Raw genomic sequence first — 230686 nt, forward strand, 5'->3', positions numbered from 1 at the left:
AGATGTCAAAACAAGAAAAGAAAGATCAATACGATGCGGCGATTCGACGTACTATTGAAGAGACTTTTGTAAAATTATCTGGACACAGCACAGATTCTACCGGAATTGTTATGTCTTCATTCCAAAACGAAGACATCGCTGATTTGGTTCAGCTTTCTTTTGAATATGGTATTGAACGAGTGAAGTCTGCCCTTTATTCGCTGATTGAACAGGCCTTCTTCAGCCATGATGCTCAAGTCGTTGAAAATTACGGTGGAAAAATCCGTACGCTCATTCGAAAAGAGCTTTCAAAAAATCTTCAAGATCAAGTCCCTGCCGAACTTACAGCTTCATGAGGGGCTTCTTTGGCATGCCTTTTTTTATTTTCTCTCCTTTCTCTTCTATTTTTGATACAAATAATGCAAACAAACACCCGATTTTGCAGCTATCCAATCCCATTATCCTATCTATATAAACGTAATGAGTTCAAATAAATGATATTTCTTGTGTATAACTACGGAATATGGCTAAAAAAATACCTTCATACTTATCCACAAAAGAAAGAAAACATATTCAATTAATGTTATATCATCCTTTTTGTTAATAAAAACATCCCTTTTATTTTTTTATTAACGATAATTTCCAGGTTATTTACTCTTTAACACGACTATTTTTATCCACAATGGAAATAATTCATACTTTTAATAGAAATCTTCATACTATGAGTTTTAAAATTCGTCTATTGCAGAAGAAAAAACATAGTGCATAAAATAGTTTCTATATTTGTTGTTATAAAAAACATCCTTTAGCTAAAGGATGCTGTTCACAAAAAAGGGCTATTTTCCACAAAGTTATTTATTGAAAAGCATTTTCCTCGCTACCCCTTGATATCATTGGGTTTTTAAAGGGTTTTTCTTTCTTTAATATCTGTATATAATGTTTGTTAATAAGATCTATCTTAATCTCTGCTATAAGATTTTATTTAATATTTGTATAAAGAAATGTTTTAAAGATATCTATACCTGAGGATTTTTTCTTTTTCTAAATTAAGGAGTTTTCATTTCATATACCAACTACAAATAAATTAAAATAAAATAATAGTTCAAACGCCTCTTCATAAATTCTAGTAGTATATTTTTAAAAATAAATTATACTATTCAGTAGAGAAAATTTTATAAAGCAAGAAAGGGACTTAGTCATGAAAGACATACAGTGGGTACAGCAAACTTTATTTAATACCGGTAAGTGGATTGACATTAGTGAAGTAATTATAAAGATTATCTTGATTTTCATTATTGCTCAAATCGTTATCAGGTTTGCTCGCAGTGTAATTAATAAAATCTTTGATTTCAGATTTAAAACTAAACTGCTGAGGTACAATGAACGTAAAGAAATAACGCTGAAAAAGCTTTGTCTGAGCATTGTCATGTACGTAGTGTATTTTATTGTACTTATTACGTCTTTAGAGGCAATCGGAATTAATATGAAAGCACTCTTAGCTGGTATTAGTGTAGCAGGATTTATTACAGGCTTAGGTGCACAAAATTTGATTAAAGATATTTTAAACGGTTTTTTTATTCTATTTGAAGATCAATTCTCAGTAGGAGATCACGTATCCATAAACGATACGAAAGGAACTGTTGAAGAAATTGGATTGCGCACGACAAAAATTCGCGGAGTTGACGGAGAGTTTTACTTCTTTGCTAATAGTAACATTACAAAAGTAGCGAACTATACGCTCGGTGAAATTCCCGAAGTACATAAGCCTGAACAAATAAAAACTCGTGAAGAATAGCTTCACGAGTTTTTATTTACGACTGTTGTAAAAAATTGATCGTATGATGTAAGGTGATAATCTGCTTCAATGTCGTCATTTTGAAATGCACATGTTTTGATTCCCAGTTCACGGGCAGGTTTTAAATCAAGCTCGCGGTCTCCAATCACTAAATCGAGCTGATACTTATCGTGAAGATAGGCATAAGCGCCGCTATCAGGCTTTCGTTTATAGCCATCATCTTTTGTAATAATCTCCGTAAAATAGTGCTCCATATTAAAAAATGCCAGAATATCAAGAGTAGACTGTCTAGATTTATGCGTAACAATTACATTTTTATCCGCAAAGCTCAGTACGTCTTCTACGTGAGGAAAAGCAGGCTTATCTTTAGGATTGATTTTCTGTTCGAGCACATGGAAGTGTTTATCAAACAAAGATTTTTCAATATCGAAGTGCTTAATTGCTACGTCAGAAGATATCTTCATTTGTTTTAAAATATCGTCTTCTGAAATCGTTTGATCTGTTAGTAATTCTTTGAATGCTTTTACAATCGTTGGATAGGTATCAAAGATGGTTCCATCAAAGTCCCATAAAATATTCATTTTTACTGTCTCTCCTTTTTTAAAAACGTAACGATTATACCAAATTTTTCATTGCTTGTCAGTGAACCATTTTGTCGTCGTTGCATTTAAAGTAAAAAAACTCGTATAAAACGAGTTTTTTTACTTTATTAGCTGCTGCTGCACCCACTCCCGCAGCTGGAGCTTGAACAGCTAGAGCTGCTGCAGTTTGAACTCGAACAGCTGCTGCCGCTGTCATGATGGTGATGCCCTCCATCGTGTTGGTGATGGTGGCGATTGTCTTCCCCTGGACTTGAACAGCTATAGCCGCTGTAAGAGGCTGTATCTCCCGCATACATCGTTTTTTTATATAGCAGCAACTCATTCATATGGCTTGAAAAGTTGGTAGCTTTGTAGAGAGAATAAAAAACAAAGCCTTGAAGAAGAAGTTCGTTTGATACATTTCCTTTTTTAACCGTTTTTTTAAAATAAGTTGATCCGCCTGCTTTTTTTCTCTTTCGAGCAGCATCGATTTCTTCTTTTAACGTTTGAATCAGGGCTCTCTGCTGTTTTTCCCATTTGCCGTTTCTTAAAAAATAGCGATCTAGTAATTCATCTTCTGACAATCTTTGAAAATCTTGAAGTGTACTTTTATCAAGCGGATGCTGAAAAAATTTCCCCCAAAGCAGTCGGCTGTTGCCCGTTATGTCAAACAAATGAGCATACATCCAATCGAAGAATGCTCGCTTATCCGGCTGTGGGGATGGAGTTGTATCTACATTTGGCTGGTGATGCAAAAAACGGCTGAAAAAGTGTTCTGTAAAACGCTTATAATCCACTGTAAACATGATCATTTCGTGCCACACTTCATCTACTTTTGCACTAAACATCGGTACGTCTTTGATGACTGCATTTAATAAAAAGTAGCGCTTCATCTCAAAAAACGTCCATTCTACTTCATCGTCTTTTGTATTTCCCCCTTTTATACGCTGTTTTACCTGTTGAACATAGGCTTTCGGTAAAGAATCTTCTAGTGAATGAACAATATCTTCAAAACCATTACCTGCATGTATTCCGAGCTCATCTGGAAGCTCCTCTTTATACAAGCGAAATCCCCTTGGCTTCCCAATCCCTTTAATAATCAAAGCTAAAAGAATTACCGCTCCTACTATAATTGCTGTTATCATCTTCTTCCCCCTATACCGCGTCTATATATTCAATATTTTACCACATTCGTAAAATACAAAAAAAGAGCTCAATTAACTTGAGCTCTCCTCATCATCAGGCATCTCGTCTACCTTTTCTACTTTGACTAGACCTTTGGTGCTATATTCAAGATCAAAGTATGCTTTAACGATATCCCCTTTTTTCAAATTGCTTGGAATCGGTTCATTTAAATTTTTATCGGAAAATTTAATGCCCGTTCCTTCTTTTGTTGTTCCGCTGTATGTACCATTTTCGATTTTTTCAATAGTAATATAATACACTCGATATTTGTGGGCTTCCTCGTCGCCCTTTGCTTTTTCTTTAACGGTTTCTTGTTCAGGAAGCTTACTCAGTGTTTCTTGGGCCTGTTCGGAAGTCGGCTCTGCTGATCGATTTATGAATTGCATCACAACTAACACTAAACATATAACTACTAAAACTAATAATAATATCTTTTTTGCTGATAAAGACAATGAACTGTGCCTCCTTACACCTTTATGTATATCATGCTGCACACAAGAGATTATACACGATAAAGGATTAGAAATTGGAATAAATTCTATAAAAATAGTAAAAATATGAGAAAGTACCTAGAATTTTTTACGCTTTTCTGCACTTTTTTGAGATAAAAAAGAAATTTGGTACCTTATCCTTAAATTGTAACTGATTCACTTCATTTTCGAAAAGAGTTTTGCCCATTTTGTCGTAAAAAAGTCATAATAAGAAGGAATATCACACCATATTGTCGAACGTATGTATATACTTATAATGAACTGCCGAACTGCTTTTCTCTACCCTCATTGTTGAGGCAATATGGCAACTGAAACAGCTTGCTGTTAAATTCAGATTACACATCTATACTCAGGAGGTGGAATGCAAAATGATGTTTGCACTTATTGTTGTGGTTGGTATCGTAGCACTTGGCGTAGCTAGCTTCTACGTCATTAAGCGGCCTCAAGGCGCTGTTGATCCTGAGGATCGCAAACCGCTTGTTTCTGTAAACGGGCATGTTAAATTTGCAGAAGGAATTAATCAAATTTCCATATCTAAAATTGACATGTACGATCAGCGTCTTGTTATCAATCAAGTAGCTATTATTCCATTTAACCGTATTCAACGAGCAGAATTTTCAAAGGTTGTCAAAAATGAAAAAGGCCTTCACGGAGCTCCTGTTCAACGCTATTTCGGTGAATTAACCATTCATTTCACAGACAAGAACGGGCAAGAAACATACATTCGCTGTGAAACACCGAAAAAAAATCAATTTCACCTCATCTACCAGTACGATTTAATGAAAAGACAATTAAATAAGCGTCTGGGTCTTGAAGATCTGCAGCCTTACCTTACTCTTCAAGAACCATACGAACTATAAGAGAAAACCTCCCTTTTTCACATATTATTTCACTTCCCTGTACATACTAGAAGCGAAACTGAAAATGGGAGGTCATTCCAATGGATTTCGTCCGTTTTTTGCAATATTTTTGTTCAATCGCCGGCGCTCTATGCTTAGGGTTTACCTACTATCACATGTTCAAGCGTGACGCTCCGGTTAAAAAAGAAGAATCACAGCAAGGTGGAACTGAGTAACGTTCACCTTGTTTTTTTATGTGTGGACATGTGCTCATGGCATTTGAAGGCTGAAAGCTAAATGACTTTAATCATTTGTAAAATGACGGGTGACTTTTCTAAAGGAATATCCTCTGTGTTAATGATAAGAAGTCCTTTTTGGACGCTGTAATTGGAGGAAGGCTGTAACACACCGTTTATGAATAGATTACTGTATGAGTAGCTCTCAGGATCCAATATATGCTGAGTGCCGTATTCTTTTAACGCATCTTGATCTGTAAAGATGCGCTTGCTGCCTCCGGCTACCGTATAGTATTCAAAGATGCGAACTTTTTTCGGAAATATATATCTAAATTCCTGCTGAGGCAACACGGGAAGCTTAATAAAAGGTGTTGAACAAGAGGTTGCATAGTGATTGCAGCCGTAAGATTTTTTCTTCAAGAAAAACTCTCCTTCACAGATGTACTTAGTTTAGTTATAGTCTTTAAGAATTAAATTTATGCCATTAAACCTATTCCTTAGAAGGAACAAATGCATATATTGAAGGATAGAACATGAAAGGAGGTAACACGTTTATGCCTCTTCAAATTATGAAACTCGCTATAGCCGCTACTACCACTGTAACCGCCAGTCCGACCGTCTCACGTTTCTTTTATACAGCAACTGCTACAACTACAGGTGCAGCCACTTTAACAATAGATGCCGCTGACTTTTTTGGTGATACAGGTGGCGCGGCTACTGCACTTCCAGCTTTAGCTACGGATAACAGCTATTACAATGTATATATCAACGGCGTTTTACAAATGGCTGGCCTTTCCACATATACGCCAGGAGCTACGGGTGTCGGTTCTTTAGCTATTACGGTTCCTGCTGGATCTAGCGTTTTAACAGGTTCTCCTATAGTTTTAGAAGTTGTTAACTTTGCTCCTGATTCTACAACTGATGTACAAACTTAAAAATAACTTGCTATCGTTTTATTTTAAAACGTAATCGCGTGTAAGATATATGAAGTTTCAGTTTTACAGAAATTTAGTGATCATAATAAAAGCTTCTGCGGATGTAGCGCAGAAGCTTTTATTATTGTTATTTATTTAATTCAAAACGCCCAGTTCCCTTTTCTAAACACAGGCTCGCTTGTACCGTCAGCTTTGATGCCGTCGATGTCCATTTCAGCTGAGCCGATCATGAAGTCAACGTGGGTGATGCTGTCGTTTTAAAGTGGGAAATTAGGGTTCTGTGACCAATCCGTGACCACTGTGTGACCACAAAATTTATGCTCTTAAGTTTGTTATTAAAGGTTTCCTGTCTTTTTAAATACCTTATTATCTTCATAAGTAATCAAGAAGTATATTTAATTTTAGGGTTTTTACATACTGTAAGGGAAAGAAACTGATAAGCATTTATTTGATTGCCTTCAAACTTTACATACTATGTAAGTGAGATTCTTTGGTTTTGACTTCTACTGAATATCATTAACCCTTTTGGACTTCATCGTTTTAATATTTAAATAATAATTTATAGTCATGTGTTAGTTTTTAGTTAGGAAGAACTAATTTTTCCCCTTTATTAACATCCCATTTCCAAAAATCATACAAGTTTCGAAAATCATCTTTCATAGATAAAGACAGTTTTTCGCTTCTTCTTTTCTCGTACTCTTCATCGTTTTTTATTCCGAACACTTCTCCAATAATTGGTTTTTTATTTTCTTCTTCAATTATGAAATCTGGAACAAAATCCTCGTATTCCACAATAGTTGGTAAATAGGGCTTATAAAATTTTCTACCTTGTACATAAAGAGCATCATACACTTCCTTTTCATAAGAACTTTCCACAAACAAGCCTGCTTTAGATACAGGAATAAGACAATAATTACCTAATGTTAATTTTTTATCATATTTAAAAGCCTTATAAACAAAGCCTGCAATAACATACATATCACTATGAGGTTCACTTGCTAACTTTTCACTAAATTCATTAATATCAACATAGAAAGCATTCTCTTTCTTAAAAGCATTGTGACAATATACAATATCCTTTACAGTTCCATTAAATAACTTATCATTATACTCTGTTTTTTTGTCATTATAGTACATATAAACAAAGAATACATCTTTTTCCACATTTACATCCCTTATGTTTAAGTGTTTGTGGAACATGTCACTTAGTGGCTTCTTTTTGGTGGATAATCGAATATTGGTAGATACCCCGTAAATATGTCTAGCTAACTCCAAAGCATCGTCAGGGAGCTTCTCCTTAGTTAAAACGATTCTTTCCCATGCCATCATATTTAATTTAGTTGCTAAGCCAAATACAGTAGCTTGTCCTCTTTTTTTTGAGCCGGCGCTTTCGATGTATAATTTATTTCTTTTTCCTTCCCCTTCCCCTTCAATTGATACTCTTGGACCTTTTATTTTTGAAAAAGGAACTATGTCTTCCAGTCTTACGATATGCTCATTTTTCTTTTCATCATACTTCCATGCCTTTTCATAGTCGTTAGTACCTTTGTACTTAGGATTCCTTATACAGTTTTCTGAATGACTAGTCTTATGATTGGCTGGGTATAAATGAGGTCTTTTCGATACTTTCATTTCAATACGATTTGAACAACAACAATATACAATGACTTCTTCTCTTTTTATTTTGTCTTTCAAGTAATTTAAAAAATCTTCATTGCAAAGATCATAAGCTTTTTTTCTTATTAATTCGCCAGTTTTTTTGTTATAAATTGCAAATGAACGTGTAGCACTCAAGGCGATCCCCTCCTTATATATATAATTTATACATTTTATTACTAATCCCTCTATAAGAAAGGCTTAAATGAAAAAGAAGCTTATTGAATATATCCATTTGTGCCTGAAGAAGAAATGCTCGAAGAAAGCAAACTTTTTATCCACTAAACGTCTCACACACTATCTTCAAGATTTCTTAAAGTTCATCTACTATAACGAGCCGATGCTCGAGGTCATGAAAACTCAAGTGATGGAAATGGTGCATGAACACATTAGTAAAACGTTTGAAGTCGAAAGCGTCGAACTTGGGCAGTTTGAATTAGACATGAAACTGTGGGCAACAAGTGAAAAGCGGGAACCGCAAGAACGGTTGGATACCTACCAGGTTATGGAAGCTACAGTTCGCATTGTCGAGCTTAATAATTACGTAATTGTACTACCTTTTATGATATAGTTAAAAGGTAATTAGTAAATATGTACTAACTGCCTTTCCCACTTTTTAAATATGTTCTTACAGTTTCTTTATCTTCAATTTTTATCTTTCATTTTCAAAGTTATAATTAGATTTTTATAAATTACTTCAGATTAGGTAAATTAATTTCTATTTCTTACAAGCTTCTATTAAATTTATGTAAAACCTCCATAGAGCATTAAGAGATGAAACTCTATTTGTAAATTAACTTATAAACCTATTAGATTTAGTATATAGAAAAGCATATCTATAGACGTAGCCACCAGTTTTCTTCTATCAATAATTTTATTTTGTATAAGGATAGAAATTCAATATAAGTTATAATCATTAAAGTACTGATTAAAGAAACATTATTATTCAATAAAATAATATATCAAGGAGTCTATAATAGATTACTATAATATTAAATTAAACTGAAAGGACAGCTAGAGATATGACAGCAAATAATCGAACCATTGAGGATAAGAGTGTTTCTGTAAAAATAGAGGAACTATATAATAAGGAACTTAAAGAATTATTTCTGAAAATGTATTTTCCAAATGAAAGTACACGACGAATAAAAAGACATCATCTTAAGCATGCAACAAATTTAGAGTATAACTATAAAAAAGATGTATATGACTTTACTTTTGAGGAGTTAGAAGCATTATTATATTCAGTACAATCAAGTACCTTAGATAGTCTCCGTAACACACTTTCAACGTATAGGCGTTATATAGACTTTGCCAATGAGCAGGGATTTAGAAATTTAAAAGAAAATCCTATTGCAGTTTTCAACTCCAAAACTACTCTTACTGATTATGTAGATAAAATTCGTATACTCAGTAAAGATACAATAATGCAAACGTTATTGAAAGCTGAAAACCCACAGGATGGAGTAATTCTGGCATTAATCTTTGATGGAGTAAACTTCAAAAATAAATTTGAAGAACTAGTAAACCTTAAAATTAGCGACATTGATTTTCAACATGGAAAAATCACTTTATCAAACAGGACAATAACAATAAGTGAAGAGACAAAAAGTCTTCTTCATAATGCTATTAATAGTACAGAATATATTAGCTCTATCGGAGAAGATAGAAAGTATTCTCTGCCTGTTAGCCAATATGTATTAAAGTCCCCTAGGGGAAAAAAACAAGTTTCAGAACAACTTATCTCCCAAAGAATTGTCCGTATGTCTAGACGATTAGATTTTCTAAATGCAACAACTACCTCATATAGTGGACAGCTTTATTATGCAAGTCAATTACTTGAAAAAGGCATACATAGAGAAGGTGTAATTTCTAATGTGGTTATGAAGTTTAATATTAAAGACAACGCGAGTTCAAGACATAAGTTACGCAATATGATGGAAGAACACTTAGAAGATTTATTAAAAAACAAAGAAAGTTTATATAAAAATTCTCATTCACTTATTCGCGTAAACATTATAGAAAAAGATATAGATGCTGAAATGGCAGAAGAAGACGAGTATTATAAGGATGGAGCAACTCAATATTATTATGGAAAAAGGTACGAACGAAATTCTCAAAACCGTAAACGTGCAATAGAGATACATGGTACATCTTGTAAAATATGTGACTTTAATTTTGAAAAATTTTACGGCGAGTATGGAAAAGACTTCATTGAAATTCATCATATCCATCCACTTAGTACATTAAAAGAGGAAATGAGTATAAATCCTGAGAAAGATTTAATCCCCGTTTGTGCAAATTGTCATAGAATTATTCACAGAAATAAAAATGAAATATTAAGTGTTGAAGAAGTAAAAAATATTATAAAAATACATCGTGTAATGAATGCTAATCTTTAGTTTACAAATGGGGTTAATATATTTAAAAACCTTAAAATTTATATTCAACATTTAAAGGAAAGCAATTTGTTTTGCTTTCCTTTTTTATTAACTTTATCTTTATTACTTATTTTTTGTAATTCTTTATTGAAATTGTTTAGCCACTTCAAGTATTTTATCTTTATACAAGGAAATTTCATTCACATTATTTAATTTGTAGATAGTTTTCTCTTCATCATTTAATTGTATATACTTATTAGCTGTATTGAATCCTAGTCTACAAACCCATTTTCTAATACTGTCGTCTAACAACACATTAAAATAGCTTTTATTATCTCGATAATGAACTCTATTCGAGTCGATTTCATCTTTTAATAGCAACTTTACAAAAACATACCCTTCTATTTCTTCCTCAGTTGTAACAATTGTTTCGATAGTAACTTTATCTTCGGCTACATTTTGATTATTTGGAACTCCTTCCTTTTCGTCTATATATTCATATTCTTCATGAGTATCTGAGGAATTTAAAGCTTTTTGAAGCTTGTCATTTACCTTCTCATTTACAAATTGTGCTAAAGATTTTTGTACTATTTCTCTGAAATTATCAATTACTTTCTTTGTTTTTACACCTTGATACACATCACTCAAAATAAACTTAATAAACTCATCATTGGGTTCTTCCCATTGTTGATTTAAAAATTGTTTAATTTCACTTGTGTACTTTAATTCAGAAGCCGTAGTGAGAACATTTTCTACATTAAACACACTTTTTCTAAACTTTGCTATCTCATATATATCATTGTCTCTAAATTCAAGTAGATTAAAAACAAAGAAAGGTTTAATATCCATTCTATTTGGCTCTTCTAAGTCTGTAAAAAATTTGTATTCAATTCCGTTAGTCAAAATAGCAAACTTAGCATTTGTTGTACCAAAATATCTAAACAATTGTGAATCATGTTTGTGTAATTCCTCATGAACACATTTAGCTTCTATTAAAATAACTGGCCTTCCACCATCCATGATAGCGTAATCAATCTTTTCACCTTTTTTAATTCCTACATCTGCAATAAACTCAGGTACAAATTCTTCTGGATTAAAAATATCATATCCAAATGCTTGTATTATAGGCATAATTAAAGAAGTTTTTGTTGCTTCTTCAGTCTTAATGTTATCCTTGATTCTCTCAATTCTGCTAGATAGAGTCTTAATCTGCTGAATGAAATTTTCCATTTCATCTCCCCCTTATGTACTATTACTATGCTTAAAAAGAGGAACTATGAAATCATTTCAATAATCATATATGCTTGAAATTATTAAAAACCAAGCGTGAACATACAAGCGAACGTTAGAAAAGGAAAGTGAGTAAATTGAACCAGTTTAAATCAGAAATAGAACTGTAGATAACAAGCGAAAAACAGGAACTGAAAGAATGACTAAATACCTACTAAGTGATGGAGATCAGAGCTCATATCATCGAATATACGTCGGATGCCGAGTTAAAAATGAAGCTTGGCGAAACAGAGATTAGAGGATCGCTTGCAGATTTTGGAGAAATAATTGTAGTGAGCGCAAATTTAACTGCTCATTTAATTAATTATGTAACTATACAACTTTGAAAAAGGATAATTTAAAGGTTCGTAACATAGGATTCCTTTCAACTTATTCTTTAACTTCTAACAATGAAAAGGCAGTAAGCTGATTTGCTTACTGCCTTTTTATTGTTATCTCTACTATTTTACTACACAAGTGGACTTTCTAAAAAAGTACCTACTTTATCATGCCCATATTTAAAAAATTCAATAGCTGACGAAGGCCTTAAAAATTGATTAAACATTCTTTCAAAAATACCATCAGATAACATTTGCTTAACATTTTTATACTCAATTTCGATTGCTTGTCCTTTATGTTCAAACACTTTTGAATGAACTTGAGTAGTATTAAACCTAGCTGTTTGCTTTTTGGATAAAATATTAACATTTACCTCCTTATCCTCAAACATCTTCAACCACTTATCTATATCTAGAGACATGTAAATCACTTTTTCTCCATTAATTAACTTTACTTTGTCATTTATACTAAATGGGTGTAAAAATAAAGGATAAGACAATGGTGAGCTAACAGAACTTCTCAAATCGATTGTTGGAAAGTCTATACCGACAGATTCTTTCCACATGTCAAAACCTGTATGAATAGACATTTTTGAGGTATTGTACACACCCACAATAAGACAACCATCGATCGTTCTAAGTGAATAATTTCTTTTATCTACTTCTTTCATCATAGATGCTACGACTTCGTCAAAGTGTTCTGTATAAAATGTCTCCTTAACAGTTTGAATGTTAAGCCCAGTCACTTCGTCTGTTCCAGAGCCAGTATTAATAATTTTTGCTTTATTTAATGCCGTTGATTTTTGTTTAACATATCGATTAAATTGTTTTTTAAACTTTTCATCTTTGTCTTCCAACTGATAATGTAATCTTCTATCACACGGTATTTCTTCATATTCTTCAACTATTTTTGCAATTTCATCATTCACCTTTCCTTCTTTTAATTCTATCAGTTTTATATCAGGGCTATCCAATTCTCTTACTAATAAGTCACCCACTTGAATAAAAGACGTAATATCATTTACTAATGGGAATGTAGTTTTATCACTATTAAAAATTTCTTCCACTACTTTTAAATCATGTTTTAAATTAGAATTGAATATTTCTACTTGTGAAGTGAAACTATATAATCTTCTAATTATTGTTCTATCAAATCCTAATAATTGCCATGCGATAGTGTCTGCAATCTTTCTTAACACACTTTCTTTATATTCAATAACCTTCAAGTTATATTTTGACTTTTCAAGAGATTCTTTACTCGCTTTCTGTTTATTTAATTCTTTAATCAGTTTTTTTATTGTATCTCGCTTTTTCCCTAATTGTAATAAATTTTGTATTATTAGATTTTGTGCTTTCATAAATCCTATGTGTACATTTGAAATAAACTCAACATTTTTTTCTTTACTTTTTGAGAGTTTTCCATAGTCTACTTTAAAAGAAGTGTGTTTAATTCCATACTCTAAAACATAATGAAGTATAGACTTCAATTCTCTATTAAAGTTATTATCAAGCATTTTCTTCTCCTCATTAACCAGATTTTTTTGATGGTGGCAAAAAGAGTTTTCCAACAAAATCAATATAGCATAACAAAACGTTAGTCCTTCCTTACACACATTCAATTATCCTGCCAGCGTCCCTCACTAATTAAAATCTCTTTTAACCTTTGAAACATTTTGGGATGAAAATTAACTGACTGGGGATGATTATTTATTTCAGTAGGATTTAAAACATCATTTGAAACCATCCATATTTTTTCCTTATCGTTCTTATCTTGATATACATTAATCACAAACGAAATGGTCCTACTACTTTCCTTATTAGATTTATAAATTTCTCCTCTAAAAAATTGTTGTTTACTCAATTAATTCACTCCCTATTTTTTATACCCGTTCTTCCCATTTTAATTCAGGGAACTGCACTTTAAGCCTATGTATTTCATGTAACTTCTCAATGATATATTCTTGAATACTTTTAATATGATCCGATTCTGCTAAAAATCAGAGTGAAAAATCAAGATTTTGTGACCAATCCGTAACCACTGTGCGACCATAAATTTTATACTCTTAAGCTTGTTGTAAAAGGTTTCCTAATACCTAATCTTCATAAATACATTAAATAAACAGGAAAGCGGATTGTTTTGCTTTCCTGTTTATTTGTTTTATTTTTGTTACATATCTTTTTTCTGTACTACATATTCTTCTTTTTTATCATGTCCAATTCACCTCATATAGCTGTGCCCTGAAAGGTGGGTGTATATTGAAACAACAAAGGAATGGTACACTGCTTAATTTCTATATTTTCACAGAATACTGAGTACTAGTAGATGAAATTTCTCTTTTATTTAAATCACCTTCTAGAGAATCTATAATTTCTTCAAATTCATCAAAAGGATGCCAATTTTTTCGCCATTCTTCAATAAACTTAACGTCATTTGACTTTGGTAATCGGTTATTCTCTAATTTATTAATTTCGACTACTGCTGGCATAGGTATAGCTTCACCAATAATAAGAGCCTCTCTTTGTTTGAAAGAGGATAAACTATCTGTTAAAGAGCTTACATCATCCGGCAATAACTTTTTTATATATTCTTGATCGTTTGGATTAGTAACTCTCATTACTACGAAGCTGTTACACTGTGAGAAGATAGTTTCTGATATTTCTGATGGTCTTTGACTCACTATCATTACAGACACACCATATTTCCTGCCCTCTTTAGCAACTCTTTCAACAGATTGTTTTACAGACTTATATTTAGCTTCTGTACTTTTAGGAATATAATTATGAGCCTCTTCATAAACTAGTAAAAAAGGTATTTTTACATCTTCTGCTCTTCTAATCTTTTTTCTGTGAAATGCAAAATTAAAGATTAATCTACTAATAAGGGAAACACTATTATTAATAATTTCAAACGGCATACCACTTAAATCAATGATAATGACATTTTTCTTTTCTTGAGTTACATCTTCTTCTAAATATTCATATCCAATAAATTGTTTAATAATATTAGACAGATTAATACGATAGTCATTCCCTTTATTTAATAAAAAATTTAGTCTATCATCGTTAATTTTTGTTTCTAAACGATTTATAAACCCTGTAAACTTTCCATGAAAGGTTGTTTTAACTGTGGTAATATCCTCTATCTTCTTTCCTGCTTCTTCTAATAATTCAAAAATAGTTCCCGCTTTCTGCGTTTCAATAGCATCAAAAATATGTTCATTTCCCTTTTTGAAAACTATACGACCGTTTACCTCTTTTGAAATATTATAATTTTTTATATACTGCATGACTTCTTTAATACTGAAATATACAGGTGTATCATATGTAATTCCATCCCTAAATTCACCATACACATCCTTATTATGAAATTTTTTATTTAGTACAACAGCTCTCTTAAAAATATTTCTTTGATTATGATCTGAGCCCTCCACATCTAAAAAGAAATCCTCAAGTTCCTCCGAGTTCATCAACCAATACGGTAATTTAATATCACTTACTGTTAACACTCTACAATTATCTTTAAAAGAATGTTCATATTCTCCGTGGATGTCAAAAATAATAATATGGGAATTATTTAACATTCCTTCCTTTTGTTCTACTGTGAAAGGAGTTATTCCCTCGTGTAAAATTTTAGCTACAGTACAAGATTTCCCACTACCAGTAGATCCAATTACAGCTAAATGCTTATTAAAAAATTTATTTCCATCTAATATTACATCAATAGATTTACTGTTTAGAGATATAACCTGTGGTAGTGAACTAAAGCAAAATTCATTTTCTTTGATATCTTGCTGAAAAATACGTTTTAATATTTCATTATCAACAATTTCTACATGGTTAGGAGGAATTGTAATGTTATTACTTCCTCTATAAAATTCATTTTTGTTCATGTAACCAATAGGATGAATATCCAATATAAAAGATGGCTGTTTCTTTTTTACATTAATTTCATCTAGATAGTCATTTATATCCCTTATTTTATAATTTTTTAGAATACCTATAACTGATTCATCAAATTCATCTGAAATTTTCACATAACTTCCTAAAGTGAATTTTTCATTTAAATTTCTAAATTTGTTTGGATTAGTAACTTCTACTTGAATAGAGTTTGGAGAAACAGAAAGGATTCGGAAAAATTGATTATTTTTACTTTTAGACGTGAAAATTCTACTTAAATCACTTAATGTCTTCATACCCTTTGTATCCTCAATAACATATACTGTTGCATTGTCAATCCCAAAAATTGATTTGTATTGAGTACTATTCCCAAAGCATATTACTACGTCAATATTAGTTATACCGTTAGTATTATTAATAAAGTTGTCTGCTGATACAATTTTAATTTGATATTCAGCCTGCGTTATAACACTATTCTTATTAGTATAAACTATAGGATCTTGATTAAATTTATTAACATCAAAAAATCCCCAACTTTCATTACCATCATTAAACTGAATGTTTTTCTTCAAAAGTTCCGTTTTTAGAGCAGAAACTTCTTCTGATCTTAAATCTAATATAACAGTCCAAACCTTATATTTACTGATAGCTTCGTTTAACGAAAAAGAATCTTCGATAACATTTAATATAAAATCACTAAAGGATATATCTCCTTGTCTATTTAACAGGTAATCCTTGCCGATATATAAATATTTATTTTTTGTCTTGCTCAGCCCTTTAGTACTTCTAAGCTTTTCAATAATATAATCGTAATAATTATCTTTTCCTCTATGCCATGCATACCATTTATTAAACAAAAGAACTTTCTTATCAATTCCTTCTATAAGTTCTTTTTTACTTATCATTCTCTTCTCTTTATGCTTCTCTTGGGCTCTTGTTAAGTAATCTTCAACTTCCAGTTCTTTAAGAAGTGCATCTAATTCCCCTTGCAAACTTATTATTGCATCCTTATGTGTTTCTAGCTCTCCAGCTCCGTCTTTCATACACTTTTGTCTATATTTCATCTTAGACTTTATACTTGAAATTTCCTTTATCAACTCTTTGTACTTTTCCTCTAAACTTTCTCCATGTTCACAAGTTTGAATAGCTTTATTAAAAACAATTTTGAGAGCATTATTATAATAATAATTTTCTGCCTCTTCAATGTCTTTGCAGTTGTCTATTTCCTCATTTAATAATGCTAAAACTTGGTTATACTGAGCATGTATATCTTCAGCTTCGAGATCTATCTTTAATAATCTTATAAACTCTTGTAATTCCCTATCATCTAATGGCATCTCTTCGTTGATGTGTAATTGTGTTACAATCTCTCCTTTGTTATTTTTAGTTGTTAGGAGATCTTCTTTTAGAAAGTTCAGACTACTTTTACCTTCTTGATCCGCAATGTTTTTATTACTATCGAGTTTTAATTTTTCAGTGCCTTCTTTAAAATGTGCATATAAGTAGTAGCTTCTTCTAGTTAAATTTTTTTCTATTACTTCTTTATAGTGCTTAAACATTTGTTGAATAGGTTCTTTAATTTCAGATGTTTTGTATGTTGATTTTGCATAATACTTAACTTGAATGGATACGCTATCAAATTCATTTAAATTCTCAATATCTATATCTTCAATTCCTTCTACGCAGATAGAAGTATTCTCTGCTTCCTGTTTAATTAATTCTATAATAGTTTTATCAAATTGATATAAATACCCTGCAATAGTGGATTCTGCAGACCTTTTTCTTTCCACAATTAACACCCCTAAAAAATTTAATTATTTAGACAATTAATTATATCATTATTATTGGATAAATATTTAATTTATGGGAGTTTTTTAGTTAGCAAAAAAGACTTTATGCTATAAATAGATGAGGTTTATGTTATATCATAAATATATTGATAAATTCCTCAAAAAACTGCTTTAAGAAGAAATAATAATTTTTCGCTCCTGCCTTAACAACCTATATTCGTTCCTATTTTGGGAGCCATTACATACTAATTTTAATTTAGATTACAAGCGTAATAGATCTATAATCCTATTCATCGAAAAAATCATTTAAAATGAGAGAGATGATAACGATTCTGACTCTTTCCTGGATATGGTATGCGCACGTAAGAATCTCTCTATTGACACTATCTCATTTTGGTTTAGTCTTAAAGTCAAGGAATACTAAGATTTTAAACTTTACAATATAAAGAAGAATCATATTAATTTATTAAAGCCTTTCACCTCGAACACTCATTTTCAGACATTATTTTATAAAATAAAAGCCCCCTGTCTGTTCTCGTTAATTGTTGGTATAATATAGATATTGAGTCTCTGACTAAAAATAAGGAGAGAACAGACAAATGCCAACAATTCTTAAACGTTTTGAAGAGGATGAAAATAACTTTATTCTAAGAGTTCGTAGCGATCAAGTAACCACTATGTATAATCCCCATGATCTTCGGGAATATCTTTTGAATCATAATCATTTACCTGACCCCAATGAATGGGAGCATGCCATTATATATTCTGCATTTGTTCATGTAATGGACTTAGGCCTAGGGGATGATATCACAATTCCAATGAAGAAAAACCCTCGTGAACAAAACATTAAAACTACTCCTTCTCGAAGAATTGCACAGAGTTTAAAAAATACAGATAAAGCAGGAGATGATCGTCCGCATAACCAAGCCTTCTACCTTTTGAACAGAGGAATTGTTTTAGTTTCTCATAAAGTTAATATTTTAAGTAATATTAGTTTTGAAAACGAAAAGAATAATAATCCCACAGTTCTAGAAATCATAATGGATAAGGAGAATGAGGGAAACATTGATGGTGGTCATACTTATAAGATAATTAAAAATACGGTAATGGATTATAAAAAAAATGAGGAGTACCTTGATGCATTTGTTAGATTCGAAATTACAGTAAACTTTAATGATGTATCACGTCTTGCAGAAGCTCGTAACACGTCAGCCCAGGTTTTAACCCGATCAATAGTGAATTTGCAAGGGGGATTTGATATATTGAAGGATTTATTATCTAATCTCTCCTTTGCAAATAGAGTAATGTATAAACAATTTGAAAAAATTGAAGACGGAACTAAAATGTTGCCGATAGAGAATATTATTCGATTATTGGATTTGTTTAACCTTGCTCGTACTCCTAAGTATTCAACAAAGTCCAAGTATAGTCGTAAGCCTTCTATACCTCCGATGAAATGGGCATCTGGAGCAGATCCACTTATTAAGGCCTATGTGCAGGAAATAGAGAAATCCGCTGAAGAAGAGCGTGATTCTGAATATGTGTTAATGGCCAGCATAATTCCAGGTATTTTCTCAATATATAATTTCTTAGAAAAGAACATTCCTGACATATATAATAGAGTTGGTGCTACAGATTCAAATACTTCTGGTAACTATGCGCTTATAAGTTTTTCTAAATCAGACAAAAAAGAATTATATAAAAATTTCCGTAATATTACTACATATTCTAATGGACAAAAAAACACTGAGAATGGAATGAAATTTGATGTACCTTCTGGGTTAGTACATCCTATTGTAGGTTCATTTCGCATGTTGGTTACTAAAGATATTGATGGCTATTACAAATGGATTGATGGTTTTGACCCAAACAATCAAAAAGAACTTGAAGAAATGGTTGAACCCCTTGTTAGCTATCTAGTGACAAAAGCTCGTAATGAAAATGTAGATAAAGTTGCAAAAAGTAGCGAACATTGGAATTATTGTTTATTAACCATGGATCAAGTAAGACAAAGCATTGAAGAAAGAAGAAACATTAACAATGAATGACTTTGTAGCTGATGTTTTAAGGGCGATATTGAAACATGCTGATGGTTCTTCTTGCACTAGACAAAGCCTCGTCTTTTATTTACAAAAACATTTGGATGAAGATATTGAAGATTATGATGTATACCCTATTATAGAGAGAGCTATTCAAATTAATATACTAAAACAATTAAACGATGATCTGCTTTATTTAACTGATTATGGTAGACAATTATTAATTAATCCCACTACGGATTTCCATGGTTTTTGGAGCATACAAGGCTCAAGACTTAATTCAGAAGGAGCGGAACATAAAGATACCCCCTTTGCTAATAAACATCTTGAGTCTTTAGATTTACTTATTAAATCTTATAAAGAATACATGGTCAATCTACGTAAATATCTTAAATCCCTACTCATGAATATGAACGCATATAGCTTCGAATCTTTGGTAATAGATGTGCTTATTCAATCAAAAGAAGCGTTACATGGTGAAGTTACCAAAAAAAGTGGGGATGGTGGAATAGACGGCCTACTTTATAGAACTCCGTTAAAACAAGGAGAAATACCTGTACAAGTAAAAAGGTATACTGAGAATAATCTTGTCGGAGAAGACGATATTAGAGATTTCATTGGTGCTTGGAGTCAAAAGCATTTTAGTGGAGCTTATTTTGTGACTACATCAAGCTACACAAATAAAGCTATTTTAAAAGGACACGAGCGTGGAATTACCTTAATAGACGGTACTCAATTAGTAGACTTGATGATACAGTATAAAGTTGGTTTAGAAGTTAAGAATGAACTAACTTTCTGTTTAACTCCTTCACTAGAGTTTTTCGATTAATAATATTACCTTAAGCAAGATAAGTAATTAATACTATTTACAAATATACAATTTTTAAAGAACCTCTTATTATCAAGAGGTTCTTTCTATCTTACTTGATCTTAATTTTGATTTTTGCCCTGTTGAAAACTATATGTACTAGTATTATTGTTTAAGGTACTTCCATTTGCTAAATATTCCTGTATATTTTTAATGATATCTGATATTAAGTAACAGGCGATGTATATTAATCTATCCTTTATTTTTATTTTAATTTTATTTCCCAAAAGCTCATTTCCTTCAATTTTCACACTTAATTTTATTACATTTGTTAACTGTATCGCTGAAATTTCTGTAACTGTAGTACCATCATGAATAATGCTATTACGAAGGTGACCTAATTCTCTAGCAATAGGTAAAAATTCTTCGTAACAATTAGAATCTATGGCTTGTGCAGGTGGAATGTTAAAGTTTATATTATACAGGTTACGAAATAGATAAGTAATGTAACGAATATTATAATTACTTGGAGAGCCAAAAAGAATCTTATCTGAGGAAGATACTATTTCTCTCTTCCACAAAGAGTTCAACACTGAAATGTAACTTTGAGGAATTTCTTGTTCCTTTATAAATTCTTTAACAAATGATTCCCATAAAGACATTAAATATACCAACCGCATTTGGTTATTTATATTTAAATGCTCGTCTACTATGTCTTTCAGAGTAACCTCTCCAGCCAACCCTTTAGCAGTTAGTTCTTTGTACTTGTACTTTTCTTTAAGAGGGAGATCGAAATCTAAATTTTCAATTCCTTTGACTATAAAATAATTGTGTGTTTCTTGTAATTCTATGACCTCTTTTTTTATTCTATCAATGTAATGCTCACAAACTTTTGAACTCATAGTTTCTCCACCTTTTTATTATGTTTATCACTTAACATTATGTAAGATTTTGAATAAATTCCTTAACATATCTTCATTATTAACCAATATTAAATATAGTTTCTTTTTTGCTCTCGTTAATATTTGAAATAACATTTTTGTAGAATGATAGTATGACTGATTCGTTCCTTTTAAACGACCATCTTCATAAAAAAAGTGATCACTAATTATAACACCTACTTTGTCAAATTCTTGTCCCACCACTTTATGAGCATTATCCCTTTCCTGATCGATAATAGAATTATCAAACGGATCATAATAGTGAAGGCTATTTGTAAAGTTAATAAATTTCCACTCATCCCTTCTTAGAACTTCTATGTATTCTTTTGCTACTTGCATATCTTTAAAATATTTTATAGAAACAGCATTTCCAAAATTATAATGTTTATTTGATTCGATTATATTTGTATTGAATAGATATTTTATAAATGTTGCCATTTCTTTGTTGGTTCTAACTTTTTCTTTAAGACTATATTTCACATTACAAGAATCTATTATTTTTGTTGCCATCCCTCTATTTATTTCATCATTATGTAGACATTGTTCACCGTCGTGCGAAAAAATACAAGTAATATTCATCTTTTCTGTAAGCTCTATAAGCGTATTAAATTGAGTACTATCTATCCTTTGTGATTCATCCACAACAATCAAATCAAGTTCTGGGTACATATGAGATCTAAAATTTTTTACACTGCAAATATCCCAATTAAATTCGTTAATTAGCTCAAAGTGCCCGCTATTTAACATCCCACAGTGAATTAAAAGCACCTTTTTATTTTTTAATCTTTGTTCCTTTGCAATATCATAAATTAAAAGAGTTTTACCAGTGCCAGGCGCTCCTTTGATGGATATTCTATATGGCTGATTTAAGTATGATTCTGTCAATTCTTTTTTGATACTTTCTTGTTGGGCTGTTAAAAAATATGCACCATTAACAAATTCGCTAGTTGAATTAAAAGGTGAAACTAGGTAGTAAGAAGGATCAAAATATTTATCTAAATGTTCACTAGTTACCTTTTGTTCACATATTATATGAAGAACCTCATTGAACTCTATATCAATTAAGTTGTTATTATGTAAACGTACAAATCTATTCTCAGCTTCTATAAAAGTCAATAAGTAAGCGTCTTTTTTCAAAGGACTTAAATAATATGCATTTTTTACAAGTTGACCTTTTATTTTATCAATACTTGTAAACTCACTTTTTAGTTCAATATTAATATTGTAATTTTCACCAAGTCTTAGTAAATCAAATTCCTTTCCTATTTGTTTTATCTCATAGCCAACTGAGAATTTATCCAAGTGTTCTACTAAATTATAATTTCCTCTAGTGATTTCTTCGAAATTTTTAATCATAGCTTCTATACAATCTACTTCATAATCTCGAATATTTACGCCTTTTAATTTAATATAATTATTATAAATAACTGGCTCTAAATTATTTTTAGCATTAATCAGTGATATTAAGTTCATACAATCCTCCACTACACTTTTTCCACATAAACTCCATGTGAATTTTGAACTATTTATATTATACCAGAACATAATCAAAGTATAGTAATAAATACACATTTAGAGTGTTAGTAGAAGCACTTGGAAACCTTTAAATGAAACATAAAACATGAATTAAGCCTCTCTAAATTTAATTTAGAAACTGGTTGATTTTTTAGTATATTTAAATTATTTTAATCAAATAATCTTTTCTATTTGTAATTCACACGCTAAAACCACTTCTATTGAGGAAATTTCAATCCATTTCACACGTGATCAATATTTAACACAGTTGTGGGGATACAATACATAAAAACTGCCTTTTATACAGATTCTTCACCTTAACCTTTTGTGACGGAGGCTAACCTAATGTTTCCTTAGTGTCTGAATGCTCGGTTAGCATTAAGATTTCCTATGTTTTCATTCTCTTCTAAAGTTATTCAAGTGTCCATCTTTGAAATAACTTAAATAATTTCAGCTTTAGATAAGATTGTTTGTGTAAACAATCTTATCTAAAGCTGGAACTATAGTATTCTTGTAGACCTTTAATTCTTTGTGCGTACAACCTATTAAAATATAAAGCATAATATGCTTGATTATAAGTATAATCTTCCTTAATTGGCTTATAGCTAACTTGTTTACCGCCTACTTCTTCTACATATAGGTTAGGCTTTACTTTTGGTTCAAGAAATTTACCTTCCCTTTTTTGAGCGTTGCTTACTACGTATTTATTTCTTTTACTATGGTAAGTGACTTCATTTTCTCTTAAAAATGATTCTTCATCTATTTTAAAATGTTCAATGACTTCTTTATTATACTTCTCTAAGTAATTAGTTATTATTCCCTTTCTTGCTTTTGGAATAATAGCATAAGTCGTGTACCAATAATTCAAACCTAAAACAGTTCCATCTACATCTGTAATCTGGGCTAGTCTTTTGTTCCACTCTTCCTGATATTCACGAGCCTTTTTCGAATTGTAGTATGTTCTTAAATACCAGTCATTCACACTATATAAATCCATTAAACTTTCTTGAAGCAATAGAATTTTCTTTACTACGTTTTCGTGCAAGTTGATCGTTTTTCCATCTTCTTTAATAAAACCTTTGTATACAGGTGAGTATTCAATAATGTCTACCTTTTGCAATCGTTTTAATGTGCCTGCTAATTGATTTTGTAGAACTTTTGTGTCGTATATGAAGTCATTTAATATTCTATCTTCACCTTCGCAAATGATTCTATCATTTTTTAACTCTTGTAAGCATTGTTCCCTGTAATATTCGTTATATTTTGCAGGTAGCAAGGCATACATTTCTTGTGTTATTAAGCCAAAATCTAGACACCATTTACTTAATAATTGAGCGTTATTAGTTACTAAGCTTTTTTCTAAAGCTGAAACAACTATAATGTCCATATTCTTGGTATATGGTATGCTCCAAGCACCATTACTACTTCTTCCATCTTCTTTTAATGTAATCACATCTTTCTTTGCAATAAGTTCATATACGTAACCCCTTCCCTTTTGTGGTTTAACGATTTTTACTAGAGTATAATATCTTTTCATTTCTTTAATTAAAGATGTCTCTAAATCCTTGTTAGTAAATTTTTTATATTTCTCGAAATGCTTCTTACAAGCTTCCGATCCAAATAACTCTACTGCTTGTTTTTTGGTTATAATTTTCCCCATTTTTGTCTTATCCCTTTTTAGATTAACTCTTTAGGTAAAGGTAATCACTAATAATAAATTTTATACTCTATTATAAGTAATTACCTTTACCTTATAGGCGTATATGTATCTTGTACTTTTTAACACCATCCTTTAAAAAACTAGCGTTTTCTAAAGCCTAGCCGAAAAAGTACCAAAACGGCTCATTTATACTTTTTAGAAATTTTAACTTTTAAATTTTTATCATTTTGCTCTCTAATTTTCTTACTTGTTAAATACGCGTCTTTATATTCCTTGATATCTACCTTAATATTATTAAACCTTGAATTGTATCCCTCAACAATTCCTCTGCAGTTCATTATCCATAAGTCTTCTACATTTTTTAATGTTTCTCTATCATCCCAATGCTGAATTATGTCCCATTCCAAAGAGGCAAAGCCATATTTCCTTATAGATTGAGAAATTTCTGTATTATAATTAGCACTATTTCTATTGTAGGCGCTTGATTTATGTTCACTAATTCTTCTTGCTAGTTCTCTTGTAGTACTACCAATATAAATTTTATTTGTAACAATGTTGGTAGCAATATAAATGGTACAAGTATCATTTCTGTAAAAGTCATCTGGATAGGTTCTGCTCCTATTTTTTGTTGCATCTATAATTGCACTCCACCTTACTTTATACCACTCAATTGGCTCTGAACGTTTATTTTCTAAGATATAATGAGCATTTTCAGCATAGCCTCCTCTCATTACATTCTCATAATATTGAAGCATAGTTCTAATAAGCGTATTCTCAATGTCTATGCTTTTTATAGATTTGTTTTTTTGGAAATGTCTCTTACAAATATCGTTCCCAAATTGTTCAACAGCTTCAGCTCTAGTAATTTTCATTGCTCAGTACCTTTTCTATTATTTTAAATAAATCCAATGTTTGTTATTTTTTTGTTTCTCATGTTAAAAGTAATAAAATTCTTTCTATTTTCATCGTAACTGCCCGCCAAACAACACTATAACAATTATATTTGTCCGTTTTCTTAGTTGGTTTGCTCTTTTAATTTAAACGTTAAGTTCTTTCTTAACTCTATTTTTAATTTAATGTGGGGAAGTGATTCACCTAATAAGCTATCTAATACTTGAGCCCACCAAAAAGGTGATAAGTAACCCCGACTTCTTATTGCATATCAAAACACCTCTCTAAAGAAAGCATTCTTCAATGTTACATGAAGTCAAATTTCTAATTAATTGAAGTATTTCAACATTTTTTACTAAAATCTTGATAGAACTAGATATAATAATATAAATATATAATTATGTATATTATATATTTATGCAGAATCCATAACCATTTAAAGTTATGTTATCTAATTAAGGACTAGCCAAATTAATATCAAATAAGTAAAATTTTTTATTTAGTAAAAACACATTTAATGAAAATTATTAATACCGCTTCTCTCATTAATCAATTTTTTCTTCATCGAGTTGTGAAAGATACATCAAAAGTGCTTCGTTAATAGCATGTGTTTTCCAACCCTTTTTTCGTGTTTTAGCTATTTTGTTAAACTTTTCATTAGTATTTCTATCTATTAAAAAAGAACTTCGTATATGAGTTTGTTCCATAGTAGGCTTTTTCTTTAGCTCCTGAAACCTATGCTCTGAAAGAGCGATCGCTTGTTTAGTGGTTTGTGTATGGTACTCTAATTTCTTAACTTCTTCTATGCTAACTATATCTTCTGTATTAAGAATTTTAGAATCTTTATTTAACATTTTTATTCCTCCTTTATTTCTCACTTTAGCAAGATAAAGAATTAGGTTTTCTTACCATAAGCACAATTAAATATTATAAACTTCCTGCAAATTTACTAAACATCTCAAGCTTCTTTTCCTCATAATCCTTTACTCTGTAGATTTTTTCGCCAATTTCCCATTGTTTTACATCGAGTCTAATATCATACAGAGTTTTTTCTATGGAATTTAATGAGTTATTAATTAAATGTTCTTCTATTTTTTCGGTTTGATATTTTAGATAGTCGTAATCAATTACTGCATTTATATTGTGCTTTATGGTAAAAGTTGCAAGGTCTTCTACATGTATGTCTGTATGCTCACCTCTGTATGAACGTTTCAATATAATCTTTGCTATAATTTTCATTTCATTTTCTTTGATTCTCATTAAAATTCATCCCTTTATTCATTACTGATCTAATATTTCATAACATTTAGAATTTTTTGACTTTTATTCCTCGAATTGATCTATAGAATGTCATATTCATGTCACAGCCTCTGCTTTTATCTAAATTAGTACTTCTATTTGTAACTGTTAAACTATATAGACTGATTTAAGGTAAAGGCTTTTCATTACTAATTTCTTTAGAATTTTTTTATTACTTTCACTTACAAACAAAAATTAGTTTTCATATTTTAACTCCTCCTTCTTTTTAAATATAAATTAAATTAAATTTTTTATCAAATCCCTCTTTCAAAAAAATCTTGACTAGTGCGATAAATAATGATATAACGTATTTTCGCTAGATTCTTATACCTAAACCTAAAGTCTTCTATATGGAAAAAAATGAAATAAAACATTTAAAAACTGGATAATTAAGTATCTATATAAGGTCTTTTTTCTCAACTTTTCCTTCAAGAAAAAAAGTATAAAGCATACGAATTTTTTTGCTTTATCACCCTGTAAATTGAATATGTAACTAGATACCGAATAGGTTTCTTGCATTAATTAACTTTTATTTTTTGCTATTTTTTCTAATACCCTGCATAGCGCTGATAACAAAAAATAACCATTTCTATTTTGAAATGGTTATTTTATTTAAATCAGAACATCAGTATCTCCTATTCTATTAGAAGGCGCTTCTAATAGGTATTTTTCGTATGACCATTCGGAGTGATTGACTAAGTGTCTATGTACCCATGCTTCACTGATGTTGCCTCTTTTATTTATGATGTTAAAATATCCGAGCACTTGATGTAATATTTCATCAACATTCTCATATTCCCAGTAAGGTATCCTAATCAATGGTATCTTATTGTCGATACAATAAGCATTTTTTATTTGGTCGTTCTTTTGAGCATGTTTTAATTTTTTCAACATTATTCCTTCATCTTTACTATATCTAAAAGGTTTAAAGTGACCTTCTCCATCGTATTCCACTAAAACTCTCACATTACCACTTTCAATAACTGCAAAGTCAAACGGTAATGGAGCTGTGTTTCTACAGTTTTTAAATCTAAATTGTGACGAAAAATTAACTTTATTATCTTTAAAGAACTCATCTATCTTCTTTTCACCTCTTGATTCAATACACTTAGGGCATCTTCTCCCACTTAAGAAGGTATAGGGAATTGCCATGTAAACATTCCCACATTCATTATGTTTAATTTCAATTTTTGTGTTTGTATTAAAATACTCCCCTATCACTTCGTATTCATCACCAACTAAATCATATATTTCCTTTTTAAATTGTTCTACAGTTTTTTTAGGTGTTCCAAAACATTTCGGACACCTATGACCATTAAAAAAATTACGAGGTGTGACTGTATAAGACAAAGAGCATTCATTATGTTTAATTTCAATTTTTGTATGAGTGTTTTTATAATTTCCAATAACTTCATACTTATTGCCAACTAAATCACTTATCTCTTCTTCAAACTCTTCTTGAGTCTTCCTTGGACTTCCGAAGCATATGGGACATCTATTCCCCCTAAGAAACACTTTGGGAAGAGCTGGATATATTGAACCACATTTATTATGCTTTATGTTAATTTTAGTAGTTGTATCTATAAATTCGTCAATAACTTCATACTCATTGCCAGCCAAATCGTAAACTTCTTTAACAAACTCTTCATGTGTTCTTCTATGTCTTCCAGCACACTTGGGGCATCTTCGTCCTGTTAAAAACTTATTTGGGGTAGCTGAATATTCGTGATTACATTCATTATGTCTTAATTTTATTTTAGTCTCGCAAGTGGTATACTTCTCTAGAACTGAGTATTCATCTCCGACTAAATCATAAACTTCTTTTTTGAATTTTATATCTTTTTGATTCATCAAGCATTCGTTGCATCTTTTTCCTTTTAAAAAAGATTCGGTTAAAATTTCGTAAGCATTACCACAAACGCTATGTTTCATTGTGATTTTAGTTCTTTTATTTTTATATTCACTCATAACCGTGTACTCATCACCAACCAAATCATAGACTTCTTTAACAAACTCCTCGTGTGTTTTTCTTCTAGGCACAATTGATTCATTCCTCTCTCATTCTGCATATTATCTTAGAAAGGTAACAACATAAACTTAATTTTTATCTTATCGCCTCGCTAGGTTTTATAATTTGATCGTAAATTTTAGTTTCAGCATAGCTATAAAATATTTAAACCTTCCCTACCTTTTAATTTTATTATATTTTGTTCAAGCTAGTAGAAGTTATAAAAAAATTTTAGTCTGACTTAGTTATATTTATATCAATCAAGGCTACAAGTTTATCAATCACTATACTTTCTGACCTGAAAATAACATGCTAAACTATATATAGGAAACCTTTTACAAGCTTAAGAGCAACATAGGAGGCTCTTAAGATGCAAGGAAGTATAAAGAAAGATAAAACAACAGGTAAATATTATTTCATAGTAGATATTGGTAGAGACGAACTAACTGGTAAAAGAAGACAAAAGAAAAAACGTGGTTTTACAACAAAGAAAGAAGCAGAAAAAGCTTTAGCGATTGTACTAAATGAGTTAAACTTAGGTACTTTTATAGAGCCACAGCTTATTGATTTAGACAGTTTTATAAAAGAATGGTTTGTAGAAAGACAGACTCAGCTAGCTAAAAGTACAATAAAGAACCATCAGTGCTTATATAGAAATCACCTTAAACCTAAGTTAGGCCATTATAAGCTACAAGATTTGAATCCAATCGTTCTTCAAAAGTTCACTAACGGTTTGGTAGCAGATTCTTCTCTTAGTCACAATTCTATTCGGAAGCTTTTATTCTTAATGAATCAGCTTATGAAGAAGGCACATGGTTTAAAGCTAATCTTTGAAAATCCATTGATACATGTGAATATACCAAGAGAAGTAAAGTCTGAAATGAGCATTTGGGACTTGGAGCAAGTAAATTACTACATTGCTCATGCTAAAAAAAATAGATATTACACAATTGGTCTTATGGCTCTGCTTACTGGGATGCGAAAAGGAGAAATCCTAGGGCTACGATGGAGAGATATTGATTTTGAAAAACAGATTATCTATATTAGACAAATCTATGACGGGTATGCAAAAGAACTTAAGGTAGGGGCTAAAACAGCATCTGGTGTACGTTCTATTCATATTCCTGATATGCTTGTTAATCAATTGAAAAAAGAGCGTAAGAAAGTATTAGCTAATAAACTTAAACAAGGTATAGCCTATAACGATTATGACTTAGTGAACTGTACAAAGTTTGGCAACCCTTTAGATTCATCTACTTTATCTAAGAGATTCAAGAACCATGCTAAAAAACTTGGACTACCTGTGATACGATTTCATGATTTACGTCATACGCACGTAACAATGCTAATTCAGCAAAATGTGAATGTGAAAGTTATCTCCGAACGTGTTGGACACTCTTCCATTCAAATTACATTAAATCAATACAGCCACGTCTTGCCGAGTATGCAACAAGAAGTGGCTGATAAATTGAATACCTTATTCGTTAATGTGTGACCAGCTTGTGACCAACCAAAAGGTTAAGGTGGTTAAAACCCTATTACATCAAGGTTTAATTCAAAACGCCCAGTTCCCTTTTCTAAACACAGGCTCGCTTGTACCGTCAGCTTTAATGCCGTCGATGTCCATTTCGGCTGAGCCAATCATGAAGTCAACGTGGGTGATGCTGTCGTTTGCTCCGTTTTGTGACAGCTCTTCTTTAGACATCGTTTTTCCGCCTTCTAAACAGAAGGAATACGAGCTTCCGATCGCTAAGTGGTTGGATGCATTTTCGTCAAACAGTGTGTTGTAGAAGATGATGTTTGACTGAGAAATTGGCGATTGATGCGGTACTAAGGCTACTTCTCCTAAGTATTTGGCACCTTCATCTGTTTCAATTAGGTGCTTTAACGTTTCTTCGCCTTCTTCTGCTTTTACATCAACAATTTTTCCATTTTCAAATGTTAGCGTGAAGTTTTCAATTAAGTTTCCTGCGTAGCTAAGCGGTTTTGTGCTTGTTACTTGTCCGTTTACGCCGTCTTTTTTTGGAAGTGTAAATACTTCTTCTGTTGGCATATTGGCCATAAACGAGTTGCCGTCTTCATTAACACTGCCTGCGCCAACCCAAATATGTTTGTCAGGAAGCTCAATTGTTAAATCTGTTCCTGGCGCTTTATAGTGAAGCTTAGCAAATCTCTTTTCATTTAAAATGTCTACTTTTGTATGTAATGAAGCATTATGCTCTTCCCATGCCGCCACTGGATCTTCTTGGTCTACGCGCACGGATTTAAAAATAGCTTCCCACAGTTTTTCTTGCTGCTGTTCTTCTGGAACGTCAGGAAATACTTTTGCTGCCCAGTCTTTTGAAGGAACAGCTACAATGGACCAGCTGATTTTATCGGATTGGATCGCTTCACGGAATTTTTTCATGGCTTTTCCGCTTACTTTTTGGAACGCAGCAATACGTTTGCCGTCTACTCCTTTTAGTAAGTCAGGACCGCTTGAAATTACAGATAAAACAGCGCCTCCGTTTTTCACAAGCTCTTCTCTTGCTTGAGCTTTCCAAGCAGGAAATTCATTAAATACAGATTCATCTGCTTTTTCATATTTCAAACGAACTAAATGATCGTCATGCCAGTCTACATCCACAGACTTTGCTCCGGCTTCGTACGCTTTTTTCGCAATTTCACGAACAAAATCAGCGGAAGAAATATCGGCATTAATGTTTAATACTTGCCCTTTTTGAATGTTTACACCGACTTTTACAGCCAGCTCGGCGTACTTTTCAATATTGCGCTCAAATTGTTCCATAATTTATCTCCTTTACGTATATATTCTAACGACTTTATTGTATCATGAATAAAACATCAATTAAAAATCCTAGCCTGTAGTTTACATAATATAATTACGTTATTTTACAGATTATTATATAGCAAAAGTTTGTTCTCGAAGAATCAGAACAAACTTTTGTCTTTCACAGATTCAGTTTTGTAGCCGAGCCGCTCTGAAATGTTCTTGCCTATATCAACCATGCGTTCTTGAAGATACGTTAATCGCTCATTTGTCATACGCATCGTAGCACCGGAAATGCTGACTGCAGCAACGACTTGACCAAGGTGATCAAAAATAGGCGCTGCGATGCAGGTAATTCCATATTCGTTTTCTTCTAAATCCAGCGCATATCCTTTTTGTTTTACTTCTGAAAGTTCTCGAAGAAAGCTTTCTTCATCTGTAATGGTGTGATCGGTATGAGCTGGTAAGCCTTTTCTTTCAAGAATGCTTGTTACCGTGTTAAGCGGTAAAAAAGCTAGGATAGCTTTACCGACAGACGTGCAGTGCATAGGGGCTCTTTTCCCTACTTTTGAATGCATGCGCAGCGTCTGATTGCCTTCTAATTTTTCAATATACACTACTTCACCTTGATCGTAGACAACAAGATGAATAACTTCATTTGTTTCACTTTCAAGTTCTTGCAAAAATGGCTTTGCTTCCGTTCGTAAATCAATAGAATCTAAAAGCTTTGAACTTACTTCTAAAAACTTATACCCAAGCTTGTACCGCCCGGTTTCTTGATCTTGTTCAATATAGCCGTACTGAGCGAGAGTAGTTAGAATACGGTATACGGAGCTTTTGTTGATGTCCATTTGCTTTGCAATTTCTGTGACGCCTACCCCTTCTCTTTCCATGCTGACAATTGTGACGATATCCAACGCCCGGCTTACAGACTTCACCATATTTTCTCTCTCCATTTTTTTCTCTCCTTTATGTGTCGTGTTACTGCCGGGCATTTTTTATCACTCTTATACGTTTACACGTTCTTTCTCTGCAGCAAACGGATTTTGGAGGGTTCCAATTTCTCGGATGGTGCATTCAATGACATCGTTTGCGCTTACCAGCTCCGCGCCGACCGGACTTCCTGTTAAAACTACATCTCCCGGCTTAAGGGTCATAACAGTAGAAAGGTAAGCGATCATTTGCTCAACGGAAATAATCATTAAATCTGTCGAGCTATTTTGTTTTTCAACGCCATTTAAAAACGCTTTTACATGAATGGATTTAAAATCAAGCTCCGTTTCGATTACAGGGCCAAGAGGCGTAAATGAATCAAAGGATTTTCCAATGGTCCAGTGCCCGTCTTCATGAAAATAATCTGGAGCCGTTACATCGTTTCCAATTGTATACCCAAATATATAGTCCAGCACGTCTTCTTTTGCGATGTTCTTCGCTTCTTTTCCAATAACAACCGCAAGCTCGGATTCAAACTTGACGTGCTTAATCGCGGTTGGAATGACAATGGCCTCGTTTGGACCGATCACAGAGGATATGGGCTTAAAAAAGAAGACAGGAATAGAAGGCATTTCTCTTGGCAGCTCCGACTTTGCAGCTGCATAATTTGCGCCTATTCCAATAATTTGATTCGGCTCTAAAGGAGCCAAAAGCCTTACTTCACTCGGTGAAAAAGTCTGCCCTGTATAGTCCCATTTCTCAAATATATTTCCTTTAATGACGCTGATCGTATCCTCTTTTAGTACACCTGTATGACGGCTATCTTGTACAGCGAACCTTACAAATTTCATAACGTAGCTCCTTTTCCCATTTGCTTAATTTTAATAAGAATAGTAGATAGTCAGATTCTGAAGGTGTAAGTACAGCCTGCCATCTCTATGCTGACAGGCCGTTTGTTTTACTGTTTTATAGCTGCTTTTGCCTTTGCTTCGATACGGCGGCGGTGTAAAATGGGCTCCGTATAGCCGTTTGGCTGATCATAGCCTTGAAATACTAAATCGCAGGCTGCCTGAAAAGCAATGGATGTGCTGTAGTTCGATGCCATTGGCTGATACAGAGGATCATTTTCATTTTGTTGATCCACTACTTTTGCCATTCGCTTGAGCGTCTCCGTTACTTGTTCTTTTGTACAAATTCCATGATGAAGCCAGTTAGCCACGTGCTGGCTGGAAATACGAAGCGTTGCCCGGTCTTCCATTAGCCCTACATTATTAATATCAGGTACTTTTGAGCACCCTACTCCTTGGTCGACCCATCTCACTACATACCCAAGTATTCCTTGAGCGTTGTTGTCGAGCTCCTGCTGAATTTCATCTTTGCTCCAATTTGGTTTTTCTACCACAGGAATTTGCAAAATGTCATCTTGTAAATCAGTAGACTGAGTAAGCAATTCGTTTTGAACATCTCTTACATCAATTTGATGGTAGTGAAGAGCATGAAGCGTTGCTGCGGTTGGTGAAGGCACCCATGCCGTATTCGCTCCTGCTTTTAAATGCCCCACTTTTTGTTTAAGCATTTCCGCCATCATATCCGGCATTGCCCACATTCCTTTTCCGATTTGAGCGCGACCTTGGAATCCGCTTGCTAAGCCTACATTTACATTAGACTGCTCGTAGCCTTGAAGCCATTTAGACGTTTTCATATCATTTTTACGAATAACAGCGCCTGCTTCCATTGAGGTATGAATTTCGTCACCTGTTCGATCCAAGAATCCAGTATTAATAAAAGCCACTCGGTCTTTTACTTCTTTGATACACGCTTTTAAATTAAGCGTCGTGCGGCGCTCTTCGTCCATTACGCCAATTTTAATTGTATGACGCTCAAGCCCTAGCATATCTTCAATTGAATTAAATAACGTATTGGCAAAAGCGACTTCTTCGGAGCCGTGCATTTTCGGTTTAACGATATAGATAGAGCTCTTTTTAGAATTTTGATACGTGCCGTTTTTAAGCAAGGTGTGTTTGGCAATTAAACTAGTAATCACGCTGTCTAAAATACCTTCATAGATTTCGTTGCCATTTCGATCTAAAACAGCGCTGTTTGTCATTAAATGCCCAACGTTTCGAACAAACATAAGCGAACGGCCAGACAGTGAAATCTTTTTCTTGTCCGGAGAAATATAGGTACGGTCTGGATTTAAACGCCTTGTCATGTTTTGACTTCTTTTTTTAAAAGTAGACGTCAAATCACCTTTCATTAATCCCAGCCAGTTGCGGTAAACATCTACTTTATCCTCTGCGTCTACTGCCGCTACTGAATCTTCACAGTCCATAATCGTCGTAAGAGCTGCTTCCATTAAAATATCTTTTACACCCGCATCGTCTGTTTTACCAATCGAATCCGTACGATCAATTTGAACTTCAAAATGCAGGCCGTTGTTTTTGAATAAAAGAGCATCAGGGCTTTCTTCTTCTCCTTGATACCCTACAAATTTCTCTTCTTCCTGTAATTCGGTTAAACTGCCATCGTTTAATTGAGCGACAAGCTTTCCATTTTCAAGGCTGTACTGAACCACTTCCGCATGAGAAGACTGAACGAGCGGAACAACTTCATTAAGAAAGTTTTTCGCAAACGCAATAACTTTTTCTCCTCGAATTGGATTATAAGAACTCGTGCGCGAAGCTCCATTTTCTTCACTGATTGCATCAGTGCCGTAAAGAGCATCATAGAGACTTCCCCAGCGTGCATTAGCAGCGTTAATAGCGTACCGGGCGTTATTTACTGGTACAACAAGCTGCGGTCCTGCCTGATAGGCAATTTCGCTGTCTACTCCTTCTGTACCAATAAGAAAATCTTCTGTCTTGTCTTCTAAATAGCCAATTCTCGTTAAAAACGATTTGTATTCGCTAAAGTCACCGTCAGGGTTTTCTTGATGCCATGCATTAATTCGAGCTTGCAGCTGATCACGCTTTTCTAACAAACGTTTATTTACGGGTGTTAACTCGGTTACTAACACTTCAAAATCAGACCAAAAATTTTCTGTACTTAGGCCGCTGCCCGGAAGAGCTTCCTCATTGATAAATTGATAGAGAACTGGAGCTACTTTCAGATTTCCAACTTGTTTGTAGTTTGTCACCGTCTGTTTCCTCCTCTTACTCTTTTACATTTTTAAATTTGGACACGCTTTCATTTCTTTTTGCCAAAATGGTTAAGACGAACATATGCGGTACTGTTTCTTATTACGAAACAGCGTTTTTTTTTGTTAAAAAAATCATATCATCGAGCGGATATATTTTCAAGAATTTTCTAAAAATATTCTACTTTTTTCATTTCTTTTTTGACTTCAGCGCAGCGGCTCGGACTTGGAAACAGCTTTCCTGCATTTAATAGATTTTTAGGATTAAATACTTCTCGTATATTCGTTTGTGCTTGAATTTCATCTTCATTGAAAACAAATCGCATTTCTTCTTTTTTTTCAATGCCCACGCCATGTTCGCCGGTAATCGTTCCTCCTGCTTCTGCACAGACTTGTAAACATGCGCTTCCGGCGTCGAGTGCTTTTTCAGTTTCCCCCGGCTTTCTAGCATCAAATAATACAAGCGGATGCAAGTTTCCGTCTCCGGCGTGAAAAATATTGGCAATGCGAAGGCCAGATTCTTCGCTAATTTTGTTAATTCGCTTCAGCACTTGAGGCAGTTTACTTCTTGGAATAACGCCGTCTTGTACGAGATAGTCAGGGGATATAGCTCCCATCGCTCCAAATCCTGTTTTACGATTTGCCCACCACCTCGCGCGTTCTTCTTCACTTTCAGCTACTTTCACTTCCCGTACTTTTTGTTTTTTACATACGTCTAAAATACGAAGGATTTGCTCTTCGATACCGGCTGAAATGCCATCTACTTCAATTAATAAAAGAGCTTCAATATCTCTAGGGTGTCCGACTGGAAACGCAGCAGCTTCCACTCCTTCAATGGCGGTTTTATCCATCATTTCAAGCGCGGCAGGCACAATGCCGGCTGATATAATGTCTGATACCGCTTGGCTGCCGTCTTCTACGCGGTCGAAATAAGCAAGAACCGTTTGTTTTGCTTCGGGGTTTTTCAAAATGCGTACCGTAATTTTTGTAACGATTCCTAACGTCCCTTCTGATCCTGTTAAAAGCCCTAATAAATCATATCCCGGTTCATCTGGAATACCTTGCTTGCCAAGCTCAATCACATCTCCATTTGGAAGCACCACCTCTAGCCCTAAAATATGGTTGGTGGTTACTCCATATTTAAGACAGTGTGCCCCTCCTGCGTTTTCCGCTACATTTCCACCAATGGTGCAGCAATATTGACTCGAAGGATCCGGTGCATAATAATATCCTTTTTCAGAGATTGAATTGGTTAATTTAAGATTAATAAATCCCGGCTCTACAACGGCACGCCTGTTTTCATAGTCGACGCTAAGAAGGCGCTTCATTTTCACTAAACTAATAATCACTTCGTTATTAAGAGGAATCGCTCCCCCGCTCAGTCCTGTGCCTGCTCCTCTTGCAAGAAAAGGCAAATCATGGTCATTGCAGTATTTAACAATGCTAGAAACTTCTTTCGTATTTTGAGGAAATAACACCGCTTTAGGCAAATGTCTATGAATGGTAAACCCATCGCAGTCGTACGCAAGCAAATCTTCTTTATGATGCAAAATAGAATGAGCATCTACTAGTTGAGAAAGATTTTTTACGTGAAGATCTTTTATTCTATTTTTCTTCAACACGATGTGCTTCCTCCTCTTCTTTTTGATAGGCCCACTCCAAAAGCTGTACCGTGTGAACAATCTGCTGACTTCGTCCATATTTTTTCACTCCTACTGCCATCTGCAGCATGCATCCCGGGTTTCCCATTGAAATCATTTCTACGTCATGAGGCATATGTTCCATTTTACTTTGAAGCACAGCTCCCGCCATATCAGGATTTGTTAAATTATAAATTCCTGCACTTCCACAGCATCGGTCCGCATTAGCCATATGAACCATTTCCACTCCCGGAATAGAAAGTAAAATATCTCTTGGTTCTTCTCTAACTCCTTGACCATGAGCTAAATGGCAAGCGTCGTGATACGTAATACGCTTATGCAGCTTTGTCTGCGGGGGGCGATATCCCGTATCGTGAAGGTATTTTGAAATATCCTGGACTTTTTCAGCAAAGACTTCAGCTTTTTCAAGCCACTCTTGCTCTTCTTCTCTAAATAGTTCAGGATACTCTTTTAACATGCAGCCGCATCCCGCAGCGTTTACAATAATGGTATCGGCATGCTGAAACGCCTCTATATTTTTTTTGGCAAGCTGTCTTCCCATGTCTCGGTCTCCTGCATGAACGTGCAAAGCACCACAGCACGTTTGAGATGGAGGAATAACGACGTCGTTTCCATTTCTTCGTAATACATTAAGAGTCGCTTCATTAATATCACTGAACATGACGTCCATGATGCAGCCGGTTAAAAAAGCAACTTCTGCTTTTCTTTCGGCTTTTGCTTTTAGAACGCGTTTCTTTTTATATTTTTTTCGAACAGAACGGGTAATTTTAGGCATTACATGTTCCATGTCCGCTAGATGTGTCGGCATCATATTTAACAAGCCTGTTGTGCGCATCATTTTTTGCATTCCGCTTTTTTGATACAGCTTCAATAAGCTTCCTGCAGCTTCTAAGCGATGAGAGTGAGGAAAAAGTTCTTTTAGAAAAAACTTGCTGATCATGCCTTTCCATCCCGTCAAAGGCATTGCCTGGCGAATTTGGCCGCGAGCTTCTTCAATGAGTCCGCCAACATCTACATTTGCAGGGCAAGCAGTTGTACAGGCCCGGCAATCCAAACAGGCAAACACAGGGTCTGTAAACTGCTCATTCACGCTTATTTTTCCTTCTGCTACCGATTTGATAAGGTGCACGCGTCCTCTTGGTGAATGCTGTTCTTGCCCCGTTATTTCATAAGTAGGACAAGACTCCAAGCACATTCCGCAGTGTACACAATCCGCCCATTTTTTTTCGTCTGGCGCGTCTTTCCACAAATAATTGCTAACGCTTTGACATGGAGCATCTTTGATATCGGCTTTCGCTGAATTCACTTAGATTCCTCCTATAAATCGTTTATAGTTAAGCACGTTTTTAGCGTCCATCTTTGCTTTAATTCCTGCTAGTAACGGAAAATGAGAAGGTTCTTCTCCCCATACATTTACTTTTTGGCGCAGTATAAAAGGCAAATGGTTAACGACCACATATCCTCCGTACGTTTTGGCAGTTTCAGTAAATGAAGTAATAACGGAAAGAATGGCATCTTCTGAGCCTTTTATGTAGACCGAACAAAGACCATGTCCAACTCCTCCATGTGCTTTTATCAGCATTGGACGGGACGTTTTTAATGCAGTACTTTTGTTTATTACATCGAGTACATTCATATTTGGTACGCCAATTTTTAGCGCGGCTTCCGTTTCCTCTTCGGAAGAACAGCATGCACCATTTGGACTAATGTTACTAAAAAATCCCCAAAATACCTCGGCTTCTTTTTCATGCAGCACTTTTAAAATCGTATCAGGCGGCTGAATACTTTTGATGTAATTCTCTTGATAATGAACGGAACTTTCCACATCTTCAAAGCTGATTACAAGTGTAAACAGATGCTGCCCTATTACATCTTCAGCCAGAGAAGGATTTAATAATTCCAAAGCAACGGGCTCTATCATGGAATCTAAGACTTTGCTAACAAACGCATGAATTTCTTCGATATTGCCTGTTGAAAAAGAAATAAAGACAATGCTTTGATACTTGGGCAGCGGACGCAGCTTTAACGTTATTTCGGATATAACGCCGAGCGTTCCCATTGAACCAATAAACAGCTTATTCATATCATAGCCAGCCACGTTCTTGACGACTTTTCCCCCTGAGCGAACAATGGTTCCATCTGAATATACGACTCTCATACCGATTACTGCATCTCGAGCCGATCCATAAGACAAGCGCTTTGGACCACTTCCATTTGCTGCAATAACTCCGCCGATTGTAGCGTAGTCTCCTAGAGCTGGATCAAGTGAAACTTGCTGATTGTGCGTTTTTAAATACGTTTGCAGCTCTCCAAACGGTGTACCAGCTTTTACAGTAACCGTCATATCACCTACTGTATGTTCAACAATTCCGCTGTATTCAGTCAGCGAAAGCAAAAGGTCTGCTGTATCTATAAGTCCCCCAAACCCTTTTTTTGTACCGTTCCCTTCAATGACGACTTTTTTTCCGTGTTCCGTCGCATACTTTAAAACGGCTGCTATTTCTTGTTCTGAAGTTGGCTTAATATGCAGGGACCCGTTATTTCCAAGGAAGTGATTCATATGCTGTTCTTCAAGTGTGGAAGGATGAGATAAAATGGATTTTAAATGACCTGGAAGCTTCAACGTACTCAATAAATTGACTCCTCTCGTTTTGTAATAGCAAACAACGTTTCACTAATAACATAAAGAAGTGCCATATATAATACGACTAAAAGTAGTAGATTAATAAGAAGGATAATTAGTAGAATAGATGAAAAGATATATTTTAAGCGCTTACAATCATTAAATCACCTATTCTTGGGATTTTCAACCAGTATTTTCTTCTTATCACCAAAAAAATGTCCGTTCTTTTGAAAAAAAGTTTCTTTTAGTACTTGCCTATCCTAAAAGGATTAGAATATAATGTAAGCGAATTCATTTTTACATAAGTCATCAGATGACCTTATCATCGTAGTTTTAATGGTTTCGTTTTACTAAATTTATAGTTCACTAATTTGAAAATGAGGTGTTAGTTATGACATGGACACAGCAGTTCACTCCTGTAGGAAACAGCGTCATTTGGTCTTCATTAATCGCTTTGATTCCTATTCTTTACTTCTTTTGGGCTCTGGCTATTAAACGAATGAAAGGTTATATGGCTGGAGTTACAACTTTACTGGTCGCACTTGCCGTTGCAATATTTGCTTATAAAATGCCGGCTAGCATGGCTTTTATGTCAGCCAGTCAAGGAGCCGTATACGGTATACTGCCGATTGGATGGATTATCATTACGTCCGTTTTTCTTTACAAACTAACCGTAAAAACCGGTCAGTTTGATATTATTCGTACCTCTGTCGTATCTATTACAGAAGATCGCAGACTTCAAGCTTTGTTGGTTGCTTTTTCGTTTGGGGCTTTTCTTGAAGGGGCCGCTGGTTTCGGAGCACCTGTTGCTATTTCAGCAGCTCTGCTGGTAGGTTTAGGATTTAATCCGCTGTATGCCGCTGGCTTATGTTTATTAGCAAACACAGCACCCGTTGCTTTTGGTGCAATCGGTATTCCTATCACGGCTATGGAAGGTCCTACTGGAGTAGCGGCAATGGAAATCTCTAAAATGGTAGGCCGCCAGCTTCCTTTTATTTCTGTATTTATTCCCCTGTATTTGGTTTTTGTAATGGCAGGATTTAAGAAAACAGTAGAAGTACTCCCTGCTATTTTAGTATCCGGCATCTCTTTTGCCCTTACCCAGTTTGTCAGCTCTAACTTTTTAGGACCGGAACTTCCCGATATTTTATCGGCACTCGTTTCACTTTTTGCGCTCGCTATTTTCTTAAAATTCTGGAAACCGAAAACAACGTTTCGCTTTCAATCTGAAAAAGCAGCAAATGAAGTAGCTTCCGCTTCGGCTGAGCCAAGAGAAACTCAAGATCAACCCGCATTCACGGGGGCTCAAATTGCAAAGGCGTGGTCACCTTTTTTAATTTTAACGATCTTTATTTCTATATGGGGAATTCCTCAAATTAAAACCGCTTTGACAGGACATTATGAAGGAGCTAACGCTTTTTTAAGCGCTATCAATTCCATCGGACATTATTTAACGTTTATGCCAGAAGTACCTTGGTTAAATAATTTAATTTTAAATGGAAATGGAGAACCGATTGCGGCAGTTTATAAGTTAGAATTACTAGGCGCTGCCGGCACAGCTATCCTGTTGTCTGCTGTTGTCACAAAATTTATCGTCAACATCTCTTGGAAAGACTGGTTCATTACGTTTAACGAGACGTGCAAAGAATTAGCGTTGCCGCTGCTTACCATTATGTCCGTTGTGGCATTTGCTTACGTGACAAATGCGTCTGGAATGAGTACAACCTTAGGACTGCTGTTAGCTAAAACAGGGGCGTTATTTCCCTTTTTCTCTCCTGTACTCGGCTGGCTCGGTGTTTTTATTACAGGATCAGATACTTCAGCCAACTTATTGTTTGGCAACTTGCAAAAAATCACGGCTACATCTATTGGAATGGATCCGCTTCTTGCGCTTGCAGCAAACTCTTCTGGTGGAGTAACCGGTAAAATGATTTCACCGCAGTCCATCGCCGTTGCCTGTGCTGCGGTCGGGTTGGCTGGAAAAGAGTCCGATTTGTTTCGTTTCACGGTGAAGCACAGCTTATTTTTACTGCTGATTGTCTGCGTATTAACATTTTTACAATCCAATGTATTATCGTGGATGATTCCTTAATCAAAAAAAGCTTCCGTATCTAGAGGTACCCCTCTGAACGGAAGCTTTTTTCTTTTAGTTAAGATCGATTAATGGCATATACAACAAATAAAACTATGTCTAGCAAAATCATTACAACACCGACAAGCAGCCAGATGTTTCCTTGAGTCTTTTTCTCACCTTCTTGCATTTCAAACGCCCGAATAGCAAATACAATTCCAAGGGTAAACACAAGAAAAAACAGCTGACGGTAATCGAAGAACGACAGTACAGCAAAAATTAAAGTGAAAAACACCATAATCATTTCTAAAATCCGATAAGGCTGCTTTTGACATGCTAATAATAGTTTCATTTCTTGACCTACTTTCATCCCGTTTTTAATAGCGTTATTTTACTATTAATTTTAAATGGGATGTTAGTGTTTCGAGCACTGTTCACTGTTTTGTAACAAAAAAGCGTACGTTAGTTAAACGCACGCTTCTTTTTTATTCATTTACATTTGGATTCATTGGATTATCCATCCCTGTTTTATCTTGAATTTTTTTATAGATAAAATACGTGTAGATAGCAATTAAAATGGAGAATGCCCACGTAACGGCCTGACGGAATACAATCATGTTCCCGTACCCTTCTACTCCGTACTTTTGAATCAATACGTATTTTACAATCGCTAAAAATACATAGCGTCCTGCGAATAGTACTGTAAGCCAGTTCATCATTTTGAATAAATCAGGCTGGTGGAAGAGCTTAAGAGAATCTTCTCGCTTATAGCCCATTAAGTAAGCCGTATCTACAAAAAAGTACAAACCAATTGGCTTTTTTATCACAATGGTAAAAAGGACAACTACAGCCAGTCCAATCATAAAGTATACTTGATTGTTTAACATCGTTGCTGCGTTTCCTGAAATTAAATCAATAATGGTACGTGCCAGCAGCGTAATGACAATAAACAATCCTGTTACGTTAAACTGGCGATCTTTAATAAATGTATAAATGGTATACACAAACGCTGGTGCTGTTGAAAGCAAAATGGCATAGTAATCACCAATAATGTCTTTTCCTTGATTCCATATTAGGTAAGGAATAGCGATATAAAAAAGTAAATCAAACCATACTCGTTTTGTATTGTTCATATATAACTCCTTTAAAAACGTTGTTCCTGCTATTATATGGGATACTACGCAAGAAAAAAAGGCTTTTACCTGGAATGTTATGAAATTTTAATCATTTGATGTTTAGATCCAGAGCGACAGGGAAAACGATTTCTAGAAAGACTTCAAGAATCATAAACATCCAAACACTTGAGCAGCAATACATGTGCCACAAGTGAAAAATGCTGAAAGGATTGATTCATTATCGCACTTCACCTAACGTACACGTCAGAAATGGAAAAGGCCATGCAGCTTTCTCACGGCGTGGGGTATGCTGAATATAGCCGTAAACTAGACAAACGTCTACAGGTGGAAAAAGAACGAGAAAAAGATTATCAGGCTAGCAAAGATATACTGCGTGATATTAACCAGCATCGATAATAAAAAGCCGCTCGCTACTTTTGGTAGCAAGCGGCTTTTTATTTACAAATGAACCAAAATTATACATAATAAGGAAGTGCGTGTACCAAAGAAAGGAACTTGCTTATTATGATGGAAAAATTACTGATTATTTGTGTATTTGTAGGCATTATCCATATGATTGAAACACTAGCCTACTCTGTGAGACTTGCGGGCTTAAAAACTGGAAAACTAGTCGTGGCTTTATCTCTTTTTAATATTATTGTCATTGTGTCAAGAACAGCTAATATGGTGCAAGCTCCGCTGACCGGCAAATTAGGAGATGCGGTCCAGTCTAAAGAAGATTTGCCCGTTCTGCTTCATCAGCTTCAAACTATCTTGCTCGCGGCTTCTATTGGTACAATCGCAGGTGCTCTTTTAATTCCTAGCTTTGTATCAATTTTCTCCCGAATGATTTCACATTTAGAAGTAGCGGGTTCTGTACCCAAAATGATGAAAAACATTACTTCCATACATACGCTGGAAAAAGCAAAAAAACACGTGAAGCGTCCTAGGTGGATTATGCTGTCTCAGCTGCGAATAGGCGGAGTGCCCAAGCGATTGCTTCTTTTGAATTTAATGGCCACGACCATTTATACAGTAGGTGTTCTTTCCACTCTTTATGCTTCTACGCTGGAGCCTACTCTTTCTAAATCAATTCTGATGTCTTCTGGTCTTATTAACGGACTAGCGATGATTACCCTTGCTGTATTTGTAGATCCGCAAGTAGCCATTTTAACTGAAAAGGTAATGAAAGGTGAATCCACTAAGCAATCTATGAATAAAATGGTTGGTACACTCGTCATCTCTCGTTTGTGCGGGACAGTATGTGCCCAAATTCTCTTAGTACCTGCTGCTCTTTATATTGCATGGATTTGCCAATTAATCCCTTAGAAAAAAGACTTCGTTAAAGAAGTCTTTTTATACGTATTCCACTTTTTTGTATCTATGAACAGCAGCGATTAAAAGAAAAAAACTGCTCATTAACGTAACAACTACGGTATAGGTGACACTTTGTGACCAGTGCAATTGTTCAAGCAGGCGAGCGGCGTATTGTGACAGCGCTGCAGGACTCCACTTTAATTGATTCGTAAACAAAGTACTCAAAAATGAAAGTAACGCAATGATCAAAATGCTTACTCCAGCAATTCCTCCGCTTTGTAAAAGAAATGTTCCAGCTGCCACTAAAACGGACAAGATAAAAATCAGCCACAGGCTGTATAAAAGAAAGCTAACTAGCATATGAGTCCAATCCACATATGAAAATAAAAGATTTGTATAATACCATGCTGCTATATAGCTTATAAACGTTGAGCCAATGACGAGTACGATTTGCGCAGCCCATTTACTCATAATGTATTGAAGGACGCTCACCGGTCTCATCATAACAAGAACAGCAGCATGATTTTGTCGTTCATTTGAAATTATATTCATGCTTGCTAGTACAATCAGTAAAGTTCCTATTGTGCTATATTGTGAAAGGACACCTTGCATTACTTCTTGACCGGTGGGCGTAGGAAGTTGAATAATTGCTCCTTTTGGTAAATTCCCTGCCATGTTAATGATTTGTGGCATATAATAATTCGTTAAAGGCTGTGTGATGCCTAGTAAAATTAGAGAGATTGGCAGCCAAATTCCTTTGCCGTTCGCAAATAATTCATGCAGTTCCTTTTTAAATAAGACTCCAAATGTGTTCATTTGTTCATCACCTCTAGATACACATCTTCGAGAGAATGCTGTTTTCGTTCAAATAAAACAAGGTTTGCTTGTTGATCAACAAGCAGTTGAAGCAGTTGCTGCTGCTGAGATGTATCTTTTACACTTACAGTGGCTTTATAAGGAGAATGAAACAGCACCTGTTCACTTGGCAGACTGCTAAGTGATCCAGGGAGCCTTTCTTCTGTTTCAATCGTAAAAGCAGGAGCCGTAAACTCTTGGCGCAGCGAACTCTTTGTTCCATTCCATTTCATACGTCCTTTTTTAATCATAATAATGTTATCGCATATTTGTTCTGCATCATGCAAAATGTGAGTTGAAAAAAGGATGGTCGTATCTTTTTTTAATGTTTCGATAATCAGTAGGACATCTTTTCTGCCTTCAGGATCCAAAGCCGAAACCGGTTCATCTAGAATTAGCAGTTCAGGTTTATGTAACAAGGCTTGCGCCAAGCCCAAACGTTGTTTCATTCCTCCAGAAAAGCCAGCAATTTTCTGCTTTTCCTTTCCTTTTAAACCTACAGTTTCAAGTACTTCATCTATTCGGTGGGAAAGCACATTTTTTGAAATGTTAGATAAAAGACCTAAAAAAGTTAAATACTGCTGAGGCGTCATCCAATTAAAAAACGTAGGATGCTGTGGCAGAAAGCCAATAAATGATCGTACGTCTTGATGCTGTTTATCTTCAAAAGAAATTTTCCCTTTATTAGGTGCAGTAAGACCTGCAATCATATGCAAAGTAGTCGTCTTACCTGCACCATTAGGGCCTAACAACGCTGCACATTTTCCTTTGTCGAGATTAAATGAAAGGTTATTCACAACAGTTGTATTACGATACGCTTTTGTCAGTCTTTCTACTTGCATAAACATCTTAGCTCCACCTCACTGTTTTTTACGTCCTAAAACAAAATATAAAACGGGCCCAACTGTACTTACACATAAAATGATGAGTCCCCATAACCATTTTGGCCCGTTTGTCTCTTCTTGCTTTATGCAGCTTATCAATGCTGGAATCATTAGAAGCAATTGTAAGAATAGAATTGGAGCAATTAACAACCAGTTAATGTCCTTCATTTACATCCCCCTTTTTCTTCGTGCTGGAAGCCAAATAATAAAAAACCAATAAAACAGCGTCGGCATTGGAATTTGAATCAGTCCCCATATTCCCCAAAACCATGGATGAGCGCCGCGTTTTTTTGCATTGATAAAAAGTAGAAAGCTTTGAAGAAGGAGAAATGGTGAAATAAACAGCACAAGAATCCATTTTTCATTCATTATAAAAACATCTCCTTTTTTCGTTTATAGTGAAAAACGATAAAAGAAATAGGAGCAACAATGATCCCAATTACTTCAATAGCAATAAACAAGGCGGGTATTTGTAAAATAGCAGTTGCCATTACCGTTAAAATAACAAGTGCTGTTAATGTAAATAAACATAACTCTTTCCGGAAAGCTTTTTTCTGCTTTTGTTTTTTAATGAGAAGCTGTTCTTGAATTGCATGAAGAGAAATACGTTCATGACTTGCTAAACTCTCTAGCTGCTCCCAATCTTTTTTTAAAGAATGTAAGGACTGATTGTTATTTTCTTCTCTCATTCTTTCCACTCCTTTCTCAGTATGTTTACTCCTTTATTTACTCTTGATTTGACCGTTCCTGCTCGCATATTCAGCATATGGGCAATCTCATCGTATGTGTATCCGTAATAATGTCGAAGCAAGACAGGAATTCGAAAGCGCGAATCGAGTTCATTAAAATCGGAAAACATCTCGCTCCATTCCACTCCTTTGTATTTAGCTTTCCACTGAAGCTGGTGCGATAAAGACTGCTTTATTCGCTGGAGACTGCTTTTTTCCCGTTTTTGCTTACGCAAATAATCCATGTACAGTCTTGAAGCAATGGATATCATCCAAGTCGAAAACTTTGCTTCATTTTTGTATGAAGAAAGATTCACGTAACACTTCATCATTGCTTCCTGACACAATTCACTGCATAAGTCCTCATCTAATGTCAGCTTTAAAAGGTATTTATATAAAAATGAATGATAGCGCTGAAATAATAATGAAAAGGCATCATCATCACCTTGTAATGCTTTTTGGACAAGGATGAAATCATCTTGTTCCAAAGCGGTCACCCCTCCTTTTTGTTTCATCACCTATATGACGCTTTAGCGATTGAAATCGTTCATTTTTTATATAAAAAAAACGCCCCGCAGGACGTTTTTATTTAGTACGAAGTATTTTTAATCCTTCTTCATCTTCTTCTAAGGGATAGACTTCGTCGTTTTTAGCGAATAAAACACCGTGGAAGATTTGAAGGTCATCATCACAGGCTTCACAAAATTCCTTTTCGCCTTCGTTCCAAAAGCTAAAAAGCGCTAGTTCATCGCTACGCACGCTTGCATATTTTTGATGAAATTCATAAATCATCATCGCATAGTAGCGAAGCGCTTCTTCTTTTTTTTCAAATTCAATAGTTTCAATAATATCTTTTTCCCAGCCTTCTAAAAATAGCCAAGGTTCACAATCACTTTTTATTTTATGAACTCTCCATTTATCTGTCATGCTAGAACATCTCCTTACTTACAGCTTACTTCTAAAATTTCTCTTTTCCTTATTATTCAGCAAAAATAACTTTGAATCAAGTAAAACGGAAAAAAACGCCTATTTTCAGGAAATAGACGCTAACAATGTGGCTTAATCTGAACTTCTTTTTTATATTAATAATAGCTCCTTAAACTATAAGGAACTAAACTGCCCGTATAATACTGGGTAATGGGAGGAAAAACGCCTGCTGAAGGCGTGATTTTCCCCCACCAAGATGGTTTTTTGCCCCACCAGTTGTCCATCGCTCCATCAGGTGAAACGACAAATCCAATTGGACGTGCAAAAAAAGGCATAAAATACGGATAGAACGAATACTGAAAAGGCGTATAGAAAGAAGAGTAAAACATCTCTTTCCTTATCCGTTTCCGAAGCCGTTTTGATCAGAACCATCGGGATCGAGCGTATTTGTATTAGAAAGTCCCGAATTTGTATTTACACAAATTCCTGTATTTGAAGAACCTGAACCTTGTGCAGTTTTACTGTTACTTTTTGGAGAAACATAGTACGTATCGCCAAACGTAACGACTCCTCCTGTAACGTTTGGAATCACTACATGATTAATAACAATCGGCATTATCCTCACCCTTTTTATTTTCATCGTGATGTAATATATGAACGATTTATCAAAAGGGTTATACATTAATGGATATAAATAAAAAATCCCCCTGCAGAGTGGGGTATTTTTACGCTTTTACCTCTTTTTTAGAATGACTTAATTCATCTCGCAGAATATCAAAATCTCGTTCTGCTACTTCTTCAATTTTAGTATACAATTCATTTTCTGTTAGAAGTCCTTTTTCTTCAAGTATTTCGACAAGAGCCTTAAACTTTATTCTAGATAAAAGCATTTCGTTTACCGTGCTCTCTGTTGGCTGTTCATTTTTTACTTGTTCTTTTGCTTTAACAGGTTCTTGCTGCAGCTTCACCCTGAAAACAATATTCGTATGATCTGTAATTTCAGGTGACTGATAAAATGTGCTATGCGAAATGTTTTTTAGTGTTAGCGTTTCTTTTGTCTCCATATTTGTTACTTCAAAATACGGATCCTCAAAAAATACATCATATTTATCATAAGCTGCTTTGCCTACAACCGAAAAAGAAAAGTTTAGCCTTTTCAACTCTTCACCTGTATTCGCATCAGTAATCATTTTTTCTTCAAACATATCAACGTGAAAATTTACGTTATTAATCATTAGTTGTGTCAATTTAATCGCCTCCTTCTTTATTAATACGACACGGAGTGACAAGTTCCCTGTTTTTTTATATAAAAAAACATCTCCCAAAAATGGGGATGTTTTTCAAGGAGCTAGAAAAATGCTCTTTTTTTAGCTCTACAATTCTTCTTCTGCTTTCTCATATTTGCGTTCATGCGCCGTATCTTCTTCGTTATCACGAATGGTTTTTTGGAGCACAAAAGCAGACATTGTTAAGTATAAAGTTCCAACGGCATAATAACCTTTTACCGGTAATGATGCATCTAAGGTATAAATTCCTATAAACATAGCTAATAGTGCTGTAATAAAAGCTGTCCATGCTAAAAATGTAAAAGCTGCTGTATTACGCTTTTTCATCGTATGACCTCCTCTTTTCCTTTTTCTGTTAAGCGTCGCTTTCATTTTACATTGTAAAATAATTGTTGTCATGGGTATTTATAGTCAGTTACCCTTTTAATCAGAACAAGAAACGGAAGATTTTAGGTCTTACATCCTATTTTTATCATAAAGCTTTTTTTCGAAATGATTAGATATATGGAATTTCTCTTTAAAAGTATGTTCATTCGTTTTCATTAAGAAAAGCTCCAAGTAATTATTGCAATAAAAAAATCATCGCCGAGACGATGATTTTTTGTTTAGCCTTCAAAGTATTCTTTATAAAAGCCGCCGACTTGGCCAGTGTTATCAACAACAAAATAAAACTCTTCTGTTTCATTTTTCACATCATATGTTTTTCCTGCTGTTAAGACATTTTCAACCACGAATTTTTTTGCATCTGTATGTATGCATTTTACTTGTTTAATGGTTGGACGATCGTTCCATTCTAAATGAATCATGTATGTACACTCCTTTGTTTTCATTCAAGATTCATTTTATCTTACTTGAAGTAAAAAAGAAACGGAGCGAATTTAAAAATTAAAAAATTCGCTCATGCACTTTTTTTTTGGCAACTGTTGCTTGTACAAACTGTGCCGTTTGTGCAACAATTGTGTCTTTATCAAAATCCATCGACGCAACATGGTAAGAGTTTCGAAGCATGTGCTGCCTTTTTTCTGCTGATTGAATATGGTTTAAGATATAAGCTGAATTCTCAGGCGGTACTACGTTATCAACTGTTGATGTTAGTACTAAAGCCGGGCACGTTACATAAGATAAGCGTTCTTTTGTTTCATCCATTAAAGAAAGCAGCTCACGCATAGAGCGCACGGGTACTTTATCGTACGTAATTTCATGTACGTTTGGATCTTTAATATCAGGATGCTCTTCTTTTAAATAACGAGGCGTATGACGAGAGCGATAAGGCTCCATTGAAGGAATGGACGTCATAGCCGGATTAATTGCAATAACTCCGTCAAGGTCTAATCCTTGGCTTGCTGTATGAAAGGTAAGAGTGCCTCCCATGGACTGACCCAAAATAAATACATGACGGCATTCTTGCTTCAAACGCTGATACCCAGTTAAAAAGTCTTGCTTCCATTCCTGATACGTTGTTTGTTCAATATCATAGTAGTGAGTACCATGTCCCGTTAGTCGCAAACCGTACACAGTAAAACCTTTTTTAGCTAATTCTTTTCCGATATATTCCATACTTTGAGGAGTCCCCATAAATCCATGAGAAACAAGTATACCAATGTCGTTGCCTTTATAATAAAAAGATTCTGCGCCTTGAATTACGTCATAACGTTCCATTTTCTTCACCCTTTACCACAAATTTTCTGACTAAATGAACTATCTTTATAGTACACCTATAATTCCTATAAGTCAACTGGGGTATTTATTTTTTTGCGATTTAAAAAAACGAAGCAAGAATTATCTCTTGCTTCGTTCTTTTTGAATATGTGGAAATACTAGCTCAGCAAACGTATATGCTTCTTCTAGATGCGGGTAGCCTGATAAAATAAACGTATCAATTCCTAGCTCTTTGTACTCTTTTAACCGATCCGCTACAATTTCAGGACTGCCAACAAGAGCAGTTCCAGCACCTTCTCGTGCTAAGCCAATTCCCGCCCATAGATTCGGAGCAATCTCCAGTGCACCTCTATCTTTTGTGCCACTGTGCAAACTTGACTGTGTTTTTTGGGCAGTGGAGTCAAATGAGGCAAACTTATCTTGAAACGCTTTGATCGTATCATCATTAACATGTTTAATTAATTTATCTGCAGATTCCCACGCTTCGTCTTCCGATTCTCTTACAATAACGTGCAGGCGAATACCAAAGCGAATGTCCCTGCCTTCGTTTGCAGCTTTTTCTTTCATCTCATCAATTTTTGTTTTAATCACCGCAGGCGGTTCTCCCCATAACAAATATACATCTGCATGCTTTGCTCCTACTTCTTTTCCTGCTGGAGAAGACCCGCCAAAGTACAGCGGAGGATACGGTTTTTGGACAGGAGGCGATGGAATATACGCGCCTGTTACATCAACATGCTCTCCTTTATAATCCACTTTTTTTCCTTCCATTACATCTCGCCAAATCGTTAAAAATTCATCTGTTAACTCATAGCGTTTATCGTGGCTTAAATAGTTGCCGTATGTTGCTTGCTCCACGGGATCTCCTCCCGTCACAATATTTAACATAAGTCGGCCGTTTGACATTTGATCAAATGTCGAAGCCATCCGTGCTGAAAGTGTTGGAGACATTACACCCGGGCGAAGTGCAATTAAAAACTTCAGCCGATTCGTAACGGAAGCAAGTGCCGATGCAATCACCCATGAATCTTCACAATTTGAACCAGTAGGCAACAAAGCGCCGTCATATCCTAGATAATCCAGTCCATGTGCGATTTGCTTTAAGTAGTGAATGTCGCTTGTTCTGCTTCCTTCGGTTGTGCCTAGATAATGTCCGTCGCCTGCTGTAGGGAAAAACCATAAGATGTTCATTTCTATTTCCTCCTAAATATTCTCGTATTCTATATAAAACGTTTTCATATTGTTTGTTTAATTCTTGTCCGCTAATTATAGAGATGCATTTTTATATTAGCGTATGTAATACGACTCTTTTTATTTATTAAATTAGTAAAATCATAATACCTCTTTAACCTATATGTCAAGTATGAATTGGAATAAAAAAAACAAGAATTAAAAGTAATTCTTGTTTTCTTTATTTCCTCATACGTGAAGCCATCGCGTTAGCAAGGGTTGATTTTGTTGATATATTTTCAAACGATAAACCTAAATGAGAAGCGGTAATCGCGATTTCAGGACGTACCCCAGAGATAGTTGATTCTACACCTATTAATTTTAATGCATCAATCAGCTGGAAAATCTGATGAGCAACCATCGTATCAACAATAACTACTCCTGAAATGTCAATATAAAGGTGATTCACTTGCTGTTCAGCGCAGCGAGTTAACGTATTTTCTAAAATTCGGCGCGCTCTTGCTGTGTCGATATCCCCAACAAGCGGAAGAATCGCAATATGATCGCTTAATGGAATAACTGGCGAGCTCAGCTCATTGATCAGCTCTTTGTGTGCTTCAAGCAACCGCTTTGAATGCTGATGGTGCTCTTCTACAAATTTATAAACGGTGATATCAAATACGCGTACAATCAGTTCGTTCCATTCGTCTAGTTCTTCTTGCGTAATATCTTGCTCGTACTCTTCTACAAATTGATTTAAATACGTTAAATACTGTTTTCTAACTCGGAAAAATTCTCGAATAATATAATGAATAGGCGTTCTTACATGCTCTCCGTCTTCCGCAATCTTTAAAATCCACGTTTCAAATGAATCAAAAAATTCTTTTTCACTTTTTATAAATACATCGGCTATGTATAAATGGAATTCATTATTTTGATCTTTTAATACTGAAATGACTTCCGGATGAGTAGATGCATAAACCGATTCTGGGTCATTGTCTTCAATGCTTTCATACCATTCTTCCGTAAGTTGATCTGCATGTTTTAAAAAAAACATTCGAAGTGCTTCATTTTTATTCAAAACGATTCCCCTTTCCATACCAGCTACTACTATCATTATAATTCAACTTTTTCACCCTTACTAGCTTTATGAAAAGAGAAGAAAGAAAATTATTCTTTTAAATACGTGTAGTTTATGATTTTATGCTACATTGAAAATAGCTATAAAAACACAAAGGAGTTTTCAAATGATACGAACGTTAGCTCTTACGAACGATGACAAACTTGTGAAACATATACAATTAGATCAGATTCACGATCCCTCTATTCAGTACTATTGGATTGACTTTAACTGCCCTTCTGAAGAAGAAGCGCTGCTGCTTCAATCATCCTTTCACTTTCATCCGTTAGCGATTGAAGATTGCTTTCATTTTCTGCAGCGCCCAAAACTCGATTATTATGAAGGATACAGTTTTTTTGTCCTTCATTCGTTAAATCGTCAAACGTTAGAAGCTGAAGAAGTTGACCTTTTTATCGGCGAAAATTATATGGTTACTTTTCATTTTCACCCGTCAGCTGCAATTGATAAAGTATGGGAAAAGTTGCTTCATACACCTTTGATTCAAGAAAAAGGAATAAGCTATCTTGCTTATTCTGTGATGGATAAAGTGGTAGATGAATATTTCCCCACTGTATATCAGATTGAAGATGAGCTGAATGATATAGAAAACATAGATGCAAAAAAATCCATTTCTGTTTTAATGGAAGATGTATTCAAACTTCGAAGTGATTTGCTAAAAATCAGAAGAACTATTCTGCCTATGCGCGATTTGTTGTACCGTGTTATAAATTCTGAACGCCTAGATGTTCACCCTGAACAAAAAAGGTATTTTAAAGATGTCTATGACCACTTATTAAAATTAGCCGATATGATTGAATCAAATCGGGAAATGACGTCTGATATGCGCGATAATTATCTTTCTCTTAATTCAAACCGGATGAATTCAATCATGATGACACTGACTGTTATTTCATCTATCTTTATCCCCCTTACCTTTATCGTTGGCGTATACGGAATGAATTTTGAAAATATGCCTGAGCTAAAGTGGCACTATGGCTATTTCTTTGTGCTTGGCTTCATGGGACTGATAACGCTGGGGTTAATTTTATGGTTCAAGCGAAAAGGCTGGTTTAATACTGATAAAGAGTAGAAAGATTGAGACATAACGAAATCAATCCAATGCAAAGACGAACAAATTGGATAAGTAAGCTAGTGCTGTCAATTTCCGCACAAGACTTCGCTTTCCGTGGGCGGCCAATGAGCCTCCTCTTCGCTTAGCCTCCTGCGGGGTCTCACCTGTTCCGCTTTTCCCGCAGGAGGCTTTGCCTTGCCTTACAATTAACAGCTATTACATACGGTAAATCTACGTTCACCATCACAATGAAAAAATCTGAACGAGTTGAATTCTCCGTTAAGAATCTGGATTGATTGTTCGGATCTTCCCATAGAAAATACGTCTGTCCCAGTTTCTTTTCTATGGGAAGATAACTTGTTATTTCCCGAAAATATTCATAAAATAACATGCTTACGTTTCCTTTTTTGAAAAAGTTTCATAAGATAGTGAAAATAATGCTCAAAAAGGAGGCTGAAGTAGTGGATATTAAAGGCAAACACTTGCTAATGGATGCGTTCGAATGCGATGAAGTGATATTAAACGACCCTTCACTCTTAAGGAGAATTCTTGTTGAAGCTGCACTAGATGCAGAGATGGAAGTTTTGCACTGTTATTTTCACCAGTTTATGCCCCAAGGCATTACAGGCATTCTCGTATTAGCTACCTCTCACTTGTCTATTCATACGTGGCCGGAGGAAAACTACGCTTCATTAGATTTTTATACGTGCGGAGACAAAAAAATAATTGAAATTGGTTATGCGTTGCTGAAGCAATTAGCTTCAAAAAAAGCTGTTGTGTATTCGATTTCTCGCGGAATTCAATACGCCGAAACTCCAACAAAAAATCGTCAGCATGCTGAAAACACTCGTCTTCTCAATCGTGGAGATGACTCAGATCACATTAGTCTAAAGCAACTCTTATCAGGCCAGCATGACATTTTGTTTCATCAAAAAAACCGTATTCAAGATATTCAACTGATTAAAGCATCGGATATTCGAATGTATTTGGATGAACAGCTGCAATTTAGTTCATTGGATGAACATGCGTACCATGAAGCTCTTGTACACCCTATCTTTGCAGTTTCCTTACGTCCTCACCGCATTCTTATTCTAGGCGGTGGAGATGGTTTAGCTTTACGAGAAGTCCTTAAATATAAAGAACTTAAAAAAATAGACCTTGTGGAAATAGATGCTGACGTTGTAAATGCTGCGATGAATGTAGAAGAATTAAAGAAGTTAAATCAACGCTCATTTGAAGATTCTCGTGTCACCGTTCATATTCAAGATGCTGTTGACTACCTCTCTTTGAATTCAGCGTGTTATGACATCATCATTATTGACTTTCCTGATCCTACTAACGAAAAAATAAGTGCTCTTTATACAAAAGAATTTTACGCACTTCTCCACCGTTCACTATCGCGCAGCGGCTTGGTCGTATGTCAGTCAAATTCTCCTAGAGACACACCTATCGTTTTTTGGAGCATTAATAAGACGATGAAAGCTTCTCAGTTTTATACGTTGAGCTACCACACCATTATTCCTTCTTTTGGAGATTGGGGGTTTCACATCGGCTCGAAAACACCTTTGTCTGCCCCTATACTCTCTACTGATGTTTCATCTACTACGCTGCCGTCAGACTTTACTAAGTTAATGCGTTTTTCTCCCCATTCTCTTTCCAAAAAACAGTTTGCAGTTGTGAACTCTGCTGAGCACTTGGTTCTGCATAAAATATTTAAAAAAGAAGGCTTATATTTGTAAAAAAGAAAGCTTGGCTTATACATTCCTTTTCTTTTGACATACTAAAACAGTCTCGTCACCACTGTGCAACAGAAAGGATTGTTATGAGAAAAATTTCGGTTTTTGTTATCTTAGTGCTAACTGTTATTTTCCCTTCCCCCGCTTTTAGCCAAGTGAAAGTGCCTGTATTGATTTACCATTCTATTGATACCTACACAGGCCACGGGGAAAAAGAACTGTATGTGACGCCTGAAAATTTTGAGAAACAACTTCTTTATCTTAAAAAGCAAGGATATACGCCGCTAACATTTGAAAAATGGCAGGAACTAACGCATGTGAAAAAACCTATATTTATTACATTTGACGATGGATATAAAAATAATCTTACTATCTTGCCCATTTTTCAAAGAGCAGCCAGCATTCAATTTCATCCAGCGGCTACAATTTTTGTGATTTCAGATTTTATCGGCCGTCCCAACCGTTTGTCGCCAGCGGATTTAAAAAAATTTGTTGATTCAGGATTTTTTTCTATTCAGTCTCATACTGCTACTCATCCGGATTTAACTAAGACGAAAAATTTATCCTATGAGCTAGGTAATTCAAAACGAAAAATTGAAGCCATTACGAGCCAGCCCGTTATTGCTCTTGCTTACCCTTACGGAAAGGTCAATAGCCGTGTAGTGGAAGAAACAAAAAAGAATTATACATTTGGTCTTTCAACAATTCCAAAATTTTTCACTGAAAGCGGACAAAAGGATGAAAACTATCTTATTCCCCGTCTGTATGTCACGTATTCTACAACGATTGAAGATTTTGCTAAGCTATTAAAAGAAAGCTAAAAACCCTTTCCTTTTAAGGAAAGGGTTTTTAGAATTTTGTTATCTCTAGTCCTCGCTCTTGCTGCCATTCAGCATAAAAAACTTCGCTGTATTTTTTAATTTTCTTGATTGCAAGCTGTTTTTTTAACCATTTTTCGTCTACGTTTGCTTCTTTCAAATTATCAGGCACTACTTTTCCATCCATGATTAAAGCAATCGGTAAATTGGTTTGAGAATAAGGGATGTTTAAATCATTTTTCGTCGGAGGGCCGAATTCATGTTTAGGAGCGACGCTCACCTCTCCATTTGTTTCTAAAATGACGTATTCTGCTTCATACAGTGAAAAATACCCTTGCTGTCTCATTAGATGCTGAAGCTGATTCAAGTCCAAGTTGTTTTTCTTAAGCTCTTTATAAAGGATTTTCCCTTTATAAATAATCATTGAAGGCTTTCCTTCAAGAATCCCTCTAAATCCTGTAAAGGTTTGAGATAGCTTTGTCACTGCGTAGATCAGAAGCCCCCAAATCAAAACACTATAAAGAATTTCAGTTAGCTCTACTCCTTTTTCAAGAGCTGCGTCCCCCACAATATTTCCCAGGACAAGCGTGGTAATAAAGTCAAACGGAGTGATTTGAGCAAACTGCGTCTTACCTAAAAGCTTCAGCATAATAAATAGCGCTAAAAATCCACATATCAGTTCAATCGCAATATCTTTATACATCGATACCCTTCCTCTATAGCAAGCATGTTATAGTATCAGTTTGTATCATATGTGAGAGTGATAAACCTGACTTTTTATTTTTCTTTCCTTCTTTCTCCAGTTATAGAACTTTTGATTAAGCTTTTTTCTTACTTGCATAGGTTTCTAACGTTGCATATTGATTAAAAATGGATGCGGCTGCTTTTTTCCCTACATACCTGAGGTGCCATGGTTCGTATTTATAGCCGGTAACCTGTTCTTCACCTTCAGGGTATCGAATAATGAATCCGTAGTGATACGCATTTTTTGAAAGCCAATGAGACTCTGATGTAGCACCGAAGCAGTCTGCGGCAGCACACATTCCACTTCCTCCCGTGACATCGATTGCTAGTCCCGTTTCGTGTTCACTTGTTCCAGGGTAGGCGCTATAGGCGCGTGCTTGTTCTTCTCCGTCTCGCTTTGCGTAAAATGCAAAAAGCTCTTTTTGACGCTCGTGAGATCGATAACCGGATACACCAAGTAAGCTGATTCCCTCTTTTTCAGCATCTCGGAAAAGTTCTTCAAGCGCTTGTGCTGCAGGCTTTCTAAGCATTCGTTTTTCTATATTTTCGTTGAAGATAAACGGAACGTCGGCATAGACTAAATCGGAAGGCTGATAGGATTCAGGAAGCTGATGCTTTTTATTAACTAAAGCCGTAATCGATCCTGGATTGGCTATTACCACTGTTTCGTCTACATTAGGTTTCGTTAAAGTTGGAAAAGCTGATGAGCTTTCTAGTTTTTGAGCCTGTCCATTTTTTGTGAATTCTCTGGCAGGCTTTGATGAAGAATTGCTTGTTCCGCACCCTGCTATCATCAGCGTAAAAGCTAAAGAACAAATAAATAAAAAGTATTTCATGATGTCTTACTCCTTTCAAACGGCTTTTGATGCGCTACAAAAGCCTATACAGAAAGGATAAAATATAAATGTTTCTGTCTGTTATTCAGTTGTTTCAAACTTGTAAACACTCTTAAAAAAATTCAAGGTGTGAAAAAATAGAAATAGACTGCCTAAGCAGTCTATTTCAAAAAGATAATATACGTATGAACTTGATTTTGCGTAAAGTTCGATGCAACTAGTTTATTTCCTGATTGACTCCAAGCAAGCTGATCAGCAGCATAGTCTAAATTTACGTTTAAGTGTGTAACATCTCCAGTTAATCCATCTGCTATGAATATCCCTTTATCTCCCTCTTTTTCAGAAATAAAGTTATAGGCTAATTTCGAACCGTCGGGAGACCAGCTTACGCCAAAAATTTGAGTGGACAGAGCAAGCTGAAAGGCCTCTGATCCTTTTAAATCTGTGATAGACAGCGTTCTCGTTTGGGCATCTTTTTGCTGAACGAGCGCTAATTGTTTTCCGTTTGGAGATGGGATAATCGAAATCACATTATCTCGGATTTTTTCAGGGTCCGTCTGTTCGTTATGAAGAAAAAAAAGCTGGTTGTTTACACCAATATAATAAATACCACCTATTCCTTTAACTGCATCTAAGATTCGATCGTCTCTGTGCAACAGAGGTTCTGCTTCTCCTTTTATATTTGCTTTAGAAAGCTTTCCTTCCATTGTAATAAACATTACTTCTGAATTATTAAGCCACTCTCCGCTTGATGGATAGAGAAGAACATTCTTTATTTTAACCGTTTTTTTTGTTTGAAGGTTCATTATATAACCAAATGTATCTTCGCCTTTTGCTACTTTATAAAAAAGATATTCACCATTTGGAGAAAGCTTGGCCGCATGTTGAATTTCATTGCTTGGATGCAACACAAAAGTAGACTTGTTTTTTAGATTATAAGTAGCTAAATTCTGTGCATATACCTCTTTGGGACCGAAATCGTGCGAACGAAATTGTTTATTTTCTTTACTAACGATCATTGTGTTTTCGTTTAAAAATTGAAACGCCCTTACGCCGTTAATATCCTGAACATCTTTCACTTCTATTTTTCCATTTTTATCTACTTGGTCCAATACAGTAATTTTCTTGTCGGGTTTTTCAACGGTTTCTCTATGGCTTTCTTTTTGTCCGCATGATGTTAAAATAAGAAAAGTGCTTGCTATACATATCATTAATCTATACCGTTTCAATAACGGTTCACTCCTTTTAGCTAACTCATTTCTCTGTTTTCAAAGGAAACGACACTTTGAAAATCGTCCATTTAGAGTCAGAATGGTGCAGCTTGATAACGCCTTTTTGTTTTTCAGTTAAATCTTTGGCTAATGCTAAGCCAAGGCCTGTACCTCCGGATAAACGCGACCGATCTTTATTTACAGTGAAAAATGGTTGAAATAATTTCTCTTCTGCTTCGGGTGGAATCCCTATTCCGGTGTTAGCTACATCCACAATAATAGAATTCTCTAAAGTGTAAGACGTTACTTCCACTTTTCCGCCTGGTTCATTATATTTAATAGCATTGTCAATTAAATTGATAAAAATGTGTATTAAGCTTTCACGATCAGCCCAAACAACTGCTTCTTTGATATTTGTATGAAGAGTCAAATCAAATTTAGCTGCTTTTCCTTTCATACGATCGCATATGTCTTCTAGAAGCCGCTTTAATTCAACTTGCTCTGGTCGCTGCTCGAAATCATATTTTTCAAGCGCTGAAAGCTTTAAGATTTTATCTACCATTTCATGAAGGCGATTCGTTTCTTTACGAATATTCTGCACGCCGTCTTCCATAAGCTGAGGATCATCTCGATACATATCAAGTAAGTCAACATAAGCTTTGATCGATGTTAAAGGCGTCTTAAATTCGTGGCTGATGTTACCGATAAACTGCTTTTGCTGCTGTTCAAGAGACTGCAGTTTCGAAATAGCAAATTCAAGCTTTCTTTTTTCTTCATTCATTTGATCGATATTTTTTTCAATCGACGTACTCATAAAAAACAAGCCTTGACTAAGCTCTCCAAGTTCATCGCGTCGTTTAAACGGCACATCAGTCAAATAATGGCCTTTTCGAATCTGCTGTGAAGTTTTTTGAAGGGTAGCGATGAGCGAAGCAATGCGATAAAAATAAGCGTAGCCAATTAAAAAAGCTGCTGCTGCTGCAATCGTTCCTCCCATACGAAATAAGTGCCTAATATCAGCTATAAACTGCTGATTATTTTTTAGGGAATGGTCAAAACGGATGGCTCCAATAAATTGATTATCGATTGACACAGGTGCGAAGTAAATAAGGGAAGAACCCGAGATTTGATAGGCTATTTTTTCTTTCAAAGCATAGCTAAGCGTATCAGAAACATCCACATCTTTTTGGCCGATGGGAATAGAGCTTCCTGCTTCCTGTCCTTTTTGATTATATAGGACTGTTTGCATTCCGCTTTGTGATGCAATCGAAGATGCAAGGCGCTGTCCTTTTTGCTGAAGAAAAGAATCTGTATTCAGAGACGGTTCACCGGTTAAATAACTTTGATGAATCGTCTGCTCCGCTGCTTTGCTTTTTTGAATAAGTTCACTTTCTAGCTGATCACGCTGATTTGTCTCAATTCCTTTTAACACAAGTACGCTCAGTACGGTTACTGTTAAAATAATTAAAAAAGCAAGAACGAGTCCCATCTTAGCTTTTAGGCTGATTTTCATTCATTGATCCCTGCTGTCGCTTTATACCCAACCCCATATACCGTTTGAAGCAAATAAGGTTCTGCTTCTCCTACTTTTTTTCGAAGGCGCTGCATGTGAATGTCTACCGTACGTGTACCGCCTGCATAATCCATTCCCCAGACAAGATCTAGTAAATCTTCTCGTGTGTACACTCTCTCTAAATTGGCAAGTAATAAAGCAATAAGATCAAACTCCTTTGGTGTAAGCTTAACTAACTCATTGGCAACATGTAACGTGCGCTGAATTAAGTTCACCTTCACTTTTCCCACCGTGATTTCTCCCACAGCTTCAGGAGCTTCATTTTTTTCCATTCGCCGAACAAGTGCTTTAGCTCTAGCTACAAGTTCTCTTACGTCAAAAGGCTTGGTCATATAATCATCTGCGCCTAACTCTAAGCCTAGAACTTTATCGACGATATCATTTTTAACCGTTAACAAGATAATCCCCATTCCTCTTCGATTCTCAAGTTTTCGGCATACTTCATAACCGGTTAATTTCGGCATCATCACATCCAATATCATCACGTCAGGTTGAAAGCTTTTTACTTTTTCAAGTGCTTCTTCACCGTCAGATGCGGTGTCTACAATATATCCTTCGCGCTTGAAAGCATAGGATACCGCTGTAGCAATACTTTTTTCATCATCAACTACTAAAATCTTTTTATTCAATGTATCACGTACTTTCATTTGATATTTCTATTCGTCTATCTTATCAAACAGCTTTCCCAAAAACATCTCCAAGTTGTTTCGAAATTGTAAACAAAAATAAAAACACCATATAAGATGGCGTTTTTTTAGATCTAATATTCATTTGTAAAAGGAAGGATTTTATGCGTATTCAAATATTGATGAAGCAGATCTATACGCTGCTCGCTGCTAATAAAACCAATGTATCCGTCCGGTCTAATAACGTACAGAGCATCTTTTTGAAGCCCTGCTTTCTTCAAGTAAGGGTTCCAAGAAAACTCGTGCAAGGAGAAGTCTTTTTCTTGCATGCTCTTTTTTAGCTTCTCTGCTGCTGTTCCATAGACATGTATTTGCCAGTTTAAAGACTGTAAAGATTCAAAATTCCCTTCTACATAAGGTAATCGATCACCACTTTGCACATTTGTCCCTTGCCCGCTGCTTAAGTCACTATTTCGATACTTAATGCGGATTTGAGATAAAATCGTAAATGCTTTGTGACGGGGATAAGGGAAACGAAATAAAAAGGATAGTACAGGCGGAAAGATATGCTTCCTAAAAAATTGACTCGTTTTATCTCGTGCCACCATTCGCTTAAAAGCGCGATCAGTTGTATTTACAAGCAGCTCTGCAAAAGGCAACCTTTCTTCTTCGTATGTATCTAATATGGAAAGTGCCGCTTTGTGTTGAAGGACAGCTGCTAATTTCCATGAAAGGTTGACTGCATCTCCAATTCCTGTGTTCATTCCTTGTCCCCCTGCAGGACTATGAATATGGGCTGCATCTCCACTTAGAAAAATACGCCCCTGTCGGAAACGACTTGCTACTCTGTGATGGATATGATATGTCGAGAACCAATTTATACCCTCAACCTGAGCACCAAATGTTCGTTGAATAAAAGCGTAAATGTTTTCAGCTTTTACATCGTTTTGCCCCCCAAAAGTTGAAGGAATAATGCCGATCATTCGATACGTTCCTTTACTTCTAACGGGCATACAAATCAAAAATTCTTCATTGCTAAATGAAATACTGATTTTTTGATCCTTCATCACTTCACCAGAGCCGTGAACATCCATCACATAAAAATGCTGTTTATATTTTTCTCCTTTAAACTCTATCTTCATTTGCTTGCGAACGGTACTGTGTGCTCCGTCACATCCACAAATATACTTAAAATAAGCGGTTTCCTCTTGTTGTGCTTTTAATAAAGTTTTTACCTCTTCTCCGTGTTCAGCTAGAGATAGTAACTCCGTCTTCCATTCTACTTCGATCCCAAAATTTTTTAATTTTTCAAGCAGAAACCGCTCGTGGTCGTCCTGTGGAAATGTAAGAACAAAAGGAAAAGGACTTAATCCTTCTCCTAAAGATCCTAAATGAACTTTTGCTTTTATTTTATTCTTCACTCGGACGTATACATCTTCCATCTTAATCCCGCTGTCTATGACTTCATCTGCAAAACCGAACTGCTGATAAAATTCAAGTGTTCGCGGTAAAATAGCCATTGCCCGGGAGGCTTGCCCAGGTCCGTCGCTTCTATCAATAATTCGAAAAGGAATGTTATGTCTGGCTAAATTGTAGGCCATAACGAGGCCAGTAGGGCCGGCACCAACGATTAGGATTTGTGGATTCATCATCATCTCTCCTTTTCATTCAGTTACAGTATCTTTTATATTGAGCGAGACTCCTCTTTTTTTACAGAAGATGCAGGTAAAGCAGAAGCAAACAGAGCACACAAACTTATTAAAGAGATAAGAGCTAGAGCAGATACAGAAGGATTCCATGTCAGATGTTCTCCAAAGAAAAATAGTTCTCTTACGCCATCTACCATAAATCTCATCGGCAGCCATGGATAAATCCACTCTCTATAAAAATCAGGCATAATTTCTGGGGCCATTGAAAGCAAAGGTGCGCCAAAAAATAGAACAATAACGAAAATCGGGAGTCCCTTTAGTCCTAGCCATGAAAGTACGGCTGATATCAAGGTGAAAAAACTGAAGTAAGCAATAGCTAAGAATAGTGCTGTATCCAAAAATGAAGGAACGCTTATTCCAACTACTTCAGCTAGCCACACAAGCCCAAAACCAGCAGCTAAAGCAAGTATAACCCCGATGATTACGAATCCTACTTGGTTAACGATTTTCTCTTTACGAGAAGAAAACGTGATTTTTTGAAGGCTGAGGAAGACCATTGCAGCACCGGCTATACTTGCCATCCACAGCGGCTGAAATAATGAAACGGGGGCATTTCCGTTGACACTATGAGTCCCTGTTTCGTTTACGTTTATCACTGTCTTTTGAATCGGTGCAGCGAGTGCTAATGCTTGGTTTGCACTTAGTTGCGTTCCGTTTTGTTCAAATCTTTTCACTAGCTGCAAGCGCATATTTTCATTCATCTTATCAACTGCCCCGTTTAGCACCTGACTTGCTAGGATTGAAGCAGCTGTATTCATTCCTTGATTCACTAATAATTTAATAGCAGGTGCATCAGGCTTAGCCGTCTGAAGAGTCGACTGTTTTTTTGTGAAATCTTTTGGAATGATAAGCGCCCCGTAGTATTGTTGATTATTTAACCCTTTTTCAACTTCTTTAGTATTTGAGACAAAGATCCATTTAACCGAAGACTGTTCGGTACTTGCCCCTTTCGTATTTTGTTCGATTTGATTTCCTATATTTACATTACCCTTTGCTGGAACTGTCATTCCTTCGTCAGCATTTACGAATGCGATTGGCAAATTCTTAGGTGCTGAGCTTGCCGAAGGAATTAAGGTTAGAATAAAGATAAAAATAACAGCTACTACTATAATTGGTGAAAAATATATAAGCTTTTGATTACCTAATTTCATGTAGATCTCTCCTTTTTATTTTAAGGATATACACGTTAACGAAAAGATAATGTACATGATGTTGATTAGTGATCACTATGTAAATTATAATAAATTTACCTGTATTCTCAATATGCAATAATAGCGGGAATGTCGATTACTTAACACAAAGCATATAACTGTTCATTATTAAAGAAAAAAGTAGGTGTTTAAAAGCTGTGAGGAATTCAAAAACAGATCGCAGAATTATTCGAACGAAAAGATTTATCCGAGATGCTTTGACAGAATTAATGGAAGAGAAAGGGTTTGAAGGTGTAACGGTCAGGGATTTGACGAAAAAAGCGGATATTAATCGCGGAACTTTTTATTTACACTACCAAGATAAATACGATTTGCTTGAAAAAAGCGAAAATGAAGTTATTCAAGAGATAAAAGAATTTATCAAAAAAGCAAATCCCAATGAGATTGTGTCTGCTAATTTAAAAGAACAGCCTTTGCCGTTTATTATTACACTTTTTGAATATATTCAAGAAAATGCACCTTTTATGCAGGTTATGCTTGGTCCAAAAGGAAATCCTGGCTTTCATCTTAAAATTAAAGAAGTTATGAAAACCAATATGCTCGAAAAATTAGAACTTATGGATAATAAAACGCCTCCGCTTGTTCCACTTGAACATTTAATGTCTTACGTAACGTCAGCGCATCTTGGAGTTATTCAGCACTGGTTAGAACAAGGTATGAAGCAGTCACCGCGAGAAATGGCCCTGACACTCGCTAGCATGACTTTTTTGGGTCCTGCTTATGTTGCAGGCATTAAACGAACATAAAAGAACCTGCTATTCTCTAAGAAAATAGCAGGTTCTTTTTATTAACCTTCTAGTAATAAAGATTCTGGATCTTCTAATAGTTCTTTAACAGTAGCTAGGAAGCTTACGGCTTCTTTGCCGTCAACGATACGGTGATCGTAAGAAAGTGCAATGTACATCATCGGACGATTTTCGATACGCTCTTCATCAATTGCTACCGGACGAAGCTGAACTTTATGCATTCCTAAAATACCAACTTGAGGCCCATTTAAAATTGGTGTAGACATTAATGAACCGAATACGCCGCCGTTTGTAATTGTGAACGTGCCACCTTGTAAATCTTTTAATGCTAATTTGTTGTCGCGCGCTTTTTTCGCTAAATCAACGATAGATCCTTCGATACCAGCGAATGTTTTGCGGTCAGCATCACGTACAACTGGAACAACAAGACCGTCTGGAGCTGACACAGCAATACCGATATCATAGAATTTTTTAATTAATAACTCGTTTCCTTGAATTTCAGCATTTAATAATGGATACTTTTTAAGTGCTGCTACTACTGCTTTTGTAAAGAATGACATAAAGCCAAGTCTTACGTCGTGCTGTTCAAAGAATTTGTCTTTGCGTCGTTTGCGAAGAGCCATAACAGCAGTCATGTCTACTTCGTTAAACGTTGTTAGCATGGCCGCTGTTTGCTGAACTTCAACGAGACGTTTGGCAATTGTTTGACGACGACGTGACATACGTTCGCGTTCAACAGGTTTATCGCTATTTTCACTTGCCGCTGGAGACGGAGATACCGGGTTAGCTGGCTTACTTGCTTGTGCCTGCTGCTTTTGCTCATTTGATTTTTGGTCTGCATACGAATCAATATCATGTTTGCGCACACGGCCAAGAGGATCAGTAGTTGGCACTTGATCTAGCTTAATCCCGCGTTCTCTTGCTGCTTTGCGAGCTGCAGGAGAAGCAATTAGCCATTGTTTTTGATTTCCTTGCTGAGGCGCTTCAGCTGCTGGCGCTACTTCTTCAACAGTTTTTTGCTGAGCTGGAGCCGCTTCTTGCTTTGGTGCTTCCTCTGCTGGTTTTTCTTCAGCTTTTGGTGCTGCTGGTGCTGAAGCTCCTTCTTTCGCTTCAAGACGTGCAATTGTTTCACCAACTTGCACTGTGTCGCCTTCGCCAGCAAGAAGTTCCGTTAGTACACCAGAGTCTTCAGCAGTAATTTCAACGTTAACTTTATCTGTTTCAAGTTCAACGATATAATCGCCTTTTTCAACGAAATCTCCTACTTGTTTTAGCCATTGTGCAACTGTTCCTTCAGAAATTGATTCTGCTAATTCCGGTACTTTAATCTCTCCCATGGTTCATTCCCCTTCCTTATCGTGTAACAACGTCGTTAGCAATTTCATTTTTAGTTAATGCATCTTGTAAAATACGTTCTTGTTCTTGTCTGTGAACTGTTGGATCTCCTTCAGCTGGACTTGAGCGTCTTGTGCGTCCGATGTAGTCAACCGTAGCTCCTTCTGGTGCTACTTCACGCAGTCGATCTTCTACATAGTTCCATGCGCCCATGTTTTCCGGCTCTTCTTGTAACCAGACAATCTCTTTTAAATTTTTATAGCGAGCAAAGATTTCAGCAATTACGCGTCTTGGGAACGGATAAATTTGTTCTAGACGAAGGACGTGTAGCCAATCTTTATCATCTTCTGCTTTGTTTAGGCGTTCCGTTAATTCACTGCTGATTTTTCCGCTGCACAGAACGATTCGTTCAACTGTATCTTCTTTTTTGCCTAATCCAGGCTGTTCTACTACTAAGCGGAAAGAGCCTTTTGTAAACTCTTCAAGGTTTGACACACTAAAAGCATTACGAAGCAAACTTTTTGGTGTCATAACTACTAGCGGTCTTACTTCTTCGCGCTGTAAAATGGCAGCTTGTCGTCGAAGTAAGTGGAAGTATTGTGCAGCGCTTGTTACGTTTGCGATTGTCCAGTTGTTTTCACCAGCTAGCTGTAAATAACGTTCTAGACGAGCGCTTGAGTGTTCCGGTCCTTGACCTTCATGGCCGTGTGGCAGCAATAAGACCATTCCAGATTTTTGTCCCCACTTAGCACGGCCTGCTGCAATAAACTGGTCAATAATAACTTGACCTGCATTGGCAAAATCACCGAACTGTGCTTCCCAAAGAACAAGCGTTTCCGGAGCAAATACATTATAGCCGTATTCAAATCCAAGAACGGATCCTTCTGATAATGGACTGTTACGAATATCAAAGGAAGCGCTTACGTTCTTCATTGCGTGTAGTGGTGAGTAAACATCCCCTGTCTTATGATCATGAAGAACAAGATGTCTATGTGCAAACGTACCACGTTCAGAATCCTGGCCTGTAATACGAATTGGCGTGCCGTCTCTTAAAATCGTAGCAAATGCAAATGCCTCACCCAATGACCAATCTACGCTTTCATTTTCTTCAAACGCTTTGGCACGTTTAGATAAGATGCGATCAAGTTTTGGAAATACGTTAAATCCTTCAGGGTATTTCACCAGCTCTTGATTCACTTCAAACAGCTCTTCTTTTGTAACCGATGTATCAATATCTGAAATTCCTTTGAAGACTGCTTGTGGCATTTCCATAATTCTATGTTGCTTTTCAGCTTTTGGCGGTACTTTCTCATAAGCTGCTTTTAACTTCGCTTGTAATTCTTCATTAATTTGATCTGCTTGGCCGCTTTGAATTACGTTTTGTTCTTCAAGCTGCTTTGCATACATAGCACGAACCGTTGGACGTTTTGTCACAATTTCATACATCTTCGGCTGCGTTACAGACGGTTCATCCATTTCATTGTGGCCAAATCGACGGTATCCAATTAAATCAATCAAGAAATCTTTATTAAAACGTCTGCGATACTCATAAGCAAAGTAAGCAGCAGCTAGACAGGCTTCCGGATCATCCGCATTTACGTGAACAATTGGAATTTCAAATCCTTTTGCTAAGTCACTTGCATATTTCGTTGAACGAGAATCGACGCTTTCTGTTGTAAATCCAATCATGTTGTTAGCAATAATGTGGATTGTTCCACCTGTTTGATAACCAGTCAATTGATTTAAGTTCAGCGTTTCTTGTACTATACCTTCACCAGGGAACGCAGCATCTCCGTGAATTAAAATCGCGAACGATTTTTTTACATCTTGTTTTGGGTATCCATTCACATCACGCTCATCTTGAGCTGCTCTTGTAAACCCTTCCACAACCGGATTAACAAACTCCAAGTGACTAGGGTTGCTAGCCAATGTCAAACGAGCTCGAACTGTGTTCTCTGCTTTAATTTGTTTGTCGGCACCCAGGTGATATTTTACGTCTCCCGTCCAGCCGTAGTTGATACCGATTGAACCTTCTGAAGGAACTAATTCCTTGTTAGGTGCATGCTGGAATTCTGCAAAAATCATTTCATACGGCTTGCCTAATACGTGTGCTAATACATTTAAGCGTCCACGGTGAGCCATCCCGATATTAACCGTTTTTGGGCTTGTTTCCACTGAGCGTGCAATCAGTTCATCTACAAGTGGAATTAACATATCTACGCCTTCAATAGAAAAGCGTTTTTGTCCGACAAATGTACGGTGCAAAAATTGTTCAAAGCCTTCTACTTCTGTTAAACGCTTTAATACAGAAGTTCTTTTCTCATTTGAAAGAGGTTGGAAAATAGCACCTGACTCGACCATATCAGTCAGCCACTTATTCTCTTCCATGTTATGTACGTGATGGAATTCAAACGCAATGGTTTTTGTGTAGACATCTGTTAAATAGTTAATTGCGTCTAAACCATTTTTGACGTGTGATGGCGCATTCGTACATAAAATATCAACCGGAATTGATTTCAAATCTTCTTGCGTTAAATTGTAATCTTCCAAGTGAAGCAAGACAGGATCTTTCTTCTCGCTTTCAAGAGGTTTAATTGATGCGTATAGATGACCATAAGCACGGATGTTTTCCGCTAGCTTAATAGCCGATGCAATTTTAGATGTGTTAGCTGAAGGTGCAGCCTGTGCGTATTCAGCTTGCTGAACCTGCTCGCTTTCGTTTAATGGAGGAGCACCCCAATAATCAAATAATTCTTTTAACTCTGGATCTACTAGATCTGACTGCTCTTCATATAACTCATACTGTTCTAATACATAGCCATAGTTCGGACCCAAAAATCCTTGCCAAGGCTCCCCTCTATTCGACGTTTCGTTACCCATGATAAAACCCCCAACGAGTTATAATAATTGTCGTACTCAACAATCTTTCCATTTTGAATGTCGATTACCTTATCGTCTGACATCTTTACAACGAGTGATAAACCTCACTGCGTGTGTATCTGATATCTGCTTATATTTTACCACTCTTTTACTCGTCAATCAAAATGAAATCGCTATATTTCTTTAATTTTTTTTACTTTTTTAATAGTCTTACTACTTTTTGAAAGCGTTTTATAAGTAAAGCTGATTAAAGGTCGAATCAGGTGTTAATTAATTGTTATTGACCTAGCTTTTGGCAAAATTAAATTGCTTGAAATATGTTTTATGACTATTAAAAAAAAGAAGCAGCGTTTTGCTTCTTTTTTAAAACTCATCTACGATTTTTTCAACGTCTTCAAAATAACCATCATCTACTTCTGTAAGCTTGTTGCTTTTCGCCGCTTCGAGTAAATGAGTGAACCAAGTTAGTTCTACTTTCAAATGCATAATCGTGCGCATAATGATCGACAGATTTGCAATGGAATGATCCACCTTTTTAACTTGGTACAAATTTTGCATTTTTTCTAAATAAGCTGCCGTTTCCTCAATCTTTTTTTCTAAAGCAGAAGCCACTTTTTCTTGATCGACGTAAGAAGTAAATGAAAGCGCAGCATAAACTGGTCTATGCATATGCTCTTTTTTTAATAGCTGTTCAAAATAAAGGCGCTCAAATTCTTCTCTTCCTGCATCCGTAATAGAATAAACGGTCTTTTCAGGTCTGTTCGTCTCTCGAATCACATCGACTACTTTCACTAGCTGATTTTTTTCAAGCGTATCAAAAGCATAATATAAAGAGCCGCTTGCCAGTTTAATATAGTGCTTCATTTGTCTTTCATTAATGGTTTGCTGAATTTCATAAGGGTGCTTGTTTCCTTCCATTAATAAACCCAATATGACTAATTTAACACTCATAACACCTTTCACCTCTTGACATGCATCTTATTTAGTAGAAAAAGCACGAACATCTTCGTGCTTTTTCTATTTTTGAGCTGCAGGTTCCTTAGCTTCTACCCGCTTTTTAGGGGGAACTTCTACTCGTTCATTTCCCATTAAAAAGACAGTAATGATAGCTACTGCAATTGGAATAAGAGCAAGCATAAATGCATACGTGATCGATGTAGACATAGCATCAACAATCTTATCTAATATTTGAGGCGGAATGCTGTTTCTTGCACTTGATTGAAAAACTGCACTCGGATCTCCTATTTGAGAAAATGCTCCTTGTGATCCATTTCCCATACCTTGAAAATTGCGCTGCAGCTCATTTGTAAATGTATTGCTTTGAATCGTTCCAAAAATCGTAACTCCCAGCGTCATTCCTAAAGAACGTGCAAATGAGTTCGTTGAGTTGGCAGAACCTCTAAACTGTGGATCCAGCTTATGCGTTGAAGAAGTTGGTAAAAGAGAAAAGCTAAATCCTACGCCAAACCCAGTCAAAATCATGAATACCGTTAGCATCCAACGAGGTGTATCAGGTTCCATTGTTCCTAATAAAAACATTCCTACTGCAAATGAAAAAACGGACATAATCATTAAGTTTCGAAAGCTTGTTTTTGTGAGAAAAATCCCGCCGATAGCACTTCCTGCTACCGAGCCTAACATCATAGGAGTTAAAATTAAACCTGCATTTGTAGCAGAACCTCCATAAACAGCTTGAACGAAAATAGGAATAAATACCGTTAAAATAATAAACGTTGCTCCGTATAAGAAAGCGAGAATTTGTGATGTTGCAAATAAACGGCGCTTGAACATCCAAAATGAAATAATCGGCTCTTGCGCGCGTTTTTCCACAAAAAAGAAGAGTGATAGCGCCACAGCAAAGATAGCAAAAAGAGATAAAATTTGCGGAGAAGACCAATCGTACTCTTTCCCTCCAAGTTCAAGAGCAAACATTAAACTAACTACTGAAATTACAAGAGTGGCTGCACCAGCCCAATCAATTTTTTGTTTTTTATGACTTTTTGATTCTTTATAAAAGCGCACAATAAAAAATAACGATAAAAGTCCAATCGGCACGTTCACATAAAACACCCAGTGCCAGCTGATGTATTCCGTAATGTATGCACCAAGAAGCGGACCAAATACGCTTGCTGAGCCAAAAACGGCACCTAATAATCCCGTCATTTTCCCGCGTTTTTCAGGAGGGAAAATATCAAATACAATAGTAAAAGCAATCGGAAGAAGCGCTCCTCCTCCAATTCCTTGAATCGCTCGGTAAATACTTAGCTGCACAATGCTTTGCGCTAGGCCACACAATGCAGATCCAAGTAAAAATACCGTCAATCCAAAAATAAAAAACCGTTTACGGCCGTACATATCAGACAGTTTACCAAATATCGGCATACCTGCCATCACGGCAACCATATAGGCGGACGTAACCCAAACAAACTTATCTAACCCACCTAGATCAGAAATGATTTTCCCCATAGCCGTCGCTACGATGGTATTATCCATGGCTGACATAAAAATACCGAGCAGCAATCCTGCTACGATAAAACGAATATTTTTTTCTGATGAAACCATTTCAGTTCCTCCTTTCGCGTCATCTTTTTGATGAACAGAAATGATAGCTACTTAAATTATTATATTCAAATTTGAGTATTTTACAATCTTAAATGTGCTTTTTTTAGAAATAAACATAAGAAAAGCGTAATGGGTCCATTACGCTTTTACTGTGAGCTGAGGCTCTAATTCAATCTCAACATTTCCTTGAATGGCTCTTGAAATCATACAGGATGTTTCTGCTTTTTTTATAAGTCGATTGATTTTTTCTTCTTGAGCCGCAAATTCAGATGTGATGATAACATGAGGTTTATGAATAATTTTTTCGTATGTGAATACACCATTCGTCACGTCCACAATAGCTTCTGATTCCATCGTTAAAGCCTCCTGACGGATTCCGCTTCTTTCGAACATCGCTGCAAGCGTGATGATGTAGCACGTGGCTGCTGCCCCTAGCAGCATTTCATCTGGATTTGTTCCCACTCCTGGCCCGTCCATTTCTGGTGGAATGGAAATTTTTGTTTTTAATTGTCCTGATTCAATTGTACCTACTTCATTTCGGCCTCCTGGCCAATTTGCTTGCAAATGAAAGTGATGTTTTGCCATAGTTTATCCTTCTTCCTTCTATATAATGATGTGTACCTAGCGTACCCTTTTTATGTATAAAATAAAAATGTTCTGCTTGTCACAGCAAAAAGACTGCTAAACGGTGCAGTCTTTGTTTTTTCTTAACTTAAAGGTACTTTCTTTTCGCTTTCAACGAAAGCTTTGATTAATGAAGGCAGCCAGTCCTGCAGGTTTGTAAATGAATATCCCCAAAAGCTAGCCTTTTCATTACTCATCGTCCAAGAATGATCTACTCCGTAAGGAGAACTATTTTCATCTGTTAAACGAGAGGTTGTTTTTGCTGTTTTATTCGCTGCTTGTTCAATATATGAAAATAAATTTTTGAGTGAAATAGTACCATTTGAACAAGCGTTAATCGGCCCTTTTAGCTTCTGTTCTGCACACCAGACTAAAAATTCACCGGCTTCTTCCTGTGAAATAAAGTTCATTTCTGCTTCAATAGCCGGTACACCAATTTCTTCTTCATGCATAATTTTTTCTACGTGAAAACGTAAGCGATCCGTATAATCATCTTTTCCCATTACAATTGGAAAACGGACAGCCGTTACCGAAAACGGTGCTTTTTGAAAAAATACCGCTTCAGCTTGGCGTTTTCCTTCTTGGTAGGAAATATTTTCACGGCGTGTATATGAAATAGGATACTTGTATGGATCAAAATCTTCTTCATAACACGTTTTTTCTAAAGAACCGTATACTGAAAGAGTCGAGGTGAGTACATAATGACTCGTACTATGACGAAAAGCTTCAACAGCCACAGCTGCGCCGTGTGAAGAATAGCATATTTGATCGAAGATAACATCCCATTTTCTTCCTCGTGTTGTTTCGATTACAGAATCTTTTTCTACACGATCAAGAAAAATCCGTTCAACTCGGTCGCCGAAATCATCTGGGGTTTTACCTCGCGTTGCTAACGTAACCTTAACTCCTTTAGAGAGCAATGTCTGGACTAAATTTTTTCCGAATAAACGAGTTCCACCTAACACAAGTGCTGTTTTCATCTTTTTCTCCACCTTTCGTATTTGATATGGATAACCATACCATTATTATCCAACTTTTTTGTTCATAAAGCTATGAATCTTTCCGCTTATTTTTTTATATTCCCACCTATTTTTTTGCCACTGTCGTGTTAAGATGTACATATCTAACAAAAAGGAGCGACAGTGATGAATCCTTCTCCACTTCCCCTTAACGAACGCCTTGTTGTTCTTGATATTATTCGGGGTATTGCTTTGCTAGGCATTTTCTTAGTAAATATCCCTGCTTTTGCTTATCCGATATTTATTTTTCAAATGTACGATATTCCTTATGAATATAAAGGAATCGATGCTTATATTGATTTATTCCTGCTGCTGTTTGTTCAAGGAAAGTTTTTTACGATTTTTTCTTTTTTATTTGGACTTGGATGCGGAATCTTTTTGCGTAGAGCTGAAGAAAAGCATTACTTTGCCGCTGCTTTATGGTCAAGAAGAATGGCTTCTTTGCTATTAATCGGGCTTTTTCATCTTGTCTTTTTCTGGTATGGAGACATTTTGCATGTGTATGCTATTGGCGGTTTTTTATTGTTGTTTTTTTATAATCAAAAAACCAAGACGATTTTGCTGTGGGCAATAGGCCTGCTATGCTTTTTTTATCTTTTGGCTTGCATGCAGTTTTTTATTCCAGCCCACGTCTTGCAGGAGGCTCAGTTGGAGTATAAGATTTTACATGAACATGCCTTAGTCCAATATTTATCCACCTACAGGCAAGCAGACTATTTATCTTGGCTGTTTTATCGTTTGAATGTTGAAGTGGTACCTATGCTATTAAATCTACCGTTTTCTATCTTTCCCGTATTTTCTATGTTTTTATTTGGCTTATATACTGCTAAAAAAGAATTAGTACATAGTATCGAACAAAATCGTTCTTTTTTTAAGAAAATTCAGTTAATAACAGGTGCGGCAGGTTTTACTTTAACTATCATTCTCGCTATCTTAAAACTAGAAATTTTAAAATATGGACTCTATCAGCAGGCGGCCATTCACCTTTTTACAAGTTTGAGCGGCATTTTTCTATGTTTTTTTTATCTTACCACCTTACTGTCATTCCTGCAATTTTCTCCTTACGCTTCGATGCTGGGTCTTTTTAAGTATAGTGGAACAATGGCATTAACAACTTACCTTAGCCAAACTTTAATTTGCCTGTGGATGGTTAGAGCCTTTGGTTTATACGGAACTCTTACCTTAACAGAAAGCACGATTATTTGTCTTATTATATATACACTCCAGCTTTTTTTTAATAAGTGGTGGCTTTATTATTTCTATTACGGTCCGTGTGAATGGTTATGGCGGAGCTTTACATACCGATCTTTCCCGCCTCTCAGACGGAATAGAAAAGCTTCAGCTTAACAGCAAATCGGCCTTCAAATTTGAAAGCCGATTTGTCTCCTTTACTGCAAAGGAGGTATGGTTATTCGTTTAATTCCATTTGTCTCAAACTCTCGTATATACTCCATTTCTCGATGAAAAATTTGCATAAAAACTTCATTTTTTATTTCTTTAATGGGTCCTATTTGTTCTATCACATCTCGTTTAGCCATGCGATAGGCTAGCGCTTCCCAAAACACTTCGTTATCGTATTCTCCAATAATATCTTGAAGAGAATCTTCATGTTCTTCTGTAAACATAACCTCACTGTTTAGCGTGTGAAAAGGTCCTTTTTCAAGGAAAGGCTCTGCATGAGAAAACATTTGTTTTTCTACATCCGTATATTCTTGTGCATGCTCATCTTCTACTCCAGAACAAGCTGTGACCATCCAGTTACCTAAATAAATCAAATCAAGCAGTTGAAAAAAGTGCGTTTCAGATAGTTGAAGTTCAATTTCGTTTTTTACAGGGGCTTTTGACATAAGCGTGGATCTCTCCTTTAATTTTGAGGGTAGTTGCTACTAAATAAAATAGCTAAAAGGGTTAGTATGCAGGCTAGCAGGAAAACTGAAGAAATGACTTCACCTCTTTTCTGTAGTGTAAAAATAGAGGTACTGACATCCAAAGAAGTGAATACGAAGGATGTAAACTTATCATAATCGAAATAAAGACAAGATACAAGACTTTTTTACTAAATTTTCTGACTATTTTCGTCATAAATACCTATTTTTGTTTTGTTTATACTAGAAAGGCCCGAAAATTGCGTGCGGAGCTGCTCAAAATAAAAAAGCGCTGAACCAGGCGCTTTAACGGTGTAAAAAAATAGATAAACCAATAAAAAAAGCAGCTAAAATAAAATCAAAAATCCATTGCCACTTCTCACGTTTTAACAATACGTGCTCTACCCCTGATAACAGCGAACTTATACTAACCAAAACAAAAATAAAGCTTAATTGGTTAAACGAAAATTTAGTGACAAAATTTGATACAAGTATGACTGCTACGGTGATGAACAGTGCTATTTGACTTATAAGTACCCATTTAATTCTCTGTTTATATCCGTCTTTTAAAGCTTGTAATAAATCGTTGCTGATCACTCTCGCTAAACCCCTTTTTATTCCTATCGTTAAAAGTAAGAACGCAGCAAAAACGTTTCTCTGCATCTTAACTACTTAGCAAAAATAGCTATTAAATTGAAACATAAATATCAACTTGACTGTACTCAGGATCAATACAACGTTCATCATATAATTCAAAATCTATTTTATAGGCACGATGATTTTTTTTAGCCCACTCCCGAATATAAGCCCAAGCCTCTACGACTACCTGTCTAGCTGGCCCAACAGCTGTTGTAAACACCATGTATTCACCTTCTGGAATGATGAACTCTCTCATATCATCTTTCAGTTCGCCGCCGGGTAAAACTTCATATCCGAGAGCAAATGTAAAATCCATTTTTTGATCATATTCAAATTCTGTATAAAGAGCAAATGTATTACCATTTACTTTATTGGCAATTTTATTAGCTAACTGTTGTTTATAAAAAGTCTGCCAGTGCTCGGGAATAAGACCTGTGCCCGTTTCTTCCACAGGTTCATCTGTTCGAATAGGCACTCCTACAACAGTAAATTCATTTACCTTGACTACTTTTTGACTTACAACTAAGTCAGTCAACATATTGAGCCCCCTTAATTCTTCTTTTTCTGTAGTTACAATGAGGGAAATACTTCTTAATATGCATTTTATTTGTATTCAAAGAAAACGTCAACCTTTTATACAAATCCCTTAACGAAGGGGCTGAAGATCATTCTTCTAAACTATAAAAAAACGATTCTATTTTCTTTGTCCACATCATACGTATAAGATACCCCTAATTTACAATAGAGTGAGGTAAAAAAATGAAGATCATTGAACTTGCCGAATTCATTAAAACAAGTAAAAAAACAACTAAACTTGCTCTTTCCTCTTCTACAGTACAGTATACATTAGAAACAGATGATTTGAAAATTGAATTAAAAACAGGCGGCACGAATAAGCGAATCGTGTTTTTTCGCATCTTCTTAAAAGGAACATACGAGGATTGGATTTGTTATCACCGGAACGAACATCATATTTACGAATTGTATCAAAATATTTCTTTATCCCCTCAACTGCAAAGACAGCTTTTGTACGCTATTGCATCATAAAAAGAGCTGGCTTAGTTAGCCAGCTCTTTTTATTTATGCTGTAGCTTTGTAAATGAATGTTTGTGCGGCTTTACATGTAATTTTCCCTTTGTCCATTGAATTCCTCTATATAAATAGTACGAGCACCAAAAAACTGCTGGAACGATGAGTACGTAGGCAACGACACTATTCGTAAAGAAAGAAGAATCTATAGAACGAAGCAATCGATAGGTCTCATTTAATATACATATATGCACTACATAAATGCCAACTGAATTTTTCCCAACCTTTGAAAAAAATGAGTTTTTGCCAAGACTTGGACTGCTCAATACGAATAAAAACAATGATGCCGATAAAAAAATCGTAGAAATAAAGTAGTCTCCGGGCTTGCTATGCTGGATATTAACCAACCAGTAACGCTCGACGATCTCTAACGCTGAAAACACAAAAAAGCTGGCTAAATAAATCGTTGGCCTTGCGTTTAATACTGACAGAATTTGCTTACCATAAAGGGCAAACATAGCTCCTAATACTGTATAGAACAAACCAAAGAACAGGGCATCTCTCGTTTGAAAAGAAAGTTGAAAAAATAAAGAATAAGACTGCCCAAATAACCCAGTTACATATAATACGGTGCTGATAAACATTAATAAGCCAATCTTTTTCCATCGTTGAAATAAGAAAACGATGACAACAGCCCAAATTAATGCAATCAAGTACCAAAGCTGAAATCCGCTTGTGTCACTTCCATAATAAAAAATATCTTTGAATGTGATGGATGATGTTAAATAATCAGCTACTGCACCTTTTCGTTCTACTAATGTTCCGTGGTTTTGAAATAAGCGCAGAACTACACCAAACAATAAATAAAAGATGAACCAACATGCATAAAGCTTTGAAATATTCCACGTGTATTTTTTTAAGTATGCAGAAGGCTTTGGATGCTTTTGGATTTTATTCATAAACAAATAACCTGATACAATAAAGAAAAAAGGAACCGCGAATCGTGCAAATGTGTCAACAATGACATCTAGCACATTTTCCTGGTTCCCTAAAAAGAAATCGTCATGTGATGGATTAACATGAATACAAACCACAAACACTGTAGCAAAAAACTTAATAAAATCAATTGAATAATTACGTTCCATCTTGTTGTCAGCTCCTTAAAATAAACTCGAGCTCTATTTTAGCATAATTATCCAAACAGGAAAGAGATTTTGGTAAAATTAACCTTATAGTCATGGAAAAAATTTCTTAACTTCCAATATTCTAGTCTTGTTTACTTGTATGATGTCTTTCAATATTCCAAATGAATGATTCTAAAGAACTACAAAATAAAAAAACAGATTACGCGTAACGCGTAACCTGTTTTTTAAATTAACATTTTCCATGCAAACTTATTATCTTGTTTAATATCGACTTCTTTTTCATGCAAAGCCTGCACATGCTGTTTAATCTGTTTCAGAAACAGCATTACTTCCCCGCTTGACACGGCAGCTGAGTTGAGAGATAACGAATGTTTTTTGGCAATTTTTAATTCCTCGGTTTCCACTGAGATACTCACGTGGCGAAATAAGTGCCAAGGGTAGTAAACTGTTTTAAAAGATTTTGAGAAATAAATTCCTTTAGAACAAACAGTAATCCCCTCGGTTTTTTGAAGAGGATATGTATTTAAATGAGCTACAATTTTTTCTTTAGCAGGTAAGTAGAGCCTGTTTCGCATCTCTTTTTCAACTTCTTCACATAGCTGTCCTTCTACCGACAACACATCTTTTGGATCAGGGGTTTGATGAATTTGAAAAGACGAACAAATAGAAGTTAATTCTTTTGAGGATACACACGGATATATATAGTCTTGACACATATATTCATGGGAATGAGTGCGAATAAATTTCTTGATTTTTTTTAATAGAGATACTAGCTTTCTAGCAGAGTAATCGTTTTGATTGACTTGAAATTTCTCCACGTCATTAAAACAAATCATTTCTTCTTTTCGAATGGTAATGGATTGAATGTTAGCGAACTCTTCCCATAACATTTTTCCTTTTTTCATCCCTCTGCTTTTCCAGTAAATCCCCTTATCTGTAAAGCAAATTCCCCTTTTATCTAGGCCTGCTATAAAAGAGCTGTGTAAATACGCGATAATTTTTTCTTGAGGCTGAAACTGAAAGTATTTGCTAGCCATTTTTTTGTAGAAACTAGGTATTTGCAGTACATAAAATTGACTTTCTCTATAGATTAAGCATAAGTCAGTCAAATAATTAGTTTTCAGCGTCGCCACGCTCTCACTTCCTTTTTGAGTGTAAATAACCGTACCCATTTTTTTCTATTACTTTATAAACGTTTTTTAATGAAAAAAGTTTCAACTTTTTTTGTTTTTTATAAAAAAGCTTTAAATTGAATCATTTCTTTCATCTAGGGGGTTGCCTAATTACTCACTTATTCAATAATCTTATTTTAAACGTTCCCTACTTAATTAAGAAACTAAACCAGATAATAGCAATGCTTACCTGCTTTATCCAAATCATCCCTTATGAACAAAAACAAACCGCAGCGTTAAAACGCGATGCGGTTTGTTTTTTTAAGCTAAATAAGCTTCTTTTATTTTTTCATTATGAATTAATTCCGATCCTTTCCCTTGCAGAATAATTTCTCCCGTTTGAATCACATAGCCTCGGTGCGCGATTTGCAGCGCTTGATAAGCGTTTTGTTCAACGAGTAAAATCGTCATGCCGTTTTTATTTAACTCCATAATGATTTCGAATATTTGTTCTACAATGATAGGAGCAAGCCCCATAGAAGGTTCATCTAGCATAAGCATAGTAGGGTTCATCATAAGCGTTCGCCCAATGGCTAGTACATGGAACAAAAAGCATGTCACCCTACGAAAACATGCTTTGCACCTATTTAACCTAAAAAAGAGGCTGGGACATAACGAAATGAATCCAATCTAAAGGCTAACACATGAGATACGTGAGCTGACCTGCTTGTGACACCGCCATTGATTTCTGCGCAAGACTTCGCTTTGCGCGGGCAGTCGCTGATCCTCCTCGTCGCTTGCGCTCCTGTGGGGTCTCGTCTGTTCCGCTTTTCCTACAGGAGTCTTCGCCTTTCTTTCCAATCAGCTGCTAGAAGGAACGAAACAGATGTATGTTTAACATAACAAAGAAAACGAACCGTTAATCAAACATGTTGACTAACAGTTCGTTTTTCACTTTGGCTAACATACTTTTGTCCAAGCCTCTTTTATGTGACCCTTTGTTTTCTACTTCTCCCCGACTTTAACTATTATTTCGTAATGCCTGTGATCCCTCTTCCCCTGTTCGGATCTTAATCGCATTTTTTAATTCATAGATAAATATTTTCCCATCTCCAGGCTGACCTGTATTTAGTACTTTTCTTGCTTTATCAACAACGTCAGATACCGGAACTTCGCACACCACAATTTCTACTTTAATTCGTGCGTGCATGTTGTCTTGTTTTTTAACGCCTCTATAAAGCTCTGTAATACCTTTTTGCAACCCGCACCCCAGTGCATCCGTAACTGTAATACCGCTAACGCCGATTTTCGCCAGTTCTTGCTTAAGCTCTTCAAACTTTGAAGGGCGTGTAATAATTTCAATTTTCGTTAAAACATCACTCACTGTGCCCACCCCTTTTACATATTCGATTCGTGATACGCTCTTTCACCGTGCAGCGTAATATCAAGCCCAAGTGTTTCTTCTTCTTGTGTCGCACGCAGAGATACGATTAATCCAACCACTTTAACGATAATGAAGGTAGCAATACCGACAAATAGGTATGTTGCTACGATAGCAACCAGCTGTTTCCAAAGTAGACTTGGATCTCCGTAGAATAAACCATTCGCACCGGCGTCATTTACAGAAGTTGTGGCAAATAAACCTGTTGCAATACCTCCCCATGTTCCCCCAATACCGTGAAGACCAAATGCATCTAACGCATCGTCGTAACCGATTTTCTTTTTAAGTGAGAAGATACCCCAGAAACAAACTGCACCGCCGATAAAACCAATTACAATAGAGGCAAACGGTGTAACGAATCCACAAGCTGGTGTAATAGCTACAAGTCCAGCAATCGCTCCCGAAACGGCTCCAAGCAGCGTAGGTTTTTTATTGATAATCCACTCTACTACAAGCCAGCCGATAATTCCTGTTGCTGCCGCTGTATTCGTGTTAATAAAAGCCGTCATTGCAACGCTGTTAATAGTTAAAGAACTTCCAACGTTAAAACCAAACCACCCGAACCAAATCAGCATTCCGCCTAAAAGAGTTAACGGTAAATTGTGAGGTGCTGCGGCATCGGCATTTTTTCGTTTTCCAACAACAAGAGCTAGAATTAATCCTGCTACACCTGACGAAATGTGAACGACGTTTCCTCCGGCAAAGTCAATAGCTCCTAGTTCACGAAGCCATCCGCCAACTCCCCAAACCCAGTGTGCAACTGGTGCATATACAAATAATGACCATAGGATAGCAAATAAGATAAATGCTGAAAACTTCATGCGCTCTGCAAAAGCCCCAGAGATAATAGCTACTGTTAGTACAGCAAATGTCAGCTGAAACATCATAAACATATTATGCGGGATCGTAGCACTGTAGTCCCCGTTTGGAGTGAACCCGACTCCTTTTAATCCCACCCAGTCCAAGTTACCAATAAAAGCATTGCCACCGGTCGAAAAAGCTAACGAATAGCCTGCTACTATCCAAAGAACGGATATAACAGCTAAGGAACCTACGCTATACATCGCGGTACTTAACATGTTTTTACTTCGAACCATGCCCCCGTAAAACAATGCAATAGCTGGTGTCATAATCCAAACCAATAATGCTGAAAAAAACATAAATACTGAATCGCCCATTTGCATGATGATTTCCCCCTTAAGTACGAATAAATAACCCCTAAATTTAATGTTAGATTATATAACATCTTTTGTTATGTTTACTATCATATTTGATTTATATGTATTTAGCAACTACTTTTTGCAAATTTATTCAGAAAACTTTTGTTTTTTATACTGTTTTCTTTTTCTTATGTATTCTTCCACGTACACATAAGCTGAACTATTTTTTATTTGTGTTAGAGTTTCTGACATAAAAAAATCCTCTTCTTGAAGTAGAAGAGGATTTTTCTTTACAAATACATATATACACCAGGCCCCAGAGGAATACCGAATACAGCAAAAATAATCAACATAACAATCCAAATCCCTAAAAAAGCTAGAGTATAAGGAAGCATAAGTGAAATAATTGTGCCAAGTCCTGCCTTAGGCTCGTATTCTTTCATAAAGGCTAAAATAACAATCATATATGGATTTAAAGGAGTGATTACATTCGTGGAAGAATCCGCTATTCGGTATGCCGCTTGAATAAATCCAGGGTTGTAGCCTAACAGCATGAACAATGGAATAAAAATAGGTGCTTCTAGTGCCCATTGAGCGGAGCCGCTAAAAATAAGAAGGCTTAGAACAACAGTTAAAAATACAAAACCAACCACAACTGGAAGTCCAGTTAGATTTAGTGCTTTTAATGCATCCGCTCCTTCTACTGCAATCCACGTTCCAATATTAGTCCAATTAAAGTAAGCGATAAATTGAGCAGCTGCAAAAATAAGGACAATATAGCTAGCCATATCTTTCATCGACTCAGTCATATAAGCAGGTACATCTCTAGAATTTTTGATTTTTTCTACTGTTATTCCGTAAACAGAGCCAACTACCACAAAAAACAGCAGCGTGATCGGAATGATACCATCTAAAAAAGGAGATGGAACAATTCCACCGTCTTCATTTCGTAGAGGAGAGTTGGGCCAAAATAAGAAAACAGCTAGTACAGCGACATAAATACATGTAGCAACGATACTGTTTTTTAACCCTTTTGCTTCTACCTCACTAATTTCACCAAAATCATTGCGTTTTTTTCCTTTATAATTGCCCAGCCTAGGTTCTACAATCTTTTCGGTGACGATCGCCCCTATAACGGTCAAAACAAATACAGAAGCCGCCATGAAATACCAGTTTGCTGCAGGACTGACAGCAGCGCTTGGGTCAATTGTTTTAGCAGCTTCAGTAGAAATGCCTGATAACAATCCGTCGGTTCCGGATATAATAAGATTCGCTGTAAAGCCTGATCCCACCCCAGCAAATCCTGCTGCTAATCCAGCAAGCGGGTGCCTTCCTACTGTATAAAAAATCATTGCGGCAAGCGGAGGCACGATGACAAAAGCAGCATCTGCGGCTAAGTTGGCCATAATTCCTGTAAAAATGATGGCGTATGTAATAAGAGCTTTTGGAGCATTTAAAATCGTTTTCTTTATGGCCACTTCAAGCAGACCTACTTTTTCTGCAAGTCCGACCCCAAGCATCATAGCAAGTACAAGTCCTAGGGGCTTAAATTCAGTGAAATTGGTCAGCATCGATGTTAAGATATACTGAATGCCTTCGTGCGACAACAAACTTTTAATTGGAAGAGTCTTATTAGTACCGGGATGGACCACCGTTACTCCCATACTACTAATAGCAACAGATGCTACTACGATAATAAGCGCTAGACATACAAACAAAATAAAAGGATCAGGTAGTTTATTTCCGATTGCTTCTACTCTTCCTAATAGTTTGTCTAGAAAGGTTGTTGGGTGTGATTTTTGCTCTGTCTGCAAATTAGGTTGTGCCATACTTTCGCTCCTTTTTCGTTTAGATTCTTTTTAGATTTTTCCTTTTAATTACCAAAAAGACTATTAGTACATAATAATCTGAATATTTATATTATTCAAGTATTATTTTTGAGGAATCTTTATTTATCTATTAAAACTAATAGCATTTAGATAAATAGAAAGACAGAAGATATCTTTTTAATCGACAATCAAAAATAACAAAAAGCTCTCCGTTTGAAGAGAGCTTTTTGTTATTTCGCTATACTAGACGGAGCGGACTCTTTTCCTGACTCATTAACAGCTGTTACATAGTAACGAGCTTGAGATGCGTCGGAGTCAGCAAAGCTTTTTCGCTCAAATTCCGAAACGCTGCCAATATGGACAAATGTTCCGCCTGGATTCTTTTTATAAATGCGATAGCCGATAATATTACCTTCTCGTACCGCGTACCACGTAAGCAAATCACCGCTCATCTTTACATGTGTAGGAGGTTGTGGTGCATTTGCTTCACGCTCCAATTCTTTTGCTTGGTCAGCTTTTAGTTCTGTATAGACAACTAACCTCTCTTGATGGGTTCCTTCCGCACGGTCAAACGTGCCTGTGCAGGTAATTAAATTTAAATTACGTTTGTTGCTGTACCCAAAAATTTCGTTTAGAGGTGCCTTATCTCGCGGATAGTTTTTTATACGTTTAACAACAAAAGTAAGCGTGGTCCCCTGTGCATCTCTGACGGTAATTTCATCGTCTTTTTTTAAGTTTTTTAGGTTGTAAAAGACGGCAGGTCCGGTTTTACTGTCTACGTGTCCTGCTAATACAGCATTTCCTTTTACGCCAGGTTTAGCTCCTGGTTCAAACCAAGCAACTCCATTTTCTGTAGATGGAGCTGCCATTTCACCGCTGTCTAATACTCCTACTTGTTCAATTGAAGCCTCCACATGAACAGCAGGAATGGACACTTTTTCAGGGATGATTCCTTTAAATTCTTTGTTTAACTGTTTGGCTTCTGTTTTATGCTTTTTTAGTACAGCAAATTCTTCTTCAAGCGTTACCCGGCTTTTTAGCTCCTTTGATTGTGCTTCTTTTTCTTTGTGTTTAGCTGCAGCCTGTTGCTTTGTTTCTTTTGCTTCTACCATTTGTTCTTTAAAATATAGTCCCCCGCTAACAAGGAGGACTAAACTTAATATACAGTAGGCGAGAACAATCGCTTTTTTCACATCGTCACCTCATTTCACAGCTGTTTATAAAAAAGAAGAGAGAACAACCTCTCTTCTTTTTTTCAGGACTCTTGACTTGTAAATCATAAGGAAAAGGAGAAAAATATTATTTGCTTACTGGTTTCTTGCGTAAAATCACTCCAGCTGTTAACACAGCTAACGAACCTAGTGCAATATAGATCGCTGTTAGTGGGTTCATCGTTGATTCAGATGCCCCGCCCATACCTGTTTTCGGCATATCTGTTGGCATAGCTGTTTCAGCAAACTTATCGGGGTTTTGTTTTACGATTGCTTCACCTAAAGCTTGGCCAACACCAAACATTAATTTATACCCTTCACGATACGTATCATAACTTCCAGCGTAGTCACCGGATGCATATTGCTCAAATGTTTTAATAACCGTATCTTCATGTGCTTTTATAGCTGCCTGTGCGTCTGCAGTTGGAAGGTTTCCATCTGTTGCTGTTCCTAAGAATGTACCAAATTCTTGCGCGAATTTATGGAGCTTATCTTTTGCAGCTTTTTCTCCTGCTTCATCGCCTTTTACTTGTGCACTTACTAATTCAGCTTGGGCATTGATGTGATCTCCTTGCCAAATTTTTTCGAATTGTGCAGCTCCTTCATCCCCATATACTGAGCCGATTGCAGCTTTAAAATCTGCTGTGTTGGCATTTTCTAACCAGCTAACATAATCGTAATCTTTTGAACCGTTAAACCCTTTTTCCATTCCCATTGTTGCTAAAGCAAAATGTTCTGCTGCTAAGCTGTTTAATGAAGAACGTAAATCTGCTGCTGGTGTATCTACTTTTGTATTGTCGAATTTATCGGGCATTTGCGTTACGATTGCATTTGATAACGCTTTACTAATTGCAAACATTTGCTGATATCCTTCGCGGTATGTCTTCGCGGCTGCCTCATAGTCACCTTCTACATAATCTTCAAACGTTTCTTTTACTTGATCTTCGTGCACACGAAGCGCTTCTTTTGCAGCATCTTCAGGTAGTTTACCTTCCGTAGCAGTGCTTAGAAACTTAGCAAATTCATTCACGAATTGATCTACTTCTTTATCTACTTCCGCCATGGCTTCTTTGTCGTTTTCTTTTGTTGCTTTTACAAAATCATCTGTGTAATTGTTGTGTTCTCTGAAAATTCGTTCAAATTCAGCCGCTCCTTTATCACCATAGATAGAAGCAATGGCTGGCTCCATGTCGACGGCGTTTTGATCCAATGCCTTGAACGCAGCGTCAGCATCTTTAGAACCGTCATAGGCTGTTGTCATAGCGGCAACGGCAAGCGTAAAGTGTTCAGATAATAGGTAGTCTAAGTTCGCTCGTAGATCTGAAGCTTTTGTTACTGCCGTTGGTTTTGCTTCCTCTGCATTTGCAATAGTCGGCATCAATAGTGAAGCTCCTAGTACAGGGATCATTAATTTTTTACTTAATTTCATCATTTTCCACTCTCCTCATTTTTAGTTGATGTACGCCACTTTTTTCATTCTTACTACATCTTAAACCATTAAATGGATTGAAAATTTTGAATATTCTATATATTAAACTTTCATGTTCCCTCGCATTTAATGATCCTTTTTAGGAAGTATTCTCTTTCTATTTACTAAACGATCGCTGAGTGATGTTGGATCACTCTTTTTTAAAATTTTTTTAATGTCATCTTCGTGAAGAATGCCTTCCCTTTCTACTTATCTAACGAACGCCTTCTTCAGCTAGATCACTTTTTTTGAAAAAAGTTTTTAAGCGCCTTTTCTTAAGAATTCCTTCCTTTTCTACTTACCTAACGAGCACCTTCTTCATTTGGATCACTTTTTGAATAAATATTTTAAATTTAACAGAAAAAGAAATTGAGACAGAACAAGATATATTCAATTTAAAGACGAACAAATGGGATAAATGAGTTAGTATGAATCACTTTTAACACCGCTGTTGATTTCCGTTCAAGACTTCGCTTTCTGCAGGCAGCCGCTGAGCCTTTTCGTCGCTTACGCTCCTGCGCCTCCTCCCTTCTGCTTTTCTCTCCAATCAACAGCTAGAAGCCACTATATACATGAAACCTGCGCAATAAAAAATCCGAACGAGTTGGATTCTCCATCAAGAATCTCAATTCATCGTTCGGATCTTCTTTCAACTAAACTACTTTTGTCTGAGCCTCTTTTTATCTTTACTTATTTAAAAAATTCCACATCACGTCGTTGACTTCTTGTGGCTTTTCATGCTGAGGAGCATGAGATGCTTCAGCTAATCGGTGAACAGATATGTTTGGTACATATTCTTCAATACCATCTAAGTTTTCAGGCATAAAAGTAGGATCTTGATTTCCCCAAATAATTTGTACCGGGATGTGTAACACTTCTTCTTCTAACGGAAACAAAGATTTTCTTTGAAGGTCTTCTTCTGTGAAAATCTTTAAGTTGCGGTAATAACTTAGCATGGACAGCACAGATCCATTTTCCCAAGAGTTCATGTATGCTTGAACATCATCAGCTGTTAGATATCCTTTTTTTACACCTGGGTCGATCACAAGCTTACGCAAACCTGAGAAATTATCTCGTTCCATATAGTCCTGTGCTTCTTGTTTTTGAAACCATTTCATATATTCACTTGCTTTTTGCTGATTTTTATTTGTTCTAAGCTCACGCATAAATGTATAAGGGTGCGGACCGTTAAAAGCAATTAATTTTTGTACATATTCAGGGTAGCGATAAGCAAATGTCCAGCCGATTCCTGCTCCCCAGTCGTGTACAACTAGCGTGCAGGAGCTATATCCTAAACCTTCAATCACTTGGCGGATATCTTCTACTAGCACATCAATTTCGTATGATTCCAGTCCGCTTGGCTTTTCAGATAGATTATATCCTCTTAAATCCAAAGCAACTGTGTGAAAATCATTAGAAAATTCATCTATCTGGTGTCGCCAAATATGCGAAAAGTCAGGAAACCCATGAAGAAATAGCATAAGATCTCCTTGTCCCTTGCTTATGTAGTGCAGTTTAACGCCATTTACGTTTATATACTGTTCACTCATTTTTCATTTCCTCCTTTTATGTAGCTGTAGAGCAGTATAACGTTGTAAAAAATGAACGTCAATTCATTTGCTTCGTTCACTTCTTTTTATTTCCTTTTATGAATATAGTTAATTATTTAGAGTGCACCTTTTTAAAGGAGTGGTTAACGATGGCTCATATGTATTCCAAGGGCTGGTTTGTTCAGCAGTTAAAAGCGGCCAATATCTCTAAAATTGATGGAAGAAAGCTAGAAAGTTATAAAACCTACATTCTTCGTAATTTATATGCTGAGCTTATAGAACAAGGTAAAATCAACGGCTAAAAGAGGTTGAGACATCACGGAATGAATCCCATCTAAAGATGAACAAATGGGATATATGAGCTGAACTGCTTGAGACACCGCAGTTGATTTCCGTGCAAGGCTTCGCTTTCCGCGGGCGGCCGTTGAGCCTCCTCGTCGCTTTCGCTGCGGGGTCTCACCTGTTCCGCTTTTCCCGCAGGAGTCTTCGTCTTGCCCTCCAATCAACTGCTAGAAAGATTTACACACATGAAATCTACGTTTGTCCCAACAAAAAAACGAACCACTGATCAAAAGTCTTGATCAATGGTTCGTTTTACATTTCGTCTAAAATATTTTTGTCCCAGCCTCTTTTTTTTAAAGCGATTGCTCAATAAAAGATAATACGCGCTTTACATATTCTTTTTTGTATACATGATAATTTTGCACGTGTTCTGCTTTATCAGTTTTCCAGAAGTGAAAAGCATCCGGGTGCGTTTTAGCCATTTTTTCACTTTCAGTGTAAGGAATTTTTGTATCTCCTGTGCTGTGTATAAATAAAATTGGTCGAGGGTAAATATGCTCGACTGCTTTTATAGGACTAGCTTCAGCAGGATTTGCATCTGCAATAACAGGAAGAATAGCAATTGTTAGCGGTGTAAACGGAAAGTTTGGTAAATGAGACCATACAGATAGATTTTCTTTTAAATAAGAGGTTAAATCACTAAAAGGACTATCGGCTACCACCGCTTTTACGTCGTCCTCTTGAGAAGCTGCTAATAAAGAAGTAGCTGCTCCCATTGAAATGCCGTAGAGCACAATTGGCTCTTTTGTTGTTTCTTTCATTTTCTGAATAACGCCTAATAAATCGAGCTGTTCTTTTACACCAATCGTCGTTTGATCTCCTTCTGAGTCTCCTGAATCTCTAAAGTCAAACATGACTACTCGATATCCCGCTTTTACAAATTCCTTACTCAGCGGTAGAAAGCCAGCTCCTTGTGCTTCACGGTTATTTCCGTATCCATGTGACATAATAATGGTCGCTTTTGGCTGTTCCGTTGGTTCAATCATCCATCCTTTTAAATGGGTTATTCCGTCTTTGCTCAAAAATACTTGATTGCTATAGTGCATGCCGTAATCACCAGGATTTTTCACAGCAGGATTTTTATCTAGTTTTGTCAGGCTTATGCCTACATAAAGAGAAATTGCCGTACAAAGTACAAAACAAAGAATAACAAAGGATATCAGGCTGATCCATATTGTTTTTTTCTTTTTTCCTGTATTTGGCTGTCGATTTAGAACTGGAGTCAAGCTCGTTCCTCCTTTTTATCTAAGATCATCTTTCCTATTCCTATTGCTGCTTCCCTTTCTCCATTTTAAAGCTAGCACGTCTATTTTATGAATAAAATTCGTTTTATTTTCCACATATTTTTCTGGTTCAAAGCGATAGCGATGCGCTAGTTCTATTTTCAACGTTTCGTATTCTTTTGCTGTATCAGGGTGAGTTCGCAGATAATCTCGAAACCATATATGCCGATTAATTTCTGGATGACCTTTTTCATAAATATGAACATGGTGCGTTCTTTGATTTCCGCCTTTTTGGAAGTATCGTCTTCCTTTTATGCCGTTTTCACCTTTCGCTTCGTAACCAAGCTGTTCCATCCTCTGATTATATGTATCTACTTTCTTTATATCTTTCACTTCAATAAGTAAATCAATAATCGGTTTTGCGCTTAGGCCGGGAACAGCAGTGCTTCCGATATGATGAACCTCTAAAACTTGAGCTGAAATTATAGTTGTTAAGGTGGCAGCTTCTTTTGAAAATTCCTTTTCCCACGCGATATTATAGGGTGTCAGCTGAATTTCTCTTACGGACTTCATCTTCAATTCCTCCTCTTGCAACGAAAAAACTGCTTATTATAGAATAGCCTATAATAAGCAGTTTTTCATCATTTAACATGTTATTAAGTTTTATCTAGCAAACGCCTGCTTCGCTAAATTAATAATCGTCATATCATCCATTGGAGGGTTGTGAAGCCCAGCACGTACGTCTCTATAATAGCGCTGCAGCGGATTACTGCGCTGCAAGCTTCTCGCCCCCACTATGCGCATTGCTTTGTCGACAACCGTACAGGCACTATTGGTCACTACGTGTTTGACAGCTGCTAACTCTCCCGCTAATGCTGATCGGTCGCCGGTTTCATCCCATTTACTTGCCACGCTGTACATAAAGTGACGCGCCTGCATAAGTTCAAGTTCCATCTCTCCTACTAAACGCTGCACATTTGGCAGCTCGCTAATCGTTCCTTCAATACTATTAGGCGAATATTCTGCAGCAAATGCGACAGCATAATCTCTTGCTGCGATGGCTGTACCCATGTAGCAAGCTGGTATATGAAGCAGCCAACCGCTTGGCTCATTCTTTTTAAAACCACTGAGGCGTTCAACAAGAAAGTCGTGTTTAATATCGACGTTTTCTAGCACAAGATCATGACTTCCTGTCCCGCGCATTGCAATCATATCCCATGTTTCTTCTATTGAAAGTCCGCTTGTTTCACGAGGAATTAAAAACAAGCCGATCTCTTCTTCACCTTCAATGCTTGCTTTTACCAAAAAGTAATTTAACACTGGAGACATCGTAGTGAATGTTTTTCGGCCATTGATTCGCCAGCCTTCTTTTGTTTTTACGGCTGTCGTTTCCGGTTTTCCTCCTCGAGTAGGACTTCCCGTCTTCGGTTCAGTAGCAGCGGTGTTAATAAGTGCACCTTTTTCTATTTCTTTAAAAATAAAATCGAGAATTTGCTGATTCCAAGGCTTTTTTTCACGCAAGTCCATTGTAATCCCCATATGCCATCCAATACTAAGAGCCGTAGAAGCATCTCCTTGAGCAATTAATTCTTGAAATAATAAAAAATCATAAAGGCGTAATTCATCTCCGCCATATTTGCTTTCGAGAGAAAGACGTGTATAGCCCGCTTCTTTTAACTCTTGAATATTTTCAAAGGGAAACGTACCTTCTTCATCTATTTTAAAAGCTCGTTTCTTAAATTTTTCGACTAGAGGCTGCAATTTTTCATACGTAGACTCTTGATTTTTATTTACAAATGAAACACTCATTTGCTTCATCTCCTTTTTATATGACAGAGTGTCCCTATCGGATTAATATATAGTTCTTATCATAGCATACCTCGCCTTTTCTGTGCATGTTTGGTGTGTTTATCTTTCTTGTTGAATCTATTCTTTTTCCAATTTAATGGTCTGTTTTACCTACGCATCCCATACATTTAATGGAATAAAAAGAAAGGAATGGTGTGAATGAATCAATGTCCAAAATGCGGGGCCAGTGCAAGCACAGACCAATTATTTTGCAATAACTGCGGCTTTTCTTTCACCGTGTCCCCAGCTGCAGCTAAGCATAAAAAGAGCTGGTATATTGGCGGGGGTATTGCGCTTATCCTTCTTTTAACTTTTGTATTTTATTTCTTTTTCGCTGGCTCAGAAGAAAAGACGGCTGACCGCTTTATTGAGGCATTAGAATCGAAAGATACAGCTGTGTTAAGAGAGTTATTAGACTCTTCGCAGTCTACTATAGTTATTAATGACACATCTATTCAAGCTCTGTTAGACGCAACTTCCGATGGTTCTATTTTACGAGACGTTGAAACTGATTTAAAAAATAAATCGAGTATCTACTTTACAATAAAAGAACAGAAACATTCACTACTCTTCAAAAAACAGTACGTGGTTGTGCCGTCATCATATTATATCTCCCTCACCACGCCAGAGGATACAACAGTTACAGTCAATGATACAAAACAATCGATATCCAAGAATCAAACGCAAAAAATAGGGCCTTTTATGATTGGGAATTACCCGCTTACGGCTTCTTATGAAAGCTCTTATGGAAAACTTACAGACCAAACCACTGTAAATTTTCACCGGCAAAAAGAAGAAAATATATCTGTGGTATTTGAAGGGGCTTACGTTACAATCTCATCGAATAGAGATGACGCTATTTTATTCGTAAATGGAAAAAGCACGGGACTGCAGGTGAATAGCTCATCACAAATAGGGCCTGTTGCCACGGATGGAAGCGTCACTGTTCATGCAGAAGTGCAAAAAGACGGCACAACGTTCAAAAGCAGTCCCTACACTATTCAAAGTGAAGAAAGTATTATGTTAAATATACAAACGCCGCCCGTCGAAAAGGAAAAAACCGTCATAAAAGAACGAGAAGTGATCGTGCCTGGGCCGCGCTCTTATGCTACTTCAAGCTCTTATATTCTTGCTGGTTCGGATTCTTACAAATTAAGCTATAGTGATATTAGCAGTTTGAGCTCGAGTGAACTAAGGCTAGCTCGAAATGAAATCTATGCGCGACATGGGTATGTATTTAAATCGAAAGATCTTCAAGCCTATTTTTATGAAAAGTCATGGTATACGCCTGATTCATCATTTAGAGATTCCTACTTATCAAGCGTTGAAAAATACAACGTTGATTTTATTAAATCATATGAGTAAGGTGCACTCCCCTTTTGCACAGGGGAGGTTTTTAATTGAATCGAGTGCTTACTCCAACGTTTTTTTACATACCATAATCCCTATACACGTTAATAAATTTCTTATAGCCTTCTTTATTCTTTTCACTGTAAAATATAAAGTAGATGTACATAAACTTAATACACACATAAGGAGAGATGGAGAATGAATGGAATTGGACGACTTCCACAAAAGCTTAATGGCCATTTGATTTTAGAAAATATTCAAGAAACCATGATCATTGCAGATAAAGACTATCGTGTGCAGTGGATGAATGCAAGAGCAATTGAAACACTCCAGCCAGTACTCCCAATCTACCAGTTATCTCATATCGAAGAGTTAATTGGAAAGCATATGGACTTCTTTCATTCCAATTCTGAAGAAGCGGAAAAATTACTCACCTCTCTTCATACAACCTACCGAACGCGTATAACGATTGGCAGTCAATACGTAGCAGAAGCTGTGATTCACCCTATTGATACAAAAGACGGCGAGCGTTATGGCTACTTGCTTATGCTATTAGACTTTACAGATCAAGCCGAAGCAGAGCTTGAAAAAGAACGGTTAATTGAGGATTTGTCCACACCTTTATTAAAAATATGGGACGAGGTTTTAGCTGTGCCCATTACCGGTAAGATGGATATAGAACGTGGTAAGAAGCTAACTGAAACGGTATTGGAGGCAGTTGTAAAAGAACAGGCGCGCTATTTGCTTATTGATTTATCTTCCCTTCATTCGTTAGATGAAGAACACGGTTATTATATTAACACGCTTCACGATGCTTTGCGTTTGATTGGTACCACTTGCCTTATTGTTGGTCTTTCTTCAAAAATGGCTCTTTCGCTTGTAGATTTTCAGTTTAATTGGCGAACATTTTCCACTGTCCAACAAAGCATCTCTTACATTTTAGAAAAAAAGAATTATCGTATTGCACCCATTTCATAAGCCCATCATATCATTAAGTAATCCTCTCTCAATCGCTTTTTCCTTCAATCGGAAAAGGCGATTTTAGTTATGAGGAATTGTGAACGTTTAGGCACTTATCATCATAGGATACATTAATCAACCATAGAAAAGGGTGAGAGCGTATGCCAAGTGTTATTAACATTTATAATTTAAAGATCAACAGTATCTCAAGCAACGGTTCTGTCAACATTGGCGAAGCACTCCATAACAGTCACACGGCTCATTCAAAATCCACTGGTACGAACTCTTCTTATGGCGATGTCTCACCTGCTTCCTCGAAAATGCGAAACATTTATATCGATCCTGATACAAATGACCAAACAGATATTGCAAACGTTGATCATGTCAATGGTTATCAGCAGTGATATAGGGCAATGCTTGTCAACAGCATGACGACAAACGGTGAATACATTCTCTCTGAACGCAATAGACCGTTGGAGTAGAATGAATAAAAACAGTAAGGAGTCTCTTTATGCCTCTTCAAATTAACGTTTTTAATATCGTAACAAACGGTGTCACGCAAAACGCAAATATTGATTTTGGTTCCACGATTCAAAACAGTCACACGGCGAACTCCAAGTTTAACGGAGCGAATTTCTCTTTAGGTAACTTCTCTCCTACTTGCTCTCAAATGAATACGGGCGTGTTAGATCCTGATGTAAGTGATCAAGATCAAATTGCAAACCCTTCAGCTCCAATTGGAAATCAAATTTAGCTTTAACAATTTTGTCGTTTTACTTGGCACATTACAAGGAGGTGTGTAAATATGTTTCCATTTGGAAAGTCTCCTTTTAAAGGAATGATGGAAAATATCCCAAAAGGAATGGCATCTAAAGACATGAATAAGTATATTCAGCAAATGATTTCTTCTACCATGTCCCATTCTTTTCCGGATTTTATGCAAGGAAATGAATTCTTTAAGCAAGCCCAAGACATGATGAAAGAACAGCAGGATATGGGAACTGAAGGTCATGGACAAAAGCCAAGAAGATTTGATTCAAACGTCATCAATACATTAGATGAATGCATTGTGCAGCTAAAAATCCCTAACCGCGATATTGTATCAAGCATTAAAGTCTATCATACGCCATATGTGTGTACGATTGAAGGAATAGATGGAGAAGAATCCTTCAAAGAAGAAATTCAGCTTCCTTGTTCGGTTCGTAAAAAAGGCACACGCGCCATCTATCGTTCCGGAGTGTTGGAAATCCGGATGCCTAAACATGTTAATATTCCTATGTCTCAAATAGACGTCCACGATTTAGATTAAAGTGGACGTTTTTTTCTGTTTTCATGCATACATATAAAATAGAAAGCTGCAAAAGGCCTTGTTTTATTTTTTTAAAGAAGGTGACAAATATGAATCACGGAAAATTTAAAAAGTGGGCAGAAACGTTACAAGAAGAAAACCATACGAAATTTTGGGAAAAGATTTTTGATGATGATCATGAAGAAAAGAATGATACGGAAGCAGATGCTTCTCCTCAAATTGTAAATGAGTACCGAGATTATCCTTTAATTGATGTATATGAATGGGCAAATCAACTGTTAGTTGTAATTGAAATACCCGGTGCTAAACGAACAGACGTCGAATTAACCATGCATGAAAATACTTTACACATATCCGGTTCATCTCTTTTAACCGTGAAGGATGCAAATGTTCTTCACAAAGAAAGACGTGAAGGAACGTTTCAACGATCAATCATCCTTCCGCCTGGTGTAGGGGAAGCGCCGTGTCACGCATCATTTAAAGATGGTCTTTTGCATGTGAAATTTGATTTGTAATTTATTGTGCAGAACTATACGTAGCATGAAAGGCAGGGAATTTCATGTTTTCTAAGTGGTTTAAACAATCGCCTAAAATTGAAACAGTCCGTAAAATAAACCCGTCTTCCCTTCCAACTCAAAAAAAAGCAGGTCCCATAGACCAACGTTCTAATCAAAAGCGGAAAGAATTACCGGAAAAGATGAAAGCTAAAAAACAGTCTAATCTAAAAAAAACCCCTCAACAGCCAAAGAAGTTGCCTAGCCAAATGGAGCCTAAGACCTCTGCTGAAGCTGAATCCACAAAGCCTGCTCTTTCGATAGATTCAGCGCTGAACCTGCAGGGAATTATTGATCAAGTGACGCGTTTAACCGACGCGATCCCTAAAATAGAAGAGCTTCATCAGCAATTAAATGAATCAGCTCACCTTATTCAATCACTGTCTCAACTGCACGAGCAAACAGCTCATTTACTCTCGGCTATGCAGTCAGCTCCTAATTTCGAAGCTATTCAAAAACAGCTCTCTGCGTTAAAGGAAGAATCGTCTAATACAGCCTTATATGAGATGGTGAAAACTCTTGACAAAAAGATTGATGAAGTAACTCAGCCAAAGCAGTCCATTGTTGTTGAAAAAATCATAGTCGAAAAAGTATTGTTAGACAAAATTGATCTTAGTAATAATTTCGGCCAGCTAGGCATTAAAGATTTGACCGGTCACTTAAACATCGGCACTACTTACAGCGCTGACTCTGATCAAGTAGATGAAGAAGTCAAAGACTTGTTTTCTGTTAAGCTAAAAGAAAAAAAGATTGATGAACATACAACTGAAACAACGATGAGTTCAGGAGGTGAAACAGAAAAATCTGATGATCACTCCGAAGAATAAAAAATGACCGCTACTGCTTATTTAAAGCAATTATCGGTCATTTTTGTTTCCATAAATAGTTGTAATTCTTTTTGGAGGCGTTCCATCAATAACTCTGAAATTTCTTCTTGATTTTCTTCTTTATGATGAGATGATGCTACAACAATACGTCCTGTTTTTCCTAAGAAAGCCCGGTACTCAATTACCTTCATCGCAGCATGAAGTAAGTTCCCGTCCGAAAACGGCGCATTTGTTAGTAGAACAATATTTACTTCGTTTTCTTTTTGTCTATGTGTCAGCACAGCCAGCCACGAGTAACCTTTATCGTCTTTTAAGCGAACTTCATAACTAGATAAAGACGCAGATTTCCACGCCGCGTTAGCACTGCTTTGCTGTTGAACAATTTCTTGACACCAGTCTAGACCTGTTTCATTGGAACCCAGCGAAAGAGTTCTCAAAGGACGAACAAAGGATAAACATAGCTTGCCCGGTTCCTTTTGCAACTTATACAACTCATGGAAGTCCGTCTCTGGATATTGATACGGCGGCACAAAAGCAATTTGTCGCTTATTCACAGCAGGATGGTGAAATACATGCAAATCAACGCCATATACTCTTTTTAACGTAGCTGCATCCTGAAAAATGGCATCCATCCCCGTTTCTTCTACTCTTCCATCTTTCAGTAACACGGCATTATCTGCAAACAGCGAGGCAATGTTGAGATCATGCAAAATGGCTAGGACCGTCAAGCTCATTTCCTGCTGTAAAGTTTTTAACAGCTGAAGCAGTTCCATTGTATGTTTTACATCTAAGTGATTCGTTGGTTCATCAAGAAGTAAGTAGTCAGGTTCTTGCGCTAGTGCTTTAGCCAGTAAAACCCGCTGTTTTTCTCCACCGCTTAGCGATTGAAAAGTATGATTTCTATAGTGCCAGACGTTTGTTAATTTCATCACGCTTTCCACCACTTCTTCATCCTGTGCTGATACAGTGCTAAACAATCCTTTTGCCTGATAAGGGTAACGTCCAAGTGAAACAATTTCTTGAACCGTAAATTCTAGCCCAATTTGATTTTCTTGCGTCATGACTGCAACTTTTTGCGCCAGTTGTTTTGGTGAATAAGCCTTCACTGACTTTCCTTCCACCTTCACTTCTCCTGATTGAATGGTTAATACATTCATAATTAAGCGAATAAGCGTTGTTTTCCCGCTTCCATTTGGTCCTAGTAAAGCGACAAAAGAACCTTTGTCTACGGTGAACGTGATGTCACGAACGGTCGGCTGCTGCTTATCGTATCCTCCTGTCACATTATATAGTTCAATCATGATATTCCTCTTTTCCGCATACGTTCTTTTACAAGGAGCAGGGTAAAAATCGGCGAACCAATTAAGGCAGTTACGACTCCAATCGGCAGTTCACGAGGTTCTAATATCGTTCGTGCCAATAAATCTGCTAAAACCAAATAACTTCCTCCAATTAAAATAGAAAGCGGCAGTACATGCTTATGATTAGCTCCCGCTACGAGACGAACTACGTGGGGGATAACTAAGCCAACAAATCCAATTGCCCCAGATACTGATACCGCAGCCCCTGTTAATACGGATGCACCTATTAAAATCATTCTTTTTTTCTTCTTTACGTCTATTCCCATAAACTGAGCGGATTGATCGCCAAATGCTAAGCCGTTCAGCTCTTTTACATGTAACAACAGCATAATTGTACCGATCAAAAAGAACGGCCCTAAAATTTGAATATGAGACCATCCTCTCATTGATACGCTTCCCATTAGCCAATATAAAACCTGCCTTACATCTTCTTCGGGAGAAAGAGCCACAATTAATGAAATAAGCGCGCTCATAAAGGATGATAAAATAATCCCCGCTAAGATGATGGTTTCATTGGCCAAATTGCCGCTTGCGAGTTTCGTAATACCAAAAACTAAAAGAAGAGTAATAAAACCAGATACAATGCCGACTACAGGCAGCGTGAAGATAGACAAACCAAAAATACTCCAATGAAAATAAATTGCCATGACAGAGCCAAGGGTTGCACCTGAGGAAACCCCAATCGTATAAGGATCGGCAAGCGAGTTTCTTAATAGCCCTTGAAAGGCAGCCCCTGCTATTGAAAGTGAAGCTCCTACTAAAAATGCCACCAGTACTCTTGGAAAACGAATTTGCCAAATGATTAAATCCATGTTTTCTGGACCGTGATATAAGGATAGCCCGGTAAGGTGGCCAATAATAATTTTGATTGTATCTCCTACGGTTAACGAAACTGTACCAATAAATACGCCCATAATTATCGAAGTACATACAATAAATAAACTGACTATGTATAAAATAGATGCTTTGTTAAAAAAAATACGTTTAAAAATCAATACGTTCAGCTCCTCTAGGAAACGAGGCGTGATGTTTTATATTACATTAACCATTCATTTTCCTGTCCATAAACCATGCTTCCACCATGCATTAAGTTGGAAACAATCATCTTTTATTTGTTACGAGTGCTAGACTGTTGAACTGGGCAACGTAGAATAGCGTACTAAAGTTCTTGGTAAAAAAACAAGCGAAAGCCTCTACAAGCTATACTTTTTGTGTTTGCTCCGGACTTTTATAGTTGTCTATTAACTGATACAGCTTTTCCATATCTACGGCTTCTCTCACATATGCTGCTGCTTTTGAAAAAGACTCCTCTTTTTGCAGGCGACTGTTGAATGTGTCCGTAATAGGCGGCAATTTTTTATGTTTACGAATTTGATTAAGCAAAGCTCTGCGCAAAGAATCGTTATGAAACACATCATGAACATACGTGCCAATGACATTGTCTTTAACCGTTCCTTCTTTTTCATGCTCTACCACTGCAAAAGCTTTCGTGGTGCTCTTAGAAACCGTCTTTCCCATATGAATTTCGTAGCCTTCAATCGAAACTCTTTCATTTTCTAACTGGACATACCCAGAAACTCTTTCTGTTTTTTTGCTGGTTGTCATAACCGTTTCCACTGGAAGCAAGCCCAGCCCTTTAATGGACTCAATCCGAGATTCTACTGCATCAGGGTCTGTAATTGTCTCCCCTAGCATTTGATATCCTCCGCAGATGCCAATGACGTGAACGTTCGTTGTGTTCAAGACTTGATTAATGGCTAGATCCAGGCCGCTTTCTTGTAAAAACTGAGCATCTTCAATCGTATTTTTGCTTCCTGGCAAAACAATTAAATCAGGCGTACCTAATTGCGACGGCTTGGTTACAAGCCTCACGTGACAGTCTTCTTCTAAGCTTAAAGGATCGATGTCTGTAAAATTTGAGATGCGCGGGTACGAGATAACCGCAATATCAATTTCTTTTAACGGATTCACAAGCGTTGAGTAATTTCTGAGTGATAACGAATCTTCCGCGTCAATTTCCACGTTGTTCATATAAGGAATAACTCCTAGAACCGGAACACCCGTGTATTCTTCAAACCACTTCAACCCTGGTTTTAAAAGTTCTAAATCTCCTCGGAATTTATTAATTAACACCCCGATAACTCTAGACTTGTGTTCATCTGGAAGCAATTGAAGAGTACCGACTAGGCTCGCGAAAACGCCACCTTTATCAATATCTCCTACTAACACAACAGGCGCTTCTGCTATTTTTGCAACACGCATATTTACGAGTTCCCGATCGTTCAAATTGACTTCGGCAGGACTTCCAGCGCCTTCAATCACAATTCGATCATAATGATTGGCAAGCTCTTTATAAGCTTCCGTGATAACGTTCAAACCTTCATTAAAAAATTCTTGCCGATACTGAAAAGCAAACATATTACGTAGCGGTTTTCCGTGAACAACTATTTGAGATTCATGATCACGAGTTGGTTTAATTAAAATAGGGTTCATATTGGTTGTTGCTTCTACTCCAGCCGCTTCTGCTTGAATTCCTTGCGCTCTGCCAATTTCTTTTCCATCCATTGTAATGTATGAATTAAGCGCCATATTTTGCGATTTAAACGGTGCAGTTTGATAGCCGTCTTCTTTAAAAATACGGCAAAATGCTGTAGCAATCATGCTTTTTCCAGCGTCTGAGTGCGTTCCTTGAATCATAAGCGGTTTTCCTTTTTTCACTTTTTCCACTCCCTACCACATAAAAAAACCTTAACTGTAGAAGTCAAGGTTTGGTCATGCGCTCATTAACACATTGTCTTGACTTATTTCTCCCACCGAAAAATAAGGGGTTTTTAAAAGCAGGTCTCCTGGCTTATGCTTCATTTTACTTCTGCACCCTTCCTAGCTTGACTAGTGGGTCTTTGCAGGTTCATCCACATTTACAGTAGCGGGGGCTGCACCGGATTTACACCGATTTCCCTATTATCCTCCTTAGAGGCACTTTTAAAATCATTTATTCTTTATTGTAACGAATTTTATAACCATTCACAATAACGATTTTCTTCTATTATTATATATTACTGTGTTTATACTTATTTGGGTCTCGTATGCTATAATAACAATTATTTTCCAAACATCTTATGGAATAGCTAGGAAGGTGCTCACAGTTGAAGAAAAAAATCATTTATGTCTTTATCAGCGTGTTTGTTCTTTATATAGCAATCATATCTTTTTGTATGTATCAAACTGCTCACAAGCCTGTTCCACAAAACGCAGATTATGTGCTCGTTTTAGGTTCTAAAGTAGATGGTGACCAAATGTCTCCTAGTTTAAAAGAACGAGTAAAGACGGCCTTATCTTATTTACAAGCCAATCAACAAACAAAAGTTATCGTAACGGGTGGAAAAGGATCCGATGAAGAAATTTCTGAAGCAGAGGCAGCCTATCGTTTTCTGCGGAAAGAAGGAATTAAGAAGAATCGAATTATAAAAGAAAATCAGTCAACTTCTACTTTTGAGAATTTTACTTTTACTAAACAGAAAGTTGATATTCAACACAAAAAAGTCGTGCTTGTTAGCAGTGATTTTCATTTATTTCGCGCCTCTATTATTGCCAAACGTCAAGGCTTTGACGTTTATCCTTTAGGTGCAAAAACACCAAATTCAATTAAACTTCAAGCCTACTTTCGTGAGTATGCTGCTATTTTAAAAACATGGCTGTTTGATAAATAAATAAATAAATAGAGTAAGTAGCTCTACAAATAAAAAACACGGCATGAATTCATGCCGTGTTTTTTATTAATCATCTGTATCGATAACTGCTTTTGGTAAACCTGTGTATTTCGCCCAGTAGAAAATACCAAGTGAAACAAGGGCAATTAAAATTAAGTCAAGCGGGTTGCTTAGCACACCTTGTCCTCCACCAAATGAACCTAGATAAGAGATAACAAGCATAATAATATAATAAGCAACTAGCCACCAAGCAGATTTAAGCTGCTGTGCAAATTTTACAACGTCAGTTGGTACGTATTTCTTAAACGCTACGTAGATAACAACCATTAGAAGCTGTGATCCTAGCAGCCAAGAAATTGTCGTCCACCCTGACCAATATACGATGTATGAACAGAAAATAAATGAAACAGGAGCAATAACGCTCATGCCTTTTAATTTAAAAGGTTTTTTAAGGTCTTTTGCATTTACTCTGAATGCAGCAGCTGAAATTGGCGCAATCGCATAAGACAGAATAAGTGCCACTGAACATACGTTTACTAGCGCTTCCCAAGAAGGAAATGGCAGTGTCCAGAATACGGACATTCCAAATGATAGCCATAGTGACGCACGTGGAATTCCTGTTTTCTTATCTACTTTTGAGAAACGTTTAAATAATGTTCCATTACGAGACCACGCATAAACTAAACGAGAAGTTGTATTCATGAAGATGTTCCCGTTACCGCCTGGTGATAAAATAGCATCAAAAATAACAAGCGTTACTAACCAGCCAAGGCCTAAAATAAGTGCAATATCTTTAAATGGTAAAGAGAATTGCTCTTGAATTGTTCCCCATCCTCCTGATAGCATATCAGCCGGGATGTTACCAATGAACAATACTTGCAGTGCTGTGTAAATAATCGCTGAAAGTACAATACAGATAATGAGCGCGATTGGAATATTACGCTGCGGGTTTTTAACTTCACTGGCTACAGAAACAATAGGGTGAAGTCCTAGGTAAGCAAACATAACGCCACCTGTTGAAATGGCTGCTTGGATACCATTAAAACCAAACGGAGCAAAATCGCCAGTTGTAAAGTTAGCTGATTTAAAGTGATAAGCCAACACGACGATAATTGTAAGAGGAACCGCATATTTGAACACAGATATAATGACATTTGACTTAGCAAATGCTTTTACACTTACGTAGTTAATGATAAAAAATAGTGTTAATAACGCGAACTGAAATAACCAGCCGATTGTAGTAGGCGATTCAGAACCATGTTTAGTTAGACCAGGAAGCCAAAACGCAACATACTGACGTACAGCCGTTACCTCGATGGCAATCAAACTTGTGTAAGCAATAATGGTAATGAATGAAATTAAGTAACCCACTAAATGACCATGTGAGTAAACCGGATAACGGATAATTCCACCGGTACGCGGCAGCGCTGCTCCAAGTTCAGCATACACTAAACCGATAAGTAAAATAATGACTCCGCCAATCAGCCACGAAAAACTTCCGGCCGGACCAGCCTTTGACGCTACGTTACTAACCGCAAATAACCAGGCGGAACCAAAAATAGCTCCCATCCCAATTAACGTTAGGTCAAGTAACGATATTGATTTTTTAAATTTTCCTTGATTTCCTTGATCAGACATAAAATCCTCCTTTAAAATTCCCACTCCACATATCTACGCCCTTGCGTCCGATATGGGATTCTTTACATCATCCTCCTCTTACTAAGACCTCACAAGTGGATATGTTAACAAATATTCTCTAAAAAACCAAGTTAAAAACTTTATTTTTTTGTAAAACATCGTTGAATTGCTTATGTATAGCGCATAAATTCCACAGAAGATTTGAGGACTACTCCTCCTATTTAACCGCATTTTTCTTAGGTTAAACATAAAAGAATATTCAAACTATTTGTTAAAAAAAAAGAGGCTGAGACATAACGAAATCAACCGCTAGAAGCAGCTACATACGCAACAACTACGCTTGCCGTACCAATGAAAAAATCCGAACGATTCATCGTTCGGATTTTGCTTCAACTAAAATAATTTTGTCCGTACCTCTTATTTTGCTTATTTAAATACTTTTACACGTTCAGTTAGCGGTTGAAATTCTTTTTCTCCCGCAGGTGATACAGGATTACCAAATGGCATTTGGGCAATTAATTTCCATGAGCTTGGAATATTCCAAGCTGCTTTTACTTCATCGTCAATCAATGGATTGTAATGCTGTAATGTTGCTCCTAGGCCTTCGAGCTCAAGCGCTGTCCAAATCACATGCTGCAGCATGCCTGATGATTGGTTAGACCAAACCGGGAAATTTTCGCTGTAAGATGCGAACTGCTTTTGGAGCCCTTCCACTACTTCTTGATCTTCAAAGAAAAGAACTGTTCCATAGCCGCTTCCGAATAAGTTCATTTTTTGATCCGTATCTGAAAAATTTTCAGCTGGAACAATTTTACGAAGCGTTTCTCTCGTAATATCCCATACTTTATCATGCTGTTCGCCAAATAAAACGACTACGCGTGCGCTTTGGGAATTAAATGCTGAAGGAGTATGTTTCACCGCAAAGTTGATAATTTCTTCAATTTTTTCTTCTGATATTTTTACATTTTTATCAATTGCATAAATAGAACGTCGGTTTTTAATTGCTTCATAAAAATCTTTTCCAACCTGTTGTTGATCACTTGATTTATCAAATAATTTATCTAAAAAACCCATTTTCCACACTCCTAATTGTTTGTTTTTTTAAGCTTAAATTGCATGTTTATACCCTTCCCCCTGACAAAAGGAGATAAACAAGATATAATGAATTCTTATATCTCTAATTCGAGATATTAAACTAAAAAAATATTAATTGAAATTTAATTACTTTATGTAACTTACTTTACAATGATTATTTTGTTCTGTCAAGAAAAAATTATTATCTTTTTCTTTTCATGATTATATGAAAAAAGACTGCTAAATACGGCAGACTTTTTTCGTAGATGCTTAATGCTTAATGTTCATAAATCATCTTTCGCGTCATTCCCCCGTCTACTACGAGGTTAGCTCCTGTTACAAAATCATTTTCAACGTTTGTTAAATACATACACGCTCTTGAGATATCGGCTGGCGTTCCCACCCGATTAGACGGATGCTGCGTATGATCGATTTCACGAAGGCCATCGTAGTCAGATGTCTCAATCCATCCTGGAGAAATAGCATTTACTGTGATGTTGTCATCACCAATTGAAATGGCAAGTGCATGAGTTAAAGCAACGATTCCTCCTTTTGTAGCCGCATAGGCTTCTGTGTGAGGTTCAGACATTGTAGCTCTCGTAGAAGCTAAGTTTACAATGGAGCCTCCGCTTTCGTTTTTTCTCATCACCTTAGCTGCTTCGCGAGAGCATAGAAACACGCTGCGCAGGTTCGTACTGATAATGTCATCCCATTCATCAATGGTTAGCTCATACGGTGATTTCCAGCGGGAAACGCCTGCATTATTAATCAAAATATGTATCGTTTCATACGTACTGACCGTTTTTTCAACGAGATTTAAAATGTCGCCTTCTTTTCGGACGTCTGTTTTCACAAAAATGGCTTCTCCGCCTTGTCTTTGAATAGCTTCTGCGTGACGCTCTCCTTCAGTTTCGTCCACATCTGCCAATACCACTTTTGCTCCTTGTTTCGCGTATGCGCGGGATACATCTTTACCTATTCCGTTCGCAGCTCCGGTGACAACAACAACTAAATCTTTAAACGACATATCATCTCCTCCTTATACGCTTTATTCACTTTTTTCTTCGTCTTTAAACAAGTGATCCGTGACGAAAAGAGCAAACGTTTCAGCCGTTAACTTGCATCCAGAAGCTTTTGGGTGACCTCCTCCTCCAAGATGCCCAACAATTTCTGCTAAGTTGATTTCGTCTTTTACTGCACGGAACCCAATCTTTTGGCGTCCCATGTCCACCATAACGGAAAAGTCGATATCTTCGTTTTCTAGACACAGTGCATTTCCTAGCTCAGACTGATATGTATCTGCGAATACAATCCCTGCGTTGTACGCTGTGTTATCAATTTCAACCCTTTCTTTTATGATTTGTTTTTGTTTATCATAAATGTATTTTTCAATCTTTTTTTCTTCTGCTTCTAGTAAAATTTCGTGTTTGTCCGTAAACGTAAATTCTTGATTTTCAGTATGGTATGATTCACGAAGCGTTTCTAGAATGGTTTCTTTAAATTCTTCATGCGGGATTAGATAATATAGGTGATTAAGACGCTTTGCTTTCAAGTTATTTTCATGGAACCAGTCCCACGTATCAAATAAGCGCACAAGTTCTACGTACTCATCAAGCAACGCCGTTTTTTGGAGCATGTTGTTGCGCACTAAGTAGTCGTAGAAAAGAGATGTAGCTGCCGTCTTTTTACCGTTTTCGTCTTCTGCAATAACATGAACCCAATCGTATTTCTTAGCTAGTGGAAGAGCAGAGATATGATGGTCAATAAGAGTGATTTTCTGGCCTTTTTTTACCAGCTCATTTAATTTTTCCGCTACTTCCTCATTTACGCTAATATCCGTTATGTATAAAGCTGTGTCTCCATCGTTTTCTTCTTCAATAAAATGTGTCACTGTGTCATTGATGCGGCCAATGCTTACCGTGCTGTAATCAAAGTTATCATCGCCAAACGCTAACCGACCCAATAGTGCTGGACTTACCCCGTCTAAATCGTTATGTGAAATTAATTTTATTTTTGTCATTAATCAAAACTCCTTTATTTTCAGTCGCCTTAGTATATGTACCGGCTTGTATATTATAGCAATTTCAGCATAAAAATGCTGTTATTTACTTTGAAGTGAAGTCAACGTTCAGACTTCGACTTACCTGTATCAAAAGAGAGTGAGACATAACTACATCGATTCAATCAACAGCTAGAAGCAACTACACACATGAAACCTACGCTCATCAATACCAATGAAAAAATCCGAACGAATGTGATTCTTTATGAAGAATCTCGATTCATCGTTCGGATTTTCTTTTAAATAACCTACTTTTGTTCTAGCCTCTTTCCTCTTATTCTAAATTGCTGTGCTGCTTAAATGCCTGTTCATGATCCGTGTGATTCAAATTCCCGTATTCTAAACAAATGGTATCAAATACAACGTGAGCACATTGATCAAATAACGAGCCAAGTGGCTGAATGGAAGCTGCTTCATTTTCGCTTCGGTATTTGGTTGCAGCGGGAATGTGCAGCAGCTCATCAGTATGAGCAGTTAACGGTGATTCTGTACTAGCTGAAATGCCGATAACTGAACATCCTACTTCTTTGGCTTTTTTAGCTACACTCACCACTTGCTGTGTTTTTCCTGAACCAGATACAGCCACCAACACGTCACCTGCTGCAATCGAAGGAGTAATGGTCTCCCCTACAACATATACTGTCGCACCTAAATGCATCAGTCTCATCGCAAACGATTTTCCCATTAACCCAGAGCGGCCTTCGCCTATAACAAAAATTCGTTTTGCTTGGTAAAGTGAAAACGCTACTTCTTCTATTTGCGGTTCTTTTATGTGATTCATTACGGCCGTAATTTCGTCTAAAATCGTTTGTGCTTTTGTCATTATACGTTCCCCCTGCTCATAAATAAGTTTTGAAATTCAGCAGATGCTTTTGCCACATCCGCACTTTTTGTAATCACTGATCCAATAATCGCGACGTCCGCCTTCATTTGAAGTAATGATGCTGCTGAGGTTGGATTAATTCCTCCTGCTACTGCTATTTGGGCATCTGAATGAAAATATTGCCGCAAATTTATTTGACTCAGTGATTTTCCTTCTTTTTCTTGCTCGTCTTTGCTGATATGATGGCAAAAAATAGCGTTTCTATAAATACCCACTTGCTTTTGCGAGCTGCTTGACGTGTTTAATAAATCAACCATCATTTTTTTATTCCATTTTTCGCTGACATTTGCGCAAGTATCTATCGTAGGTAAAGGTGATACACCCATGACTGTTGCTATATCTGCACCTGCTTGATAGCACATTGTAAACTCATACTCTGCGTTATCAATCGTTTTGATATCTGCTACAATCGTCTTGTGCGGAAATGCCTGTTTGATTTTATAAATGCTTTCAATTCCATACTCTTTTATAAGAGATGTACCTACTTCAATCCAATCAACAGAGGGTTCTGCCAGCTTGGCAAGGATAATAGCTTCTTCAATTGTGACACGATCTAATGCTAATTGTATCTTCATATTTTTTCTCCTCACTTTCTACTAAACCGGTTTAGTAACTGCGTAAAAAAAACCAATATTTTGATGAGCTAAAAAGAGCACGCCATAGGCGCTCTTTTTAGTTTAATGCGACAAAGTTGTTTCTCGAATAATTAATTCACACTCATACTGGTACTCTTCATAAGCTATCTTTTCTTTTAAAATTTGTTTAATAAGTAAATCTGCTGCTTTTGTTCCCATATCAAAAGCTGGCTGCGAAATCGTCGTAACAGCAGGCGTTGCTACATCTGCGTAAGGAATATTATCATAAACAATTAAAGATAAATCATTTGGGATATTAAATCCGTGTTGTTTAATAAATTTCTGCACTTCAATGAATACTAAATCGTTTCCAGCAAGCAGCGCTGTCGGCGAATTATCTGCTGCAAATAGCTTCTCAAGCGCTTTTTGCATGTCCGCTTTTTTGCAGTTGATAATCATGGATTCATTTACAGGCATATTGGCTGATGTTAACGCTTCTTTGTACCCTTCTACACGTTCAATCCGGGGTGTAATAGTTAATGGTTCTGTAATAATCGCTATATGCTTATGTCCAAGCTCGAGGAGATGCAAAATAGCCTGTTTTGTGGCTTCTTGGTTGTTCGCCACTACGGATGGAATTTTTCCTTTTACATCATGAATTTTGCGATCCATAATAACAACCGGATATTCTTCTTTGATCATCTGCTCATAAAGAGAAGTATTGGCTCCCGTTGGAAATAAAATAAGGCCATCTACTTGCTTTGCTTTTAACATATTAATATATTTCTTTTCTTTATCAGGGTCATCATCTGCGTTACAGATGATGGCATGTATATCTTGTGAATGGCAATAGTCTTCAATTGCACGAATGACTTCAGTAGAAAATCTGTGCATAATATTCGCAACAATAATCCCAATCATTGACGTTCGCTTTTGTTTTAAGCTCCTTGCTAGATAATTGGGCTGATAGCCGAGTGTATCAATCGCTTCTTTAATTTTCTTTCGTGTTTCTTCGCCCATATATTCATACCGTTTGTTAATGTATTGTGATACGGTGCTTTTGGAGACATTTGCTGCTTTTGCAACGTCCAGCATAGTAACTTTTTGCATCATAATCCGTCCTTTTCATTCAATCCCTAAAATTATGCTACTCCTAGTGTAAACGAAAAAAACGAAAAAGGAAAAGCCTTCTTGCTAGCAGAAGGCTTTATTTATTAAGCGTACGCAAGCCTAGCTTCTTGAATTTCATTAGTAAAACGCTTCGCTTCCTTTGTTACTTGAAGTAAGTATTCAGGAGTTGGAAGCTGCTTTCCATCCACTAATGTGCTTCCTGCCCCAATAGCAGCTGCTCCAGCTTTAATATAAGCTCCTGCATTTTCAGCCGTAACGCCCCCTGTTGGCATTAATGGAATATGAGGAAGCGGTCCTGCTATATTTTTAAAATAAGCGGGGCCTACTACGCTTGCCGGGAAGACTTTAATCATATCTGCACCGCATTCATAGGCTGTTAGTATTTCAGTTGGTGTAAAAGCGCCCGGAACGCTAATGACACCGTATCTTTTAGCCGTTTTAATTGTTCGTTCATTAACCGTAGGAGAAAAAATAAATGACGCTCCCGCCATAATAGCAATTCGTGCTGTTTCTTCATCTAGAACAGTTCCTGCTCCAATAAACATCGAGTCGTCAAATTCATTTTTCAACTCTTTAATAACCTCTACGGCAGCAGGGTTTTCCATTGTAATTTCTAGGTTTGTTACTCCGCCTTCTTTTAATGCGTAGGCAAGTGGAATAATTCGCTCAGCACTTGCTCCTCGAATGACCGCTACAATACCGCTACTTGTAATTTTCTCAATATGCATCTCAATTCTCCTTTTTTATCGTTACATTAAGCCGTTGTTTCGACTGGCTTTACACTTTGAACTTCTCTTGGCTTTTTCGTTGCGACAATGGTTAAAACTGCCGCAAGGAATAATGATCCTGCCATAAAGATATAGGAAGCGCCAAATCCTCCTGTTGATCCATTTAAAAATCCTACAATATAAGAACCGGCAAATGAACCAAGTGCGCCCATGCTATTAATTAAAGCCATTGCTCCTCCGGCAACATTACGCGGTAAAATTTCAGGAATAATCGCAAAGAACGGTCCGTACGGAGCGTACATCGTTCCTCCGGCGATAACGAGTAAAGCAAAGGAAAGCCAGAAGTTGCTTGTGCCAACTAAATAAGATCCGTAAAAAGCAAGCGCTCCTACTAATAAGAACGGCCATACAAATGCGCTTCGTTTTAAAAACTTATCTGATAGATATGAAACCGTTAACATTAATACAACTGCTAATACGTAAGGAACGGACGCTAACCAACCTGTTTTCACTATACTCATGTTAGGCGCTGCTTTAATAATAGACGGCAGCCACATAACAAATCCGTAGACGCCAATACTCCATAAAGCATATTGAATGCTTAATAAAATGACAGTACGATTTTTGAAAGCTTCTTTATAGCCTTTAACAGGTTTGATTCCTTCTTGTTCTTTTTGCAGCGCATCGTGTAAATCTGCTTTTTCTTTTTTCGACAGCCAGCCTGCATCTTTTGGCTCGTCGTTTACTAGTTTCCACCATAAAAATGCCCAAATAACAGCTGGAAAACCTTCTAAAATAAACATCCATCTCCAGCCAAACGATTCTAGCAAATACCCAGAAACAATAGACATCCAAAGAACAGTTGCCGGATTTCCTAAAATTAAAAACGTGTTGGCTCTAGAACGTTCTGCTTTTGTAAACCAGTGGCTTAAAAACACTAGCATAGCAGGCATAACGGCACTTTCGACCACTCCTAAAGCAAACCGAATAACAAACAAAAATCCGACGTGGCTTACCATACCCGTAGCTGTAGCAAGTGCTCCCCATAAAATCAGAGACCAAAAAATCAGCTTTTTGGCGCTTTTATTTTCAGCATAGTGAGCGCCTGGAATTTGGAAAAAGAAATAACCTAAGAAAAAGAGCGACCCTAATAAAGACGAAATACCTGGCGTAATATGAAGATCTTCTGCCAGTCCTGCCGCTGCTCCAAACCCATAGTTTGCACGGTCTAAATATGCAAGGCTATACGTAATAAATACGATAGGAATTAACCGAAGCCATCTTTTTTTTGCTAGCTGCTGTTTCATTATCACTTCACTCCTTGTTTTTGGGATTCCATATATCTTTGCAACTGCTGTTCAGTTGGATATCCGTCGTTATCTCCAGGGCTTTGTACAGCTAATGACCCAATAGCATTTGCTCTCCTTACAGACTGAGTAAGAGAATCATTTTGAAGAAGTCCGCTTAACAGTCCTACTGCAAAACCGTCTCCTGCTCCGACTGTATCCACTATTTGTTTCACTTTTATTCCTTCAACCATTCCTTGCTCTTTAGCCGTCTTAAAAAAGGCTCCTTGTTCACCTAGTTTAATAACGACAAGCTCTACGCCTGCATCTAAATAGTAAGAAGCAATGTCTTCTGGGTTTTCGTAGCCGGTTAAGATTTTTCCTTCTTCAATACCCGGCAGAACGTAGTTTGCTTGTTTAGCAGCTTCATTGATTGTAACAACCATTTCTTCTTTCGATGCCCAAAGAGTGGGTCTAAGGTTTGGATCAAAGGAAACTGTTCTTCCAGCTGCTTTCATCGATGTAAGTGCATGTAGAGCAAAATCGCGCATACTTGCTGACACAGCAAGCGGTATGCCTGTCATATGCATATGTTTTGCCGCTAAAAAATAGTTTTGATTAAAATCGCTGGAGTGCAAGTGACTGGCTGCTGAATTTTTTCGGAAGTAACAAACTTCCGGGTCTCCCACTTCCACTTTTGATTTAATTTGAAAGCCTGTTGCATGCTCGCTATCTACTAATACACAATCGGTGTTGACATATTCTTCTTGTAGCCGTTTCATAATAAACGTACCGAAAGGATCGTTGCCGACTTTGCTCACCCAGCCTGCGCGCAGACCGAGACGAGCGATACCAATTGCTACATTTGTTTCTGCTCCGGCCAGTTCTTTCGTATAATGCTTAATCTCATGCAGCGGTCCCGGCTGCTCTGCCATGAACATCGCCATTGCTTCTCCGAAGGTAATAACGTCTAATGAATTCATTGAACTTCCTCCTGTTCTGCTGCTTGCACCAATGAAATGAAGCCGGGGATTTGTTCCGGTTCATCGATTGGAAACTCTAAAGCTTTAAAAATCGAATGAGAAAACCCTCTCAAAATATCTTTCCACATTTCATTTGAATCGTTCGATATAGCGGTTGTCACTAGCTTTCCGCTGCTTTTTATGACGTGTTTAATATGAATATAGCCCACAAATGACCTTAGCATTTTGATTGCTTCCTGGGGTTGTTCATCTACGTAGAGCCAGTTACCAATATCAAACGTCATGGAAACAGGAACTTCGTAAGCGTTATCAAAAAATGCGTGCAGAGATGCTATGTTGCCTCCGTGACTGGTTTGATCGTTTTCTACAAATAGACGTAAAGCTGGAAATGCCTCTAATAGCTGCTGTAAATCTGCCATAGGCGATTGGGGCTGATAAAAACCAAGAGAAACTTTTACCCACTGAGCGCCAAGTGATACGGCTTCTTCAAGAATAACTTTTAATTCTTGTGTGTTTAACTCTCCATTTTCTCTCCACAGTTCAATTGGAGCCGAATATACTGTAAAAAGTGGATATGTTTTTAATTCTTCAGCAATAAGCGCAATCTCTTGATCTACTTTTTTCATTAACTCTCTTCTAATTTCCACTCCATGTACTTGCTGCTCATGTATTTTTCCAATCATGGCGTGCTGAAAGCCTGTTGTTTCAAATGCATTTAACGGGATAATGATACTGTTCATAAATCGACCTACCTTTCTTATTATACTAACTAACCACTTACTAAACCGGTTTAGTAAATCGATTTATCTAAATTATAAGACTATTGAAAGCGCTTTTCAAGCTTTTTTTATAAATTATAAAAAAAAGAAACAACACAGCTTTATGCCGTGTTGTTTCTTAGTGATCATCTGTGCTTTTTACTAGATTGCGATCTTGCTGGTAAATATCATAAATCAAAAAGCTAAAGCCATAGTACAAGATTATAATGACAACTGACTTCGTCATGATAAATAAAGCGCCTAGCCCGATACCAACTAACAGCGTCTGGACACTTAAACGGTCACGCTGGAAAGCTAGCTGTGATAGGAAATAACCAATACCAATTAAAACGGCCAATACCCATGTGTTTTCAATGGCTAATATATAGTGACTATATAAATAAAAGCTAGGAAAATAAACGGTGCTTTCTACGAAGCTGGAGATACCGCTGTATGCTAGCCACCACTTTTGCTCTCTTTCCGTTTTAGGAACGGTTGCCTCAATTGACGTGGGCATTTCCTGTTCCACAAAAACCGTTTCTCCATGATCTTTTATCCATTGAAGCATAATGGAAAGAATGATAAAGCCAGCAAAGATTAAAAGCAGCAAATATTCAATCCACGCTGGATACGGAGCCGTGCGATGAATCGTATCGAGATATACTCCCTGTAATCCTAACATAGAAATTGGAACCTTATGGTATACCATCACCGCAATATAAAATAGTAAAATTAGCACATAAAAAAAGAACTGTTCTTTGTAGTAGCGAATTTTTTTGCCTTCTGAAGCAATTCGCTTAACAGTCACGCTTTCCAAGTACGGACGGATAATGCTTATGATAATAATAAGACACGTAAATACAATCATATAGTTATGTAATCACCTTTTCAACTTCGTTATGTAACATGTTTTTTCATTTTTTCCATCCGTAAGAACAGCAGGTTAACAGCCTCTGCACTTTCTTATAGTACCAAAAAACTAAACTTTTTGACAATCCTGATTTATCAATTAGAAAGATGAAATAAGCATAGCTACATTGATGCCGCTAATCGTGACCATAGGAGACCCTCCTCCAGGGTGAGTCGTTCCTCCTACAAAATATAAGTTTTTAACATCTTTTGAGACGTTGCTTGGCCGAAGAAAACTATCCATTTTCCGGTTTGAACTCACGCCGTACAAAGCACCTTTAAATGCACCGAACGTTTGTTCAATTTCATATGGAGTAACAATTCGCTCATGTACAAGCGAAGACTCGATATCTAAACCAAACTGAGAAAGCTTGCGATAGACAACTTCTCTGTAAGCGTTCATTTCTTCTTGATTCTCTTCTTTCACAGCAGGAGCATTCACTAAAATAAATAAATTATCACCCGGAGCTACCGTGTTATCGGTATATGAAGAATTACAAATATAGATGGTGGGATCGGTTGGAAGCGTTTTTTGCTGAAATAGCTCATAGAATTCCTGTTTATAATCTTGAGAAAAATACACTTGATGATGAATCAGCTGAGAAGAGCGCTTCTTAACAGCTGCCATGATCACATAAGCTGATATAGAAGGCTCAAATTCAGCTGCTTTTTTGTTTTTAAAATGAGGTCTATCCTGTTCTTTTACGAGTGCCGGATAGGCCTTTAGCAAGTCGCCGTTCACAATAACAATATCCGCGTCTATCTTTTCTTCTCCATTTACTTCTACTCCGACAGCCCGTTTATTTTTTACGATTATTTCAGTAACGCTGCAGTTTGTATACAGCTTCCCTCCAGCTTTTTGGAACACATGTCCCAGCCCTTTTGCAATTCTAGAGTTTCCTCCTTTTACATAGTACACCCCATCATTCATTTCTAAATGTCCAATCAATGAAAACGTAGCGGGTGATGTATAAGGTGAAGATCCGATATAGGTTGCATATCGATTAAATGCATTTCGAATGTTTTCGTTTCGAAAAAAACGCTGATGAAACGTATCTACTGTTTCAAACGGCCTTACTTGCAGCAATGCTTTTAATAAAGAAGGGTTTGTGTAATCTTTCCACGATGAAAATGTCCGGTAGAAAAATTGGCTTTTTGCAATGTCGTATATTCTTTTTACTTCTTTCAAATAGGCAGGGTATTGCTCCGCAGCAAAGGGATCGAGACGTTCAAGCTGCTGAATCATTTTTCTTTCATCTATAGACATGGAAAATTGGGAGCCGTCGGTGAAGAAGTTATTCGTATGATGCGTTAGTTTGACAAGAGGCATATAGTCTTCTGGACGTTCACCCGCTTGCTCAAATAACCACTGAAAAACTTCGGGCATTGTAATGGTATTAGGCCCAAAATCAAAAGAATATTCTCCTAGCTGCACAGGCATCATTTTTCCGCCTACATGCTCGTTTTTTTCCACAATTGTGACATTGAACCCCTTTGTTTGAAGAAGAACTCCTGCAGCTAATCCGCCTAATCCTGCCCCAACTATTAGTACTTTTTTCATTGATAATGCCTTCCTTTCCATTCATATCCCTGCTTTTTTCGTTCACGCTTCATGGAATGATTCATCAGCAGCATCAGCACAATTGCCGACGCGGGCATCGTACAAAATAAAAGCCCTTTTTGCTGAGCCGACCGGTCAATTAAAAACCGCTGAAAAAGCATAATGCAAAAAGGCAGAATCCAAAGCATGTTGCCTGTGAATATTCCTGCTATAAAAAAAGGAAGCGGCAGCACGTAGCAACAGGCAAAAAAAACGCTTAGTATCCAAACTGCTTTAGCGGAGCGGCCCAGACCTACAAAGATGTTTTTAGCAAAACCGTTCCATACTTCTTCTGTTGTTTCATACATATAACAGCTAACATGAGAGGTAATATTCGCTAAAATGACGCGGTGTTTCTTTTGCTTAAAAAGCTGGGCTAGGTGGACATCTTCTACTAGTGAAGATTTGACGGCTTCATGTCCTCCTACGGCCTCGTAAGCTTCTTTTTTTATAAACATAAAAGCACCGTGAGCCGCGGAAGCTTTGCTCATCTTGTTACGATTAGCTACGACAACCGGTAAATAACTAAAAACAACCACATGCTGAAGCGGAACAACCAATGCTTCTAACCACGTTTTTACGGGAAAACGAGGGAAACCTGTTAAAAGAGCGGCTTTTGTCGCTTGTGCTGTGGCTAAAGTATGTTCTAGTGTACGTTCTTTTAGTTCTACATCTGCGTCTACAAACAATAAATAGTCTCCATTTGCAGCTTGCGACAGCTGGTGACAGGCATGAACTTTTCCGACCCAGCCCTCTCTCAGCTCTTTTCCTTCTATGATGGTAAACCTCGGATCGCCGTGAATTTCTTTCAACAGCTGTGGTCGTGTTTGATCTGTGGACTGATCGTCTAGTATGACACATTCTAGATTGCTGTACGTTAATCCTTTAATAGAGGAAATGATTCGCTTTACATTTCGTTCTTCATTTCGCATTGGAATCAAAATAGAAATGAGAGGCTGAGGTGTTTTGGAATCCAGCTCGTATCTTTTTAATTTAGGCATTGCTTGAATATTTACAATGGTTAAAAGCAGCATAAAAATAAATAAAAGCATATAGTAAATCATTCTTTCACCTTCGCTTTCCACCACGTTAACCATTCACTAAGCGTCTTTTTTCCTTTTAATAAAACCGTAAATTCCTCATCGTTTTCTTGAATTATTTTCTGTTTTTGATGATCAAGCTGAGCAGTGACTGTACCGCCTAGCGTGTTGGTTATCTCTTCTCTTGCCTTAGCCGAGTCGTAAAAAACAGCTTGCCCTATCCAGATAAAAAGCTCCGGTCGCTGATCATGGCGAAACGTATAATAATACGTAATGGGAATAACTTCAACGTCAGAATGCTTCTTTAGAAGAAAAGCAGGTCCTTCAGAAAAAGTTAACGGTCTTTTTTCAAGATGCTCTTCTTTTCCTTGGGGAAAAATAAGCACCGCTTTTTTCTCTTCTAACAGCTTACTGGCAAACCTTAACGATTCCACCGTATGCTTCGGGGACGCTGCATTTACTGAAAAAGCTCCGATTCGTTGAAAAAAAGGAAAATCCTTCATTCCTTGTTCGGACATCATAGCGTATAGATCTGTTTTTAATACCGCGTTATTTAAATAAAATGTCACTAAACCGTCCCACCAGCTGGAATGATTAGCAATTAATAAAATTTTTTTATCTTTTGGGAGCCCTTCTATATGTAAATGAATACGATAAAATTGCTTTTTAAGCTGATATGTGACAAACAGTTGAAAAAATCGCTCAAATATTGAGTTTTTCTTCGGGTAAATCATAAGCGAGTCTCCTTTTTATACACAATATAAAGAATAAGAAAAGGAATCATCGTCAGACATACGACAAGCCATAGGCCATTTGCTAACGCTACAATCACAAACATCATGACAACTGCACTATACAAAAATACCATTCTTTTTTCCCACACCGGATTTTCCTCTTTAGGAGACTTAGCTAAAAAGAAATATACGACCAGCTGAATGAAGAAAGACAATAAAAACCAGCCGGAGAAATTTGATAAAGGAATATTATAATAAAAGCTGTCCCCTTCCCACACCCAATATTGTTTAACAACATAGGCAACAGGATCAATAGCCAAATCCATAATAACAGCAAAAAGCGAACTAATGACTGCATAGGCAATTCCATGGACAATAAACGGCAGCTCCATACGTTTCATAATTCCTAAAGCTAGTATTCTGCTTGTAATCACAACCATAAACCAAGCCGAACCAATGGTCAGAGGAACACCTAAAATTTTGGCCCCAAAATCTTTTTCATAATCGTAGGATCCAAATAAAAATCCATACTTAACACCTAGACTTTCGATATAAATAGATGCGCCTGTCACAAATATCGCAACGAGCAGTGCCCGCCTTACTCCATAAGCTTTAGTTAGATAAATAAGAGCAAGAAGACTGCTCAAGTGTAAAAAGACCGCGTTTGCCCATTCTAACCATGAAGGCAGCAAATCGAAGGAAAGCAAGACGACTCCGCATACGTACCAGATAAGAAAAAAACGATAAATACCATTTGTGATCATCCTTTATCCACCTTCTCTCCAGCTTCTTTTTGTCAAAGTGCTATTATATAAGCTTGTACCCATTCTCTCCATTTTCAATGTGCTCTTTTTTATGAATAGTCCGCGCTCTCTTAAAATTATGTAAAAACAGCCACTGTTAGTACGTTCCCTAAATAAGAGACTTTATTACTTATTTATAAACAAAAATAAAATAAACGTCCATTAAAATCTACGGATGTATAGATTGTAATGACGTTTATTTTTTCTTATGTATATACACTTCTAATAGCTTTTTGACAATGAGTCCGACAACAAGTCCAGGTATAACAGACAGCATAGGAAGCCAAATTGGTCCTATAAAAACACCGTTGATGGTTGTTACTGAAGAATACATAATGCCTACTGTAACAAAATAAGCACAGGAGACAAAAGGAATAAATGTAAATCTCGATGCGCCGTTTTCTGCTTCTTTAACAGCATCCCAAATTGCAAAAAAATACAAACATGGATAAAACATTAACCACTGCATGTTCATTACTTCTAGGGACTGCCTTGTTTCTCCTAAAAAGCTTAAGCGAATGCCTTCATTAAAATTTGCGCCCATATTAATGAGAAATTCAAGTACAATAAACAAAATTCCTTTTATATGTTTTTTGTTTAGTAATTGTCCAAAGCCCGGCAACGCAATGCTCCATAAAAGAGCTTCTAGTCTAGTCACGTTCTGTCCTAACATTTTGACGTATAAAAGAACTCCACAGCATGATATCAGTAGAAATTTTGTCCATAGTTATCAACCTCACAATAATTTACTCATAGTTTTTGTAAATGTAAAATTTTTATACTACATCTCCTTTAATATTTGTAACTTATTGTAAATTGATAAATGGTTTAGCTATTCGACCAGACATTTTTGTTTAGAATTTTCTGTTTATTAAAACAAAATCGTACGATATACTAGTTTTATACGTACGAAAGGATGAGAAAGCTGACATGGAAACAAGTTTTTTTTCAATTTTAATACTAGGGTTTCTTTTAGGAATCAAGCATGCTCTAGAACCAGATCATATTATCGCTGTATCAACCATTGCTTCAAAAAGTAAAAAACTGTGGCGCTCTTCGCTTGCAGGAGTATACTGGGGGATTGGCCATACGCTTACGCTGTTTATTTTTGGCATGATTTTAATGGTGTTAAAAAGCAGTATTTCTGAACGTATGAGCATGTCACTTGAATTTTTAGTGGGAATTATGCTCGTTTACCTCGGTTTCACATCGTTTCTGTCTTACAAAAAACAAGTACATACGCATCACGAAAAAACGTCTTACTTAAAGTCATTGGGCATTGGCTTTGTTCATGGACTGGCGGGAAGCGCAGCTATGGTTGTATTAACGATGAGCACTGTTACTCACGTATGGCAAGGTGCTCTGTACATTATCATTTTTGGAATCGGCACTTGTCTTGGCATGCTGTTATTTACAACGGTTATTGGGATTCCATTCGTTACAACTAAAAAACAAGTGACGTTAAACCGCTGCTTGATGCAGGTAACAGGCGCTGTCAGCATTATATTTGGCCTTTATTATATGTATAATTTAGGTGTAAGCGACGGATTGTTTAGCCTGTGGTTCTAAAAGCGAATGAGACATAATGAAAACAATTCAATCTAAAGATGAACAAGTAGGATAAATGATCTGGACTACCTGTTCTACAGCTGTTTATTTCTGGGCAAGACTTCGCTTTGCCCTTTAATCAACGGCTAGAAGGAGCTACATACAGGAAACCTACGTTCACCCTACCAATAAAAAAATCCGAACGAATTGGATTCTCCATTAAGAATCCAGCTCGTTCGGATCTTCTTTCGACTAACATATTTTTGTCCCAGCCTCTTTAATACTTACGCAAAAGTGATACTTCAGCTTTTAGTAAATGCTGTCGGAACAATCCGTATACTTTAGCGATTATGTCTTCAACTTCTTGTGTACTAGCAGCTAATATTCGAATAGCACATCCAGGGATCGGAAGTGCGGAAGCTCCTACTTTACAGCCAGCCTCTTCGCACAGCTGATGTACTTTCCCTATAAATGCGTCGTCGGCATTTGGATGAACAATGATAATCGATCCAAAATGAGTATACCCTTCCATTTTCATCATGCCGCGCAAATGGCTTTCTGGCTTCAAGTATAAGTGATCGTATACCTTCAGCTGCTCGTTTACATACAGTTTAAGCTTGGAACGCATAGAGGTATATTGAAACAGCTGCCCGTCCGGCGACCACCCCGGGGTGATGCTGTCACACATAAACAAAGCAGCGTTTTGTGCCATATGAACCGTTATTTCTTGAACAAATGCAGCATTTTCATACAAAATAAGCGGGTCTGGTATATATTCCATGATGGCTTGTTCTTCAAGGGTTATACACGTTTCTTGTAAAACAGCTTCGTTCGGTGTTTTGTACACCTTTGTCGCAGATTGAGTAGTAGCCGTCAGCTGGGCATTTTTCTCTACCGTTATCATCGTTTTATATTTGTCTCCGCTTACGTATCCTCCACCTACGTGAAGCATATAAACAAAAGGTGATTCAGGAGTCATGTAAATAGGTCTGGCAACTTTAAAAGCACCGTAATGGTACGTATCTTTAATAACGGTTCGCTCGCTGTTTCTTTCTGCTCGAAGCTCTAAATAACCCATGTAGCTCATGATTCAAGGCCGATTAAAAAGGCCTCTTTTTTAATCCACTCTATCACTCGGTCGAGCCCTTTATCTTCTTTTAAATTGGTGAAAACAAAAGGCTTGTTCCCTCTCGCTTGAATTGTATCTTTTTCCATTACTTCTAAACTAGCTCCTACATACGGGGCTAAATCTGTTTTGTTGATGATGAATAAATCAGATTTAATCATTCCTTGACCGCCTTTACGCGGGATTTTTTCCCCTTGTGCTACATCGATGATATAAATCGAAAAATCAACGAGCTCTGGGCTAAACGTTGCGGCTAAATTATCTCCTCCGCTTTCTACAAAAATAAGTTCAACATCGGGGTGACGTTCCACTAACTCATCGATCGCAGCAAAGTTCATAGATGCATCTTCTCGAATAGCCGTATGAGGGCAGCCTCCTGTTTCTACTCCTACGATACGATTTTCTGGCAAAATACTGTTTTTTACTAGAAATTGCGCGTCTTCTTTTGTATAAATATCGTTTGTAACAATCGCCATGCTTAGCTGTCCTTCTAGTGCACGCGTTAATCGTTCTACTAACATTGTTTTCCCTGCACCAACAGGTCCACCAATTCCAATTTTAATTGCATTCATTTTTACGCCTTCATTGTTAGAAGGCTTTCCCTCCTTTTTTATGACATGAACAATCGTACATGCAATTGTTCATGCTGCATTTGAGCAATTTCTAACCCTGGTGTCACCGCACCAAATTCCTCTTGATCTGCTTGTAAAATATGCTGAAGTGCGTGCTGCAGCAGCGGCTGAAAAAGAACGAGCGTTTTTTGCCCATCGGTTTGCCCGATCGGTATGCCCCGAACAGCATTTTGAATTAACGAAGAAATGCTAGCGTACAAGTGACTTAAAATTGCCTCTTCTTTTGTAATGTTCAACTGCAGGCTGGCTAATGCAAATACAACAGCAGGATGTCCATACGCCTTCTTTGCTTTTACCTCACTCATATATTTTTCTAAATAAGAGCCTTGAAATAACTCTAAGCAAAGTTTTAACATGCGCTGGCCCACGCGTCTTGTCCCTTCTCTTGTTTCTTTTGACAAAGCAAGAGCGTATAATTCATGATCCACTCTCATAATTTCGTTAAACTGGTCATGATTCGCATACTCATAAGCCAGTCTGCATGCTAAGCCGTCCGTATACGTCAGCTGAACATCAAGATATGTACGAAGCGCTTCTTGAAAGGTTTCTGTGTTGCAAATTTGATCTTGCTGAATATACGTTTCAAAACCAAACGAATGTGAAAATGCACCGGATGGAAAATTTGAATCACATAGTTGAATCAGCGAAAGCAATGAATTAGTCATGACTGTGTCCGATATGCTTAAAAGCTTGTTTTACTTTTCTTTTTTCGCGCTTATAGGGAATATCAAGCTGCTGAAGCAATTCTTCGACTAAATAATCGTACTGTACGAGCATGTCTCCACCTTCAAACTGTGCTGGCAAATGTCGGTTGCCAAGCTGATGAGCAATTTCTCCCATTTGCTGAATATTAATCGGCTGAATGGTTAAAATATCGTCTGCCACCACCTGAACAACAATCATATTGCTTTCATCCATAAACAGCACGTCGCCATCAGTGAGCTCGCGATTTTCTTTTAGACGAATTCCTAGTTCCTTACCGTGATCTGTTACAACGCGTTGAACGCGTTTTACTAAGTGATCACTTTCGATATATACCTTTTCTATATGTGGAGCCCGTTTTTCTAATGTTGCCATATTTCCGATAATTTTTTCGATTACCATTTCTTTCACCTCAAAATAAAAAGTATCGCTGCGCCATAGGCACAACTTCTGCTGCTTCACATGTAATCATTTGTCCATCTACTTTTACTTCGTACGTTTGGGGATCAACTTCAATTTTAGGCATTTCCCCGTTTAACTTCATATCTGTTTTTTTTAATTGACGAATATTTTTGACCGGTTTAAGCAGCTTTTGCAACCCCAGTTTCTCGCCCACTTTGTTCTCGTACGCTGCTTTTGACACAAACGTAAGAGATGTTTTAGCTCTTGCTTTTCCATAAGAAGCAAACATCGGACGGTATAAAACCGGCTGTGGAGTTGGAATTGAAGCATTAGGATCTCCCATTAAGCTGTGTGCAATCAAACCGCCTTTTACAATCAAGTCAGGCTTTATTCCAAAAAAAGCTGGCTCCCATAGGACTAAGTCAGCCATTTTCCCTGTTTCTACTGATCCTACATATTCGGAAATTCCATGAGCAATAGCTGGATTAATCGTATATTTAGCTACATAGCGTTTGACACGTGCGTTATCGCCAACTTCGCTGTCACCATCAAGTTTCCCTCGTTGCTTTTTCATTTTGTCAGCTGTTTGCCACGTTCTTGTAATTACTTCGCCTACACGTCCCATTGCTTGAGAATCTGAAGAAATCATACTGAATACACCTAAATCGTGTAAAATATCTTCAGCTGCAATCGTTTCTTTGCGAATGCGAGAATCAGCAAAAGCGATGTCTTCTGGTACAGAGGGATCAAGATGATGACATACCATGAGCATATCTAAATGTTCTTCAAGCGTGTTGACAGTATAGGGCCTTGTTGGATTAGTTGATGATGGAAGCACGTTTGGAAAGCTTGCCATTTCCATAATATCAGGTGCATGTCCGCCTCCAGCTCCTTCAGTATGATAGGTATGAATGACTCGATCGCCAATCGCTGCAATCGTATCTTCGACAAAGCCGCCTTCATTTAAAGTATCTGTATGAATCGCAATTTGAACATCGTACTCGTCTGCTACCTGTAAGCTTGTATCAATGGCAGATGCTGTGGTTCCCCAGTCTTCATGAAGCTTTAGTCCAATCGCTCCAGCTTCAATTTGCTCAATTAAAGGCTCTTTGGCACTTGCATTCCCTTTTCCTAAAAAGCCAATATTCATTGGGAATGCTTCAGCAGCTTCAAGCATTCGTTCAATATGCCAAGCTCCGGGTGTACAAGTTGTCGCTTTTGTTCCTGTAGCCGGTCCCGTTCCTCCTCCAATCATTGTTGTCACGCCAGAGGCAAGAGCAGTTTCAATTTGCTGCGGACAAATGAAATGAATATGTGCATCAATACCGCCGGCGGTTACAATTTTCCCTTCTGCTGCAATCACTTCTGTACTCGCACCAATGATGATGTCTACTTCATCCATCAGCAGGGGATTGCCCGCTTTTCCGATAGTTTGAATGAGTCCATCTTTTATTCCAATATCTGCTTTATATATGCCTGTATAATCAAGAATAATTGCATTTGTCAACACTAAGTCCGCTGCTTCGTTTCGTGTTGCAAGAGGATGCTGCCCCATTCCGTCACGAATGACTTTTCCTCCGCCGAACTTTACTTCATCTCCGTACGTGGTGAAATCTTTTTCAATTTCAATAAATAGCTCTGTGTCTGCTAAACGAACAGCATCTCCAACGGTTGGTCCAAACATATCTGCATACTGACGTCGCGACATTTGAAAACTCATCTTATACATCTTCCTTTCTATCAGAAAGCGATCTGTTTGTTTTATTGTTAAGACCGTAGATTTCTCTTGTTCCGGAGAAAGCAACGAGATCCACTTCTTTTGCATCACCTGGTTCAAAACGAACGGCTGTGCCGGCCGGAATATTTAAATGATAGCCAAGCGAAGCTTCGCGTGGGAACTCGAGCGCAGCATTCACTTCAAAAAAATGAAAGTGTGACCCTACTTGAACAGGTCGATCGCCTCTGTTGATTACAGTCACGCTAATTGATTTCTTACCGTTATTACATGTGATTGGGTCTTTTTTTAAGAAATATTCTCCTGGAATCATATCTTCCCCTCCTCTTAACGAATTGGATCGTGCACAGTGACGAGCTTGGTTCCGTCTGGAAAGGTAGCTTCCACTTGAATATCATGAATCATTTCTGGAATACCTTCCATTACATCTTCTCGTTTTAAAATCTTGGTCCCTTCTCGCATTAGCTGTGCTACCGTCTTGCCATCACGAGCTCCTTCCATAATTTCATATGTAATAATAGCTACTGCTTCGGGATAATTAAGTTTTAATCCTCTTGTCTGACGGCGTCTTGCTAAGTCTGCAGCTACGACAATCATTAATTTTTCTTGTTCTCTCGACGTAAGTTTCAATGAAAGCTTCCTTTCTGCTAATCTATTTTCTAATTAACATCAAATGTGATATTTTCTAACACAAATACATAACTAATTATAGTAAATTTTCTGACAAAAAACAAAGAATTTATCTCTTCCGATAAAAAAAGATGAGCATGTTTGCTCACCTTTTACTCTTCTGAAATCGCTTGTGTTTTCCACTTCTGCAGGTGTTTCCAGCCCAAACCTTCAGCTAGCTGGCGTTTTGCATAGTTTACTCCTTTTTCAATAGAAGCTTCATAACCAAATAGATAATAGCGCAAGCCAGCGTTTAATACTACTTGATTATAGACGTAAGTCAGTTCGGAAGAAGATTCACCCTCCAGAATACGCGTCACATATTCCGCTTGTTTTTCAACACTTATTTTCTTTTCAAAGTGCTCTTCTTCCACGAACAGTCCGTATTCTTTTGGATTGACAATAAACGACTCCATCTCTCCTTCTGAGATCGTAAAAACAAAGCTGCTTCTATGTACAGGTACATCTTCTGATCCTTCTATCCCTTGTACCACGTATACGTGTTTGAAATGCAGAGAAGCAAAAATAGGCACAATCTTATTAATGGCCGTACGGTGAAAAGCTCCCATCATTAAAGAAGAAGCATTCGATAAGTTTAGTAGTTTTTCAACCGTATTAATAAGTGTCCTTACACCAATTTCATGACGAACTTGTTTGATGCGGCTAAGAGGATAAGAGATTGTTTCGGCATTTACAAAGCCAATTTTTAACGTTTCAAACGCATAACCGATGTCTTCAATCGTTTGAGCTTGAGGGATCTGTAATGAATGAAGTACGTCTTCAATCGTTGTTCCAAACTTTGGAGGAAGCGCTTCTGTACAGTGTAAAAAAGCTGGCACACCTCTTTCAGCTAATAAAATTGATACAGGAATGGTCGCAAAAAATGAATTCCTCCCTGCATAAGGGCTTGCAAAATCAATTGATTTATCTTTTAACGGCTGAGACAGCGGTATTTCTTTTGTTTTTTCACGAAAAGCATGAACGAATCCCAATAGTTCATCTGCATTTTCAGTTTTAATACGTTCCGCGATAAAAAAAGCAGCGATCTGAGCATCCGTAGCTTGTCCAGAAGCGATTAAGCGAGCTGCTTCTTTTGCTTGTTCATACGTTAAGTCAGTTGATCCCCTTTTTCCGCGCGCTATTTCTTTGATAAATTGCTGCATATCGTACACTTCCTTTTTAACTGAATATTTGTACATTGTATCACATATTTTCTTTGTTCCTTAGATTATCTTCTATCAGGTACGCAAACTGCTAAAAAATATGAAATTAAAGGAAAAGTACTAGTTCTTTTATAACCTAATATAGTATAATCTATCTGCTATACTATTATTTGGATATTTGGGGGACTTTACAAATGAAAAAAGAGAAACTACTTGTACCATTTATAGCAGCATCCGTTTTAGTAGGAGCATCGGTGACAACGCCAGTTTTTAGTCACTCTGCTTATGCTGCTTCTTCTGTCAGCGTTTATCAAAAAGACGTTAATTCGCTAGCAGATTATTACGCACCATTTTATAAAACCGTAGAAAAAAAGCTAAAAGAAATTGAAGGAATAAAAGATGACGAAAAAGCGTTAGCTGCATATGATCAGCTTGCAGATCAAATTGACCAGTTTCTAACAAAGACTGATAAAAATTACGCGATGAATCATCTTAATTCGGAAGCTGATCAGCTTCAAGGGTATTTATACGACAGCTTAATTGCTCTTTATAATTACATTGTGGATCTTGAAGACTATGCGTACGGAGATGTAAGTGACGCGGAATTTAATAAGATCTCTGCAAATTTCGAAAAAGAAATCAACGCATACAATACGCAATTTCAGCAAAAAGCGAAGAGCTATAAAACGAAGCGAAAAGTAACGTTTAACGCAAATATGAGTTATTTGCTTGATGAAGATATTCAACCTTCACCAACAGCTCCATCTACACCGGCTGATAGCAATGGCACCTACACGGTGAAAAAAGGAGACACGCTGACAGCAGTTGCTAAAAAGTACGGCATGACGGTAGCTGAATTAAAAAAATTAAACAATTTAAAAACAGATGCGTTAAAAGTTGGACAAGTGCTGAAAGTGAAAAGTGCAAGCGCACCTTCGCCGGCTCCAGCACCTCAAACTTCTGTTAGTGCAAAACAGCAGCAAATTGTATCGTATGCTAAAACGCTAATTGGAAAGCCATATAAATATGGGGGTACGACACCAAAAGGTTTTGATGTATCAGGGTACACACAGTATGTATATAAAAACGCGGGTTCAAATATTTCTATCCCCCGTACAGTAGCAGATCAGTATAAAAGCGGCACGGACGTAAAGCAAAACAGCCTCCAGGCTGGAGATTTAGTTTTCTTTAAAAACGGCAAATCCGTTTCAGTCGTAGGAATTTACCTAGACAAACAAGAATTCATTTATGTCAGCAGCAAAGGCGTTAAAACGCAATCACTTTCAACAGCGTACTGGAAAAACAGCTATGCGGGCGCAAAGCGTATTATAAAGTAAAAAGAGGTGCCATAAGGCACCTCTTTTGCTTTACTAGCTATGTATTTCTATACTAGACTAGCAATTTTATAAAGAACTTCTTAGTTCATAACCGTAATTTTAACAGATTTTCTTCCGAACTGTTGAGCATCACCTTCAGCAGGAACGAATACATCAATTCGATTGCCTTTAATTGCTCCACCTGTATCGGCAGCTACAGCTTCACCATAGCCTTCTACATAAACTTTCGAACCTAATGGAATAACACTAGGGTCAACAGCAATTACTTTTTGATTTGGATTTGCTTTTAAATCCACTCCTGTAGCAGTTGTACCGCTACATCCAGCACAATTAGCCGTATAGGCAGTTGCTTCAACTGTCATTGATTTGCCGCTGGCTTGTTGTGACGATTCAGCAGGTTGTTGTTGAGCTTGTTCAGCTTGAGCTTGCTGCTGCTCTTTTTGAGCCTGTTCAGCTTGAGCTTGCTGCTGTTCTTTTTGAGCCTGTTCAGCTTGAGCTTGCTGCTGCTCTTTTTGAGCTTGTTCAGCTTGAGCCTGCTGCTGCTCTTTTTGAGCTTGTTCAGCTTGAGTCTGCTGCTGCTCTTTTTGGGCTTGTTCAGCTTGAGCTTGCTGCTGTTCTTCTTGAGTTTGTTCAGCTTGAGCTTGCTGCTGTTCTTCTTGAGTTTGTTCAGCCGGCGCTTGAGCTTGCTGAGCTTCTGGAGCAGCTTGGGCTACTGAAGGACTTGATTGCTGAGCTTGGCCGTTTGGAGACTGAATTTTTAATTGTTCGCCAGGATAAATTAAATCTGACTTCAGTCCGTTCCATTCTTTAATTTGATCTACCGTCACGCCGTATTGCTGACTGATGGACCATAATGTGTTTCCTTGCTGAACTTTGTGCGTCATTTCTTTTATAGTAGCTACGTTTAATTCTTGATTTGGATAAATAATATTAGATGTTAAGTTATTTGCATCTTTTAGCTCGTCTACGCTCACGCTGTGCTTTTGAGCGACTTTCCATAACGTATCACCTTTTTCTACGTGATACGTTCCGCTTGTAGAAGCAGAAGCTGCACCTACAAATCCTGCTGAAAGGATTGCTGTTGTTCCTAGAGTAAATATAAATTTTTTCATTACGAATACCTCCTTATTTACTCAATGATTGAATGATATCATCCTCACATTTCACAGCCGTTACAGAGCCATGCTACTTTTATTACAAAACTTAACAAAACAGAACATTTAATCGTAATATTTCTGATAATTTGGCTATATGATGAAACGTTTCTACTTTTTACTGCTTTTTATTGTTGTTTTTACTAAAATAGTTAAATTTCTCTACCATTGCTGGCTATGCCTCTTCTTTTTTATTGATCATTTAACGGGTATATTCAGTTTTTTTATAACAAAAAAAGCGAACCGCTAATCAAAAATTTTGATTAGCGGTTCGCTTTTCAATTCGGCTAAAATACTTTTGTCCCAGCTTTTTTTATTTCTTGTTAAATCCTTGCTTTTCAACAAATTCTTTCATATACATACGCTTAGGATTGGAAAGCATGTCGGCCATTTGACCAGTCCATGTGTCTTGGCGTTTGCCATTTGTTCTTTCGTTGTAATAAGCAGAAATTTCTTCGTTATACGATGTTAATTCTTTTTTCGTCTGCTCATCGTTCGGCTCATATGTTTCTTCATGATACACATGTTTAAATGGTAAGCGCGGCTTTTTATCCGTAATACCCGCTGGATGTCCAACCGTTAGACCAAATAACGGAATTACATGATGAGGCAGTTTTAACAATTTGCTTACTTCTTCTAATTCGTTACGCAAACCGCCGATGTAACAAGCTCCAAGTCCCATTGATTCAGCAGCAAGCGTTGCATTTTGCGCAGCAAGGGCAACGTCAATAATAGCTACCATAAACTGCTCTGTGCTTTCGAGCGCTGTCGATAAATCTTTTTTCTCCATTTCCGCAATGACATCATGACGATGAAAGTCAGCGCAAAATACAAAGAAGTGTCCATTTGTTTCTACGTAAGGCTGATTTCCTGCTAATTGAGCAAGCTTTCGCTTCGTTTCTTTATCTTTTACTCCAATAATGGAATACGCTTGAATATAGCTTGATGTGGAAGCTGCCTGTGCGCTTTCTACAATCGTCTGAATTTGCTCTTCTGACAATGGTTTGTCTTCATATTTGCGAATAGAACGATGATTTAAAATCGTTTCAATAACTGAGTTCATATTATAATCTCCTTTTACTTCATCTAACCTTCTACAGTTGTTATCTCTACAGTTAGTTTATCGAATGTAAAAAGAAATAACCAATGTTCTGCTTAAAATTGATTTTGACTTGTCTCATATCGATACAGCTTAAAGTGATCTGCAAGCACGCGATCTACTTTTACTTCTAAGCTGTCTACATATTCGTCCATCCGTTTTATCAACCGGTTTCGTTTCACATCATTTTCTAAAATGTTCTTAAGCTGCTGTTCAAAGGCTTCAGCCTCATTAAGCGGTATCAGCAGCTCTTTTTCTTTTAGATATTCAATGTTAATTTGTTCTTGACCTGGAAGAGATGAGTGAATAAAAATAGGTAGTCTTTTGTGAAGGGCTTCGCTAATTGTCACTCCCCCCGCTTTTGTGACAATGGCATCTGCTCCCTCATATAAATCATTCATTTTCTCTCTCGATTTTACATACGAGACCGCTTTAATTCTCGGGTGGTTTAATTTTATTAGTTCTTGATACAACTTTTTGTTTTTTCCGCACAGCACATAATACATATACGTACAGTTTTGCGGAAGCTGCTGAAGCATTTTGCGTACATTTCCAAGGCCGGAATTCCCTCCGGCAATCAGTATATGTTTCTGTGGCATAAGATGGTCAATCCTTCTTTTTAAAAACGCTTTATGAACAGGAATTCCCGTTACATAAATAGAAGACTCTTTTACACCGTGAACGTTTTGTAAAAACGCTTTTGTATCCTGATCAGGCACGCAGTGAAGCTCAATTCCATTTTTACCCCATACGTCGCTTACTAAGAAGTCTGTGTATACGTTTATAATAGGAAGATCAATGATTCCTTTTTCTTTTAACCCGCTTAATACACAGGAAGGAAAGCTGTGTGTACAAACAATGACATCCGGCTGCTCTGCATCAATTAATTTCTTCATATGGTATTCGATAATCGGCCATTTTTTCACAACAAAATCGTCCATCGTATGGTCGTTTTTTTTGTATACATGACCGTAATAAAATTTTTCAAACTGCTTTGGGAAAACAGAAATCCATTTCATGTATATCGATGAAATCATTTGTTCAAGCGGTTTGCTCCAATAGCTTAAACAATCAATTTTTTGACAAATAACGTGCGAAAAACGCTCCATAATGGCATCCATAACGGCGTCTGCTACTTGGTGATGACCAGATGGCATCTGAAAAAGCGGTAAGAATAAAACCTTCCTCATTGACCATCCCTCCTCTCAAGACGTTTTCGGTTTCTTGTTCTTTTTATAAGTAAATAAATGACAAAAAAAGCTACAGCGCCCATGATAATATACGAAATATGAATTCGATCTCCTACGTAGTAACCTAGAATCAGAAAAGAAAGGACCCATACTAGACTTCCTACTACCGATAACAATAAATAAAGCAAAAACGGATAGCGACTTATTCCCGCCATATATGGGCTAATTTGACGCAAACCTGGAATATATAAACCAAATAAAATGGTCCATATCCCATATTTATGGTAGCTGCCGCTTGCCGCTTCAATTTTCTCTTTGGTTAACCCTACGTATTTTCCGTATTTATCAAAAAATGGGGTTCCCGCATACCTTCCTAGCCCGTAAGCAGTAAGCATTCCAGTAATAACACCTAAAAAAGCAAAAAGAGATGATTCGTATAAGTTCAGCTGATGCTTGGCAATAAACATGCCTAATAATATTAAAAATGATTCTTCAGGCGCTGGAATTCCAACAATCCCACAAAAAAGTACAAGTAAAATAACAATATAACCATAGGAATGTATATACTGAGAAATAATTGTTAAGTCCACTGCTCGCTCCTCTATTTACGATTGATTCATCAATTGCTGCATGGTTATACTTTCATACCCTTGCTGTTTTAAGTAAGGTAAAAATTCTTCTAACGCCGCAATCGTCATTTCAGGTGCTTTTTCATCTGCTCCCGGGGTATCTCCATTATCGTGTAACACAAAAATGGCTCCATCTTCTACTTTACGCATTAGTTTTTGAACTAATGCCGTTTTCGTTGTTTTTAGTGTCCAATCCTGAAAGATTCCTGTCCAGATCACAAGGTGATATGGCTTGGCCATTGATAAACTGCTCATATTTAAATGTCCCCACGGCGGACGATAAAAAAGCGGCTTTTGATTGGTTACTTTCTCTATAACCTGTGCACATTGATGAATTTGTCTTTTTAATTGCCAAGGTGTTTGCGTCCATGCACTCACATGACGATGATGATGTATAGCTACTTCATGTCCTTCATCAATCATTCTGTTTAAAATAGACGGGTGTTTCTCCCCTAGTTCTCCCACAATAAAAAAAGTAGCTTTCATTTCATACAGTTTGAACAAGTCCAAAATTTTTGGTGTATAAACAGGATGAGGACCGTCGTCAAATGTTATAGCTATTTTATGCTTTTTTTCCCCTTTTATTATGACTGATGAATGATAGCGACGATAAAGGGTTTGCGAAATAATGGTATATACACATATAACCATTAGAACGAAAAGTAAAACAATAAAAAAACGAGTCATATGCTTTTAACCATCCTTTTGAATTTAAATCCTGCATTTATTATAACGGTTTACTCAGACTTTGGTTTCATTTTTTTGTGATAGAAGCCAGGAATTTTAAAATAATTTGATACTTTACCTAAAAATAGCTGTTCTGCAAGGATATACCGGAAATAAAATGATATCATAAAATTTCCCTTCATTCAGTAAAAAAAGTACTTTTTACCAGTTATATCTATCTTTTGTACGATAACTGTCATTACTTTTTAAAAATAAAAAACTTCCCGCACGAGTGCGGAAAGTTTTTAAATTAAAATTTTGCTCGATACCATTTTTCAGCTGCTTCAATTTCTGTTCGTGTTAACTGATGCCCAAATGATTCCCAATGCACCTGTACGTCCGCTCCAGCTTTTTCTAAAAGCGCAGAAAGTTCTTCCGTTTCTGATGCTGGGCAAATAGGGTCGTTTGTACCTGCCCCAATAAAGATAGAAGCGTCGGTCTTAGGCACTTCAATTCCTCTTCTTGGAACCATCGGATGAAGAAGAGCCGCCCCTTTTAAAGAATTCTCATAATGAAATAGCAAACTTCCTGCAATATTGGCACCATTTGAGTAGCCTACAGCTACGATGTTGTGTCGATCGAATGAGTATGTTTCAGCCGCTTCATCTAAAAATTGATGAAGTTCTTTTGTGCGTTCAATTAAATCTTCTATATCAAATATTCCTTCTTGTAAACGTCTAAAGAAACGGGGCATTCCGTTTTCTAGTACATTTCCTCTTACAGATAATATGGAGCAAGAGGAATCAATCATATCCGCAACAGGGAGCAGATCTTGTTCTGTACCTCCTGTACCATGCAACAGCAATAAAGTCGGTTTCGTCTCGTCCGTTCCTTTTTTAAAAATATGTTTCACGTATATCCACTCCTTTTAAATATCTCGAATTAAAGATAATTTTATTATAAGAACTTTCGAAGCATTTGTAAAGGAACTACTGTCAAAGAAATACCTGTATGTTTTGCTGGCAGTATCACATAATACTGAATAACTTCATATGGTCATTGCTCATATGCAGCTAGGTATTTAATTCGTTTGACTTACAGGGTGGAAAGAAATATTCCACTTTTAGCTAAGTGCTCCCGTCAAAAGGTGGATAATGATTAAAACTCACCCGTCTTCCGTCATATAAAAAGTGCTCTAGTCTGATAAATTAGTTAATTTTTTCTTTATTTCGTTACTTTCAACAGATATCAGCATTTATACCCGAACGTACTGAATCTTATTTCGTATACGTGTTATAACAACTTTTTTCTATGAGAAACAGAACGTAAAATACCAGCTTGTTTTTTCATAAAGGGGAACAAAGCCCCGAATGGTGCTTTATACGACTTTATTTGACAAACACAAATTTATGGGTAAACTAAGTTCAGATGATTGTATTTCACTTCGTTTCAGTTTAATAAAAAAACGAAGCATCTGCGAGTAAGCAAAAAATAACTGCGTAAAGAGCTATTTATGTCAATCATCTTATACCCTAAAAACTTACCTGCACTTGAATAATAGCCTTTATTAAACTTAGCACGTCAGCTTGTGAACGTTAATACTTTATCACCCATCTCTCTGTTAAAAGATTGAATGGGCCAACAAACTTCAGCATTCTTTACATAACGACCTTGTAAAGACGAAGAATGTAGCTATGTGTGAACATGGAATTATTACTTAGTGGAGTGAACCAACATGAGGAAATTTATTTTAGCCTTTTTAGTCGTTGTTTTAATTGTAATGCTGGGAGTTACCTATGTATTAAAGCAATTTCAGCAAACGGCTGATTTATCTTACTCGAAACTGCAGTCGGTTCAAAGTACGGTAGTCTATGACAAAAATGACCGTAAGATTGACGAATTGTATAAAACCGTTCCCCGTCAAAATGTTTCGAGCAATGAAATTCCCGATTATGTAAAAATGGCGTTTGTTGCAACGGAAGACCGTCGCTTTTACAAGCATTTTGGGATTGATTTACAAGGTATTGGCCGCGCCCTTTTTAAGAACATTGTAACAATGAGTAAAGCTGAAGGCGCAAGTACCATTACACAGCAGTTAGCAAGAAACCTTTACTTATCTAGTGATAAGACCATTAAACGTAAAGTAGATGAAATGTTTCTATCACTAGGCTTAGAAAGACAATTTACAAAAGATCAAATTTTGGAATTATATTTAAATCAAATTTATTTCGGAAGCGGTGTATATGGTATTGGTGCAGCTTCTCAGCTTTATTTTAATAAGCCTGTATCAGATTTAACCGTAGGCGAAGCTGCGCTTTTAGCGGGACTGCCAAAAGCGCCGAGTACGTATTCACCAAGCAATAGTACAGAAAAAGCGACAGCCCGACGAAACGTTGTATTGAAACTGATGCATGACCAAAACGTTATTAGCGATACTCAGTATCAGCAAGCGTTAAACGAACGTGTAGTCAAGCCTAGTGTTCCTGTTAAAAAACCGAACTCAAATCAAGCATTTATTGATTATGTAATTAAAGAAGCTGCTCAACAGTATGGCGTATCTGCTGATGACCTTTATAAGGGTGGTTATGCCATTTATACAGATTTAGATCCTAATTTACAGGAATCGATTAATAACTCTGTAGCAAATCATACGTTCCGAGATGATGACATCAACAGCAAAGTAGAGGTTGGGATTTCAGCTGTTAACCCTAAAACAGGTGGAATCTCAGCGATGTATGGAGGACGCAGCTATGAGCGAAACGGCTTAAACCGTGCTACAAGCGGCTATCAGCTTGGTTCAGCTATTAAGCCGTTAGCCGTATACGGTCCAGCCTTAGAAACTGGAGATTATACGCCAACTTCACTCTTAAGTGACGAACGACAAGACTTTGGCGGTGGATATAGCCCTAAAAACGCAGAAGGTGAATATCAAAAGCATGTGACAATGCGTGAAGCACTTACCCGTTCACTTAACGTTCCAGCTGTTTGGCTTTTAAAACAAATTGGTATTGATACAAGCGCAAAATTCATGGAAAAAGCTGGACTTCCGCTTGAAGATGACGATAAGTCAAAATTAGGGCTTGCTCTTGGAGGAACGACCACAACGTTCTCTCCCCTTCAGTTAGCACAAGGATATACTACTTTTGCTAACAAAGGCGTCATGACTAAGCCGTACGCAATTCGAAAAATTGAGATGCGCGACGGTGAAGTGAAAAAGCCAGACATTCAAACAGCGCAAGTAATGAGTGAAGAAAATGCAGATACAATGACATCCATGTTGCAAGATGTGATTGAAAAAAGCTATGGAACAGGTGTTAACGCTCGTTCTTCACGAGATGCTGCAGGTAAAACCGGTACAACCAACGATGTCAAAGATGCTTGGTTTGTCGGGTATACCGATGATGCAGTCGTTTCTATCCACGCTGGCTTTGATAATGCTAATTCTACGCAAACAACGAAATACTTATCAGGCGGCGGCGGACAAGACCCTGCTACACTGTTTAGCTCTATTATGAATAACTGGTAACCAAAAAACCTCCAACTTCACTGTTGGAGGTTTTTTTAAGATAAATGCGTTTTATGCTTAAGTGAAAAAAAGGAAACGTTAATGACTTTGCAAATCGTTACATAATGCAGAACGGTCAGGACAACCACGCCACAGTTCATCCCGATAATAATTCCCTGCATGCCAATATTTGTTTGTGATCCTAAGAAAAACATCAGGGAAAAAGATACAATATGAGACCAAATCGTATGATAAAAAGCATCTTTTACATAGCCAAGGCCAATTAAATAAGCTTGAAGCGGGACGGCAAAGAAGTGAAAAAGAAAATACGGCCATAAAGCCTTTAGGTAGTACACGGCTTCTGTAGAATGAAAAAACAAGTTAGTAAGCGGCTCAGCAAAGAAATACATCGCCACTATAGACGGAATCCCATATAAAAATGTCATTTGCATACTTTGAGTCAAAAGTCTTTGAAGCTGTTCTTCCTGATTTTTCGCATGAGCTTCAGATACAGCAGGTATTAGTGCTACTAAAAGAGAATGAGCAAAGAAAGCCGGAAAAAAGCCAATCGACATCGCTACCCCTGTTAGCATACCAAAATGCTGCGTTGCCCCGGTTAAAGTCATACCCGATAAAACGAGCGCGTGTTTGATTAAAAACGGCTGAATAGCATTACATACCGCATTAAATAAACGCAGTCCCGTGGTCGGAAGTGAGACACCTAACAGCTTTTTCCGAATCTCACTTGGAGAAAGCAGAGGTCTGTGCCCTCTTGATAAAACACTTAACTGGGTAACATACGTGATAAAAAAATAAAGCAAAATAACAGCTTCGGTCCCAATTAGCGTACAAATCGCAATAAACAGCGACATTTTAACATCTGTGAAAGCAAACATTTGAAAAACAATAAATAAAATCGTTAGCTGAAAGGCTTTGCGGATAAAATTAGACACAGCGATAGTCGTCATGTTATTTTTACCCGTAAAATATCCACGAAGCACCGCTGAAAACGAAACAACCGGAATGAAACATAGTACAACCCATTTTAAATAAGGATGATAGTGACTAAAAAATGGAAAGGCTGCTAATACGGCCAGTGTAATAAAAAAGATTCCCAAGCTCACAGCAGTCGCAAAAATGGTGGCATGCTTCATCATATGCTGATGTTCTTTGCGATGATGTTCAGCCAAAAATTTAGAAATAGAAATAGGCAGTTCTAAGTTGGCTACGGTAGCAATAAGAAAAATGATAGGAAGAACCGTCATGTACATACCCATGCCTTCCCTTCCTAATTCTCTAGCAAGTACCATATTTACAAGAAATTCAATTAACTCTCCTGCAAAGGCAGCACCTGCTAGAATAAACGTTCCTTTCAAAAAAGTGTTCATCTCGTTATCTCCTCTATCTCCCGTCCTTTTTCATCACTACCTCTTCTCTCTATGTATATGACAAGCCCAATACGAATTATTTGTCTAATTGTATTTTTTCGGTGTACAAGTTCTTGTATAATGTTCAACCTATGTGAAAAAAAACCGTTATATACCTTTTTCATATAGGAAATTCATTCATTTCTTATACTTTGACTCTTGAGACTTACATAGGAAAACAGGAGACTGAATGAACCTGGCGATTGCTAACGGGAATAGAGCATGTGGTTTTAATATAACAAATTCACATATCAGTTAAGCGTCTTTATTCACTATTTTCTGTGGATGCACTTCTTTTTTTGACACCGAAGCGTTTTTGCCTAGTACAACCGAAAAGACAACAATTATTGCTGTAGCAAGAGTAAAAAGTGTAATTGTTTCACCTAGAAATAGAGCTGCAAACAAAATCATTAAAAATGGCTGTAAATATTGAACCTGGCTAACTCTGGCTATGCCACCCATAGCCATCCCGCTGTACCAAGCAACGTATGCTAAAAATTGACTCACTACTGAGAGATAAATCAAACTAACCCACGCTTGTAAAGGCGCATGGAGCATTTCAGCTGTAATGCTTAGTCCTACTGGAACCATAAAAAATGGTGCACCGATGATAATGGCCCAAGCAATTACTTGCCAGCTGCCTAATCCTCTTGCTAATACCCCTCCTTCTGCATAGCTCAGTCCAAGTATCAGCACCGCTGCTAGTAAAGCTGCATCAGCAAACTGCAGTTGACCGAATCCAAGGTGAAGAGCATACACGATAACAGCTGCCGAACCGATTATACTTGAGACCCAGAATTTTAAAGAAGGGCGTTCACCCCCTCTAAACATCGCAAAACCGGCTGTGGCTAATGGTAAAAGAGCGAGTTCAACCGCTCCGTGAGAAACAGGCAATGATTTCATTGCCCAGGAAGTGAGCAGAGGAAACCCTAAAACTGCGCCTAAAGCGACGATCAGCAGACTTTTAAATTGACGGAGAGAAGGGAATTTTTCTTTTCGTACAATCAATATCACAGCTACTAAAACAGCAGCTATAGCTGTTCTTCCTAAACCGGCGACTGTCGTGCCGAAATACTTGACTGCAATGCTTGTAGAAGGAAGGGTTAAGCTAAAACAGATAACGCCTATTAACCCCAACAATAAGCCCATTTTCTCTCTACTTTCTTTTTGCATCTTACCCTACCCCTGTCTTTTTATTTTTCAGAACTATACCATTTTTCTAAAAAAAGTTCTGATATAATTAAAAGGATAGCGCAGGACAACTAGTAAAATAAATCATTCTTTTACCTATCTGTACGGGTACAAATTAAAGGAGTATGACCTATGAGTTTGAAATATCTGAAAATCATGGAAGAAATTAAGCTTGGCCTAGCAAATGGATCGCTTATTGCAGGTGGTAAACTCCCTTCTGTTCGCCGACTCTCTCAACATTTTTCGTGCAGCAAGAATACCGTTATCAAAGCGTACAGTGAACTAGAAAAAGAGCATTTAATTTATTCTGTTCCTAAAAGCGGCTACTACGTTGTGGCAGAATTTCAACATAGGACGAATGAAAATGAAGTGATTGATTTCTTGTCTGCTGGTCCAGATAAAAACGTTATGCCTTATCTTGAATTTCAGCATTGTATAAACCAAGCGATTGAACACTACAAAGAAGAGCTTTTTACATACTCTGATCAACAAGGCTCTTACTCATTGCGGGTACAGTTAGTGAAACACTTGCAGAACCTACAGGTGTTCACTCAAGCTGAAAGGTTAGTTGTTGTATCCGGGTCTCAGCAAGCTCTTCACTTACTAGTTTCTATGCCCTTTCCAAATGGAAAAAATAATATCCTAATTGAACAGCCCACTTATTTCGGTTTTATCGAGTCTCTTACGCTGCACCAAGCTACTACTTTTGGGATCGAGCTATCGATGAAAGGTATTGATCTTGATCGTTTGGAGTACATTTTTCGAAATAATGATATAAAATTTTTCTACATTATTCCAAGATTTCACAACCCTCTTGGGCATTGTTATACAAATTTCGAAAAGAAAAAAATCGTGGAGCTAGCCGAAAAATACGATGTATATATAGTGGAAGATGACTTTTTGGGCGATCTTGATCCCGATGCAAAATCAGATCCTTTATTTTCTTTTAATCCTTATGGACGAGTTATTTACATTAAAAGCTTTTCGAAAATCTTTCTTCCTGGGTTACGTATTGCTGCTGTCGTGCTTCCTTCGTTAATGAATAGCAACTTTTTACGATATAAATTCAGTTCAGATTTTAATAGTTCAGCGCTTTCCCAAGGTGCTCTTGAAATTTATTTAAAAAGCGGCATGTTTACGAGTCATCTTAAAAAGATAAAAGAGGTATACCATACCAAAATGCAAACTCTTGTAGAAGCATGTGATTTACTGCTACCCCCTCATACACATTTTTCTAAACCAACTTCAGGATTCTATTTATCCATTAGTTTGCCTGAGCATGTGACAGCAAAGCAGATCGTTCATATGCTAAACGAGCAGCACATATATGTTGATGATGCTTCTAGATTTTTTTTACCAGAATACAAACTAGACACTCTTCTCCGATTAAGCATCTCACAAGTAAATACGAATACGATCAAACGAGGAATTGAACAGCTGGCTCAGTGCATTACTTTAATTGATGATAGAAAACATCATCCTATTCCAAATAACCTTTTCCCCTTGTAGAATGGGAATTCAATGGACATACTAAACGAAAAGAAGCCAAGGAATTAGCATCCTTGACTTTTTTTATTTAACCGTAACGGTTATAAGAGGCATGTTATGCGTCCCTTTTGCAGAAACATGTGATTGCACGGTATATGTGCCAGGCTCAGAAAAAGATGTTTGTATTTCATATACACCTTCTCCTATTTGTTTAGGCTTTAACATCTTCCCTTTCTCTTCGCCATCTTTTTTCTCTATTTCAAATTCAATCATTTCAACATCATCATTTTTTACTTTTTCGTCTCCATATGTAACTTCGACTTTGTAGATACCGCTTTCATTTTTCCGTAACGCCTCTGGGCCTTGAAGATTTACGTCCAACGGTTTTGGCTGCTCAGCATTTGTGCTTTGAGCAGGTTCCTGACCACAGGCCGTTAAAAGTAAACAAAGACTGATTATAAATATACTTATTCTTTTTTTCATGTATTCATCTCCTTTTTAAACCCTTTGTTTAACTATAACGCGTATTGCAAAGAAAAAAATGAATTTTTCTAAAAAAGAAGGATTTTTAAAGAATTTTTAAGAAAAAAAGTTCATACTGATACTAACTAGTTTTTTCCAAGGAGGAAGAAAATGAATTCAGCTAAATCTCCAGCTAAAAAATCATGGCTACAGACATTAATCAAAAATAAAAATGAGCGCAAAAAAGTGATCTTTATCTTTACTATCTCTTTTTTACTAGTTGTAGCAGGGCTTATTTACATCCCTATTTATAAACATTCCCTTCCAATCGATTCTAAAATATATGAAGGGAATTTTAAAGAGCTTGGTTCAATCGCACGAATTGGTTTTTTTGCAGCTTTAGCCATTTATCCTATTTTTTTATTATTAAAATGGAAACCGTTATCGGACATAAAAAAAGGAAATTTTGAGTTAAAACCGCTTATCCAATTTTTAGCCAAGTATGTTCGTCAGTGGCACGTTCCCATTGCTCTTATATCAACGGCCTTGATTATTTTACATGGTTATATGGCTTTAATAAAAGGATTTCAAGCAAATTTTACGTACTTTTCAGGAATTATTACAATGGCTGTTCTAGCTTGTTTACTCGTGATGGGCGTGAAGCGCTATAAGCGTACAGATAAAAAGTGGCATCTTAAATTTGCTATCTCTTTTTTGGTTTTGTTTATGATTCACGCTACCTTTTCATAACTTGCCATTGTTTAAAGTTTTTTTATATAGGGTACAGTTCACAATGAATACATGATATGTATCACTATACGTTTTACATCATTTAGGAGGTATAAACATGGCAAGAGTGTTAGCTGTATTATCAAGCGGATACGAAGAGAAAGATTATCACACAGGTTGGTGGGCAGAAGAATTATTTGCTCCGCTGCAAAAGCTTGAGGACGCAGGGCACACCGTTGATTTAGCCTCACCTTTTGGAGGTAAGCCGGAAGTAGACGTTCGAAGTATTTCAGAAGACTTTGATCCAGACGGAACGTATAAAAAATTATATGAATCAGGAAGAGCGGATCAGACAATGAAACTTGAAGAAGTAGATGCTGAGAACTATGACGTTATCTTAGTAGTAGGCGGCCACGGCGCTATGTTTGACTTAGCAAAAAATGTGGACTTGCATGCACTTATGAACAAAGTGTACGACAATGGAGGTATTTTAGCAGCTGAGTGTCACGGACCTTCTGTTTTTGCTTTCTTGAAAGGATCCGATGATGAACTGTTAATTAAAGGACTAGACGTAACCGGTTATCCTGATGAAATTGAACCGGAAGAAGTACTTCCCTTTTTACCATACAGTTTAGAACAAGAACTTCGTGAAGTGGCTAACTACATCCCTGAGATGGATAAAAAAGCATATGCTGTTTGGGCAAATGATCAAATTGTCACAAGCCGAGATCCTTTTTCTTCTGAGTTAATGGGTGATGAATTAGTTAAAAAGCTAAATAAATAAACTAAAAAAAGACTGCTTAAAAGCGGTCTTTTTTGTTTGTTCTATAGGGATGTTTGAAACTGCTGCTCTACCAAACGCCGGTAAAAAGAATGAGAGGCTAACAGCTCTTTATGCGTTCCGCTTCCTGTAACCTGCCCTTCTTCTATTATAACAATTTGGTCCGCATTGATGACCGTAGATAGACGATGTGCAATGACGAGTGATGTGCGTTCTTTCATTACCGTTTCCAATGACTCTTGCACAAGCTTTTCTGATTCGGAGTCTAAGCTAGCTGTCGCTTCGTCCAGTAGTAAAAACTGGGGATTGCGTAACAGCGCTCGGGCAATTGCAATACGCTGTCGCTGTCCTCCTGAGAGATTAATACCTCTTTCTCCAATCATTGTTTCATATTGATCTTCAAAGGACTGAATGAAATGATGAGCATTCGCTAACTTCGCTGCTTCTTCTATTTCTTCATCCGTCACATGCCGCTCTAATCCGTAAATGAGATTTTCTCGAATTGTTCCTGCTAAAATCGGAGAATCCTGCTGAACATAGCTAAACAGATGACGCCACGAACGTAAGTTGACGTTTTGACTGTCTGTTCCATCCAAGAATATGCGCCCCGATGAAGGCTCATAAAAGCGTTCGATAAGCGAAAAAACAGTAGATTTTCCAGCTCCGCTAGGTCCAACAAAAGCGGTAACTTCTCCTTTTTTAGCAGAAAATGAAACTTCCTGCAATACTGGTTTATCTTCATATTGAAAAGCAACTTTATCGAACCTTAAACTCCCTACCTGTTCAAGCACTTCTCCATTTTCATAGTTCTCTTCTTTCTCAGCTAATATATCAAAGATTCTTTCTGAAGCTCCTTTAGTTTGCTGAAAGCTAGTAACAAATCGGGTAAGTGAACCAACCGGAACCATAATTTGAAAAAGGTAAAGAACAAAAGCTACCAGCTCTCCTGCAGTGATAAATCCCTCACTCACACGGTATGCACCAAACCCGACGATGGCAATCATAACAGCGGTCATCACCGTGCTAATAATCGGGGTAATGATGGCTTCAATTTTAGCTCTCTTTACACCGAAGAGGTAGAGTGACTGAAACGATTGTAAGCCGGAATCAACTTCTTTTTTCTCTGAACCGGATACTTTAATCAAGCGGATTTCACTCAGCATTTGAGCTAAAAAAGCTGTAAGCTTAGACATTTTATCCTGCTGCTCACGTGAAATTTTATGTATTTTTCGCGCTAGGGGCATAACCAGTACAAACATAACGGGAATGACCGCTAATAAAATGAGCGTCATGGGTACATCAAGTGTAAATAAAATAACAATGGCAACGATAATAGATAAAATATTTTTAACAAAGTCAATCATTTCTGTTGACAATAAATTCATCACAATGGTTGTATCATTTGTAATGCGGCTTACCATTTCACCGGAACGGTTTTGGTCGTAAAATGAAACCGGAAGCTTTATGAGCTTGTTCCACACTTTATGTCTGAGTTCTTTTACAACACCTTGTCCTACTTGAGCAAGGAGATAAAGAGATACTGCGCTTGTTACCATTTGAGCAGCAAATAAACCAAGGAGTCCTGTTATAAGCTGCAGGGAGACGCCTACTGCAATTTTCTCCATCACTTCTTTAATGACAAGAGGGATAGAAAGCGACGCTCCGGTATTAATTAAGGCCAGTATGAACGAAATGAGTAGCTTTCCTGTCGGAGGGTTCGTTAGCAACCATAATTTTTTAAATGAAAAATGAATTCCTTTTTGCGTATTCATCTTAGTTCCTTTCTAATTCTTTTAATAGGTGGTATACACACTTTAGGCAGACACCACACACTTTACCTTCAAAGTTCTATCTTATTTTACACCATTTCCTTTCTCAACCTGAACTTCTAAGCTTCTACCTATTTTTCAAACTCGTCTATACGAAAATGACAAGCTGGTCATATACTATGGTACACTGAATTCTTTTACTAGATGAGAGGTTGAATAAGGATGTCTGTTTATATTAAATCTATTTCTATTGGAACAATTTCTGGCGGGATCGTTATTTTTGGAAACGTAGGAAATATATCGCCTCCAAGCGGCTCTACGTCCGGCTCTGGTTCTAGCTCTAGCTCTGGTTCTAATTCCCAAATGCCGATGCCTCCTTCTCCGGGAAAAGGCCCGAGAGATAATACAGCTTTTAATGGCTAATAAAAAAACAGTGAGATATTTCTCACTGTTTTTAGACTTGAATACTTGTCATCATCGCAATATAAAAAGCAAAAACAAACAAACCCGCACTTAATACGCTAAGCCATACTGTCTTTTTGTAAAAACAAATAAGTAAATACACAAAAAACAGCAGTGCGACAAATAAGAATAGGATTCCTACAATTGTTACGTGAAACGTTAGAGGAAGCGTCACTTGTTTCCCATAGATAAACGGAAGAATCGATGAATCCATTGCCATATGACTTATATTAGTTGGCGGCGATTGCGTTACCATGATAGCTGTAAATAAAAAAATGATAAGCAAAATAATGCTTTCTGCTCGAATCCACATCACGGGCTTATATTCTGGATGTTTTATCGTTTTTCTCATAAGAAAGCCATTGATGACGGCAAATGCAAGCAGCGGAATAATCGTAATATGCTTTAGCAAAAGAGACTGCCCGTAATCTGTAGCCCATGAATTTACATAGTTGGACAGACCCATGATAATGACCATCGAAATGAACCCACTTAATGAAAGAAGCACAAAACAAGCGATTGCAAAAGGAGTAAACCAGCTCAAGAAACTTTTCCAATTGGAGGTTTCTTTTGAAAAAGCGGCAACAATCAGAACCACCCCTCCCCACAGTCCAACTGCTAAAATATGAAGAGAATGAGAAAGCATGCCGCTAAGCGCAGAAGCGGATGCTGCGTGACTTGCGTAGGCGATTCCTCCCACCAAGGCTACAGTCAGTAATGTATACATATGAGGGTGGCTCTCTATTGAAACAGCAACCATACATAAAATAGCAATTAGCACAACAAAGATCCAGGCGTGTCCCGTTCTTGTTTCCAATAATACAAGACGAACTGTTTCACCTAACCCTCTTATTTTTGAAAAAGATAAAATAATCTCAAGCGAATTTCCAACCGAAAAAATAGCGACAGCCGCTGCACTTGCAAGTAGCCATCGCTTTGATAATAAAATTGTTGGCTTTTTTGTAAGCGGTACATATTGCAGTACGGCAAATCCTAATAATAAGGAAAGACCTACGTATGTGAACCACTCAAAAACAGGCAACAAAATACTCATCTTTTTAAGCCTTTTTCTTTCTGAAGATTAAGAGTAATGCTCCAACCACCACTACAATAGCAATAATCATGATAACAAAAAACGATGAAGAATCATTGTTCTCTGTTTTTTCATCATTTGCTACTGCACTTTTTTGGTGCTGTTCGGATTGCGTGGCGTCTTGCTTTTTTTCACTATCTTTTCCGGCTGCTTGAGTATTTTCTTCTTTCGCTTCATCTTTCACATCTACTTTAAAAGCAATCGAATCTTTCATTACATGACCATCTTCCCCTACAATTTCCCAGTCCACTGTGTAAGATCCGTTTTCAAGAGGCTGATCGAGAGAAGCTATTAAATCATGACCCTCTACTTTTTGCGATGCAAGTGAAATTTTTTGTCCATCTTTTGTAACAGTTACAGTACTGATTTTCTCGATGTGTGTTTCAAAGGTTAATTTAATTTCTTTTAGAGGAGCTGTAACAGTTGCACCATTTTCCGGCACGGTTGTTTGCACATGTGTATGAGCAAAACTAACTGTCGGAACAGCTAGAAAGCATGCTAAAAGTAAACCTATTATTTTTTTCATATTTATGACTCCCTATCTCTTTTTTCTTTTTTCATCATATCCAAAAATGTTTTTATGTAGACGTTTCCGAACATGATCTATTTTCCTAGTAAGTGTACTCCTTTTTTACTCAGTCTCACAATAACTATTACCAATTCGTTATAAAATGTTCACAAATCCTAGGGAAGATGCCAATGTAATTTTTTTGAATATTCTTTCAGACTATCCTTGAATATAGTAAAATAGTTAAATAAGATGACTGACTTTTTTCTAGCTTAAAATCCCATACAGAAAGGATAGAAACAATGAAAAAGTATACATGCCCTTGCTGTGGTTATCAATCTTTAGACAGTGATGGTGACTATGATATTTGTGAGATATGTTTTTGGGAAGACGATCCGTACCAAAAGCTGAATGCCAACGAATTAGGAGCCAACTCTATTTCTTTAATAGAAGCTCAGGAAAATTTTATAGTTTATGGAGCGTGTAATAAAGAAAGCTTACAGCACGTGAGAAAGCCTTCTGTTCAAGATGTAAAAGATTTTAACTGGAAACCTATTATAAGTCACGAGTAGCAAAACTAGTTTATAAAAAAAGAATGCTTGCGAAAGCATTCTTTTTTTAATTCAGTAAGAAGTAGAAGCGAATGTAGAAAGCACATTTGTAAACCTATAAAAAGTTTGAGTTTTAGACGAAGCTCTTCCTTTTGCAGTGAATGAATGAAACATAGCACTTCGCAGCGGTTGGCTAATCTCTAATTGAATACTTTTCCCGGTACGATTTTTATTTGCAATATTTCCAGAGTTAATGCCTGCAATCTCATCGTGCCCTTTTGTAATCAGTTCGGCCGGAAATCCATTTTGATTTAATAACTGCGTTAATTTTTTTGCGCGCTCCCGATCAGTCCCGCCCACAAAAATATGTTTTTCGTTCCCAGAATACCCGTGAAGAGATAAAACATTATCATACTTGCTTACCATCTTACGCGCTGTGGGCTCATCAAAATGAGTGCTTGTGAGGTGCAGGTCTCGTGACCCTTTCGACTTTAACGATTCGAATAGATAAAGAGCATTTTGTTTGCCAAGCTCTTGGGCAATTTCGCTTGTCCCCCCTTCAATTCCTCCACCGTGTGGAGCAAAGATAAGGACAGAACTTTTCGTTTCTTTGGTCGTCACTTTATAGCTAGCTGAAGACTCATTCTGTGAGAGCTGCTTGAAATTTTGATATTTATCAGTTGACGCACTAGATGTATCTTGAAAAGGTGAAATGAATAAAACGAGTAGACAGATACATAAGGTAGAGAAACTTACTAAATGATAGCTTTTCAATTTGTACTCCTGCTTTCTTTTGTGTAATAAGACCTAAAACATTAGGAACCTAAAAAATCCAAAAATAATATTTAAAGTAGTCTTATTTACTTATCGTTACAAATTGTAATTTATTTAATAGTTCTTAATACCTATTTATGCTGTTTTAAAAAACTTCAACGCATATTCACTGAAGTTTTTTTACTTTTTTTGTTTTTATTTATTTAAAGCAAGCGCCAAACTAATTTTATCCAGCCAAAGAAGGCGATCCATAAAGGTATGCTCAAAGATGTTCCCCACGCTAAACCAATTAAGAAGTTTCCTCTTTCAATCATACAAACCACTCCTTATGAACATTGTAGGTGAACAAGTACCATTCTATACCTTCACTATAACAGAAAGCGCTTTCATTTGATAGTCACTTACACGTTTTTAGTGCTATATTCATACAGAAAACCGGATTCCAAGTAGATAAAGGGCGATATATAAGAAAATGAATAATTGCAAGGTGTAAAAGTATAATAATCTACTAAAAAAAAGAAACCTTCTTTGAAGGCTTCTTTTCTAGGTGTTTTTTATTGTTCGCCGCTGCGCTGCAAGCGATTCTCAATAAATAGGCGCTCAACAAATTTATTTAGCTGTGCTTGATACAAACGGCGCTCATCTAGCGATTTTGCGTCTTGTATTTGCTGCTTAAATCGTTTGATTTGCTGTCTTTGTTCAACCGTTACATGATGAGAAAGAAGCATAGGTCCCCCTCCATTTCACTAACGTTTAAATTAAGTAAACCAAGGTTTACCAAAACAAACAACAAACCTGTTAGCTTCTCTTACATACATTTTTTATTCAGCCTCTTTAGCCCCAACTAATGCTAAACCTGGACCGTACGGCGTTGCATGAACATCTAACATTAATTCATTTGTATAAGGCACAATAGAAGCTTCCATTGCTACCTGTACTCCATCGACTTCATACATTTCATCATTTTCAAAAGGCTCTTCAAAAGCTAACCCAATATTAGGGATTTCACAGCTAATTCCTTTGAAATACAAACGAATTCCTGTTATCTCCTGTTCTTCAAGTATATTGTTAATTAATTGTTTTGCTTCTGGTGTAATATGCATGACTAACCCTTCTTCCTTTCAATACTCTTGCTCTATCCTATCATATCTTTAGAGTTTTTAAAGAGAATAACTATGATTTAAAAGCATTCTTATTATTATTTAATAATTATTATAAATAAGTATTGATTTTAATTTGATATTTGATATAATATAAACATAAGATAACAACAACTCATTAGGAGGCTATTAACTATGAATTTAGAAAACGTACTGAACCAACAAATTGCCGATTTTAACTTATTGTATACGAAGCTACATCGCTTTCACTGGTATGTAAAAGGGCCTCAATTTTTTACGCTTCATGAAAAATTTGAAGAATTCTATAATGAGACGGCGGACTATATAGATGAATATGCAGAACGATTACTAGCCATTGGAGGAAGCCCAATTGCTACAATGAAGCAATTTTTGCAAGCAGCTACTCTTTCTGAAGATGGAAACGAGCAAACGAGTGAAGAAATGGTAGAAACCTTAATTAATGACTATACGCTACTTGTTAAAAACCTAAAAAATGCAGTTGAAAACGCTGAAGCAGCACACGATCACGTAACAGCTGACTTATTCATTGGAACAATCGGCAACATTGAAAAACATATTTGGATGCTAAAAGCTGCTTTACCTGTAAAAACATCCGTAAACGCATAAAAAGAGCCTAAGCGGCTCTTTTTTACGTTTGTTGATTTACTTTTTTTTGTCTTTGCAGCCACATAAAAAAAGACATATCATCGTGAATGTCATCTTCTAGCACAGCCTTATAGACATGATCACTCGTATAATAGCGATTATATCCGCTTTGCTGCTTGAAAAATAAAATGCATTCTCGCTTCTTTTCAGTGAAAAGTGATTTTAATAACTCTTGTTTCTCAACTTTGCCTTTCACGATATTTTCTGGAAGCACGGAAATATCAAGCTTCCACTCTTCTCCCTTCTGAATCATATACAGACTCCACTGATACTTATCTTTTTCATTAGTAAATATCATCTTATAAGGGCTAAAACGCTTTGTAAGCTGATACCCCATGTGAAAAATAGATTCTTCATCCATTTCATCATTTCCTACGTAAAAATTAATGATGCGATTTGTCATGACATTTAACTCAAAACTCTCCCCTGAGAGAAGACAACCATATTCTCTTAACAGATCCAATAAATGACTGGATACCACCAGTTGATTTGCTTCGTGTTTTAATTCACTTGAGTATGACAGCAGCTCATTCATGTTTTTTGATTCCCCTATCTATAGATCGTGAATTGTTATTGATATTCGCTTTTTTTTCATAAAACCCTTTCACTTTTACCCTTTAATTAAATAACTAGTTGTAAATTAAGTTATGTAGAGCAACATTTTATGAATAAATCAAGTTTGAGTATAAAACCTGAAGAAGTTTAAAGACTATAGTCGATACCGATTTTAAGGAGGACTTAGTATGAATAATCACGAACTTCCTACAAACATGCAAACTGGAGCTGTACCCCCTCAATTGAACCATGGAGGGCATGAACTATTTGACGTTCATGAAACACTTGCCGGCTCGATTAATGTAATGGATCAGTTTATGATGTTTAGGCAATATGTAAAAGAACAAGAGCTGCTTGATATCATTGATCGGCAATATCAGTTTATTTTAAATGAATATAATTTAATCGTAGAAGCTTTTTCTACTGGTCAAAAGCCGGCCGATTCTACACATGTATATAACATGAAGCAGTCTCATACCTTTGTTTATGGCTTAAAGCCTTCACAGCCTAAAAAGCCGAATCAGTCCGTTGAGGAAATCAATGAAAAAGGCATATCAGGTCATATGCTAGGTCTAGTTAAGTCTCAAGCATCTCTTTTAACCATGACCGCTTTAGAAATAACAAATCCTGTTGTTCGCCGAATATTCGGAGACAGTGTTCCTAATTGGATTGAAATGGCTTATGAAATTTCTCTTTATCAAAATAAACACCATTATTATCAAGTGCCGCAGCTTGCAAAAGAAGATATGCAGCAAATGATCACAAGTTTTGCAAAAGCTACTGCCTCTCCTCAGATGCCTAATAACCATAAACTGCATTAATTAAAAAGAGGCTGGGGCAAACGTATTTTAGTTGAAGGAAGATCCGAACGTTTCACCGTTCGGATCTTTTCATTAGTACGGTGAATATAGGTTATGTTTAGAGTTGCTTCTAGCTGTTGATTGGAAGGAAAGGCGAAGACTGCCGCGAGAAAAGCGGAATAGATGAGACCCCACAGGAGCGCAAGCGACGAGGAGGCTCATCGGCCGCCTGCGGAAAGCGTAGCCTTGCACGGAAATCACCAGCAGTGTAACCAAACGACTCATACTAGATCATTTACTCAGTTTACTCGTCTTTAGATTGTATTGTATTGATTTTGTTATATCTCAATCTCGCTTTGTGCGTATATTTCAGAAAATGACAAAAAACTATGCATTTTGAATTATTTTCTGAATATTTGTAGTATTTTGATTAATTATGTATTATAATACAATTAACTAATAGAAAGGAGTGAGAGATGCATCATATATACTCGGATTACAGTTAAAGGAGGTGTCATAACACACTCGCAATACGTTTGCTAAAAGTCAGTTGAACTGTAGAACCGATATGTGATAGACCATGATGGTAAAGTTAAGATTAATTCCCCTAAATGAACATGTAACATAATAAACTGCTTCTTTTTCTTTTTAAAGATAGAAGCAGTTTTTTTATGTACGTTTTTCTTTTCTTGATTTAATACATGTTTTCTCCACTTTGGCTAACACTTAAGATATACATTTACATACAAGGTGGTGACTTTGATGATCGCCGTAAAATTACTATTAGTCGCAGTTTTAATTGCATTAACTGCTTTTTTTGTAGCGACAGAATTCGCTATTGTAAAAGTAAGAAGTTCAAAAATCAATCAGCTTCTAGAAGAAGGACATAAAAAAGCTGTATCTGCCAAACACGTTATTACGCATCTAGATGAATATCTATCCGCTTGTCAGCTTGGTATCACCATCACAGCTCTCGGGCTTGGTTGGCTTGGTGAACCGACGCTAGATCGGTTGCTTCACCCTCTTTTTACTACCTTCCATACCAATGAGCCGCTTGCTGGTATTTTATCTTTTGTCATTGCATTTGTTGTTATTACTTTTTTACATGTTGTCTTGGGGGAATTAGCTCCTAAAACATTTGCTATTCAAATGGCTGAACAAATTACGCTGAACTTTGCAAAACCGATTATCGTGTTTTACAAACTTATGTATCCGTTCATTAAAATATTAAATGGATCAGCTCGTATGTTGACTAAGATTTTTGGTATAACGATGATTTCAGAAAATGAAGCTGCTCATAGTGAAGAAGAGCTGCGTATTTTGTTATCTGAGAGCTTCGAAGGCGGTGAAATCAATCAATCCGAATATCGATATATGAGCAAAATCTTTGATTTTGACGATCGTTTAGCGAAAGAAGTAATGGTCCCTCGTACGGAAATTGTGAGTGCTTCCAAAGACGACGTCGTAGAGGTTTTTTTGCAAATCGCAAATGTCGAAAAATATACGCGCTATCCAATTGTTGAAGATGGGGATAAAGATAAAGTAATCGGTCTCGTTAATATCAAAGAAATTTATAATGATATTGTATTCAACGAAAAAGACGGCACCAATACGTTAGAGTCATACGTCAAGCCTATTTTTAAAGTAATTGAAACCGTACCCATTCATGACTTGCTTGTAAAGATGCAAAAAGAACGTATTCAAATGGCTATTCTTTTTGATGAGTATGGCGGAACCGCTGGGCTTGTTACAGTAGAAGATATTATTGAAGAAATTGTGGGAGAAATTCGAGATGAGTTTGATACGGACGAAATTCCTTATGTACAAAAAATTAAAGACGATCATTATATTCTTGACGGAAAAATGCTCATTAGCCAAGTAAATGATTTACTCGGTACGGATATTAGCGACGAAGAAGTAGATACCATTGCCGGGTGGGTGTTAACCGAAAAGTTTGATGTGACCAAAAATGATATCATTCAGCATGAGCAATTTTACTTTAAAGTTCTGATTATAGAGGATTTTCACATTAAGTATATAGAAGTGAAAAAAAGAAAGAAGAAAGAAAAAAAGGATGATCATCATTAATCATCCTTTTTATTTATTCAAAATCCCTTTTACCAATCGTCTCCTCCATCAAAAAAATCTCCATCCAACAGATCCTCCCCGGCTTCTTCAATATCTTCTCCAATTTCACCAAGCGCCGAGTCTTCAAACATATCATCCATCAAATTCTCAATGAGCAGTCCGCCTAACATACCGGCTGCAAAACCTCCCATTGCTCCTCCTAACCCGCTCATACGTGGGTGGTGTGAATGCTGATCAGAGTGAGGAGACTTATAATATTCATAGTCTCGAGGATTCTCCATCATCTCTTCCATCGCTTCTTCCAGCAAACGAGCGATAGTAGATGGCTGGCTTAGTTCATCATTTGTAAAAAAGAGTTCATTTTTTATTTCCCTCTCTCGGCCGAAAGAAGGCAAATCTAGCTCCAACAGCACGCGGATCCCTTCTCGTTCAATGGCTACCTCAAACTCAACCTCATTTACATATCCCTTTAAGAAGTCTGTAGGAAAAAATGAAAATTCTTGTTTGTATCCGTTAAATTTTCCTGAATGATGTTTTTCTCTAAATCCAAGTGCTTCAAAGCCCTCTACTAGCTGATATAAGCTTTTTGGAGCTTTAATGCGCACAGGGTCCCGATCTGTTGAGTCTACTCCCCCTTCAATATCTAAGTGTGTCTTAAAGAAATAGCTAACGTTGCTCGCAGAGATTGGAAGGTCCAAAGGTAAATGATATGTAAATGGAATTTCTTTTTTCTCGCCTTCATTAATTGTAAATGAAGAAGCTGCGCGCAGGCTTTCCACACGATGTGTATGCATTTGACCGCTTTTCAATTGAACTTCAAGCCAAAATTCAACATCAATTAAATTAATATGTTGCTGAACGCTTCCACCTTGGATGACAATAGCTCCTTCAATTACATGACCGAGCGTATAGGCCGTTTCATTTAATCGTAAATCCACTTTGGCAGCTCCAACTCCAATTTTAGCAAACATTTTTTTAAACATTTTTTTCCTCCTCCAAAATGCTCTTACTATATATACGAAGTATACCGTTTATAAGTTTCAACTTACAAAAAAAGAACTCAATTTCTTGAGTTCTTTCTGCTAAATCAACGCTTCATTTTAATTCAATTATTTATTAAATTAAAACACCCAGCCCCAACAGCAGCGACGTCTTTTACAACCGCCGTGGTTACCGCCATGACAACCTCCGTGACCTCCACCGTGGTTACCGCCGTGACCTCCACCGTGGTTACCGTCGTGACCTCCGCCGTGACCTCCGCCATGACAACCTCCGTGACCTCCACCGTGGTTACCGCCGTGACCTCCGCCATGACTGCCCCCGTGATCTCCGCCATGGTTACCGTCGTGACCTCCGCCATGGTTGCTACCATGATGGCATTTTTTATGTCCAGAACGATGATCATCATCATGTTTAGGACAATGATCGTTATGCTTATAATCGTTATGACAGCATTTTCCTTCATGGCTACTTCTTGGATCATAGCCAGAAGTTTTGTAATAATACTGATTAGAACACCAGCAACACTTCTTTTTATTGTTGTAACTCACATAAACCATCCTTATCTATAAATAAGATTTATATAGGCAATTTTATACCTATATATAAATAGATTATGTAAACTAGTACAAGGAAGTGCATTGCTGTGGGCCATGACCTAAGCCTGTTTTTAGGAGTATGTACGGGGGAGATAAGACAAGAAAAAAAGCCATCTCTAGATGGCTTTTTTTATATTTGATTTTTCACTTTACTTGCGCTTTCTGCATAAAACTCTAGAATTTCTCTTCTTCTCACAATTCCAATAAATACACCTTGATCATCCGTTACAGGAACAAAATTTTGGTCAATTGCCTTTGAAAGGATGTTTTGAACTTCATCATATATAGCAACTGGGTTATAATCTTGATAGCGGTCAATCTCTGTTAATTTAATATTTTCCGTATCTTGAAAGCGATAGTCTCCTAGGCTTTTTAACTTCCAAAGAAGATCTCCTTCAGTAAGAACGCCCACATATTTACCATCATCGTCAACTAGCGGAACTGTAGAATATCGATGATACTCCATTTTTTCAAGAGCCTGTCTTAATGTGGATTGAATATTTAGTGTTACAACATCACTTTTTGGTACTAAGAAAAATGCAATATTCATTTTTTAATCTCCTTTTCCTTACCCGCTCATCTTACAATTTCTATTTATTTTTTCAGTTTTCGGCTTATTTTAATGTTTTAATCATACAAAATGCAGCTCGCAGTTATCTTACATTTACAACTATAAGCTGTCAATCCTAAACTATGTAATTTTGACTTCTTATTTTCTTTATTACAGTACCCGTTTTCTAAATAATCAAATCCTAATTTTTAGAAAAACACGTCTAGTTAAAATAATGGTTCCTGCAGCTGCTTCTTTATACTAATAAGGGCCGGAAGAGCTACTTTCAGCTCTTCTTCTCTGCGATAAGAACGCAACTGAACCTCATTATATGCTCTGTTTATACTTTTTGACTCATGAAAAAGTCCCACATGATTCGACTAGCATTGGGGCCTTTAGGGTCTGTATAGCTGCCCGCTGAATTCCCTCCTGACCATGCATGCCCCATTCCATTGATAATATATTTATCAATAGCCAATTCTCCCTTACTGCTTTCGTAGCGATATGTTGTATAATCCCGTCCAAAGAGAATTTTTTCTTCTCTCGTTTTAACCGGGCTATCTTGAATCCATCCATCTATTCTTCCGTTATAAGCAAGATTATTCGTTGTAATCCACTGGTGAACCACTTGATCTGCATTGGCTACATTTACCGTAGAATCAGCGTTACCATGAAATACAATGAGCGGCAGTGGCTTTGCCCGTTTTCCCATTTGCTGATAAGCAATTCTTCCTTGTTTAACGGGGGAAGGACCTTTACTGGCCATGACAGAATACGCATTAAATACGTTAAGAGCCGCCTGATATTCGATACCTGCTGACACACCTATTCCAGCAAACAGTTCTGGATACGTTACCCCCATAACGATGCTCATTGCTCCTCCTGCTGACAGACCGGCAATAAACACTTTATTTTTCTGAATAAAGTGCATGTTTTGGACTTTTTTTACAATTCCTGCAATAATAGCTGGCTCGCCAAACCCTCTAATTTGATGAAGAGGTTCAAACCAGTTCCAGCATTTATTCATATTTGAGTTAGAAGATTGCTGTGGGTATACGACAATAAATTCTTTTTCGTCGGCGAGCTCATTCATTTGCGTGCCTATTGCAAAATCATCTGCATTTTGTGTACATCCATGCAGCATAACCATTAGTGGGTAAGATTTTAAAATATGATAGGATTTAGGTAAATAGACCTTGAATTTTTTTCCTTTATGAGTATATGTTTTAAATGATTCAGATGACGCTTCTTGTTGTTCACTTGAAGACACAAGCGTTGACGTATTTATAACATTAGGTAGTGAACCCAACATGGTACCCCTCCTCTTTTTGTCAACGTTTTCATTTTTCTTCCCAATTACGTCCTGTATTACAATACTACATATTATTTCGTTTTTTTGCACGTTCTACATACTCTAAGAGTACCACTTGTTTTGGTTTTAAGGCGTTTTTTATCTTCTTGAAATTTGGGATTTTTTTGCTATATATATACTTTATTACTATATATGAAAATTGTCACTATAATCATGAAAAAAGGACAAACATGCCGTTTGCCCTTTTATTTGGACCTTGATGTTTAAATACCTTTTGCCGAATTAAGCCTCTATACTTTTATTATATGATGCTCCCTATCATTTATATGAATTTATTGCTCTTCATGTTTAAATCTGTAACCTTTACTATTTTATATTTTGCTTTTTATTCACCAATTCTTTCGCAGCAAATGGCAAGGTGCAGGTGCGGAAGCCACGTTGAAAAAGAAGAACCTTAAAGAGCAAATGTTTTTGGTTTAACCTCTTCTTCGTTCGCAACAATCATACAAAGGCTGGTTGCAATCACTCTTTTCCCTTCCTTTTGCTTAAATAGGTACAGCAAAGAGATGCTATTGGGGTAGATTCCTTTATTTTGTATACATTTTTTAGAAAACTATGGTAAAAATAAGACTTATCATATGGAGGTGAATAAATTGGCAAATATCCCAAAGGATACTGAGCCCTACTGGCGCGATCATTTAAAGTTTCCAACATACCCATCTCTTTCAGAAAATCGAAAAGTTGATGTTGTAGTAGTAGGAGGCGGTATTAGCGGTATTACAACAGCTTATTTATTACAAAAAGAAGGACTGAACGTGGCGTTAATTGAAGCTGATAATATTTTAAATGGTACAACCGGTCACACAACAGCAAAGATTACAGCTCAGCATGACGTTATCTACGATGAGCTGCTTTCACACATTGGCGAAGAAAAAACGCTGCTGTATTATAAAGCAAACGAACAAGCACTGCAGTTTATGAAAAACTTAATTCAAACGGAAAACATTGACTGTGATTTTTCGATACAAGATGCTTACTTGTACGGAGAAACGCTGGAGTTTGATCATCGAGTTCGTAAAGAATTTCGAGCCTATCAGCGATTACATATTCCATGTGAATTTGCAACAGAGATTCCTTTTAGTTTTGATATTAGGGCAGCAGCTATTATGAAAGATCAAGCTCAGTTTCACCCGTTAAAATACCTGCTTCATTTAGTAAAAAAATTCACAGAAAACGGCGGATCGATTTTTGAAAACACCGTAGCAACGGATGTAGAAGAAAGCACGTCGCCCACCGTTGTCACAAGAGACGGACATCGAATTTCTTGCAAATATGTAGTGGCGTGTTCACACTTTCCATTTTATGATGGAGCGGGCTTTTACTATACGCGTATGTATGCCAAACGTTCGTATGTGTTAGCAGCAAAAGTTGAACAAACTTACCCTGGAGGCATGTATTTAAGTGCTGATCAGCCTACTCATTCTCTGCGTTCAACAAAAGTTGACGGAGAAGAACTCATTTTAATTGGTGGAGAAGGCCACAAAGCTGGACAAGGAATTAATACTATGTTCCACTATGAGTCCCTTCAGAGGTTTGCCGAAGAAAATTTTACTGTTCAACATTTTCGTTATAAATGGTCTGCACAAGATTTATTTACGCTTGATAAAATTCCATATATCGGTCCCATTAAAGAAAGCAAGCCAAATATCTTTATTGCCACCGGATTTAAAAAATGGGGGATGACTCATAGCACCATTGCAGCACATATTATTCGAGATGCAATAACCGGAAAAGACAACCCATATGCAGAGTTGTATAATCCATCTCGTTTTTATGCGGACCCTAGCCTTAAGCATTTCTTTCGTCAAAATCTTGATGTGGCTGAACACTTTATTACCGGTAAGTTTTCAATGCCTGAAAAAGGACTGGATCAGCTCCAAAATGATGAAGGGTCGGTCGTATATGTAAACAGCAAACGTACGGGGGCTTATAAAGATCCTCAGGGGAACCTTCACTGCGTCGATACTACATGCACGCACTTAGGATGTGAAGTAAATTGGAACGCTGGTGACCGCACGTGGGACTGCCCTTGTCACGGCTCTCGTTTCTCTTACGACGGATCTGTGGTAGAAGGCCCTGCTAAAAAGCCGCTTACACCAGTGGATGTCAATTCAAGCGATAAAAAAAGCACGCCGTAGGGCATGCTTTTTTTATCATTATCAATGGATTCACATTTGAGTTTACTCTTTACATTCTTCTTTTCTAAAGTATCGATTATACACCAAAACCATTGCATAAATGACTAAAAAAGAAAATGTAAAGATAATTAACCTTCCAGATTCAGGGACATGATCAAGATAGTCTGTTTCAAAAAACATAACAAACATCAAAAATGGCAATAGGAATAAAAACCAAATAAAATCTCGATCCATAAACATTTTTATAAAAAATAAAATGGCCCCGATGTAGACAATCATCAAAAACATAATCATTCACCAAATTCTATTTAATACTAGAGGTGTTGTAATGATTATATCGGATTTCTCAGGCGAAATATAGAGTCATTGGTTTTAATTTTATAAATTCCTTATAACTTTCAAACTGCTATTTTAACATAATAAGGGAATTTACTGCTGTAAAGACTCTAAGTGAGCAAAAAACTGCGGGTAAGAGACGGATACCGCGTCACGATTTTCAATAATTGTTTCCCCTTCTGCAATACAAGAGGCAACAGCAAGCATCATACCGATACGGTGATCTCCGTGGCTGTTTACATTTGCTCCGTGAAGTTTTGCACCTCCGTGAATAATCATTCCATCTTCCGTTGCTTCAATGTTAGCGCCCATTTTGGTTAACTCATTCACTACCGTATCAATACGGTTTGTTTCTTTGACTTTTAACTCTGCAGCATCTTTAATAACTGTAATCCCTTCTGCCTGCGTGGCAGCTAGTGCAATAATTGGGATTTCGTCAATTAGGCGTGGAATTAAGTGTCCGCCTACTTCCGTACCTTTTAAGTGAGAAGCTTCTACAACTAAATCTGCATAGGGTTCCGCTGTTTCTTTTGTTTCTTTGATTGTTTCGATTGAAGCGCCCATATTTGAAAGCACATCTAAAATACCCGTTCGAGTCGGATTCATTCCAACTTTTTGGATTTCAATGCGGCTGTTTGCAATAATAGCCCCCGCTACTAAAAAGAATGCAGCTGACGAAATATCACCAGGGACTTCTACATGCGTTCCTCTTAACGTTTGACCGCCTTCAATTGAAACGGTTAAGCCTTCTTCTTCGACTTTAACACCAAATGCCTCTAGCATACGTTCTGTATGATCACGTGATTTCGCCGGTTCCGTTACAGAAGTTATTCCTTCCGCCTGCAGTCCAGCAAGTAAAATAGCTGATTTTACTTGTGCGCTTGCAACGGGCGATGTATAGTGTATACCTTTTGCTTTCCCACCTCGAATAACAAGCGGTGTAAAATTAGCATCTTTTCGACCGTCTAAATGAATATTCATATCACGAAGCGGACCGGTCACACGCTTCATAGGGCGTTTGGCAATAGATTCGTCTCCAATCAATGTTGAATGAAAGGGTGTATTTGCTAAAATCCCCATCATGAGGCGAATCGTGGTGCCCGAATTGCCAACATCTAAAATATCAGATGGCTCTTTTAGAGCTTGTATCCCTTTTCCTTTCACTACCACGCTTTGTTCATCAATCATTTGAATATCTACACCTAGTTTTTGAAAGCAGGAAATAGTGCTAAGACAATCGTCACCTGGCAAAAACCCGTTAATCGTTGTTGTTCCTTCTGCAATCGAACCAAACATAACGGAACGGTGAGAAATAGATTTATCTCCTGGAATTTGAATCGTTCCTCGTAAAGCTTTTACTGTCACAATATGTCTCTCCTTTTATGCGTGAAGCGAATCACGAAATTCTTTGGCATCTGAAAAGTAATCAAATAATTCGTGACCGTCACCTTTTTCTACTAATAGTTTTACTTGTTCCATTTCTTTCATCCAGTCATCAAGCAATGTTAAAAGCATAGAACGGTTTTGTTTTAGTATATCTCTCCACATATGAGGATTGCTTGAAGCAATTCTCGTAATATCTCGAAAACCGCCTGCTGCCATTTCCGTGACAAGATGATTCTGTGCTGAATATCCTTTTACTTGTCTTACAAGACTGGTCGCAATCACATGAGGTAAATGACTGACAACTCCAGTGATTTGGTCATGAGTAGCTGCATCAAGCGGTACAAATTGTGCACCTGTAGGCTCTAGCAAATGCATAAGCGCATCTATTTTTTCTTTTTGCTCATTTTCAAACGGCGTTAAAATATAGCGCGCCGAACAAAATAAATCCGCTCGTGCATTGACTGCACCGCTCGTATGAGAACCAGCCATCGGATGTCCGCCAATAAATGAAATACGTTTCTTATTCAGCGCTTCGGCTGCTTTCATAATTTCACCTTTGGTACTTCCGACATCCGTTACGATAACCGTTTCTTTAAGCTTCCAAGTAGAAAGGTCGTGTATCCATGCTGTCGTGTACTCTACTGGAGTAGCAAGCACGATATAATCTGCTTGGGCTGCTTCTGTTTTTATATCTTCAGCTACATAATCAACGATACCTAGCTGGTTGGCTACTTGTACTTCATTTGTATTGATATCAGCTCCAACGACTGTGACGTGACGATGCTTCTTCATAGCTAGCGCTAATGATCCTCCAATAAGGCCGACGCCAATAAGTAATACACGTGTTTTCACCTTTCATTCTCCTCTATTCATTAAAATTGCTTTGCGTATTCTTCATGTTTTTTTACGTTTTCTTGAATTAACTGAATTCGATCTGCCCCAAATTGATCGATAATAGCAGATGCTAGTTCCCAAGCAATCACTGATTCTGCTACAACCGCTGCCGCCGGTACTGCACAGCTGTCTGAGCGTTCAATACTTGCAGCAAATGGCTCTTTTGTATCAATATCTACACTTTGCAGCGGCTTGTATAAGGTAGGAATAGGTTTCATGACGCCTCGCACAACAATCGGCATCCCTGTTGTCATGCCTCCTTCTAGACCTCCCGCATTGTTCGTTTTACGCGTATAGCCGTTTTGTTCATCCCATAGAATTTCATCATGGACTTCACTTCCCGGTCTGCGAGCTGCTTCAAAGCCTACGCCGATTTCAACGCCTTTAAACGCGTTAATGCTCATAATAGCAGCAGCTAGCTTTGAGTCTAACTTACGATCATAGTGCACGTAACTTCCCACTGCAGTAGGCATTCCTTCTACTACTACTTCCACTACGCCACCAATGCTGTCTCCATTTTCTTTTGCATCATCGATTGCTTTCATCATTTTCTGTCCCGCTTCTTCATCTAAGCAACGAACAGGCGACGCTTCTGTTTTTTCCTGAAGTTCTGTCAGTGACTCATATGCCGTTTTTTCAGCTTTCACACCGCCGATTTCAAGCACGTGACATGCAATATTTACGCCTACAGCTTTTAGTACTTGTTTGGCAACTGCGCCTGTGGCTACTCGTACCGTCGTTTCACGAGCAGATGAACGTTCCAATACGTTTCGCATATCTCTGTGACCGTATTTAATCGCTCCATTTAAATCAGCATGACCTGGACGAGGTTTTGTAATTTGTCGCTTTACTTCTTCATCATGATCGACTGGATCAGCACCCATAATATTTCTCCAGTGAGTAAAATCTTTGTTTTCAACGACTAAAGCAATAGGTGAACCAAGCGTCTCACCGTGGCGAACCCCGCCTTTAATCTGAACTTGATCTTTTTCAATCTGCATGCGGCGTCCGCGCCCATGTCCCTTTTGTCTTCTTGCTAAATCTTCATTAATATGTTCAGCTGTCAATTCAAGCCCTGCCGGTACTCCTTCAATAATCGCTGTTAATTGAGGTCCGTGCGATTCTCCTGCTGTTAAATATCTCATATTATCGATTCCTTTCTGTTATAAAAATAAAAAAACTCGCCCCTACGCCATAGGGACGAGTTTTTCTCGCGATACCACCCTAGTTGCAAACATTGCTTGCCACCTCGAATTGTTAACGATCCGCTGACCGCTCTGTAAAAGAGTACTCAAAGAGTGTAATTCGCTCACATTTGTGTACTGACTTCCACCAACCGTCAGCTCTCTGAGACAGGGAAATGTTTGCTACTAGTTTCTTATCACTGTATCACTATGAAATTAAGATAATTTTACTGCTGCACCTTTTAATTCTTCCATGAATTTGTGGAATTCAGGAATGTTCATTTGCTGTGCTGAATCTGATAGTGCTACTGCTGGATCTGGATGAACTTCTGCCATTACAGCATCTGCGCCGATAGCAATCGCTGCTTTTGCACATGGTAATAATAAGTCTTTGCGTCCTGTTGAATGCGTTACGTCTACTACAACTGGTAAATGCGTTTCTTTTTTCAAGATTGGAACAGCTGAGATATCTAATGTGTTGCGTGTTGCACGCTCGTATGTGCGGATACCGCGTTCACAAAGAATAATGTTTCCATTTCCGCGAGACATAATGTATTCAGCAGCGTTAATGAATTCTTCAATTGTTGCTGCCAATCCACGTTTTAAAAGAATCGGTTTGTCTACAGAACCTGCAGCTTTTAATAGCTCGAAGTTTTGCATATTACGTGCACCAATTTGAATCACATCTACGTAGTCGAGAGCCGTTTCAATATCTTGAGGAGAAACAATTTCACTGATAATTGATAGGCCTAGTTCATCGCCTACTTGACGTAAGATTTTTAAGCCTTCCACTCCAAGACCTTGGAAATCGTAAGGTGATGTACGTGGTTTGAACGCTCCGCCGCGCATTAACGTAATACCTTGTTCTTTAAGCGCTAAGCCCACTTCTTTTACTTGTTCGTAGCTTTCTACTGCACATGGTCCCATTACAAATTCTAAGTTTCCAGGTCCTACTTTTGTACCGTTGATGTCAACGATTGTATCTTCAGATTTCTTTTTACGAGATACAAGAAGTGCTTTGCGGTGATCGTCTTCTTGAAGCTCTAAGCTTGCTTTGAAAATTTCTTTGAAAATATGCTGAATTGTTGAAGCTTCGAATGGTCCATTATGGTTAGCTAAGATTTGATCTAACGATTTACGTTCACGAACTGGATCAAAGCGATTCACACCTTGTGTACCTTTTACTTTTCCGATTTCTTGTGCGATTTCACCGCGTTTATTTAATAATTCTAAAATTTCTAAATTTATTTCGTCGATTTGTCCTCGTAATTGTTCTAGTGATTTTGTCATTTTAAAAATCCTCCTTTGATTTTATAACCTTGAACGGATCTTCTCGTTTAGTTTGTATTGAAAAATCCGTTTTACACCTACACAGCCGCTTATGCGGATATACAAAAAGTCCCTACTGATTGTATCAGTAGGGACGAATTGATCGCGGTACCACCCTAATTGCAAGCATTGCTTGCCTCTTCATTAAGATAACGGCTATTGCCGCTTTTGACTATTGCCAAAAGAAAGCTCCAAGAATGTAATTCGCAATCTCTTTTGTACTGATTCGCACCAACCATCAGCTCTCTGAATACAGGGAAGATTTTGCTACTATGCTCTTTTCATCGCTTGTAATGGATATAAAATTATAATGGGCCGAAATACAAAAAGTCCCTACTCACCCTTAAGATTTTTCTTAAGAGTCAGTAGGGACGAAAATTCGCGGTACCACCCTAGTTGCAAGCATTTTGCTTGCCTCTTCATTAAAATAACGGCTAGGCCGTCTTTTCCTACTCGGAAAAGATGCTCAAGGAATGTACTTCGAAAAAATTTGTGTTCTGACTCGCAGCAACCGTCAGCTCTCTGTTACAGGGAAATTTTTTCTACTAGTGCTCCTATCAACGCTCAGTATTGACTATGTATGTGTACTTGGATAATCAGTTCCGATCGTTTGAAACTGTTTGTCGCTTCCAAGTTGTGTGTAATGTTGTGTGATGTTGTTTTGTATTATGAATGGTTTTTTTATCTTCGTCAACACTTTTTATTAATTTTTTTTATTTTTTAAAAACCATAGCTCCTTCAAACCCATATCTATCAAGAGTTTTGCTGCTCTAATTTTTTTCAAACTTATATTCCATTTCAGATTCATATTCAATAAATCCATGTTTTTGATACAAGCTTTTTCCAGCGGAAGAAGTATTTAACCATATTCGATTTACACCATTTTTTTGGCAGTACTGCATCAAATGCTTTAAAATAGCTGAAGAACAGCCGTGCTTTCGGTGATTAAAAGCTGTATACATGTTCATAACATATGCTTCTTTTCCTTGGAGGTTACTCGGTGAAGGCGGACGTATAAAAAAGACGATGCTTCCTGCTGATACAATTTCTCCATTCGCTTTTAAAATAGCCGTATAGCTATGTGGATTATTTATATTTGCAGTAAAATATTCTTCTGTAGCTTTTCGAAACAGCTCCTCATTCCCGTTTAATTCTCCCAGTTCTTTCATGAGCAACATTCGCAGTTTAACCAAATCCTGAACGTTTTCTAGCGCTGCTTTTTCAACCATGACTTCCCCTCTTTTCGTCTCTTTTACACAAAAAAACTCTCATCCTTCGAGAGCCTCATTTAAGCAAGAAAAACAGCTCCGTATACGAGTGCTCCGACAATAACGAACGCTGGATGCACGCGCAATTTTTCCAATAATAGAAAACTGGCTGCTACTAAAAATAAAGTTTGCCATATACCTGAATCACCGTATGAATTCATAAAAAATTCATATGCCATCAAGCCAAGTAAAATGGCGATAACGGGACGAATGTAGTTCGTCATTTTCTTAACATTTGGCGAATCTTTATACTTAAATAATATTCGAAGTAAAATAACTAAAAGTAAAACCGATGGAGCAATCGTTGCAAAAAGAGCAACCACCGAGCCTAAAATCCCTGCCTGCTGATATCCGATAAATCCCGCCATTTTTGTTGCAATCGGACCAGGCAGCGCATTTCCAATTGCCAGCATTTCACTAAACTCTTTGACCGTAAGCCAATGATAGTGATCCACGACTTCTTTTTGAATAAGCGGAATCGACGCAGGTCCGCCTCCATAGCCTAAAATATTTGAAACAAAAAACGCCATAAATAGCTGAATATAAATCATACCGATTCCCTCTTTTGCTTGTGTTCAGCACTTTCACCTTTTTTTCCTTTTCGTTTTAGCGGAATCCAAGCTGCTGCCATAAGAACAATAATAATGACCGCTGGATGGATATGGGCAAATTCCATTAGCCCTAAACTAATAATCAGTAAGATAATAGCTGGTGTCCACCCTAGACCAGACGTTGATTTTTTAAAAAAGTCCCACGTCATAACCGCGAGCATAACTCCTACTACAGGAACAACTGCTTTGGTCATGCCCATAACCCACGGCTGATCTTTAAATTGCGTTAAAGTTGTTAACAGCAATACCATTAAAAAAACGGTTGGAATAACGGCTGCAAATAAAGCTGTCCCGAGACCCAAAATACCGCCGACTCGATAGCCAATGTATCCAGCCAGCTTTGTAGCAATAGGCCCAGGCAGCGTATTGGCGATTGCTAATAAATCGCCAAATTCATCGTCATCCATCCATTTGTACGTATCGACCACTTCTTTTTTTACAAGTGGAATAGCTGAAGGGCCGCCTCCGTAGCCGAGCATACCTGAGCGAAAAAACGCTATAAAAATATCCAATTGTCGCATTTCTCGCACTCCTTTCTCTGTGATCTAATAAGCAACGACAGCTCCGTCTGTTCGCGCTTCTGTGCCGCCGTATAATACACCGGTTTGTTCATCTCTTAAAATGATCTGCCCTCTTCCAAACGTATGTCTGCTCGTAGCCACATGAATATCATGCCCTTTGCGTTCTAATGCTTCTACAATATGTGAAGGCATTTCTTTTTCCACAAGAACCTTTTTATGTTCAATCCACTGCCATCTTGGTGCATCTAAAGCTGCCTGAGGATTTAGATGGAAATCGATCATATTCATGACGACTTGCACATGTCCTTGAGGCTGCATGAATTTGCCCATTACACCGAATGGACCTACAGCACTTTTATTCTTTGTTAAAAATCCAGGAATAATGGTATGATAGGTTCGTTTTCCTGGCTCTAATCGGTTATGGTGCTGTGGATCTAACGAAAAATTATGCCCGCGGTTTTGCAGGCATATGCCCGTATTAGGTACGACAAGTCCTGAGCCAAAATCCATGTAATTACTTTGAATGAATGATACCATGTTTCCTTCTCCATCAGCTGTCGCTAAATAGATCGTGCCGCTATGAGACGGCTGTCCGGCTTCAGGAATAAGCGCTTTTTCACCAATCAGCCCTCTGCGCTTGTTTGCATAAGAATCATTCAACAAATCTTCAACAGCTACTGTCATTTTATCAGCATCCGTAATGAATTTTTGTCCATCTGCAAACGCTAGCTTCATGGCTTCAATTTGCTTGTGATATGTATCGACAGAATCTTTGGCATCGAAAGAGAAGCCTTTTAGCGTATTTAAAGCTAAAAGTGCAATAAGGCCTTGGCCGTTAGGCGGAATTTCCCACACATCATATCCTCGGTAAGAAGTTGAAATTGGCTTCACCCACTCTGCTTTAAAAGCTGCTAAATCTTCTTTTGCTAAAAATCCGCCGTATTTTTTCGAAAAAGCTGCTATTTTATCAGCTAAATTCCCTCTGTAAAAAGATTCTCCATTCGTTTCGGCAATTTCAAGCAGCGTAGCAGCATGGTCCGGTGATCGCCACACTTCCCCTACTTTAGGAGCTGATCCATTGTTGGTAAACGTCTCAAACCAGTGCTTATATTCGTCACCTTTTAATGCGTGTGTAAATCGTTCAAACGCTCGTTCCCAATTGTACCCTAAAATCGGGGAGATTGGGAACCCTTCTTGTGCATACGAAATAGCAGGCTGCAGCACTTCTTTTAACGATAACCGGCCAAAGCGTTTTGACAGCTCCACCCACGCGCTGGGGGCACCTGGGACCGTAACAGGAACAAAACCGCGAGCCGGCATCTCTTTTATCCCCATGGCACGCAGAGCCTCAATAGAGATAGAAGCAGGAGCAGGACCGCTCGCGTTGAGTCCATATAGCTCTTCATTTATCCACACGAGAGCAAATGCGTCTCCGCCAATTCCATTTGACGTAGGCTCTACAACCGTTAAACAAGCTGCCGAGGCAATAGCAGCATCTACCGCATTTCCTCCTTTTTTCAACATTTCAAGACCCGCCTGAGCGGCAAGAGGCTGACTAGTTGCTACCATTCCGTTTTTTCCAAACGTACATGTACGCTGCGATGCATAGGGGTGTGTAAAAAAGTATTCGCTCATAGAAAATCTCCTCTTTTCTTTATATGATGAATAAAACGAATCTTTACAGACTAGACAGCGCTACTTCTTCCTCGTAAACTTCTAATGCTGCTTGTAAAGCAGAACCTGCATTCACGCTTGCCCCGTTTCGAATAAGCACTGCTTCAAGACCAGCCAATGTAAAGAGAACGTTGTCTTTTCGACAGCTGTATCCCATTGTACCGATACGCCATATTTTTCCGTGCATCGGCCCAAAAGAACTTGCAATTTCAATCCCAAATTGTTCAAGAAGCGTAGAACGAACTGCCTCTCCGTCAATACCTAGGGGAATTAAAACACAAGTAACGGTTGGAACTTTTGAATCCTCATCTCCGAATAAAGATAATCCCATTGCTTTAATACCGGCTACAAGTGCTTTTTCATGGAGGCGATGCCTTGCAAATCTTTCCTCTAATCCTTCTTCTAAAATAACGCGCAGCCCTTCTCTTAAAGCATAGAGCATGGACGTTGCTTCCGTGTGATGATTTAATCTACGCTCACTCCAATAGTCTTGAAGCTGACTCAAATCAAAATAGTTGCTGATAATATTCGGACGCAGACGAACAGTTTGAGCATCTGCTTTTGTCGCAATTCCTTTTTCAACTTTTTTACGTTCCATGATGATTTTTTCAATACGATCATTGTAAGTAATAGGTGCCATGCCGGACGGAACAGATAAACACTTTTGTGTGCCTGCAATCAATGCGTCAATGTTCCACTCATCTACTTTTACATCCGTACCGCCAATAGTGGCTACTGCGTCGACGATAAATAAAACATCTTGGTTGCGGCATGCAGCACCAATTTCTTTAAGCCGCTGCATTCTTCCTGTAGACGTTTCACCATGAACCATTGCAACAATTTTCGGATTTACTTTTTTTATTTCACGAATAACTGTTTCAGGGTCAAACACTTCTCCCCATTCGCATTCAATGTTGTGTACATCAGCTCCGTAGCGCTCGGCAATTTCCGTTAATAAATAGCCGAAGCGGCCGAAAATAGGGACGAACACTTTATCGCCAGGCTCAATTACACTTGCAAGAACGGCTTCAATCCCAGCTCTAGACGTTCCATCAACGGGAAAAGCCCATTTGTTTTTGGTTTGAAATAGTTCACGAAGCATTTCCATCGTCTCGTTCATAATGTGCGTAAATGCGGGGTCAAACTGACCTAAAATAGGTGTTCCTAATGCTCTTAATACGCGGGGATCTGCTTCTACGGGTCCGGGTGTCATAATCGTACGCGGCGGTGTATGAAGCTGTTTTGTTATAGTCATGTCAAATTCCTCCTAGTAGGCAAGTTTATATAATAGTTCTATTAAGACCTTTACTCCTTTTTCTAACTGTTCTCCTTTGGTGAATTCCTTTGGGGAATGACTGATTCCATCTTGGCTCGGTACGAATAACAAACATGTGGGAACTCTTCGTCCGAATACCTGCGAGTCGTGTCCTGCACCGCTTACTAATTCTCGGGAGGAGATATTCTTTTCCGAGGAAATAATTTTGGAAAGTTCAGATAATTCTTCGCTCATGGCGACAGGTTTTTCATCCATCCAGCAGTCGATATTCACTTCTAAATCCCCTGATGTTCGCTTTATAATTTCCTTCATTTCTCGTTCTGCCTCTTGTAAAACCTCATATTCATGATGTCTTATATCAACCGTGAATTCTACATATCCTGGTATTACATTCGGTGCATTTGGAGAAAGTGTAATTTTGCCAACCGTTACGTATAAAGCGTTATGATATTTTTCGCTCAATTCAATAAATGCTTTAGCAAGTTTGCAGCTCGCATAAAATGCATCTTTTCTGATGTTCATCGGGGTTGTGCCCGCATGGTTACTTTCACCTTTAACAGATACTGTAAATCGTTTCTGCCCGACGATACTAGAAACAATTCCGATATCGCAACGAGACATTTCAAGCTGCTTTCCTTGTTCGATATGTAGTTCAATAAAAGAAGCGATGTCCGTGCGGTATGGCTCGCTGTGGAGGCCTTTTCCGAAATTGAGCTGTTTCATTGCGTCATCCAGCTTAACCCCTTCTTTATTTATAACATGTTTTGCATCACTTTTGCTGTGTAATCCATTCATATTGCCTGATCCCCAATACGTAAGAGGAAATCTGCTGCCTTCTTCTTCACAAAGTGATACGACCTCTAAGGTTTTTGTAGGGGAGCCGTAATGTGCATAAAGGTACTGCAGAGCAATGATACCTGCCACAACACCAAACGCCCCGTCATACTTTCCTCCGTTTATCACGGTATCGATATGGGATCCTGTTAAAATAACTTGTTGTTCTGAACCCGTTCCTTGCAACCGTCCAAATAAATTTCCTACATCATCGTAATATGTTTTGAGGTGAAGTCCCTTCATTTTTTCTTCCAATGCCTTTTGAGCTGCATTCCACTGTTCCGTATATAAAAGCCTCGTGACCCCTTCTTTTTCATCTAACCCAAACTGTGACAACCAGCTAACGTTTTCTTCGATTTGCTGACAAAGCTTAGATTTTCCCGTCATATCTGCAACCATTGCTATCCCTCCTGCTATCTTCATTTTAAGAAAATGACTGATTGTTTTCATTAACACTTTCTACAATGATTTAGTGTTTTTTTAGCTATTATCACTAAATATACAAAGTCTTATATACGTCACTTTTTCTAACATTATATGTTATTTACTTTATCTTACAGGATTGAATATACTTCTTCATTAACAATTTATACATTTTTTTCTGAAAATTTTATTTATTTTAACTAAACTTTCTTATAAAATAAAAGATAGATAAAAATACGCGCAGAGAAATGTGAGAATTTTTAACAAAAGGAGTAATAAATAATGGAACTACAAACTCTTTTACGCATTCCAATTTATGAAAAAGCATCTGTAGTAGCCGGGCAAAAAGGAGTCACCCGCAAAGTACATAACGTCAATATGATGGATGCACCCGATATTTTATCTTTTTTAAAAGAAGGAGAGTTTTTAATTACAACGGGTTATCACTTCAAAGAACATGAAGAAAGCTTAGCAAAACTTGTAGAAGGAATGGCTAAAAAGAAATGTGCAGGATTGGCCATAAAAACGAAGCGCTTTTTCGAACACGTGCCTGCTTCTATTTGTCAGCTAGCTGATGAACTTCACTTTCCGATCATTGATTTCCAAACGGACGAAACGTTAGGCGCAGTTATTAACGAATCTCTCAGCTTTATTTTAGATAAAAAAACAGCCGAGCTTCAGCAAGCGATGGTCACACATCAGCTATTTTCCTCGTACATCTTACAAGGAAAAGGCATTGAGAAAATTATGCAATCTATTCAAACGTTATGCAATGCTCACGTTGCCCTTTTTGATACCCATGGCCATGAACTCTTTTATACAAACAAACGCGAACCCTTTTCACTCCCGATGGAAGAAGCGGTAGCGGGCGCTAAGCAGCTGTTTTTACGAACGGTAAAATATACAACCTTTTCCTTTTTACACACCAAAAAAACCGTTACGCTTTTTCCGATTGCTACTCATACAAGAAAATACAGTTATTTACTTATTGAACACCAAGTTTCTTTATCCGATTCAGCGCTCCTAACGATTGAACAAGCGACAAACGTTTTATCCTTCGAAATGATGAGACAGCAGGCTTTGTATGAAGCTGAACGGCGACGAAAAAACGATTTTTTCAATCAGCTTGTTAACAATTATTATAAAACGCTTGAAGATGCTTCCTTTCAAGCACAGATGATGGGCTTATCAGCAGGAAACAGCTATATTTGCGCCGTCGGGAAAATCCACTCTACATTCACGCCTTACAGCGATGATGATATGATCTATGAGCTCCTTCAATATGAGTTATCAACAGGTCATACAGAGGCCGTTTTGTTTTTCTATGACAATCTTCATATTCTTTTGTTTACACCTCATTCTCAACCTATGATTATAGAATGCTTGCATCGCTTGCAGGAAGCTGTTTACCGTCACTACGACAAACGAATGTCATTTGGAGTTGGAAACCAAAGCCAATCCCTACTTACAATCGCTGACTCATATAAAGAAGCTGTTGAAGCTCTTGAAACCATCCATTTTAAAGATCAGTCGAAGCTTATTCAATTTTATCAGCCAAAACAGTTTAAAGAACTGCTGAGGTTGCTTCCAGCAAACGATTTACAGGATTACTATTCTCAAACATTAGAAGGTTTGCTGCAGTACGATAAGAAAGATCGCTCCATCTTACTTGACACGCTTGAAACATATCTAAATTCCAATTGCCAAATCTCAGAGACTGCTAAGCAGTTATTCGTTCATCGGAACACGGTGATCTATCGAATTGAAAAATGCGAAGAGTTATTAAAAAGACCTATTCACACGTCAGAGGAAACCCTTCGGCTGCGCGTAGCTTTTCAAATTTTTTCTCTTGTGAATGCTAATTAAGTATAAATACAATAAAAAACGCCTGAGTGGATACTCAAGCGTTTTTATTGTATTGCATATTCTTTATTTCGCTTTTAATTTAGACTGTACGGATTGTAATTTCCCAGCCATCGTATGATTTTCTTTATCACGGCGATCATCAATTCGTAAATTTGTACATACGCGCTGAATACCATTTTCAAAAGGCACTTCATGCATCTCTTGAACAATGTTTAGCAGCGTGCTTAATTCCCCTTCAATCAATGTATTCATAGGGGTTAATTGATATGTAATTTCATCTTCATGCTTGGCCAACACTTTTTGAATATCAGCTACGTACTGACTCACGCTTGGCGTTTCCGTACCTACCGGAATAATGGTTACATCTACAATAGCCATGTTATACACTCCTTTTATTTGTTCCCTAGTTATCATACCAAATCGCGCAAAAATTTCCTACTTTTACGTTTATGGTGTATAGAAAAAAGGAATAGTTCTACAACTACTCCTTTTTGTTACACTCTTATAGGTAACGCTTTGCTCCTAAGTAACGTTTTGACCAGTAAGAGTTGCTTAGTGATGTGATTGTCACGCCTGTTGAAGAACCTGCATGCATGAATTGACCGTTTCCGATATAAATGCCAGCATGACTAGCTCCTGGTTGGTACGTTTCAAAGAAAACGATATCGCCAGGCTGAGGTGAACTTACACGCGTACCAGTTTGATAGATGCTAGCAACTGTACGAGGAAGACTTACACCTACTGCATTGCGATATACATAGTTAAGGTAACCACTGCAATCAAATCCTCCAGGCGCAGCTCCACCCCAAACATAAGGTGTTCCCATAAAACGTTTACCGTATGAAATAACTTTTGAAGCTGAGCTTGAGCTTGTGCTACTTCCTGTTGATGTTGAAGGTTTTGAGCTGCTAGAGCTGCTTGAATTTAATTTATTCAGCGTATCTGGACCCGCTTCTCCGTCTACTAATAAACCATTTGCACGTTGAAATGATTTTACTGCACTTGTTGTAATTGAGCCAAAGTAGCCTGTTACACCAGCTGAGAAGTAACCTTTATTTTTTAGTTTTTGCTGAAGGCTGCTTACTGCTGAACCTTTCATACCTTGACGTAAAATAGTTGAGTTGCTAGAGCTAGAACCACCAGTTGAAGCGCTAGAACCGCCATTTTTTAACTTGCTTAACGTAGCCGGACCCGCAATTCCGTCCACAGACAGTCCGTTTGCACGTTGAAATGCCATTACTGCATTTTTTGTAATTGAACCGAAGTATTGAGTCGTAGTTCCTTTAAAATAGCCTTTATTCTTTAGCTGCTGCTGTAAAGATTGTACATTTGGTCCAGTTGAACCAACGCGCAGCAATGAACTTGAGCTAATTGATGAACTTGATGAGCTTCCGCTTCCTAGCAGCTTATTAAATGTAGATGGACCTGCAATGCCATCTGCAGATAAACCATTTGCACGCTGAAACGACTTTACTGCGCTAGTCGTGATTGAACCGTAATAGTTTGTTGTTGTACCGTATGTAAAATAACCTTTGTTTTTTAATTTTTGCTGTAATTCTTTCACATCCGAATTACTTGTTCCTGGGTGCAGCGTAGCATCTCCTAAAGCAGCTTCACTAATTGTAGGTACTACTGTTAAAGATCCACATAACGCTAACGAATATATCAACTTTTTCATAAAAAAAGGTTCCTCCAATGCCATAATCTACTAATCTATAAGACGTTTACATTGTAACAACACATTATTACAAAATAACATCACTAATATTACATTTATGTTACAGGAAACGACAACAGCGCAGCTGTATGGTGTATATTGTCGTAGTTTATTGTCGTTTAACACTTAATAAGTTCGACAAAAAAGCTAATATATTCCAATATTATTCCTTTTCCTACACTAATAATAGGTAAAAAATCACCCGTAACATTATCTTTATATTTCAAAAAAAACAATTTATTTTTTTTTGAAATGTGAAACTTTTTTAAAATTTATTCGTTTAGCGGATTTGCTCCCCTCTCTAGTAAAAACAGCTTTTCTTCTAAAAATTTATATTATTTCCATATTAATGAATAAAAAAGCGAGGGCTGAAAAAAATAGTCTTGTTATGTTTGAAACAAGGAGGATTATTTTATGAGCCATAAAGGCATTCATGGTACAAATGTTAGCGGATCAGGTGACTCGGAAGACAAACGCTATGCAGCCGGAGAAAACGAGCAGACGCTTACGACGCGTCAAGGTCACCCCATTCGTGATAACCAAAATTCTCGAACGGTAGGCAACAGAGGACCTGCTACTCTTGAAAATTACCAGCTGATTGAAAAACTTTCGCATTTTGATCGTGAACGTATACCGGAACGTGTTGTTCATGCCCGGGGAACGGGAGCTCACGGGTATTTTGAAACGTACGGAAAGCTTGGTGACGAGCCCGTTGAAAAATACACCCGCGCAAAAGTTTTTTCAGGAGCAGGCAAACAGACGCCCGTTTTTGTCAGATTTTCTACCGTAACTCATGGAAAGGACTCTCCAGAAACAATGCGAGACCCAAGGGGATTTGCTGTAAAGTTCTACACAGAAGACGGAAACTGGGACTTAGTAGGAAATAACCTTAAAATATTTTTTATCCGCGATGCTATTAAATTCCCTGATTTGATTCATGCTTTTAAGCCCGATCCTGTGACAAACCGTCAAGATACCGAGCGTATTTTTGATTTTATTTCTCACACCCCTGAGGCTATGCATATGATTACTTTTTTATTTTCACCTTGGGGCATACCTGCTAACTATCGGCAAATGCAAGGTTCCGGTGTTAATACATATAAGTGGGTAAACAAAGATGGCGATGCGTTTCTTGTGAAATACCATTGGGAACCAAAACAAGGAATTAAAAATTTGACCCAAAAGCAAGCAGAAGAAATTCAAGCTAAAAATATTAGTCACGCCACTCAAGACTTGTATGAAGCGATTGAGAGCGGTAACTACCCCGAGTGGGAACTTTGTATACAAATCATGGAAGATGGAGAGCATCCCGAACTGGATTTTGATCCGCTTGATGACACGAAAATTTGGCCGGAAGACCAATTTCCATTTCTCCCAGTAGGTAAAATGGTCCTAGATAAAAATCCAAGCAACGTATTTGCTGAAACGGAGCAAGTCGCATTTGGTACGGGTGTACTTGTAGACGGGCTAGATTTTTCTGATGATAAAATGCTGCAAGGAAGAACGTTTTCTTATTCCGACACGCAGCGTCACCGGGTGGGAACAAACTACTTGCAGCTGCCTATTAACGCGCCGAAAAAACATGTAGCAACAAATCAACGCGATGGTCAAATGGCCTATCATGTAGATGCTGCTCCAGTAGAAGAAGCTAATGAAAAAGGACACGATGCTCATCCTTATTAACAAAAAAAACATCCTGCAGCGACAGCAGGATGTTTTTTGGGTTAAACGCTTATGACCAAGTAACGGCAAACACGTGGTAGTCATTTTTTAACTGTGGCGCATCAATGGGTGTCCCGTGCTGATATCCTTGTTTCACTCTTTTAGGATGTAAAGGTTGAACCCATTCTTTCACTTGCTGTTTTGTACCACTTGCTAAAATATATACACAATCAGAAAATGCCCCGTCATTGTTTGGACTATCAACTTTTAGTACTTCCACTAACACATCTTGGACACACGTTTTTCTCTGAATACACATAAGCGTATGGTAGATAATATCAGCGGACACATCGTTATTTAAACGAAAGCCCACCTTTTTTTGTTCAAAAAAAGACGAGAATGAGACGATTGGTAATGTCTTTTTTTGTTCATACGCTTGAGATAAAATCTTGACAAGAACTTCTCCACTCAAGATGATCCCTCTTTCTAAAAAACGCTTCATCACAACATATGTGAGCATTGATTATGCTCATAGGATAATATATTATCATAGTTTAATTCTGTGGTGTTAGTCTTTTTTGGGGTTTTTACACTGGGAATTATACCCGCCTATTTCTTGCGTTTCCCTGACGTTCTCGCTACTAGCAACAGAATTATTAATAAAATGAATACCCCTGCCCCTACAAACATATCATACAAGAAATCAAGCATCATACTCCTCCTCTTCCTTCAAAAAAACGCTGTTAAAACCAAGCGTTTTAACAGCGTTTTTTTGTTAGATAAAGCCTAGCATATTAATAAATACAATGATAATTAAAACAGGTGCGATATATCGAATGGCAAGAAGCCATAAAGAGAACCAGCGCTTCACATTCGTTGAACCGTGCTTAAATTCTTCAATTAGCACATCTTTTTTCATCTTCCAAGGAACAAAGATAGCAATTAAAAGAGCGCCGAGTGGCATAAGGATATTACTTACAAGAAAATCAAAAGCGTCAAAGATGCTTTTTCCAAAGATCGATACGTCACTTAATAAACCATACGATAGCGCTGAAGGTATTCCTACCACGAAGATTAGCAAGCCCGAAATCCAAGATAGCTTTATACGCTTATGCTGCTCTCCTTTGGCTAAAGAAGCAACAATAATTTCTAACATCGAAAACGCAGATGTCAAAGTGGCAAATAAAAACAGTGCCAAAAAGAAAGTTTGAAACACAATTCCGAACGGAAGCTGTTCAAAAATAGAAGGCAATACAATGAATAAAAGACCTGGTCCTTCCGTCGGTTTTACACCCATTGAAAAGACGGCAGGGAAAATTGCCAGTCCTGCTAGTAAAGAAATCAAAATATTTAACGCTGAAATTGAAATAGCCGATTTTGGCAAGTTTTGCTGCTTAGATAGATACGAACTGTACGTAACCATAACTGAAACGCCTACGCTAAGGGAAAAGAATGCTTGTCCCATCGCAAACAAAATGGTTTGGGATGTAAGCTTTGAAAAATCTGGATACAAAAAGAAAGATACGCCTTCCATTGCCCCTTCTAATGTTAAAGAACGAATAATGATAATAATAAATAAAATAAAGAGAGCAGGCATTAAAATTTTGTTTGCTTTTTCAATACCATTTTGAATGCCTCTTGCGACTACAACAATTGTTAAAAGAAGAAAAACAAATTGAGAGATAACAGCACGTGTTGGATTAGCAATGGTCGAGTTAAATAAACTCCCGTAGTCACTTACTCCATTCAGCTGACCCGTGACGCTTGCAAAAATATATTGCAAAATCCAGCCTCCTACTACACTATAGAAGGATAATAAAATAAAGCATGTAATCACGCCTAAATACCCGATTGCTTTCCATAGGGAACCGGGAGCAACTGCATCATATGCACGAATTGCTTCTTTTTGTGTATGTCTACCTAGTACAAATTCAGCAAGTAAAAGCGGCAAACCAATAATTGCTGTAAACAAGATAAACAGTAAAAAGAAGGCCCCTCCTCCGCTTGTTCCGGCTACATAAGGCAGTTTCCAAATGGCTCCGATTCCAATTGCAGAACCGGCAGATGCCAAGATAAAGCCGAGTTTTGATGTCCATTGTTCGTTTTGACTCATTTTTTCTCACCATTTTTCTTTATTTATTCTGATTTGTCATACTATAGCACACAACCCTTCTGTCGAAAAGGGTTTTTGTTGTTTTAACCCTCATCATGTGTTATGAATAGTATGTAGGTTTCATGATTTATTTTCGTAACTAAAAAAAGTTTGACAGTTAGAGGTACAAAAAATGACAAATCAGCAAGTAATACAGCAACAATTTTTAGATAAGTTCCTTGACTTTATCTTAGTAAAATGTCCAAACTGCGAACTATGTGCGCGAGTTGTAAAACTGGATAAAAAATTGAGCGGGTCAACGCACTCATGCACGTGTCCTCACTGCGGTTATCTAGACGTAACCAACGCTGATAGCCAAGGACCGTTAGAACTTTCTGAAGCAGTAGATCCTTTTTTTCAGCTTCCGCTTTACTTAGAAACGATATGCCCTGAACGTCGACTTTGGGCTTATAACTTAGATCACCTTCAGTATATTGAATCTTATATTGAAGTTAAAACATGCGGGGCTTGTTTCGACGAGCTGTCGGTTGAACATTCATTGCCAGATTGGGTAATTCATAAGCAAGAAGAAGCATTAAGCGAAATTCAACGTTTAAAAGATACCGTCTTTTGCACATTCAAATGAAGATAGAAAAGAAACGTTGCCGAAGAGGCAACGTTTCTTTTCTTACGAAGAACTTTCTTCGGTAAGTTTTCTTCGATAGTCTCCGGCCTTATCGAACTCTTTTGCGGTGCCGACGAAAAAGTAGGTTACCGTATGATTTTTGTTACCTTGAGTCGTTCCATGAATCATCTTCCCCTGCTTCAATTGCTTTCGCTCTCCATTCTTATTTACATAGAAATATTTATTTCTTGCCCAGCCGCCGCCGCTTAACAGCGTTTTGGTTTTCCCGACTCCCTGGTCATTTACTTTAAATACAGTGTAGTCTCCTTCTGTCTTGCTGGGGTTTCCGTTATCTTTATCATATTCGACCATAACCCATCCTTTGTACCCTTCTGGTATAAGGAAAATGCTCGGTTGAGACGTTTCGTCTGGGCGTCCACATCCAGCTGCGATTACAATCAATAAGCACAAAATGAGCCACCTTTTCACTTTTTCCAACTCCTTTCTTAATAAAAGACGTGCCTCTATACTGCTTTTAGTTTTTGTTGAAGGTGAGATTATATTCTTTTTGCATCCCTCAATTTTTTCCAGTTCACCCAGTCAAATATGCTATATTTACGTATTGTTTGTCACACACTATTAGCAGGCGTTTACAATTTACATGGGAGGATAACAAAAATGAGCTATGTTTTTTTATTTATTTTGCTCTTTGTCATTCCGCTTTACACACAGCAAAAAATTGTTCGTGCCGACCGTGAAAATACACGTACATTATTACTAAGTGAACACGAGCAATCTGGACATAAAAAAAGCGATTCCCCGTAAAACAGGAATCGCCTTCTTTTAATATGTTAAGCTTCCGGCTACAATAAGGCCGACGGCAACCGACGCTGCAAAAAGAGTTACTCCAACCGCTATATTTCCTTCTTCTACTTTTTTGGCTAGGCTCGTTTTAGGCGTCATGATAAATTCAATAATCCAATATGCCACTACTTGAGTAATGATACCTACTACTCCCCAAAGAGTTGCATCTACTAAATTTAAGCTGTTGCTCCATACAGTAAAAATGACAATAGCAAGCCCAATTCCTTTTCCCCATAACTTCAAAGCGACCGCCACATTGCCTTTTTTTATGAGTTCACGGTCATTAAATTTTGTTGTTAATTCAAATACCATAACTCCGATAAATAATAACCCTAACCCTACCGCTACGTGAGATAAAAAACTCCCTATACTAGCCCAATCAATCCATTGTGTCATTTTTATTCCCCTTTTCATTTTAATCCAATCGGCAAATAATACGATTCGTTATCCGTAATTTGATTTCCAGCTCGTATTCCTACTGCGCTTGCTTTTCCATTTAATAAAAAGCACCCGTACATGATATGAGCCTCTATTGTTTGCGTTTGAGTCTTCATCGTTGCAGTTGGCAAAGGAATAAACTGTTGATACACAGCCGTGTATTCTTGATATGTCTTATGCTGATCTTCGTCTATTTTGATTCCGTCTTCATTATAAATTTCAACGGTATCTCCCTCACGACCAAAGGATGGTTTCTTCACAAATGCTTGTTTTCTTCCAATAAATGTATCTTCTTCTAAATACGTTGGTAAAAAGTATGTTTCAATGATGTGATGCTCTTCTTTAGTGAAGAAAGGATGATGTTGTTCATGCAAAGCCCAAATGAGTGCTTGCACGGCTTTGGACTGCAGCAAAAATGCAGAAGGCGGATTGATTATGGCTACTTGTTTTTGCTGTGCTAATGTTAAAAGCATGTGTCCGACTTTTTCATGCGTACTCGGATCTTCATCTTCAATTAAATGTTCAAGCGGATAAGTTTGGCGATAGAGTACATCTATTTTTTGTCCATATTGATCATACACGCCCGCTTCTATATGTTCACCTTCTTCCACTGTAGAGGAAGGGACAATTCGAAGCTGCGATAATGGAACGTATGTAGCATCTACATCGGCTAGCTTCATTAAATAAAGAGTCGTTAACTTATCTTCTTCATGCGTATCGTGTGAAGAAAAAACGACGTTTGGATAGTTCGTTCTATCGAGCTCGTTATAAGCTTCAAAAATGGCGTGTTTTAATGCTAAAGCAAGCTTTTTTTCTTCAAGCTTATTAGGGTTTTGTACTTGAAAATGCCGACAGACTAACTCATTTACATGAAATAATTCTTTAATGAACGTAGGCGTATCCGCATTTAGTTCTAAAAGCTTGATTTGATCAGTCGTAACAGCAAAATCAAGGCGCGAAATCACACTTTCTGTTTCCATCGTTTTCAGTCGTAGGTACGGGAGGGTGTCTTTTGGAAATCCTAAAGAAAAAAGCGTCTGATCATCTAACGAACGAAGTAAAGGTGCAGTTTTAAAAAATAATTCACCGATTTGATTTGCAGCTTCTTTAATAGAATCAATGATATGAGAAGACTCTGTATGTACGTCATAAAGAGCATACTCTGTTCCGTATAAATCGTGCCAAAAATCTTCAATTTCTTTATAAAACATTTCTCGCTTTTCTTTATGCATTACCCGCCAAAACCGCCTTTAGAGCCGCTCCCAATTCCAGATTTATACGAGCTGCTTGATTTAAATGATTTATAGGCCGATGATGAGGTCAACTGTTTTTTAGAGCCGTAGTAACGGCCTCCGTGATAATATGAGCCGCTGTGCGAAGAAGAAGAATCTGAACAGTAGTACGTTTGGGTATCTTCATCCCACTTCCACTTGTCACACGATTTATCTTTCGGTTTAGCTGGTCTTGCCTGATCAGTTGAACCACAGGCAACGAGCGATGTCATTAAAGCTGTGGTCAAAACCCCGGCCATCATTTTTTTTGTTTTTGACATTACGCCTTCCCCCCCTCATACGTTACGCCTGTTTTTGTTACATATAAACTGTACACGCTGCGATCTTCATCAATTTCCGCAGAGTCTCTTTCCCATTCCCATCCATTGTAGTATGTATAAACTGTTCCGATATAGCTTAATACGTTCAAATGCGTATAAAATGAAGAGACGAATAAAATCGGATGTCCTCGAAGAGAATTCAGTTCGCGTACTTCTAACGTAATCTCTCTGTTATCGTCTTCTGCTTGCTCTTTCGGCCCATGTTCATGTTCTTTTACATAAATAATATGTATATCATCTTCGACTGCAGATGAAGTTTGTTTATACGTTACTCCTTCTTTAACAAAAAATTCGCATTCTCTTCTTGCTAAAATTTGTTCAAGTTCAATAGATTGATAGTGATAAATAGATACAAACGTATCATCAGGCTTTAGCAGTCGGTATTCTAACTTCCCCATTGTGCAACTCCTTTTGTGACTTTTTTGTGAACGTTCTTTAATAAATACGCACAGATTTTCAAAAAGTTTCAATTTTTCTCATATTAAAAGGCTTAGCTTTAAATAAGCTAAACCTTTATTTTTTTATCACATCTGTCACAACTTCATAACCGCCTGTGTATGGGTCGAATACATATTCAAGCATGCCGTTTCCACGATTGACTTTAAATAGATAACGGTATTTTTTAGGGCTGTCTTTTGCTGGATATACGTATTTTCCTTTTTGGAACTGACTTAGTAAGAGCTGTTCTCTTTGCGCAAGCATTTTTTTTGCTTCATTATAACCATACAGCGGGAGATTTTTGGCATAGAGAACCGGTACGAATACAAGCACAACGACTGAAATCGTAATAAGCCCTTGTTTGAACCACCGCATAAATCTCTTTGGATTTCGCGAAAGTAACATCGTGATGACAATTACTATTAACAAAGGAACAATATATACTTGAACATACGGAATGTTTGCAAATACAGGTCGATTAATCAATAAGACAATTACTTCGATAGCTGCTACTAATACTAAAATAAAATAGACCACTTACTCTTCACACCTCGACGATTCAATGAATTTTATATGTGTTAGAAAGTATTCCCACTCATGAATGAACTCGTCTATTGTATCATAAGACGCAAAAAAAATATCTACGCTTCTCTATTTTACGGAATTCAGATAATAAAAGAGATTGAGACATTAGGAAATCACCCCACTCTAAAGACGAACAAATGGGATAATGCGCTAATAGGGATCCCTTGTGACACCGCTGTTGATTTCCGTACAAGACTTCGCTTTTCGAGGGCGGTCGCTGCCAGATCTCATCTGTTCCGCTTTTCACGCAGGAGTCCTCGCCTTGCCCTCCAGCCAACAGCTAGAGGCCACTACATACATGAAACTACCTTCACCCTAACCATAAAAAAATCTGAACGCATTTGATTCTCCATCAAGAATCAAACACGTTCAGATCTCCCTTTAACTAAGCTACTTTTATTCCATCCTCTTTATTACGAAACTTCTACGTTTCGATTTTGATTATATTTTTTCCCTTGTAACAGTGAGTAAATGATGGCTGCTGCCCACACAATAAGTATGAATACATATACAGCTATCTGAGTTGAGCTGCTGGATACCCATGTGTTTAAGAGTGTTCGAGCATTTGTTAAAATGATAAACCCACCAACAAGTGAACCAAGCAAGTGAGCCGGGATAATACGAACAAACCATGCAGCAATCGGAGCCGCGATAATTCCGCCAATCATAAGGGCGCCTACCCAGAACCAGTTTACCTGCTCCCAGCCAAGAGAAATTAAAAAGCCAAGTGTAGCCGAGACAGCAATAGCAAATTCACTTGTATCCACGGTTCCAACGACTTTCCGTGCTGTTGCGCCTTTTTTAGCTAGCAATACAGGCGTTGCAATCGGCCCCCAGCCGCCGCCGCCTGTAGCATCAGCAAATCCAGCAATTAATCCTAACGGAATGGACTGCTTCGTTGATAAAGGTTTGGGGCTCTTTTCTTCGTTTGTTTTAAACGTAAATAAAAAACGAAATAACACGTAAACTCCTAGGAGCAATAAGAATGTTGAAACGTAAGGCCTTACTGCATCTCCAGGTAAGTTACTTAGAAAGCAGGCTCCTACAAAAGCTCCGATGGAACCTGGGATAATTAGTTTTAACACCATTGATTTATCTACGTTTCCAAATTTAATATGCGAAACACCCGAAGCTGCCGTTGTTACAACTTCTGCTAAGTGAACAGATGCGGAAGCCACAGCTGGTGCAATTCCAAACGTTAAAAGGAGCGTAGTTGATGTCACCCCGTATGCCATTCCGAGTGATCCATCAATTAACTGAGCTAAAAAGCCAATAAGTGCAAACGTAATTAACTTTTTCATGTTGTCCCTCCACTTTCATCTTCTGTTAGAAAGCACAAAAAGGCCTCCAACAGTTGTTTGCTAGAAGCCTTCGGTATGTCCGATCAGCTGTCCGTTTTATGAATAAGTTGTTTATATTGTAATCCTAACTATTCCTAGAAGTCAACTGTGTTTTTAGTTTTTCTTTTAGTCTATGTATACTGCTTGGTTATAGTATCAGTAAAATAAAATTCTTCTTGTTAAGTCAACAACATAAAAACGACCGCTCACTTAATAAGGGCGGTCGTTTTTATGCATGTCTTGCCAGTGAGCTAGCACTTCAGGTGGCAAACTCACATCTTTATCTAATGACGTCCCATCCATAGAAGCAGGCTCATCGCTATTTATCACTTTTTCTACCCAATCTGGCTGTACGACTAATGCTTGTTCAATCGTAATTAAAGCCAGCCCTTGCTCAAAAGCTTCTGCTACTTCTGTTGCCGTAAGTCCTCCTGTACCCACAAGAGGGACCCGGTGATTGACGTGCTTAATAATCGAAGAAAGCAGTGACCGATTTTCTTCCCTTTTTGAGGTAGGTTCATGTAAAGCACTGATATGTAAATAATCAATTTCTGTATAAACAAGACGATCAATCCACTCAAACGTATCTTCCACTTTATTTCCTAAATAGCCTTTTTCTTTGGGCGCTAATGTATATCCCACAATAAATGGTTTGCCCGCATGTGCTGCTCGACGCGTCACTTCACGAATAACTTCAAGTGCAAAAGTGAAGCGGTTTTCTGCGCTTCCACCATAAGAATCACTTCGTTCATTGGCTTGCCTTGATATAAACTGCTGCAGTAAACATTCATTGCCCCCGTCAATTTCTACTCCATCAAACCCTGCTTCCATAGCTCTGGTGGTAGCCTCGCCAAACGCTTGAACAATATAAATTATATCGCGCGCGGTCATTTGAACAGGCTTTTTCCCTTTACGTTTATGAGGCTTTTCACTTGGGCTAATGGCTTGCCACTTATTTTCCATTTCTACGCACTTTCTGCCCCCGTGCGATAGTTGAAGAATCGCTTTAGCTCCTCTTCTATGAATCATTTGGGTTAGTTGATGAAGCTTTCGTATGACCTGATCACGATGAATTCCGATTTGACCATGTGCTACTTGGCCATTTTCTGTGATAAACGCTGGGCCGATAATTACCGTACTGACGCCCCCTACTCGTTTTTCGTAAAAAGACATATCAATATCGGATATTTCTCCGTTTTCCCGTGAAGCGTATGTGAGGATAGGTCCCATTGCTAATCGGTTTTTCATCTCAAGAGCATCAACAAATTTAAAATGTTTAAATAATTTTTCATAGGCAGTCTTCAATTAATTCACACCTTTTTTCCTTAGCTTACCCATCTAGAAGCCGAGTAGACATAGGCACAAAAAAAGAAATACCTTTGCCGGCATTTCTTTTTACGTCGTTTTTCTTATTTTTTTGACGGGGTAAAATACAAATTCGCTTTTTCCGACAATGCGTTTTTCATCAATGAGACCTAGACCGTTGCGGCTATCCATACTGTACAGACGGTTATCACCCATTACAAATACTTCGTTTTTAGGTATTTGAACGGGTTCAAAATCTCCTGTTAGCTCCATATCCATGTTATTGGCAATTTGACGATTCGTTTTTAAATAAGGTTCACTTACTTTTTTATCATCAATATAAAGCTGATCTTTTTTCATTTCGATTTTTTCACCTGGCAGACCGATTACTCTTTTTACATAATGCTTATTCTTAGCCTCATCTTTAATAATCACAATATCTCCGCGGCGAATATCATGGAGCGAATACGACAGTTTATTCACAAACAAACGCTCTCCGTTATGCAGCGTTGGGTTCATTGAAGCGCCTTCTACAATATACGGAGAAAATAAAAATGCGCGAATCATAAATACTAGAGCGATAGCGAAGATAATTGTTTTGAATATGCTGCGTAATTGATCGCTTTTTGTTTTTTCCGTAGTCAATATACTTTGTCTCCTTTGTACAGCTCACTTTTCTTATGTAAAAAAGCAAGAAACCTCTTACTTTAACACTTATTCTAACTTAACCATAGAAAGAACTGAAATCAAATGTTTTATGTTATGTAAAAAAAGAACCTCTAACAAATGTTAGAGGCTTACATTACGCAAGTTTCGTCTTTACATCTCTTATTATAACATTAATTATATAAAAAGAGACTACCTTTTATGTAAAAATTATGTTTTTTACGCAAACTTAACTAAATCTTCACATTTAGAGGCGTTTCTCCATGTATAAAAAGTTGAGAGATGCAATACTCTATAATCTCTCTTCGCCGCACGAGCCCAATAAAAATATTTTGATCATCTACAACCGGCACAAAATTTTGTTCAGACGCGCGTGACAAAATACTTTCCATTTCATCATTAATGGTGATAGCTTCGTAATTGCGATGCCTTGGAACTTCCTCAATTCGTAGGTGTTCTAACTCATGGAGTTCTATATGTTCTAGGCTTTTTAGCTTCCATAGCAAGTCTCCTTCTGCCAAAGTCCCTACATATTCTCCTTTTTGGTTAATGAGCGGTACAGAAGAGTAGCGATGATACTCCATTTTCTCCAATGCTTGACGGATCGTTGACTGCGTCGATAGTGTAACGACTTCTTTTTTAGGGAGTAAAAAGAACGCAATATTCACTAATATTCTCCTTTTATTGTTATTGCTTTGCTGAATCTGAAACAATATGAATGTCGATGTTATGAGTCTGTCTCATAATCGTATTCACAATAGACCCTTTTCGAATCTCTTCCCACCTTGTCCTTGCTGATTGCCCTAGTAAGATTTGAGTAACGCGATACTGCTTGGCTACGTTCACAATCACTGCAGCTGGTTTTAGCTTTTTAGCTTCTTCAACAATTAGCGATGCGTGAAAACGATCAGCGAATGCCTGCCACTGTTTGATTTGTGCTTTTTGCCTTTCAGTTTGCTCGCCTGTAAAAACATGAAGCAACAGTAAATCTGCTTTCAATCGGTTCGCCATTCTCCAGCCTCGCCGAATTAATTTTTCAGCTGTTTCACTGTATTGAATGCATACTAAAATACGTTCGCAAATACCTGTTACGCCAATTTCATGCGCATGAATCAGCTTACCGTCCACTTCATCCGCTATTTCTCTGAGCGTTAATTCACGAAGGGCATGGAGATTCGCAAGCTTAAAAAACGACTGCAGGCTTTGTTCAATTTTATGGAATTCGTATATTTTTCCTTCACGAAGCCGCTTTTGCAGCTGTTCTGGCGTAACATCGACAAGCTGAATTTCATCTGCTTGCTGAATAAATAAATCTGGCACTGTTTCACGAACTTTTACCTGGGTAACAGCATATACGAGATCATGTACGCTTTCCATATGCTGAATATTCATTGCTGACATGACTGAAATACCTTGGTTGAGCAGGTAAGAAACATCTTCAAATCGCTTTTGATTACGGCTTGTTGGAACATTTGTGTGAGCAAGTTCATCGATAATTACAACTTTTGGGCGCCTTCTTACAATCGCCAGCAAATCAAGCTCTTGCAATTCTTTTCCTTTATAAAAAACGGTTTCTCTTTGGATTACTTCTAGATTTCCGATCATCTCGTTAGTCTCATCCCTGCCGTGTGCTTCTACATATCCAACTACGACATCTACGCCTTCTTTGACTAAATCGTGCGCATCTTGAAGCATTTTATACGTCTTTCCTACTCCCGGCGCGGCGCCGATGTAGAGTTTAAGCTTTCCGCGCTTCTGATCATGAAGTTCACGCAATAGTTCTTCCGGAGTTTTTCTTCGAAAGTATGGATGAGCTTCTTTTTCTTTCATTGTTTGTGCCCCTTTATCACACGCGCTTCAATACATGAAGCGCGTGCATGTAATTAGCGCTCTCGTTGAACAGCTAAATTCAGCTCTACTACATTTACTCGTTTTTCACCAAAAACTCCTTGCTTAGTATGTTCTTTGATCAGCTCTTTTAACGTGTTGGTTTTAATACCGGCTGCTTTTGCCACGCGTTCTACTTGTGCATATGCAGCTTGTGGGGTAATATCCGGATCGAGTCCAGAAGCTGAATTTGTGACGGCATCAACTGGAATTCCTTCTTTTGGTACCTCGCTTTCTTTTTTCCACGCCGCTACTGATTTCGCGATACGGTTCGTAAGATCTTTATTTGAAGGTGCTAAATTCAACGAGCCAGACCCTGCCCCGTTATAATCAATACTAGAGACCCTGCCATGAAAAAATTCATTGCTCGTAAACTGCTGCCCAATCAGCTTAGAACCGATAACTTGATGCTTGTTTGAATAGATTAAGCTGCCGTTTGCTTTACTTGGAATAGCCGTCTGAGCAATACCTGTCATCACAACAGGATAAATAAGACCACAAAGAATGATCATCATAATTGTTAAGCGAATAATAATGCTTCCCGTTCGTTCTGCTTGTATCATCGTTTCTTCTCCTCTACATTACAAATGAAAGTAGTAAGTCAATCGCTTTAATCCCAATGAATGGAATCAATACCCCACCTAACCCGTAAATGAGCAAATTTTTTCGCAATAGGGCGTTAGAACTCATCGGCTTATACGCAATTCCCTTCATAGCTAAAGGAATTAACAGCGGGATAATGACCGCATTAAAAATGAGCGCTGACAATACGGCAGATAGAGGTGAATTCAGCTTCATTACGTTAAGAGCCTCCATTTGCGGAATCGCCAAGGTAAACATCGCTGGAATAATAGCGAAATACTTAGCAATATCGTTTGCGATACTGAATGTAGTTAAGGCACCCCTTGTCATTAATAGCTGTTTTCCAATCGAAACGACTTCAATGATTTTAGTAGGATCCGAATCTAAGTCCACCATATTTGCTGCTTCTTTAGCAGCTGAGGTTCCGCTGTTCATTGCTAAGCCAACATCAGCTTGAGCAAGTGCAGGGGCATCGTTTGTCCCGTCACCTGTCATAGCAACTAGCTTTCCTTGCTGCTGTTCGTATTTAATGACTTGAATTTTGTCTTCTGGCTTGCATTCCGCAATAAATTCATCTACTCCCGCTTCTTTTGCAATGGTTGCTGCGGTTAGCGGATTATCTCCTGTACACATGACTGTTTTAATGCCCATTTTACGAAGTTCATCAAAGCGTTCTTTCATTCCTGGTTTTACCGTGTCTTTTAAATAAATCAAGCCATAAATTTTGTCATCAGCGGCGACGGCAAGCGGCGTGCCACCAGCTCCTGCAATTTCGTTTGCTTTTTGCTGCAAATCAGAGGGAATCTTTCCGCCATTCGACTCTACCCATGCCGTGACGGCGTCCACTGCCCCTTTTCGTACAGATAGGTTCTGTAAGTCAATGCCGCTCATTCGCGTTTCAGCTTTGAATTCTACAAACGTTCCCTGCGTTTTTCTAAGGTCTTCTACTCCTATGCGAGTTTGAATAAAATCAACCACTGAGCGCCCTTCCGGTGTTTCGTCATAAAGAGAAGAAACAAACGCCCATTTGTAAAGTTCACGTTCGTCTATGCCTTCTACAGTCATTAATTCATGAGCCATTCGGTTTCCAAACGTAATTGTGCCGGTTTTATCTAAAATAATTGTGTTGATGTCACCAGCTGCTTCTACTGCTTTTCCTGACATAGCAATCACGTTAAACTGCGTGACTCGGTCCATCCCAGCAATTCCAATGGCCGATAATAATCCTCCAATTGTCGTAGGAATAAGGCAGACGAGCAGTGAAATTAAAATAGCCGTGTCGAGTTGAAAATGTAAGTAGTTTGTAAATACAGGAAGCGTCACAACAACTAGTAAGAAAATAACCGTCAGACTTGTTAAAACCGTATTTAGCGCAATTTCATTTGGCGTTTTTTGACGCTCTGCTCCTTCAACAAGCGAAATCATTTTATCTAAAAACGATTCACCTTGCTCACACGTAATTTTAATTGTAATTTCATCGCTGACAACTCTTGTACCTCCAGTTACAGAGTTAAAATCCCCGCCTGCTTCTTTCATAACAGGTGCCGATTCACCCGTAATGGCCGATTCATCAACAGATGCCAGCCCTTTAATGATTTCTCCATCTCCAGGAATCATTTCGCCTTGTGAAACGACGACGATATCGCCTTTTTTTAGCTGCGATGCGGAAACTTGTGTTATTTCCCCGTTTTGAAGTTTATTAGCTGTAATATCCCCTTTCGATTGCTTTAATGAATTGGCCTGTGCTTTTCCTCGTCCTTCTGCTAATGCTTCTGCAAAATTAGCAAAAACAATTGTAAAAAATAACACGAGAGATACGGAAACATTAAACCCTGTGCTTACTGTACTTTCTCCGAAAAGATCCGGAACAACGGCTAAAAAAAGCGTAATAATAAACCCGATTTCTACTACGAACATGATAGGATTTTTTATCATCGTTCTTGGGCTTAGCTTGATAAAAGCCTGTTTTACTGATTGAATAAAAATCGATGAAGCCTGTTTATCTACAGAACCTTGAATGTGACTGTTACGCTCTAATTCAAGATCATTCACAAAATTCCGTTTATTCATTATGATCCTCCGCTTTCTTTATTACAGTGTTAAATACTCAGCAACCGGCCCAAGTACAAGCACTGGGAAAAACGTAAGTGCCCCTACAATAACGGTAGTTCCAATTAAAATGCCGCTAAATAAAGACGTATCCGTTTTAAATGTCCCAGGTGTTTCAGGAACAAGCTGCTTAGCTGCTAGTGAGCTTGATACTGCCAGCATCGTAATTAGTCCGAAGTAGCGTCCAATATACATAACAATTCCCGTAGAAATGTTCCAAAACGGCGTTGCGTCACCCAGTCCTTCAAAACCAGATCCATTGTTTGCTGCTGACGACGTAAATTCATACAGTGCCTGGCTTAACCCGTGAAAGCCTGGGTTTGATATACCTTCTATTCCTAAATGAGTAGTGAGCGCCACGGCTGTTCCCCCTAAAATTAACAGCGGCTGTAGAATAAGCGTCACGGCGATGAGCTTCATTTCTTTTCCTTCAATTTTTTTACCTACGTATTCTGGTGTTCTTCCAACCATTAAACCTGATAAAAATACGGCGATGATGACGTACATCATGACATTCATAAATCCTGCTCCGACACCGCCGAATACGGTATTTAACATCATATTTCCAAGCGTCAATAACCCGGTAAGAGGCGTAAGGGTATCGTGCATCGCGTTAACCGCGCCTGTTTCACTCGCTGTCGTCACGATGGCGTACAGAGTTGACATGCCGACTCCAAAACGAACTTCTTTGCCTTCCATATAACCGCTCGCCTCATTTAAATGAAAAGCATCAAGTCTTGGGTTGCCGCCCCACTCTGTTACAAACGCTGTACTTAAAATAACAATAAAGAGCATACTCATCGCTACAAACAAGATGCGACCTTGCTTACGCTGTCCGATCATTTTTCCGTACGTAAAAGGAAGTGCGGTTGGCAATAAAAGCATAAGGACAATTTGTAATACATTGCTCCACGCATTGGGATTTTCAAATGGATGAGCTGAATTGACACCAAAAAATCCTCCTCCGTTGTTGCCTAGCTCTTTGATTGAAAGAAAAGAAGCAACTGGTCCCCTTGCTATTTGCTGTGATGCCCCTTCTATTGTATGGGCAGTCACAGTCCCGCTTAGCGTTTGAGGGACACCTAAAAAAGCAAATAAAATGCCTGTTATAAAAGCGATAGGAAGTAAAACACGCGTAATTGATTTTACAAAATCAACAAAAAAGTTTCCCATTTCCTTCCCTGCCAACCCTCGAATAAAAGCGATTGCTGCTGCAAGTGCTGTTGCTGGTGCAGCAAACATCATAAATACAACGGCTGCCATCTGCGAGAAATAGGACAAGCCTGATTCACCGCTGTAATGCTGCAAGTTCGTATTTGTCATAAAACTAATAGCCGTGTTAAAAGCAAGAGCCGGATCCATTCCTTTAATATGGTTTGGATTAAGCGGCAGTACCCCTTGAAACCGGAAGATAAGATACACCACAAAAATCATAAACGTATTCGCCAAAACGAGAGCAAGTGCATATTGCTTCCACGTCTGATTATGCCCTTTAATTCCTGCCGCTTTAAACATCACCGATTCTATCTTCCCTATTAAGCTAGTGTTTTTATCGTTTGAAAACACATTCGCTATATAAATACCTACGGGCTTTGCAATAAGCGCTACAAAAACAAGCAGCAGCGCAACTGATAGTAGAAAAATCCCCACGTTTTATTCCTCCGCTTATTAAAATTGTTCTGGGTTTAACAGTACATATACTAAATAAATTAAAACGAGAACTGAAATACCTAACAAAATGAACGACATGTTCACTTCTCCTCTCTTTCGTCTACTACATGAGACGACCAGCAAATAATTCCGTACATAGCAGCTGTTAATATGGCAAGCATTCCAAGCATGATCATATCCAAGTTGCTCCCTCCTAACTGTTTCCTAACAAAAAAGATAGTTTCTAAGCTTATTGACTGTTACTGTGCGTAAAGTATCACGCCCAAGTGAGCTAGCTGCGAAAGGTTATCTTTGATTGTTTATTCCTCACGTATTGTTAATCTCGTTTTAAAAGCCCTACTATATCCTCTTTACGGTGCAGACATAGCCTGCTCTCCTATTTTCTCCATAAAAAAAACCGCAGAAGAGAGTTCCCTTCCGCGGTTTAATGCACGACAAATAAGCCGTGATTGACACGAATTTTTTACTCCCAAAACGCTTACGGAGTTAGCTGTCGGATTCGGGTTATGGAAGTAACCCTACTCAGTTAAGAGATTCACCCCTAGTACATACGTACAAAATATTGGGTCCCCCGCTCATAATTGATTAAGCGTATATTTGTTATTTAATTTTTAGACTTAATTATGGTTTTTACTGCTGCGTTTAAAACTTTGATTAGCTAACGTAGATAAATAGCGGTTTGCTAGATCAAAAGATTGCTGATCGCACATTGCCCGATATTCAATCATTTGAATCATTTGCTTAGATAAATGCATTTTGACGCTCCTTTCACCTGTATTTGGAAAGGAGCGTACTATCCGCTGTTATAGAAAACGACCACGATTACACCATCCTCTCTCTTAACGCTTACGAAGTTAGCTGACGGGTTCGGGTCAAGAAAGTAACCCTACTCAATTAAGAGATTCACCCCTGATAAGTGGGTCCTCCGCTCTTTCCTTCTCTTTCAGAAAAGACTCAGCGTTTCACTGTGGAACGTTTCATGAGAGTAATCTTACTCCTGTTAAAATTTACTGTCAACAACATTTTTTGAAATTTTAAAAGCTTTATTTTTCTATGTGTATTCATTATTTTAAAATAATAGATTCAAAGAAAAAAAGCGTTCTTATCTCCTCGATAAGAACGCTTTTTTTAGCTCATTTTCTCAATTTCATTTACAAGAATTGAAATGGCATCCGTTTTTGTTGCTTCACGCATTGTACGCTTCATCGTACTTGCCTGCTGCTGAAGCTCATTTACTTCACGCAAAAACACTTCTTTTGTTAACTGTTCTTCTTCCACAACCATACAGTAGCCTTTTTTCTTAAAGGACTGTGCATTTAAAATTTGATCTCCCCGGCTTTGTGCTTTTGACAAAGGAATAATCATCATCGGTTTATGAAGGGCTAAAAACTCAAAGATAGCATTTGATCCGCCGCGTGTAATCACATAATCAGTGGCCGCTAGAACATCTGGAAGCTGTTCATTTACATATTCTAACTGACGGTAGCCCGACTCTTTTTCAAGGCTTGTATCAATATTACCTTTTCCGCACAGGTGTACAATTTGAAATTTCTTTTGCAGTTCAGGCAAAGATTCTCGAACAATTTCATTAATGCGGCGTGCTCCTAAACTTCCGCCCATAATCGTTAAAATTGGGCGCTTATCATAAAAGCGAAGCCAGCTTTCCCCGTTCGCTGCGCTTCCGCTAAATAGCTCTTTTCGAATAGGTGAACCAACAACCTGCACTTTTTCTTTTGGAAAGTAGTTTGCCGCTTCATCAAAAGAAGTAAAAATTTTAGTGGCAAATTTCTGCGCAATTTTATTTGCCAGTCCCGGTGTTAAATCACTTTCATGAATGAACACGGGAATGTTTAAAGATTTAGCAGCCATTACAACAGGAACTGTGACAAAACCGCCTTTTGAAAAAACAAGAGAAGGCTTTAACTTTTTTAGCACGCGACGTGCATCGCCAACCCCTTTTGCTACTCGAAATACATCTTTTACATTTTCCATATCTACGTAGCGACGCAGCTTCCCGCTTGAAATCGCATGATATGGAACGTTTAATTTTGTAATTAATTCTTTCTCAATACCATTGTGAGAACCGACATAATGGATATCCCATTTTTCACTGTCTAATTCTTTCATAATGGCAATGTTTGGTGTTACGTGTCCAGCTGTTCCGCCTCCGGTAAAAACGATAACTTGCTTACTCATTTTTTCTTCCTCTCTTTACTTCACTTAATCGATCTGTTTTGACATCAATTTTTATCTGATCTTTTTAGCATGCAATCTGACATGTAAAACGATGGTTTTATTATAGCATTTTTCTTTTTACATATGTATGATAAGGCGTATAAAAGCATGCTATACTTTTCATAGGGAGTGATGATAATGAACAAATCTGCACCTATAGTAAAAGGTGATACGGTGGATTCCGAAACGCGCTGTACACACTATCATACGGATAAAGATATTATTGCAATAAAATTTTATTGCTGTAATACATATTATCCATGCTATCAATGTCATAACGGATATGCTGATCATGATATTAAAAAGTGGCCAAAAGCTATGTTTAATGAAAAAGCTATTCTTTGCGGAGTATGTAAACATGAGCTATCAATTCATGAATATTTAACCTGTAACTCGACTTGCCCTCACTGTCGTTCTTCTTTTAATCCTGGATGCAGCCTGCATGGACACATTTATTTTGAACAAAAAAGCTGAACAAAACATTGTTCAGCTTTTAAAATAACTGCTCATCTATATTTATAATGGAAGGAAGCAGACCTGGGAACAATTCCTCAAGTTCTTCTAAACGCAAGGAATAATAGTGCTGCGTACCTTCTATACGTAGTTTGATAATTCCAGCTTCGCGAAGTACTTTAATATGATGTGATAGCGTTGATTTTGATACATTTAATTTTTGATAATACGAACAGGTCTGCTCCTTTCTTGTCGCTAAACACTGTACAATTCGCAGCCGGTTAGGATCACTCAACGCGTGTAAAATAGGCGTTAATTTAATTTCAGATTTCGGTGGTTGATAAGGTTTTCTCATGCTTAAAATATAACACAGCTTCTTTTGTGTATCAATGTTCGATAACTTTCGAACTAAATTCCTTGCACTGTTATTTAATCGATGTTATAGTTTCATTGTTCGACGATATTCGAACTTATCTTCATTTTAATCATAAATTGAATGAAAGATTAAAAACAAAACAAATAATATAAAGCACCATCATTATTAAAGGAGGAATCACCCATGATTCATTTACAAGCTTCAATGAAAGTTAACCCAGCAAAAAGAGAAGAATTTTTAGAAAACGTACAAGAACTAATTAAGCATTCTTTACAAGAAGAAGGAAACAGCAACTATCAACTATTTGAAGATGCTTTTACACCTAACACATTTATGATGATTGAAGAGTGGAAAAGCGAAGAAGCAATTCAAGCACACAATAAATCAGCTCACTTCCAAAGTTTTGTAGCATTTGCTCAAACTGGCGTACTTGTAGCACCTTTAGATGTAAAAACATTACAAGGTTAATCATAACTTCTTTGAAAGGATGACGCATCATGAATGAAGCAATTCGTACAATTCAAGATCATCGTTCTATCCGTCAGTATACAGACGAAGCAGTAAGTGACGAGCATTTAGATACGATTATTCAATCTGCTCAGTCAGCCGCTTCTTCTATTAATGGACAGCAAGTGACTATTATTAGCGTCCAAGATAAAGAAAAGAAGAAAAAACTTTCAGAGCTTGCCGGCAACCAAGCGTGGATTGACCAAGCTCCTCTATTTTTAATCTTTTGTGCAGATTTTAATCGTGCTAAGATTGCAGCTGAACTTAACGATGCCCCTCTTGGCGTAACCGATGGGCTTGAGTCAATTTTAGTCGGGGCAACTGATGCTGGAATTTCTTTAGAAGCCGCAACAGTTGCAGCAGAATCACTCGGTTTAGGTACAGTTCCAATCGGAGGAATTCGCAGAAAGCCGCTAGAAGTCATTGAACTGCTAGATTTACCGGAATACGTATTCCCAGTAAGCGGTCTTGTGGTTGGACATCCGGCAGATCATTCTGCGAAAAAACCTCGATTGCCACAAGCTGCTGTGCACCATCGTGAAAGCTATAATCACGACTTAAAGTCATTGATTCAAGACTATGATGCTGAAATGGCAGAGTATATGAAAAAGAGAACAAACGGTGCTGATGACCGCAACTGGTCACAAACTGTATCAGCTATTTATAAAACCATTTATTACCCAGAAGTGCGAGCGATGCTTGAAAAACAAGGATTTAAATTCGAATAACCAAAAGCTGCGATGAACATCGCAGCTTTTTTATCTACTTTAACAGCGTGCTGAATAGACTAAAAGTAATACTCGATAAATGAGGTGTTGATATGGAGTTTATTTTAATTTGTAATTTTCTTTTAAGCGCAACCGCAGCGTTTTTATTGGTGCCGGCTTTTACAAAAAAGCACACTCTTCACGTGACTTTACTTTCTCTCCTTTTCCTCCTTTCAATTGTTCCGACTTTTCTTCTTTCTAATCCACATATCGGCGTTTTACCTTGGGCTATTCGAGACGGTCTTCTATTGTTCGCTGCTTTCCTTTTCTTTTGTTTAACCTTCACTTCAAACAAATGGAAAACGCTTTTGTTTTTTCTTCTATTTTTACTGTCGATTGCTCCTCTTTCCTACGTCGTATATGATGACTTCACGCATACGTATATAGATGCCAATATTGGGCTTGGCCTAGGCTTTTTACTGACATGGCTCTTAACAGCTCTGTACAATATTTTGGCTATTCTTCGATTTTTTCGTCAGAAATCTCAGTAAACACATCAAAAGTTAACAAACAAACGAATAGTTGATTTTATTTAGTATACGCTAACAACTGCACAGTCCTTCTCTTTACATAAAGCTGTGTATACTAAAAAAGGAGTGATACTTGATGAAACGACTATTCGTAATGGCAGCAGTGATTGCCTTCTTGGCACTTAGCCGCATGTTAGTATTTGCCGCTGAAACACCTCCTGCTGCAGATGAGCGAACAGCTCAAAATGCAGAAGTTTGCATCGTTCATGCTTCACCGGATGCTCCGGCTGTAGACATTTTTGTGGATGACAAAGCTTTAGTAGAAGGAGCAAAGTTTAAAGATGTCGCCAACTCTTTGCCTTTGGCAGCCGGTTCTCATAAAGTAGAAGTATACGAAGCGAAGACAAAAGGGACAAAAGATTCCATCATCGAAGCTACCCTTGTTGTAGACGGCGGAAAATCGTATACAGTGGCCGCTGTAAATAAAGCAGAAAACCTTGAACTACAAGCTTTCACGAATAATAAGCAAGGAATGGATGGAAAAGCAAGCTTACGTGTTGCTCATTTATCTCCTGATGCTCCTGCGGTAAACGTAGGTCCTAAAGGTGCTGCTCCTTTATTTAAAGATCTGTCTTTTAAAAGCATTTCAGGTTATCAAGTAGTAAATCCGGGTTCGTATGATCTATCTGTTTCCACGGCAGATGGAAAAGAAATACTAAGTCTTCCTGGAACAAATCTTCAAAGCGGTAAAAACTATACGGTTCTCGCAGTAAATACTGCTGACAAGCTTGAGACCATTGTTTTACAAGATAATTAATTAAAAAAACGTCATTTCAATTGAAATGACGTTTTTTATAGACTGCGCTGAATGAATTCCTCTTTTTTGTACTCATAGGTAGAAATATCGTTCCACAGTCGTTTTGAAAGCTCGTATTTCATACCTTCATATTTTTTTCTAGCACGTTCGTTCGAGCGTAACTGCTCCCTGAAATTAATTCGTTCGTTCCAGTAAGGTGATTCACTGACCGTTACGTACACATGACTTCTTCTCGCATCATGTGGAATGAGTTTACGGGCATTTTTAGCTGTCATAATTGGAGGGTAGTGTGCAGCTGGAACGCCTTCTTTTAATAAGACAAACATCTCTTTTTCCGCTACATATACGTGAGATTTATTTTTTAATATAGCGCGCACTTCATTTATATCTTCTTCGCGTTTGACTCCGATTAAAATATCAACGATTGGTGAACCAGCCAATCCTGGAACGGACGTGCTTCCAATATGTTCGATGTCTACTGAAAAATCTTTTAGTGTATTAAGCAACGCTTCTTTTTCCATTTGATACAAAAGCGACCACTTTGTTTCATACTGAACAATCTTTCGCATATCAGTTTCCACCCTTTCACTTTTTTATACTGTACCATGTTTCAAAGTAAAAAGAAAGAATTTTCTAACTATTTACTTTTAGTTTATGCTACGAGCTTTATACCCCTCCAGACAGGCTTTGTATTATATTTATATATTTTTGTTATTTTTATTCTACATGTTTCATAATTGTGGATGTTTCCTCCTCCAAAAGATAGATACGCTTTTATTTTCTATCTCTCCTCTATTATATTCACACTCAGCTGTTTTATACTATTTTACGTTCTTACTAGTAGAAGACATATCCTCAAAATGTAGATGAACAAAGGATTAAAGGTCTTTAATATCGCTAAATTCCACCTTTAATATAATTATATTTTACATTAATGTAAAATTTTATCGTTAAGGATGGCAGATAGTTCAAATTCATTATACAATTGAATTTCGACATATAGTATGATGGATAATATCGGTATTATGAGATAATAGTAGATTTAACTCAAAATTTTGGACTATTTGCCGATATATGCTTTGTATACCAATAACCTTATGTTGAAATTTGTAATTTGCAAGGAGGAAAAAATGAATAAAAAACATGTCATGTACACAGCCGTTTCTTCTGTTCTTTTAAGCTCTTCATTGCTTTTGCATTCAATTGATGCAGATGCAGCTGAATCGGCCAAAGTAACTGCTACATCGTTAAATGTACGTGCAACGCCTAGTACAAGCGGTGCTATCGTTGGAAAAATAACGAAGGGAAACACCGTTGATATAGTAGATGAAAGCAAAGGATGGGCTAAAATTACCTATAACGGTAAAGAAGCTTGGATTTCATCTCAATACATAAATAAAACGCAAATAAACAGTACGTCTACCGCAAATTCGACATCGAAGTCAGCGGTCGTTAATGCCAGCTCATTAAACGTTCGCTCTTCTGCAAGCACAAGCGCATCCATCGTGACAAACTTACCGCGAAATGCAAAAGTAACGGTGGTAAAAGAAAGCGGGTCTTGGTCACAGATTAAAACGGCAAGCGGTCAAACGGGCTGGGTGGCAAGTCAGTACTTAAAAGCAGACTCCGGTTCTTCTGCGCCAGCTAAAGATTCTGGGTCTACAACATCGAAGTCAGCGGTCGTTAATGCCAGCTCATTAAACGTTCGTTCTTCTGCGAGCACAAGTGCCTCCATCGTGACGAACTTACCGCGCAATTCGAAAGTAACGGTGGTAAAAGAAAGCGGGTCTTGGTCACAGGTTAAAACGGCAAGCGGTCAAACGGGCTGGGTAGCAAGTCAGTACCTACAAGCAAGCTCCGGTTCTTCTACGCCGACTAATGACTCTGGTTCTACGGCAACCAAGCCAGCGGTCGTTAACGCCAGTTCATTAAACGTTCGTTCTTCTGCGAGCACAAGCGCGTCCATCGTGACGAACTTACCGCGAAATGCAAAAGTAACCGTGTTAAAAGAAAGCGGATCCTGGTCCCAGATTAAAACAGCAAGCGGGAAAACAGGCTGGGTGGCAAGTCAATACTTACAAACAGGTTCTGGACAGTCTTCACAAACAGCCCAGTCGATTCAAATTACAAAAGCTTCAAATTTACGCACTCAGCCGAGTTTAAGTGCTGGAATTATCCGTGTAGCAAAAGCAGGTGAAAGATTCAAAAAAGTAAACGAAACGAATGACTGGGTGCAAATTCAGTACTCTGCCAGTCAAACAGCATGGGTATCAAAAGGGTTAACAGCTGCGGCTGATTCTACAACTTCAGCTAGCTTGCCTTCCTCATCTGCTGCTTTAAAAGATAAAATTATTGTAGTAGACGCTGGGCACGGCGGATATGATCCTGGCACTTCAGGCAAGTCATCGATTGAGAAAAATTTAGCGTTAACAACAGCAAAACTTGTGGCAAGCCGCTTAGCTAATGCTGGAGCAAATGTATTTATGACGCGTTCAAACGATACTTTTATTTCACTGAGCGGACGGGTGAATATTAGTGAAGCAAAGCATGCAGATGCATTTATCAGCATTCACTATAACGCGTCTACTTCATCTTCTGCAAACGGCATCGCATCATTTTATTACAGTGAATCTAAAGATAAAGAATTAGCAAAATACATTCAAGAAAGCATGGCTGAAAACGCGCCTTCTATGAAGGATATGGGGGTTCGTTTTGGAGATTATTATGTTACTCGAGAAAACAACCAGCGGGCTGTACTTCTTGAATTAGGCTTTTTATCAAATGCTCACGATGAGCAAATTGTTTCTTCTAACGCGTATCAGCAGCAAATATCTACAGGTATTTACCAAGGGATTGCTCGATATTTTGCAGCTAATAAATAATAAAAGCCCTCATAATGAGGGCTTTTATACTACCAGCTTGCTTTTTTAACCCCTGGAATTTGTCCTTTGTAGGCCAATTCCCTAAACGCGATGCGTGACATTTCAAATTTTCTAAGATAGCCTCGCGGGCGACCGGTAACGCGGCAGCGATTATTTAAACGCGTTGGTGAAGAATCTCTAGGCAATTTTTTTAACGCTTCGTAATCTCCTTTTTCCTTCAGCTCTTGGCGTAATTGCGCATACTTCGCTACCATCTCTTGACGTTTTTGTTCTTTTACCACTTTTGATTTTTTAGCCAAACTCTTTGTCATCCTTTCGTTTTAATAATTTTTATTTGAAATACGTAATCATTACGATTTAATTATTTTGAGCAAGTTACTTTTTAAATTTAATCATATTTGCTTCATTTTTTCAACTTGTTTGCTTTCACGCTTAGATGTACTCTACCCCCACGCTGCTGTATAAACATAAAAAAAATTGTATGTCAAATGTAATTAATTCCTTCATCTCCTATATCATACAAATAGCCCTACATATTCCATATTGTAGGAGGATTTGTATTTACAGATAATATTTCAATAATATTACAGTTCATTTACATATTAATAACTTCGACAAATTTAGCGGTTATCTAGTATATAATCATCTTAGAAATTCCAAAAATAATATTTTGCGTACTCAATAAAATATAAAAGTAAAGGTGATTAAAAAATGAAATCGACTGGTATTGTAAGAAAAGTAGATGATTTAGGTCGTATCGTAATTCCTAAAGAGTTAAGACGTGTTCTTGAAATAGATGTAAAAGATCCTGTTGAAATTTTTGTCGAAACAGATCGAATTATTTTAAAGAAATATGAGCCGAACGGTGCTTGTGCGATTACTGGCGAAGTATCTTCTGACAACGTAACAATCGCAGATGGCAAATTAACTTTAAGCCGCGAAGGTATGGAGTTATTGCTTGAAGAATTAAAACAACGTAATTTCTAATAAAAAGAAAAGCAGCTGCTCACATGCAGCTGTTTTTCTTTTTGTTAAAGTTTTTTCTTCGCTTTCTGATTTCCAGATGCTATACTCAGAAGCGAATACATAATAAAGGAGCCTTTTATCATGACAGTTGAACAAATGACTCATCACTTTTTAGCACATCGAAACGTAACTAATGAATTAATCAACAAAATTGAAGCAGGTCACTACGAATACAAGCCTGCCCCGACATCTATGTCCGCTTTTGACTTATCTACGCATATTTTAACATCCTTTTATGCATTTGCATCAGTGGTAAAATCCGGTGATTTATCGCCACTTGGTCAAAAAGCTGATTTTAGCGGTAAGTCATTATCGGACCTTGCAGCTGAATATACCCAAAAAACAGTAGACGTATTACGTTCACTTAGTGAAGATGATTTAAACAAAACAATTGACGCCACTGCAGCGTTTGGAAGAAAGCTTCCTGGAAGTCAACTTTTACAAATGGCCATTGACCATGAAATTCATCATAAAGGAAATTTATACGTCTACGTACGTGAGATGGGTCATACGGATCTTCCCCTATTTGTTCAGTTTGGTTAAGTTAATGGTTATAAAATAGTTCGTGCTTGTAAGCGCCCAAGCTAGAAGTTTGGTGCGCTTTTTCTTTGCAGTTTTCGGCATAATAAGTAAGATATATGGTATAATTCTATCAATAACTTCATATCTACTATTCAAAGCTTGTTTCTTCTTATAAAACGATAGTCATCATCTTTTACAAAGGAGGAATCACTTCATGAGTCAAACTGTTAACCAACAAAAAATTGCTCAAGTGTATCATCTTCCGTTTGTTTCTTCATTTGGAGGAAGTGCTATGAACCTTCTTTCTCCTCAAGCTGGCGAACATATTTTAGATATTGGCTGCGGCACTGGCGAATTTATTTCGCAGCTCCATAAGCTTCATGTCCGTGCAACGGGCATCGATTGCTCTGAAAATATGATTGAACAAGCTCGTCATCAGTACCCGACTCTATCCTTTGAACAGTTAAATGCCCTTAACCTTCCTTATTACGAACAATTTGACGCAGTTTTTTCAAATGCAACTTTACACGACATCCGTCCCCCTCACCTTGTCATTAAAAACATTTACAATGCTTTAAAACCAAACGGCCGATTTGTAGCAGAATTTTGGGGAAAAGGAAACATGGACGAAATTTTCACAGAAATCATTCGTCAATTTAAAACGTTTGATATCCCTTATAACGATGTAGATTTCCCATGGTACTTTCCTTCTGTAGCTGAATATTCTTCTCTTTTGGAATCACAGAATTTTCAAGTCACCACGGCTATTCACTACAGCCGTCCCTTCTTGTTAAAAGGGGAAAACGGCTTGCGTAATTGGCTGGAAACAAATGCAGCCCCTCTTTTTGCTCACGTGACGACAGAAACTAAAAATGTTCTCATTACGCGCTTAGAAAATCGAATGCAAGACAAACTATTTCAAAATGGATCTTGGCTAGCAGAAGCTAAACATATACGTGTACATGCTGTAAAACGAGATTAAAAAATGGACGTGATTCTATTCACGTCCATTTTCGTTAAAGTGCAGCCAATACCCTTTTCCTCGAATCACTTCGATTTCTAAATATGTTCCTATTTTTTTGCGAACCCGGTAAATCAGCGCATTCAGCTCTTCTGCTGCTACTAGAATTTCTCCATTTGACTCTACTCGTTCAGGCCAAACGCTTTTTTTTAATGCTTCTTTTGAAACAAATTGATTGTTATATTCTAGAAGATAAGCTAAGCACGAGTATTCTTTATCTGACAGAATATACGTTTCCTCTTTTACTTTTACTTTCTGCAAAATTGGATCTAATGTGTAAAATGGCTTATTTATTTGTTTTAGCAAAGGTCCTAAATCGAGGGTTGCATCCATATCATCATTTCTAAATACTAAAGCTGCCTCCTCATTTGCTAAGGTAATGACATCCTGCTCTTTCAATAAACGAGGGGTTCCAGGCTGTAACTCTTCTCCGTTTACTTTTGTCCCGTGTTTACTAAACAAGTCTGTAATGAAAAAGGCATTGCTTTCGTACGTTACTTCAAAATGCTTGCGTGAAATGTAAGCACTTTGGAAGGCCAGATAAGGCTCCCATTCTTCACTGCTTCGTCCGATAATACAGGCTTTATCTTTTGGAATAGGCACGGAAGCTCCTTCATAAAAAGGAGCACCGTTCCGAATAATCAACATACCGTTCATTGTTTGCTCACACTCTTTTTTAAAATTTTCTGACTCTTATCATGTAATTATAACACTCACATTTATTGAGATTTCTTCCAACTTTGGATAACATCATAGTATAGTCAGTTATATGATAAAGGTTGTTGCCATGTAAGTAAACCTTTAGAGCAGTCCTTTTCTAACTGAAAAAATACGTATTCTTTGCCCTGCTGTAACGGGGATACAATTTTTTTGTAAAATAATTTGATTTTTAGTAACTTTGACATATGTTCTCTCTTTTTAAAGCGAAGTAAAATAGGAAAATACGTGAAATATTTACATAATGGAGGAAGACCAATGGGACGTTTGCCAAAAGATAGAGAAATTCAAGCGATTAAACGACGCGTTGCACTGGTATTGTTAATTATTGGATCATTTATTTTAACAGGTGCTAGCTTTAGCATTTATTGGTTTATGATGTTAAAAATATAAGATTTTTTTATAAAATAAAGAAAAAAGACATGGTTTTGTTCCCATGTCTTTTTTAGGTTTATTCTTTCTCAGACACTCCCGCAGATTGAAATGTGGCCATATTGGCAATCATCAGTGAAGCTGAGTGCAGCAGTGGAAATGTAACAGCAGCTCCACTTCCCTCACCTAAACGAAGATTGAGGTTGAGGAGCGGTTTCTTGCCAAGAAGCTTCATTGCACACGCATGACCTTGTTCAACAGATTCGTGACTAGCAAACATATAGTCTCTTGCTTGTGTATTGATTTCTGTCGCTAGAAGGGCTGCAACTGTACATATAAAACCATCTACTAAAATAGGAATACGGTGAGCAGCTGCCGCCAGCATAGCACCTGTCATCCCGGCAATTTCAAGCCCCCCTATTTTACTAATAATATCAATCGGATCCTGAGGGTTAATGTGCCTGTTTTGCAGCGCTTCTTCAATCACATTCACTTTGTGGCGCAGTTGTTCGTCAGAAATCCCTGTGCCCATTCCTGCAAGCTTAGAGACTTTTTCTCCTGTCAATACAGCTAAAATAGCCGTGCTTGATGTAGTATTTCCGATGCCCATTTCTCCTACAATCAAACATTTAATTCCTTGGGCAATAAGCTCTTCAGCTTCTTCATATCCGACTTGAACAGCCAGTTCTGCCTCACTGCGCGTCATCGCATCTTCTTTATAAAAACTTGCTGTGCCCAGCTTCACTTTGCGTTGTACAAGGTCCGTATGGGAAAGGTCAGAAGCAATTCCGATGTCAATCAGTTTGAACTGGGCATCTATTTGCTGACTAAACACGTTAATAGCTGCTCCTCCCTGCAAAAAATTCAGCGCCATTTGTGCCGTTACGTCTTGCGGATAAGCTGAAACTCCTTCTTTTACAATTCCATGATCGCCTGCAAAAACGAGGACTCCTGGCGGCGTGACTGTCGGAAAAACTTCCCCGGTCATGGCCGCTAATTCCACTGCTATTTCTTCGAGTCTTCCAAGGCTTCCTATCGGTTTGGTTAATGTATCAATATAGCGTGCCGCTTTTTCGCCAGCGCTTGTTTCAAGCGCTGGAATATAAACGTTTATCATATGTACAGCTCCTTTATTTCAGCAAATGTCTACCGTTTAATTTAACAGGATTTTGTTTATTCTGGCTAGTCTTTTTTAAAGTAGATAATTGGATAGAGTTCCCAAGACTTAGTTATACTAGTAAGAGTTGCGTATAGGCAGTATTTTGAAAGGAAAGATTTTATGACAACGAAACAGCACAAAAAGGAAAAGGCAGGTCGGCTCATTTATCGCTACATTATGATGTTAATTGGGGCTTCCTTGGCTGCCGTTTCTATCGAATTATTTTTAGTCCCAAATTCTGTAATTGATGGCGGTATTATCGGTATTTCTCTAATTTTAGTTTACTTAACGAAATTGCCGTTCAGTCTTCTTATCATCATCTTTAATCTCCCTTTTTTATATAGTGGATACAAACAAATTGGTCGTAACTTCTGCTTTTCATCTATGTTTGCAGTTGTTGCTTTATCCATTGTAGAATCTCAGTTGCACCATGTTCCAGCTGTAACATCTGAACCGCTTCTTGCTACTGTATTTGGCGGGCTGCTGTTAGGAGCAGGTGTAGGAACGGTCATCCGTCACGGCGGAGCGTTAGACGGAACTGAGATTTTAGGTATTTTATTAACAAAAAAAATCCCGTTTTCTGTGGGCGAATTTGTGATGTTTTTAAATATCTTCATTTTTGCTTGGGCAGGTTTTGTGCTAGGTTGGGAACAGGCCATGTACTCGATCCTTACGTACTATATTGCTTCTAAAACAATCGATGCGATTATTCAAGGACTTGATGAAACAAAAGCAGCCTTTATTGTTTCAAATCACTATGAAGAGCTATCAGATGCTATTACGCATCGTCTAGGCCGTGGCGTGACGAAACTGTATGGTAAAGGCGGATTTGAAGGTACGGAAAAAGAAGTCATATACGTAGTGGTGACGCGTTTAGAAATTACCAAGCTTAAAACCATTATTTCCGAAATAGATCCGCATGCCTTTACAACCATTATGGATACCCAAGAAGCGCATGGCGGCAAATTCAAATCAGCCATCCATTAACTTATACATAAGCGTGGATTTCTCTGAGCATGCTAATAGCTGACTACCGGTAAAGGAGATCACCACTATGAAAGAACAAATGTCCAACTTATTTCACCAATTAAAACAGTCGGTTTCCGATGTATCTGATAAGTTATATGACAAAGTACATACGCTGCAATCATCACCAGGAGTGAGTGTGTTTGAACTGTATGAATGGATTAAAGAAAATCCAAGCACAAGCGTACAAAAGCAAACGCTGCTCGGGATTTCGTACTCTTTTTATACACTGCGCGCAGACGGGGTTTTTTTCTATATGGAAACGAAATATGATTATTTACTTTACATGACTATTTATAGTCCAACACGTCATTATTTCACCTATCATTCTTACAGAGATTCTTTATCAACAGTGACTCCCTTGACGTTTCCTATTACTAAATAATAAAAAGCTCCTCAATCGAGGAGCTTTCTTTATATGGTTATCTTCCTTTTCGGACTTTAAAGATAAACAGCGCAAGTAAAAAACCGCCCGTCGCAGTTACTATTTTCCACGCGTTTAAGATTGGATTTTTTTTCAAGGTCCTGCTCCTTCCTTGCGGCTATACTAAAAATAGGATGGCCGCCTTTCAAACAGCTAGTCCAACTTCCCCCTACTATTGATACGATCATCTAACATATAGCCCACCGTCATTTTCATCAATTTCACTTTTCATACTATAACATATTTTTGCCATTTAGTAGAAGTCTTAAAAGTAAAAGCTGCACTTCTCTTAAAAAAAACGATATTGAACCCCTGCATTTTCTTTACCGTTCATTTTTTGATAAAGGTTTTGAGCCACTTTATTTTCACTGCTGCACTCAGCGGTCATCCCTGCAAACTCATACTTTTGAGAATAGGCCAGGCAGATCTTAAACAAACGTTCACCAATTTTATTTCCTCTGTTTAAAGGAGATACGTACAAGTCTTTTAAGATGGCTGTTTCTTTAAAATAATAGGTGTTCCACGATAGGTACACCGTCGCAAAACCTACTAGTTTCCCTTCCAATTCAGCAACAAACTGGATACCATAGGAAGGATTATTCAATAAGCGCTTAATATGTAAAGTTAAAGCTTTCCTGGAAGGGGCAGGCTGCTCACAGAATTTCACTATATATTCTTGCATTAACGTAGCCAGTCGCTCTCGATCAGTTTCAACCGCCTGTCGAATGACAACCATTTAATCACTCCTTTTAGCTCAACGCTCTTAACATAATTCGATAGCCATACTCTTTTTCCTTTCGTTTTCGTGAAAAGCTCTCTACTTTTACACAAGGGGTATTTAAAGCAAACAACCTTATACGGCTTATGGTTGATGAGAGAAAATACGATGTTTAAAAAAAGGTTGCAAATAGCAACCTTTTTTAGTTAGCAAGCGCATAATTTCGCAAGAATAAACCTACACAGCCGCTGATTACAATCAGTCCTCCTGCTGTTAGAAACGCCGCCGTTACATTTAGCGAAGCAACAGCTCCAAGCAGCAGCACCGAAAGCCCAAACGTCACATATGAAACGCTAAGCGTAGCGGAAAGTACCTTCGAAAGCTTTTCTAAAGGAACGGCCGTTTGTGTAAGCGTGTAAGAACATGTAGCGCTTATTTGAAGGGCAATGCCAATAGCAAAACTAAGTAAAAGTGAAAGAAAAGGAGCAGGCAACACTCCGAACAATAATGTAAAGAAACCTGATAAAAGACTGCCTAGTGTTACGATATGATAAAGACTTTTCTCTTGTTCAACTGAAATCTTCAACAAAACGAAACCTCCAAGAACCGTTCCAACAAAAAAACTGCTGTTGATATATCCCCACCAAGCTTCATTTTTATTTAATATCTCTTTCACAAACACGTAGACAATTGCTGATGCCCAAACGCCGGCAGCCATCCCTTCTAAAACCTCCATGACTAATAAAACCCGCAGGCGCGGATAATGCCAAATTAGCTTCCATCCCTCTTTTAACCCTTGTTGTTTTTGCTTCATTTTAGAAGAATGAGCGTTAATGCGAATAGCCTGCATAAATACGATTGACAAACTGAATAACGAAAATGACAGCCATAAAAGGCCAGTAGCTTCCCAGCTAATGATCAGAAAGCTTCCAAGCGGATAGGCTGCAATTTGAATCGTTTGATCAGTGACGTTAAACATACTGTTCCATTTCAACAGCTTCTCTTTATCTACTAAATGAGGAAGCATAGAGCTTTGAACCGGAGCTGCCCACCCATCGAAAAAAGCAATAAGCGCCACGCAGCACAGCATGCTGATAAGCGACATATGCCACAAGAAAAACATAGATAAAACACTGGTTTTTAACAGCTGAGACACAACAAGAATACGCTTAGCCCTGTAGCGATCTATAAGAAAAGGCACAATAAAACTGCTCAAAAACTTAGCAGTCGTAATGGTAAATGGAATGCATGAAAGCAGCACAGGAGAACTATTTTGAGCATAAAGAATGCTGATTAACGCAACAATATATAATACATCTGCTAAATTGGCTTGACTTTGACTAAACCATAAAAAAAGTACGGAACGATTTTTCACGACAATCCCTCTTTCTTTTTAGTATGACTGAAAAGAAAGAGAATCCTACACGTAATCAACCCCTTTTATATAGCGGCTTGCTTTTATCGACTTATTACAATCGTATGCTTTTTGCAGAACGAACCTTTTTTATATAGTAAAAATACAAACAGTTAAACAGTATCGTAAAAAATCAAGAAATTGTCGTGAAAACGAAGTTAGATTAACTATAGAATATCAGAGTTATAGAATCAATACTTTTTACATAATTTTCTTTTTCTTCTTCTTCACTTCTAAATAACCTAAGCTGGCCATATACATAGAGGGACGAGTACTCCTATTAAAATTTAACGTATAGGGTGAGGAATATTTTTTCGAGAGTGGTTTCGATTTGCTGTGGCAGCTTATTAATTGGACTAGGGCTAAACGGATTTATTGCTCCGTATCACTTACTAGACGGTGGACTTATAGGATTTGGACTTATCGTATATTATGTGTTTGGAACTCCTATCGGACTGTCCATTTTCTTTTTGAACGTACCTGTCTATTTATATGCTTTTTTTCGTCATCGTCAAAACTTTTTTTACGGAAGTATAGGTTTATTTGTTTCTTTTTTTATGACAGAATGGCTGTCTATTCTCGAAGGCACGCTAGAGCTTCCTTTGCTCTTTAGCTCATTGCTTGGAGGCGCACTCGTAGGAATGGGAATAGGACTGATGCTTCGCTACGGCATCAGTTCGGATGGGCTTGATTTAATTGCCATTATTGTATCGAAAAAATGGAAAATCAATATAGGAATAACCATTTTTATCTTAGACAGTACGATTATGATAGTGGGCTTACATATTATCGGATTTACTGCTTTTTGCTACTCCATGCTTGTTATTACGATGAGCAGCATAATGATTATGCTCTTTACTTCTCCGCGATGGCTGTCTTCATAAAAAAAAACGCTGGAACTTCCAGCGTTTTTTTATCTGTTTCCGACTATCATATTGATGTGACTATGAAGAACCGTAATCGTTGAAGGTGTCGTCGTTTCTTTTTCTCCATCACAATCTACCGTTTTTTCAGGAGTAGTTTCAATATGAACTTCTTTTGCACGAAAATGCATAAGGTTGCTTTCAGGGTTAAGCTGTTCCTCATCAGGGCTTGTTTGTAACCATGCCATAACCGGCTCGATTCCCATTTCTTTAATAACGAATACATCTAATAATCCGTCTTGAAATGAGCTGTTTCCTAGCATAGCGCGGGTTCCTCCTAAAAAAGGGCCGTTTCCAATTAACACCATAACAGCTTCTCCTTCATAGGAAGCTTTTTCGCTCGTCATTTTTAATTGAAAAGGCTCTGCTTGATTTAAAGTTCTGCCTACGCTCATGTAGTAAGAGAGCTTACCAAATTTCTCTTTATTTTCTTCCAAAATATTTTCAGATACATCAGCTACGAGGCCGATTCCCCAAAAGTTTAAAAAATAATCTTCGCCATGTTTTCCAACATCCACTGCCTCCGTCTGCTTTTCTATAATTTGCTCCACTGCCTTTAAAGGATTTTGATTCATTCCAATTGCACGCGAAAAGTCGTTGCACGTTCCACCAGGTAAAATAGCAAATACAGGACGTTGCTGCAGCGGAGCAAGAGCGTTGATGAGCTCATAAATTGTCCCGTCTCCTCCTGCTCCAATAATGACATCCGCTTTGCCTTCCAATTTCCTTACCAGATCGGCACCATCTCCAGGTTGCTCTGTTTTATATAAAGTAACCGTCTCAAATGCAGTGTTTAACCGATCACATATAAAGTCAATTTCATTTACTAATTTTTTGTTTCCTGCGTTTGGATTCAAAATCACTGCTGCCTTCATCTTTCTCTCTCCTCTATTCATATCTTCCGTTTCACTTTTTTTCCCTTTCTTTTAAAAAAACAAACCTTTTCAAATATGAACGTTTTATGAAACCATTCCAATAGTACTTTTTTTACTTTCAAAACCTGCTATAATAATTTTCGGACTTGTATTAACAAAAGATGGTTATTGAGAGGAGCTTTCTATACGTGTCAATAAAATGCATGACGCAGCTATTTGCAAGTTGTTTTGTTTTTTTACTTTCCTCAGTCGCTACTTGGTATAACGGCTCTTCGATGCTTGAAGGACCTTTATCAGCTAGTTTGACCGGAGGGCTACCAAAGTCCTCGGCGGTTCATCACTATTCTCACATCGATTATTTGTTGTATACAATTAAATTCCACCCTCAGTTTCCAATTATGATGATGGTGAGCGGAATTTATTTGATTGTATTACTATCTATTATTGGCTTCAAAAAGCGGTATGGATTGATTAGCTCCTGCTGTTTATGTATCACAGCTCTCTTATGCTACAGCAGCTATAAACTTTCACATACCCCTACCGAAGGTGAGCACGCCATGATTACCTCTAGCTTAGCTGCAGCAAGTTTATGCTTAGCAGTCGGATTATTCTATTTATTAAAGCAATTTTATTCTCAAAAAGAATATATTTAACCATATGAAAAAAACGTCGGATCTACCGACGTTTTTTATGTGAAAGCGAGTTTATTTATTGATTTTGTTCAACTGGCGTATAACCTATATACGCAGACTGAGGTCGGTAAATACGATTATTTTCTGACTGCTCTACGACATGAGCTGTCCAGCCAACTACACGGCTTGCTGTGAAGGTTGGTGTGAATAGTTCAGACGGAAGCTCAACCGCTTTCATAACCGCTGCAGCGAAATATTCTACATTGGTATAAATGCCTCGACCCGGCTTGTATTCATTGAGTAATTCAATGGTTTTATCTTCAATTTTAACAATTAAATCAAATAGCCCGTTGTCTCCTGAGATTTGTTTCGATACTTCTTTTAATGCTTCTGCTCTTGGATCATGTGTACGATAAACACGATGACCAAATCCCATGATTTTCTCTTTATTATCTAATTTTTTACGAACCCAAGGCTCGATATTCTCTTCACTTCCAATTTCATCAAACATGGTAATAACACCAGAAGGAGCTCCTCCGTGAAGCGGACCTTTCATCGCGCCAATTGCTCCGCAAATAGCTGAAACCATGTCAGATTCGGTAGATGAAATAACGCGTGATGAGAAGGTTGAGGCGTTCATCCCATGCTCAATTGTCAAAACAAAATATGCGTTCAGCGCAGTAACCAAACTTTGATCTGGAATTTCTCCGTTAATCATATATAAATAGTTTGCTACATGATCCAAATGCTCGTTAGGCTCTACTACTTCTAAATCATTCATTTTACGATACCAATAGGCAATAATGGTAGGTGTGACGGCTGTAATCGCAAGTGCCTGCTCTTTTGTCGGAGGCCAGCTGTATGAAGGGTCTCCTAAAGCTGAGATACATGTGCGAAGCGCGCTCATCACTTCTGTATCTTTTGGCAAACAGTCCATTAATGCAACAATATTAGCCGGAAGCGTACGATGAGTCACCATTTTTTGTTTAAATACTTTTAACTCATCATGATTTGGCAGCGTGCCGTTCCAAATTAAATAAGAAACTTCTTCAAAAGAATAATTGATCGCCAAATCTTTTGCCCAATATCCGCGATAAATCAGCTGACCTTTCTCTCCATCAACATGCCCTACTTTTGTTTCAGCTGCAACGATTCCTTCTAATCCTTTAACGTATGTCATCTCAACCACTCCCCCAATTATTTTTAACAAACAGGCCCTTTTTTCTATGTACGGCTCGTTTGCAGAATGAATAGACTCACCTTAGTGGTGCACTATACCATTTTATTCCTCTTTCTTAATTGTCAGAACAGTATACAAAATGAACATTTCAACACGCGTTATTTCTGCGCTCGCGGCTTTGTTTTACGGGAGAAAAAATATTTTTCTAGGATTTTCTTCGAGGGTGCTTTTTTTGTTAACGCTTACAAACATGCGGGTTTCTAACGTATTTAGAGGAATTTGATGTACTATTTTTAGATGAATCACTATTCACTTCCTTATGTAAGAGTTTACATTTATTTGAATCATAAGTAAAATAGATAAATAGAATAAATAGTATGAAAACTAAGAATACTAGTGAGGAGAATTTATGGATATTCGAGAACTGCAACATTTCATGGAAGTAGTTAATCAAAAAAGTTTCACAAAAGCAGCAGCCGCAATTCACTTGTCTCAGCCAGCATTAAGTAAAATTGTAAAAAAACTAGAAGAAGAACTCGGCGTAGATCTTTTTGATCGCTCTACTCGAAAGCTGACGTTAACCGATGCAGGACAGATTGTGTATGGGCAAAGCCAAAAGCTGGTATCCACTCTTCACGAGCTGCATGCTCTGTTAGATGATTTACGAAATCTCCCTACAGGAGATATTAAAGTAGGAATTCCTCCTTTAGTAGGGACTGTTGTTTTCCCGATGATTGCAAAAAACTTTACATCAAAACATCCTCAGGTGAAATTAGAGCTTGTGGAGCTTGGCGCAAAGCGAATTGTCGAACTTGTAGAAAACGAACAAGTAGACCTTGGCATTATCGTGTTGCCTATTCAAAACCCTCTTTTTCACGTCTATCCGTTTATTGAAGAAGAGTTTAATTTATACATTCATCATGAGCATCCGCTGGCAGCTAAATCAATCGTTGCTTTGAGCGAGCTTAGAGAAGAACCTTTTGTCCTATTCAGCAAAGATTTCTCTCTTCATGATCGCATTATTCATGAGTGCATTCAAGCGGGTTTTCATCCAAAAATAGCGTACGAAAGTTCTCAATGGGACCTAATTATTGAACTAGTCGCTTCTGAATTAGGTATTGCAATTTTACCAAAGTCCGTGTTTCCAAAGATCAATAACCCTTTTATTAAAAGTATTCCAATTGCCGCACCTACTCCAATGTGGGAGCTCGGCATCATTTTGAAAAAAGATCGCTATATGTCATATGCTACACGGGAACTTTTATCCTTTCTCGTCGACCAAGATATCATTTTACCGTCTCATACGATGTCAGCAAACTCTTAACAAAAAAGCCTCTTCTTTCATTAGGAAGAGGCTTTTAGTCATCTTTTATATCTTTCTTCAATCTTTTTTGTCTTGCGATCAACTAAAAACAAGTCAGCAAATGGCGACTTGTTTTACAGCTGCTTTTTGAATAGCACACCTTTTTTTAAATGTACTCCCAAAGCTTCACGATTGGCCATAAACACTCCTATTAAAATAAGAAGGCCTCCGCCAATAATAGAAGGCGTAATAGCTTCATTTAAGACTACATAGCCGATTAACACCGCGATTAAAGGAGATACATACAACCAAGTAGATGGAAAAACCGGATTTGTTTGGGCGATGAGCCAATAATATAAGCCGTGTCCAGCAATTGAACCAACAAAAATTAAATATACAATAGACCATACTGCGTTTCGAGGCATAATAGTTGAAACATGGATCTGCTCTGTACATAAAGATAGCACCAGCAGAAATATTCCCCCGTAAAACATTTGAATACCGTTAATTAAAAATGGTGACACTTCTTTTAGTTCATTTAACAAGGCTTTCGAATAATTGCTGCCTATGCCGTAAAATACCTCTCCTACTATGATAATGATACACCCTAACGTCCACGAATAAGACATAGTGGCTGTCACATTTGGAAATGAAATGCAAATAACACCGGTAAAAGCCAGAAGCAAAGCCAATAACTGCTCTTTTTTTAATTCCATTTTTCTTTGCATCACTTGAATAAGCAATATTATCATTGGGCCAGTAGCAGATAAAACAGCTGCAAGACCCGATGTCACATGTTGTTCTGCCCAATAGAGCGTTGAAAATGTCATAAAGGTCAAACAAAACCCTACCATCATCACTTTTTTTGAAAATAATAACGAGCGTCGAACGTCTTTTTTATATGCAAAGTACGAGATTACTAAGATTCCTGCTAAAAGAAAGCGAGTTCCGGCTGAGAAAAGTGGAGGCATTCCTGCTTCAATCCCTAATTTAATAGTTAAAAATGTCGTGCCGAAAATAAAACAGATAAGTACGTAATTAATAATAATCATATATCTTCCTCCTTTAAATATGCCACGAGTATAAAAGAAAGGAAGTATAACAGTAAAACCTTGACTATAACAGTTGCTGTTTTTCCAGTTGCGCCCATGCTTATTTTGAGGTTAACTAAAGAAAAAGAATAGTTAGGTGACACAATGAGATTTAATGTACATAAAAAATCTTCTACCCCCATTTATCAGCAAATCTATGAGCAGATTCGTTATCGCATCCAAACGAGCATGATAAAACCTGGTGATCAGCTCCCTTCTTTACGCAAGCTATCACAAGAGTTAGAAATAAGCTTATTAACGGTACGAAAAGCGTATCAGCTCTTACAAAAATCAGGATTAATCGTAATACAGTCAGGAAGAGGAGCTTTTGTTAAAGGGGTTACTAAAGGTTCTTCCAAGGTATTAAATAATTTTTCATGGCAAGATGAATTAAACGTAAATATCACGCGCTCTCAGTATAGCTTAAATCGTGATCGTAAATATTATGATTTCTCTCAGGCTATTCTTTTCCCTCGTCTCCTTCCTAATCAGTTTTTAGCGCAAGAAATGCAAAGTCTGTTACGTACCAATGAGCTTGTTTTAGCCACATACGGTCCAATTCAGGGAGATCGTGAGCTTCGCATAGAGCTTTCTTCTTATTTACAGAGAGAGCAAGGAATAAAAGCTGATCCTCATGAAATTATGATTACAAGTGGCGCTCAGCAAGGTATTGATTTAATTGCTCAAACGCTTTTAAAGCCAGGGGATACGGTTATAGTAGAGAGTCCATGCTACGGAGCTGCAATTGATGTCTTCACCAATAAAGGTGTTAACGTCATTTCAATTGAACTAGATGAAGAAGGAATACAATCTGATTTAGTAGAAGAAGTCTGCCAAAAAATAAAGCCTTCGCTTTTGTACGTGAACCCTTCTTTTCAAAACCCTACAGGTATACTAATGAGCAGACAGCGTCGCAAAGAACTAGTTGATTTGGCCGAATTGTATCACTTTTTTATTGTTGAAGATGATTCGTTTGGAGAGATTTATTTCGATGATATATCGGTGCCTCCACCGATCAAAACGTTTGATAAAAATGGGCATGTTTTGTTCTTGAAGGGGTTTAGTAAAACCTTGGCTCCAGGACTTCGAATAGGATTACTTTATGCACAGGGTTCTGTATTTGATTGGCTATATGCGGTTAAAGCACTGATGGATATTGGTAGTCCCTTACTAACTCAAAAAGCCGTGCTAGCTTTTTTACGCACTGAGCGAATGAAACATCACATGGAAAAACTGAGGACCGCTTTGCAACTGAGAAGAGATCATGCAAGCGATCTGCTTTCGTCTCTTTCCGAGTCCGTTCAATTCCAAGTTCCTAAAGGAGGATTCAACTTATGGTTAAAACTGCCTCAAAAAGTAAACACATTTGAGTTATTAAAAAAAGCCCAGGAGCACAATATCTGCTTTTTACCTGGTGAAGCTTGTTTTGTTCATAGACCGCTTCATGCTTACATTCGAATAAGCTATTCCCTCCTTAGTGATACTGATTTGAACACAGGACTTCAACGTCTTAACGCCATTCTTTCAGCTGAAATATAAAAAGATTCTTTAATAGATGTTTAATTGTAAGAAAAGAAGTGTATACAGAAAGAGGAGAAGAATAACTTTCTTCTCCTCCACTCTTTTAACTGACATTTTTATTCACAGCAATAATTTCACTCAGGTTATTCATATAAATAATTTGATCACCAAACGTTCTATTTTTCAAAGCAGCCGTATGGTGCGGCTTCATGCCAATAATATAGCATGTGATACCCATGAGATAGAAGGACTGCATAAAGCCTGCAAAAGCTTGAATTCCTTCGGTCGTTAATATATCTAGTCCTCCAAAGTCAAATAGAAGCGTGGTGTAATTTCCTTCATGCGCAAAGTTTTGCAAAATGGACGTATTTTCAGCTACAAGATCTGTATCTAAGTCTCCAAAAAGAGGTATAAGTCCTACTTTAGAGGATAACTTAATAAAAGAAGCGGACAATTGCTTGATTTTCTGTAATGATTTTTCAAGACGTTCTTTTTGTTCAAGGAGTTCAAAATCTGTATCTGCTAATCGTTTCCGATGGTCTTGAACAAGACTCGTTAACTCTTGTATACGTTCATCTTGGCGAATACAAACTAAATGACCTATATCGCTATCCCATTGAATTAAGCATTCAAACAGTGAATAAGGCGAATCATTGGTTTGCATCACGAGCTCTACTTTCTGAATAGCCTGGCCTCGGCTTTGGACAAGCGTTTGCTCATCATGGGGTTCGTCTACAGACAATTCTCGAGAATCTTTTTGGCGCAAGCTTAAAAACTTTCTTGCCTTTTCTTGACTAAATACGTCTACAAGATCTAAAAAATTAGCTGAAGGCTTAAATGAATGACCTGATTGTTGCGACCATTCCAAAATATTAAATTCAGTATCCACTAAAAAGTAAGGAATTGGAACATATTCAAGCATCGACATTAACTTCCACTCCTTTGTGATAACTGAGTAACCAGTTATTTAGTTGGTAAAGATCCGGAATTAGGCGTGTATGCTCAGAACAGTAAGAACGGAAATCAATTTGAGAAACTAAGCGCCCTCCTACCATTACCGTTGGTCTTGGTTCTAATTTGTCCAAAGTTTTGGTGTATTCAGCAAGCCTCTCAATATGATAAGGGATGCTGACAGATAATCCTACCATGTGCGGCTTCCATTCTATAGCCATTTTCTCAGCGTATTCCAGAGGGAGATTGGCCCCTAAAAAGCGAGTATTCCAACCATGTTCCTCAAACAATAAAGCCACCATCTTTAAACCAATGAAGTGCTGTTCTTGTTCCAAGCATAGAAGCAGTGCCCTTGGAGCGGTGTCTGAAGCGTGTCCCTGAATTTTTTTATAAAAGCGATAGCGAGTTAGCACATAATCACATGTCGTAGTTGCAACATGCTCATCAGCTACAGAAATGATATTTTCTTCCCACATATCTCCAGTTACTCGCATTGCGGTTGTAATTAAATTTTCATAAATATCTAGGCTGTTCTTTCCCTGTTGGATTTCTTCCAGCACAATTTCCCAAGCGCTGTCTTGATCACCAGCTAATAAATAGCCTACAAATTTTTGTACTTGAGATTTCATTGTTTCACCTCAGTAAACGTAAAGCTTTTAAGAAACTTGAATAAAAGCTTCTCGTCTCTCTTTTTCAAGATCGCCTAAAATGTATACCACTTTTAGACTAACACATGTTGCCAATAGCAACAACATAAAAATAGAATAATAACTTTTTATTTTACTACACTCAGTAAAATATGACTAGTATTTCTCTAAATATTCTCCTTTCCCTTTTATTTATGAAAAACACCTCGGCATTTTGTACCGAGGTGTTTTTCAAGTTGTTATCATTTCGTCGGCTAAAAGAATGTAAGTGTGTCTCTTTTTCTTTTATGCATCTTTCCTTTTTTCCACTTTCAATAGACTTTCAAACATATGTATTTATGACTCTTCTGCTCCGACCATAATACTGATAAGATAGAGCGTTGTCATAACTGAGCCGATTGTATTGCATATCAAATGAATATATTGGCTGGTCGCCATAAACAAGTATAAGCTTAGCGACAGCAGCACCGTTCCGAACAAAAAAGACCATTTAAATAATGACAGTGGCCGGTTAAACTTTAGACGCAAACAAAAAATAAGAATAAAGCCTACTAGCGCCATCACAAAGAAACTAACATTAAATAAATTGATGGTTATCACGTTTGTTCACACTCCCTTTGCCCCTGAAACTATTATAACATATTTTTCCTTATCTTCATTCTTTCTCTAGGAGCACACGCGTCGAAAATTGTTTTTTTAATGTGTTTATGTCACAATATTTTTATAAAAATTCCAAGGAATGAGGGAATGCATTGACTACACCTGAAGCTCAAGATTCAAAATGGTCCATTTTAAATAAAGCCCTTCATAGCTCACAATCTGGCATTATCGTGACAGACCCTTCTTTGCCTGATAACCCAATTATTTACCTCAATCAAGGGTTTTCCCTTATGACCGGCTATAAGGAAGAAGAAGTATTAGGAGAAAATTGCCGTTTTCTGCAAGGGCCTCTAACAAACCCGCACCACATTGATGAAATTCGCAGCGCTATTAGCCGCAATCAATCAGTCTCTGTTACGCTCGTTAATTATCGAAAAGACGGCTCTTTCTTTCATAATCAGCTAACGATTGACCCGACATATATAGAAGAAGAAGATAAATACTACTTTATTGGTGTTCAAAAAGATGTAACAATAGAGATTACAGCCCAGGAACAGTTACAGCAAGCTTTGGAAGAAGTTGAAAGGCTATCCACCCCTATCGTGCCAATAGAGGAAGGAATCTCTGTTCTTCCATTAATCGGAACGTTAAACGAACGGCGTATAGAAATGCTATTTAATAGCTTCACCTCGCATAACACAAGCAGCAAAGATCGTTATTTAATCCTAGACGTCTCAGGGTTAGCGCGATTTAATGATTCATTCGGCCGTGATATTCTTAATATTTACAATTGGCTGAAGCTCATGGGAACTCAGCTTGTTTTAACAGGAATTTCTCCTGACATGGCCATACATATGAGCACTATGGAAGATGATATGTCCTTTATTTTAGTCTATCAAAGCATTAAAGATGCCTTACCCAAGCTAAAGCTATAAGCACAAGAAGTGGTTCTTTATGAAAAATAGGTAAAATGCATGAATATGGTAGTCAAAAAATGTTTATTTTTTAATAAATTGGGTTTGAGAGTATACAGTTAGGGAAAACAAGGCGTATAGGAAAATAAATGCGCTTCATAATGGATTTATTTATAAGCATCCTCACTCTAGATCAGGGGATGCTTTTATGCCTTTATTTATTAAATCAATTAGACTATACATATATAAGGAGAGTCTTCATGCATAAAAATCAGGACTTATATCATTTTTTCAAAGAACATTCTCTTCAGTTAACCGAAGACTGGTACAATCAGCTCGACGATGAAAATGAGTTCTCTGTCTATTCGAGTAAAAATCCAGCAATTGTTAAAGAACTGAAGCAGCAAAATCAAGATTATTTTCAGCATTTATTTGACGTATTTATAAGAGATGAGGAGTATTTTTTTTCAGATTTTCAGCAGTGGTCGATAGAACTAGCGCGTGATCCAAAGCATTTAAGTACGCCTCTTCACTTTATTATTCGAGAATATTTTAATTCACAAAAAATTGCCGTTAATTACTTAAAGAAGTTTATCTCTTTGCATTCGAATGAGGTAAGCGTAGATAAGATATTTATGTGGTATGACATTATTGTTAAAGCTTTTGATCTATCTATTTATATCTTTATTCAAGAATATCATAAAAATACGCAAGAGCAGCTGAACGCTCAGAAAGAGTTAATTAATGAATTAAGTTCTCCTGTTATCATGCTTCAAAATAAAGTTGCACTTCTGCCTCTTGTGGGGGATATTGGAACGGTCAAAAGTCAGTTTATTTTAGAAAACACGCTTCAGCAATGCTCGGAAAAAGGCGTTGAACATTTATGTATTGACCTGCTCGGGGTAGCTACGATTGATACGATGATGGCACAAGAGATTTTTAATTTGGTAAAAGCTCTTCGTTTAATTGGTGTGCAAACAATTTTATCTGGAATTCGACCGGAAATTTCTCAAACTGCCATTCGTTTAGGGCTTTCATTTGAACATGTTAAAACTACTTCTTCTCTTGCACAAGCACTTAATTCTATTGGTTAAGCATATGGCTCTCTATTACAGCATAGAGAGCCATATCTATGGTGTTTCAAATTTTACTGGGGTGTAGTAGACACGCCCAATTAACTTTTTCCCTTTGCTATCTTTCCAATCTGCTACGAGTATATACCGATCACTGTCACTGTGAGAGGCAGAATCTACTGTAATAGCAGATGTTTTTTTTATGTCCTTTTTTTCTACTATGTTTTCATAAATAGACTGATTACGAATTTGTTTGTAATAAAGGGCATTAGGTTTTTTACCATCTATTTTAATGGACACTTGACCACCTTCAGAGACAGGAATACTATTTTTCATAACAATTTGTCGAAAATTTTTTCGTTCGCCAAAATCAGCTTCACATTCGGTCCAGCAAAAGAATAAGGGCTTGATGATGGCTTCTTTGCCTTCCGCTATTATTTTTATAGCGGGTGGATAAGAATCTTCAAGCGTTTCAGCTGTAGGAACCTGACATGCGGCTAATGAAAACAAACTAAATAGGATAATCACCACTTTCTTCATACTATGTCCTCCCTTTTTTGTAAACGTGGTGCACGTAAGCGAGTGGGTGCATAATATACTCTTTCGCCTGCAACCAAAAGATTCCTTTTATAATCAACAAAAAAACAGCTGCCTATTTGTTTAGACAGCTGTTTTGTTCTATTTACTTAGCATGCTTATTTCTTTTTTCATATCTTTTTCTACATATTCCATTAAATCAGATACGTAGGTTTGAAGCGGTTTTGTTGCGTCTTTGTGATCATTCATCGTTAATTCATAGATGCTATCGATATTATCAATCATCAGTTCCATATCATCGATGACGCCCGTATGCTTATACATCGTTTTCATCGTAGGATCAAGGGAAGCTAATTCATTATATTCATAGTTTATAGTATTTGAAATATCATCGAGTTCATTAATAAATTGCTTTTTGTTTTTTTTTTCGGCCATAAGCTGATTATACTCTTTAAAAGCAGTTTGAAGGTTTTTCTGAGAGGCAGTCAATACTTTCAGCTGTTCTCGTCCTAAATAATAATCATAAATACTAGTAACAGTAAAATATCCCCCAAATGTGAGCGCGATTCCGACAACCAAACCTATCCAAAACGTGCTCGTTTTAAAAAAATGTTTCATAATGACTCCTTTTATCTGTGTTCTATGTACAACACTAGCTCATGCTGCTGCTTTTTCCTAGGATACACCAAAAACGAAGTGGAAGCTACACTTTTTTAAAAATTTGTCGAAATTTGTCTCTTTTCTCACAAACTGCAGCACATTACGTTCCATCTCTATTTCTCCATCTGTATACATCAAATTCGTTAACCGCTGTAAAACCAATTTTTTCATAGGCTGGCTTTCCTGCACTTGTAGCATGCAAAATACACGTATCCGCATGTTTTTTTGCTTCAGTAAGAACTTCCTTCAAATATGCGGTGGCCAGGCCTTTTCTCCTCATATGTCTAGCTGTAGTGATACAATACAAGCCCGCTGTACCGTCATAAAAAAAGAGAGACCCAGCTACAGCTGGCTGGTTGTGATAAAGGCCCAGATATAACTGATATTGGTCAGCGTGTTGCATAAGCTCCCTAAACCTTTTAAGAAAGTCAGCTTGATATTCTTTTGGTTTTTGATAGCCGTCTATGTATACCGTTATCCATTCTTTCAATTCAGCTTCTGTGTGCACTCGCTTACATTGAAACCCTTCTACTCCTGTATGTATGTATTCTTTTTCTTGAATGAGCTGAATCATTCCGATCCATTTTTCATAAGGAACAAATCCATTTTTATGAAGAACTGGCCCAAGGTTATCATATGAAGATGGGCCGACGATCCATAGAGGTTCCTCCCCTTCCGAAGAGCATATCCCTAACGCAGGCTCAATATGACGGGTTCCTGCATATATGCCGCGATTGTAAGGAGATGCAGAAATCCATTTAATTTCTGACGTATCCACCTTCACAGATTTCTTCGTATGCTGAAAATACATCCAGTGCTGAATCAAGTGCTGTTCTACTATATCGCTTTGATTTTTTATTTTCACTTCATGTCTCCTTTCTCTTCTAAACTATGTTCCGTTTTCTATTATATACTAGTTAGTCTATTTTCTATGACTCTATCGTAGTTCTTAAATCCTTTTACAAGTTTTTTTATTTTTTTTGCTATTCTATGAATAGTTTTCTTTTAAGTGGGGTACTAACCTATATAAGCAATACATCATTAAAAAGGAGGATGATATTTATGTCATTTTTATGGGCACTTATTGTAGGTGGTATTATTGGGTGGCTTGCCGGATTAATTACGGGAAGAGACGTTCCAGGAGGTATTATTGGTAACATTATTGCCGGTTTTATCGGTTCTTGGTTAGGTTCAGCTATCTTTGGAAGCTTCGGACCAGTTGTAGGTGGATTTGCTATTATTCCTGCTATTATCGGATCAATCATCTTAGTGTTAATCGTAAGTTTCATTATGAGAAAAATGCGTGGCAGTCATAAACATGCCTAATAAATTATTATATTAGAAAAAGAACCTCTGTTGAAAAAGAGGTTCTTTTTTTATATGAAAAATTCTTAAAATTTACTATTTTTAATTTCATAATATTGAAAAATAAACCTATTAATGTTAATTTAACCATAATCACTATAGAAAAAAGAGGAATTAACATGCTGCTTTCAACCCACTCAAAAGACAAATCCATGTACCAAATACTAATAGAAGAAATCGAACAGACACGAACGTTAATGATTCAAACGGCTGTCCGTGAAGGAATGACAAGTCCTAACACACTTCAAGTTAGTCAATCATTAGATGCTTTATTAAATAAGCTTCAAATTTTTTTCTACCAATAAAAGCCCATGATATGGTTACATACTCATGGGCTTTTATGTTGTATTAGTCCGCTTGATTAACGTGTTCCACTGCTTGGTGAAGGCTACTGAAAGTCGTAATGTCAGCCAAATCTAACCCTAAGTTTACCATCGTCTGAGCAATTTCAGCCCGAATCCCGCTTAAAACCACTTGAATTCCTAATAATCTTAGAGCACCGATTACTTTAAAAATTTGGTCCGCTACCATCGTATCAATAATTGGAACCGCGTATAAATCAATAATCAACCAATTTAGCTTGTAGTCGCTGCCGTGTTGAAGTGCATTTTCCATTAGAATTTGAGCGCGATTTGTATCTAAATCGCCAACAAGAGGAATCACGCCAATTTCTTTCGTAATGCGTACCACAGGAATTGAAAGTTCATCAATTGCATAGCGAGCCGATTGGATTTTGTTTGCAAAGTCGGTCATATATGATTTACTAACCCAATGTACGGCCTTATCTACTACTACGTTAAAACGAGAAATAACTTGATAGAAGGCATCAAACGTAAACGTTTCAGTTTTTGCTTCTTCTTTAATAATTTCCCCGATAAGATTTCGGTAATAGCTGATTTCTTCCAATGCTACATCCAAAGGAAGCTGAAGGACAACGAGTAAATTCGCTACTTCTCTTCCCCACTCCTCAAGCACTTCAAAGTTTTTTGTATCATTTGTTGAGACAGAATCAGCATATATTTGAATTAAATGAACGCGCCACGGTTCTAACTGTTGTTGAATATCTTTTTCTTCATATCTTTTTTGTTTTGAGAACTCTTCTTTTTTTTCTAGAATTAAATTCGTAATGTGTTTAAGCTTTTTATCTAATAATAATGACTCCATATTGTTCTCCCGTTAAAAATTTGTTTACTTAAAATGATATCACAAATACCGTTAAAAAAAGTAAAACTAAGGGAAAAAGCTTTAAAAAATGAACCGGATGTCCCTTTTTGCGAATAGAATGAGCTAAATTGAATCTAAAACGTACATAAGCTGAACTTCTCTCCTTCCTTTTATCGTTACTTTCACAGTGAATTCTCATACATAACTCTTCAGTTTAATGTTGCGCTATCTTGGCATATATGGTAAATGGATGAAAAAATGTAAAAGGGTTTGCAGCAAGCATGTCGCATGACAGGATGTGTTTTAGGAAAGAATGAAAAGGAATTCCCTATAAAAAGGAGGTTAGGTATATGTCATTTATTTGGATGCTTATTGTTGGAGGACTTATCGGCTGGCTTGCTGGTGTGTTAACGGGACGAGATGTTCCAGGTGGAATTATCGGAAACATCATCGCTGGTTTCATTGGAGCATGGTTAGGCTCTCTAATTTTTGGAGATTTCGGTCCAGAGATCGGCGGATTCGCAATTGTTCCTGCTATTATTGGTGCTGTTATTTTAGTCTTAATTGTGAGTTTTGTTTTACGCAAAATGCGCGGAAATAATAATCATCGACATGCCTGAATAAAAAAGAGAAATCAGCGTCTTGATTTCTCTTTTTTCCTTACTTCTTGTAGCAAAATGTTTTAACAATGACGTACCTGTAAGTGTAATTCTTTATTGCTACATTTAATAATTGCCGCTTGTCACCTCTCACATTTAATACTTCTACACCCTCATATCAAGCGCGTTAGTAATGAGCAGCTTTGGACCTTCGAGATATATCGGTGAAGATAGCTTCGATATGAACAAGTGAAGTTTTAGCTTTCATTGGACATTGTTGTATAGCTGCTTTCTATTTCGGCTCTACTAATTCAATAAATGATCTTGCTTGTTTGCCCTTTAACTGTGCGTAGTGTGTATCTGTAGCTAATTCAACGGTTTCGTTTTCTAAGTTGACCCACATGCGATAAGATTGTACCTTTATATCCTTTTTTGTTTCCACCGGTTCAAAGTGAAGAATGTAGTTAGGTTTTCGAATCATTTCAGCTTTTTCTTCTCTCCATGATACATCTTTTAACCACTGCTGCACTTTCTGCACTTGATTTTGGTCTTTCATTTTAACCGCATGGCCATATTGATTATCGGCTATGTATTTTTCGATTACGAGCTTTTGTTCAACAGTACCGCTTGAAGCACTGCTTTGCTGACATCCTGTTATCACCCAACAAATAGCAATGAGAACAACTAATCCAGACCATACTTTTTTCATTTACATCTACCTTTCTTTGTGTAATTGAAATGAGATGTTCTTGCTGAATGATGCTACCAGCTGCTCGTTTTTAAATCTCTTTTTGCATTCTCCTTTCTTCATCTAAATCCCTGCTTCATTTGCTCAAAAAAACTGAATCCCCGAAAGGATCCAGTTTTTCGTTACAATTCGACATCTTCTATGACATGAACAGCGCGAATAGCAGCGTTTACTTTTGTATGTTGAATGCGCTCAGTCATTCAGCAAATGTCTTTATAAAAAAAACGGCTTCCTTATGGAAGCCGTTCTTTTTACTGACGATCAAACAATGAACTTCCTGCAATACCAGGGTTCGTCATTTCAAATGGATTTAAAATAAGATCTAATTCTTCTTCTGTTAACACATCGTATTGAAGGCAAAGCTCACGAATTGGTTTTCCTGTTAAAATCGCTTCACGCGCAATACGCGATACGACTTCATAGCCTAAGTGAGGGTTAACAGCTGTAATAATCCCTACGCTTTTTTCTACATATTCTTTCATGCGCGTTTCGTTTGCTTCAATTCCTGCTAAACAGTGATCTGTAAAGCTTCTGAAACCGTTGTTCATGATGCTGATTGATTGAAGCAAGTTAAATACAAGCACAGGTTCCATGACGTTAAGCTCCATCTGACCTGCTTCTGAAGCAAGAGAGATTGTTTGGTCATTTCCCATTACTTGAAACGCAATTTGATTGATTAATTCAGCCATAACCGGGTTTACTTTTCCTGGCATGATTGAAGAACCAGGCTGACGAGCAGGAAGGCTGATTTCTCCTAGACCTGCACGAGGTCCAGAGGCCATTAAACGCAGGTCATTTGCAATTTTAGACATATTCGTCATACAGATTTTAAGCGCTGCAGATACTTCTGTATAAGCATCTGTATTTTGAGTAGCATCTACTAAATGCTCTGCATGCACAAGCGGCAGACCACTGATATCCGCTAAGTGTTTGACTACATTTTCAATATAGCGAGGATCTGCATTTAAGCCTGTTCCAACAGCTGTCGCCCCCATATTTACTTCATGCAAGTGGTCACGCGTTGCGCTGATACGCTTAATGTCGCGCGCTAATACGCGGCTGTATGCTTCAAACTCTTGACCAAGACGAACGGGTACAGCATCTTGAAGGTGCGTACGGCCCATTTTAATTACATGATCAAATTCTTGCGCTTTTCGTTTAAACACATCATGCATGTCATTCATTGTAACAAGAAGTTTATTTAATAAGTTCAGCGTTGAAATATGGATAGCCGTTGGAAATACATCATTTGTTGACTGAGACATATTCACATGGCTGTTAGGACTTAATTTACCATATTCCCCTTTATTATTTCCCATAATTTCAAGAGCACGGTTCGCAATAACTTCATTGGCATTCATATTCATTGATGTTCCTGCTCCGCCTTGAATAGGATCAACAATAAAGTATTCATGCCACTGACCTGCTAAAATCTCATCAGCAGCTTGAACAATTGCATTTCCAATACCTTCATATAAGCGCTTTGTATCCATATTTGCAAGCGCTGCCGCTTTTTTCACAATAGCAAGCGCTTTAATCATTTCTTCATGTACTTTATAACCCGTAATCGGAAAATTTTCTACGGCACGTGCGGTTTGTACACCGTAGTATACGTCTGCTGGGATTTGTTTTTCTCCTAGAAAATCAGCTTCTGTACGATATCCTGCTGTTTCTTGTTTCATAGCTGTACCTGCTTTCTTTTTTAATTAATATCTTCTGCAATCGATGTTTCCATTATCTTTTTAACTTGGTGAGGATCTTTGGTTTGTCCGAGCACCCACATTAATTTAGGAACAATGGCTTCTGTGTTCATGTTTTTTGAGCGAACGACGCTGTCATGATTAATCATTCGGCCTACTTCATAAATGCCCATGTCTTCTCCTTCTTCAAGACACTGAGTCGTAATGACAACGGATACACCGTGGTTTGTTAACTCAACAAGCTTGGCTAAAATGTTACGAACTTGAAATGGAATGCCTCCACTTCCATAGCTTTCAACAACAACGCCTTGATATACATCCTTTAATCCATCGAAAAATTCGGGTTTAATGCCGGGAAACAGTTTAACAACCGCTACATCCGTACAAAGAGATGTATTAACCACCAACTCTTCTTTACTAGAGCGAACGGATTTTGTATATTCCACCGTATTATCATGGATAGACGCCACGTATGGATAATTAATGCTTTCAAATGCATCATAGCTTTTTGTACGAAGCTTAATTGCTCTTGTACCTTGAATCACACGACCGTCAAAGACTACATAAACTCCGCCTGTTTCTTCACATGCAAAGCGAATCGCATCTGCAATGTTGCGCTTCGCGTCCGTTTTACTAAATGAAATAGGAATTTGAGATCCGGTAATCGCAATTGGTTTTTTAGAATGCTGAAGCATGTAAGAAAGAGCTGCCGATGTGTAGGCCATTGTATCAGTTCCATGGGTAATAACAAAACCATCGTATTCATTATAATGCTCTTCAATCGCTTTTGCCATCTCTATCCAACATTCTGGCTGCATATTTGTACTATCAAGATTCATAAGAGATTTGCTGTCAATTTGACAGTGTTCATTTAAATCAGGTATGTAGCTTAGTAATTGATCTGGCTCCATTCCAGGAACAAGTCCATTTTCACCTTCAAGTGAAGCGACCGTTCCACCAGTTGATAACAATAATAGTTTTTTCAAAACCGACATCCCCTTTGCTTAATTTTTGTAAAAAAACCTGACAATCTATCAAATAAATTATATTCATTTCGCGTACTTCACCTGTAATTATAGTAACCAAAAATCAATAAATCAAGAGAAAAATTATTCGTTTCGCGTACACTTTTCTCTGCAGCAATGATATAATGAATAAAAATGTAAAATAGCTCACGGTTTGATTACAAAGATCTGCACGCGAGCTGAATGCCTCGGTTTTTTACATACTACACCTACAAAGGAGCGTCATGAATGTTAAGCAGATTAGCTCAACTCAGGAAAGAAAAAAAATGGTCTCTTCAATATACAGCTGACCAGCTTGAAATTGCTAAAAGCACCTACGCAGGATACGAATCTGGCTATCGTCGTCCTTCTCTTGAAGCACTCGTTACAATCGCAGAACTATTTGATACATCAACAGACTACTTGCTAGGTAAGCAAAAAGAACCTCACTCTCTTTCAGATGCACCCATCGAATTAACATCGCCTCAAACCCATACGATTACGGTCGACGGTGCGGAACTATCTCAAGAAGAAATTCAGCAGCTGACGGCTTTTATTCGTGCTAAAAGACAAATTGAAAAAGAAACTGCACCTTCTTCAATTTAAAGAAGATTAGAAGCAGGGTGCTTCTAATCTTCTAGCTGCATTTCTAAATACCCTACTACTTCTTTTGTTATTTCCTCTTCTGTTTCTTCCAGCAGCTCTCCGGTTATCTTGCTGCCTGGGAGCTTCCTCGAAGAACGGATGCCCCAAAACGTGCGTACACAGTGCCAGATAGGAATAAAAAGACTGTCTAAAAACTCATCTTTTTCCAAAATACCCACTTGAATAGTGGTGTGGTAACCGGGCTGAAAAGGATTTTCCCCTTCACGGATCACACCTACAGAAATCTCTATCCCTTTTTTTTCAAAAGCTTCTTTATATTGTGCATATATTGATTTGAGAAGTTCTTGCATAGATCTTTCAACTGTATGTATATGTTGTTCTAACTGCGGCGTAAATTGTTTTGCGGTGTATTCCATCTATCTCCCTCTTCTTTCGGTTCCCTATCCCTTATTTTAGCGACTTTCATTTTATTGTATCATAAGAAAAGCTTTTATCTGTCTAGCAGAAAACCCCGCTTTTTTATAGAAAAGCGGGGTTCATACGTACCTTTACGAGCAATAGCTTACATTGCTTTGTCTTGTTTAGAAGATGATTTTAATTTTTTATTTTTAGTTGGATCTGGCTCATTAGAAGACATGATGATGTTTCCTTCGCCGTTGCACACTTTGCACTTTATAAATCCAAATTTCTTACCGGCTCCTTGGCATTGTGGACAAACATATCGAATTGGCATAAACTGTACCTTCCTTCTTTCTAATTTATACCTGCGCCTTGAAAGCGCCTGTGGCTAGTTTATAATTTTATTATAAGTTGTACAATCCACCCTATCAAGACGTGCCAAATTGCACATCTTTAATGGCAAGAAATCCTCCCTTTCTAAAATTCACCTGAAAAATGAGTCGATAGACAGGAAAATTTCTTTTCTTGTCAAAAGGCAATACGTCAGAGGAAGTTTCTTATTGGATATAATTAGCGATTGTTTGCGCTGAAAATTTTGCTTTTTTTCGCGAAGTTATAGGTTAAACAACCGTTTTATCTCGGATTTCTTTTGAAATGGTTACGTCTTTCCAAAGCTGTTCGTATTTATAACCCGTTAAACTTTCACAAACCGCTTTCGCTTCAGGAGTAACGTCTTTCGCTCGGCCTCCCTTTTTTCTTCTTTGAATTTCAGTTAATAAGATTTTGTGATTTTCCGGACTTATTTTAAACCATATAGTTGCGATAATTCCAGCGAGAATCAAAATAGCAGGTACAATCATGAACAGCTTTTGCAAGCCGGCTAGCGTAGACGCTGACTGCTCGGCGTTTGGTACATAGCCAATATTCTTTAAGGCAACACCAACCAGAAAAATCGCAAGCGCCTGAGAAGATTTTCGAATAAACGACATCAGCCCTGCATACACGCCTTCTCTTCTTTTTGTCGTAATCATTTCATCTACATCTGATACGAACGGCAGTACATTCCATGGAATCATAATCGCTCCAGAATGACCGCTTCCTAAGAAAAATGCTGCTAAGTAAATAAGAACTAAAGAGCTGTCTGTTGTTAGGAAACTGAATAAAACAATGCCCGTTCCCCAGATGATCATGCTGAAGTTATAGGTTAATTTATTTCCTAACTTAATGGCTATGTATGTAACAAGAGGAATAAATAGCACCTGTGTAATTTGCACAAAGCTTAGGGTGTCTGCATAAATAGCTTCGCGCAGCATGTAATAGGCAATAAAATAAAAGAAAAGAGCATTAAATACATCCATTGCAATGTAAGATGCTAAGTACATGGCAAGGTACACGTTAAACGACTTATTTTTAAATGCACTTCCAAAACTGATAAAAAGCTGCTTAAATTCTAACCAAAATCCGTTTTTCTTTTTTCGTTCCACTACTTCTCCGCTATCCCAAGTTCCTTTATAGACAAAAATCCATGGAAGAGCAAAAAGAAGACCAAAGATAATGCCCATGATTAAATATCCTTGTCCACCTGGAAACGCATCAATGATTCGTTTTGGAAAGAAAGCGCCTAAAAATGAAGCGCCTTGTGAAAAGACCATGCGTATTCCCGTCATTTTCGAACGAATGCTATAATCTGTCGTCATCTCTGCTGCTAGCGTATTATAAGGAACCATGACCATACCAAACGCCGTGTTAAATAAAAGATAGGCTAAGATAAAATAGGTGTATTTGAACATATGCGAGCCTTCAATAGGAATCCACAGCATAGTGAACGTGATGGCAACTGGAATGATTCCAAAAAGAAAAAAGACTCTTCTTCGTCCTTTTTTTGTCTGAAGATGATCAGATATGTACCCAATGGTTGGATCTAACAAAGCATCCCACACTTTTCCAAGAGCTACAATCGTTCCTGCTTCTACAGGAGAAAGCCCGACTACATCCGTTAAAAAAACCATAAATAATGTGCCGATAATAAAAAAGGATCCTCCGCCAAACAAATCCCCAAATCCATACGCTACCATATTACGAAAGCGCACTTGTTTTGTTTTCCCTTGCATATGCAGCCCTCCCCCTGAGTAAATAGACTAGCTTCCTTTGTTATTCACTTTTTTCTATTTTACTAAACTACCCCTTGAAAAATAAGGAATATGTCACCTTTTCTACTCAAAAGAATAAGATACTTCTTGGTCATATAAATAGAAAAAGGGCTGGGTAAACCTTTCTTTTTTATCCTCTATTATAAGTTGACTTTTTTTTCACAGCTGTTATAATTCAACCCATCTCTTGTTATTCAACTATAAAAGGCAAACTTGAACATTTGACATCTGAGCTGTGACGAATAAAATAATAAGTATGAAACCTATTGATATCTTTAAAGCATTATCTAATGAAACTCGATTAAATATATTGGAGTGGTTAAAAGAACCTGAAAAGCATTTTAAAGACAAACAAGCACATTTGCCTAAGGAGGTCAGCAGCAGAGGCGGTGTTTGCGTGGGAGATATTCAGGAAAAAGCTCAGCTGTCTCAGTCCACAGTGTCCAGTTATCTTTCCATGATGCAAAAAGCAGGTTTGTTAGAGTCAATTCGGCACGGTCAATGGACATACTATCGCCGAAACGAAGAAACGCTTCAAGAGCTTTCTTCATTCTTACGAAAAAAACTTTAACGAGTTTTTTTCACTTATTATATCTATTTTTCTAGATATATAAATATAGAGAAATATTGGAGTGATAA

At 37.4% G+C, this 230686-nt stretch carries 240 protein-coding genes, 4 pseudogenes, 3 riboswitches and 3 other annotated features (1 of these 250 running past the window's edge); of the genes and pseudogenes, 69 read left to right on the forward strand and 175 right to left on the reverse strand.

From position 1 onward, the window contains the following. Positions 1-335: the end of a hypothetical protein gene (locus tag AC1DEF_RS11880; RefSeq protein ID WP_318331212.1), read on the forward strand. It extends 688 nt beyond the left edge of the window; the window shows 335 of its 1023 coding nt (coding positions 689-1023); the start codon falls outside the window, past its left edge; the stop codon is at positions 333-335. 842 nt (positions 336-1177) lie between these two features. Further along, the gene (locus tag AC1DEF_RS11885) at positions 1178-1774 is read left to right on the forward strand and encodes a mechanosensitive ion channel family protein (protein ID WP_025751311.1); all 597 of its coding nucleotides are present in this window, start codon (positions 1178-1180) and stop codon (positions 1772-1774) included. Between the two features lie 2 nt (positions 1775-1776). Here AC1DEF_RS11885 and AC1DEF_RS11890 read toward each other — a convergent pair whose 3' ends face one another. From AC1DEF_RS11890 to AC1DEF_RS11900, 3 genes are all read right to left on the reverse strand, one after another. Next, entirely contained in the window at positions 1777-2355 is a 579-nt protein-coding gene (locus AC1DEF_RS11890) for an HAD-IA family hydrolase (RefSeq protein ID WP_097825131.1), read from the reverse strand. A gap of 128 nt (positions 2356-2483) precedes the next feature. After that, positions 2484-3500 (reverse strand): glycine-rich domain-containing protein, encoded by a 1017-nt coding sequence (locus AC1DEF_RS11895; RefSeq protein WP_477727385.1) that lies wholly within the window; start codon positions 3498-3500, stop codon positions 2484-2486. 72 nt (positions 3501-3572) lie between these two features. Then, the gene (locus tag AC1DEF_RS11900; protein WP_097825133.1) at positions 3573-3992 is read right to left on the reverse strand and encodes a hypothetical protein; all 420 of its coding nucleotides are present in this window, start codon (positions 3990-3992) and stop codon (positions 3573-3575) included. Between the two features lie 407 nt (positions 3993-4399). Here AC1DEF_RS11900 and AC1DEF_RS11905 point away from each other — a divergent pair, with 407 nt between their 5' ends. Both AC1DEF_RS11905 and AC1DEF_RS11910 read left to right on the forward strand, forming a co-directional pair. Beyond that, on the forward strand, positions 4400-4891 hold the full coding sequence (locus AC1DEF_RS11905; RefSeq protein WP_013083672.1) for a hypothetical protein: 492 nt from the start codon (positions 4400-4402) through the stop codon (positions 4889-4891). A gap of 80 nt (positions 4892-4971) precedes the next feature. Beyond that, positions 4972-5106 (forward strand): hypothetical protein, encoded by a 135-nt coding sequence (locus AC1DEF_RS11910; RefSeq protein ID WP_014459590.1) that lies wholly within the window; start codon positions 4972-4974, stop codon positions 5104-5106. Between the two features lie 57 nt (positions 5107-5163). On the opposite strand, the gene AC1DEF_RS11915 is transcribed toward AC1DEF_RS11910, so the two are convergent. Beyond that, positions 5164-5526: a DUF4183 domain-containing protein gene (locus AC1DEF_RS11915; protein ID WP_230586540.1), complete on the reverse strand. Its 363-nt coding sequence runs from the start codon at positions 5524-5526 to the stop codon at positions 5164-5166. Between the two features lie 134 nt (positions 5527-5660). Here AC1DEF_RS11915 and AC1DEF_RS11920 point away from each other — a divergent pair, with 134 nt between their 5' ends. Continuing rightward, positions 5661-6041, forward strand: coding sequence for a DUF4183 domain-containing protein (locus AC1DEF_RS11920; RefSeq protein ID WP_097825134.1), 381 nt, complete (start codon positions 5661-5663; stop codon positions 6039-6041). 140 nt (positions 6042-6181) lie between these two features. Here the strand turns inward: AC1DEF_RS11920 and AC1DEF_RS11925 are convergent. After that, positions 6182-6298: pseudogene (locus tag AC1DEF_RS11925) on the reverse strand (aminopeptidase); the annotation flags it as partial. A 322-nt stretch (positions 6299-6620) separates the two neighbouring features. Next, complete coding sequence (locus AC1DEF_RS11930) at positions 6621-7835, reverse strand: hypothetical protein (protein WP_477727386.1); 1215 nt, start codon at positions 7833-7835, stop codon at positions 6621-6623. A gap of 202 nt (positions 7836-8037) precedes the next feature. Between AC1DEF_RS11930 and AC1DEF_RS11935 the strand changes: the two genes are divergently transcribed. Both AC1DEF_RS11935 and AC1DEF_RS11940 read left to right on the forward strand, forming a co-directional pair. Continuing rightward, the gene (locus AC1DEF_RS11935) at positions 8038-8268 is read left to right on the forward strand and encodes a hypothetical protein (protein WP_477727387.1); all 231 of its coding nucleotides are present in this window, start codon (positions 8038-8040) and stop codon (positions 8266-8268) included. Positions 8269-8719: 451 nt separating this feature from the next. Continuing rightward, the gene (locus AC1DEF_RS11940; protein ID WP_477727388.1) at positions 8720-10099 is read left to right on the forward strand and encodes a phage lytic cycle repressor MrpR family protein; all 1380 of its coding nucleotides are present in this window, start codon (positions 8720-8722) and stop codon (positions 10097-10099) included. A 123-nt stretch (positions 10100-10222) separates the two neighbouring features. Here the strand turns inward: AC1DEF_RS11940 and AC1DEF_RS11945 are convergent, their stop codons facing one another. Continuing rightward, positions 10223-11308, reverse strand: coding sequence for a type I restriction endonuclease (locus tag AC1DEF_RS11945; RefSeq protein ID WP_477727389.1), 1086 nt, complete (start codon positions 11306-11308; stop codon positions 10223-10225). 218 nt (positions 11309-11526) lie between these two features. On the opposite strand from AC1DEF_RS11945, the pseudogene AC1DEF_RS11950 reads away from it, so the two are divergent. Further along, positions 11527-11637: pseudogene (locus AC1DEF_RS11950) on the forward strand (DUF3898 domain-containing protein); the annotation flags it as partial. A 179-nt stretch (positions 11638-11816) separates the two neighbouring features. Here AC1DEF_RS11950 and AC1DEF_RS11955 read toward each other — a convergent pair. The 3 genes from AC1DEF_RS11955 to AC1DEF_RS11965 form a co-directional block, all read right to left on the reverse strand. Next, on the reverse strand, positions 11817-13199 hold the full coding sequence (locus tag AC1DEF_RS11955) for a hypothetical protein (protein WP_477727390.1): 1383 nt from the start codon (positions 13197-13199) through the stop codon (positions 11817-11819). Between the two features lie 101 nt (positions 13200-13300). Beyond that, the gene (locus AC1DEF_RS11960) at positions 13301-13546 is read right to left on the reverse strand and encodes a hypothetical protein (RefSeq protein ID WP_025907938.1); all 246 of its coding nucleotides are present in this window, start codon (positions 13544-13546) and stop codon (positions 13301-13303) included. A 430-nt stretch (positions 13547-13976) separates the two neighbouring features. After that, complete coding sequence (locus AC1DEF_RS11965; RefSeq protein ID WP_477727391.1) at positions 13977-17372, reverse strand: ATP-binding protein; 3396 nt, start codon at positions 17370-17372, stop codon at positions 13977-13979. 599 nt (positions 17373-17971) lie between these two features. Here AC1DEF_RS11965 and AC1DEF_RS11970 point away from each other — a divergent pair. Together AC1DEF_RS11970 and AC1DEF_RS11975 are read left to right on the forward strand one after the other, a co-directional pair. After that, complete coding sequence (locus AC1DEF_RS11970; protein WP_477727392.1) at positions 17972-19420, forward strand: AIPR family protein; 1449 nt, start codon at positions 17972-17974, stop codon at positions 19418-19420. Further along, positions 19389-20240: a restriction endonuclease gene (locus tag AC1DEF_RS11975; RefSeq protein ID WP_477727393.1), complete on the forward strand. Its 852-nt coding sequence runs from the start codon at positions 19389-19391 to the stop codon at positions 20238-20240. The genes AC1DEF_RS11970 and AC1DEF_RS11975 overlap by 32 nt, the downstream gene beginning before the upstream one ends. 101 nt (positions 20241-20341) lie before the next feature. Here the strand turns inward: AC1DEF_RS11975 and AC1DEF_RS11980 are convergent, their stop codons facing one another. The 7 genes from AC1DEF_RS11980 to AC1DEF_RS12010 all read right to left on the reverse strand — a co-directional run bounded on the left by AC1DEF_RS11980 (position 20342) and on the right by AC1DEF_RS12010 (position 28565). Beyond that, positions 20342-21121 carry a hypothetical protein gene (locus tag AC1DEF_RS11980; RefSeq protein WP_477727394.1) on the reverse strand — a complete coding sequence of 260 codons (780 nt, stop codon included), beginning with the start codon at positions 21119-21121 and terminating at the stop codon, positions 20342-20344. Between the two features lie 27 nt (positions 21122-21148). Further along, on the reverse strand, positions 21149-22633 hold the full coding sequence (locus AC1DEF_RS11985) for a DNA/RNA helicase domain-containing protein (protein WP_477727395.1): 1485 nt from the start codon (positions 22631-22633) through the stop codon (positions 21149-21151). Positions 22634-23159: 526 nt separating this feature from the next. Continuing rightward, positions 23160-24335, reverse strand: coding sequence for a hypothetical protein (locus AC1DEF_RS11990; RefSeq protein WP_477727396.1), 1176 nt, complete (start codon positions 24333-24335; stop codon positions 23160-23162). 182 nt (positions 24336-24517) lie between these two features. After that, complete coding sequence (locus AC1DEF_RS11995) at positions 24518-25207, reverse strand: GIY-YIG nuclease family protein (protein WP_477727397.1); 690 nt, start codon at positions 25205-25207, stop codon at positions 24518-24520. A gap of 564 nt (positions 25208-25771) precedes the next feature. Continuing rightward, a complete protein-coding gene (locus AC1DEF_RS12000) occupies positions 25772-26080 on the reverse strand; it encodes a hypothetical protein (RefSeq protein WP_477727398.1) in 309 nt (102 codons plus the stop codon). A 73-nt stretch (positions 26081-26153) separates the two neighbouring features. Continuing rightward, positions 26154-26486, reverse strand: coding sequence for a hypothetical protein (locus AC1DEF_RS12005; RefSeq protein WP_477727399.1), 333 nt, complete (start codon positions 26484-26486; stop codon positions 26154-26156). A 651-nt stretch (positions 26487-27137) separates the two neighbouring features. Beyond that, positions 27138-28565 (reverse strand): PDDEXK family nuclease, encoded by a 1428-nt coding sequence (locus AC1DEF_RS12010; RefSeq protein ID WP_477727400.1) that lies wholly within the window; start codon positions 28563-28565, stop codon positions 27138-27140. Between the two features lie 338 nt (positions 28566-28903). Here AC1DEF_RS12010 and AC1DEF_RS12015 point away from each other — a divergent pair, with 338 nt between their 5' ends. Further along, positions 28904-30028 carry a site-specific integrase gene (locus AC1DEF_RS12015; protein ID WP_477727401.1) on the forward strand — a complete coding sequence of 375 codons (1125 nt, stop codon included), beginning with the start codon at positions 28904-28906 and terminating at the stop codon, positions 30026-30028. 60 nt (positions 30029-30088) lie between these two features. On the opposite strand, the gene AC1DEF_RS12020 is transcribed toward AC1DEF_RS12015, so the two are convergent. From AC1DEF_RS12020 to AC1DEF_RS12050, 7 genes are all read right to left on the reverse strand, one after another. Further along, entirely contained in the window at positions 30089-31321 is a 1233-nt protein-coding gene (locus tag AC1DEF_RS12020) for an aminopeptidase (RefSeq protein ID WP_025751295.1), read from the reverse strand. A 143-nt stretch (positions 31322-31464) separates the two neighbouring features. Continuing rightward, positions 31465-32259 (reverse strand): IclR family transcriptional regulator, encoded by a 795-nt coding sequence (locus AC1DEF_RS12025; RefSeq protein ID WP_013057552.1) that lies wholly within the window; start codon positions 32257-32259, stop codon positions 31465-31467. A 51-nt stretch (positions 32260-32310) separates the two neighbouring features. After that, complete coding sequence (locus AC1DEF_RS12030) at positions 32311-33087, reverse strand: fumarylacetoacetate hydrolase family protein (protein ID WP_097825135.1); 777 nt, start codon at positions 33085-33087, stop codon at positions 32311-32313. A 107-nt stretch (positions 33088-33194) separates the two neighbouring features. Further along, entirely contained in the window at positions 33195-35372 is a 2178-nt protein-coding gene (locus AC1DEF_RS12035) for a malate synthase G (protein WP_477727402.1), read from the reverse strand. 170 nt (positions 35373-35542) lie between these two features. After that, positions 35543-36994 (reverse strand): FAD-linked oxidase C-terminal domain-containing protein, encoded by a 1452-nt coding sequence (locus tag AC1DEF_RS12040; RefSeq protein ID WP_097825137.1) that lies wholly within the window; start codon positions 36992-36994, stop codon positions 35543-35545. Beyond that, positions 36978-38339 (reverse strand): (Fe-S)-binding protein, encoded by a 1362-nt coding sequence (locus tag AC1DEF_RS12045; protein WP_097825138.1) that lies wholly within the window; start codon positions 38337-38339, stop codon positions 36978-36980. The genes AC1DEF_RS12040 and AC1DEF_RS12045 overlap by 17 nt, the downstream gene beginning before the upstream one ends. Beyond that, entirely contained in the window at positions 38340-39665 is a 1326-nt protein-coding gene (locus tag AC1DEF_RS12050; protein ID WP_097825139.1) for an FAD-binding oxidoreductase, read from the reverse strand. Positions 39666-40047: 382 nt separating this feature from the next. On the opposite strand from AC1DEF_RS12050, the gene AC1DEF_RS12055 reads away from it, so the two are divergent. Next, positions 40048-41748: an L-lactate permease gene (locus tag AC1DEF_RS12055; RefSeq protein WP_097825140.1), complete on the forward strand. Its 1701-nt coding sequence runs from the start codon at positions 40048-40050 to the stop codon at positions 41746-41748. Between the two features lie 58 nt (positions 41749-41806). Here the strand turns inward: AC1DEF_RS12055 and AC1DEF_RS12060 are convergent, their stop codons facing one another. Together AC1DEF_RS12060 and AC1DEF_RS12065 are read right to left on the reverse strand one after the other, a co-directional pair. After that, positions 41807-42097 (reverse strand): hypothetical protein, encoded by a 291-nt coding sequence (locus AC1DEF_RS12060; RefSeq protein WP_097825141.1) that lies wholly within the window; start codon positions 42095-42097, stop codon positions 41807-41809. Between the two features lie 115 nt (positions 42098-42212). Continuing rightward, a complete protein-coding gene (locus AC1DEF_RS12065; RefSeq protein ID WP_043981572.1) occupies positions 42213-42860 on the reverse strand; it encodes a VC0807 family protein in 648 nt (215 codons plus the stop codon). 252 nt (positions 42861-43112) lie between these two features. Between AC1DEF_RS12065 and AC1DEF_RS12070 the strand changes: the two genes are divergently transcribed. Continuing rightward, positions 43113-43259, forward strand: a complete 147-nt coding sequence (locus tag AC1DEF_RS12070; RefSeq protein ID WP_014459567.1) for a YuzK family famiily protein — start codon at positions 43113-43115, stop codon at positions 43257-43259. Between the two features lie 108 nt (positions 43260-43367). Next, positions 43368-44171, forward strand: coding sequence for a lipid II flippase Amj family protein (locus tag AC1DEF_RS12075; RefSeq protein WP_097825142.1), 804 nt, complete (start codon positions 43368-43370; stop codon positions 44169-44171). 27 nt (positions 44172-44198) lie between these two features. On the opposite strand, the gene AC1DEF_RS12080 is transcribed toward AC1DEF_RS12075, so the two are convergent. The 15 genes from AC1DEF_RS12080 to AC1DEF_RS12150 form a co-directional block, all read right to left on the reverse strand. Beyond that, the gene (locus AC1DEF_RS12080; protein ID WP_097825143.1) at positions 44199-44975 is read right to left on the reverse strand and encodes an ABC transporter permease; all 777 of its coding nucleotides are present in this window, start codon (positions 44973-44975) and stop codon (positions 44199-44201) included. Further along, the gene (locus AC1DEF_RS12085) at positions 44972-45862 is read right to left on the reverse strand and encodes an ABC transporter ATP-binding protein (protein ID WP_097825144.1); all 891 of its coding nucleotides are present in this window, start codon (positions 45860-45862) and stop codon (positions 44972-44974) included. Before AC1DEF_RS12085 ends, AC1DEF_RS12080 begins: the two co-directional genes overlap by 4 nt. 12 nt (positions 45863-45874) lie before the next feature. Then, positions 45875-46066: a PLD nuclease N-terminal domain-containing protein gene (locus tag AC1DEF_RS12090; RefSeq protein ID WP_013057569.1), complete on the reverse strand. Its 192-nt coding sequence runs from the start codon at positions 46064-46066 to the stop codon at positions 45875-45877. After that, positions 46067-46267, reverse strand: coding sequence for a hypothetical protein (locus AC1DEF_RS12095; protein WP_013057570.1), 201 nt, complete (start codon positions 46265-46267; stop codon positions 46067-46069). After that, positions 46267-46587, reverse strand: coding sequence for a YxlC family protein (locus tag AC1DEF_RS12100; protein WP_097825145.1), 321 nt, complete (start codon positions 46585-46587; stop codon positions 46267-46269). The genes AC1DEF_RS12095 and AC1DEF_RS12100 overlap by 1 nt, the downstream gene beginning before the upstream one ends. Next, complete coding sequence (gene sigY, locus AC1DEF_RS12105; protein WP_223260193.1) at positions 46584-47141, reverse strand: RNA polymerase sigma factor SigY; 558 nt, start codon at positions 47139-47141, stop codon at positions 46584-46586. Before sigY ends, AC1DEF_RS12100 begins: the two co-directional genes overlap by 4 nt. Before the next feature lie 70 nt (positions 47142-47211). Continuing rightward, on the reverse strand, positions 47212-47553 hold the full coding sequence (locus tag AC1DEF_RS12110) for a DUF1033 family protein (RefSeq protein ID WP_013083686.1): 342 nt from the start codon (positions 47551-47553) through the stop codon (positions 47212-47214). Positions 47554-47708: 155 nt separating this feature from the next. Beyond that, positions 47709-47888: a hypothetical protein gene (locus AC1DEF_RS12115; RefSeq protein ID WP_141425891.1), complete on the reverse strand. Its 180-nt coding sequence runs from the start codon at positions 47886-47888 to the stop codon at positions 47709-47711. A 62-nt stretch (positions 47889-47950) separates the two neighbouring features. Then, complete coding sequence (locus AC1DEF_RS12120; RefSeq protein ID WP_013083687.1) at positions 47951-48169, reverse strand: spore germination protein; 219 nt, start codon at positions 48167-48169, stop codon at positions 47951-47953. A 109-nt stretch (positions 48170-48278) separates the two neighbouring features. Then, on the reverse strand, positions 48279-48800 hold the full coding sequence (locus AC1DEF_RS12125; protein WP_097825147.1) for a hypothetical protein: 522 nt from the start codon (positions 48798-48800) through the stop codon (positions 48279-48281). A gap of 126 nt (positions 48801-48926) precedes the next feature. Beyond that, positions 48927-49166 (reverse strand): YiaA/YiaB family inner membrane protein, encoded by a 240-nt coding sequence (locus tag AC1DEF_RS12130; RefSeq protein WP_097825148.1) that lies wholly within the window; start codon positions 49164-49166, stop codon positions 48927-48929. A 278-nt stretch (positions 49167-49444) separates the two neighbouring features. Then, positions 49445-49645, reverse strand: a complete 201-nt coding sequence (locus AC1DEF_RS12135; RefSeq protein WP_013057578.1) for a DUF6501 family protein — start codon at positions 49643-49645, stop codon at positions 49445-49447. Between the two features lie 79 nt (positions 49646-49724). Then, the gene (locus AC1DEF_RS12140) at positions 49725-50498 is read right to left on the reverse strand and encodes an alpha/beta hydrolase (RefSeq protein ID WP_097825149.1); all 774 of its coding nucleotides are present in this window, start codon (positions 50496-50498) and stop codon (positions 49725-49727) included. 120 nt (positions 50499-50618) lie between these two features. Then, on the reverse strand, positions 50619-51689 hold the full coding sequence (gene ssuD, locus AC1DEF_RS12145; RefSeq protein WP_075420825.1) for an FMNH2-dependent alkanesulfonate monooxygenase: 1071 nt from the start codon (positions 51687-51689) through the stop codon (positions 50619-50621). A 220-nt stretch (positions 51690-51909) separates the two neighbouring features. Continuing rightward, entirely contained in the window at positions 51910-52785 is an 876-nt protein-coding gene (locus AC1DEF_RS12150) for an STAS domain-containing protein (protein WP_097825150.1), read from the reverse strand. Positions 52786-52915: 130 nt separating this feature from the next. Here AC1DEF_RS12150 and corA point away from each other — a divergent pair, with 130 nt between their 5' ends. The 3 genes from corA (at position 52916) to AC1DEF_RS12165 (ending at position 56417) form a co-directional block, all read left to right on the forward strand. Beyond that, positions 52916-53878: a magnesium/cobalt transporter CorA gene (gene corA, locus AC1DEF_RS12155; RefSeq protein WP_043981566.1), complete on the forward strand. Its 963-nt coding sequence runs from the start codon at positions 52916-52918 to the stop codon at positions 53876-53878. A 443-nt stretch (positions 53879-54321) separates the two neighbouring features. Continuing rightward, on the forward strand, positions 54322-55599 hold the full coding sequence (locus AC1DEF_RS12160; RefSeq protein ID WP_097825152.1) for a polyamine aminopropyltransferase: 1278 nt from the start codon (positions 54322-54324) through the stop codon (positions 55597-55599). A gap of 83 nt (positions 55600-55682) precedes the next feature. Next, a complete protein-coding gene (locus AC1DEF_RS12165) occupies positions 55683-56417 on the forward strand; it encodes a polysaccharide deacetylase family protein (RefSeq protein WP_097825153.1) in 735 nt (244 codons plus the stop codon). A 28-nt stretch (positions 56418-56445) separates the two neighbouring features. On the opposite strand, the gene AC1DEF_RS12170 is transcribed toward AC1DEF_RS12165, so the two are convergent. From AC1DEF_RS12170 to AC1DEF_RS12200, 7 genes are all read right to left on the reverse strand, one after another. Next, positions 56446-57117 (reverse strand): DUF421 domain-containing protein, encoded by a 672-nt coding sequence (locus AC1DEF_RS12170; RefSeq protein ID WP_047932399.1) that lies wholly within the window; start codon positions 57115-57117, stop codon positions 56446-56448. A gap of 115 nt (positions 57118-57232) precedes the next feature. Then, positions 57233-57994: a M15 family metallopeptidase gene (locus tag AC1DEF_RS12175; protein ID WP_097825154.1), complete on the reverse strand. Its 762-nt coding sequence runs from the start codon at positions 57992-57994 to the stop codon at positions 57233-57235. 161 nt (positions 57995-58155) lie between these two features. After that, complete coding sequence (locus tag AC1DEF_RS12180) at positions 58156-59223, reverse strand: TolB family protein (RefSeq protein WP_097825155.1); 1068 nt, start codon at positions 59221-59223, stop codon at positions 58156-58158. 25 nt (positions 59224-59248) lie between these two features. Continuing rightward, positions 59249-60718 carry a sensor histidine kinase gene (locus tag AC1DEF_RS12185; RefSeq protein ID WP_097825156.1) on the reverse strand — a complete coding sequence of 490 codons (1470 nt, stop codon included), beginning with the start codon at positions 60716-60718 and terminating at the stop codon, positions 59249-59251. Further along, positions 60715-61407: a response regulator transcription factor gene (locus AC1DEF_RS12190; protein ID WP_043981650.1), complete on the reverse strand. Its 693-nt coding sequence runs from the start codon at positions 61405-61407 to the stop codon at positions 60715-60717. The genes AC1DEF_RS12185 and AC1DEF_RS12190 overlap by 4 nt, the downstream gene beginning before the upstream one ends. 131 nt (positions 61408-61538) lie before the next feature. Further along, positions 61539-63053 (reverse strand): FAD-dependent monooxygenase, encoded by a 1515-nt coding sequence (locus tag AC1DEF_RS12195; RefSeq protein WP_255255809.1) that lies wholly within the window; start codon positions 63051-63053, stop codon positions 61539-61541. Between the two features lie 35 nt (positions 63054-63088). Then, positions 63089-64264: a YhgE/Pip domain-containing protein gene (locus tag AC1DEF_RS12200; RefSeq protein ID WP_097825158.1), complete on the reverse strand. Its 1176-nt coding sequence runs from the start codon at positions 64262-64264 to the stop codon at positions 63089-63091. Positions 64265-64461: 197 nt separating this feature from the next. Here AC1DEF_RS12200 and AC1DEF_RS12205 point away from each other — a divergent pair, with 197 nt between their 5' ends. Further along, positions 64462-65070, forward strand: coding sequence for a TetR/AcrR family transcriptional regulator (locus tag AC1DEF_RS12205; protein WP_097825159.1), 609 nt, complete (start codon positions 64462-64464; stop codon positions 65068-65070). Between the two features lie 41 nt (positions 65071-65111). Here the strand turns inward: AC1DEF_RS12205 and odhB are convergent, their stop codons facing one another. From odhB to AC1DEF_RS12235, 6 genes are all read right to left on the reverse strand, one after another. Further along, positions 65112-66407, reverse strand: coding sequence for a 2-oxoglutarate dehydrogenase complex dihydrolipoyllysine-residue succinyltransferase (odhB, locus tag AC1DEF_RS12210; RefSeq protein ID WP_014459542.1), 1296 nt, complete (start codon positions 66405-66407; stop codon positions 65112-65114). 16 nt (positions 66408-66423) lie between these two features. Beyond that, positions 66424-69285, reverse strand: coding sequence for a 2-oxoglutarate dehydrogenase E1 component (gene sucA / locus AC1DEF_RS12215; protein WP_043981558.1), 2862 nt, complete (start codon positions 69283-69285; stop codon positions 66424-66426). A gap of 363 nt (positions 69286-69648) precedes the next feature. Next, positions 69649-70236 carry a PadR family transcriptional regulator gene (locus tag AC1DEF_RS12220; protein WP_013057595.1) on the reverse strand — a complete coding sequence of 196 codons (588 nt, stop codon included), beginning with the start codon at positions 70234-70236 and terminating at the stop codon, positions 69649-69651. 66 nt (positions 70237-70302) lie between these two features. After that, a complete protein-coding gene (locus AC1DEF_RS12225; RefSeq protein WP_043981557.1) occupies positions 70303-71847 on the reverse strand; it encodes an MDR family MFS transporter in 1545 nt (514 codons plus the stop codon). Between the two features lie 138 nt (positions 71848-71985). Further along, positions 71986-72432 (reverse strand): OsmC family protein, encoded by a 447-nt coding sequence (locus AC1DEF_RS12230; protein ID WP_097825160.1) that lies wholly within the window; start codon positions 72430-72432, stop codon positions 71986-71988. Between the two features lie 122 nt (positions 72433-72554). Further along, on the reverse strand, positions 72555-73451 hold the full coding sequence (locus AC1DEF_RS12235) for an NAD-dependent epimerase/dehydratase family protein (protein WP_097825161.1): 897 nt from the start codon (positions 73449-73451) through the stop codon (positions 72555-72557). Positions 73452-73616: 165 nt separating this feature from the next. Between AC1DEF_RS12235 and AC1DEF_RS12240 the strand changes: the two genes are divergently transcribed. Continuing rightward, positions 73617-74837, forward strand: coding sequence for a DUF418 domain-containing protein (locus tag AC1DEF_RS12240; RefSeq protein ID WP_097825162.1), 1221 nt, complete (start codon positions 73617-73619; stop codon positions 74835-74837). Between the two features lie 41 nt (positions 74838-74878). Here AC1DEF_RS12240 and AC1DEF_RS12245 read toward each other — a convergent pair whose 3' ends face one another. From AC1DEF_RS12245 to AC1DEF_RS12255, 3 genes are all read right to left on the reverse strand, one after another. Continuing rightward, entirely contained in the window at positions 74879-75337 is a 459-nt protein-coding gene (locus AC1DEF_RS12245; RefSeq protein ID WP_016764637.1) for a hypothetical protein, read from the reverse strand. 324 nt (positions 75338-75661) lie between these two features. Next, the gene (locus tag AC1DEF_RS12250; RefSeq protein WP_028412860.1) at positions 75662-75952 is read right to left on the reverse strand and encodes a hypothetical protein; all 291 of its coding nucleotides are present in this window, start codon (positions 75950-75952) and stop codon (positions 75662-75664) included. A 91-nt stretch (positions 75953-76043) separates the two neighbouring features. Further along, positions 76044-76532: a GyrI-like domain-containing protein gene (locus tag AC1DEF_RS12255; RefSeq protein ID WP_013083710.1), complete on the reverse strand. Its 489-nt coding sequence runs from the start codon at positions 76530-76532 to the stop codon at positions 76044-76046. 221 nt (positions 76533-76753) lie between these two features. Here AC1DEF_RS12255 and AC1DEF_RS12260 point away from each other — a divergent pair, with 221 nt between their 5' ends. Continuing rightward, on the forward strand, positions 76754-77041 hold the full coding sequence (locus AC1DEF_RS12260) for a hypothetical protein (RefSeq protein WP_097825163.1): 288 nt from the start codon (positions 76754-76756) through the stop codon (positions 77039-77041). 29 nt (positions 77042-77070) lie between these two features. Here the strand turns inward: AC1DEF_RS12260 and AC1DEF_RS12265 are convergent, their stop codons facing one another. The 10 genes and pseudogenes from AC1DEF_RS12265 to AC1DEF_RS12310 form a co-directional block, all read right to left on the reverse strand. Beyond that, positions 77071-78168, reverse strand: coding sequence for an acyltransferase (locus AC1DEF_RS12265; RefSeq protein WP_097825164.1), 1098 nt, complete (start codon positions 78166-78168; stop codon positions 77071-77073). A gap of 224 nt (positions 78169-78392) precedes the next feature. Then, the gene (locus AC1DEF_RS12270) at positions 78393-79205 is read right to left on the reverse strand and encodes a hypothetical protein (protein WP_477727403.1); all 813 of its coding nucleotides are present in this window, start codon (positions 79203-79205) and stop codon (positions 78393-78395) included. Positions 79206-79601: 396 nt separating this feature from the next. Further along, positions 79602-79880: pseudogene (locus AC1DEF_RS12275) on the reverse strand (ATP-binding cassette domain-containing protein); the annotation flags it as partial. A gap of 421 nt (positions 79881-80301) precedes the next feature. Beyond that, positions 80302-80664, reverse strand: a complete 363-nt coding sequence (locus AC1DEF_RS12280) for a P-II family nitrogen regulator (protein ID WP_013057611.1) — start codon at positions 80662-80664, stop codon at positions 80302-80304. Between the two features lie 14 nt (positions 80665-80678). Then, complete coding sequence (locus AC1DEF_RS12285; RefSeq protein ID WP_013057612.1) at positions 80679-81905, reverse strand: ammonium transporter; 1227 nt, start codon at positions 81903-81905, stop codon at positions 80679-80681. Positions 81906-82171: 266 nt separating this feature from the next. Then, a complete protein-coding gene (locus tag AC1DEF_RS12290) occupies positions 82172-83710 on the reverse strand; it encodes an AbgT family transporter (protein ID WP_176521348.1) in 1539 nt (512 codons plus the stop codon). Positions 83711-83940: 230 nt separating this feature from the next. Then, a complete protein-coding gene (locus tag AC1DEF_RS12295) occupies positions 83941-84903 on the reverse strand; it encodes a class F sortase (protein WP_097825166.1) in 963 nt (320 codons plus the stop codon). Between the two features lie 106 nt (positions 84904-85009). Beyond that, entirely contained in the window at positions 85010-86353 is a 1344-nt protein-coding gene (locus AC1DEF_RS12300; RefSeq protein ID WP_014459522.1) for a hypothetical protein, read from the reverse strand. Positions 86354-86784: 431 nt separating this feature from the next. Beyond that, positions 86785-86940, reverse strand: coding sequence for a hypothetical protein (locus tag AC1DEF_RS12305; RefSeq protein WP_176521349.1), 156 nt, complete (start codon positions 86938-86940; stop codon positions 86785-86787). A gap of 135 nt (positions 86941-87075) precedes the next feature. After that, positions 87076-87939, reverse strand: coding sequence for an alpha/beta fold hydrolase (locus tag AC1DEF_RS12310; RefSeq protein ID WP_097825167.1), 864 nt, complete (start codon positions 87937-87939; stop codon positions 87076-87078). A gap of 149 nt (positions 87940-88088) precedes the next feature. On the opposite strand from AC1DEF_RS12310, the gene AC1DEF_RS12315 reads away from it, so the two are divergent. Further along, positions 88089-88241 (forward strand): YflJ family protein, encoded by a 153-nt coding sequence (locus tag AC1DEF_RS12315; protein ID WP_097825168.1) that lies wholly within the window; start codon positions 88089-88091, stop codon positions 88239-88241. Here the strand turns inward: AC1DEF_RS12315 and AC1DEF_RS12320 are convergent. From AC1DEF_RS12320 to AC1DEF_RS12335, 4 genes are all read right to left on the reverse strand, one after another. Further along, positions 88200-88445 carry a hypothetical protein gene (locus tag AC1DEF_RS12320; protein WP_097825169.1) on the reverse strand — a complete coding sequence of 82 codons (246 nt, stop codon included), beginning with the start codon at positions 88443-88445 and terminating at the stop codon, positions 88200-88202. The genes AC1DEF_RS12315 and AC1DEF_RS12320 overlap by 42 nt on opposite strands. Positions 88446-88574: 129 nt before the next feature. After that, a complete protein-coding gene (locus AC1DEF_RS12325) occupies positions 88575-89507 on the reverse strand; it encodes an alpha/beta hydrolase (RefSeq protein WP_043981547.1) in 933 nt (310 codons plus the stop codon). A gap of 15 nt (positions 89508-89522) precedes the next feature. Further along, positions 89523-90077 carry a GrpB family protein gene (locus AC1DEF_RS12330; protein ID WP_097825170.1) on the reverse strand — a complete coding sequence of 185 codons (555 nt, stop codon included), beginning with the start codon at positions 90075-90077 and terminating at the stop codon, positions 89523-89525. 90 nt (positions 90078-90167) lie between these two features. Further along, positions 90168-91313, reverse strand: coding sequence for an acyl-CoA dehydrogenase family protein (locus AC1DEF_RS12335; protein ID WP_097825171.1), 1146 nt, complete (start codon positions 91311-91313; stop codon positions 90168-90170). Between the two features lie 198 nt (positions 91314-91511). On the opposite strand from AC1DEF_RS12335, the gene AC1DEF_RS12340 reads away from it, so the two are divergent. The 7 genes from AC1DEF_RS12340 (at position 91512) to AC1DEF_RS12370 (ending at position 96352) form a co-directional block, all read left to right on the forward strand. Further along, a complete protein-coding gene (locus AC1DEF_RS12340) occupies positions 91512-92717 on the forward strand; it encodes a TcaA 3rd/4th domain-containing protein (protein WP_097825172.1) in 1206 nt (401 codons plus the stop codon). Positions 92718-92900: 183 nt separating this feature from the next. Further along, positions 92901-93680 carry an STAS domain-containing protein gene (locus tag AC1DEF_RS12345; protein ID WP_097825173.1) on the forward strand — a complete coding sequence of 260 codons (780 nt, stop codon included), beginning with the start codon at positions 92901-92903 and terminating at the stop codon, positions 93678-93680. Between the two features lie 143 nt (positions 93681-93823). After that, positions 93824-94066 carry a spore germination protein gene (locus AC1DEF_RS12350; RefSeq protein WP_013057625.1) on the forward strand — a complete coding sequence of 81 codons (243 nt, stop codon included), beginning with the start codon at positions 93824-93826 and terminating at the stop codon, positions 94064-94066. Positions 94067-94173: 107 nt separating this feature from the next. After that, positions 94174-94416 carry a spore germination protein gene (locus AC1DEF_RS12355; RefSeq protein ID WP_013057626.1) on the forward strand — a complete coding sequence of 81 codons (243 nt, stop codon included), beginning with the start codon at positions 94174-94176 and terminating at the stop codon, positions 94414-94416. Positions 94417-94467: 51 nt separating this feature from the next. Further along, a complete protein-coding gene (locus AC1DEF_RS12360; protein ID WP_013057627.1) occupies positions 94468-94971 on the forward strand; it encodes an Hsp20/alpha crystallin family protein in 504 nt (167 codons plus the stop codon). A gap of 89 nt (positions 94972-95060) precedes the next feature. Continuing rightward, positions 95061-95486, forward strand: a complete 426-nt coding sequence (locus AC1DEF_RS12365) for an Hsp20/alpha crystallin family protein (RefSeq protein ID WP_028409089.1) — start codon at positions 95061-95063, stop codon at positions 95484-95486. Between the two features lie 44 nt (positions 95487-95530). Beyond that, positions 95531-96352 carry a hypothetical protein gene (locus AC1DEF_RS12370; RefSeq protein ID WP_097825174.1) on the forward strand — a complete coding sequence of 274 codons (822 nt, stop codon included), beginning with the start codon at positions 95531-95533 and terminating at the stop codon, positions 96350-96352. 17 nt (positions 96353-96369) lie between these two features. On the opposite strand, the gene AC1DEF_RS12375 is transcribed toward AC1DEF_RS12370, so the two are convergent. From AC1DEF_RS12375 to AC1DEF_RS12385, 3 genes are all read right to left on the reverse strand, one after another. Continuing rightward, a complete protein-coding gene (locus AC1DEF_RS12375; protein ID WP_097825175.1) occupies positions 96370-97653 on the reverse strand; it encodes an ABC transporter ATP-binding protein in 1284 nt (427 codons plus the stop codon). Then, positions 97650-98708, reverse strand: coding sequence for a FecCD family ABC transporter permease (locus AC1DEF_RS12380; protein ID WP_043981542.1), 1059 nt, complete (start codon positions 98706-98708; stop codon positions 97650-97652). Before AC1DEF_RS12380 ends, AC1DEF_RS12375 begins: the two co-directional genes overlap by 4 nt. 205 nt (positions 98709-98913) lie before the next feature. Further along, positions 98914-100440, reverse strand: a complete 1527-nt coding sequence (locus tag AC1DEF_RS12385) for a cobyric acid synthase (RefSeq protein WP_043981541.1) — start codon at positions 100438-100440, stop codon at positions 98914-98916. A gap of 92 nt (positions 100441-100532) precedes the next feature. Next, positions 100533-100712, reverse strand: a riboswitch (cobalamin riboswitch). Between the two features lie 147 nt (positions 100713-100859). On the opposite strand from AC1DEF_RS12385, the gene AC1DEF_RS12390 reads away from it, so the two are divergent. Then, the gene (locus tag AC1DEF_RS12390; protein WP_097825176.1) at positions 100860-101423 is read left to right on the forward strand and encodes a YdcF family protein; all 564 of its coding nucleotides are present in this window, start codon (positions 100860-100862) and stop codon (positions 101421-101423) included. A 66-nt stretch (positions 101424-101489) separates the two neighbouring features. On the opposite strand, the gene AC1DEF_RS12395 is transcribed toward AC1DEF_RS12390, so the two are convergent. From AC1DEF_RS12395 to AC1DEF_RS12475, 17 genes are all read right to left on the reverse strand, one after another. Then, a complete protein-coding gene (locus AC1DEF_RS12395; RefSeq protein WP_013057634.1) occupies positions 101490-103061 on the reverse strand; it encodes an APC family permease in 1572 nt (523 codons plus the stop codon). A 426-nt stretch (positions 103062-103487) separates the two neighbouring features. Further along, entirely contained in the window at positions 103488-104135 is a 648-nt protein-coding gene (locus tag AC1DEF_RS12400) for a nitroreductase family protein (RefSeq protein ID WP_050689790.1), read from the reverse strand. A gap of 277 nt (positions 104136-104412) precedes the next feature. After that, positions 104413-105162 (reverse strand): SDR family oxidoreductase, encoded by a 750-nt coding sequence (locus tag AC1DEF_RS12405; protein WP_097825177.1) that lies wholly within the window; start codon positions 105160-105162, stop codon positions 104413-104415. Positions 105163-105183: 21 nt separating this feature from the next. Continuing rightward, the gene (locus tag AC1DEF_RS12410; protein WP_097825178.1) at positions 105184-106155 is read right to left on the reverse strand and encodes a DHH family phosphoesterase; all 972 of its coding nucleotides are present in this window, start codon (positions 106153-106155) and stop codon (positions 105184-105186) included. Between the two features lie 313 nt (positions 106156-106468). Continuing rightward, on the reverse strand, positions 106469-107017 hold the full coding sequence (gene hxlB, locus AC1DEF_RS12415; protein WP_097825179.1) for a 6-phospho-3-hexuloisomerase: 549 nt from the start codon (positions 107015-107017) through the stop codon (positions 106469-106471). Continuing rightward, positions 107017-107652, reverse strand: coding sequence for a 3-hexulose-6-phosphate synthase (gene hxlA, locus AC1DEF_RS12420; protein ID WP_477727404.1), 636 nt, complete (start codon positions 107650-107652; stop codon positions 107017-107019). Before hxlA ends, hxlB begins: the two co-directional genes overlap by 1 nt. A gap of 102 nt (positions 107653-107754) precedes the next feature. Beyond that, a complete protein-coding gene (locus AC1DEF_RS12425; RefSeq protein ID WP_097825180.1) occupies positions 107755-108765 on the reverse strand; it encodes a LacI family DNA-binding transcriptional regulator in 1011 nt (336 codons plus the stop codon). 101 nt (positions 108766-108866) lie between these two features. Next, the gene (locus AC1DEF_RS12430) at positions 108867-109511 is read right to left on the reverse strand and encodes a bifunctional 4-hydroxy-2-oxoglutarate aldolase/2-dehydro-3-deoxy-phosphogluconate aldolase (protein WP_028409100.1); all 645 of its coding nucleotides are present in this window, start codon (positions 109509-109511) and stop codon (positions 108867-108869) included. Between the two features lie 26 nt (positions 109512-109537). Beyond that, the gene (locus AC1DEF_RS12435) at positions 109538-110818 is read right to left on the reverse strand and encodes an MFS transporter (protein WP_028409101.1); all 1281 of its coding nucleotides are present in this window, start codon (positions 110816-110818) and stop codon (positions 109538-109540) included. A gap of 2 nt (positions 110819-110820) precedes the next feature. Next, positions 110821-111780, reverse strand: coding sequence for a sugar kinase (locus AC1DEF_RS12440; RefSeq protein ID WP_097825181.1), 960 nt, complete (start codon positions 111778-111780; stop codon positions 110821-110823). Beyond that, positions 111777-112520 carry a sugar phosphate isomerase/epimerase family protein gene (locus tag AC1DEF_RS12445; RefSeq protein ID WP_097825182.1) on the reverse strand — a complete coding sequence of 248 codons (744 nt, stop codon included), beginning with the start codon at positions 112518-112520 and terminating at the stop codon, positions 111777-111779. Before AC1DEF_RS12445 ends, AC1DEF_RS12440 begins: the two co-directional genes overlap by 4 nt. A 157-nt stretch (positions 112521-112677) precedes the next feature. Then, positions 112678-113406, reverse strand: coding sequence for a hypothetical protein (locus AC1DEF_RS12450; protein ID WP_097825183.1), 729 nt, complete (start codon positions 113404-113406; stop codon positions 112678-112680). 141 nt (positions 113407-113547) lie between these two features. Continuing rightward, the gene (locus AC1DEF_RS12455; RefSeq protein ID WP_097825184.1) at positions 113548-115008 is read right to left on the reverse strand and encodes a phytoene desaturase family protein; all 1461 of its coding nucleotides are present in this window, start codon (positions 115006-115008) and stop codon (positions 113548-113550) included. After that, complete coding sequence (locus AC1DEF_RS12460; RefSeq protein ID WP_255255810.1) at positions 115005-116144, reverse strand: glycosyltransferase family 2 protein; 1140 nt, start codon at positions 116142-116144, stop codon at positions 115005-115007. The genes AC1DEF_RS12455 and AC1DEF_RS12460 overlap by 4 nt, the downstream gene beginning before the upstream one ends. Next, positions 116108-116821 carry a lysophospholipid acyltransferase family protein gene (locus AC1DEF_RS12465; protein WP_097825186.1) on the reverse strand — a complete coding sequence of 238 codons (714 nt, stop codon included), beginning with the start codon at positions 116819-116821 and terminating at the stop codon, positions 116108-116110. The genes AC1DEF_RS12460 and AC1DEF_RS12465 overlap by 37 nt, the downstream gene beginning before the upstream one ends. Continuing rightward, a complete protein-coding gene (locus tag AC1DEF_RS12470) occupies positions 116818-117585 on the reverse strand; it encodes a carotenoid biosynthesis protein (protein WP_097825187.1) in 768 nt (255 codons plus the stop codon). The genes AC1DEF_RS12465 and AC1DEF_RS12470 overlap by 4 nt, the downstream gene beginning before the upstream one ends. Positions 117586-117820: 235 nt before the next feature. Continuing rightward, positions 117821-118297: a hypothetical protein gene (locus tag AC1DEF_RS12475; RefSeq protein WP_028409109.1), complete on the reverse strand. Its 477-nt coding sequence runs from the start codon at positions 118295-118297 to the stop codon at positions 117821-117823. Between the two features lie 257 nt (positions 118298-118554). Between AC1DEF_RS12475 and AC1DEF_RS12480 the strand changes: the two genes are divergently transcribed. Next, on the forward strand, positions 118555-119193 hold the full coding sequence (locus AC1DEF_RS12480) for a HoxN/HupN/NixA family nickel/cobalt transporter (RefSeq protein ID WP_016764672.1): 639 nt from the start codon (positions 118555-118557) through the stop codon (positions 119191-119193). Positions 119194-119449: 256 nt separating this feature from the next. Here the strand turns inward: AC1DEF_RS12480 and AC1DEF_RS12485 are convergent, their stop codons facing one another. The 8 genes from AC1DEF_RS12485 to AC1DEF_RS12520 all read right to left on the reverse strand — a co-directional run bounded on the left by AC1DEF_RS12485 (position 119450) and on the right by AC1DEF_RS12520 (position 125601). Further along, positions 119450-120259, reverse strand: a complete 810-nt coding sequence (locus AC1DEF_RS12485) for an urease accessory protein UreD (RefSeq protein ID WP_097825188.1) — start codon at positions 120257-120259, stop codon at positions 119450-119452. Beyond that, on the reverse strand, positions 120256-120870 hold the full coding sequence (gene ureG / locus AC1DEF_RS12490; protein ID WP_097825189.1) for an urease accessory protein UreG: 615 nt from the start codon (positions 120868-120870) through the stop codon (positions 120256-120258). The genes AC1DEF_RS12485 and ureG overlap by 4 nt, the downstream gene beginning before the upstream one ends. 38 nt (positions 120871-120908) lie before the next feature. Continuing rightward, entirely contained in the window at positions 120909-121595 is a 687-nt protein-coding gene (locus AC1DEF_RS12495; RefSeq protein WP_097825190.1) for an urease accessory protein UreF, read from the reverse strand. Continuing rightward, positions 121588-122034: an urease accessory protein UreE gene (ureE, locus tag AC1DEF_RS12500; protein ID WP_043981524.1), complete on the reverse strand. Its 447-nt coding sequence runs from the start codon at positions 122032-122034 to the stop codon at positions 121588-121590. Before ureE ends, AC1DEF_RS12495 begins: the two co-directional genes overlap by 8 nt. 10 nt (positions 122035-122044) lie before the next feature. Further along, positions 122045-123754 (reverse strand): urease subunit alpha, encoded by a 1710-nt coding sequence (gene ureC / locus AC1DEF_RS12505; protein WP_097825191.1) that lies wholly within the window; start codon positions 123752-123754, stop codon positions 122045-122047. 1 nt (position 123755) lies between these two features. Further along, positions 123756-124082, reverse strand: coding sequence for an urease subunit beta (locus tag AC1DEF_RS12510; RefSeq protein ID WP_013083758.1), 327 nt, complete (start codon positions 124080-124082; stop codon positions 123756-123758). Positions 124083-124096: 14 nt separating this feature from the next. Further along, positions 124097-124399, reverse strand: coding sequence for an urease subunit gamma (locus AC1DEF_RS12515; RefSeq protein ID WP_013057659.1), 303 nt, complete (start codon positions 124397-124399; stop codon positions 124097-124099). 152 nt (positions 124400-124551) lie between these two features. Further along, positions 124552-125601 carry an anthranilate phosphoribosyltransferase gene (locus tag AC1DEF_RS12520; RefSeq protein WP_097825192.1) on the reverse strand — a complete coding sequence of 350 codons (1050 nt, stop codon included), beginning with the start codon at positions 125599-125601 and terminating at the stop codon, positions 124552-124554. Positions 125602-125795: 194 nt separating this feature from the next. Here AC1DEF_RS12520 and AC1DEF_RS12525 point away from each other — a divergent pair, with 194 nt between their 5' ends. Next, entirely contained in the window at positions 125796-126938 is a 1143-nt protein-coding gene (locus tag AC1DEF_RS12525) for a C40 family peptidase (RefSeq protein ID WP_028409119.1), read from the forward strand. 80 nt (positions 126939-127018) lie between these two features. Here the strand turns inward: AC1DEF_RS12525 and AC1DEF_RS12530 are convergent, their stop codons facing one another. The 6 genes from AC1DEF_RS12530 to AC1DEF_RS12555 form a co-directional block, all read right to left on the reverse strand. Beyond that, positions 127019-128050 carry a 3D domain-containing protein gene (locus AC1DEF_RS12530; RefSeq protein ID WP_477727405.1) on the reverse strand — a complete coding sequence of 344 codons (1032 nt, stop codon included), beginning with the start codon at positions 128048-128050 and terminating at the stop codon, positions 127019-127021. Positions 128051-128405: 355 nt separating this feature from the next. Further along, a complete protein-coding gene (gene nfsA / locus AC1DEF_RS12535; RefSeq protein WP_043981519.1) occupies positions 128406-129155 on the reverse strand; it encodes an oxygen-insensitive NADPH nitroreductase in 750 nt (249 codons plus the stop codon). Positions 129156-129247: 92 nt separating this feature from the next. After that, on the reverse strand, positions 129248-130381 hold the full coding sequence (locus AC1DEF_RS12540) for an MGDG synthase family glycosyltransferase (RefSeq protein WP_025751216.1): 1134 nt from the start codon (positions 130379-130381) through the stop codon (positions 129248-129250). Then, positions 130378-130971 (reverse strand): DedA family protein, encoded by a 594-nt coding sequence (locus AC1DEF_RS12545; RefSeq protein ID WP_013083764.1) that lies wholly within the window; start codon positions 130969-130971, stop codon positions 130378-130380. Before AC1DEF_RS12545 ends, AC1DEF_RS12540 begins: the two co-directional genes overlap by 4 nt. A 15-nt stretch (positions 130972-130986) precedes the next feature. Beyond that, a complete protein-coding gene (locus tag AC1DEF_RS12550) occupies positions 130987-131697 on the reverse strand; it encodes a polysaccharide deacetylase family protein (protein WP_097825194.1) in 711 nt (236 codons plus the stop codon). Between the two features lie 289 nt (positions 131698-131986). After that, positions 131987-132589, reverse strand: a complete 603-nt coding sequence (locus tag AC1DEF_RS12555; RefSeq protein WP_043981516.1) for an alpha/beta hydrolase — start codon at positions 132587-132589, stop codon at positions 131987-131989. A gap of 822 nt (positions 132590-133411) precedes the next feature. Here AC1DEF_RS12555 and AC1DEF_RS12560 point away from each other — a divergent pair. After that, entirely contained in the window at positions 133412-135202 is a 1791-nt protein-coding gene (locus tag AC1DEF_RS12560) for a transglycosylase domain-containing protein (protein WP_097825195.1), read from the forward strand. A 35-nt stretch (positions 135203-135237) separates the two neighbouring features. Here the strand turns inward: AC1DEF_RS12560 and AC1DEF_RS12565 are convergent, their stop codons facing one another. Both AC1DEF_RS12565 and AC1DEF_RS12570 read right to left on the reverse strand, forming a co-directional pair. Beyond that, the gene (locus AC1DEF_RS12565) at positions 135238-136569 is read right to left on the reverse strand and encodes a polysaccharide biosynthesis protein (protein ID WP_013083768.1); all 1332 of its coding nucleotides are present in this window, start codon (positions 136567-136569) and stop codon (positions 135238-135240) included. A 294-nt stretch (positions 136570-136863) separates the two neighbouring features. Beyond that, positions 136864-137781, reverse strand: coding sequence for a DMT family transporter (locus tag AC1DEF_RS12570; protein ID WP_097825196.1), 918 nt, complete (start codon positions 137779-137781; stop codon positions 136864-136866). A gap of 150 nt (positions 137782-137931) precedes the next feature. Here AC1DEF_RS12570 and AC1DEF_RS12575 point away from each other — a divergent pair, with 150 nt between their 5' ends. Then, the gene (locus AC1DEF_RS12575; protein WP_097825197.1) at positions 137932-139308 is read left to right on the forward strand and encodes an aminotransferase-like domain-containing protein; all 1377 of its coding nucleotides are present in this window, start codon (positions 137932-137934) and stop codon (positions 139306-139308) included. Positions 139309-139371: 63 nt separating this feature from the next. Here the strand turns inward: AC1DEF_RS12575 and AC1DEF_RS12580 are convergent, their stop codons facing one another. Continuing rightward, complete coding sequence (locus AC1DEF_RS12580; protein ID WP_097825198.1) at positions 139372-139770, reverse strand: FixH family protein; 399 nt, start codon at positions 139768-139770, stop codon at positions 139372-139374. 150 nt (positions 139771-139920) lie between these two features. On the opposite strand from AC1DEF_RS12580, the gene AC1DEF_RS12585 reads away from it, so the two are divergent. Together AC1DEF_RS12585 and AC1DEF_RS12590 are read left to right on the forward strand one after the other, a co-directional pair. Continuing rightward, entirely contained in the window at positions 139921-140499 is a 579-nt protein-coding gene (locus AC1DEF_RS12585; protein ID WP_043981511.1) for a hypothetical protein, read from the forward strand. Positions 140500-140596: 97 nt separating this feature from the next. Beyond that, positions 140597-141262, forward strand: coding sequence for a type 1 glutamine amidotransferase domain-containing protein (locus tag AC1DEF_RS12590; protein WP_013083773.1), 666 nt, complete (start codon positions 140597-140599; stop codon positions 141260-141262). 41 nt (positions 141263-141303) lie between these two features. Here AC1DEF_RS12590 and AC1DEF_RS12595 read toward each other — a convergent pair whose 3' ends face one another. Further along, positions 141304-143031 (reverse strand): ABC transporter ATP-binding protein, encoded by a 1728-nt coding sequence (locus AC1DEF_RS12595; RefSeq protein WP_097825199.1) that lies wholly within the window; start codon positions 143029-143031, stop codon positions 141304-141306. Between the two features lie 219 nt (positions 143032-143250). Here AC1DEF_RS12595 and AC1DEF_RS12600 point away from each other — a divergent pair, with 219 nt between their 5' ends. Further along, positions 143251-143451 carry a hypothetical protein gene (locus AC1DEF_RS12600; protein WP_043981509.1) on the forward strand — a complete coding sequence of 67 codons (201 nt, stop codon included), beginning with the start codon at positions 143251-143253 and terminating at the stop codon, positions 143449-143451. 31 nt (positions 143452-143482) lie between these two features. Here AC1DEF_RS12600 and AC1DEF_RS12605 read toward each other — a convergent pair whose 3' ends face one another. Both AC1DEF_RS12605 and AC1DEF_RS12610 read right to left on the reverse strand, forming a co-directional pair. Beyond that, positions 143483-144544, reverse strand: a complete 1062-nt coding sequence (locus AC1DEF_RS12605; RefSeq protein WP_230183470.1) for a copper resistance D family protein — start codon at positions 144542-144544, stop codon at positions 143483-143485. Positions 144545-144548: 4 nt separating this feature from the next. Then, the gene (locus tag AC1DEF_RS12610) at positions 144549-145109 is read right to left on the reverse strand and encodes a copper resistance CopC family protein (protein ID WP_097825200.1); all 561 of its coding nucleotides are present in this window, start codon (positions 145107-145109) and stop codon (positions 144549-144551) included. A gap of 284 nt (positions 145110-145393) precedes the next feature. Between AC1DEF_RS12610 and AC1DEF_RS12615 the strand changes: the two genes are divergently transcribed. After that, complete coding sequence (locus AC1DEF_RS12615; protein ID WP_013057680.1) at positions 145394-145663, forward strand: CPCC family cysteine-rich protein; 270 nt, start codon at positions 145394-145396, stop codon at positions 145661-145663. Between the two features lie 51 nt (positions 145664-145714). Here the strand turns inward: AC1DEF_RS12615 and AC1DEF_RS12620 are convergent, their stop codons facing one another. The 3 genes from AC1DEF_RS12620 to AC1DEF_RS12630 form a co-directional block, all read right to left on the reverse strand. After that, on the reverse strand, positions 145715-146416 hold the full coding sequence (locus AC1DEF_RS12620) for a poly-gamma-glutamate hydrolase family protein (protein WP_097825201.1): 702 nt from the start codon (positions 146414-146416) through the stop codon (positions 145715-145717). Between the two features lie 554 nt (positions 146417-146970). Then, entirely contained in the window at positions 146971-147144 is a 174-nt protein-coding gene (locus AC1DEF_RS12625) for a hypothetical protein (protein WP_165574973.1), read from the reverse strand. Between the two features lie 93 nt (positions 147145-147237). Beyond that, entirely contained in the window at positions 147238-147519 is a 282-nt protein-coding gene (locus AC1DEF_RS12630; protein WP_097825202.1) for a Fe-S cluster assembly protein HesB, read from the reverse strand. Between the two features lie 192 nt (positions 147520-147711). Here AC1DEF_RS12630 and AC1DEF_RS12635 point away from each other — a divergent pair, with 192 nt between their 5' ends. Next, a complete protein-coding gene (locus AC1DEF_RS12635; RefSeq protein WP_097825203.1) occupies positions 147712-148164 on the forward strand; it encodes a Dps family protein in 453 nt (150 codons plus the stop codon). A gap of 22 nt (positions 148165-148186) precedes the next feature. Here AC1DEF_RS12635 and AC1DEF_RS12640 read toward each other — a convergent pair whose 3' ends face one another. Continuing rightward, positions 148187-148738 (reverse strand): hypothetical protein, encoded by a 552-nt coding sequence (locus tag AC1DEF_RS12640; protein ID WP_043981506.1) that lies wholly within the window; start codon positions 148736-148738, stop codon positions 148187-148189. A gap of 208 nt (positions 148739-148946) precedes the next feature. On the opposite strand from AC1DEF_RS12640, the gene AC1DEF_RS12645 reads away from it, so the two are divergent. The 3 genes from AC1DEF_RS12645 (at position 148947) to AC1DEF_RS12655 (ending at position 151646) form a co-directional block, all read left to right on the forward strand. Beyond that, positions 148947-149579 (forward strand): spore coat protein, encoded by a 633-nt coding sequence (locus AC1DEF_RS12645; RefSeq protein ID WP_013057687.1) that lies wholly within the window; start codon positions 148947-148949, stop codon positions 149577-149579. Positions 149580-149695: 116 nt separating this feature from the next. Continuing rightward, entirely contained in the window at positions 149696-149830 is a 135-nt protein-coding gene (locus AC1DEF_RS12650; RefSeq protein WP_255255811.1) for a hypothetical protein, read from the forward strand. A 490-nt stretch (positions 149831-150320) separates the two neighbouring features. Continuing rightward, positions 150321-151646, forward strand: coding sequence for a hemolysin family protein (locus tag AC1DEF_RS12655; protein WP_013057688.1), 1326 nt, complete (start codon positions 150321-150323; stop codon positions 151644-151646). A 29-nt stretch (positions 151647-151675) separates the two neighbouring features. On the opposite strand, the gene AC1DEF_RS12660 is transcribed toward AC1DEF_RS12655, so the two are convergent. The 4 genes from AC1DEF_RS12660 to AC1DEF_RS12675 all read right to left on the reverse strand — a co-directional run bounded on the left by AC1DEF_RS12660 (position 151676) and on the right by AC1DEF_RS12675 (position 155106). After that, positions 151676-152629 carry a sporulation protein gene (locus AC1DEF_RS12660; protein WP_097825204.1) on the reverse strand — a complete coding sequence of 318 codons (954 nt, stop codon included), beginning with the start codon at positions 152627-152629 and terminating at the stop codon, positions 151676-151678. A gap of 138 nt (positions 152630-152767) precedes the next feature. Beyond that, on the reverse strand, positions 152768-153196 hold the full coding sequence (locus tag AC1DEF_RS12665; RefSeq protein WP_477727406.1) for a hypothetical protein: 429 nt from the start codon (positions 153194-153196) through the stop codon (positions 152768-152770). A gap of 178 nt (positions 153197-153374) precedes the next feature. Next, positions 153375-153794 (reverse strand): CBS domain-containing protein, encoded by a 420-nt coding sequence (locus AC1DEF_RS12670; RefSeq protein ID WP_013057690.1) that lies wholly within the window; start codon positions 153792-153794, stop codon positions 153375-153377. 340 nt (positions 153795-154134) lie between these two features. Continuing rightward, positions 154135-155106 carry an extracellular catalytic domain type 1 short-chain-length polyhydroxyalkanoate depolymerase gene (locus tag AC1DEF_RS12675; protein WP_016764703.1) on the reverse strand — a complete coding sequence of 324 codons (972 nt, stop codon included), beginning with the start codon at positions 155104-155106 and terminating at the stop codon, positions 154135-154137. Between the two features lie 653 nt (positions 155107-155759). Between AC1DEF_RS12675 and AC1DEF_RS12680 the strand changes: the two genes are divergently transcribed. Continuing rightward, entirely contained in the window at positions 155760-157304 is a 1545-nt protein-coding gene (locus AC1DEF_RS12680; protein WP_097825206.1) for an FAD-dependent oxidoreductase, read from the forward strand. A 42-nt stretch (positions 157305-157346) separates the two neighbouring features. Here the strand turns inward: AC1DEF_RS12680 and AC1DEF_RS12685 are convergent, their stop codons facing one another. The 11 genes from AC1DEF_RS12685 to allC form a co-directional block, all read right to left on the reverse strand. After that, entirely contained in the window at positions 157347-157598 is a 252-nt protein-coding gene (locus AC1DEF_RS12685) for a hypothetical protein (RefSeq protein WP_427076010.1), read from the reverse strand. A gap of 135 nt (positions 157599-157733) precedes the next feature. Continuing rightward, positions 157734-159005 (reverse strand): 3-phosphoshikimate 1-carboxyvinyltransferase, encoded by a 1272-nt coding sequence (gene aroA, locus AC1DEF_RS12690; RefSeq protein ID WP_097825207.1) that lies wholly within the window; start codon positions 159003-159005, stop codon positions 157734-157736. 15 nt (positions 159006-159020) lie between these two features. Continuing rightward, entirely contained in the window at positions 159021-159878 is an 858-nt protein-coding gene (locus tag AC1DEF_RS12695) for a prephenate dehydrogenase (RefSeq protein ID WP_013057696.1), read from the reverse strand. Between the two features lie 20 nt (positions 159879-159898). Then, positions 159899-161065: a chorismate synthase gene (gene aroC / locus AC1DEF_RS12700; protein WP_013057697.1), complete on the reverse strand. Its 1167-nt coding sequence runs from the start codon at positions 161063-161065 to the stop codon at positions 159899-159901. A 48-nt stretch (positions 161066-161113) separates the two neighbouring features. Then, positions 161114-161314 (reverse strand) — a binding site (T-box leader). A 6-nt stretch (positions 161315-161320) separates the two neighbouring features. Beyond that, positions 161321-162394, reverse strand: coding sequence for a bifunctional 3-deoxy-7-phosphoheptulonate synthase/chorismate mutase (locus tag AC1DEF_RS12705; RefSeq protein ID WP_013057698.1), 1074 nt, complete (start codon positions 162392-162394; stop codon positions 161321-161323). A 126-nt stretch (positions 162395-162520) separates the two neighbouring features. Continuing rightward, positions 162521-162727: a binding site (T-box leader), on the reverse strand. 70 nt (positions 162728-162797) lie between these two features. Continuing rightward, positions 162798-163003 (reverse strand) — a binding site (T-box leader). A 200-nt stretch (positions 163004-163203) separates the two neighbouring features. Continuing rightward, entirely contained in the window at positions 163204-163662 is a 459-nt protein-coding gene (locus AC1DEF_RS12710; protein ID WP_097825208.1) for a GNAT family N-acetyltransferase, read from the reverse strand. A gap of 59 nt (positions 163663-163721) precedes the next feature. Continuing rightward, positions 163722-164252 (reverse strand): chromate transporter, encoded by a 531-nt coding sequence (locus AC1DEF_RS12715; RefSeq protein ID WP_013083789.1) that lies wholly within the window; start codon positions 164250-164252, stop codon positions 163722-163724. Further along, positions 164249-164833 (reverse strand): chromate transporter, encoded by a 585-nt coding sequence (locus AC1DEF_RS12720; RefSeq protein WP_013057701.1) that lies wholly within the window; start codon positions 164831-164833, stop codon positions 164249-164251. The genes AC1DEF_RS12715 and AC1DEF_RS12720 overlap by 4 nt, the downstream gene beginning before the upstream one ends. A gap of 24 nt (positions 164834-164857) precedes the next feature. Next, positions 164858-166468: a gamma-glutamyltransferase gene (ggt, locus tag AC1DEF_RS12725; RefSeq protein WP_097825210.1), complete on the reverse strand. Its 1611-nt coding sequence runs from the start codon at positions 166466-166468 to the stop codon at positions 164858-164860. Between the two features lie 43 nt (positions 166469-166511). Further along, positions 166512-167762 carry a pyridoxal-phosphate-dependent aminotransferase family protein gene (locus AC1DEF_RS12730; protein ID WP_097825211.1) on the reverse strand — a complete coding sequence of 417 codons (1251 nt, stop codon included), beginning with the start codon at positions 167760-167762 and terminating at the stop codon, positions 166512-166514. Between the two features lie 12 nt (positions 167763-167774). Beyond that, on the reverse strand, positions 167775-169016 hold the full coding sequence (gene allC, locus AC1DEF_RS12735; protein ID WP_255255812.1) for an allantoate deiminase: 1242 nt from the start codon (positions 169014-169016) through the stop codon (positions 167775-167777). A gap of 306 nt (positions 169017-169322) precedes the next feature. On the opposite strand from allC, the gene AC1DEF_RS12740 reads away from it, so the two are divergent. After that, complete coding sequence (locus tag AC1DEF_RS12740; protein ID WP_097825213.1) at positions 169323-170906, forward strand: PucR family transcriptional regulator; 1584 nt, start codon at positions 169323-169325, stop codon at positions 170904-170906. A 63-nt stretch (positions 170907-170969) separates the two neighbouring features. On the opposite strand, the gene AC1DEF_RS12745 is transcribed toward AC1DEF_RS12740, so the two are convergent. Continuing rightward, positions 170970-171284, reverse strand: coding sequence for an MTH1187 family thiamine-binding protein (locus tag AC1DEF_RS12745; RefSeq protein ID WP_013083795.1), 315 nt, complete (start codon positions 171282-171284; stop codon positions 170970-170972). Positions 171285-171408: 124 nt separating this feature from the next. Next, complete coding sequence (locus tag AC1DEF_RS12750) at positions 171409-172584, reverse strand: C40 family peptidase (protein WP_025751189.1); 1176 nt, start codon at positions 172582-172584, stop codon at positions 171409-171411. 453 nt (positions 172585-173037) lie between these two features. On the opposite strand from AC1DEF_RS12750, the pseudogene AC1DEF_RS12755 reads away from it, so the two are divergent. Continuing rightward, positions 173038-174258, forward strand: a pseudogene (locus AC1DEF_RS12755) (catalase); the annotation flags it as partial. Positions 174259-174355: 97 nt separating this feature from the next. Here AC1DEF_RS12755 and AC1DEF_RS12760 read toward each other — a convergent pair. Further along, a complete protein-coding gene (locus AC1DEF_RS12760) occupies positions 174356-174757 on the reverse strand; it encodes a hypothetical protein (RefSeq protein WP_255255813.1) in 402 nt (133 codons plus the stop codon). 303 nt (positions 174758-175060) lie between these two features. Beyond that, the gene (locus AC1DEF_RS12765) at positions 175061-176398 is read right to left on the reverse strand and encodes a sodium-dependent transporter (RefSeq protein ID WP_097825215.1); all 1338 of its coding nucleotides are present in this window, start codon (positions 176396-176398) and stop codon (positions 175061-175063) included. 172 nt (positions 176399-176570) lie between these two features. Here AC1DEF_RS12765 and AC1DEF_RS12770 point away from each other — a divergent pair, with 172 nt between their 5' ends. Then, positions 176571-177023, forward strand: a complete 453-nt coding sequence (locus AC1DEF_RS12770) for a hypothetical protein (RefSeq protein ID WP_013083800.1) — start codon at positions 176571-176573, stop codon at positions 177021-177023. Positions 177024-177065: 42 nt separating this feature from the next. On the opposite strand, the gene AC1DEF_RS12775 is transcribed toward AC1DEF_RS12770, so the two are convergent. Beyond that, entirely contained in the window at positions 177066-177491 is a 426-nt protein-coding gene (locus AC1DEF_RS12775; RefSeq protein WP_025751186.1) for a DUF6843 domain-containing protein, read from the reverse strand. A 189-nt stretch (positions 177492-177680) separates the two neighbouring features. Here AC1DEF_RS12775 and AC1DEF_RS12780 point away from each other — a divergent pair, with 189 nt between their 5' ends. Beyond that, the gene (locus tag AC1DEF_RS12780) at positions 177681-177827 is read left to right on the forward strand and encodes a hypothetical protein (RefSeq protein WP_016764718.1); all 147 of its coding nucleotides are present in this window, start codon (positions 177681-177683) and stop codon (positions 177825-177827) included. An 18-nt stretch (positions 177828-177845) separates the two neighbouring features. On the opposite strand, the gene AC1DEF_RS12785 is transcribed toward AC1DEF_RS12780, so the two are convergent. The 17 genes from AC1DEF_RS12785 to AC1DEF_RS12865 form a co-directional block, all read right to left on the reverse strand. Further along, a complete protein-coding gene (locus AC1DEF_RS12785; RefSeq protein ID WP_013083802.1) occupies positions 177846-178262 on the reverse strand; it encodes a DUF350 domain-containing protein in 417 nt (138 codons plus the stop codon). 14 nt (positions 178263-178276) lie between these two features. Continuing rightward, on the reverse strand, positions 178277-179536 hold the full coding sequence (locus tag AC1DEF_RS12790; protein WP_043981493.1) for a glutathionylspermidine synthase family protein: 1260 nt from the start codon (positions 179534-179536) through the stop codon (positions 178277-178279). Further along, the gene (locus AC1DEF_RS12795) at positions 179536-179856 is read right to left on the reverse strand and encodes a hypothetical protein (protein WP_013057715.1); all 321 of its coding nucleotides are present in this window, start codon (positions 179854-179856) and stop codon (positions 179536-179538) included. Before AC1DEF_RS12795 ends, AC1DEF_RS12790 begins: the two co-directional genes overlap by 1 nt. Continuing rightward, on the reverse strand, positions 179856-180314 hold the full coding sequence (locus AC1DEF_RS12800; protein ID WP_097825216.1) for a hypothetical protein: 459 nt from the start codon (positions 180312-180314) through the stop codon (positions 179856-179858). Before AC1DEF_RS12800 ends, AC1DEF_RS12795 begins: the two co-directional genes overlap by 1 nt. Positions 180315-180429: 115 nt before the next feature. Next, entirely contained in the window at positions 180430-180891 is a 462-nt protein-coding gene (locus AC1DEF_RS12805) for a hypothetical protein (protein WP_013083806.1), read from the reverse strand. An 82-nt stretch (positions 180892-180973) separates the two neighbouring features. Beyond that, positions 180974-181216 carry a hypothetical protein gene (locus AC1DEF_RS12810; protein WP_477727407.1) on the reverse strand — a complete coding sequence of 81 codons (243 nt, stop codon included), beginning with the start codon at positions 181214-181216 and terminating at the stop codon, positions 180974-180976. A gap of 136 nt (positions 181217-181352) precedes the next feature. Next, positions 181353-182240, reverse strand: a complete 888-nt coding sequence (locus tag AC1DEF_RS12815; RefSeq protein ID WP_097825217.1) for a sulfite exporter TauE/SafE family protein — start codon at positions 182238-182240, stop codon at positions 181353-181355. A 249-nt stretch (positions 182241-182489) separates the two neighbouring features. After that, positions 182490-183584 carry an oxidoreductase gene (locus tag AC1DEF_RS12820; protein WP_097825218.1) on the reverse strand — a complete coding sequence of 365 codons (1095 nt, stop codon included), beginning with the start codon at positions 183582-183584 and terminating at the stop codon, positions 182490-182492. A gap of 90 nt (positions 183585-183674) precedes the next feature. Next, positions 183675-184229: a signal peptidase I gene (gene lepB / locus AC1DEF_RS12825; protein ID WP_028412768.1), complete on the reverse strand. Its 555-nt coding sequence runs from the start codon at positions 184227-184229 to the stop codon at positions 183675-183677. 254 nt (positions 184230-184483) lie between these two features. After that, the gene (locus AC1DEF_RS12830) at positions 184484-184918 is read right to left on the reverse strand and encodes a CBS domain-containing protein (protein ID WP_097825219.1); all 435 of its coding nucleotides are present in this window, start codon (positions 184916-184918) and stop codon (positions 184484-184486) included. A 19-nt stretch (positions 184919-184937) separates the two neighbouring features. Beyond that, a complete protein-coding gene (gene kdpDN / locus AC1DEF_RS12835; protein WP_097825220.1) occupies positions 184938-186080 on the reverse strand; it encodes a KdpD-like non-kinase potassium sensor in 1143 nt (380 codons plus the stop codon). Positions 186081-186133: 53 nt separating this feature from the next. Continuing rightward, positions 186134-186700: a potassium-transporting ATPase subunit KdpC gene (gene kdpC / locus AC1DEF_RS12840; protein ID WP_097825221.1), complete on the reverse strand. Its 567-nt coding sequence runs from the start codon at positions 186698-186700 to the stop codon at positions 186134-186136. 13 nt (positions 186701-186713) lie between these two features. Beyond that, positions 186714-188789, reverse strand: coding sequence for a potassium-transporting ATPase subunit KdpB (kdpB, locus tag AC1DEF_RS12845; protein WP_097825222.1), 2076 nt, complete (start codon positions 188787-188789; stop codon positions 186714-186716). 21 nt (positions 188790-188810) lie between these two features. Next, positions 188811-190472, reverse strand: coding sequence for a potassium-transporting ATPase subunit KdpA (gene kdpA / locus AC1DEF_RS12850; RefSeq protein ID WP_176521353.1), 1662 nt, complete (start codon positions 190470-190472; stop codon positions 188811-188813). Positions 190473-190496: 24 nt separating this feature from the next. Then, positions 190497-190577, reverse strand: coding sequence for a K(+)-transporting ATPase subunit F (kdpF, locus tag AC1DEF_RS12855; RefSeq protein ID WP_063611563.1), 81 nt, complete (start codon positions 190575-190577; stop codon positions 190497-190499). A gap of 383 nt (positions 190578-190960) precedes the next feature. Beyond that, positions 190961-191101, reverse strand: a riboswitch (cyclic di-AMP (ydaO/yuaA leader). A gap of 15 nt (positions 191102-191116) precedes the next feature. Further along, positions 191117-191254, reverse strand: a complete 138-nt coding sequence (locus AC1DEF_RS12860; protein WP_176521350.1) for a hypothetical protein — start codon at positions 191252-191254, stop codon at positions 191117-191119. A 72-nt stretch (positions 191255-191326) separates the two neighbouring features. Further along, positions 191327-191469, reverse strand: a riboswitch (cyclic di-AMP (ydaO/yuaA leader). A 158-nt stretch (positions 191470-191627) separates the two neighbouring features. Then, the gene (locus AC1DEF_RS12865) at positions 191628-192695 is read right to left on the reverse strand and encodes an undecaprenyldiphospho-muramoylpentapeptide beta-N-acetylglucosaminyltransferase (protein ID WP_097825224.1); all 1068 of its coding nucleotides are present in this window, start codon (positions 192693-192695) and stop codon (positions 191628-191630) included. Positions 192696-192872: 177 nt separating this feature from the next. Here AC1DEF_RS12865 and AC1DEF_RS12870 point away from each other — a divergent pair, with 177 nt between their 5' ends. After that, positions 192873-193208 (forward strand): CHY zinc finger protein, encoded by a 336-nt coding sequence (locus AC1DEF_RS12870; protein WP_016764731.1) that lies wholly within the window; start codon positions 192873-192875, stop codon positions 193206-193208. A gap of 19 nt (positions 193209-193227) precedes the next feature. On the opposite strand, the gene AC1DEF_RS12875 is transcribed toward AC1DEF_RS12870, so the two are convergent. Continuing rightward, entirely contained in the window at positions 193228-193542 is a 315-nt protein-coding gene (locus AC1DEF_RS12875) for an ArsR/SmtB family transcription factor (protein ID WP_013083811.1), read from the reverse strand. 204 nt (positions 193543-193746) lie between these two features. On the opposite strand from AC1DEF_RS12875, the gene AC1DEF_RS12880 reads away from it, so the two are divergent. The 4 genes from AC1DEF_RS12880 to AC1DEF_RS12895 all read left to right on the forward strand — a co-directional run bounded on the left by AC1DEF_RS12880 (position 193747) and on the right by AC1DEF_RS12895 (position 196124). Further along, positions 193747-194031: a putative quinol monooxygenase gene (locus AC1DEF_RS12880; protein ID WP_013057729.1), complete on the forward strand. Its 285-nt coding sequence runs from the start codon at positions 193747-193749 to the stop codon at positions 194029-194031. A gap of 29 nt (positions 194032-194060) precedes the next feature. Then, positions 194061-194798 carry an oxygen-insensitive NADPH nitroreductase gene (gene nfsA / locus AC1DEF_RS12885; RefSeq protein WP_016764733.1) on the forward strand — a complete coding sequence of 246 codons (738 nt, stop codon included), beginning with the start codon at positions 194061-194063 and terminating at the stop codon, positions 194796-194798. 92 nt (positions 194799-194890) lie between these two features. Then, positions 194891-195328, forward strand: a complete 438-nt coding sequence (locus AC1DEF_RS12890) for a hypothetical protein (RefSeq protein WP_097825225.1) — start codon at positions 194891-194893, stop codon at positions 195326-195328. Positions 195329-195443: 115 nt separating this feature from the next. After that, the gene (locus AC1DEF_RS12895; protein ID WP_097825226.1) at positions 195444-196124 is read left to right on the forward strand and encodes a DUF4397 domain-containing protein; all 681 of its coding nucleotides are present in this window, start codon (positions 195444-195446) and stop codon (positions 196122-196124) included. Between the two features lie 35 nt (positions 196125-196159). Here AC1DEF_RS12895 and AC1DEF_RS12900 read toward each other — a convergent pair whose 3' ends face one another. Further along, positions 196160-196693, reverse strand: coding sequence for a GrpB family protein (locus AC1DEF_RS12900; RefSeq protein ID WP_013083815.1), 534 nt, complete (start codon positions 196691-196693; stop codon positions 196160-196162). A 561-nt stretch (positions 196694-197254) separates the two neighbouring features. Between AC1DEF_RS12900 and AC1DEF_RS12905 the strand changes: the two genes are divergently transcribed. Further along, positions 197255-199006 (forward strand): N-acetylmuramoyl-L-alanine amidase family protein, encoded by a 1752-nt coding sequence (locus AC1DEF_RS12905; protein WP_097825227.1) that lies wholly within the window; start codon positions 197255-197257, stop codon positions 199004-199006. Between the two features lie 29 nt (positions 199007-199035). Here AC1DEF_RS12905 and rpsN read toward each other — a convergent pair whose 3' ends face one another. After that, a complete protein-coding gene (gene rpsN, locus AC1DEF_RS12910; protein WP_013083817.1) occupies positions 199036-199305 on the reverse strand; it encodes a 30S ribosomal protein S14 in 270 nt (89 codons plus the stop codon). A gap of 412 nt (positions 199306-199717) precedes the next feature. Between rpsN and AC1DEF_RS12915 the strand changes: the two genes are divergently transcribed. The 3 genes from AC1DEF_RS12915 to AC1DEF_RS12925 all read left to right on the forward strand — a co-directional run bounded on the left by AC1DEF_RS12915 (position 199718) and on the right by AC1DEF_RS12925 (position 201536). Then, positions 199718-199993 carry an AbrB/MazE/SpoVT family DNA-binding domain-containing protein gene (locus AC1DEF_RS12915; protein WP_013057736.1) on the forward strand — a complete coding sequence of 92 codons (276 nt, stop codon included), beginning with the start codon at positions 199718-199720 and terminating at the stop codon, positions 199991-199993. Positions 199994-200113: 120 nt separating this feature from the next. Then, the gene (locus AC1DEF_RS12920) at positions 200114-200575 is read left to right on the forward strand and encodes a DinB family protein (protein ID WP_097825228.1); all 462 of its coding nucleotides are present in this window, start codon (positions 200114-200116) and stop codon (positions 200573-200575) included. A 193-nt stretch (positions 200576-200768) separates the two neighbouring features. Beyond that, positions 200769-201536 (forward strand): class I SAM-dependent methyltransferase, encoded by a 768-nt coding sequence (locus AC1DEF_RS12925; protein ID WP_025751167.1) that lies wholly within the window; start codon positions 200769-200771, stop codon positions 201534-201536. 15 nt (positions 201537-201551) lie between these two features. Here the strand turns inward: AC1DEF_RS12925 and AC1DEF_RS12930 are convergent, their stop codons facing one another. Continuing rightward, positions 201552-202232 (reverse strand): FHA domain-containing protein, encoded by a 681-nt coding sequence (locus AC1DEF_RS12930; RefSeq protein ID WP_043981485.1) that lies wholly within the window; start codon positions 202230-202232, stop codon positions 201552-201554. 318 nt (positions 202233-202550) lie between these two features. Here AC1DEF_RS12930 and AC1DEF_RS12935 point away from each other — a divergent pair, with 318 nt between their 5' ends. Beyond that, complete coding sequence (locus AC1DEF_RS12935; RefSeq protein ID WP_013057740.1) at positions 202551-202685, forward strand: hypothetical protein; 135 nt, start codon at positions 202551-202553, stop codon at positions 202683-202685. 58 nt (positions 202686-202743) lie between these two features. Here AC1DEF_RS12935 and cobT read toward each other — a convergent pair whose 3' ends face one another. After that, positions 202744-203781: a nicotinate-nucleotide--dimethylbenzimidazole phosphoribosyltransferase gene (gene cobT / locus AC1DEF_RS12940; RefSeq protein ID WP_097825229.1), complete on the reverse strand. Its 1038-nt coding sequence runs from the start codon at positions 203779-203781 to the stop codon at positions 202744-202746. 162 nt (positions 203782-203943) lie between these two features. On the opposite strand from cobT, the gene AC1DEF_RS12945 reads away from it, so the two are divergent. Beyond that, positions 203944-204810 (forward strand): YitT family protein, encoded by an 867-nt coding sequence (locus AC1DEF_RS12945; protein WP_013057742.1) that lies wholly within the window; start codon positions 203944-203946, stop codon positions 204808-204810. A 67-nt stretch (positions 204811-204877) separates the two neighbouring features. Then, complete coding sequence (locus AC1DEF_RS12950; RefSeq protein WP_097825230.1) at positions 204878-205234, forward strand: hypothetical protein; 357 nt, start codon at positions 204878-204880, stop codon at positions 205232-205234. 328 nt (positions 205235-205562) lie between these two features. Here AC1DEF_RS12950 and AC1DEF_RS12955 read toward each other — a convergent pair whose 3' ends face one another. Both AC1DEF_RS12955 and AC1DEF_RS12960 read right to left on the reverse strand, forming a co-directional pair. After that, entirely contained in the window at positions 205563-206009 is a 447-nt protein-coding gene (locus AC1DEF_RS12955; protein WP_097825231.1) for a GNAT family N-acetyltransferase, read from the reverse strand. 184 nt (positions 206010-206193) lie between these two features. After that, entirely contained in the window at positions 206194-207366 is a 1173-nt protein-coding gene (locus tag AC1DEF_RS12960; RefSeq protein ID WP_097825232.1) for an MFS transporter, read from the reverse strand. 359 nt (positions 207367-207725) lie between these two features. Between AC1DEF_RS12960 and AC1DEF_RS12965 the strand changes: the two genes are divergently transcribed. Next, the gene (locus AC1DEF_RS12965) at positions 207726-208289 is read left to right on the forward strand and encodes a YitT family protein (protein ID WP_016764744.1); all 564 of its coding nucleotides are present in this window, start codon (positions 207726-207728) and stop codon (positions 208287-208289) included. 29 nt (positions 208290-208318) lie between these two features. Here the strand turns inward: AC1DEF_RS12965 and AC1DEF_RS12970 are convergent, their stop codons facing one another. Then, positions 208319-209203: a diacylglycerol/lipid kinase family protein gene (locus AC1DEF_RS12970; RefSeq protein ID WP_230183451.1), complete on the reverse strand. Its 885-nt coding sequence runs from the start codon at positions 209201-209203 to the stop codon at positions 208319-208321. Between the two features lie 188 nt (positions 209204-209391). Between AC1DEF_RS12970 and AC1DEF_RS12975 the strand changes: the two genes are divergently transcribed. Beyond that, a complete protein-coding gene (locus AC1DEF_RS12975) occupies positions 209392-209856 on the forward strand; it encodes a DUF4306 domain-containing protein (protein WP_255255814.1) in 465 nt (154 codons plus the stop codon). A 55-nt stretch (positions 209857-209911) separates the two neighbouring features. On the opposite strand, the gene AC1DEF_RS12980 is transcribed toward AC1DEF_RS12975, so the two are convergent. Beyond that, positions 209912-211015 (reverse strand): citrate synthase/methylcitrate synthase, encoded by a 1104-nt coding sequence (locus AC1DEF_RS12980; RefSeq protein WP_043981479.1) that lies wholly within the window; start codon positions 211013-211015, stop codon positions 209912-209914. Positions 211016-211424: 409 nt separating this feature from the next. Between AC1DEF_RS12980 and AC1DEF_RS12985 the strand changes: the two genes are divergently transcribed. After that, on the forward strand, positions 211425-212339 hold the full coding sequence (locus AC1DEF_RS12985) for a LysR family transcriptional regulator (RefSeq protein WP_013083830.1): 915 nt from the start codon (positions 211425-211427) through the stop codon (positions 212337-212339). A gap of 113 nt (positions 212340-212452) precedes the next feature. Here the strand turns inward: AC1DEF_RS12985 and AC1DEF_RS12990 are convergent, their stop codons facing one another. Further along, positions 212453-213370: a DMT family transporter gene (locus tag AC1DEF_RS12990; protein WP_097825234.1), complete on the reverse strand. Its 918-nt coding sequence runs from the start codon at positions 213368-213370 to the stop codon at positions 212453-212455. Between the two features lie 144 nt (positions 213371-213514). Between AC1DEF_RS12990 and pdxR the strand changes: the two genes are divergently transcribed. Continuing rightward, entirely contained in the window at positions 213515-214948 is a 1434-nt protein-coding gene (gene pdxR / locus AC1DEF_RS12995; protein WP_097825235.1) for a MocR-like pyridoxine biosynthesis transcription factor PdxR, read from the forward strand. Between the two features lie 85 nt (positions 214949-215033). On the opposite strand, the gene AC1DEF_RS13000 is transcribed toward pdxR, so the two are convergent. From AC1DEF_RS13000 to AC1DEF_RS13010, 3 genes are all read right to left on the reverse strand, one after another. After that, positions 215034-215858, reverse strand: a complete 825-nt coding sequence (locus AC1DEF_RS13000; RefSeq protein WP_025751158.1) for an STAS domain-containing protein — start codon at positions 215856-215858, stop codon at positions 215034-215036. Continuing rightward, positions 215845-216510, reverse strand: a complete 666-nt coding sequence (locus tag AC1DEF_RS13005) for a cobalamin B12-binding domain-containing protein (RefSeq protein WP_034650750.1) — start codon at positions 216508-216510, stop codon at positions 215845-215847. Before AC1DEF_RS13005 ends, AC1DEF_RS13000 begins: the two co-directional genes overlap by 14 nt. 354 nt (positions 216511-216864) lie before the next feature. Further along, positions 216865-217128, reverse strand: a complete 264-nt coding sequence (locus AC1DEF_RS13010; protein WP_097825236.1) for a hypothetical protein — start codon at positions 217126-217128, stop codon at positions 216865-216867. Between the two features lie 152 nt (positions 217129-217280). On the opposite strand from AC1DEF_RS13010, the gene ytvA reads away from it, so the two are divergent. Continuing rightward, a complete protein-coding gene (ytvA, locus tag AC1DEF_RS13015; RefSeq protein WP_318331183.1) occupies positions 217281-218063 on the forward strand; it encodes a YtvA family blue-light photoreceptor in 783 nt (260 codons plus the stop codon). A 239-nt stretch (positions 218064-218302) separates the two neighbouring features. Continuing rightward, positions 218303-219136: an STAS domain-containing protein gene (locus AC1DEF_RS13020; protein ID WP_043981475.1), complete on the forward strand. Its 834-nt coding sequence runs from the start codon at positions 218303-218305 to the stop codon at positions 219134-219136. Positions 219137-219172: 36 nt separating this feature from the next. On the opposite strand, the gene AC1DEF_RS13025 is transcribed toward AC1DEF_RS13020, so the two are convergent. The 3 genes from AC1DEF_RS13025 to AC1DEF_RS13035 form a co-directional block, all read right to left on the reverse strand. Continuing rightward, entirely contained in the window at positions 219173-219655 is a 483-nt protein-coding gene (locus tag AC1DEF_RS13025; RefSeq protein ID WP_097825238.1) for a hypothetical protein, read from the reverse strand. A gap of 138 nt (positions 219656-219793) precedes the next feature. Then, complete coding sequence (locus AC1DEF_RS13030; RefSeq protein WP_176584180.1) at positions 219794-220270, reverse strand: hypothetical protein; 477 nt, start codon at positions 220268-220270, stop codon at positions 219794-219796. Between the two features lie 142 nt (positions 220271-220412). Next, positions 220413-221177 (reverse strand): GNAT family N-acetyltransferase, encoded by a 765-nt coding sequence (locus AC1DEF_RS13035; RefSeq protein ID WP_097825239.1) that lies wholly within the window; start codon positions 221175-221177, stop codon positions 220413-220415. A 197-nt stretch (positions 221178-221374) separates the two neighbouring features. On the opposite strand from AC1DEF_RS13035, the gene AC1DEF_RS13040 reads away from it, so the two are divergent. Further along, on the forward strand, positions 221375-221638 hold the full coding sequence (locus AC1DEF_RS13040) for a GlsB/YeaQ/YmgE family stress response membrane protein (protein ID WP_013083841.1): 264 nt from the start codon (positions 221375-221377) through the stop codon (positions 221636-221638). A gap of 158 nt (positions 221639-221796) precedes the next feature. After that, entirely contained in the window at positions 221797-221982 is a 186-nt protein-coding gene (locus AC1DEF_RS13045; RefSeq protein ID WP_013057763.1) for an aspartyl-phosphate phosphatase Spo0E family protein, read from the forward strand. A gap of 43 nt (positions 221983-222025) precedes the next feature. Here the strand turns inward: AC1DEF_RS13045 and AC1DEF_RS13050 are convergent, their stop codons facing one another. Next, positions 222026-222841: an STAS domain-containing protein gene (locus tag AC1DEF_RS13050; RefSeq protein ID WP_043981472.1), complete on the reverse strand. Its 816-nt coding sequence runs from the start codon at positions 222839-222841 to the stop codon at positions 222026-222028. 350 nt (positions 222842-223191) lie between these two features. Between AC1DEF_RS13050 and AC1DEF_RS13055 the strand changes: the two genes are divergently transcribed. Continuing rightward, positions 223192-223461, forward strand: a complete 270-nt coding sequence (locus AC1DEF_RS13055; protein ID WP_043981471.1) for a GlsB/YeaQ/YmgE family stress response membrane protein — start codon at positions 223192-223194, stop codon at positions 223459-223461. Positions 223462-223732: 271 nt separating this feature from the next. Here AC1DEF_RS13055 and AC1DEF_RS13060 read toward each other — a convergent pair whose 3' ends face one another. The 3 genes from AC1DEF_RS13060 to AC1DEF_RS13070 all read right to left on the reverse strand — a co-directional run bounded on the left by AC1DEF_RS13060 (position 223733) and on the right by AC1DEF_RS13070 (position 226874). Continuing rightward, positions 223733-224149: a YhfM domain-containing protein gene (locus AC1DEF_RS13060; RefSeq protein ID WP_016764756.1), complete on the reverse strand. Its 417-nt coding sequence runs from the start codon at positions 224147-224149 to the stop codon at positions 223733-223735. 290 nt (positions 224150-224439) lie between these two features. After that, entirely contained in the window at positions 224440-225870 is a 1431-nt protein-coding gene (aspA, locus tag AC1DEF_RS13065; RefSeq protein ID WP_013057771.1) for an aspartate ammonia-lyase, read from the reverse strand. A 20-nt stretch (positions 225871-225890) separates the two neighbouring features. Then, positions 225891-226874 (reverse strand): asparaginase, encoded by a 984-nt coding sequence (locus AC1DEF_RS13070; RefSeq protein WP_043981468.1) that lies wholly within the window; start codon positions 226872-226874, stop codon positions 225891-225893. Between the two features lie 267 nt (positions 226875-227141). Between AC1DEF_RS13070 and AC1DEF_RS13075 the strand changes: the two genes are divergently transcribed. Further along, complete coding sequence (locus AC1DEF_RS13075; protein ID WP_097825240.1) at positions 227142-227498, forward strand: helix-turn-helix domain-containing protein; 357 nt, start codon at positions 227142-227144, stop codon at positions 227496-227498. A gap of 23 nt (positions 227499-227521) precedes the next feature. On the opposite strand, the gene AC1DEF_RS13080 is transcribed toward AC1DEF_RS13075, so the two are convergent. From AC1DEF_RS13080 to AC1DEF_RS13090, 3 genes are all read right to left on the reverse strand, one after another. Continuing rightward, positions 227522-227914: a hypothetical protein gene (locus tag AC1DEF_RS13080; protein WP_097825241.1), complete on the reverse strand. Its 393-nt coding sequence runs from the start codon at positions 227912-227914 to the stop codon at positions 227522-227524. 146 nt (positions 227915-228060) lie between these two features. Next, positions 228061-228231, reverse strand: coding sequence for a hypothetical protein (locus AC1DEF_RS13085; protein ID WP_013057775.1), 171 nt, complete (start codon positions 228229-228231; stop codon positions 228061-228063). 286 nt (positions 228232-228517) lie between these two features. Further along, positions 228518-230008: an MFS transporter gene (locus AC1DEF_RS13090; RefSeq protein ID WP_097825242.1), complete on the reverse strand. Its 1491-nt coding sequence runs from the start codon at positions 230006-230008 to the stop codon at positions 228518-228520. 295 nt (positions 230009-230303) lie between these two features. Between AC1DEF_RS13090 and AC1DEF_RS13095 the strand changes: the two genes are divergently transcribed. Beyond that, the gene (locus AC1DEF_RS13095) at positions 230304-230618 is read left to right on the forward strand and encodes an ArsR/SmtB family transcription factor (RefSeq protein WP_013083854.1); all 315 of its coding nucleotides are present in this window, start codon (positions 230304-230306) and stop codon (positions 230616-230618) included. The last annotated feature ends 68 nt before the right edge of the window (positions 230619-230686 follow it).

The organism is Priestia sp. 10L35 (assembly GCF_056395685.1).

Coding starts and splice junctions, on each gene's coding strand:
- AC1DEF_RS12565 (WP_013083768.1), bottom strand. CDS start 136,569: ATGAACACTTTTTTGAAAGGAACGTTTATTCTAGCAGGTGCTGCCTTT.
- AC1DEF_RS12030 (WP_097825135.1), bottom strand. CDS start 33,087: ATGAAATTTGTAAGGTTCGCTGTACAAGATAGCCGTCATACAGGTGTA.
- AC1DEF_RS12740 (WP_097825213.1), top strand. CDS start 169,323: ATGGAACTACAAACTCTTTTACGCATTCCAATTTATGAAAAAGCATCT.
- AC1DEF_RS12235 (WP_097825161.1), bottom strand. CDS start 73,451: ATGAAAACAGCACTTGTGTTAGGTGGAACTCGTTTATTCGGAAAAAAT.
- AC1DEF_RS12660 (WP_097825204.1), bottom strand. CDS start 152,629: ATGTTTAAAAAAATGTTTGCTAAAATTGGAGTTGGAGCTGCCAAAGTG.
- AC1DEF_RS12990 (WP_097825234.1), bottom strand. CDS start 213,370: ATGATTATTATTAATTACGTACTTATCTGTTTTATTTTCGGCACGACA.
- AC1DEF_RS12435 (WP_028409101.1), bottom strand. CDS start 110,818: ATGAAACAGCAGCTAGCAAAAAAAAGATGGCTTCGGTTAATTCCTATC.
- AC1DEF_RS12615 (WP_013057680.1), top strand. CDS start 145,394: ATGAAAAAGTATACATGCCCTTGCTGTGGTTATCAATCTTTAGACAGT.
- AC1DEF_RS12430 (WP_028409100.1), bottom strand. CDS start 109,511: ATGCATATTGAGAAAATTACAAGTAGCGGTATTGTAGCGGTCATTCGA.
- AC1DEF_RS12020 (WP_025751295.1), bottom strand. CDS start 31,321: ATGGAACAATTTGAGCGCAATATTGAAAAGTACGCCGAGCTGGCTGTA.
- AC1DEF_RS12410 (WP_097825178.1), bottom strand. CDS start 106,155: ATGACAAAAATAAAATTAATTTCACATAACGATTTAGACGGGGTAAGT.
- AC1DEF_RS12115 (WP_141425891.1), bottom strand. CDS start 47,888: ATGCCTTTTTTTGCACGTCCAATTGGATTTGTCGTTTCACCTGATGGA.
- AC1DEF_RS12655 (WP_013057688.1), top strand. CDS start 150,321: ATGATCGCCGTAAAATTACTATTAGTCGCAGTTTTAATTGCATTAACT.
- AC1DEF_RS12005 (WP_477727399.1), bottom strand. CDS start 26,486: ATGAGAATCAAAGAAAATGAAATGAAAATTATAGCAAAGATTATATTG.
- AC1DEF_RS12300 (WP_014459522.1), bottom strand. CDS start 86,353: ATGATGAAATTAAGTAAAAAATTAATGATCCCTGTACTAGGAGCTTCA.
- AC1DEF_RS11895 (WP_477727385.1), bottom strand. CDS start 3,500: ATGATAACAGCAATTATAGTAGGAGCGGTAATTCTTTTAGCTTTGATT.
- sigY (WP_223260193.1), bottom strand. CDS start 47,141: ATGAAACAAAAAGGAGGGGTGACCGCTTTGGAACAAGATGATTTCATC.
- AC1DEF_RS12630 (WP_097825202.1), bottom strand. CDS start 147,519: ATGCATATTACACCAGAAGCAAAACAATTAATTAACAATATACTTGAA.
- AC1DEF_RS12985 (WP_013083830.1), top strand. CDS start 211,425: ATGGATATTCGAGAACTGCAACATTTCATGGAAGTAGTTAATCAAAAA.
- AC1DEF_RS12575 (WP_097825197.1), top strand. CDS start 137,932: ATGAGTTTGAAATATCTGAAAATCATGGAAGAAATTAAGCTTGGCCTA.
- AC1DEF_RS12395 (WP_013057634.1), bottom strand. CDS start 103,061: ATGTCTGATCAAGGAAATCAAGGAAAATTTAAAAAATCAATATCGTTA.
- AC1DEF_RS12285 (WP_013057612.1), bottom strand. CDS start 81,905: ATGCAAATGGGCGATTCAGTATTTATGTTTTTTTCAGCATTATTGGTT.
- AC1DEF_RS12310 (WP_097825167.1), bottom strand. CDS start 87,939: ATGAGTGAACAGTATATAAACGTAAATGGCGTTAAACTGCACTACATA.
- AC1DEF_RS12350 (WP_013057625.1), top strand. CDS start 93,824: ATGCCAAGTGTTATTAACATTTATAATTTAAAGATCAACAGTATCTCA.
- AC1DEF_RS12640 (WP_043981506.1), bottom strand. CDS start 148,738: ATGAATGAGCTGCTGTCATACTCAAGTGAATTAAAACACGAAGCAAAT.
- AC1DEF_RS11945 (WP_477727389.1), bottom strand. CDS start 11,308: ATGGAAAATTTCATTCAGCAGATTAAGACTCTATCTAGCAGAATTGAG.
- AC1DEF_RS12525 (WP_028409119.1), top strand. CDS start 125,796: ATGAAAAAAGAGAAACTACTTGTACCATTTATAGCAGCATCCGTTTTA.
- AC1DEF_RS12900 (WP_013083815.1), bottom strand. CDS start 196,693: ATGCGAAAGATTGTTCAGTATGAAACAAAGTGGTCGCTTTTGTATCAA.
- AC1DEF_RS12110 (WP_013083686.1), bottom strand. CDS start 47,553: ATGACAGATAAATGGAGAGTTCATAAAATAAAAAGTGATTGTGAACCT.
- AC1DEF_RS12715 (WP_013083789.1), bottom strand. CDS start 164,252: ATGATTTATATTCAGCTATTTATGGCGTTTTTTGTTTCAAATATTTTA.
- AC1DEF_RS12495 (WP_097825190.1), bottom strand. CDS start 121,595: ATGACTAATTCATTGCTTTCGCTGATTCAACTATGTGATTCAAATTTT.
- AC1DEF_RS12260 (WP_097825163.1), top strand. CDS start 76,754: ATGAAGATCATTGAACTTGCCGAATTCATTAAAACAAGTAAAAAAACA.
- AC1DEF_RS11995 (WP_477727397.1), bottom strand. CDS start 25,207: ATGAAAATTACTAGAGCTGAAGCTGTTGAACAATTTGGGAACGATATT.
- AC1DEF_RS12600 (WP_043981509.1), top strand. CDS start 143,251: ATGTCTGTTTATATTAAATCTATTTCTATTGGAACAATTTCTGGCGGG.
- allC (WP_255255812.1), bottom strand. CDS start 169,016: ATGGTTGCAGATATGACGGGAAAATCTAAGCTTTGTCAGCAAATCGAA.
- AC1DEF_RS13025 (WP_097825238.1), bottom strand. CDS start 219,655: ATGAAGAAAGTGGTGATTATCCTATTTAGTTTGTTTTCATTAGCCGCA.
- AC1DEF_RS11885 (WP_025751311.1), top strand. CDS start 1,178: ATGAAAGACATACAGTGGGTACAGCAAACTTTATTTAATACCGGTAAG.
- AC1DEF_RS12055 (WP_097825140.1), top strand. CDS start 40,048: ATGACATGGACACAGCAGTTCACTCCTGTAGGAAACAGCGTCATTTGG.
- AC1DEF_RS12750 (WP_025751189.1), bottom strand. CDS start 172,584: ATGAAAAAGTTGATATATTCGTTAGCGTTATGTGGATCTTTAACAGTA.
- AC1DEF_RS12510 (WP_013083758.1), bottom strand. CDS start 124,082: ATGATTCCAGGAGAATATTTCTTAAAAAAAGACCCAATCACATGTAAT.
- AC1DEF_RS12175 (WP_097825154.1), bottom strand. CDS start 57,994: ATGAAATACTTTTTATTTATTTGTTCTTTAGCTTTTACGCTGATGATA.
- AC1DEF_RS12405 (WP_097825177.1), bottom strand. CDS start 105,162: ATGTCGTTTAAAGATTTAGTTGTTGTTGTCACCGGAGCTGCGAACGGA.
- AC1DEF_RS12905 (WP_097825227.1), top strand. CDS start 197,255: ATGAATAAAAAACATGTCATGTACACAGCCGTTTCTTCTGTTCTTTTA.
- AC1DEF_RS12895 (WP_097825226.1), top strand. CDS start 195,444: ATGAAACGACTATTCGTAATGGCAGCAGTGATTGCCTTCTTGGCACTT.
- AC1DEF_RS12080 (WP_097825143.1), bottom strand. CDS start 44,975: ATGAACACATTTGGAGTCTTATTTAAAAAGGAACTGCATGAATTATTT.
- AC1DEF_RS12340 (WP_097825172.1), top strand. CDS start 91,512: ATGAATCAATGTCCAAAATGCGGGGCCAGTGCAAGCACAGACCAATTA.
- AC1DEF_RS12265 (WP_097825164.1), bottom strand. CDS start 78,168: ATGGAACGTAATTATTCAATTGATTTTATTAAGTTTTTTGCTACAGTG.
- AC1DEF_RS13060 (WP_016764756.1), bottom strand. CDS start 224,149: ATGAAAAAAGTATGGTCTGGATTAGTTGTTCTCATTGCTATTTGTTGG.
- AC1DEF_RS12765 (WP_097825215.1), bottom strand. CDS start 176,398: ATGAGTCAAAACGAACAATGGACATCAAAACTCGGCTTTATCTTGGCA.
- AC1DEF_RS12130 (WP_097825148.1), bottom strand. CDS start 49,166: ATGAAAAAGCGTAATACAGCAGCTTTTACATTTTTAGCATGGACAGCT.
- AC1DEF_RS11940 (WP_477727388.1), top strand. CDS start 8,720: ATGACAGCAAATAATCGAACCATTGAGGATAAGAGTGTTTCTGTAAAA.
- AC1DEF_RS11980 (WP_477727394.1), bottom strand. CDS start 21,121: ATGAGTTCAAAAGTTTGTGAGCATTACATTGATAGAATAAAAAAAGAG.
- AC1DEF_RS12955 (WP_097825231.1), bottom strand. CDS start 206,009: ATGGTTGTCATTCGACAGGCGGTTGAAACTGATCGAGAGCGACTGGCT.
- AC1DEF_RS12100 (WP_097825145.1), bottom strand. CDS start 46,587: ATGAGAGAAGAAAATAACAATCAGTCCTTACATTCTTTAAAAAAAGAT.
- AC1DEF_RS12195 (WP_255255809.1), bottom strand. CDS start 63,053: ATGAATCCACAAATCCTAATCGTTGGTGCCGGCCCTACTGGCCTCGTT.
- AC1DEF_RS12585 (WP_043981511.1), top strand. CDS start 139,921: ATGAATTCAGCTAAATCTCCAGCTAAAAAATCATGGCTACAGACATTA.
- AC1DEF_RS12345 (WP_097825173.1), top strand. CDS start 92,901: ATGAATGGAATTGGACGACTTCCACAAAAGCTTAATGGCCATTTGATT.
- AC1DEF_RS12365 (WP_028409089.1), top strand. CDS start 95,061: ATGAATCACGGAAAATTTAAAAAGTGGGCAGAAACGTTACAAGAAGAA.
- AC1DEF_RS12580 (WP_097825198.1), bottom strand. CDS start 139,770: ATGAAAAAAAGAATAAGTATATTTATAATCAGTCTTTGTTTACTTTTA.
- AC1DEF_RS12220 (WP_013057595.1), bottom strand. CDS start 70,236: ATGAGTGTTAAATTAGTCATATTGGGTTTATTAATGGAAGGAAACAAG.
- AC1DEF_RS12480 (WP_016764672.1), top strand. CDS start 118,555: ATGGAAACAAGTTTTTTTTCAATTTTAATACTAGGGTTTCTTTTAGGA.
- AC1DEF_RS13090 (WP_097825242.1), bottom strand. CDS start 230,008: ATGCAAGGGAAAACAAAACAAGTGCGCTTTCGTAATATGGTAGCGTAT.
- AC1DEF_RS13085 (WP_013057775.1), bottom strand. CDS start 228,231: ATGCCAATTCGATATGTTTGTCCACAATGCCAAGGAGCCGGTAAGAAA.
- AC1DEF_RS12945 (WP_013057742.1), top strand. CDS start 203,944: ATGACAACGAAACAGCACAAAAAGGAAAAGGCAGGTCGGCTCATTTAT.
- AC1DEF_RS12065 (WP_043981572.1), bottom strand. CDS start 42,860: ATGAACAATACAAAACGAGTATGGTTTGATTTACTTTTTTATATCGCT.
- AC1DEF_RS13075 (WP_097825240.1), top strand. CDS start 227,142: ATGTTAAGCAGATTAGCTCAACTCAGGAAAGAAAAAAAATGGTCTCTT.
- AC1DEF_RS12440 (WP_097825181.1), bottom strand. CDS start 111,780: ATGAATTCATTAGACGTTATTACCTTCGGAGAAGCAATGGCGATGTTC.
- AC1DEF_RS12165 (WP_097825153.1), top strand. CDS start 55,683: ATGAGAAAAATTTCGGTTTTTGTTATCTTAGTGCTAACTGTTATTTTC.
- AC1DEF_RS12120 (WP_013083687.1), bottom strand. CDS start 48,169: ATGCCGATTGTTATTAATCATGTAGTGATTCCAAACGTTACAGGAGGA.
- AC1DEF_RS12935 (WP_013057740.1), top strand. CDS start 202,551: ATGGGACGTTTGCCAAAAGATAGAGAAATTCAAGCGATTAAACGACGC.
- AC1DEF_RS12225 (WP_043981557.1), bottom strand. CDS start 71,847: ATGGTTTCATCAGAAAAAAATATTCGTTTTATCGTAGCAGGATTGCTG.
- AC1DEF_RS11920 (WP_097825134.1), top strand. CDS start 5,661: ATGCCTCTTCAAATTATGAAACTCGCTATAGCCGCTACTACCACTGTA.
- AC1DEF_RS12185 (WP_097825156.1), bottom strand. CDS start 60,718: ATGAAAATCAGCCTAAAAGCTAAGATGGGACTCGTTCTTGCTTTTTTA.
- AC1DEF_RS12675 (WP_016764703.1), bottom strand. CDS start 155,106: ATGTTGGGTTCACTACCTAATGTTATAAATACGTCAACGCTTGTGTCT.
- AC1DEF_RS12445 (WP_097825182.1), bottom strand. CDS start 112,520: ATGAACAGTATCATTATCCCGTTAAATGCATTTGAAACAACAGGCTTT.
- AC1DEF_RS12625 (WP_165574973.1), bottom strand. CDS start 147,144: ATGCTTCTTTCTCATCATGTAACGGTTGAACAAAGACAGCAAATCAAA.
- AC1DEF_RS12460 (WP_255255810.1), bottom strand. CDS start 116,144: ATGGTTAACGTGGTGGAAAGCGAAGGTGAAAGAATGATTTACTATATG.
- AC1DEF_RS12795 (WP_013057715.1), bottom strand. CDS start 179,856: ATGTCAAAAACAAAAAAAATGATGGCCGGGGTTTTGACCACAGCTTTA.
- kdpC (WP_097825221.1), bottom strand. CDS start 186,700: ATGATACAAGCAGAACGAACGGGAAGCATTATTATTCGCTTAACAATT.
- AC1DEF_RS12245 (WP_016764637.1), bottom strand. CDS start 75,337: ATGTCAAAAGCCCCTGTAAAAAACGAAATTGAACTTCAACTATCTGAA.
- AC1DEF_RS12335 (WP_097825171.1), bottom strand. CDS start 91,313: ATGAGTGTTTCATTTGTAAATAAAAATCAAGAGTCTACGTATGAAAAA.
- AC1DEF_RS12745 (WP_013083795.1), bottom strand. CDS start 171,284: ATGGCTATTGTAGATGTAACCATTATTCCGGTAGGTACGGAAACGCCA.
- nfsA (WP_043981519.1), bottom strand. CDS start 129,155: ATGAACTCAGTTATTGAAACGATTTTAAATCATCGTTCTATTCGCAAA.
- AC1DEF_RS12730 (WP_097825211.1), bottom strand. CDS start 167,762: ATGACTATAACAAAACAGCTTCATACACCGCCGCGTACGATTATGACA.
- AC1DEF_RS12015 (WP_477727401.1), top strand. CDS start 28,904: ATGCAAGGAAGTATAAAGAAAGATAAAACAACAGGTAAATATTATTTC.
- AC1DEF_RS12815 (WP_097825217.1), bottom strand. CDS start 182,240: ATGAAAAAGTTAATTACGTTTGCACTTATTGGCTTTTTAGCTCAGTTA.
- ureE (WP_043981524.1), bottom strand. CDS start 122,034: ATGGTAATCGAAAAAATTATCGGAAATATGGCAACATTAGAAAAACGG.
- hxlB (WP_097825179.1), bottom strand. CDS start 107,017: ATGACAAAAGCACAAACGATTTTAGACGAAATTACGGCCGTAATGAAT.
- AC1DEF_RS11990 (WP_477727396.1), bottom strand. CDS start 24,335: ATGGGGAAAATTATAACCAAAAAACAAGCAGTAGAGTTATTTGGATCG.
- AC1DEF_RS12970 (WP_230183451.1), bottom strand. CDS start 209,203: ATGAAGGCAGCAGTGATTTTGAATCCAAACGCAGGAAACAAAAAATTA.
- AC1DEF_RS12950 (WP_097825230.1), top strand. CDS start 204,878: ATGAAAGAACAAATGTCCAACTTATTTCACCAATTAAAACAGTCGGTT.
- ureG (WP_097825189.1), bottom strand. CDS start 120,870: ATGAATGCAATTAAAATTGGAATTGGTGGACCTGTTGGTGCAGGGAAA.
- AC1DEF_RS13050 (WP_043981472.1), bottom strand. CDS start 222,841: ATGGAGTCATTATTATTAGATAAAAAGCTTAAACACATTACGAATTTA.
- AC1DEF_RS12925 (WP_025751167.1), top strand. CDS start 200,769: ATGAGTCAAACTGTTAACCAACAAAAAATTGCTCAAGTGTATCATCTT.
- AC1DEF_RS12095 (WP_013057570.1), bottom strand. CDS start 46,267: ATGAATGAAAAATGGATTCTTGTGCTGTTTATTTCACCATTTCTCCTT.
- AC1DEF_RS12425 (WP_097825180.1), bottom strand. CDS start 108,765: ATGATGCAAAAAGTTACTATGCTGGACGTTGCAAAAGCAGCAAATGTC.
- AC1DEF_RS13095 (WP_013083854.1), top strand. CDS start 230,304: ATGAAACCTATTGATATCTTTAAAGCATTATCTAATGAAACTCGATTA.
- AC1DEF_RS12290 (WP_176521348.1), bottom strand. CDS start 83,710: ATGGCACAACCTAATTTGCAGACAGAGCAAAAATCACACCCAACAACC.
- corA (WP_043981566.1), top strand. CDS start 52,916: ATGATACGAACGTTAGCTCTTACGAACGATGACAAACTTGTGAAACAT.
- AC1DEF_RS11970 (WP_477727392.1), top strand. CDS start 17,972: ATGCCAACAATTCTTAAACGTTTTGAAGAGGATGAAAATAACTTTATT.
- AC1DEF_RS12550 (WP_097825194.1), bottom strand. CDS start 131,697: ATGACTCGTTTTTTTATTGTTTTACTTTTCGTTCTAATGGTTATATGT.
- AC1DEF_RS12150 (WP_097825150.1), bottom strand. CDS start 52,785: ATGATAGTAGTAGCTGGTATGGAAAGGGGAATCGTTTTGAATAAAAAT.
- AC1DEF_RS12685 (WP_427076010.1), bottom strand. CDS start 157,598: ATGATTATGTTTTTGATGATTGTCTACATCGGGGCCATTTTATTTTTT.
- AC1DEF_RS12770 (WP_013083800.1), top strand. CDS start 176,571: ATGACAAATCAGCAAGTAATACAGCAACAATTTTTAGATAAGTTCCTT.
- pdxR (WP_097825235.1), top strand. CDS start 213,515: ATGAGATTTAATGTACATAAAAAATCTTCTACCCCCATTTATCAGCAA.
- kdpDN (WP_097825220.1), bottom strand. CDS start 186,080: ATGAAAGAAAAAGAAGCTCATCCATACTTTCGAAGAAAAACTCCGGAA.
- AC1DEF_RS11955 (WP_477727390.1), bottom strand. CDS start 13,199: ATGCTTGATAATAACTTTAATAGAGAATTGAAGTCTATACTTCATTAT.
- AC1DEF_RS12370 (WP_097825174.1), top strand. CDS start 95,531: ATGTTTTCTAAGTGGTTTAAACAATCGCCTAAAATTGAAACAGTCCGT.
- AC1DEF_RS13080 (WP_097825241.1), bottom strand. CDS start 227,914: ATGGAATACACCGCAAAACAATTTACGCCGCAGTTAGAACAACATATA.
- AC1DEF_RS12610 (WP_097825200.1), bottom strand. CDS start 145,109: ATGAAAAAAATAATAGGTTTACTTTTAGCATGCTTTCTAGCTGTTCCG.
- AC1DEF_RS12785 (WP_013083802.1), bottom strand. CDS start 178,262: ATGACACAATGGATTGATTGGGCTAGTATAGGGAGTTTTTTATCTCAC.
- AC1DEF_RS12375 (WP_097825175.1), bottom strand. CDS start 97,653: ATGATTGAACTATATAATGTGACAGGAGGATACGATAAGCAGCAGCCG.
- AC1DEF_RS13005 (WP_034650750.1), bottom strand. CDS start 216,510: ATGAAATCTCAAGTACAAAAATTTGTAGGCTATTTATTAGCTGGTGAT.
- AC1DEF_RS12605 (WP_230183470.1), bottom strand. CDS start 144,544: ATGAGTATTTTGTTGCCTGTTTTTGAGTGGTTCACATACGTAGGTCTT.
- AC1DEF_RS12540 (WP_025751216.1), bottom strand. CDS start 130,381: ATGAGGAAGGTTTTATTCTTACCGCTTTTTCAGATGCCATCTGGTCAT.
- AC1DEF_RS13045 (WP_013057763.1), top strand. CDS start 221,797: ATGCTGCTTTCAACCCACTCAAAAGACAAATCCATGTACCAAATACTA.
- AC1DEF_RS12645 (WP_013057687.1), top strand. CDS start 148,947: ATGAATAATCACGAACTTCCTACAAACATGCAAACTGGAGCTGTACCC.
- AC1DEF_RS12780 (WP_016764718.1), top strand. CDS start 177,681: ATGAGCTATGTTTTTTTATTTATTTTGCTCTTTGTCATTCCGCTTTAC.
- AC1DEF_RS12270 (WP_477727403.1), bottom strand. CDS start 79,205: ATGGCTAGCAAATACTTTCAGTTTCAGCCTCAAGAAAAAATTATCGCG.
- AC1DEF_RS12240 (WP_097825162.1), top strand. CDS start 73,617: ATGAATCCTTCTCCACTTCCCCTTAACGAACGCCTTGTTGTTCTTGAT.
- AC1DEF_RS12485 (WP_097825188.1), bottom strand. CDS start 120,259: ATGAGCTACATGGGTTATTTAGAGCTTCGAGCAGAAAGAAACAGCGAG.
- AC1DEF_RS12330 (WP_097825170.1), bottom strand. CDS start 90,077: ATGAAGTCCGTAAGAGAAATTCAGCTGACACCCTATAATATCGCGTGG.
- cobT (WP_097825229.1), bottom strand. CDS start 203,781: ATGATAAACGTTTATATTCCAGCGCTTGAAACAAGCGCTGGCGAAAAA.
- AC1DEF_RS12570 (WP_097825196.1), bottom strand. CDS start 137,781: ATGCAAAAAGAAAGTAGAGAGAAAATGGGCTTATTGTTGGGGTTAATA.
- AC1DEF_RS12560 (WP_097825195.1), top strand. CDS start 133,412: ATGAGGAAATTTATTTTAGCCTTTTTAGTCGTTGTTTTAATTGTAATG.
- AC1DEF_RS12075 (WP_097825142.1), top strand. CDS start 43,368: ATGATGGAAAAATTACTGATTATTTGTGTATTTGTAGGCATTATCCAT.
- AC1DEF_RS13020 (WP_043981475.1), top strand. CDS start 218,303: ATGCATAAAAATCAGGACTTATATCATTTTTTCAAAGAACATTCTCTT.
- AC1DEF_RS11910 (WP_014459590.1), top strand. CDS start 4,972: ATGGATTTCGTCCGTTTTTTGCAATATTTTTGTTCAATCGCCGGCGCT.
- AC1DEF_RS12870 (WP_016764731.1), top strand. CDS start 192,873: ATGAACAAATCTGCACCTATAGTAAAAGGTGATACGGTGGATTCCGAA.
- AC1DEF_RS12355 (WP_013057626.1), top strand. CDS start 94,174: ATGCCTCTTCAAATTAACGTTTTTAATATCGTAACAAACGGTGTCACG.
- AC1DEF_RS12200 (WP_097825158.1), bottom strand. CDS start 64,264: ATGAAATTAGGTAATCAAAAGCTTATATATTTTTCACCAATTATAGTA.
- AC1DEF_RS12980 (WP_043981479.1), bottom strand. CDS start 211,015: ATGACATACGTTAAAGGATTAGAAGGAATCGTTGCAGCTGAAACAAAA.
- AC1DEF_RS12085 (WP_097825144.1), bottom strand. CDS start 45,862: ATGTTTATGCAAGTAGAAAGACTGACAAAAGCGTATCGTAATACAACT.
- AC1DEF_RS12930 (WP_043981485.1), bottom strand. CDS start 202,232: ATGAACGGTATGTTGATTATTCGGAACGGTGCTCCTTTTTATGAAGGA.
- AC1DEF_RS12135 (WP_013057578.1), bottom strand. CDS start 49,645: ATGATTCATTTAGAATGGAACGATCGTCCAACCATTAAACAAGTAAAA.
- AC1DEF_RS12360 (WP_013057627.1), top strand. CDS start 94,468: ATGTTTCCATTTGGAAAGTCTCCTTTTAAAGGAATGATGGAAAATATC.
- AC1DEF_RS12860 (WP_176521350.1), bottom strand. CDS start 191,254: ATGCATTTATCTAAGCAAATGATTCAAATGATTGAATATCGGGCAATG.
- AC1DEF_RS11935 (WP_477727387.1), top strand. CDS start 8,038: ATGCTCGAGGTCATGAAAACTCAAGTGATGGAAATGGTGCATGAACAC.
- AC1DEF_RS12595 (WP_097825199.1), bottom strand. CDS start 143,031: ATGAATACGCAAAAAGGAATTCATTTTTCATTTAAAAAATTATGGTTG.
- AC1DEF_RS12465 (WP_097825186.1), bottom strand. CDS start 116,821: ATGATTTACCCGAAGAAAAACTCAATATTTGAGCGATTTTTTCAACTG.
- AC1DEF_RS12865 (WP_097825224.1), bottom strand. CDS start 192,695: ATGAGTAAGCAAGTTATCGTTTTTACCGGAGGCGGAACAGCTGGACAC.
- ureC (WP_097825191.1), bottom strand. CDS start 123,754: ATGAGTTTTCAAATGTCGCGACGTCAGTATGCAGATATGTTTGGACCA.
- hxlA (WP_477727404.1), bottom strand. CDS start 107,652: ATGAAGATACAATTAGCATTAGATCGTGTCACAATTGAAGAAGCTATT.
- AC1DEF_RS13000 (WP_025751158.1), bottom strand. CDS start 215,858: ATGTCGATGCTTGAATATGTTCCAATTCCTTACTTTTTAGTGGATACT.
- AC1DEF_RS12520 (WP_097825192.1), bottom strand. CDS start 125,601: ATGCAGCAATTTATCAAAGAAATAGCGCGCGGAAAAAGGGGATCAACT.
- AC1DEF_RS12255 (WP_013083710.1), bottom strand. CDS start 76,532: ATGTTGACTGACTTAGTTGTAAGTCAAAAAGTAGTCAAGGTAAATGAA.
- AC1DEF_RS13040 (WP_013083841.1), top strand. CDS start 221,375: ATGTCATTTTTATGGGCACTTATTGTAGGTGGTATTATTGGGTGGCTT.
- AC1DEF_RS12720 (WP_013057701.1), bottom strand. CDS start 164,833: ATGCGACAATTGGATATTTTTATAGCGTTTTTTCGCTCAGGTATGCTC.
- AC1DEF_RS13055 (WP_043981471.1), top strand. CDS start 223,192: ATGTCATTTATTTGGATGCTTATTGTTGGAGGACTTATCGGCTGGCTT.
- AC1DEF_RS13030 (WP_176584180.1), bottom strand. CDS start 220,270: ATGAAACATTTTTTTAAAACGAGCACGTTTTGGATAGGTTTGGTTGTC.
- AC1DEF_RS11890 (WP_097825131.1), bottom strand. CDS start 2,355: ATGAATATTTTATGGGACTTTGATGGAACCATCTTTGATACCTATCCA.
- AC1DEF_RS12915 (WP_013057736.1), top strand. CDS start 199,718: ATGAAATCGACTGGTATTGTAAGAAAAGTAGATGATTTAGGTCGTATC.
- AC1DEF_RS12800 (WP_097825216.1), bottom strand. CDS start 180,314: ATGGGGAAGTTAGAATACCGACTGCTAAAGCCTGATGATACGTTTGTA.
- ggt (WP_097825210.1), bottom strand. CDS start 166,468: ATGAGCGAATACTTTTTTACACACCCCTATGCATCGCAGCGTACATGT.
- kdpB (WP_097825222.1), bottom strand. CDS start 188,789: ATGAATAAACGGAATTTTGTGAATGATCTTGAATTAGAGCGTAACAGT.
- AC1DEF_RS12590 (WP_013083773.1), top strand. CDS start 140,597: ATGGCAAGAGTGTTAGCTGTATTATCAAGCGGATACGAAGAGAAAGAT.
- AC1DEF_RS11985 (WP_477727395.1), bottom strand. CDS start 22,633: ATGAACTTAATATCACTGATTAATGCTAAAAATAATTTAGAGCCAGTT.
- nfsA (WP_016764733.1), top strand. CDS start 194,061: ATGAATGAAGCAATTCGTACAATTCAAGATCATCGTTCTATCCGTCAG.
- AC1DEF_RS11905 (WP_013083672.1), top strand. CDS start 4,400: ATGATGTTTGCACTTATTGTTGTGGTTGGTATCGTAGCACTTGGCGTA.
- AC1DEF_RS12090 (WP_013057569.1), bottom strand. CDS start 46,066: ATGAAGGACATTAACTGGTTGTTAATTGCTCCAATTCTATTCTTACAA.
- AC1DEF_RS12025 (WP_013057552.1), bottom strand. CDS start 32,259: ATGGAGAGAGAAAATATGGTGAAGTCTGTAAGCCGGGCGTTGGATATC.
- AC1DEF_RS12705 (WP_013057698.1), bottom strand. CDS start 162,394: ATGACAAAATCACTAGAACAATTACGAGGACAAATCGACGAAATAAAT.
- AC1DEF_RS12670 (WP_013057690.1), bottom strand. CDS start 153,794: ATGAATATTGCATTTTTCTTAGTACCAAAAAGTGATGTTGTAACACTA.
- AC1DEF_RS12475 (WP_028409109.1), bottom strand. CDS start 118,297: ATGTTAGGACAGAACGTGACTAGACTAGAAGCTCTTTTATGGAGCATT.
- sucA (WP_043981558.1), bottom strand. CDS start 69,285: ATGGGTAACGAAACGTCGAATAGAGGGGAGCCTTGGCAAGGATTTTTG.
- AC1DEF_RS12230 (WP_097825160.1), bottom strand. CDS start 72,432: ATGGCAAAACATCACTTTCATTTGCAAGCAAATTGGCCAGGAGGCCGA.
- AC1DEF_RS12400 (WP_050689790.1), bottom strand. CDS start 104,135: ATGGGTTTTTTAGATAAATTATTTGATAAATCAAGTGATCAACAACAG.
- kdpF (WP_063611563.1), bottom strand. CDS start 190,577: ATGTCGTTCATTTTGTTAGGTATTTCAGTTCTCGTTTTAATTTATTTA.
- AC1DEF_RS12890 (WP_097825225.1), top strand. CDS start 194,891: ATGGAGTTTATTTTAATTTGTAATTTTCTTTTAAGCGCAACCGCAGCG.
- AC1DEF_RS12000 (WP_477727398.1), bottom strand. CDS start 26,080: ATGTTAAATAAAGATTCTAAAATTCTTAATACAGAAGATATAGTTAGC.
- aroC (WP_013057697.1), bottom strand. CDS start 161,065: ATGAGATATTTAACAGCAGGAGAATCGCACGGACCTCAATTAACAGCG.
- AC1DEF_RS12530 (WP_477727405.1), bottom strand. CDS start 128,050: ATGAAAAAATTTATATTTACTCTAGGAACAACAGCAATCCTTTCAGCA.
- AC1DEF_RS12450 (WP_097825183.1), bottom strand. CDS start 113,406: ATGATTGTATTTACGTGTCTTATTATTATCATAAGCATTATCCGTCCG.
- aspA (WP_013057771.1), bottom strand. CDS start 225,870: ATGAAACAAGAAACAGCAGGATATCGTACAGAAGCTGATTTTCTAGGA.
- AC1DEF_RS12875 (WP_013083811.1), bottom strand. CDS start 193,542: ATGAGAAAACCTTATCAACCACCGAAATCTGAAATTAAATTAACGCCT.
- AC1DEF_RS12060 (WP_097825141.1), bottom strand. CDS start 42,097: ATGAAAGTAGGTCAAGAAATGAAACTATTATTAGCATGTCAAAAGCAG.
- AC1DEF_RS12170 (WP_047932399.1), bottom strand. CDS start 57,117: ATGTATAAAGATATTGCGATTGAACTGATATGTGGATTTTTAGCGCTA.
- AC1DEF_RS12070 (WP_014459567.1), top strand. CDS start 43,113: ATGGAAAAGGCCATGCAGCTTTCTCACGGCGTGGGGTATGCTGAATAT.
- odhB (WP_014459542.1), bottom strand. CDS start 66,407: ATGGGAGAGATTAAAGTACCGGAATTAGCAGAATCAATTTCTGAAGGA.
- ssuD (WP_075420825.1), bottom strand. CDS start 51,689: ATGAACATCTTATGGTTTTTCCCTACAGCAGGCGACGGACATTATCTA.
- AC1DEF_RS12710 (WP_097825208.1), bottom strand. CDS start 163,662: ATGGTTGAAAAAGCAGCGCTAGAAAACGTTCAGGATTTGGTTAAACTG.
- AC1DEF_RS12315 (WP_097825168.1), top strand. CDS start 88,089: ATGGCTCATATGTATTCCAAGGGCTGGTTTGTTCAGCAGTTAAAAGCG.
- AC1DEF_RS12920 (WP_097825228.1), top strand. CDS start 200,114: ATGACAGTTGAACAAATGACTCATCACTTTTTAGCACATCGAAACGTA.
- AC1DEF_RS12455 (WP_097825184.1), bottom strand. CDS start 115,008: ATGAAAAAAGTACTAATAGTTGGGGCAGGATTAGGCGGATTAGCTGCA.
- AC1DEF_RS12470 (WP_097825187.1), bottom strand. CDS start 117,585: ATGATCACAAATGGTATTTATCGTTTTTTTCTTATCTGGTACGTATGC.
- AC1DEF_RS12790 (WP_043981493.1), bottom strand. CDS start 179,536: ATGCATAAAGAAAAGCGAGAAATGTTTTATAAAGAAATTGAAGATTTT.
- AC1DEF_RS12880 (WP_013057729.1), top strand. CDS start 193,747: ATGATTCATTTACAAGCTTCAATGAAAGTTAACCCAGCAAAAAGAGAA.
- AC1DEF_RS12635 (WP_097825203.1), top strand. CDS start 147,712: ATGAATTTAGAAAACGTACTGAACCAACAAATTGCCGATTTTAACTTA.
- AC1DEF_RS12140 (WP_097825149.1), bottom strand. CDS start 50,498: ATGGAACGTTATGACGTAATTCAAGGCGCAGAATCTTTTTATTATAAA.